Source organism: Burkholderia sp. 9775_39 (genome assembly GCF_015712225.1).
GTDB lineage: Bacteria > Pseudomonadota > Gammaproteobacteria > Burkholderiales > Burkholderiaceae > Burkholderia > Burkholderia cenocepacia.
Map to the genome: position 1 here is coordinate 1 of NZ_JACCQC010000017.1, position 176926 is coordinate 176926.

Annotated in this window: 142 protein-coding genes; 70 read left to right on the top strand and 72 right to left on the bottom strand. The window is 67.4% G+C overall.

The features are described 5' to 3' along the window. A partial coding sequence (locus tag H0X90_RS22425) for a hypothetical protein (protein ID WP_196438234.1) occupies window positions 1-1428 on the top strand: 1428 nt, incomplete at its 5' end. A 212-nt stretch (window positions 1429-1640) separates the two neighbouring features. On the opposite strand, the gene H0X90_RS22430 is transcribed toward H0X90_RS22425, so the two are convergent. The 3 genes from H0X90_RS22430 to H0X90_RS22440 form a co-directional block, all read right to left on the bottom strand. Then, window positions 1641-2912, bottom strand: a complete 1272-nt coding sequence (locus tag H0X90_RS22430) for an APC family permease (protein WP_034202447.1) — start codon at window positions 2910-2912, stop codon at window positions 1641-1643. A gap of 140 nt (window positions 2913-3052) precedes the next feature. Then, window positions 3053-7516: a DEAD/DEAH box helicase gene (locus H0X90_RS22435; RefSeq protein WP_077189185.1), complete on the bottom strand. Its 4464-nt coding sequence runs from the start codon at window positions 7514-7516 to the stop codon at window positions 3053-3055. A gap of 212 nt (window positions 7517-7728) precedes the next feature. Next, window positions 7729-8253 carry a metal-dependent hydrolase gene (locus H0X90_RS22440; RefSeq protein ID WP_034202445.1) on the bottom strand — a complete coding sequence of 175 codons (525 nt, stop codon included), beginning with the start codon at window positions 8251-8253 and terminating at the stop codon, window positions 7729-7731. A 399-nt stretch (window positions 8254-8652) separates the two neighbouring features. On the opposite strand from H0X90_RS22440, the gene ggt reads away from it, so the two are divergent. Further along, a complete protein-coding gene (gene ggt / locus H0X90_RS22445) occupies window positions 8653-10374 on the top strand; it encodes a gamma-glutamyltransferase (RefSeq protein ID WP_034202444.1) in 1722 nt (573 codons plus the stop codon). Between the two features lie 139 nt (window positions 10375-10513). Here the strand turns inward: ggt and H0X90_RS22450 are convergent, their stop codons facing one another. The 7 genes from H0X90_RS22450 to H0X90_RS22480 form a co-directional block, all read right to left on the bottom strand. Further along, entirely contained in the window at window positions 10514-11125 is a 612-nt protein-coding gene (locus tag H0X90_RS22450; protein WP_006481676.1) for an ANTAR domain-containing response regulator, read from the bottom strand. A gap of 6 nt (window positions 11126-11131) precedes the next feature. Continuing rightward, window positions 11132-12274: a transporter substrate-binding domain-containing protein gene (locus H0X90_RS22455; protein WP_006495016.1), complete on the bottom strand. Its 1143-nt coding sequence runs from the start codon at window positions 12272-12274 to the stop codon at window positions 11132-11134. A 32-nt stretch (window positions 12275-12306) separates the two neighbouring features. Further along, a complete protein-coding gene (locus H0X90_RS22460; protein WP_006495015.1) occupies window positions 12307-13863 on the bottom strand; it encodes a VWA domain-containing protein in 1557 nt (518 codons plus the stop codon). Then, a complete protein-coding gene (locus H0X90_RS22465) occupies window positions 13860-14693 on the bottom strand; it encodes a CbbQ/NirQ/NorQ/GpvN family protein (RefSeq protein WP_034202442.1) in 834 nt (277 codons plus the stop codon). The genes H0X90_RS22460 and H0X90_RS22465 overlap by 4 nt, the downstream gene beginning before the upstream one ends. Then, entirely contained in the window at window positions 14693-15175 is a 483-nt protein-coding gene (locus tag H0X90_RS22470; protein ID WP_006481687.1) for an AmiS/UreI family transporter, read from the bottom strand. Before H0X90_RS22470 ends, H0X90_RS22465 begins: the two co-directional genes overlap by 1 nt. Window positions 15176-15243: 68 nt before the next feature. Beyond that, the gene (locus H0X90_RS22475) at window positions 15244-16281 is read right to left on the bottom strand and encodes an aliphatic amidase (RefSeq protein WP_006481691.1); all 1038 of its coding nucleotides are present in this window, start codon (window positions 16279-16281) and stop codon (window positions 15244-15246) included. Window positions 16282-16768: 487 nt separating this feature from the next. After that, window positions 16769-18184: a TolC family protein gene (locus H0X90_RS22480; RefSeq protein ID WP_077189183.1), complete on the bottom strand. Its 1416-nt coding sequence runs from the start codon at window positions 18182-18184 to the stop codon at window positions 16769-16771. 278 nt (window positions 18185-18462) lie between these two features. On the opposite strand from H0X90_RS22480, the gene H0X90_RS22485 reads away from it, so the two are divergent. The 7 genes from H0X90_RS22485 (at window position 18463) to ppk2 (ending at window position 26070) form a co-directional block, all read left to right on the top strand. Next, window positions 18463-18639 carry a hypothetical protein gene (locus H0X90_RS22485; RefSeq protein WP_006479216.1) on the top strand — a complete coding sequence of 59 codons (177 nt, stop codon included), beginning with the start codon at window positions 18463-18465 and terminating at the stop codon, window positions 18637-18639. Window positions 18640-18864: 225 nt separating this feature from the next. Then, a complete protein-coding gene (locus tag H0X90_RS22490) occupies window positions 18865-19050 on the top strand; it encodes a hypothetical protein (RefSeq protein WP_006479215.1) in 186 nt (61 codons plus the stop codon). Window positions 19051-19193: 143 nt separating this feature from the next. After that, the gene (locus H0X90_RS22495; RefSeq protein ID WP_077189182.1) at window positions 19194-21323 is read left to right on the top strand and encodes a peptidase domain-containing ABC transporter; all 2130 of its coding nucleotides are present in this window, start codon (window positions 19194-19196) and stop codon (window positions 21321-21323) included. Beyond that, window positions 21320-22324, top strand: a complete 1005-nt coding sequence (locus H0X90_RS22500; protein ID WP_171984129.1) for a hypothetical protein — start codon at window positions 21320-21322, stop codon at window positions 22322-22324. Before H0X90_RS22495 ends, H0X90_RS22500 begins: the two co-directional genes overlap by 4 nt. A 12-nt stretch (window positions 22325-22336) precedes the next feature. Beyond that, complete coding sequence (locus tag H0X90_RS22505; protein ID WP_077189180.1) at window positions 22337-23632, top strand: HlyD family efflux transporter periplasmic adaptor subunit; 1296 nt, start codon at window positions 22337-22339, stop codon at window positions 23630-23632. 4 nt (window positions 23633-23636) lie between these two features. Next, window positions 23637-25031, top strand: coding sequence for an OmpW family protein (locus H0X90_RS22510; RefSeq protein WP_077189179.1), 1395 nt, complete (start codon window positions 23637-23639; stop codon window positions 25029-25031). Window positions 25032-25119: 88 nt separating this feature from the next. Continuing rightward, entirely contained in the window at window positions 25120-26070 is a 951-nt protein-coding gene (ppk2, locus tag H0X90_RS22515) for a polyphosphate kinase 2 (RefSeq protein WP_006490762.1), read from the top strand. A 310-nt stretch (window positions 26071-26380) separates the two neighbouring features. On the opposite strand, the gene H0X90_RS22520 is transcribed toward ppk2, so the two are convergent. Continuing rightward, window positions 26381-26968, bottom strand: a complete 588-nt coding sequence (locus H0X90_RS22520) for a YigZ family protein (protein ID WP_006490745.1) — start codon at window positions 26966-26968, stop codon at window positions 26381-26383. Window positions 26969-27171: 203 nt separating this feature from the next. Next, window positions 27172-28029, bottom strand: a complete 858-nt coding sequence (locus tag H0X90_RS22525) for a LysR family transcriptional regulator (protein WP_012493284.1) — start codon at window positions 28027-28029, stop codon at window positions 27172-27174. 130 nt (window positions 28030-28159) lie between these two features. Here H0X90_RS22525 and H0X90_RS22530 point away from each other — a divergent pair, with 130 nt between their 5' ends. Both H0X90_RS22530 and H0X90_RS36065 read left to right on the top strand, forming a co-directional pair. Continuing rightward, window positions 28160-28738, top strand: a complete 579-nt coding sequence (locus H0X90_RS22530) for a DUF4865 family protein (RefSeq protein ID WP_171984128.1) — start codon at window positions 28160-28162, stop codon at window positions 28736-28738. Then, window positions 28735-28860, top strand: a complete 126-nt coding sequence (locus H0X90_RS36065) for a hypothetical protein (RefSeq protein WP_006490737.1) — start codon at window positions 28735-28737, stop codon at window positions 28858-28860. The genes H0X90_RS22530 and H0X90_RS36065 overlap by 4 nt, the downstream gene beginning before the upstream one ends. A gap of 82 nt (window positions 28861-28942) precedes the next feature. On the opposite strand, the gene H0X90_RS22535 is transcribed toward H0X90_RS36065, so the two are convergent. Then, window positions 28943-31144 carry a glycoside hydrolase family 3 C-terminal domain-containing protein gene (locus tag H0X90_RS22535; protein WP_077189177.1) on the bottom strand — a complete coding sequence of 734 codons (2202 nt, stop codon included), beginning with the start codon at window positions 31142-31144 and terminating at the stop codon, window positions 28943-28945. A 581-nt stretch (window positions 31145-31725) separates the two neighbouring features. Here H0X90_RS22535 and H0X90_RS22540 point away from each other — a divergent pair. Continuing rightward, window positions 31726-34155: a right-handed parallel beta-helix repeat-containing protein gene (locus tag H0X90_RS22540; RefSeq protein ID WP_102898592.1), complete on the top strand. Its 2430-nt coding sequence runs from the start codon at window positions 31726-31728 to the stop codon at window positions 34153-34155. A gap of 75 nt (window positions 34156-34230) precedes the next feature. Further along, window positions 34231-36621: a hypothetical protein gene (locus tag H0X90_RS22545; RefSeq protein ID WP_077189175.1), complete on the top strand. Its 2391-nt coding sequence runs from the start codon at window positions 34231-34233 to the stop codon at window positions 36619-36621. Window positions 36622-36861: 240 nt separating this feature from the next. On the opposite strand, the gene H0X90_RS22550 is transcribed toward H0X90_RS22545, so the two are convergent. Further along, window positions 36862-38043, bottom strand: a complete 1182-nt coding sequence (locus tag H0X90_RS22550) for a polysaccharide biosynthesis/export family protein (protein ID WP_012493286.1) — start codon at window positions 38041-38043, stop codon at window positions 36862-36864. Between the two features lie 673 nt (window positions 38044-38716). Between H0X90_RS22550 and H0X90_RS22555 the strand changes: the two genes are divergently transcribed. The 6 genes from H0X90_RS22555 (at window position 38717) to H0X90_RS22580 (ending at window position 48783) form a co-directional block, all read left to right on the top strand. Next, the gene (locus H0X90_RS22555; protein ID WP_077189174.1) at window positions 38717-41032 is read left to right on the top strand and encodes a GNVR domain-containing protein; all 2316 of its coding nucleotides are present in this window, start codon (window positions 38717-38719) and stop codon (window positions 41030-41032) included. Window positions 41033-41228: 196 nt separating this feature from the next. Then, complete coding sequence (locus H0X90_RS22560; RefSeq protein ID WP_059723297.1) at window positions 41229-42653, top strand: DUF6418 domain-containing protein; 1425 nt, start codon at window positions 41229-41231, stop codon at window positions 42651-42653. A gap of 174 nt (window positions 42654-42827) precedes the next feature. After that, entirely contained in the window at window positions 42828-43973 is a 1146-nt protein-coding gene (locus tag H0X90_RS22565) for an acyltransferase (RefSeq protein ID WP_006490766.1), read from the top strand. Between the two features lie 209 nt (window positions 43974-44182). Continuing rightward, complete coding sequence (locus H0X90_RS22570) at window positions 44183-45994, top strand: alpha/beta hydrolase (RefSeq protein ID WP_048985591.1); 1812 nt, start codon at window positions 44183-44185, stop codon at window positions 45992-45994. Window positions 45995-46300: 306 nt separating this feature from the next. Next, the gene (locus tag H0X90_RS22575; protein ID WP_034202429.1) at window positions 46301-47491 is read left to right on the top strand and encodes a glycosyltransferase family 4 protein; all 1191 of its coding nucleotides are present in this window, start codon (window positions 46301-46303) and stop codon (window positions 47489-47491) included. A gap of 38 nt (window positions 47492-47529) precedes the next feature. Next, on the top strand, window positions 47530-48783 hold the full coding sequence (locus H0X90_RS22580) for an oligosaccharide flippase family protein (RefSeq protein WP_043204741.1): 1254 nt from the start codon (window positions 47530-47532) through the stop codon (window positions 48781-48783). A 153-nt stretch (window positions 48784-48936) separates the two neighbouring features. On the opposite strand, the gene H0X90_RS22585 is transcribed toward H0X90_RS22580, so the two are convergent. Beyond that, entirely contained in the window at window positions 48937-50016 is a 1080-nt protein-coding gene (locus H0X90_RS22585; protein WP_059723497.1) for a glycosyltransferase family 1 protein, read from the bottom strand. A 21-nt stretch (window positions 50017-50037) separates the two neighbouring features. After that, the gene (locus tag H0X90_RS22590; RefSeq protein ID WP_048985589.1) at window positions 50038-51192 is read right to left on the bottom strand and encodes a glycosyltransferase; all 1155 of its coding nucleotides are present in this window, start codon (window positions 51190-51192) and stop codon (window positions 50038-50040) included. Between the two features lie 715 nt (window positions 51193-51907). Here H0X90_RS22590 and H0X90_RS22595 point away from each other — a divergent pair. Continuing rightward, window positions 51908-53152, top strand: a complete 1245-nt coding sequence (locus H0X90_RS22595) for a right-handed parallel beta-helix repeat-containing protein (protein ID WP_102898591.1) — start codon at window positions 51908-51910, stop codon at window positions 53150-53152. 94 nt (window positions 53153-53246) lie between these two features. On the opposite strand, the gene H0X90_RS22600 is transcribed toward H0X90_RS22595, so the two are convergent. Together H0X90_RS22600 and H0X90_RS22605 are read right to left on the bottom strand one after the other, a co-directional pair. Next, a complete protein-coding gene (locus H0X90_RS22600) occupies window positions 53247-54767 on the bottom strand; it encodes a mannose-1-phosphate guanylyltransferase/mannose-6-phosphate isomerase (protein ID WP_006490764.1) in 1521 nt (506 codons plus the stop codon). Further along, the gene (locus H0X90_RS22605; RefSeq protein WP_012493292.1) at window positions 54764-55342 is read right to left on the bottom strand and encodes a drug:proton antiporter; all 579 of its coding nucleotides are present in this window, start codon (window positions 55340-55342) and stop codon (window positions 54764-54766) included. Before H0X90_RS22605 ends, H0X90_RS22600 begins: the two co-directional genes overlap by 4 nt. A gap of 1320 nt (window positions 55343-56662) precedes the next feature. Between H0X90_RS22605 and H0X90_RS22610 the strand changes: the two genes are divergently transcribed. Then, complete coding sequence (locus H0X90_RS22610; protein WP_012493293.1) at window positions 56663-58054, top strand: sigma-54 dependent transcriptional regulator; 1392 nt, start codon at window positions 56663-56665, stop codon at window positions 58052-58054. 54 nt (window positions 58055-58108) lie between these two features. Here the strand turns inward: H0X90_RS22610 and H0X90_RS22615 are convergent, their stop codons facing one another. The 6 genes from H0X90_RS22615 to H0X90_RS22640 form a co-directional block, all read right to left on the bottom strand. After that, complete coding sequence (locus H0X90_RS22615; protein WP_077189172.1) at window positions 58109-60595, bottom strand: glycoside hydrolase family 2 protein; 2487 nt, start codon at window positions 60593-60595, stop codon at window positions 58109-58111. Then, entirely contained in the window at window positions 60592-61647 is a 1056-nt protein-coding gene (locus H0X90_RS22620) for a DUF1839 family protein (RefSeq protein WP_034203354.1), read from the bottom strand. Before H0X90_RS22620 ends, H0X90_RS22615 begins: the two co-directional genes overlap by 4 nt. Continuing rightward, complete coding sequence (locus H0X90_RS22625) at window positions 61644-62618, bottom strand: amino acid--[acyl-carrier-protein] ligase (protein WP_006494989.1); 975 nt, start codon at window positions 62616-62618, stop codon at window positions 61644-61646. Before H0X90_RS22625 ends, H0X90_RS22620 begins: the two co-directional genes overlap by 4 nt. Then, a complete protein-coding gene (locus tag H0X90_RS22630) occupies window positions 62615-63811 on the bottom strand; it encodes an acyl-CoA dehydrogenase family protein (protein WP_006494988.1) in 1197 nt (398 codons plus the stop codon). The genes H0X90_RS22625 and H0X90_RS22630 overlap by 4 nt, the downstream gene beginning before the upstream one ends. Next, complete coding sequence (locus tag H0X90_RS22635) at window positions 63808-64059, bottom strand: acyl carrier protein (RefSeq protein ID WP_006490451.1); 252 nt, start codon at window positions 64057-64059, stop codon at window positions 63808-63810. Before H0X90_RS22635 ends, H0X90_RS22630 begins: the two co-directional genes overlap by 4 nt. Window positions 64060-64239: 180 nt before the next feature. Then, entirely contained in the window at window positions 64240-65022 is a 783-nt protein-coding gene (locus H0X90_RS22640) for a Crp/Fnr family transcriptional regulator (protein ID WP_006494986.1), read from the bottom strand. A gap of 920 nt (window positions 65023-65942) precedes the next feature. Between H0X90_RS22640 and H0X90_RS22645 the strand changes: the two genes are divergently transcribed. From H0X90_RS22645 to polX, 4 genes are all read left to right on the top strand, one after another. After that, a complete protein-coding gene (locus tag H0X90_RS22645; RefSeq protein ID WP_006494985.1) occupies window positions 65943-66725 on the top strand; it encodes a Crp/Fnr family transcriptional regulator in 783 nt (260 codons plus the stop codon). 11 nt (window positions 66726-66736) lie between these two features. Continuing rightward, on the top strand, window positions 66737-68143 hold the full coding sequence (locus tag H0X90_RS22650; protein WP_077189191.1) for an undecaprenyl-phosphate glucose phosphotransferase: 1407 nt from the start codon (window positions 66737-66739) through the stop codon (window positions 68141-68143). A gap of 384 nt (window positions 68144-68527) precedes the next feature. Then, window positions 68528-68920: a TraR/DksA family transcriptional regulator gene (locus H0X90_RS22655; RefSeq protein ID WP_012493297.1), complete on the top strand. Its 393-nt coding sequence runs from the start codon at window positions 68528-68530 to the stop codon at window positions 68918-68920. Between the two features lie 149 nt (window positions 68921-69069). Continuing rightward, a complete protein-coding gene (gene polX / locus H0X90_RS22660) occupies window positions 69070-70848 on the top strand; it encodes a DNA polymerase/3'-5' exonuclease PolX (protein ID WP_077189171.1) in 1779 nt (592 codons plus the stop codon). Between the two features lie 40 nt (window positions 70849-70888). On the opposite strand, the gene ald is transcribed toward polX, so the two are convergent. Further along, window positions 70889-72004 (bottom strand): alanine dehydrogenase, encoded by a 1116-nt coding sequence (ald, locus tag H0X90_RS22665; RefSeq protein ID WP_077189170.1) that lies wholly within the window; start codon window positions 72002-72004, stop codon window positions 70889-70891. A gap of 296 nt (window positions 72005-72300) precedes the next feature. On the opposite strand from ald, the gene H0X90_RS22670 reads away from it, so the two are divergent. Next, the gene (locus H0X90_RS22670; RefSeq protein ID WP_012493298.1) at window positions 72301-72717 is read left to right on the top strand and encodes a DUF3995 domain-containing protein; all 417 of its coding nucleotides are present in this window, start codon (window positions 72301-72303) and stop codon (window positions 72715-72717) included. Window positions 72718-72736: 19 nt separating this feature from the next. Here the strand turns inward: H0X90_RS22670 and H0X90_RS22675 are convergent, their stop codons facing one another. Next, a complete protein-coding gene (locus tag H0X90_RS22675; RefSeq protein WP_227739706.1) occupies window positions 72737-73078 on the bottom strand; it encodes a 2'-phosphotransferase in 342 nt (113 codons plus the stop codon). A gap of 370 nt (window positions 73079-73448) precedes the next feature. On the opposite strand from H0X90_RS22675, the gene H0X90_RS22680 reads away from it, so the two are divergent. The 4 genes from H0X90_RS22680 to H0X90_RS22695 all read left to right on the top strand — a co-directional run bounded on the left by H0X90_RS22680 (window position 73449) and on the right by H0X90_RS22695 (window position 79316). Further along, window positions 73449-74189: a gluconate 2-dehydrogenase subunit 3 family protein gene (locus H0X90_RS22680; protein ID WP_006494978.1), complete on the top strand. Its 741-nt coding sequence runs from the start codon at window positions 73449-73451 to the stop codon at window positions 74187-74189. After that, entirely contained in the window at window positions 74189-75967 is a 1779-nt protein-coding gene (locus H0X90_RS22685) for a GMC family oxidoreductase (protein ID WP_034202422.1), read from the top strand. The genes H0X90_RS22680 and H0X90_RS22685 overlap by 1 nt, the downstream gene beginning before the upstream one ends. Then, window positions 75964-77391, top strand: a complete 1428-nt coding sequence (locus H0X90_RS22690; protein ID WP_060265898.1) for a cytochrome c — start codon at window positions 75964-75966, stop codon at window positions 77389-77391. Before H0X90_RS22685 ends, H0X90_RS22690 begins: the two co-directional genes overlap by 4 nt. Before the next feature lie 209 nt (window positions 77392-77600). After that, on the top strand, window positions 77601-79316 hold the full coding sequence (locus H0X90_RS22695) for a cation:proton antiporter (protein WP_006493088.1): 1716 nt from the start codon (window positions 77601-77603) through the stop codon (window positions 79314-79316). A 70-nt stretch (window positions 79317-79386) separates the two neighbouring features. On the opposite strand, the gene H0X90_RS22700 is transcribed toward H0X90_RS22695, so the two are convergent. From H0X90_RS22700 to H0X90_RS22715, 4 genes are all read right to left on the bottom strand, one after another. Then, window positions 79387-80151 (bottom strand): SDR family oxidoreductase, encoded by a 765-nt coding sequence (locus tag H0X90_RS22700; protein ID WP_006483553.1) that lies wholly within the window; start codon window positions 80149-80151, stop codon window positions 79387-79389. 19 nt (window positions 80152-80170) lie between these two features. Beyond that, window positions 80171-81166 (bottom strand): arabinose ABC transporter substrate-binding protein, encoded by a 996-nt coding sequence (locus H0X90_RS22705; protein WP_006483551.1) that lies wholly within the window; start codon window positions 81164-81166, stop codon window positions 80171-80173. 159 nt (window positions 81167-81325) lie between these two features. Further along, window positions 81326-83221: a penicillin-binding protein 2 gene (locus H0X90_RS22710; RefSeq protein WP_077189168.1), complete on the bottom strand. Its 1896-nt coding sequence runs from the start codon at window positions 83219-83221 to the stop codon at window positions 81326-81328. 414 nt (window positions 83222-83635) lie between these two features. Next, complete coding sequence (locus H0X90_RS22715; protein WP_006483554.1) at window positions 83636-83983, bottom strand: DUF3564 family protein; 348 nt, start codon at window positions 83981-83983, stop codon at window positions 83636-83638. A gap of 649 nt (window positions 83984-84632) precedes the next feature. On the opposite strand from H0X90_RS22715, the gene H0X90_RS22720 reads away from it, so the two are divergent. Continuing rightward, entirely contained in the window at window positions 84633-85844 is a 1212-nt protein-coding gene (locus H0X90_RS22720; RefSeq protein ID WP_006494973.1) for an SDR family oxidoreductase, read from the top strand. 129 nt (window positions 85845-85973) lie between these two features. Here H0X90_RS22720 and hpaR read toward each other — a convergent pair whose 3' ends face one another. Beyond that, window positions 85974-86414 (bottom strand): homoprotocatechuate degradation operon regulator HpaR, encoded by a 441-nt coding sequence (gene hpaR / locus H0X90_RS22725; RefSeq protein ID WP_006490704.1) that lies wholly within the window; start codon window positions 86412-86414, stop codon window positions 85974-85976. Between the two features lie 153 nt (window positions 86415-86567). Here hpaR and H0X90_RS22730 point away from each other — a divergent pair, with 153 nt between their 5' ends. The 7 genes from H0X90_RS22730 to hpaI are packed head-to-tail and all read left to right on the top strand — an operon-like array spanning window position 86568 to window position 92483. Continuing rightward, window positions 86568-87257, top strand: a complete 690-nt coding sequence (locus H0X90_RS22730) for a fumarylacetoacetate hydrolase family protein (protein ID WP_006490705.1) — start codon at window positions 86568-86570, stop codon at window positions 87255-87257. Beyond that, the gene (locus tag H0X90_RS22735) at window positions 87254-88018 is read left to right on the top strand and encodes a fumarylacetoacetate hydrolase family protein (protein ID WP_034202418.1); all 765 of its coding nucleotides are present in this window, start codon (window positions 87254-87256) and stop codon (window positions 88016-88018) included. The genes H0X90_RS22730 and H0X90_RS22735 overlap by 4 nt, the downstream gene beginning before the upstream one ends. 26 nt (window positions 88019-88044) lie before the next feature. Continuing rightward, window positions 88045-89508, top strand: a complete 1464-nt coding sequence (hpaE, locus tag H0X90_RS22740; protein ID WP_006490715.1) for a 5-carboxymethyl-2-hydroxymuconate semialdehyde dehydrogenase — start codon at window positions 88045-88047, stop codon at window positions 89506-89508. 46 nt (window positions 89509-89554) lie between these two features. Further along, the gene (hpaD, locus tag H0X90_RS22745; RefSeq protein ID WP_006494970.1) at window positions 89555-90403 is read left to right on the top strand and encodes a 3,4-dihydroxyphenylacetate 2,3-dioxygenase; all 849 of its coding nucleotides are present in this window, start codon (window positions 89555-89557) and stop codon (window positions 90401-90403) included. A gap of 44 nt (window positions 90404-90447) precedes the next feature. Then, entirely contained in the window at window positions 90448-90840 is a 393-nt protein-coding gene (locus tag H0X90_RS22750) for a 5-carboxymethyl-2-hydroxymuconate Delta-isomerase (RefSeq protein WP_006494969.1), read from the top strand. Window positions 90841-90860: 20 nt separating this feature from the next. Further along, entirely contained in the window at window positions 90861-91664 is an 804-nt protein-coding gene (gene hpaH, locus H0X90_RS22755; RefSeq protein WP_006490710.1) for a 2-oxo-hept-4-ene-1,7-dioate hydratase, read from the top strand. A gap of 12 nt (window positions 91665-91676) precedes the next feature. Beyond that, entirely contained in the window at window positions 91677-92483 is an 807-nt protein-coding gene (hpaI, locus tag H0X90_RS22760; protein ID WP_034202416.1) for a 4-hydroxy-2-oxoheptanedioate aldolase, read from the top strand. 78 nt (window positions 92484-92561) lie between these two features. Here hpaI and H0X90_RS22765 read toward each other — a convergent pair whose 3' ends face one another. Then, window positions 92562-93353, bottom strand: a complete 792-nt coding sequence (locus H0X90_RS22765) for a helix-turn-helix domain-containing protein (protein WP_006490701.1) — start codon at window positions 93351-93353, stop codon at window positions 92562-92564. Window positions 93354-93448: 95 nt separating this feature from the next. Between H0X90_RS22765 and H0X90_RS22770 the strand changes: the two genes are divergently transcribed. Next, window positions 93449-93700: a hypothetical protein gene (locus H0X90_RS22770; protein ID WP_006490702.1), complete on the top strand. Its 252-nt coding sequence runs from the start codon at window positions 93449-93451 to the stop codon at window positions 93698-93700. A 30-nt stretch (window positions 93701-93730) separates the two neighbouring features. After that, the gene (locus H0X90_RS22775) at window positions 93731-94693 is read left to right on the top strand and encodes a zinc-binding alcohol dehydrogenase family protein (protein ID WP_077189167.1); all 963 of its coding nucleotides are present in this window, start codon (window positions 93731-93733) and stop codon (window positions 94691-94693) included. 144 nt (window positions 94694-94837) lie between these two features. Here H0X90_RS22775 and H0X90_RS22780 read toward each other — a convergent pair whose 3' ends face one another. The 5 genes from H0X90_RS22780 to H0X90_RS22800 form a co-directional block, all read right to left on the bottom strand. Next, complete coding sequence (locus H0X90_RS22780; protein WP_034202414.1) at window positions 94838-95929, bottom strand: porin; 1092 nt, start codon at window positions 95927-95929, stop codon at window positions 94838-94840. A 154-nt stretch (window positions 95930-96083) separates the two neighbouring features. Beyond that, entirely contained in the window at window positions 96084-97151 is a 1068-nt protein-coding gene (locus tag H0X90_RS22785; protein WP_077189166.1) for an ABC transporter ATP-binding protein, read from the bottom strand. Further along, window positions 97144-98916 carry an iron ABC transporter permease gene (locus H0X90_RS22790; protein ID WP_006490713.1) on the bottom strand — a complete coding sequence of 591 codons (1773 nt, stop codon included), beginning with the start codon at window positions 98914-98916 and terminating at the stop codon, window positions 97144-97146. The genes H0X90_RS22785 and H0X90_RS22790 overlap by 8 nt, the downstream gene beginning before the upstream one ends. A 107-nt stretch (window positions 98917-99023) precedes the next feature. After that, window positions 99024-100124 carry an ABC transporter substrate-binding protein gene (locus H0X90_RS22795; RefSeq protein WP_077189165.1) on the bottom strand — a complete coding sequence of 367 codons (1101 nt, stop codon included), beginning with the start codon at window positions 100122-100124 and terminating at the stop codon, window positions 99024-99026. 196 nt (window positions 100125-100320) lie between these two features. Then, a complete protein-coding gene (locus H0X90_RS22800; protein WP_077189164.1) occupies window positions 100321-101799 on the bottom strand; it encodes a PLP-dependent aminotransferase family protein in 1479 nt (492 codons plus the stop codon). 101 nt (window positions 101800-101900) lie between these two features. Between H0X90_RS22800 and H0X90_RS22805 the strand changes: the two genes are divergently transcribed. From H0X90_RS22805 to H0X90_RS22820, 4 genes are all read left to right on the top strand, one after another. Continuing rightward, entirely contained in the window at window positions 101901-103136 is a 1236-nt protein-coding gene (locus H0X90_RS22805; RefSeq protein ID WP_077189163.1) for a multidrug effflux MFS transporter, read from the top strand. A 127-nt stretch (window positions 103137-103263) separates the two neighbouring features. Next, on the top strand, window positions 103264-103944 hold the full coding sequence (locus H0X90_RS22810) for a response regulator (RefSeq protein WP_006484260.1): 681 nt from the start codon (window positions 103264-103266) through the stop codon (window positions 103942-103944). 79 nt (window positions 103945-104023) lie between these two features. Further along, window positions 104024-105451 (top strand): sensor histidine kinase, encoded by a 1428-nt coding sequence (locus tag H0X90_RS22815; RefSeq protein ID WP_077189190.1) that lies wholly within the window; start codon window positions 104024-104026, stop codon window positions 105449-105451. 140 nt (window positions 105452-105591) lie between these two features. Further along, the gene (locus tag H0X90_RS22820) at window positions 105592-106488 is read left to right on the top strand and encodes a hypothetical protein (protein ID WP_127447483.1); all 897 of its coding nucleotides are present in this window, start codon (window positions 105592-105594) and stop codon (window positions 106486-106488) included. Window positions 106489-106507: 19 nt separating this feature from the next. Here the strand turns inward: H0X90_RS22820 and H0X90_RS22825 are convergent, their stop codons facing one another. The 8 genes from H0X90_RS22825 to H0X90_RS22860 form a co-directional block, all read right to left on the bottom strand. After that, a complete protein-coding gene (locus H0X90_RS22825; protein ID WP_006484261.1) occupies window positions 106508-107374 on the bottom strand; it encodes an MOSC domain-containing protein in 867 nt (288 codons plus the stop codon). A 95-nt stretch (window positions 107375-107469) separates the two neighbouring features. Next, window positions 107470-108423: an ABC transporter substrate-binding protein gene (locus tag H0X90_RS22830; RefSeq protein WP_077189161.1), complete on the bottom strand. Its 954-nt coding sequence runs from the start codon at window positions 108421-108423 to the stop codon at window positions 107470-107472. A gap of 33 nt (window positions 108424-108456) precedes the next feature. After that, window positions 108457-109638 (bottom strand): cytochrome c, encoded by a 1182-nt coding sequence (locus H0X90_RS22835; protein ID WP_077189160.1) that lies wholly within the window; start codon window positions 109636-109638, stop codon window positions 108457-108459. A 50-nt stretch (window positions 109639-109688) separates the two neighbouring features. Beyond that, window positions 109689-110510, bottom strand: coding sequence for an ABC transporter ATP-binding protein (locus tag H0X90_RS22840; RefSeq protein ID WP_034202408.1), 822 nt, complete (start codon window positions 110508-110510; stop codon window positions 109689-109691). Continuing rightward, the gene (locus tag H0X90_RS22845) at window positions 110504-111601 is read right to left on the bottom strand and encodes an ABC transporter permease (protein ID WP_034202407.1); all 1098 of its coding nucleotides are present in this window, start codon (window positions 111599-111601) and stop codon (window positions 110504-110506) included. Before H0X90_RS22845 ends, H0X90_RS22840 begins: the two co-directional genes overlap by 7 nt. A 4-nt stretch (window positions 111602-111605) precedes the next feature. Beyond that, on the bottom strand, window positions 111606-112640 hold the full coding sequence (locus H0X90_RS22850; RefSeq protein ID WP_006494956.1) for an ABC transporter substrate-binding protein: 1035 nt from the start codon (window positions 112638-112640) through the stop codon (window positions 111606-111608). A gap of 31 nt (window positions 112641-112671) precedes the next feature. Continuing rightward, window positions 112672-113511 (bottom strand): class II aldolase/adducin family protein, encoded by an 840-nt coding sequence (locus H0X90_RS22855; protein WP_006482666.1) that lies wholly within the window; start codon window positions 113509-113511, stop codon window positions 112672-112674. Between the two features lie 23 nt (window positions 113512-113534). Next, a complete protein-coding gene (locus tag H0X90_RS22860) occupies window positions 113535-114620 on the bottom strand; it encodes an LLM class flavin-dependent oxidoreductase (RefSeq protein WP_077189159.1) in 1086 nt (361 codons plus the stop codon). A gap of 226 nt (window positions 114621-114846) precedes the next feature. On the opposite strand from H0X90_RS22860, the gene H0X90_RS22865 reads away from it, so the two are divergent. Beyond that, entirely contained in the window at window positions 114847-116211 is a 1365-nt protein-coding gene (locus H0X90_RS22865; RefSeq protein WP_077189158.1) for an acyl-CoA dehydrogenase family protein, read from the top strand. 61 nt (window positions 116212-116272) lie between these two features. On the opposite strand, the gene H0X90_RS22870 is transcribed toward H0X90_RS22865, so the two are convergent. Then, on the bottom strand, window positions 116273-117247 hold the full coding sequence (locus H0X90_RS22870) for a LysR family transcriptional regulator (RefSeq protein WP_006482083.1): 975 nt from the start codon (window positions 117245-117247) through the stop codon (window positions 116273-116275). A gap of 17 nt (window positions 117248-117264) precedes the next feature. Between H0X90_RS22870 and H0X90_RS22875 the strand changes: the two genes are divergently transcribed. Continuing rightward, window positions 117265-117831, top strand: coding sequence for a cysteine dioxygenase (locus H0X90_RS22875; RefSeq protein WP_077189157.1), 567 nt, complete (start codon window positions 117265-117267; stop codon window positions 117829-117831). A gap of 105 nt (window positions 117832-117936) precedes the next feature. Next, window positions 117937-119562: a rhodanese-related sulfurtransferase gene (locus H0X90_RS22880; RefSeq protein WP_077189156.1), complete on the top strand. Its 1626-nt coding sequence runs from the start codon at window positions 117937-117939 to the stop codon at window positions 119560-119562. A 70-nt stretch (window positions 119563-119632) separates the two neighbouring features. On the opposite strand, the gene H0X90_RS22885 is transcribed toward H0X90_RS22880, so the two are convergent. After that, complete coding sequence (locus tag H0X90_RS22885; RefSeq protein ID WP_006494949.1) at window positions 119633-120778, bottom strand: glycerophosphodiester phosphodiesterase; 1146 nt, start codon at window positions 120776-120778, stop codon at window positions 119633-119635. 370 nt (window positions 120779-121148) lie between these two features. On the opposite strand from H0X90_RS22885, the gene H0X90_RS22890 reads away from it, so the two are divergent. Continuing rightward, complete coding sequence (locus H0X90_RS22890; protein WP_006494948.1) at window positions 121149-122216, top strand: phytoene/squalene synthase family protein; 1068 nt, start codon at window positions 121149-121151, stop codon at window positions 122214-122216. A gap of 479 nt (window positions 122217-122695) precedes the next feature. Continuing rightward, a complete protein-coding gene (locus H0X90_RS22895) occupies window positions 122696-123895 on the top strand; it encodes a porin (protein ID WP_006494947.1) in 1200 nt (399 codons plus the stop codon). A 109-nt stretch (window positions 123896-124004) separates the two neighbouring features. Here the strand turns inward: H0X90_RS22895 and H0X90_RS22900 are convergent, their stop codons facing one another. From H0X90_RS22900 to H0X90_RS22910, 3 genes are all read right to left on the bottom strand, one after another. Continuing rightward, window positions 124005-124424, bottom strand: a complete 420-nt coding sequence (locus H0X90_RS22900; protein WP_048985543.1) for a cupin domain-containing protein — start codon at window positions 124422-124424, stop codon at window positions 124005-124007. Between the two features lie 10 nt (window positions 124425-124434). Beyond that, window positions 124435-124872, bottom strand: coding sequence for a carboxymuconolactone decarboxylase family protein (locus H0X90_RS22905; protein ID WP_006479143.1), 438 nt, complete (start codon window positions 124870-124872; stop codon window positions 124435-124437). Window positions 124873-124968: 96 nt separating this feature from the next. Next, the gene (locus H0X90_RS22910) at window positions 124969-126453 is read right to left on the bottom strand and encodes a PLP-dependent aminotransferase family protein (RefSeq protein ID WP_006485811.1); all 1485 of its coding nucleotides are present in this window, start codon (window positions 126451-126453) and stop codon (window positions 124969-124971) included. 165 nt (window positions 126454-126618) lie between these two features. Between H0X90_RS22910 and H0X90_RS22915 the strand changes: the two genes are divergently transcribed. Together H0X90_RS22915 and H0X90_RS22920 are read left to right on the top strand one after the other, a co-directional pair. Then, on the top strand, window positions 126619-127533 hold the full coding sequence (locus H0X90_RS22915; RefSeq protein WP_034202401.1) for a LysR family transcriptional regulator: 915 nt from the start codon (window positions 126619-126621) through the stop codon (window positions 127531-127533). A gap of 122 nt (window positions 127534-127655) precedes the next feature. Next, on the top strand, window positions 127656-128405 hold the full coding sequence (locus tag H0X90_RS22920) for an SDR family oxidoreductase (RefSeq protein WP_006481722.1): 750 nt from the start codon (window positions 127656-127658) through the stop codon (window positions 128403-128405). A gap of 64 nt (window positions 128406-128469) precedes the next feature. On the opposite strand, the gene H0X90_RS22925 is transcribed toward H0X90_RS22920, so the two are convergent. Together H0X90_RS22925 and H0X90_RS22930 are read right to left on the bottom strand one after the other, a co-directional pair. Beyond that, the gene (locus tag H0X90_RS22925) at window positions 128470-130107 is read right to left on the bottom strand and encodes a glycoside hydrolase family 32 protein (protein WP_069352253.1); all 1638 of its coding nucleotides are present in this window, start codon (window positions 130105-130107) and stop codon (window positions 128470-128472) included. A 201-nt stretch (window positions 130108-130308) separates the two neighbouring features. Then, window positions 130309-131871: a glycoside hydrolase family 68 protein gene (locus H0X90_RS22930; RefSeq protein WP_006481721.1), complete on the bottom strand. Its 1563-nt coding sequence runs from the start codon at window positions 131869-131871 to the stop codon at window positions 130309-130311. A gap of 187 nt (window positions 131872-132058) precedes the next feature. Here H0X90_RS22930 and H0X90_RS22935 point away from each other — a divergent pair, with 187 nt between their 5' ends. The 5 genes from H0X90_RS22935 to H0X90_RS22955 all read left to right on the top strand — a co-directional run bounded on the left by H0X90_RS22935 (window position 132059) and on the right by H0X90_RS22955 (window position 137172). Then, window positions 132059-133087 (top strand): substrate-binding domain-containing protein, encoded by a 1029-nt coding sequence (locus H0X90_RS22935; RefSeq protein WP_034202398.1) that lies wholly within the window; start codon window positions 132059-132061, stop codon window positions 133085-133087. A gap of 341 nt (window positions 133088-133428) precedes the next feature. Next, window positions 133429-134115, top strand: a complete 687-nt coding sequence (locus tag H0X90_RS22940) for a type 1 glutamine amidotransferase domain-containing protein (protein ID WP_006481723.1) — start codon at window positions 133429-133431, stop codon at window positions 134113-134115. A gap of 141 nt (window positions 134116-134256) precedes the next feature. Next, a complete protein-coding gene (locus H0X90_RS22945; RefSeq protein WP_006494940.1) occupies window positions 134257-135366 on the top strand; it encodes an NADH:flavin oxidoreductase/NADH oxidase in 1110 nt (369 codons plus the stop codon). A gap of 138 nt (window positions 135367-135504) precedes the next feature. Then, window positions 135505-136575, top strand: coding sequence for an AI-2E family transporter (locus tag H0X90_RS22950; protein WP_006485660.1), 1071 nt, complete (start codon window positions 135505-135507; stop codon window positions 136573-136575). Between the two features lie 222 nt (window positions 136576-136797). Then, window positions 136798-137172 (top strand): hypothetical protein, encoded by a 375-nt coding sequence (locus tag H0X90_RS22955; protein ID WP_006494939.1) that lies wholly within the window; start codon window positions 136798-136800, stop codon window positions 137170-137172. Between the two features lie 38 nt (window positions 137173-137210). On the opposite strand, the gene H0X90_RS22960 is transcribed toward H0X90_RS22955, so the two are convergent. The 3 genes from H0X90_RS22960 to H0X90_RS22970 all read right to left on the bottom strand — a co-directional run bounded on the left by H0X90_RS22960 (window position 137211) and on the right by H0X90_RS22970 (window position 139641). After that, window positions 137211-138005, bottom strand: coding sequence for an SDR family NAD(P)-dependent oxidoreductase (locus H0X90_RS22960; protein ID WP_006485656.1), 795 nt, complete (start codon window positions 138003-138005; stop codon window positions 137211-137213). 404 nt (window positions 138006-138409) lie between these two features. Beyond that, entirely contained in the window at window positions 138410-138964 is a 555-nt protein-coding gene (locus H0X90_RS22965; RefSeq protein WP_077189155.1) for an inclusion body family protein, read from the bottom strand. A 122-nt stretch (window positions 138965-139086) separates the two neighbouring features. Continuing rightward, window positions 139087-139641 carry an AidA/PixA family protein gene (locus H0X90_RS22970; protein ID WP_077189154.1) on the bottom strand — a complete coding sequence of 185 codons (555 nt, stop codon included), beginning with the start codon at window positions 139639-139641 and terminating at the stop codon, window positions 139087-139089. A 363-nt stretch (window positions 139642-140004) separates the two neighbouring features. Between H0X90_RS22970 and H0X90_RS22975 the strand changes: the two genes are divergently transcribed. Together H0X90_RS22975 and H0X90_RS22980 are read left to right on the top strand one after the other, a co-directional pair. Next, window positions 140005-140562 carry an inclusion body family protein gene (locus H0X90_RS22975; protein WP_006485654.1) on the top strand — a complete coding sequence of 186 codons (558 nt, stop codon included), beginning with the start codon at window positions 140005-140007 and terminating at the stop codon, window positions 140560-140562. 232 nt (window positions 140563-140794) lie between these two features. Beyond that, window positions 140795-141640 carry an AraC family transcriptional regulator gene (locus H0X90_RS22980; protein WP_006485655.1) on the top strand — a complete coding sequence of 282 codons (846 nt, stop codon included), beginning with the start codon at window positions 140795-140797 and terminating at the stop codon, window positions 141638-141640. A 12-nt stretch (window positions 141641-141652) separates the two neighbouring features. Here the strand turns inward: H0X90_RS22980 and H0X90_RS22985 are convergent, their stop codons facing one another. The 7 genes from H0X90_RS22985 to H0X90_RS23015 all read right to left on the bottom strand — a co-directional run bounded on the left by H0X90_RS22985 (window position 141653) and on the right by H0X90_RS23015 (window position 151423). After that, window positions 141653-142240, bottom strand: coding sequence for a LysE family translocator (locus H0X90_RS22985; protein ID WP_006485658.1), 588 nt, complete (start codon window positions 142238-142240; stop codon window positions 141653-141655). A 99-nt stretch (window positions 142241-142339) separates the two neighbouring features. Beyond that, on the bottom strand, window positions 142340-143824 hold the full coding sequence (locus H0X90_RS22990; protein WP_006494936.1) for a heavy metal sensor histidine kinase: 1485 nt from the start codon (window positions 143822-143824) through the stop codon (window positions 142340-142342). Further along, a complete protein-coding gene (locus H0X90_RS22995; protein ID WP_006485649.1) occupies window positions 143821-144516 on the bottom strand; it encodes a heavy metal response regulator transcription factor in 696 nt (231 codons plus the stop codon). The genes H0X90_RS22990 and H0X90_RS22995 overlap by 4 nt, the downstream gene beginning before the upstream one ends. Before the next feature lie 21 nt (window positions 144517-144537). Next, window positions 144538-146055 carry an efflux transporter outer membrane subunit gene (locus tag H0X90_RS23000; protein ID WP_077189189.1) on the bottom strand — a complete coding sequence of 506 codons (1518 nt, stop codon included), beginning with the start codon at window positions 146053-146055 and terminating at the stop codon, window positions 144538-144540. A gap of 5 nt (window positions 146056-146060) precedes the next feature. Next, window positions 146061-147290, bottom strand: a complete 1230-nt coding sequence (locus tag H0X90_RS23005) for an efflux RND transporter periplasmic adaptor subunit (protein WP_077189153.1) — start codon at window positions 147288-147290, stop codon at window positions 146061-146063. Window positions 147291-147326: 36 nt separating this feature from the next. Beyond that, complete coding sequence (locus tag H0X90_RS23010; RefSeq protein ID WP_077189152.1) at window positions 147327-150494, bottom strand: efflux RND transporter permease subunit; 3168 nt, start codon at window positions 150492-150494, stop codon at window positions 147327-147329. A 185-nt stretch (window positions 150495-150679) separates the two neighbouring features. Beyond that, window positions 150680-151423: a Crp/Fnr family transcriptional regulator gene (locus H0X90_RS23015; protein WP_006481933.1), complete on the bottom strand. Its 744-nt coding sequence runs from the start codon at window positions 151421-151423 to the stop codon at window positions 150680-150682. 168 nt (window positions 151424-151591) lie between these two features. On the opposite strand from H0X90_RS23015, the gene H0X90_RS23020 reads away from it, so the two are divergent. After that, entirely contained in the window at window positions 151592-153244 is a 1653-nt protein-coding gene (locus tag H0X90_RS23020) for an acyl-CoA synthetase (RefSeq protein ID WP_034202390.1), read from the top strand. A 35-nt stretch (window positions 153245-153279) separates the two neighbouring features. Here the strand turns inward: H0X90_RS23020 and H0X90_RS23025 are convergent, their stop codons facing one another. The 4 genes from H0X90_RS23025 to H0X90_RS23040 form a co-directional block, all read right to left on the bottom strand. Next, complete coding sequence (locus H0X90_RS23025) at window positions 153280-155265, bottom strand: methyl-accepting chemotaxis protein (RefSeq protein ID WP_077189151.1); 1986 nt, start codon at window positions 155263-155265, stop codon at window positions 153280-153282. 139 nt (window positions 155266-155404) lie between these two features. Further along, on the bottom strand, window positions 155405-155836 hold the full coding sequence (locus tag H0X90_RS23030; protein ID WP_048985523.1) for a YqaA family protein: 432 nt from the start codon (window positions 155834-155836) through the stop codon (window positions 155405-155407). A 61-nt stretch (window positions 155837-155897) separates the two neighbouring features. Further along, a complete protein-coding gene (kch, locus tag H0X90_RS23035; RefSeq protein WP_077189150.1) occupies window positions 155898-157073 on the bottom strand; it encodes a voltage-gated potassium channel protein in 1176 nt (391 codons plus the stop codon). A gap of 116 nt (window positions 157074-157189) precedes the next feature. Continuing rightward, window positions 157190-157825 carry a LysE family translocator gene (locus H0X90_RS23040; protein ID WP_077189149.1) on the bottom strand — a complete coding sequence of 212 codons (636 nt, stop codon included), beginning with the start codon at window positions 157823-157825 and terminating at the stop codon, window positions 157190-157192. Window positions 157826-158109: 284 nt separating this feature from the next. On the opposite strand from H0X90_RS23040, the gene H0X90_RS23045 reads away from it, so the two are divergent. Beyond that, the gene (locus tag H0X90_RS23045) at window positions 158110-158592 is read left to right on the top strand and encodes an Lrp/AsnC family transcriptional regulator (protein WP_006479115.1); all 483 of its coding nucleotides are present in this window, start codon (window positions 158110-158112) and stop codon (window positions 158590-158592) included. A 797-nt stretch (window positions 158593-159389) separates the two neighbouring features. On the opposite strand, the gene H0X90_RS23050 is transcribed toward H0X90_RS23045, so the two are convergent. After that, window positions 159390-161045 (bottom strand): IclR family transcriptional regulator, encoded by a 1656-nt coding sequence (locus tag H0X90_RS23050; protein WP_077189148.1) that lies wholly within the window; start codon window positions 161043-161045, stop codon window positions 159390-159392. A 177-nt stretch (window positions 161046-161222) separates the two neighbouring features. On the opposite strand from H0X90_RS23050, the gene H0X90_RS23055 reads away from it, so the two are divergent. The 3 genes from H0X90_RS23055 (at window position 161223) to H0X90_RS23065 (ending at window position 165179) form a co-directional block, all read left to right on the top strand. Next, a complete protein-coding gene (locus H0X90_RS23055) occupies window positions 161223-162182 on the top strand; it encodes an MBL fold metallo-hydrolase (protein ID WP_006482658.1) in 960 nt (319 codons plus the stop codon). 185 nt (window positions 162183-162367) lie between these two features. Continuing rightward, a complete protein-coding gene (locus tag H0X90_RS23060) occupies window positions 162368-163720 on the top strand; it encodes an MFS transporter (RefSeq protein WP_006482652.1) in 1353 nt (450 codons plus the stop codon). Window positions 163721-163814: 94 nt separating this feature from the next. After that, window positions 163815-165179 carry an MFS transporter gene (locus H0X90_RS23065; protein ID WP_060212388.1) on the top strand — a complete coding sequence of 455 codons (1365 nt, stop codon included), beginning with the start codon at window positions 163815-163817 and terminating at the stop codon, window positions 165177-165179. Here the strand turns inward: H0X90_RS23065 and H0X90_RS23070 are convergent. Further along, window positions 165161-165961, bottom strand: coding sequence for an SDR family oxidoreductase (locus H0X90_RS23070; protein WP_006494925.1), 801 nt, complete (start codon window positions 165959-165961; stop codon window positions 165161-165163). The genes H0X90_RS23065 and H0X90_RS23070 overlap by 19 nt on opposite strands. 132 nt (window positions 165962-166093) lie before the next feature. On the opposite strand from H0X90_RS23070, the gene H0X90_RS23075 reads away from it, so the two are divergent. Beyond that, on the top strand, window positions 166094-167053 hold the full coding sequence (locus tag H0X90_RS23075; RefSeq protein WP_006482657.1) for a GlxA family transcriptional regulator: 960 nt from the start codon (window positions 166094-166096) through the stop codon (window positions 167051-167053). A 78-nt stretch (window positions 167054-167131) separates the two neighbouring features. Beyond that, on the top strand, window positions 167132-168280 hold the full coding sequence (locus H0X90_RS23080) for an epoxide hydrolase family protein (RefSeq protein ID WP_077189147.1): 1149 nt from the start codon (window positions 167132-167134) through the stop codon (window positions 168278-168280). Window positions 168281-168388: 108 nt separating this feature from the next. On the opposite strand, the gene H0X90_RS23085 is transcribed toward H0X90_RS23080, so the two are convergent. After that, window positions 168389-168880, bottom strand: a complete 492-nt coding sequence (locus H0X90_RS23085) for a 2,4'-dihydroxyacetophenone dioxygenase family protein (protein ID WP_034202382.1) — start codon at window positions 168878-168880, stop codon at window positions 168389-168391. Window positions 168881-169033: 153 nt separating this feature from the next. Here H0X90_RS23085 and H0X90_RS23090 point away from each other — a divergent pair, with 153 nt between their 5' ends. The 3 genes from H0X90_RS23090 to H0X90_RS23100 are packed head-to-tail and all read left to right on the top strand — an operon-like array spanning window position 169034 to window position 171133. Then, window positions 169034-169522 carry a MarR family winged helix-turn-helix transcriptional regulator gene (locus H0X90_RS23090; protein ID WP_230205861.1) on the top strand — a complete coding sequence of 163 codons (489 nt, stop codon included), beginning with the start codon at window positions 169034-169036 and terminating at the stop codon, window positions 169520-169522. A 37-nt stretch (window positions 169523-169559) separates the two neighbouring features. After that, window positions 169560-169895, top strand: coding sequence for a hypothetical protein (locus tag H0X90_RS23095; protein ID WP_006482655.1), 336 nt, complete (start codon window positions 169560-169562; stop codon window positions 169893-169895). Next, window positions 169892-171133 (top strand): MFS transporter, encoded by a 1242-nt coding sequence (locus H0X90_RS23100; protein ID WP_048985517.1) that lies wholly within the window; start codon window positions 169892-169894, stop codon window positions 171131-171133. Before H0X90_RS23095 ends, H0X90_RS23100 begins: the two co-directional genes overlap by 4 nt. 18 nt (window positions 171134-171151) lie before the next feature. On the opposite strand, the gene H0X90_RS23105 is transcribed toward H0X90_RS23100, so the two are convergent. Next, the gene (locus tag H0X90_RS23105; RefSeq protein ID WP_006494919.1) at window positions 171152-172102 is read right to left on the bottom strand and encodes a LysR family transcriptional regulator; all 951 of its coding nucleotides are present in this window, start codon (window positions 172100-172102) and stop codon (window positions 171152-171154) included. Window positions 172103-172207: 105 nt separating this feature from the next. On the opposite strand from H0X90_RS23105, the gene H0X90_RS23110 reads away from it, so the two are divergent. Together H0X90_RS23110 and H0X90_RS23115 are read left to right on the top strand one after the other, a co-directional pair. Next, window positions 172208-173563 (top strand): aspartate aminotransferase family protein, encoded by a 1356-nt coding sequence (locus H0X90_RS23110; RefSeq protein WP_012493315.1) that lies wholly within the window; start codon window positions 172208-172210, stop codon window positions 173561-173563. Window positions 173564-173612: 49 nt separating this feature from the next. Further along, window positions 173613-175130, top strand: coding sequence for a CoA-acylating methylmalonate-semialdehyde dehydrogenase (locus H0X90_RS23115; RefSeq protein ID WP_034202380.1), 1518 nt, complete (start codon window positions 173613-173615; stop codon window positions 175128-175130). Between the two features lie 128 nt (window positions 175131-175258). Here the strand turns inward: H0X90_RS23115 and H0X90_RS23120 are convergent, their stop codons facing one another. Together H0X90_RS23120 and H0X90_RS23125 are read right to left on the bottom strand one after the other, a co-directional pair. After that, window positions 175259-175633: a hypothetical protein gene (locus H0X90_RS23120; RefSeq protein ID WP_006479101.1), complete on the bottom strand. Its 375-nt coding sequence runs from the start codon at window positions 175631-175633 to the stop codon at window positions 175259-175261. A 283-nt stretch (window positions 175634-175916) separates the two neighbouring features. After that, window positions 175917-176789: a DMT family transporter gene (locus tag H0X90_RS23125; protein ID WP_077199993.1), complete on the bottom strand. Its 873-nt coding sequence runs from the start codon at window positions 176787-176789 to the stop codon at window positions 175917-175919. Window positions 176790-176926: the final 137 nt, after the last annotated feature.

Here is a 176926-nt window from a genome sequence, read left to right on the forward strand (position 1 = left end):
TACAACTTCAACCTCGACAAGAGCTACACGAAGTACGACTTCGCCGCCGATGGTTCTCAGACTGCCTCGCTCTACGGCACGGCCGGCCAGATGACCGAGTACGCGAAGTTCAACGCGAACGGTTTCAAGACGCTGGACATCTTCTACGGTACGGATGGCAAGGCCACGCAGCAGTACAACTTCAACCTCGACAAGAGCTACACGAAGTACGACTTCGCCGCCGATGGTTCGCAGACTGCCTCGCTCTACGGCACAACTGGCCAGATGACCGAGTACGCGAAGTTCAACGCCAACGGTTTCAAGACGCTGGACATCTTCTACGGTACGGATGGCAAGGCCACGCAGCAGTACAACTTCAACCTCGACAAGAGCTACACGAAGTACGACTTCGCCGCCGATGGTTCTCAGACTGCCTCGCTCTACGGCACGGCCGGCCAGATGACCGAGTACGCGAAGTTCAACGCGAACGGTTTCAAGACGCTGGACATCTTCTACGGTACGGATGGCAAGGCCACGCAGCAGTACAACTTCAATCTCGACAAGAGCTACACGAAGTACGACTTCGCTGCCGACGGTTCACAGACCGCCTCGCTGTACGGCACGACCGGCCAGATGACCGAATACGCGAAGTTCAACGCCAACGGTTTCAAGACGCTGGACATCTTCTACGGTACGGATGGCAAGGCCACGCAGCAGTTCGACTTCAACCTCGACAAGAGCTACACGAAGTACGACTTTGCTGCCGATGGTTCACAAACAGCGACGTTTTTCGGCGTCAATGGTCAAGTGAGCGAGTATGCGAAGTTCAATGCAGCCGGTGTCCGGACGCAGGATATTTTCTTTGGCGCGGACGGAAAGGCAACCAAGCAGATCGACTTCAATCTCGACGGCAGCTACGCTTCTCATGTCTTTAATAGTGATGGCTCACAATTCGCAGCACTGTTCGGCACCAATGGCAAGATGACAGAATATGCTACCTTCAATGCGAACGGGTTCAAGACACAGGATATCTTTTACTCTAACGGACGGGCGACGCATCAGTACGATTTTTCAGTCGACAATAGTTTCGTCGCTCACATGTTTGACGGTGCGGATGAAATGGTCGCACTTTTCGGTGCAAATCATATTGTTTACGATTATTATAAGTACTCCTATGGAAAACTGTTCGAGCGTGACATCTTCGATGGTCTGGGGCGTCAGATCGAAGCTGACCGCTTTAGCACATCGACTGGCAAACTTACCGGGTTCTCAAAGTTCACATACAACAGCGATGGAACGTACAACGCAAAAAGCTATGATTCGTCGGGACACTTGACCGCCAGTTCAAAATACACGGGCGACGGGCACTTGATCCAGAATAACACCATTTATATTCCGGGCAGTAGCGGCTTCCCCTCTGCTCAATTGATTTGGGGTTTCCAGGTATGATTGACTAAATGTACATGCAGGTATGTCTCGTCCGAAGACATACCTGCGGCGTTGGCTGATTTGACGTCGGGCCTCACTGAGCCGAAGCCAGTGAGAGCATTAATGAATTTTGTAAAAGCTTGGGAATTGGCGGGGAAATTTTGCGTTGTAATCAACGTCGGCCAGAGAGCTGATAATTTTACGTCAGCAAGCGATGGCGACTGCATTTTGCTCTACGGTTGCCGGGCCATCCGCAGGTAAAGCAACGCGCCGCCCGCGAGCAGCAGCGGGCACAGGAAATACCAGCCGGTCGTCACGAACAGCCCGGCCACCGCAATGAGCGAAATCCATGCGCAGCGGTACGCGATGCCGCCGCGCGGCAGCAGCTTCAGCGCGGCCGCCGCGCCCAGCCCGTACACCATCACGAAACAGCCGGACGTGACGAGCACGAGCGGCTTCGGCCCGACGTCCGACAGCGCCGTGGCGGCCAGCGCGACGGCCGCGAGCACGGCGATCACGCCGAGGCTGCGGCGCGGCACGCCGCCCACCTGGCTGCCTTGCGCGAGCCACGCAGGCAACGCGCCATCGCGGCCAAGCGCCGCGCCGAGTTTGGCCGCGCCCGCGAAATACGCGTTCATCGTGCCGAGCGTGAGCAGCAGCGCGGCAGCCGCCGCCAACACCTGCGCATGGCCGCCGATGCCGCCCGCGATCAGTTCGGCGAGCGGCGCGCCCGATGCGCCCGCGGAAGGCCCGAGCACCGTCACGCTCGCGGCGGCGACCGACAGATACAGGAACCCGACGACCACGACCGCGATGCCGGCCGAACGCGGCATGTCGTGTGCGGGCCGGCGGAATTCGGCGGCGAGATGTGTGATCGCTTCCCAGCCGGCGAAGCTCCACACGAGCAGCGCGGCGGCCTGGCCGACCGCGAGCCAGCCGTGCGGGGCGAACGGATGCAGGTTCGCGGTGCGCGCATGCGGGGCCGACGCAAGCACCGCGGCGAGCAGCAGCGCGACGAGCAGCACCGACAACACGAGCTGCATGCGGCCCGACACAGTGACGCCGAATGCATTCGCGGCCGACACGGTCGCGATCAGCGCGGCGGCCGTGACAATGATCGTCGTGTGTCCGCCGCCCGTGACGGCTGCGACGTATGCGCCGCCGAACATCGCGGCAGCCGGCGCGCCGGCCGGCACCGCGAAATAGAAGCACCAGCCGACGATGGCCGCAGCCTTCGGGCCGAATGCGCGCCGCGCGTAGGTGGACACACCGCCCGCATCGGGATAGCGGGCGCCGAGTGCGGCGAAGGTGGCCGCGAGCGGCCCGGACAGCACGACGAGCGCCGCCCACGCGAGCAGCGAGGCCGGCCCCGCGACTTCGGCGGCGAGCGCGGGCAACGCGATCACGCCGGTGCCGAGCACCGCGCCGATATAGAGCGCGGCGCCCTGGAAAATGGTCAGCGAACCCGCGTGATGGGCAGCGGGCGAATCGGCATGCGAAGGCATGAGCGGCAGTCTCCGGAAAACTTGTTCTGTATGGACGACGCGCGCAAGCCCGCGCGGTCGATCGTTCGATGCTACCCGAACGATGACGACCGCGCGGCCCCGCGTTCAGTAGTCTGGTGCCGCGTGGCTGTCAGCCGATGTCAGCAGGAACGCGCGAGCCGCAGCCGTGCGTCCTCGCGCGCGGCGGGCGACAGGTCGGCTGCGTAGTGGAACGTACCCGATACCAGCGACGCGACGGGCACGCCGTCGCGAAACAGCACGCGATTGCCGGCCAGCGCCGGCACCTTGTCGCCGGGCAGCAGCGTGCCGGCGAGATTCAGCGGGTCGGCGCCCGTCACGCACACGTATTGTCCATCGCCCGGTTGCCGTCGCAGTTCACGCAGGATCGGAATGGCCTCGGGCAGCGCGAACTGCTCGCCCGCGAGCCCGGCGACGAAGCGGCCGCCGCGAATCTCGCCGCGTGCTTCGAGACGTTGCAGCACGCGCACGAGTTCGCGCCAGCTCGGCAGCCAGTCGGCTTCGCGTTCGAGCAACCGCCAGAACACGACGCCGTAGCGGCGCAGCAGCGTCCACACGATATGTTCGAGCGCGTCGGAATCGGTCGTGGCGAGGCCGCGTTTCGGCGCGGGCGCGTCGTCGTCCGACGGTGCCTGACGCTGCACGAGCGCCCAGCGGCCGGCATCGTCCATCCCGCCGATCAGCGCGCCGCCGCGTCGCGTGCGGGGCGCATAGGTCGCGCTGCGCTTGACGGCCGGCTTCAGCAGCGCGCGCAGGCCCGCGTAGCTGTCCGCATTCACGAGGCCGGCCGACACGAGTTCGCCGAGCGCCTGTTCGAGCTCGACGGGCAGCATGTGTAGCTCGTCGAGCAGGGCATCGAAGAACATCGCGCCGTGCGCGGCGAGCGCGTCGCGCACTTGCGTGGCGCGTGCGGACAGCGCCGGTTGCGCATCGGGGTCGCGCAGCGCGTGCCACGCGGAAAGATGGCGGCGCGGCAGCAGCACGATCGGCGTCGTCTTCACGGGCGTGCCGGCCGCGCGGGCCGGTGCGCCGATGCGGGTCCACACCAGCTTGCCCGTGCGGCACAGCTCGTCGAGGCCACCCGCCGTGTAGTCCGTGAGCCGCGCGGGCAGCAGTGCGTCTTCCCATGCGCTTGCCGCCGCCTCGTAGCCTTCGAGTTGTTCGACCACGGCGGCCAGCGCGTCGCGGCCGGTGCCGCGCGTGTCGGGTGTCAGGTGCTGCCAGTGGAACAGGAAGCGCATGAAATCGGCGCGTTCGACCGGCTCGATCTCGCGGCGCAGCCGCTTCACCGTATAGCGATGAATGCGTGCGAGCAGGTGGCGTTCGCACCATTCGTCCGTGGCCGCGCCCGGCGTGAAGCGACCGCGCATCACGTAGCCTTCGCGCTCCAGCGCCGCGAGCGCCGTCGCGATCGACGCGGGCGGCAGGCCGAGCGGCGCGGCGATCGCATCGAGCGTGAGCGGCCCGAAGCCGGTGAGCCGCGCGCGGATCACGTCGACGAGTGCGGCATCGGCTTCCCACGGCTGCGCGCATGCGGCCGGCACCTTGAGCGCGGGTGTCATGCGGGCGTCGGGATGCAGCGCGCGCAGGCAGACGAGCCGCTCGACCGGCACCCACAGCGCGGCGCCGGCCGACGTCGAGAGTTTCGTCGCGCGACGGCGTTCCGCGAGTTCCGCGAGTCGCTCGGGCCAGCCTGCGTGCGCGTGCGCCTCGCTGTCGGCGACGCAGGCGAGGGTGAGCAGCGCATCGTGCATTTCGTCGGCGTCGCGCACGAGCGGCCACGCTTCGTCGCGCACCGCGTCGATCGCGTCGACGTCGAGCGCGCCGAGATCGTCGGCCGATTCGGGATCGCTCCAGCGGCGCGACTGCACGGCCTGCGTGCGGCGCTCCTCGAGCGGCGCGTCGTCGAGGAACGCGTAGGGCTTCGCGTTGAGGATCTCGGCTGCGAGCGGCGACGGCGCGGGCAAGTCGCGCGCGATGAGCTCGATCGCGCCGCTTTCGATCCGGCGCAGCAGCGCGAGCCAGCCGTCGGTGTCCATCGCGTCGTGCAGGCAATCGTCGAGCGTCTGGTCGACGAGCGGATGATGCGGAATCTCGCGTTCGCCGACGATGTTCTCGAGGCACGCGACCTGATCGGGGAACACCGTCGCGAGCAGATCGTCGCTTTTCATCCGCTGCAGTTGCGGCGCGGTGCGCCGGCCGCCGGTGAAACGCGGCAGCGCGAGCGCGGTGGTCGCGTTCCAGCGCCAGCGCACGCCGAACATCGGCGCGTCGAGCAGCGCCTGGATCAGCACGTGCTCGGCGCTGGCCGAACGCAGGTAGCGCCACACTTCGTCGAGCGCGAAGCTGTGCGCGAGCGACAGCGACAGGATGATCGCGTCGTCGGTCGCGGCGGCCTGCAGTTCGAAGTTGAAGTTGCGACAGAAGCGCTTGCGCAGCGCGAGCCCCCATGCGCGATTGATCCGGCTGCCGAACGGCGAATGGATCACGAGCTGCGTGCCGCCCGATTCGTCGAAGAAACGCTCCATCACGAGCGTGTCCTGCGTCGGCAACGCGCCGAGCGCAGCGCGGGTGCGCGCGAGGTAGTCGGCGATCTGGCGCGCGGCGTCGGGCGACAGGTGGAGATCGTCGACGAGCCAGCGCAACGCGGGCGCGAGGCGGCTGTCGGCGGGGGCGAGCGCGGTACCCGTTGCGGCTGGTGCGTCGGCTTCCGTTGCCGCATTGCTTACCGCGTTGCCGCCGGCACGCTTGCGCCCGCCGCTGTCGACCTGCCGGTCGCCTTCCGCGAACAGCGCGTCGAGCCGCGCGCGCAGCCGGCCGACCGCCGCCGACAGCTCGTCGCTGCGCCCGAGCCCCTCGCCGAGCCAGAACGGAATGCTCGGCGATTGCCCCTGCGCATCCTCGACCCGCACGCGGCCCGTTTCGACACGAATGATCCGGTACGACTGGTTGCCGAGCTGGAACACGTCGCCGGCCAGGCTCTCGATCGCGAAATCCTCGTTGACGGTGCCGACCTGGATACCCTGCGGTTCGAGCAGCACCGCGTAGTCGGCCATGTCGGGGATCGTGCCGCCGGACGTGGTGGCGGTCATCATCGCGTTGCGGCGGCCGCGCACCGTGCCGCCGACCACGTCGCGGTGCAGGTACGCGCCGCGCACGCCGCGACGGCTCGTGAACCCCTCGGCGAGCATCTTCATCACGTCGTCGAAGCGCTCGCGCGTCAGCCGGGCGTACGGCGCGGCCCGCGTGAAGCTTGCATACAGCGCGTCCTCCTGCCATTCCGTGCACGCGACTTCGGCGACGATCTGCTGCGCGAGCACGTCGAGCGGCGCTTCGGGAATCCGCAGCGCATCGAGTTCGCCACGCTGCACGCAATCGAGCAGCGCCGCGCATTCGACCAGCTCGTCGCGCGACAGCGGAAACAGTCGCCCCTTCGGCACGCCGCCGACGTGGTGCCCCGAGCGGCCGACGCGCTGCAGGAACGGCGCGATGCCGCGCGGCGAGCCGACCTGGCAGACGAGATCGACGTCGCCGATGTCGATGCCGAGTTCGAGCGACGCGGTCGCGACGAGCAGCTTCAGTTCGCCGCGCTTCAGGCGCTGCTCGGCGTCGAAGCGGTGCTCCTTCGCCAGGCTGCCGTGATGCGCGGCGATCGCGTCCTTGCCGAGCCGGTCGGCGAGATGGCGCGCCATGCGCTCGGCGGTGCGGCGCGTGTTGACGAACACCAGCGTCGTGCGATGCGCGGCCGCGAGCCCGGCGATGCGGTCGTACACCTGTTCCCACACATCGGTCGCCATCACCGGTTCGAGCGGCACGTTCGGCAGCTCCAGCGCGAGGTCGCGCTCGCGCGTGTGGCCGGTGTCGACGACCGCGCAGTCGCGCGGCGCGTCGGCCGGCCCGCCGACCAGGAAGCGCGCGACCGCGTCGATCGGCTTTTGCGTGGCGGACAGCCCGATGCGCGGCAGCGCGCGCCCGGTCAATGCGTCGAGGCGTTCGAGCGACAGCGCGAGATGGCTGCCGCGCTTGGACGACGCCAGCGCATGGATTTCGTCGACGATGACCGAGCGCACGTTCGACAGCATCTGGCGACCCGACGTGGACGACAGCAGCACGTACAGCGATTCGGGAGTCGTGACGAGGATGTGCGGCGCGCGCTTGCGCAGCGCGGCGCGTTCGGCCTGCGTCGTGTCGCCGGTGCGCACCGCGGTGCGGATCGCCGGCACCGGCAGGCCGAGTTGCGCGAGCGATTCGGCGATGCCGGCGAGCGGCGCGTCGAGGTTCACGTGGATGTCGTTCGACAGCGCCTTCAGCGGCGACACGTAGACGACCAGCGTCGCGTCGGGCAGCGTGCCGTCGTGCGCGAGCGCATCGCGCACCAGATCGTCGAGCGCGCACAGGAACGCGGTGAGCGTCTTGCCGGAGCCGGTCGGCGCGGCGACGAGCGTCGAGCGGCCGGCCTTGATGTGCGGCCACGCGAGCGCCTGCGCGCCGGTCGGCGCGGCAAACGTGCGCGTGAACCACGCGGCGACGGCCGGGTGGAACACGTCGAGCGCACGGGCGGCAGGGCGGGTAGCTGTGACGTCCATCGGAGCGTTGAAATAGGGTGCGAGCGGGATGCGAGCGCGCGGACGCATCGCACGCGAATCGAATCGTCAGTGTGCCAGACGTCGCGGGTGCGTGCCGGGCATGCGTGCCGACGATTCACGCTCAGGTGGGGGCTCGCCGCGCGCTTTCAATGGACCGAAAGTTGCGTGCGCGTCGGCACGCCGATCGCGCACGGAATTGCGTCGAATTGCAACTAGACGCGATGCAGCCAGCCGAGCCACTGTTCGATCAGCGGCGCACGCGACCACAGCGATTGCGCGAGCCACAGCGTGCCGCCCCAGGCGGCGGCCACGACGATCAGGTCGCAATGCCCGCTGTTCCACAGGTTCAGCGAGTGGCGCCGCCAGATCCACGGTACGCCGAGCGGATTCGGCCAGTCGGCGAGCAGGTGCATCACGCCGCCGCAGGCGAAGCCGAACAGCGGCGCGGCCCACAGCGGATGCGGATGATGAGTGAGCCCGTGCCACCCGAGCGCGAGCAGCGCGACCCAGCCGACGCCCCAGTGCGTGATGGTGCGATGCGTGATCCACAGGCGGCGCTTGCGGCTCCACCATGCGACTTCGAGCCAGTCGGGCGCGGTGCCGCCCGCGACGCCCGCCGCGAACGCGGCGAGCATGCCCGAGTGCCACGGGCCGGTGGCGCCGGTTTGCGCGACGAGGACGGCGGCGGCGACGCCGGCGGCGAAGCCGGATGCGTGATGCGCGTTGTGTGATGCCATACGGAGCGAGACGAAGAAACGTGAAGCGGCGCGTGCACGAAACGATGATGCGGCGCGCAAGCGGGGCGCTATCTTCGCAGATCGGGCCATGCCGCGGGCGAGGCGTTCGCAGATTTTTTTGCACGGGCGGCGAGGCGCGTCGCGCGGTTCGCAACTTTCGGTTTTTGTGCGGTGCGCGAAGGCGCGCGCCGCGGGCGATACCGAACGAGCCGCGTGCGTGTCGCGGCGCCGCAACGTGACCGGGCGCACACAATCGCCACGCTTTCGTCGCCCGTCGCGTGTTCGACCCTTTTTGTCCCCCTATACTACGAAGCCGGCAGATGGTCGTCGGCGCGCCAGCGGCCATCCACGGATCAGGTGCTCGTCGTGCCTGAAGGAGATCCACATGGGGGACATGCAATGACTACGCTGAATCGCTTCAAATCATCCGCTGCCGCGCTGGCGACGGTGGCCGGCATCGGCTTCCTGCCGAACGCGCCCGCTTACGCGAAGGGGCCGCAGCCCGCGGTCCTGACGAGTTCCGCGGTGGCGGTGGCCGACAAGTACAGCGCGGATGCCGCGGAGCGGATCTTCAAGGAGGGCGGCAATGCGATCGACGCGGCCGTCGCGATCGCGTTCACGCTCGCCGTCACGTACCCGGAAGCCGGCAACATCGGCGGCGGCGGCTTCATGACGATCTACAAGGACGGCAAGCCGTACTTCATCGATTACCGCGAGCGCGCGCCGCTCGCCGCGACGAAGGACATGTACCTCGACAAGGACGGCAACGTCGTCAAGGGCATGAGCCTGTACGGCCCGCGCGCGGTTGGCGTGCCGGGCACGGTGGCGGGCATGTGGGAAGCGCAGAAGCGCTTCGGCAAGCTGAAGTGGAAGCAGGTGCTCGCGCCGGCGATCCACTATGCGCGCGACGGCTTCGTCGTCGACGAGCAACTGGCGCAGCGCGGCGTCGACGCGTCGAAAGAGTTCGGCGGCAAGACCAACTTCGACAAGTACTTTTCCGGGCTGAAGGCCGGCGCGAACTTCAAGCAGCCCGATCTCGCCGACGTGCTGACGCGCATCGCGGACGGCGGCGCCGAAGGTTTCTACAAGGGCAAGACGGCCGAACTGATCGCCGCATCGATGAAGACGGGCGACGGCAACGGGCTGATCACGACCGAGGATCTCGCGCAGTACCGCGCGGTGTGGCGCCAGCCGGTGCAGGCAAAGTGGAACGGCTATGACGTGATCACCGCGCCGCCGCCGAGCTCGGGCGGCATCGGTCTCGTGCAGTTGCTGAAGATGAAGGCCGACCTGAAGCAGGACTTCGAGGGCGTGAAGCTCAACTCGCCGCAGTACATCCACCTCGTCGCGGAAATCGAGAAGCGCGTGTTCGCCGATCGCGCGCAGTATCTCGGCGACCCCGACTTCTACAAGGTGCCGATCGCGCAGCTGACCGACGACGCGTACATCGCGAAGCGCGCGGCCGAGGTCAACCCGAAGGAGCCGTCGGACACGAAGAGCGTGCAGCCGGGCCTCGGCACGACGATGCCGGAGAAGGCCGAAACGACGCACTTCTCGGTGGTCGACAAGTGGGGCAACGCGGTGTCGAACACGTACACGATCAACGGCTATTTCGGCTCGGGCGTGATCGCCGACGGCACGGGCATCGTGCTGAACGACGAGATGGACGACTTCTCCGCGAAGCCGGGCGTCGCGAACATGTTCGGCGTGGTCGGCAGCGACGCGAACGCGATCGAACCGAAGAAGCGCCCGCTGTCGTCGATGTCGCCGACGATCATGACGAAGGACGGCAAGGTGTCGCTGGTGATCGGCACGCCGGGCGGCTCGCGCATCTTCACGTCGATCTTCCAGGTGATCAACAACATCTACGACTTCAAGATGCCGTTGAAGGAAGCGGTCGGCGCGATGCGGTTCCATCACCAGCTGCTGCCGCCGAACACGATCTTCTGGGAGCCGTACCATCCGATCGAAGGCGAACTCGCGAAGCAGATCGAGGCACGCGGCTATACGCTGAAGGGGCAGGATTTCAGCGGCGACATCCAGGTCATCAAGATCGACGGCAAGACGCCGGAGGCGATGGCCGATCCGCGCGGACGGGGCGTGACGCGGATCATTCGTTGACTCGTGTACGATCCGTTGCAGTGATCGTGCCGACTCGAGCAGAAGCCGCCGGAATATCAGGCGGCTTTTTTATTGCCTGAATTATTGGCAGGGTGTGTATGTTTGAAATTCAATCGTGTAGGAGCATTTGCCGAATGCATCACCGCTTCAGCAACGCATGCGCCTGCACGATCTGCTCGGCGAGCTGATTGATCGAGATGCGCCGCTCCATCGCCTGCGTGCGGATCTGTTGATACGCCTCTTCCTCGCTGATCGCGTTGTGCTGCATCAGCAGCGCCTTCGCTTCCTGCAGCGTGCGCACGGACATCGCGCGCTGTTCGAGTTGCGCGATACGGCGCCGGTATTCGTCGTGCCGGCGGCTTTGATGACACGCGAGCGCCATCGCGCTCAACAGGCCGAACGAGCGCACCGGCGTCGTGACCGCGCTCTGCGCATCGATGCGCAGCATCAGTTCGAGGATGGTCGGGCTCTCGTAGGTCGTGACGGCGATGAGCGGCGGCCGCGCGTCGTCCTCGAGCCACGGGATCGACAGGTGCAGCAGGTCGGGCCGTACCGCGAGAATCACGAGATCGACGCTTTCCGGCAGCGTCGCGGGCGGCGGCCAGCGCTGCTCGCTCGGGCAGCCGATGCGCGACAGTTGCTCGACGAGCAGCAGGCCGTTGTCGTCGTCCGGGTAGTACACCATCACGCGCAGCGAACGCAGTTCGGCGAGCAGGCGGGGCGTCGAGCGGATCGGGGTGCGGGCGCGCATCGTCGGTTACGCCTTCAGTTCGTCGGGCGCGTGCACGCGATCGCCGAGCGAGTGCGTGACGAGGTACGGGTCGGGATGCACGCGGCGCGTCGCTTCGCGCACGATCGTGAAATTGCCGTCGGCCGTCGCGCAGCCGATGCGCGGGTACAGGCACGTGTGCTGCGTGAGCCGGTCGATCTTCACGCGGCCCTGCGGCGCATCGAATTCCGCATCGGCGAGATGCTCGACGAGCCGGTCGCGCTGGTCCGTGCCGGCGCGTGCGAGCGCATTGGCGAACAGATGGACCTGAAAATACGCGGCTTCCCACGGCGCGGACGCGCTCGCGTCGTCGCCGAAGCGCGCCTTGAGTTGCGCGATGCAGCGCCGGTTCACGTCGGAATCGATGGTCTGGAAATAGGGTGACGACGTGTAGTGCCCAGCCGCGGCCGCGCCCATCTGGCCGAGCTCGATTTCGGACGTCGTCAGGCTCGCGATCGGCATCTTGCGTGCGTCGAGGCCGGCTTGCGCATACGCGCGGTAGAACGCGGCCGTGCTGTCGCCGACCAGAGTGCTGAACACGAAGTCGGGCGCCTTCGCGCGAATGTCCTCGACCACCGCCGCGAAATCCTGCTCGGACGCGACGAGCGGCATGTACACCTCGCCGAGGATCTGACCTTCCGGATGCTGCGTGACGAGGTCGATCATGATGCGGTTCGACTCGTACGGATAGATGTAGTCGGAGCCGACCAGGTACACGCGCGCGCCGAACTGCGCGGTCATGAACGCGGCGAGCTGCACGCTGTTCTGGTTCGGCGCGGCGCCGGTGTAGATCACGTTCGGCGAGAACTCGAAGCCTTCGTAGAGCGTCGGGTAGAACAGCAGCTTGTCCCACTTCTCGACGATCGGAATCAGCGCCTTGCGGCTGCTCGACATGTAGCCGCCGAACAGCACGTTCACGCGTTCGGTGGCAATCAGCTCGTCGGCGAGCCGTGCGTAGACGGCCGGGTCCGAGCACGCATCGCGCACGACGGGCACGATCTCGCAGCCGTTCGCGCCGCCCGCTTCGTTGATCTCGGCGATCGCCTGCAGCGTGCCGCGCAACTGGCTCTGGCCGAGGTGCGACGTGCATCCGCTCTGCGAGAACAATACGCCAACCTTCACACTGTTCATTCGGTCTGTCCTGTCTGTTCCGGGGAGGGCCGTCATGCGCTCAACCGCCCGGCTGCATGCGCGACGACGGCGGGCAGGGCGTCGCCGGTCGCCGCATGCACGCAGCCGGGGCCGACGCCGAGTATTGTAGACAACCCCGGCGGCGCGCCGAACGACAAACCCGCGATCGCGACGCCGCGCTGCCGGGCCTGGCGCACCGCGTGGCGCGCATCCTCGACGAGATAGCGCGGGTCGAACACGTCGATGTCGGCGGCTTCGCCGTCGCCGATCATCAGCACGGCGGCGCGCATGCCTGCCGCTTCGCGACGCAGCAGCGCAAGCGCGTGACGCAGTGCCGCGCCGGTGCGCGTGCTCATCCCGGCGTCGGCCGCGAGCAGCGCCGCGCGACGGCCGGCGTCGAACGCGTCGCCGAAATCCTTGAAGCGCGCGTAGTACACGCGATGCCGGCCGTCGGACGTGTAGCCGTGCACGGCCCAGCGCCGTCGCTGCCGGTCGAACAGGTCGCCGAGCACGAACGCGGCGCGTTTTTCGAGCGCGGCGACCTGTGCGGCCGTCGATGCGGACAGGTCGAGCAGGATCAGCACGGGCCCGCGCGCGTCGTGGGGCACGCGGCGACGGAACACGCGCGGATCGGGCGCTTGCCTGGCGCGGCGCGCGATGCGGGCGGCAATCGCCGCGTCGACGTCGAGCGCGTCGCCATCGAGCTGGCGGCCGACGCGCCGCATCGGTTCCGACGCACGCGGCGACGGTAGCCGCTTCGCCGTGCGCCGGTCGGCCTCGATCAGCGCGGCCAGCGAGCGCGGCGGAGCCGACGTGACGGGCGCGCGCTCGACGATGGTCGTCCAGTCGCGGCGCTCGCGTCGCGTATGGCAATTCCATTCGGGATAGCGCGGCGCATCGGGTGCCGATCGAGGCTCGTCGTCGGGTTCGTCGCTTTGGCCGCCGGTCGCCGCCGACATCTCGATGCCTGCGTGGCCCGCCTGTTCGGCCGCGGCGGCGGGTTGCGCCCACAGCCACGCGTTGTCGTCGCGATACGGCAGCCACGCGCCGTCGTCGGGCTCGAAGCGCACGCGCATCTGGCCGAGATCGTTCGCGAGCCGCGACGCGATCGTGCGGAATGCGCGGTAGTCGTCGAGCCGGTCGCGCCGTTCCGCGAACCACTGCGCGCCCTTGTCGACCCACGGGTTGCCGTCGCGATACGACGGATCGAACAGCGCCTTCGCGAGCCGGGCGCACAGGCGGCCGAACGTGAGCCCTTCGCGGTCGATCGGTGCGAAAGCCGGCGCCCAGAACGTCGCCAGCCCCGGCCACGTGCGGACGAGCAGCGCCTCCACACGCGCATCCTCGATCAACCCGGCGACCGCGATACCGATCGGCGTCAGTGTGTCGGCCGGTTCGCCCGACGGCGAATGCAGCCAGTGCGCGAGCGCGTGCGCGGCCGCCGCGATGCGCGCGGCGGGCGGCAGCGTACCCGGCACGCGCAGCGCCGCATGGCCGAGCGTCGCACGCAGCGCCGCATCGTCGAGCCGCACGTCGGTCTCGTGCGCGGTCATCCCGTGCAGGAAGCGGGCGAGGTGCAGCGCGCTCATGTCGCGAAGTGCGCGGCGGCCATCGTCTGCAGCGCGGCCCGCGTGTCGGCGTCGTCGGTCGCCGCGTCGCTGATCGCGATCCGGCACGCGTCGAGCGGCGCGAGCCCCGCGACGATCAGCCGGGCAGCGTGCACGAGCAGGCGCGTCGAGGCGCCTTCGTCGAGCCCGTCGCCGGCCAGCGCACGCGTGCGCTGCGCGAGATCGACGAGCCGGCGCGCGGTGTCGCGATCGACGCCGCTTTCGCGCACGACGACCTCGGCCTCGTGCGCGGCGTCCGGATAGCCGAAGTCGATCGCGACGAAGCGTTGCCGCGTCGACGGCTTCAGCCGCCGGTGTTCGCCGTGATAGCCGGGGTTGTACGAGATCACCAGATGGAAATCCGGATGCGCATGCACGACTTCGCCGAGCCGGTCGAGCGGCAGCACGCGCCGCGAGTCGGTCAGCGGGTGGATCACGACCGTCGCGTCGGGGCGCGCCTCGACGATCTCGTCGAGATAGCAGATCGCGCCATGCCGCGCGGCGAGCGTGAGCGGCCCGTCGGCCCAGTAGGTGCCGTCGGCGTCGAGCAGGTGCCGGCCCGTCAGGTCGGCCGCGGACGTATCGTCGTTGCACGCGACCTGGATCAGCGGCAGGCCCATGCGCCACGCCATGTACTCGACGAAACGCGTCTTGCCGCAACCGGTCGGCCCTTTCAGCAGGACCGGCAGGCGCTGGCGGCAGGCCGTCTCGAACCAGTCGGCTTCGGCGCCGGCCGGCTGGTAGAACGGCGCGTCGACCATGCGGTGTCCGGCGAGCGGATCGGCGGCCAGCGGCGTATCGCGTGCGCTCATCACCACCTCCCCGTCATCATCAGCATGCCGGGCAACCAGCAGGTGCCGACACCGATCGCGATCGTGTAGCCGGGCAGGAAGCGTACGCGCCGCTTCAGACCGAGCGCGACGAAGAACAGGAACCACAGGCTCGACCACAGCAGCCACATCGCACCGAAGCGCACGTCGTGCGACGTGCCCGCATAGACGAGCGCGCTGATCGCGACGAACAGGCAGTACCAGCCGAGCCCCGCGCCTTGCAGCCCGCGCCACTGGACGGCCGCGAGATACAGGTACGTGAACGCGAACAGCAGGCCGCCCGCGCTCGAGAAATACTGCGGGGGCGTCGATGCCTGCACGAGGCCGGCGAGGTTGATCAGCAGCGCGAGCAAGCCGACGAGCAGGTTCAGGCCGGCCGCGTCGCGCGGTTCGATGCGGCCGGTGAGCGCGACGCCGTTGACGACCAGCACCGCGCCGATGAAGAAGAGAGCGACACCGAGCATGATGAAGGCTCCAGAGTGGGGCGGAGCCGTTCGCGCGGGCGGCGCGAACGGCCGGGCAATGCGCGGGCTCAGCGGTGCGCGGGCGCTTCGGACGGAATGCCTTCGATCGGGCATTCGGGCGTGCCGGGTGTCGCGCGCGTCAGGCGCTCGACGGCCTGGCGCGTGCCGTCCGGATCGTTCACCCAGTTCGCGTAGAACTCGAACGGGCATTGCGCGACGCCGTTCGGCGATTCGCCGGAGCCGATCTTGCCGGTGTAGCCGCGGTGCAGCAGCTTGTACAGGTGGTTCTGCGACTGCATGTTGCGGCGCGCGTCGCGGATCAGGCTCACCGACAGTTCCGCATACTGCACGCCGTTTTCTTCCTCGCCGCATTCGCCGAGCGTGCGGCCGTCGAAGCCGACGATCGCCGAGTGCCCGAAATACGAATACACGCCGTCGAACCCGGATGCGTTCGCGACCGCGACATAGCAGTTGTTCATGAACGCCATCGCCTTCGACACGAGCACCTGCTGATCCTTTGCCGGGTACATGTAACCCTGGCAGCGCACGACCAGCTCGGCGCCGCGCATCGCGCAATCGCGCCAGATCTCCGGATAGTTGCCGTCGTCGCAGATGATCAGGCTGATCTTGAGCCCCTTCGGCCCGTCGGCGACGTACGTGCAGTTGCCCGGATACCAGCCTTCGACGGGCACCCACGGCATGATCTTGCGGTACTTCTGCACGATCTCGCCCCGGTTGTCGATCAGCACGAGCGTGTTGTACGGCGCCTTGTTCGGGTGCTCCTCGTGGCGTTCGCCGGTCAGCGAGAACACGCCCCACACGTTGGCCTTGCGGCACGCGGCCGCGAAGATGTCGGTTTCCTCGCCGGGGATCGTCGATGCCGTGTCGTACATCTCCTTCGCGTCGTACATGATCCCGTGGGTCGAATACTCGGGAAACACGATGAGATCCATGCCGGGCAGGCCGCGCTTGATGCCGACCACGCGCTCCGCGATTTCGCGGGCGTTCGCGATCACCTCGGCGCGGGTGTGCAGGCGCGGCATCTTGTACTGGACGACGGCGACGCCGACGGCGTCGTTGCTGCTGGAAATATCGCCATGACGCATGGTGTGCTCCTGGTTCGGGTGAAGACGTGCGTTTTCGAAAGGCAAAAAAAAGCCCTTGCCTCGACGAGCGAGGCAAGGGCTTCTTTGCCGGTCCGTTCATCCGACAACGCTGTCGGATAACGGGAATGCGGATGAGTGGCCGGATGCGCGGCCGGCGAAGCGCGGGCTATCGGGCTCGCGCTGCGCACGATCGTGGGACGTCTTTGTCCGCCGGATCGATGGGATGCACTCTATGCAAAGTTTTTTTCGGACGCAACATCGCGTATACCCCTGCACGTCGTGAAGGCGGGGCGAGCGGCTCGACGTGCGGCCGGGACCGCGCATTGCGTGGCGCGCTCGTGCGGGGTCGGACGCAAGTTTGCCGGGAGCGGCGCACGGCAATCGCGATGCAACGGTGTCGCCGAAGCAATCGGCCGGTGCATCGGCGCACCGCTATAAAGTTGTGTACGCAACGTTATGGGATCCCGCGATATACGCCGAGACGCGTTCAGCTCCGATCGTTCGCCGCGTTGCTTTCGAGGAAAGTGTCCACCGCGATCAGCGATTGTTCGTCGAGCGTGCCGAGCACGCTTTTCAGCTTCAACTGCAACTTCAGCGCATCGAGATAGCTGTCGAACAGCTTCTGCCGGATGCCCGAGATGTCGCGCCGCAGGTTCAGCGTTTCGTACGTCGTGCTGTAGCCGACCTGGTGCGCCTTCATCGACGAATCGTACGCGAGCCGCGCGGCCTGCAGCGACTGCTGCAGCGCGCGAATGCGCTTGCCGACCGATTCGAGCGCGGACAACGCCTCGCGATGATCGGTGCTCAGTTGCTCCTCGACCTCGCGCAGCCGGTTGCGGTACTGCTCGGTCACGTGCTCGGCCTCGACCTGCCGGTAGTACACGCTGCCGCCGGAGAAGATCGGGATCGTCACCTGCACGCCGACCGCACTTTGATGGAAGTCCGAGCGATCGGTGAGCCCGCGCAGGTTCGGGTTGAGTCCGCGCGAATACGACGCGAACAGGTCGACGGTCGGCAAGTGTTCGGCGCTGACGCGCTTCGCGGCAAGGCGCGCGACCTGAACGTCGCGATAGGCCTGCCGGTACGCGGGGTTGTCCTGCGGCGCGTAGTCGCCGGACGGAATGCGCGGCGACGACCCGCGCATCGCGAGCCGCGGCCAGCGCGCGAAATCGATCGTCGAGCCGAGCAACGTCTCGTAACGCGCGCGCCGCGTGTCGACGTCGGTCTGCGCGAGCGCTTCGTCGGATTGCGCGAGGCTGCGGCGCGCCTCGATCTCGGCGGTGTCGCCGATCGTCTTCATCCCGAGCTGCGCCATGCGCCGCGTGTCGCTTTCGAGCCGCGTGAGCGCGCTGACTTCGTCGTCGGCCGATTGCAGTTTCTCGCGCGCGCTCAGCAGATCGAAGCACGCATTCGCGACTCGCAGGATCAGGTCCTGCTTCGCGACTTCCAGTTTCTGCTTCGCCGCTTCCTCGTACTCGGTCGCGCGCCGCATGTCGTACAGGTAGGGCACGTTGAACAGCGCTTGCGTCACCTGCGCGGAACCGTATGCCGCGTTGCTCGATCCGCTGACGTCGATGCCGAACAGGTTCGCGTGCGTGCCGTAGCGCCCCCATTCGAGCTGCGCGGCAGCCTGCGGCAGCATCTGCGCGCGCGCCTCGGGGAATTTCTGGCGGGCCGCGTCGTATTCGCTGCGGGCTTGCAGGTAGCGCGGATCGTGCACGGACGCGTACTGGTAGGCGGTATCGAGGCAGAACGCACGAGCGTGTGCCGGCACGCCGACTATCGTTACAGCGAACAATGTCATGGTTGCAAGTCGGGGATTCCACCTAGTCGAAAATCTTGATAGGGAAATACCCGCATCCGGTGTCGCCGACCCGCGATTCGTGCGCCTCGTTTCAAACATGGCCGTCTTCGTCTCCTGTCCGTGCCGCAATGCATTGCGGCGGGATTTAAACGTTTTGAAATTGAAATTCAAACAGCGTGAATGCCTGCTACTCGCCGCGCATCGGAAAATACGGCTGTAAGAGTGTGTCCTCCATTGAATTCCGACGCGCCCGCATGATAGCCTGATTTCGGCTGGTAATCGCAGTGATTATTAGATTAACAAGTCGCTCGGGATTAAAAGCCGTTGGTCTTTCAATGAAGGTTCTTTGCATCATCTTTATTTTTTACGAGGAGAGAATGATGAAGGTCATGACGACGGAACAGGTCAGGAATGTGCATGGCGGCGGTGCGATCAGCTCGCTGGGTAGCCTCGCCGTTGACGCCGCGCCGGTGGTGACCGCGCTCGGCCAATTCCTGCCGAGCCTCGGCAATTACCTGCAGAACCCGAAGACGTTCAATAACACCGGCAAGTAACCGCCGTGCGCGGGGAGGCGCCCCCCGCGTCAGATGCTGCGAAACAGAAGGAAAAGAATCGATCGCCGCAGTGGATATAAAGTGACTTCGAAATGCATTATTTCGAAATCGGGCGATTGTCAGGAGGCGGGAGTGCCGGATTATCGCCGTAATAAAGTGAACGGCCATTGAGCTTGCAATTGGCTGACGGCTGTTGGCATTCCGACAATATAAAGGCCACAACAAATGCGAGACATCACGGAAGAACAGGCCCGCCAGATTCGGGGCGGCGCGTCGCTTTACTCCAACTCGGCCGCCTATACGGTCGATCTCGTCAATCAGTCGATCGGGACCACGCTGCAAGGCCTGATGACCCAGTACCAGGCCCACGCCGTCGAACAGTTCCGGATGTCGCTCGGCTCGTCGCGCTGAGCGGCCCGCCGAGCGGCCGGTAACGCCGATCTTCCGTCGCGGCCGGTAGCGCCGGCTGCGCCTCATGCGTATCGCGCACGACCCGCCACGGGCCCGCACTGGCTGGCCCGGGCGGCGCGTCGTCGCGCCCCGGGTGCCCGACCATGCTCTTCAATACGCGTAAAGTCCGTCCGGTCCTGCAGGACGAAGTGACGGAGTGCGGCCTGGCCTGCCTCGCGATGATCGCGTCGTGGCACGGGCGCGACACGACGTTGCGCACGCTGCGCAACCGCTATCCGGTGCGGATCGACTCCGGCCTGTCGTTCTTCGACCTGATGGAGATCGCCAACGATCTCGGCCTGCGCGCCCGCGGGCTGCAGTTCGACGCGGGCGAGCTCGACGCGCTGAAGACGCCGTGCATCCTGCACTGGGGGATGAACCACTATGTCGTGCTGACGAAGGTCGGCTACGGCAGCGTGCACATCGTCGACCCCGCGCTCGGCGAGACGAAGCTGCCGCTCGCGCAGGCGCTCACGCACATCACCGGCTATGCGCTCGAACTGAATCCGGACATCGGGTTCACGCGGGCCGGGCAGGCCGACCGGATCCGGCTGCGCGACTACCTCGAAGGGCTGACCGGCATCCGCAAGAGCCTCGCGATCGGTATCGCCGGCGGCGTCGCCGCGCAGCTCCTGCTGCTGCTCGGCCCGTCGTACGTGCAACTGACGATCGACGAGGCGCTGAAGAAGACCGACGTCGACATCCTGTACCTGCTGACGATCCTGTTCGCGATCGTGTTCCTGTTCGACACGCTCTACGCGAACCTGGTCGGCAACATCAAGAGCTATCTGCGCAACATCGTGTCGCAGCAGTTGTCGGCGAACCTGGTCGGCCATCTCGCGCGGCTGCCGATCGGCTATTTCCTGTTTCACAACACCGGCGATTCGATCTCGCGCGTGTCGTCGGTGTCGGAGGTCGGGCGGTTTCTCGTCGACGGGCTGGTCGGCGGGCTGCTGAACATCGTCACCTGCACGCTGACGCTCGTGCTGATGCTGTACTACAGCCCCGTGCTGGCCGGCATCAGCCTCGCCGGGATGGTGCTGTTCGCATTGAGCCGGCTCGCGATCCAGCCGCAGCTGCAGGACGCGATGTCGCAGATCCTCACCCGCGGCGCCGAGGCCGACGCGCTGCTGATCGAGAACATCCGGTCCGCGCATTCGATCAAGCTGCTGTCGGCCGAAACCGCGCGCAGCAGCCTGTGGGTCAATGCGTTCACGCAGAAGCTGCAGGCGATGCGCCAGCAGGAGCGGTTGCAATTGCTGTTCGATGCGATCTCGAAGGGGATCGTGCACGTCGAGCAACTGGTGATCGTCACGTACGGCGCGTGGCTCGTGATGCACGGCCAGAGCACGATCGGCGTGATCTACGCGTTCATCCAGTACAAGAACCTGTTCGCGGACAAGTTCATCGATTCGATCCAGCTCTACGTGCGGCGCAAGGTGCTGCAGGTGCACATGGATCGCGTCGCGGACGTGCTGCAGACCGAGACCGAGGAGCCGGCGCCGGACGCGGTCGTGCGGCCGATCGACGGGTTCGACGGCGCGCTGTCGATCCGCGCGCTGTCGTACACGCCGAAGGGCGGCCAGCGGCCGATCCTGAGCGATGTGACGCTCGACGTGCCGGCCGGCAGCAAGATCGCGATCGTCGGGCGCACCGGCAGCGGCAAGACGACGCTGCTGAACCTGATCTGCGGGCTCGTGCGGCCCGCGCCCGGCACGCTGTTCGTCGGCGGCGTCGATCTCGCGGAAGTGAACCTGCGGCAATACCGCAAGCATCTCGCGGCCGTCACGCAGTCCGACCAGCTGTTTCGCGGGACGATCCGCGACAACATCACGAATTTCGCGCCCGCGCCGCGGATCGGCGCGATGTTCGACGCGGCGAAGCTCGCATGCATCCACGACGAGATCGAGCGGCTCGACCATCGCTACGACACGCCGCTCGGCGATACGCAGAAATTCCTGTCGGCCGGCCAGATGCAGCGGCTGCTGATCGCGCGGGCACTGTATTGCGAGCCGCGCCTGCTGATCCTCGACGAGTTTTCGTCGAATCTCGACCAGACGACCACGCACGAAATCTGCCGCAACGTGCTGACGCTGCCGTGCACGATCGTGCTCGTCACGCACGATGCGTCGATCCTGTCGATGGTCGACCGGATCTACCGGATGCACGACGGCGTGCTGACCGACGCGACCGACGCGACCGACGCGTGGCGTGCGAACGAGGAGGCGCGGTGATGCTCGGGCGACTGTTCCTGCTCAATCCGTTCTCTTATGCGTTCCTGGTGCGCCGCGCGGTGCGCGCGGTCGCGCTGCGCACGTCGCCCGCGCGCGGGCTGCGGCTGATGCGCTGGTGCTCGGGCGCGTGCCTGCGCTGCTTTCCGTGCATTCGCGAGTCGATCGAGCGCGCGGTCGCTTACATGCTGGGCGCGCACCTGAACGACGATCCGCGGCGCGTGCGGGAAGTGTCGGCCGCGATCGTGCGCGAGCTGTTCGAGGCCGAGTTCGCGGGGCTCAAGCTGCGCACGCACAGCCTCGCATCGATGAAGACGATGATCGACGGCATGGCGTGCGAGGGCGACGACCAGTTGCGCGCCGCACTCGCACGCGGCGGCCCGCTGATGCTCGCGGGGCTGCACTTCGGCAACCTGATGCTGTTCGTCACGAAGCTGCGCTTCATGATTCCCGACGATCGCAAGCTGATGGTGATCCTGCACCGCGATGCGCCGGGCGCGTTCTTCGACGATGCGCTGCGGCTCGTCGCCGAGTACGGCGCCGGCGAAGTCGAATTCATCGACATCGAGGAGCGCGTACACCTGCGGCGGCTGATCACGAGCCTGCGACGCGAGGCGCCGGTGTTCCTGCTGTTCTCCGACCTGCACGGCAAATTCGGCAAGACCAATCGCTGCCGGCTCGGCGGGCGTTGGGTGCGGATGGCCGGCGGCGGCGTGAAGCTCGCGGTCGAGCAGGGCATTCCGCTGCTGGTCGCGTATGCGACCGGCGTGCCGTTCCGCGATCGCTGCGCGGTGCATTTCACCGCGCTCGCGGCCAGCCCGCTCGCGCCGATGCTCGGCACCGACGCCGACGCGTCACCGGTGCGCGCGACGCACCAGCGCATCGTCGACCGTCTCGAGCAGGCGCTCGTGCGCCAGCCCGAGCAATGGCATTTCTGGGAACACTTCACGCCTTACCTGATGCCGGCGCCGCTACTCGATGCGGCCGCGCGGCGTCGCTCCTGACGAGCCCGCCCCATGCCGACCTGGAATTCCGCCCTCCGAGAACAGAAGCCGTCGCGCAAGCTCGCGCGCGGCACGACCTTCGGCACCGTGATTCACGGCGTCGTCGACGTGCCGGTGTCGATGCGGTTCTTCTGCTACCTGTCGCTGGCGATGTTCGCGATGTTCGTGACCGCGCTCGTCGAGCTGAGCTACGCGAACACCGAGAGCGTGTCGGGGATGCTGACGCCGCGCTCCGGGCTGATCGGCGTCGGTGCGCCGCCGGGCTGGGCGGTACGCGAAGTCTACGTCGGCAAGGATCAGCACGTGAAGGCCGGCCAGCGGCTGCTCGCGGTGACGCGCGACACGAGCTTCGTCAGCCAGGCGAACAACGTGCAGGGGATGCGCGCGGCGCTCGACCGGCAACGCATCGAGGTGACGCAGCAGATCGACGCGGCGCGGCTCGAATACCGGTCGTCGGTGCAGCAGATCAACCAGCAGATCGCCGCGCAGGGCGAGAGCCGCGGGCTGGTCGACCGGCAGATCCAGGGCCAGAAGCGCATCGTCGACGAATACGGCGAACGGCGCGCACGCGTGAAGCAGCTGCTCGACGAACAGGTGGTGACGCTCGAACAGTACAACCAGGTCAACACGCAATACCTGCAGGCCGGGCAGGCGTACCAGGACCTGCTGCTGCGCCGCGCCGAACTCGCGAAGAACGCGATGAAGCTGCGCGGCGACCTCGACACGATGCAGAGCAAGTACGACGGCGCGAATGCGGAGCTGAAGATCAAGCAGGAGGAGCTGAACGCGAAGGAATACAACATCGACGAGAACGTGAACCAGGTGCTGTACGCGCCGGCCGACGGGCAGATCGTGCGGCTCGACGTCGTGCAGGGCGGCGTGATCGACCCGCCCGGCACGCGCGTCGTCGAGATCCTGCCGGCAAAGGCCGACGGGCTGATCGCCGAGGTCTACATTCCGTCGTCGAAGGCCGGCTTCGTGAAGAAGGGGCAGGCGGTGAAGGTTGCGTACGCAAGCTATCCGGTCGAGAAGTTCGGTACGTATCGCGGCAAGGTGCTGTCGATCTCGCCCGTCGCGTTCTCGGCGAAGGAGCTGAACCTGCCGGGCGATGCGGCCGCGCCGCAGACCTACTTCAAGACCTGGGTCGAACTCGCCGAGCGCACGCCGTCGTTCGACGGGCGGCCGCTGTCGTTGCGGGCCGGGATGATGCTGAAGGCGGACATCGTGCTGGAGCGGCGCAGCCTGCTCGAATGGCTGTTCGAGCCGCTGTACCGGATTCGCCAGCGCCTGTTCGGCGTGCCGGCCTGAGCCGATGGGGAATCGCGACACACGCCGCCGCAGCGCGCGGCCGGGCACCGTGCGTCCGCTGTCGCGCTGGCTCGGTGTGACGCTGGTCGCGTGCGCGACCGCCGCGCACGCCGCACCGCAGCCCGACGGCGACACTGCATCGCGCTGGCAGGCCGGCGCCGACGGGATCGGCTTCTGGCCGGGCGGCGATGCGGACGGCTTCGATGCGCACGCATGGACGACCGATGCGGAGCCGGCGCGCGGCGCACGCAACCCATCGTCGAGCGACGGACGGCAACCCGATACCGTCCCGCTGACCGCCCGCAAGATCACGCTCTGGCAGCGAACCGGCGCAGCCGCGCGCGCCTGCGCGGCCGCGGGCGACGACGGCGCGGACGGCATCGGTTTCGACGACACCGGTGCCGGCGGCGGTTGCGATCCGGCCGCCACGCACGATGCGCCGGCCGGCGACGCAACGGCGCGCGGCGTCGTCCATGCCGACCGGATGCCGTACGAACTGCATCCGGTCGATCCATCGCGGCTGCCCGATCTGCCGGCCGCGCAGGCGCCGCCCTTGCTCGAGCAACTGACGGGCGACGACCGCAACATGGTCGGTCTCGGCTGGCACTTCGTCGGGACGACCGGCCGCTCGACGCCCGTGACGACGCATACCGACGCGCTCGGGCTGAAGAGTTTCCAGAACGCGGGTTCGAGCCTGTCGCTCAGCAATACGAACACGCTGGCGTTCACGTTCACGCATTTCGTCTCCGAGCACTGGGCGGCCGAACTCGGCGCCGGCATTCCGCCGGTGCTGACGCTGCGCGGGCACGGCAGCATCGCGCTGCCGCTCGACCGCATCTTTGCCGGCGTGCACGGCCGCTTTCCGCTGATCGATCTCGCGAACACGCAAAGCAACCCGCTCGCGACCACGCGGGCCTGGCTCGGCTCGGTCGTGTTCAAGTACTACCTCGGCGAGCGCGACGATCGGTTCCGCCCGTTCGCGGGCCTCGGCATTAGCTACACGCGCTTCACGAACACGAACCTGAACCCGGTGTTCCAGCGCAAGCTGGCGTCGCTCGGCGGCCTGCTCGCGGCGGGCGCGGACATCGGCAGCCTGCAGTCGCTGCTGCTCGATCCGGCGTTGTTCCAGCGGATCTGGGATGCCGGCGGCGACCTGCTGCTGTCGGGGCGGACCAACGTATCGGCGAAGGTGAAGAGCGTGTGGGAGCCGGTGTTCACCGTCGGCGCCAGCTACCAGATCACGCGCCGGTTCTGGATCACCGGGATGGTGACCTACATCCCGCTGCGCACCAGGATCACGCTCGACATCAGCCAGCCGAATCGCACGCTTGCGTCGAATACGTTCGATATTTCGGCGAATCCGGTGCTGGCCACCGTGCTGCTGAACTTCCGCTTCTGACGGGCATGGCCGCCCATTTTCATGAATTTGACGCGCGACGCTGGGATAATGGTGGGGTTTGGCTGCGTCAATGATGGAAGGAGGCCCCATGGGCGACAACGATACCCGCACCGAGACCGACAACCGCACCGATACGAGCTCGATGGAAGCGCGCCAGCGCCGTTTCGAGGAGGATCTCGTCGACGCCTACGATGAAGAGCTCGAGATGGAGCTCGACGACCGCCGCTTCGACGACGGTGAGGACCTGCTGTTCTCGCCCGAGCGCCGCGAAGCACGCAAGGAATATTTCCGCGAGCTGTTCCGCTTGCAGGGCGAGCTCGTGAAGCTGCAGGACTGGGTCGTGCACACCGGGCATCGGCTCGTCGTCATTTTCGAAGGGCGCGACGCGGCCGGCAAGGGCGGTGCGATCAAACGCATCACGCAGCGCCTGAACCCGCGCGTGTGCCGGGTCGCCGCGCTGCCCGCGCCGAACAACCGCGAGCGTACGCAGTGGTACTTCCAGCGCTATGTCGCGCATCTGCCGGCCGGTGGCGAGATCGTGCTGTTCGACCGCAGCTGGTACAACCGCGCGGGCGTCGAGCGCGTGATGAATTTCTGCACCGACGACGAGTACGAGGAATTTTTCCGGTCGGTGCCCGAGTTCGAGAAGATGCTGGTGCGCAGCGGGATCCAGATCGTCAAGTACTGGTTCTCGATCACCGATCACGAGCAGGAACTGCGCTTCCAGAGCCGCATCGAGGATCCGCTGAAGCAGTGGAAGCTGAGCCCGATGGATCTCGAAAGCCGCCGCCGCTGGGAGGCTTATACGGCCGCGAAGGAAGAGATGCTGCAGCGCACGCATATTCCCGAGGCGCCGTGGTGGGTCGTGCAGGCGGTCGACAAGAAGCGCGCGCGGCTGAACTGCATTCACCATCTGCTCGGCCAGGTGCCGTATCACGAGGTGCCGCGTCCGACGATCGATCTGCCGCAGCGCGAACATCACGAGGATTACATCCGTCGGCCGGTGCCGGACAACATGATCGTGCCGGACGTCTATTGACCGGTTCGCGCCGGTCGACACGCGATGTGACGAAGCGCGCCGCATGATGCGGCGCGTTTTTTTTGAGGCGTTCCGGTCGATGGCGGGCGATGCGGTGCGACAGGTTTGACAGTCTTTCAAGATGTCGGATTGACAGTCGCGAAAGCGTACCGTCATGTTCGCGCCGATATGCGTCGACACCGTTGAAACGGTGCGATTCCGGCGCACTGAGGAAAAACCAGTCGCGCCGAGGGTCCCAAGCGGTAGCCGGAACCTGAGAGACCTTGTAAAAAGTGGAGCGTGCGCCGCGCGGGCTTGTCGCCGCAGCGGCTCACATCTCCGGAAAGCCCGAGCGCCCCTGCGTCAGGTCGAACAGTTCGACTCTTGCCGCGGCTTCGGCGGTTTCGGGCAGCTTGATCACGAGCTTCACCGTCATTCCGTACGCGCTGTCCACCAGCGCGTAGCCCGCCTGTTCGATCCAGCGGCGTACGCGCGCCTCTTCCGGGTAGCCGATCTCGATCGCGAGCCGCGTGTACCGAATGCGCTCGACGCGCTCGGCATCGAGCAGCGCCGACGCGATCGCATCCGTGTACGCACGCACCAGCCCGCCCGCGCCGAGTTTCACGCCGCCGTAGTAACGCACGACCGCGCCGAGCACGCCGTCGAGGTCGTGATGGCGCAGCACTTCGAGGATCGGCCGGCCCGCCGTGCCCGACGGCTCGCCGTCGTCCGACATACCCGACTGGCCGCCCGCCAGCAGCGCCCAGCACACGTGGGTGGCCGCCGGATGTTCGTCGCGCAGGCGTTGCAGTACCTGCATCGCGGCATCGCGATCCTCGACGGGAACCGCGTACGCGATGAAACGGCTCTTGCGGATTTCGAGTTCGCGGATGTAGGTGGTGGCGAGCGAGTAACTCATGCGTCGCGACGCGGAAAATGGTGGGAAATCAAGGCGATGATGATGTGTCGATGCTTTTGGCGTTGGCCCGCGGACGGATGGATATCGTCTGCATGAACGGAGGGCGAAGGCACGATTTTACCGTGGCAGGCATACGCGGCGTCGATGGACGCGTTGGCCGGTACGGGATTCGTCACCGAAGGCCATGCAGGGCAGGCATCGCATCAGCGCACGCCGACCGACGACCGGAGCGCCGCGCCCAGCGTGCGTAGCGCCTGCCGGGCGCGCGCATCGGTCAGGCTCGAGTAGAGCACCACGTCGCGCGTCGGCAACGGCGGCAGCCCGTAACGCATCCCCACGTCCACGGTGCCGGCGGGCGCCACGCGATGCCCGAGCGCCGCGACGGCCAGCCCCGCGGACACCGCCGCGCCGATCGTCGCCACGCCGCCGCCGACAAAGACCTCCGTCCACGCGACCCCGGCCTGGTCCAGCGCGTCGACCGCCATGCGGCGCACGCTGCACGGTTCGGCCTGCGTCGCGAGCCGCAGCGGTTGCGGCGGACGGTACTCGAAATCGGCCGCCGCCATCCAGCCGAACGACTCCGACAGGATGGTTTCGCCGTCGAGCCGCCGGCTGTCGTGTTGCAGCGCGACGGCCGCGTCGAGCTGGCCGCGGTCGAACGCGTCGAGCACGTCGCGCGACGCGGCGACGCGAATCTCCAGCACGAGCGCCGGCTCCGCTTCGCTCATCCGCCGCAGCAGCATCGGCAGGTCGGCGCCGACGACATGGTGGCTGACGCCGATCACCAGCCGCCGCTGGCTCGTGCCGAACGCGCTGATTGCGCCGTGGTGAGCGGCCACCAGTTCGCGCGCCGGCTCCAGGAACGCGGTGCCGTCGGCCGACAGGCGAACCTGCCGCGGCGTGCGTTCCAGCAGGCGGCGGCCGAGCCCGTCTTCCAGCCGCTTGATCTTCAGGCTCACCGCGGACTGCGTCGTGTCCAGCACTTCCGCGGCCCGCGTGAAGCTCTTGAGGTCCGCGGTCAGCACGAATGCCTGCACGGCTTCGATGTCGAGCGTTTTCATCACACCCTCGTCCATTTCAGAATCGAATCATTGAAATATTTTGCCATCTCCTTTTCAAATGATTCAAGGTCTTCTACGCTGCGCTCATGCCGTCCGGAATGCCGTCCGTTTCTTTCGCCAGGAGTCGATCATGTTGACCGCGTACTACGTGCACCGCCTGCCGGCGGATTACGATCTCGACATCATCCGCGATCGCGTGCGCGAGCGCGGCCGGCTATGGGACGACACGCCCGACCTGCTGTTCAAGGGCTTCCTGCTGCGTGAGGCCGGCCGCCATGGCGCGACGGAAAACGGCTACGCGTCGTTTTACCTGTGGCGCAACGAGCAGGCGTTCGCGCGGTTCGTGACGGACGGCCGCTATCGGGTCGTCACGGACAGCTTCGGCCGCGCGCCGATCGACACGCAGATTGCGCTCGACGCGCGCAAGGGCAGTGCGTCGACGGGACGTTTCGCGCGTCTGGAGATGATCGAGATTCCGGCGGACGCCGATCTCGATGCGGTCCTGGCGCGAGAGATCGCACGCAATCGCGAAGCGGCGGCACGGCAGGGCGTGGTCGCGGCGGCCGTCAGTCTCGATCCGTTGCGCTGGCGGCTGACGCGTGCGCTCGTGACCGAACATGAACCGGACGACGGCGGCGCGGGCACGATGTACCAGGTCCTGCATCTGGCGAGGCCGTTGCTCGACACGCTGGAAGCGGGCGGCGCGTGATGGCCGGCATCGCGTCGCGACTGCCGGCAGGGGTGGTGATTGCCGCGCATCTGGCGGGCGTGGTGGCGGGCATCGTCGCGATCGCGGCGCTCGCGACGGTGCTGGCGCTGCTGTTCAGGTAACGCGTTGCAGTGCAGAGACGGTTGATGCGGGGGCGCCGCGCATGCGATGCACGGCGCCCCCGGCCGCTTCTTCGTCGCTCGCTCAGTGGCTTTGCAAGCGGATATCGCGCGACGACGCGCCGACATACACGGTTCCGCCCGACACGACCCGCCAGCCGTTGCGCGACGTATCCCAGACGCTTTGCATCCGCGGCGACACGGTTATGTGCACACGCCGTGCGTCGCCCGGATTCAGCCGGATCTTCTCCCAGCCGACCAGCCGCTTGGGCGGCTCGTCCTTGTACGGCACGCCGAGATAGACCTGCGGTATTTCCGCGCCGGCCACGCGCCCGTCGTTGCGCACGGTAAACGCGACGCTCAGCGAGCCATCCCATTGCTTCGACACCGACAGTCCCGAATACGCGAAGTGCGTATACGACAGGCCGTAGCCGAACTCGAACATCGGCTTGATGTTGCGCGCGTCATACCAGCGATAGCCCATGTTCAGCTTTTCCGCGTACACCGGGTCGGTCTCGAACGCGCCGTTTTGCCCCCACGTCGGCGAATCCTGATCGCGCGCCGGGAAGGTCACGGGCAGCTTGCCGGACGGGTTGACCGCGCCGAACAGCACGTTCGCGATCGCCTTGCCGCCGGCTTCGCCCGGATACCATGCCTCGACGATGGCCGACACGTTGTCCTTCCACGGCATCAGCACCGGATTGCCGCTCTGGACGACGACGATCGTATGCGGATTCGCACGCGCGACGGCTTCGACGAGCGCATCCTGGTTCGACGGGTTCGCGAGGCTCAGGCTTTGCAGGTCGCCGAAATCCTCGCCGGCCGGCTGCGCGACCACGACGATCGCGACGTCCGAGCGGCCGGCGAGCGCCGCGGCCTGGTCGATCTCCTGCTGCGTGTACGCGCGGAACGGCGACTGCTGGTCGCTGTTGCCCGCATACGTGACCTGCGCGGCCGGCGCCAGCGCGCGGATCGCCGCGACGATCGGCACGTCGACCTTGAGCCACGGATTGCGCCACCAGCTGCACCCGGTCGACGACCCGAACGTCAGGCCGCCGCAGCCTGCGAACGAACCCGTTACGGGATCGCGCGTGTTGCCCGAGCCGCCGCCGGACAGCACGGCCGCATCCGCATGGCCGCCGATCACGGCGATACGCGACAGCGCCGACGCGACGAGCGGCAACTGGTTGCCGTCGTTCTTCAGCAGCACGATCGACTGCTCGGAAGCCGCCTGCGCGAACCGGTTGCCGGCCGCGAAATCGATCGTGCCGCCGCCTTTGGCCGGATCGTCCATCACGCCGACGCGGATCATCACCGCGAGCTTGCGGCGCACCATGTCGTCGAGGCGCGCGGTCGACACCGAGCCGTTCGCGATCGCCTGCTTGACGGCTGCCGGCGTCAGGTACACGCTCGGCCCGACGTCTTCTTCCTCGTCGAGCCCGGCGTTGATCGCGGCGGCGGTGCTGTGCGTGGCGCCCCAGTCGGACTGTACCTGGCCCTGGAAGCCCCATTCGTTCTTCAGCACGTCGTTCAGCAGGTGAGGGTTCTCGCACGCATAGGCGCCGTTCAGGCGGTTGTAGCTGCACATCACGCTGCCGGGCCGGCCGCGCTTCGCGGCGATCTCGAACGGCAGCAGGTACAGCTCGCGCAGCGTGCGTTCGTCGATCTGCGTATTGCCGCCCATCCGGCCGTGCTCCTGCTCGTTGCCCGCGTAGTGCTTGATCGTTGCGATGACTTTCTGCCGCTGCGTGGCGAGCGTGCGTTCGGCGAGCAGATCGCCGGCGAGCAACGGATCCTCGCCGAGATACTCGAACAGGCGGCCGCCGCGCGGCTCGCGCGCGAGATTGGTGCCGCCGCCGAGCCCCATGCCGAATCCTTGCGCGCGCAACTGGATCGCGACCTGCTTGCCGAAGTCGTACGACAGCCGCCGATCCCAGCTGGCGGCAACCGCGATCGTCGCGGGGAACGTCGTGCTGGCCTGCGACGTGCTGCCGGAGCCGGTGGCCGAATCGACCATGTTCAGATCGGGAATGCCGAGCCGCGGCACGCCCTGGATGTACCCGGCGCCGCCGCCCGGCACCTGCGACATTTCGTATTGCGAATGAATGAACTGGAGTTTCTCGTCGAGCGTCATCTTGCGCACGAGCAGATCGGCGCGCCGTTGCGCGGCCACCGATGCGAACGCGTCGGTGGCGTCGCCCTGCGCATTGAAGTCGGCGTCGCCGGCGTAGGCGGTGGTGCAGAGGGTCGCTGCCAGCACGACGGCCGGCCAGAGGGTGTCCCGCATGTTGCTCTCCATGATCGTATTGCCGGTTGTTCGGATGATGTCTGGAGCTGCGCACGTCCGGTGGATTCGCACCGGACGCATTCGGCTGGCGATGCAGGGTGGTTGCGCGTCGGCATGCCAGGCCAGGCGGGGAATCGTTACGGCCGGTTGGGCTCGACCGGTCAATGCGGGCGGCGACGCGCAGGCCGCCCGGCATTGTCGAATCGGATGTAGCGATTCTCTGCTGCGACTAATGGTATGAATGTAGTTTGACTACAGCATCGGTGTTTCTACCGATACGTGCGATCTTTATTTCGTAGTCACGCGAGGTGGCGTGGGGAGGCGGTCATCGTTCCCGATCGACGGTGTGTGATCGGGTAAGAAGTACTGGGCGGAAAGCGGTTTTGCGGGTAAGTCGGCGGGGCGCAGATCGATTCGTTGCATGCGCATCGAACGGAGACTTGGGTCATTTCACGCACTGTGCGTCGAATTCGCCGCTTTTATTCTGGCGCGGGCGTGTATGAACGACCGTGCGCGCTCATTCCCGTTGATTGCCGACTTGTTTGGATCGCGATTGAATTGCGACGATATGGAGCGTTTGAATGACAGCAGAATTTCCGGCTACATACGTTGTGGGTACCTCGGCCGGCCTCACGGCCCGCCCGCTTCTGCAGGAACTGGTCGATCTTCCGATGAGCGTGAGGCGGTTCGGCGTCAAGGGTGACGGCGTGACCGACGACACGGCGGCGCTTCAGGTGGCGCTCAACGCGGGGATTCCGCTGTATTTCCCGCCGGGGACTTACCTGTACAGCAATACGCTGAAGGCAACGGCGTCGATCGTCGGCGCAGGGTGGGACTCGATCCTGCAATGCACGACATCGCAAGGCCAGAATTCGGCGATTTACTGGAGCGGCGCCAGTCATTTCAACATCCGCAATCTGCAATTCTTTTCAGCGAATGCGACCGCGTATTACCCGGACGAGAACGCCGGCTCGATCAACTTGCGGGACTGCAGCCAGTTCGAAATCTCGGGGTGCAAGTTCAACAATGCGGCCGGTGGCGGCGCGCTGATGCGCAGTTGCGTCAACGGCAAGGTGTTCGGCAATACGCTGCTCGACATCTGGCATGACGGCATTCATGTAACCAAGGCCAGCGCGGATATCACGATTACGAACAATGAAGTGATCAACGGCGGCGACGACGCATTCGCGGTGGTCGGTTACTTCAATGAGGGCGTCCGGCCTCGCCGGATCACGATCGCCAATAACCGGGTGGTAGGCACCAAATACGCACGCGGCATCGCGATTGTCGGGGCTCAGGACATCACCGTGGCCGACAACCAGATCTACAACCCGATGGCGGCCGGTATTTATGTCGCGTCGGAACTGACGAGCGTGTATCAGTCGTACGGCAACGACAATGTGACGGTCGCGAACAACCTCCTGGATACGTGCGGCGTTCAATCCAACATCGGCGCGATAGTCAATGCGCCCAATGGACCGCTCGGCTATGGCGCATTGGTGGTGACCGCGACGGCAGGCTTCAACAATTCGAACATCACGATCGTCAACAACACGATCAAGAATGCCGCGGGGTCGCCGATCGGGCTGTGGCAGCCGAGCGGAAGCAACATCCACGTCAACATCTCGCAGAACACGATCACCAATGCATGGGATCCGAACAACAAGAACGGATTCCCGTTGACGACGATCGCCGCGACGTCGGGTGCCGCGACGCTGAACTTTGCCAATACCCCGGGTGTCGCGGTCGGCATGGCGGCCTGGTATTTCAACGGGTCGACCAGCGTGCCGATCGGTACGGTCATGGCGGCGGGCGCGTCGACGGTCACGCTCGAGCAGAATGCGACAGTGCCGAGCGGCGGAACCGTGATCTTCGCCGGGGTCGGGTTGTTCGGCGCGACGATCAAGACTACCGCGTCGGCCGCGAGCGGCGCGACATCGTTGACGTTCGCCACGACGACGGGGGTGCCCTACAACGACAACTACGGTTTCGGCGGGCCCGGAGACGAAACGACAGGCGTGTCGATCGGACAGGGCGTCAGCGGGACCAACATCGCGGCCGGCACCTTCGTGACCGGCGTGACGGGGAGTGTGGTCACGCTGAGCAAGGCGACGACCGGCACCGTGGCGAGCGGTGCTTCGATCGTCTTTACCCCGATGGTTTGCATGACGTCCCAAACGATCACGACATCGGCTGCTGCCGCGGCGGGAACCAACACGCTGACGTTCACGCCGTATCCGTCGGCACGCGGCTGCGCGGTGGGACAAGGTGTCACCGGAACGAATATCCCGGTCGGCACGTACGTGACGTCGGTTTCCGGTAACGGAAATGGTCCGACCGTGACGCTGTCGAACAATGTCACGGGCAGCGGAATCGCCAGCGGCGCATCGATCACGTTCACCGGCACTGGCGGACTGAGCGCCGTTTCCGGCATCGCGCTGTACAACACGCGAGGGTGCATCGTCTCGAAGAATCAATTCTCCGGCATCGCAAAGGACGCAATCTACGTGGACGGATCCTGTACGTCGTTCACCGAAGTCAGCGGCAATACCGGTGAAAACATCGGCTGCTGCAACGGCTTCGCCCGCCTCGTCACGGTCGGCGCGCTCGCGGCCGGCGCATCGCTCAAGTTGCGCGGAAACTACATGGCCCAGCCGGTCAACTATCCACGCGCGATCGATGCGCTGATCTCGTCGAGCTCATGGGCCTACACGTCGTGGAGCGAAGACAACATCGCGCAAAACGGTTTCGTCGGCTTCGGTGTGCAACTGACGCCGGTTGTGCAGGCGGTGGGGGCTTCGCCATGGACGTTCGCGAACACCTACCCGAGCGCGGTCAGCCTGTCGGTTGCCGGAGGCACCGTGTCGTCGATCGGCGTGTCCCGAAACGGGCAGGCTGCCTATGCGTGCGGACTGACGAACGGGATGATCGATCTCAAGCCCGGCGACGCGATGACGGTCACCTATAGCGTTGCGCCTGCTATCACGATGATTCCGCGGCTGGGTCAGTAACGCACGGCGCCATTCCGGCATTCAGGCGACCAGCAGGTATCAAACGAATCTGTCAACCACACTCTCAGGATCGATATGGCATTCCAGCTCAAGGATCGCGTTCAGGAAACGACCACGTCCACAGGTACGGGGGCGTTGTCCCTTGCCGGTGCAATGACGGGATTCCGCACATTTTCGTCCGTGTGCGCCAATGCCGATACGTTCTATTACGGACTGCAAGCCGTAACGGGTACCGGTGTCCCGAGCGGGAACTGGGAGATCGGCATCGGCACATACAACGCCAGCGCGAACACGCTGTCGCGCACCACCGTGCTGGCGTCGAGCAATGGCGGTGCGGTCGTCAATCTTGCCGCAGGTACCGCCCAGGTATGGATGGATTTACCGGCAGCGCTTCCGGCCAATCTGCCGGTCAGCGCCAAATATTTTGGTGCGAAGGGCAACACCAGGATCGTCAACGATGGCGTCACGACATCGGGGTCCACCGCGTTTTCGTCGGCCTCGGCGGCGTTCACCGCGGCGGACGTCGGCAAGCGTATCGACATTGCGACGACGAACGCCAGCGGCGCTGCAACGCTGGTCGTTTCCACCACGATCGCGGCGTTCGTCAGCGCAACGCAGGTCACGCTCGCGAAAGCGGCCAATGCGTCGGCGACAGGGGCGAATGTGGTCTATGGCAATGACGACGGCCCGGCCCTGACGGCCTGGTTGAACTACCTGATGACCATCTGGCCGGTCAAAGGCGACCTGCCTGCCGGGGTCTACTATTCCAGCCTCGCGCTTCCCCCGATCACGAAGCCGATCGCCGTGTTCGGGCATTCGGCGCGCACCTCGATCATCCAGTTCGGCGCGGGGGTTGGCGGCCAATGCCTGACGGTATTGAACGCGGGTTTCAACAATGAAGCGACGGATTTACCGCAAACCGGCAACGTGTCATGGACGTCCAACATGGCCGTCCTCGCCGGGTGCGTCATGCGCGACTTTACCCTTCAGGGCAATCGCGCATGCGCATCGCTGCAACATGGGCTGGTGTTGCAGGGCAACGTGGACTGGCTCGACGTCGCTCACGTGAACTGTCTGTATTTTCGCGGCGGCGGCGTGCTATGGATGGACACCGGCAGCGGATCGACGCAAGCACGCGCCACCGTGCGCGAAGTCAATCTGAACACGATGAAGATCAGACACTGCGGCGACCTGTCGACGAATACGCCCAGTTTCGGCATCTACCTCGATGACAGCCCGGCTGCCCCTACGTCCGATTCATCGAACCTGTTCAACCTGAACAATATCGACATCATCTTCAGTTACGGTACCGCACTGGCCGTGCAGGACCGGCGCACGTCGAATACCGGTGTTTCGCTGTACGGAATCCAAGCGCGAACCATCGTGCTGCACGACCGGATGACCACGATGGGGCTGAGCGGCGGCCGGATGTTCAGCGTCATCGGGCAAGTCACCAACTGCCTGTTCGACATCAACTTCCCGTTGAGCGCACGTAACGACTACGCGGCGGAGATCCTGCCGAACCCGAATTTCAATGTTTATCCCACGGACAATGAATTTACCTTCGCGTTCCCGAAGACGGTAAAGGGGGTGACGATCGGGAACATCGGCTACAACACGATCAGGTTCAGGAATTATTTCGGATGCGCCGAGGCGGTATTCATTTCCACCGAGAGTCCGTACAACCTGAGAATCGATTGCGAGACCGACAGCGTGTTTCAGCAGGTCACTTCGGCGCTGGTGTTGACGGGGACGGGCGCCGTCGCGATTCCGGGCTGGTCGTTCGGTACGACGCCGAACCTGTCGATCTTCATGCCGGTCAACGCAGTCAACGGGACCGGCGACGCGACGCTGGCGACCATTTTCGGCATCACGGGCACGATCGCGCGTTCCGGAAGCGTCACGGCCGGAACCGACACCTATACGTTTACGCCGTCTTCATCCAGTACCGCATACATTCCCGCCGGCGAATACTTTTCGAAGATATGTGTCGATGCGTCGCAAGGCAACGGGGTTTCCGGGCGCTACAAATATATTCCCGAGGACCGCTACGGACGCGCGGTCAACAGCGCGTGGGCCAGCGGGCGCCTGCTGCAGATGTGGCCGTGGCAATTCCACGTCGAAAATGCGACGGGGCTGGTCCGTTACAGCTACGGGGTGCCGACGGCCGACAGCGCGGGCAATGCGCTGGCGGTTTGGTCCAACGGCTTCGTCGGCACCAGTTCGACGCCCGGCGTGACCGGCATCAGCAAACTGACGGCGAACTATGCGTCGCCGACGATGCTGACCAACCTGGTCGGCGGGATCGACGGCCAGTCGGTCAGGATCATCGCGACCAACGGCAACTGCACGATCGCGAACAACGCGAACATCCAGACGACGACCGGGGGAAACGTCGTCATGGCGAGCGGGCAGGTCCTGACCTTTACGTTCGACGCGACGCTGAACAAGTGGTGTGGTGGTTAGCAATCCGAGGGCGTGATGGCCTATTGAGAACGTAGCGGCCACCCGCGTACGTCACGCCGTTCGGGCGCTGAAAGTCCGGGCGGGGAGTCGTCTCGTTGATCGTGCATCGTATGGCGACACGCATCGTGTCGCTCACGCGAGGTCGCGGCGTATTCCCGCCCGGATGAATGAAGCGGCGTGCATCACCGGATGGTGTGGGTCCGGCTCGCACGCTGGCTTGCCCGAGGCCGACACGCGGACTCACTTGGTGATCAGTGCGCCCGTCAAACCCGCGCTGATCGCCGGCAGCAGCAGATTCAACACGCGGCTGGCCCGGACGAGCCCGGTATTGTCGACATAGACGATGTCCTTCGACGCGAGCGGGAACTGGTTCGCGAGCAGCATCGAAACCGGCGACTTCATGTCGAGTCGATAGACCACGGGATCGCTGTCGTCTGCCTTGCGCAGTACGAAGACCTGTTTGGCATTCGACGTCTGCTGGTTCAGTTGGCCTGCCTGTGCGAGTGCTTCGTTCAGCGTGAGCGAACCGTCACGTTGCGGCGGCACGGCCAGCGGTTTGTTCACCTCACCCATCACGTAGACGGGGTTGTCTTCGCGTGCACTCACGTGGAGCAGGTCGCCTGGCTGCAGCATGATGGCGGCGGGGTTTTTGCCCGTTTGCATCATCCGCGCGACATTCACCGGATACGTCGTTCCATTGCGCGTAATCGTTACACGACTTTGATCCGCGGTCGGTGCAAAGCCGCCGGCACGATTGACCGCTTCGACGAGGGTCATCGGAATGTCGTTGATCGCCTGCGAACCGGGTGCGCGCACTTCACCATCCACATACACCTGCTCCGCGCGGAACGACGCCACGCGAACGGTCACCTGTGGCTTCACGAATACCTTCCTGAGCTCGGCACTGACTTCCCGCTGAACCTGCGCCGCAGTTTTTCCTGCCACGTGGATCGGTCGCGTCATGTATGGAAACTGCACGTTACCGTCGCCATCGATCACGAAACCAGGCGCGGCGTCGGAGGACTTGGTGTTCGGCGTCGGCTGGCCGGCGGCGGTAGCGAATTCGGGGTGATCCCACACGGTGATCTGCAATACGTCGCCAGGACCGAGCTTGTAGCTGCTCGGCTTGCCGAGCAGATTGTCCGGAACGGGCAACGCGGAGTGGCTCTTCTGCTGCGCACGAATCAGCCCGATCAGCGTCAGGTCGATCTGCTTGACCGGAACCTTCATGTCGCTGGTCACGTCACCGTTCTCGTCAGTCGTGACCGGCAATGCAGGCGAGGATGCCATGTGCTGGCCCGGCGCAAAGGCACAGGCGGAAAGCAGGGCGGAAATCGCCAGGTAAAGGGCAGCGCGCATTCGGCGTCCTGTCGGGTTGTTCTGGTCCGGCACTGACGTGTCGAATCGTTGGTGGTTGCTCATGTCGTCATTCAGCATGGTTAAACGAGAAACATTGATGCGACGCACATGCGTGGATACTCGCCGTTTTCCGGGCCGCCGGCGACAGACATGGCGGGCGTTCATCCCCCTGCCCATATGCTGGCCGTCCCGATCAACCGACTGTCGGACGCCTCGACGTCATCGCATGCTGTCGGGTGAACCGGCCGACCCGAGATTGATTCCCGCATGGATCATGTTGGATGAACCACGGAAAAAAGGATGTGCGTTAGTTCACCAAGCCGCGGATGGCAGGCCGGATTGGCCGCTCGAGATGCGTGGCTGAGGTGGGCCAAAAACAGGGCCAAACCTTGTCGAGCGAATGAGTTCAGGGAGGCCGGGCACGTTGTGTCGAACCGCTCCTCGGCGTCGTACGAGACGGGGTGGCAACCCGGAGGTTCGCTTACCCGGAGCTTCTTAATGTAAGGAATCGCACTCAGAAAACCACGCATTTATCGCATAGTGACCTGAACAGGCAAGGGCATTTGTTTCTGTTCGGGACTCGGCGGTGCGGTCGTGCATGCAGGCGGTCGGACGCAGACAAGTGCCTCGCGTGATGTGCCGAGAGAATGACCCGGATCGACTGGCGCGACATGCGTGATCAATAGCACGCACGGTGACAGGATGCCCGTCAGAATGGCAATTTGGGAGCGTATGCATGACATTGGATAGGCCTTCATCGAAGCAATCCCGAGACCGGCCGGGAAGTGTTTCTCGCAACGGGGTTGACTTCACGCTGGTCCAGTTGCTGGAAAACGTGTTCGATCACGGGCGTGTTTTCCTGGCCGTTTTCCTGGGATGTTTGCTGCTGGCGCTCGTGTATGCCATTGCGGCAACACCGGTGTACTCCGTGGATACGTTGATCCAGGTCCAGGAAAACAAGCACAGTGCGCTCGGTTCGCTATCCGAAATTTCGAACGCGCTGGATATCGAGAACTCGGCCGTAGTCGGCGAGATCGATATCGCGCGCTCGCGCGCGGTCGTCACCCAGGCCATTGACGCTACCGTCGCGCAGGTGGATGTGTCGGTCCGGAATACGATTCCGCTCGTTGGCGGCTTACTCGGTTCGATATTGCCGAAGGATCGCAATGGCCTCGTCGAGCCGTGGTTCAATACGCCGTTCTGGGCGTGGGGCGGCGAGAGGATCGAGTTCACCAAATTCGACGTTCCGGATGCGCAGCTCGGCAAGAAACTGGAGCTCGACTATCTCGACGGCAATCGCTTCCTGTTGAAGGACAGCAATGATCAAGAGGTGTTGACCGGGAAAGTCGGCCAACCGAGCGAAGCCAACGGATATCGGGTAGAGATATCGCGCATCGTGGCACGCGTCGGTACGGAATTCCGCGTGCGCCGTGTCGCCACGCCGGTGCGACTCGAGGCGGTCCTGAAAAAACTGAACGGCGCGGAAACGAAACGCCAGTCGGGCATCATGCAACTGAGTTTCGAAGACCCCGACCCGGTGTTTGCCGCGCGGCTGCTCAACGCCATTGCCACCGCCTATCTGGATGCCAAGGCGAAGCGACGCTCGGAGGACGCCGAACACAGTCTGACGTTTCTCGACACGCAATTGCCGCTGGTGAAGAAGCGACTGGAGCAGGCTGAACATGCGTTGAACGAGTTTCGCAATGCGCAGGGGTCGATCGATGCGCAAGGTGATGTGCAACTGCTTATCGACCAGTTGGCCTTGGTCGAAAAGTCACGGCTCGAAGCCAAGCTCGAGTATCAGGATCTGGCGTCGAAGTATGTCGCCGGACAGCCTCAGCTCACCGCGGTAGCCAGCAAGCTGAAGACGCTCGATCAACAGTCGGCGGAATTGAAAAGCAGGGTTGCGCGCTTGCCGTCGCAGCAGCAGACCTATTTGCGTCTGTCACGCGACGTCGATGTCAATAATCAGCTCTATATCGGCTTGATGAACAACGCGCAGCAGCTGCAAATTGCCAAGGCGGGCACGGTCGGCAATGCGTCCGTCATCGACAAGGCCGATGTCAGCGACAAACCGGTTCAGCCGAAGCGCCTGCTCGTCATCGTGCTGGGTGCGGCGATCGGATTGATATTGGGCGTTGCTGCGGCACAAGGCTGCGCGCTGTTTTTCCAGCGCGTCCGGAATCCGGAGCAATTGGAGCAAGTGGCCGGCGTCCCGGTGCTGGGCATTCTCCCGGTCTCGCCACATCAGGTCGAGGCCGACCTGAACGACCGGGCAGCGTTCATTGCTGCCAGGGAGTATCCGGATACGCCGCTGACCGAAGCGCTGGACAATCTGGCTCTGTTGCTGCGTTACGGGCCGAGTGCTGAGCAGGGGAAATCAAGGGTCGTTCTGATCACGTCGCCGGAGCCGGCGCAGGGCAGGTCGCTGATCTCCGCCAATCTCGCCTACCTCTTATCGGAAAGCGGTCTCAAAACCTTGCTTGTGCGCACCGATGCGGACGAATCGGGCGGAGATCGACACGTGGCGGTGAAGTACCAGAAAGGATTGTCGGATGTCGTGACCGGTTCGCTGGAACTCGGGAAGGCGATCGTCCACATCCGTGAAAATTTCGATGTGCTGCCTGCCGGAAAACGTGCCGAGCCGTGGCGACACCTGTTCGAAACGAAACGGCTCGAGCCGTTGATCACCGCATGGCGAAGCGAATACGACGTGGTCGTCGTGGATGCGCCGTCGGCGCGCCCGGCGGCGAACGTCGCGATGTTGTCGAGGCTCATGGACGTCACGTTGATGGTGGCGCGACAAGGTTCGGTCAGCTACGCCGGCGTGGTGGATGCGATCCGGAATTTGAATCGGGTCGGCGTGAAGGTAGACGGGCTGGTATTCAACGGCTTTCAGCCTTCACCGTTGCAGTGGAGCCATTACGCGAACGTCCGTCGACATACGAAAGCAGTCAAGTCGCGGATAGAGCCGGGCGACGTCGTACCCAATGCATTTCTGTTCAGGGCATGGGAGCGGGTAAGAAAGGGACTGCTGAGAAATGTTGCCTGATGTCGCTTGCACGAGTCGATTCACTGGTTCATGACGGAAACAAGCGATATGGCGGGATGTTTCAGCGCGCCCGTCACAAGCGCGATGCACGTTGGGGCACCGGCGCAGGTTCGCGCAAGGGCGCAATCATGCGGCGGCCGGCGCGTGCGCAGGCTCGACCGGGGTGCCACCGGTGGAACGAATTTCGGGTTGCAGCATGATAGATAAGACTACGCGAGCGATACCGGACACCGGCCCCATATCCGCAACCGGGGTGACGATATCGACGCTACTCGCGCTTGCATTTGTGATCAACGCGATGATGCCGGCGCTCGGAATGAAAGCGGAGAGCGCCACATGCACGTTGTTGTTGGCAACATCGGGGCTCGTCGTCCTGGTCAAGTATCGTCCGGTGTTTGCCGTGACGGTGCTCTATGTGCTCGCGATCGGGCTGACCGCATTTCTTGCCGGCGTGGGACTGGAGGACGGTGGATACCTGCGGGAAACCGATATCTCGGGTGAGGCGACCGGCGCTTTCAGCCGACTCCTTTCGTTCTATCTGGTTTTTGTCGTCTGTGCGCTCGTTGCATTCGACCGGTTCCTGGATGAGCGCCCGTCGCACAAGTCGATCAGGGCGCGGATTGCATTGCAACCTGTCAGCGTGGCGATGGGGTTCGCACTTGCGGCCGCGATCATCGTGACCGGTGTGCTGGCGGGGTTGACGTCGGGATTCTCGCTGTTTACCGGCATCAACCGGTATGCGTTGCGCAACGACGCGTCGAACGGCGCGATGTTCAATCTGTTCCTGAACAATCAGACCTTCATGGGTTTTTTGCTGGGCACCATCGCCACCAGTTCCAATAAACGCATCCGGTGGTTGGCGATCGTCACGATGGCGGTGGATCTCGGGCTCAACGTGCTGCATGGGGAGCAGTTCATGGCGGTGCTGCATATCGGCCTGTGCTCGCTGGCGCCGTTCATCGCGATTCATGCGATGAACGGCAAACCGGTCGTGCGTTATCTGGGTATCGGTGCGGGACTGGCGTTGTTGCTCGGCACCGTTTCCATCATTTACGCCTACCGGGGGCAGGGGCTGGAAGTGGCCGATGTGATCTCGTCGCGCTTTCTGCTGCAGGGGCAGCCGTGGTACGTGGTGGACGGTGATGCGCGCATGTTCGCGGCGCCGGCGCTGGGTGGCGCGGCTGCTTTTTGGCGTTTCGTGAACTCTCTCGCTTCCTGGACGATGCCGACCTTTTTCGACGATTCCCAACCGAGTGGTTTGCGTGACTTGATGGTTTCGTATATGGAGCCTCAGCTCCTCAAGGCCTACATCTTCGACGACGTCACGTTCACGATGGGAAACATGGCGGTGCCGGTGTATTGGTTTGGTTATGCCGGGGGGGCGGCCTTCGTCGCGATGACCGGCGTCGTGTACGGCGCGCTGGCCGCGTTGCAGATCCTGGTCACGATGCGTGGCGGGGTTGTGATGTTGTGGCTGATGGCGAAGGTCTTTTCGTATGCGACCTTTGCCGTTCAGCAAGGCGATTACTGGATGATGTTCGGTTCGCGCACGGCTTTCTATGCGTTGGCCGCGCTGGCCTGGTGGTACGTGATCGACCGGAAGCATTCCGGCGCGAGCTGAGGCGGCATGCGCCTGGGTCGTCGCGCGAAACGAAGGCGATGTCGACGACCGGAACCGTTTCGGTCGATGCGTCGAGCGTGAATGTCGCGTCGCGAACGTACGGGCGATGGATTCGACTTCGATCGCAACGCCGGAAAGTCGTGACGAGACACCCCGGTTTTTACTATTTCAGCCATGTCCCATTCGAACGATTCGAAGCGATTTCACCATGTCGATGCCATGCGCGCGGTTGCGGTGATACTCGTCATATGGACGCACTATGCCGAGCGATTCGCTCCGCTGGCGGGCTCGCAATACATGCTCGACACGCTGCAGCGCTCCATGAACTTCGGGCGTGTTGGCGTGGTGGTGTTTTTCGCGATCAGCGGCATGCTGATTCCAAGCAGCCTGCACGGGGAGGTTGGTGCGGGAACGAAGCGGTTTCTCGTTCGAAGATTCTTCCGGCTATACCCGGCTTACTGGTTGGCGCTGCCTTTGGGATATTTTGTCCATTGGTATCTGTTCGATAAAAAGATGGATGTCGATGGAATCGTCGCGAACGTCACCATGATGCCCGCCGCATTCGGAGAAAGCCTGATATTGCCGCATGGTTGGACGCTGGAGACAGAACTGGTTTTTTACGGACTGTGCCTGGTCCTGTTCTGGAGCGGCGTACTTCACCGGATGTTCTGCCTGTGCGTTGTCAGTATCGGATTGACAGGGCTGTTCGTGATGATCGTCGGATTGAAACTCGCTCCGGCCGGTATGCCCAGCGAATACAAGACCATGCCATATCATCTCGGCATCATGTTTTGGGGCGCGTGCTTTCGCCAGGCATACGACACGCCTCTCAAATTGCTGCGCGCGGGATGGCCGTGGCGTGGTGCTCCGGGCCGAATCGCGATCACTTACCGATCGGCGGCAGCCGGCCTGACGGCGGTGATGGCAAGTGTCGCGCTGATGGGGGCGCTCAGCGATTGGCGACATCACAACATGGAGCACTTTCCGACTTCGCTCGCTTACTTCATCGGCATCGTGATGTTCACCGCATTGGCGACGATTCTGAAGCTCCGCATTCGCCTGCTTTCATGGCTCGGCGAGATCAGTTACTCGATCTACTTGCTGCATAGCCTTCCGCTGTTTGCAATGTTCTGGTTGTGCCAGCGTTTCCACATTACTGGTTGGCCGCTCGGTCTCTACATGATCGTACCGATCCTGCCTTTGATACCGTTGTCTTGGGCGGGCTATCGGTTGTGCGAAGCACCGTTTGTGCAGTTTGCGCGTACGCTCACCGCGCGCCGGAGAAGCAATCTGTTTGCCTCCGGCGAGGCTGATGGCTGACGGTTGATTGGCGCAGATCGGCCCGCGGCACCAGGGCCGGTTGGAAAAGATCAAACGCGGATGGTTCGCGGGAGCGGGAAACGGCGCCCGATATCTTCCGGGGGATGCTGGAGTCGGCATGAAACGGATATCGGTTGGTCCCGGGCGATTGACGGGGAACACGCCCTGTAACGGATTTCACTAGCGTTTATTAAAACAAGGATAAGACCATGACACCTGTCCAGTTTGATGGATGCGTCGGCTGGCTTCACGAGGGCACCCGAACACACGGCATCGTCATTTGCGAGCCGCTCGGTCACGAAGCACTCTGGCTTCACAAACTCGTGCGTTCACTCGCCGAGCATCTTTCGGAGCGCGGCTTTCCGGTGCTGCGCTTTCATTACCCGGCAAGTGGCGATTCGCTCGGCGACGAAAGCGATCCCGGTCGCTTCGGCCAGATGCTCGGTAGCGTTCGATCCGCCGTACACGCGTTGCGAGAGCGCGTCGCGCTGGACCGTCTGACGCTCATCGGGGTGCGTGCCGGCGCGGCCGTGGCGCTTCTCGCCGCGGACGGCATCCCCGGGCTTACGCGTTTCGTCGCGCTTGCGCCCGTCGTGCGCGGTCGCGGCTACCTCCGCGAGCTCTCCGTCGTCGCGCAACATTGGCTCGACAACGCCCCGCCGACCGTGCGAGGCGCGGTTCGCGACGAGAAACCCCTGAACATACTCGGACACACGTACCCCGACGATCTGGTCGACGCGCTTCGGCGTATCGATCTGTTGCAGGCTGCCCGTCAATCGGGCACGTTGCCGGCGCGCGCATTGCTTGTCGATGCACCGTACGGCGACAGTGCGATGCTATCGGACGCGTTGCAGGCACGTGGTGTCGCGGTCAGCGTTCATGCGTGCGCGGACTGGGCGGCCGCAATGCGAGAGCCGCACTGGTCGCGGTGGCCGGCGGCATTGCTCGACACGATTGCGGGCTGGTTCGACGACGATCCCGAGCCGGCCGTCAACGCGCCCGCGCGATGCCTCGACCCCGGCGTGGTACTCACGGGACAAGGGAGCGTCGAACGAATCGTTCGCGTGGGACCGCGGCAACTGGTCGGGGTGCTGTGCGAGCCGACCGAAGACATCATGCGGGCCGCCGCGCCAACGCTCCTGATCACGAATACGGCGGCCAATTCGCGCGTCGCGGACGGACGTTTCGCCGTCCGGCTGGCCCGGTCGCTCGCCGCGCAAGGCATCTGCAGCCTGCGGATTGATGCGAGCGGAATCGGCGACAGCGGCACGCATGCGCGTGACGATCAATCGGACATCCCGTATTCGGATCAGGTGATCACCGACATGGTTTCGGCGGCAGAGTGGCTGAAAGAGGCCGGGCATCACAAGGTTGTCACATTCGGGATTTGCTCCGGCGCGTACACGTCGCTTCATGCCGCGTCGAGCGGGCAGCTTGCCGGCGCGATCGCGATCAATCTCCCGGTTTTCGTGTGGCCTCGCGGAGAGACGCTCGCGAACGTGATCAAGAATCAGACGAATTCGATGCGAGGCTATCTGGCATCGTTGCGCAGTATTGGAAAGTGGCGTCGCCTGCTGCGCAGTGGTCGTGATCTGCGTCCGGTTCTGCGCGGATTAACGCGCTTCGTCGCAGATTTCATGTGGGTGCCGGTCATGCGTGCCGCGGAACGGGTCGGGTGGTGCCCGGGCAAGGATACGCCGCGAGGATTGCTGCGCGACATGTCGGCGCGCGGCATTCGCACCCATCTGATTTACGGCACGTTCGATCCCGGTGTCGATACGCTGGTACGGCATTTCGGCCCTGCTTCGCGTGCGTTTGCCCGTTTGCCGAACATGTCGGTCGATCTGCGGGATGCCGTCGATCATTCATTGTACGGCACTGCCGCCGCGCAATATGTCATCGACCGGTGTACTGGGCTGCTTGCCGGTTGGCGGGCGCCGGCGGAGCTGGCGGCAACGGAGAAGACGAAACGTGTGATGGCGTCGCATTCACGCAAGCGGCGCACCGAATCGACACTCTAGGTCGCAGCGGTACCGTTGCCGCCGGGCAGGTAGGGTGAACCGGTTCTGAGTGACCATGCGAACAGATTCGTCGTTTCCGGTACGTTATCGTAGCGGCGTAGTGTTTCACAGGGCCACTCGCCAGACGCACGTAGCGCCGTGGCTCCGCTCAGGAATGCCGATGAAACGAACTTGCCACGACTGCCGGAAATTGCGTAAATTTTACTGTTTGCAAGCGGTCTGTGATATTGCGCAGATCGCGTCTCGACGCGAAGACGATGACGGGGCGTTGAACTTCGGGCCTGATGCACGTCGAGGCCCGGCGTGATGCGCGTGTTGGTCATCAACGACTTCGTTCGAAAGGGAGGCGCGGAGGAGGTATACCGAATGTCCGTCGACGTGCTGCGCGCACGCAATGACGTGTCGGTCGAAACCTTCGACGAGCATGCGCTGCCCGGGGACGAAAATATTCGGCGCGCCCGTGTGTGGTCGCGTGCGACTGCGCATGCGCTCGGCGCGCTGCTCGACCGGTTTCGGCCACAACGCATTCTCGTACACAATTATCACAATCGCCTGTCGAGCGCGATCCTGCCCGTGCTTGCCCGCTACAAGCGGCGCTCCGGGTGTAGCTTGTACATGACGGCGCACGACTACCATCTCGTGTTCTACAATCCGAGCCTGCAGATCTATTCCGGCGGGCAGACGAAGCCGTTGTCGCTCGACCAGCTGCACGGCGTCCGGCGCTTCGTCTCTGTCGCCAGTCCGCACGGCATTCTCCACGACGTCGTGAAGAAGTTGCATTGGCACACGGTCAATGCGCTTTTCGACCCGCTCGGCCTGTTCGACGAAATCCTGTGTCCAAGCCCGTTCATGCGCGACCTGATCGCGCGATTCGGGCGCACCCGCGCCACGCTGCTATCGAATCCGATCGACGCGGCATTGGTTCCCCGCGCACCGAAACCGGCGCAGCGCGCGCGTCTGGATCTGGCGTTCGTCGGTCGTATCGAAGAGGACAAGGGCCTGGCGCCGTTTCTCGCGCTGATGGCCGATTCCGCCGGTGAAGCGATTGCATCGCTTACCGTTTATGGCGAAGGATCGGAGCGCGCTCGTCTCGAGGAATGCCACGCCGGCCTCGTCAAGGACGGAAGGCTGCGCTTTGCCGGCCGTCTCGACCATGCCGCGCTGTTCGCCGAGCTGCCGACGCACGACGCGCTTGTGCTTCCGTCGATCTGGGTGGAAAACGCCCCCCTCGTGATAGTCGAGGCCGCGGTCCTGGGCCTGCCGGTACTGGTGAACGACATCGGAAGTTTGTCGACGTTTGGCGACGAGATCGGCAACAAGATCCTCTATCGCAACACCCCCGAAGCGTTCTCGCGGGCAATCGACGCGCTACGCGCCCACCTCGACGACGGCACACGTCGCTACGACTGGTCGCGTTACTCGGTCGATTGCTACGCGTCGTCTCTGTATGCTGCACTCGGCATCGACCAGCATGCACCGCGCGTGCATGCCTGTTGACAGGCGATGCACTGTCCATTTTCAGTCAAGAAAGCACGATGACCGCCGTTCGAAAAAACTTCGCCATGTTGTTTGCGTTGCAGATCTCGACGTACGTCGTGCCGCTCGTCACGCTGCCGCTCTTGACCCGTGTGCTCGGCCCTCAACAGTACGGTCGGCTGTCGTTCGTGCTCGCGGTGACCACGTATTTCATCAATCTGGTGAATTACAGCTTCGACCTGACGGCAACGCCGCGTGTCGCGCTTGCGCGCGACAAGGTCGAGCGATCGAGCATTTTCTGGACGACCATCAGCGCGCAGTGGCTGATAACCGTCGCGGGCTTCGCAGTCCTCGTTGCGATGACGTCATTGATTCCGTACTTCGAGGCCGAGCGCACGGCGCTGCTGCTCGAATTCGGGATGGCAATCGGCGCCGCGCTCACGCCAGGCTGGTACTTTCAGGGCATTCAGAAACTGAGCGTGTTCAGCATGACGGTGGTCGGATATCGCGCACTCAGCGTCGCTGCCTTCTTCCTCTGGGTTCGCACCCCGGACGATATCCTGTACGCGGTCGCCATCAACGCGGCCGTGCCATTGCTCTGCGGAGCTACCTTGCTTGCTTACCTGTTTTTTTGCCGTGAGATCGCGCGTGTCCGCGTGCGGTTCGCCGATATTACCGAAGCGTTGAAAGGCGGCACGCAGGTGTTCCTCGCGTCGACGTCGATCTCGTTCTACGCATCGACCAACACCGTCCTGCTGAGTATCGTTTCCGGTCACGTCGCCGCAGGCTATTTTGCCGCCGGCGACAAGCTGATCCGTGCCGCTGTCGGCATGCTGCAGCCGCTGAGGGCAACGACATACCCGCATATCACTTACCTGATGCATAACGCACGTGACGAAGCGTTTGCGTTCCTGCGCAAGCTGATTGTCGTGCAGGGCGCGCTCGTGCTCGCAATGTCGGCAACGATCTACGAGTTCGCGCCGCTCGCCGTCCGGATCCTGTACGGAACCACGTTCGAGCCGACAGTCGCCGTACTGCGTTGTCTCGCCCTGGTACCGTTCATGGCATGCATGACCGATCTCTTTGGCGTTCAAACGATGCTGCCGCTGGGCATGAAGCGTGTCTTCAGCACCATTCTGATCTCGTCCGGCTTGCTGAACGTCACGATACTGCCGCCGCTTGCGTCGCTGTTTGCGGAGCGTGGGGCCGCCATTGCCGTCTTGATGGTCGAAACGACGGTGGCCGTCGTACTCATGTACGTGCTTTTCCGCGAACGGGTTGGCCTGATCAACATGCCGGCGAGATCGAGGTAACGCGGTTCGCGAGGCGACAGGTTGCGCTGCCGTCACGACGATTGCGAGGCAGGGCGACGGTGCGTGTCTTGATTGCGACGACCGCAGGCGCGAGCGCGGCTGGGTATGACGCGGCTCGCGGCCTCGGTCATGGCGACGACTTGTGTCGATCGCCTACAGCCTTTCGAATATTTCCGTCATCATTTTTGCGCTTTTGCTCCAGCAATATTTTTCCGCGTGATGGATTCCCTTCCGCTTGAGCTCGGCTCTGAGATCGTCGGAATCCAGCAGGCGCCGCAATTTTTCCGCAATGTCGTCCTGCGAATATGGATCGCAGTACAGCGTCGCATCGGAGCAGACCTCCGGTAGCGCCGCGGCTTTTCCGACGATCGTCGGACAACCGTATCGCATCGCTTCAAGGGGCGGAATACCGAAACCTTCGTAAATTGACGGATACAGGAAGCAAACCGCATTTTGATACAGCGCCTTCAGTTGCTCGTCGCTGATGTAGCCGACGTACTTGATGTTCGGTTCTGCCGCCGCTACATGATCCTGGTTGCCGAACACGGTCGTGTTTCTCATCCCGACGATGACGAGGTCGACCGACGGATCGTCGAGTTGCCGGAATGCCGCGATGAGCCGGCCGAAGTTCTTGGTGGGATTCATGCTGCTGACCGCGAGCACGAACCGGTTCGGCGTCAGCGAATGGGCGTCGAGCACGCTCGCGTCGGGCTCCAGCGAGTCGAGGTGATCCGCCCCGAGCGGAACGACGCTGATTTTCTCGGTGGAGATACCGCAGTGGTACGCGAGGCGATCCCGTGAAAAACGGGAATTGGTCAGCACGCAAGCGGAGGTTCTCGCCAGGATCCAGAACATGATCCGGTACCACATCCGAAACGACCGCGAAAAATGTGCAGGCGTGTCGAATACCGCCGCATCATGCATGTAGATGATCTGGTTGCGAATGAAAATGGACGCCGAATTGCCGAGATTGACGAGGCGCCCGGAGCGGGCGAAAAATGGCAGGACCAGTTGCTCCCAGACGACGCCTTTGTGAAAGCCGACCTTGACGGTCCGCGCTCCATTCACCTCGACGCCAGGCTGGGGAGGCATAAGGAGGGTCACCGGGTCTTGCGGCTGAAACTTGATGAGCGCGGCGATCAGCTCGCGCGCCACTCGTTGCACTCCGGTCGTCTTCTGTGTCGTAAATCGACCGTTGTAAAGGAGCTGTTTCGGTTTTTTGAAAGCGGTCATGTCCATCATTGCATATCGAATTCAGAATCGGGCCTTGATGTGATCCAGGGCAACCGGTTCGAAACCGCGAGTACCGGCGTGAGACTCGACGGTATCCAGACCGTACAAGGCGTGCCACTGCCGGAAGACCGTGTTCATCGAAAACCTTTGAACCGCCCGCGTTCGGGCCGCGGCACCCATTTTTTCGCGAAGTTGCCGGTCGTCGCGCAGCTTGGCCAGATACGCGGCCATCTCGTCGACGCTTGACGCGACATATCCGGTCACGCCGTGAACCACCACATCGCGATTGCCGACGACGTCCGTCACCACGGCCGGGATGCCCGCAACCTGGGCCTCGATCAATGCGACCGGCATGCCTTCCCAGCGAGAGGTCTGGACATAGATGTCCAGTCCCGACGTGAGTGCCAGCGCGTGCGCGCGAGTCACCCAGCCGCTGCAGATGACGGCCTTGCCCTGGCGCGGATCCGGAATCTCGTTGGCGTCGCCGCCGATCCAGAGGAAGTCGACGTCGGCGCGCCGCAGTTTGGCGGCGAGTTCGACGAATGCGTGATGGTTCTTCTGGAACGATGCCCGACCGCTCATTCCGATCACGGTTTTGCCATCGTCTCGTGTTCGGCGGGGCAGGATCTCGGCAACATCGACACCGTTTTCCACGAGGACGGCCGATTTGGCGCGGACCTTTTCCTTGATCTCGCCGAGTTCGCTGCCCGAGCAAGCGACAATGGTGCCGCCGATATGCGCGGCGATGCGTTCGAAGTTCAGATAGGCGCTTTGCCGCATGCGCGAAATGTCGAAGCGCAGGAATGAAAGCCCGTGAGGCGAATAGAGGACCCTGGCATCGGGGGCGGCAATCCTCGAAGCGAGACGCCCCAGCACACCGGCCTTCGACGAATGCAGATGAATCGCGGCCGGTCTGCAGTCGCGAAGAATCCTGACCAGCGCGCGTACGCTCAGCAGATCCTGCCGGATGCTGACCTCGCGAGTCATGTCGACGTGGATCAGCTTCACGTCAGGACGAAACAGCGTCGAGAAATCGGCCGGTGTTTCCGGTCGAATCGAGTGCAGTACCGTTACGTCGATGCCGGCCGCCGCGGCATGGTTGGCAAGCTGGGTCAACATCGACAGCACGCCGCCACCGAACGCCTCGGCGATATGAACGATCTTTTTTGTGGTCATCTTTCGGCCTGTCGGTTCGATCGCGTTTTTCATCGCTCGCCGTGAAAGTGGTTGGACGGCGGATTGTCAAATTGCCGGACGGTTGCGCAGATGCAATGCCATGCCGATGAGGTATGGATTCCTAATTTGTGAATCCATGAAGATCGAGAACATTGAATCCGTCGCGCCGGGGCCAAAGGTGCGTGATCCACTGGCGCCGCAGGTGGCGTCGACGCAGGTTGAGATCGGGCCACAGCCACGCGAGATCACGCGACCGAAAGTACCTGCCGTGGCGTACATCCGGTGCTTGAGTCATTGTGCAGCGCATGCGCGACGCGCTGGGTGCGATGGCTTACCGACGGAGGGATTAGTCGATCGCGGCTGCTGTCTGACGACATTCGTCGAGCGATTTGTCGTGCGGGTATTCGCGCGATGTACGCGTAACGCTTCGTGGAATGGCGCCGCACCACGTCGAGCTGGTGCCGGATATCTTGGTGTGCTGACGCACCGAGGGCCGCCCGGATCGAATGGTCCAATGGAAGGCGCCGTTCCGTTCGTTTCAACGGAGTCGCCGGTCTGCGCGGCGCTCGACGGTTGGCCGGAATACAGCCGGTTGCCATCGCCGGGAGCGATCGATGTCCAGGCAGCCGGCATGAATCATGTCTACCGCGAAAGCGGTTGTTCGAGCGCGCGTGCCAGCGCCGTGCGCCAGATTGTTCGAGGGAACGGATTCACTATGCGTGCTTCACGATGCCTGTCTCGCGTATGCGCCGTGATCGCCGGCATGTTCATGGCTGGTGGGTTGTGGTGGCCTGGGTGCGTCGTGGCGGCGCCCGGCGTGTCCACAGCAGGTACACGGCATGAGGAGGTGCCGGATGCGTACGTTTATCCCGCTTCCGGCTCGGCCGATCAGGCGGATGAGCTGCAACGCGTGCTGGACGGCTTGCGTCCCGGGCAGCGACTGGTGTTCGCGCCTGGGCGGTATGTGGTCGGCCGTTCGTTGATCGTGCGGCGGCCGCATGTCGTGTTGTCGGGGTACGGCGCGACGCTGACGGCGACCAGGCCGGGTGACCAGACGATCGAGATGCGGGGCGACGGTACGACGCTGGTCGGATTCCGGCTCAAGGGCACCGGCACGACGCGTCTCGCGTCGCGGGAGTCGACCAAGGTCGAGGTCACGGGGCACGACGTGCAGGTGCTCGACAACGTCGTCGAAGGCGGTGCCAGCGCCGGCATTTTCGTGTTTGGCGGCACGGGCGTCGCGATCGTCGGAAACGAGGTACTGTCGACGCTTGCCGACGGCATTCACATGACGCATGGTGCGCGCGACGTGCTGGTTCAAGGCAATGTCGTGCGTGACACCGGTGACGACATGATTGCCGTGGTGAGCTACCGCGGCGACGGGGTGCTGAGCCGCAACGTGCTGATCACGCGTAACTCGCTCGAAGGCAACACGTGGGGGCGCGGAATTACGGTGGTCGGTGGCGCGGACGTGACGATCTCGAACAACATCGTACGCAACGTACAGGTGAGCGCGGGGATTCTCGTCGCACAGGAGGACAGCTTCCAAACCTACGGCGCGTCCGGTGTCCGGATTGAGAATAATGTGATCGCGAACATCCAGACGGCGATCGGCCGGACCGATCCCCGCCCGCTCACGCAGCAGGGCGCGATAGAGGTCAGCACGTGGTCCGGCGCGGTGACGCAAGTGGCCGTGGTCGGCAATCGCGTATCGCAAGCACGCTTCGACGGCATTCGCCTGTGGGGGAACGTGTCCGGGGTCCGGCTCGCGGACAATCAACTGTCGGGGATCGGCGGCATGCCGGTACGGGTTGGCCCGAAGCACGATTGCGTGGTCGACTCCCCGACATCCGGGCCGTGTGCGATGACGCTTCAATCCCGCTCGGCCGCGCCTGACGTAGTCGGTGCGGATACGTCGTTGCTCCCGCGCGTACGCGAACTCGTCGGGCAGCCTCGTTGATTCCCGGCGCCGCCGGTCGACGGCGGAACGCGCGTCGCGAACGACGTCGACCGCTATCGGGTTCGCATGCGACGCGGGCGGCGCGTCGTGTCCGCTATGTCTGTTGGGCCGGCAGTGCCTCGACCGCCCGCCCATACTGATCCTCGAAGCGAACGATATCGTCCTCGCCGAGATAGTTGCCCGACTGCACCTCGATGATTTCGAGCGGAATCCGGCCGGGATTCTCGAGTCGATGCACTTCGCCGACGGCGATGTACGTCGATTCGTTCTCGCCGAGCAGGAATGTTTCAGTGCCGCGCGTCACCTTCGCGGTGCCGCGCACGACGATCCAGTGCTCGGCGCGGTGATAGTGCATCTGCAACGACAGCCGCTTGCCGGGTTCGACCACGATCCGCTTCACCTGGAAGCGCTCGCCGAAATCGATCGAATCGTAGTGGCCCCACGGCCGCTGCACCTTGCGATGCTCGCTCGCCTGTGGTCGCTGGTCGGTCTTCAGGCGCGCGACGATGTTCTTCACACGCTGCACGTCGTGCTTGTTCGCGACCAGCACCGCGTCGGCCGTCTCGATCACGACGACGTCCTTCATCCCGACGCATGCGATGAGGCGGCCTTCCGAGCGCACGAGGCTGTCCTGCGTATCCTCGAACACGATCGGGCCGCGCGCGACGTTGCCGTCGTCGTCCTTCGGCATGATTTCCCAGATCGCGTCCCACGTGCCGACGTCCGACCAGCCGGCCGCGAGCGGCACCACGATGCCTTCGATGCCGAGTTCGCCATGCTCCGCGAGGCGCTCCATCACCGCATAGTCGATCGAATCCGATGGGCACGCGTCGAAGGCCGCCGCATCGATCCGGAAGAACGGATCGTCGGCGACACCCGCGCGCCACGCGGTCTCGCAGGCCGCGTGGATGTCCGGCGCGAGCGCACCGATCGCCTTCAGCCAGACCGATGCGCGTGTGACGAAGATCCCGCTGTTCCACCAGTAGTCGCCCGATTGCAGGTAACGCTCGGCGAGCGTCGCGTCGGGTTTTTCGACGAAACGCCCGATCGCGTAGCCGCCCTGGCTGCCGTGGCGGCCGGAGCGCGGCTCGCCGACCTGGATGTAGCCGTAGCCCGTTTCCGCGCGACGCGGCAGCACGCCGAGCGTGACGATCGCGCCTTCCTGCGCGTAGCGCGCCGCGCGCGCGACCGCATCCTGGAACGCGCCGTCATCGACGATCACGTGGTCGGCCGGCATCACGGCGAGCACGGGATCGTCCGCGAGCGCGCTCGCGTCGAACGCGGCCAGCGTCAGCGCAGGCGCGGTGTTGCGCGCGGCAGGCTCCAGCAGGATGCGGGCGGGCGCCGAGCGACCGTGCACCTGCTCGGCGCTCATGAAGCGATGCTGTTCGCCGCATACCAGCAGCAGCGTATCGCCGAGCGACGCGTTCGCGATGCCGTTCAGGCGGCGCGCGGTTGCCGACAGCGGCGATTCGTTCGAGACCAGCTCGATCAGCTGCTTCGGATACTGTTCGCGCGACAGCGGCCACAGCCGCGTGCCGGAGCCGCCGGCGAGGATCACCGGCAGGATGCTCGGCAGATCGGGCTCGGGAACCGGATGAAGGGTGCGGGTCATCGGTTCGCTCCGGTATCGGCGGGTAGCCGGGTGTGAGCGCGGCCGTCGGCGCGCGAGTCGTCGTTGCGCGAGACCGAAACGGCCCGCGACAGCAGGTGACGCAGCGCGCCGGCGGCGCGGTCGGCCGACCGGACCAGGCCGACGAACGGCGCACCCTGTTCGAGATACGGGCCGTAGGCCTTGCGGAATCCGAACCGTTTGTAGAACGCCTGACGCGGCGCAGGGACGTGCGTGCGCACCGCGGTGTCCGGCCATGCGGCCTGCGCGGCGGTGAGCGCGCGCCCGATCAGCCGCTCGAGCGTGTCGTCGTCGCGGCAGCTTTCGCTCGTCAGCACCTTGTCGATCACGACGTCAGGATCGATGTCGTCGCCTGGCAGGATGCGCGCGTACGCGGCGACTTCCGTCGTGTCGCCGTCGTGCACGCTCGCGAAGACGTGCAGCGCGCCCGCGTCCTTGCCGTCGATGTCGAGATGCGTGTGGGCATCCTCGACCACCAGCACGGCGTTGCGCGCGCGCAGGATTGCATAGAGATCGACGGCGCTCAGATGTTCGAATTCACAACAATGCCATTCCATGATGCTGTCCTCGCGTGATGCCTTCGGCACGTCGCGCCGCACGGACGCGATCGTTCCGTGCGGCGCGGCGATCTTCATCATCCGGAAGCACGGTCCGGCGGTCTGTTCGAAAGCCTACTCACGCTCCGGATTCGCACGCCGGGCGCGGGATGCGAGGCGATGTTCGCGACGCGCGAGCGTCGCAATGTGCGGTAGCACACACCGTCGGGGCCGGTGCCTTTTCATAATTGATTCATCGTGGCGGCGTGCAGCGAAGCGCGGCCGGAGGACATCGCGCACGAACCGGGCGCGGGGCGCGGGACCGACGATTGCGAGTTCACGATGGGCGCTCGTGCATGACGGCGCCGGGCACCGGTTCGTCGTCGATTGCCTCGCGCAGGCCGGTTCATGAGGCCTCGCGGCGTTTCATTTGGAATCGTGCGCACCTGCGCGGTGCACACGTCCGGCCGGCGGTATGCTGCCGGTTGCGCGCATGTATGGCTGTCGCGATCTGCGGTGCGTCTGCTTCCGTTCGAACCGCGCGGGTCATCCGGTCTGGCGAGAAAGGATGGCCATCATGCTGCACCGCACGACGTGTGTGCCGGCGCGCGGCGTTCACGCCGATCGGCGGGAATTCGCCTAAAAGCGCCGGCGCGGCGCGACGCCGCTGATTACGACGTGTAACGGCCGGGCGGTCCGTGCGCGGCCGGAAGGCGGAGCGGCTACCCGGCGGTGCGCGCGATTATGCGATCCGGGAAGCACGGTACCGCGGTTTTGGGGAGATTTCGATGGAAATCGCGCGCAATCGACGGAATCAATCTTGCAGAAAAGTAGTATTTGCCACTGATTGACGGGAATGGTCAGAGATAATCAAATCTCAGTGGTCAAACGCGCGGAGCGCGCGGCCACGGGCAGCGTAACCGACTGATTCAGGTTTATCTTTTGGTAACAAGGTCATCTCGAAACGGGGTGTAAATTCAGGTGCGGATGAAATGGGGCGGTCAATCCGGCGCGGTTTTGGCGGCCCTCCGGTTCAGCATCGGGCGCGACTGTCGTGTACGACGCGACGCACATGCGGACGGAATTTCCGTTTGCCGACGTGCCCCGCCTGACGGCGGGTCGCTTCAAAGCCGGAATGTTGTGGCTCCCGCAGCCGCGCATTCCGTTCGAGTTCGATGACAACGAGGCCGGATGACATCCGGCTCGACCTCCGGGGGTTCTCGCCGTGTGCAGTTTCGATCTTCGCCAAAGCTGCGGAAACGCAGCGCGGAAAGGCGGCCATGCGCCGCCGGCCGCAGCGCACGCGAACGGTTCGCGGAGTGCAGAAAGTGATGGTTCGTTATGAATATGCCAATAACGCGCGATAAGAGCGCCGGCGCGGGGAGCGGTAACGGGCAGCGTCCGCTGATTTACTGGACGCAATCGCCGTCCGTGATGCTGCGAAAGGAATTGTCGCGCCGCGACTGGAAAGTGTCGGTCGTCGCCCATGCGAGCGAGCTGCGCGACACGTCCGGCGAAATTACGTGCGGCATTCTCGATCTGAGCGGCGGCCACGCCGATGCGATCGGCAGCATCGCGTCGACCTGCGCGTCGATGCGCGACGTCGTCTGGGTGGCGCTCGTGGATGTCGGCCAGACCGCGTCGCCGAACGTGCGGGCGCTGTTGCGCGACTACTGTTTCGATTACGTGACATTGCCGGCGTCGCATCAGCGGATCGCCGATACGGTCGGCCATGCCTACGGCATGGAATGCCTGTTCGCGCGCGATCGCGAACAGCTCGAATCGGAGGAAAAGGGCATCGTGGGCACCTGCAGCGCGATGCTGCGGCTGTTCGATACGGTGCGGCGTTTCGCGCGCACCGACGCACCGGTGTTCGTGTTCGGCGAAACGGGAACCGGCAAGGAACTCACGGCGCTGGCGATTCACCGCCATTCGGAGCGACGCAACGGCCCGTTCGTCGCGGTCAACTGCGGTGCGATTCCGCCGCACCTGCTGCAATCGGAACTGTTCGGCTACGAGCGTGGCGCGTTTACCGGCGCGAACGCGCGCAAGATCGGCTACGTCGAAGCCGCGAACGGCGGCACGCTGCTGCTCGACGAGATCGGCGACCTGCCGCACGAAAGCCAGGCGAGCCTGCTGCGGTTTCTGCAGGAGCGTTCGATTCACCGTCTTGGCGGCAGCGACCCGGTGCCGGTCGACGTCCGGATCGTGTCGGCGACGCACGTCGACCTGCGCGATGCGATGGAGGAAGGGCGTTTTCGCGCCGACCTGTTCCACCGTCTGTGCGTGATGCGCATCGACCAGCCGCCGCTGCGGGCACGCGGCAAGGACATCGAACTGCTCGCGCACCACATGCTCGAACGCTTTCGCGGCGATGCGCGCCATCGCGTGCGCGGGTTTTCGACGGATGCGATCACGGCGCTCTACAAGCACGACTGGCCGGGCAATGTCCGCGAGCTGATCAACCGCGTGCGCCGGGCGGTCGTGATGACGGAAGGGCGCCTGATCACCGCGCAGGATCTCGAGCTCGAATACTGTCTCGACGCGGCGTCGCCGTCGGTGGCCGACATCCGCAAGTCGATCGAGCGCGAGGCGATCGAAACCGCGTTGCTGCGCACGCGTGGGCGCGTCGCCGCTTCGGCGCGCGAACTCGGCGTGTCGCGCGCGACGCTGTATCGCTGGATGGAGGCGTACGGTATCGAGCGACCGCGCGGCACCGGCTCGTCCGACTGAGGCGCGGCACTGACACGGAGCGGCACGACGCTCGCGGCGGCTGCGAGCGTCGCGTCACCCGGCCTGCGTAGCCCGCACCGCGCGCGCGGCGTTCACCGCGCGGATGTCTACCGTCGGTGGCGCGCTGTCGCCAGCCGTCGCGGGCTTCCCGTCGGTTTGCAACGGAACGAGCGCGATGCGCGCCGGCGTGCCCGGCGCGAGATGGAACCAGTCGTCGCTCGGCATGAAACCCGGCGCGTCGATCTGCACATGGCGTGCGACGTGCCGCGTATCGATGTCGACGTGCCAGGTCTCGCCGGTGCGGGACACGCATGCCTCGATCCCGGGCTCGCGGCGCGCCAGCACGGCCGGATGCGTGCGGGACGGAAAATGGAACGCCTGCGACAGCAGCGTGCCGTCGTCGGCGCGCAGCGTTGCAACGACCGTATCGTGTTCGCATGGGCCGAAGCGGTACGCGTAGGTCCAGTCGAAGAAGCGGCCGAGCAGCTCGGCCGAGCCGAGCCGCACGGTGTCGTGCGCGGCGATCCGCACCGGGCCGCCGGCCCGTGCGACCGGCGTGCGGCCGTCGCGCAGCGCGACCAGTTCGACCGCCGCCGACAGCGGCGCCGGGCGTTCGTTGACGACATGCACGTCGAGCCCGTTCAGGCCTTCGTCGACCAGCAGCACCTGGATCGGCTGCAGCACCTGGCGCAGCGCATACCAGGCCGATTTCGGCCGGTGCGCGGCGTCGATCACGCCCCATCCGGCGCCCGGCATCACGTCCTGGAACTGCCACACGAGCGCGCCGGCGCAACGCGAGCCGCTGCGTCGCCATTCGGAAAAGGTCTCGCGCATCACGTCCGCGATCACCGCACGCGACAGCTCGAAATAGCGTGCCGGGTCCTCGCGCCGCAGCTGGTCCGGCGCGACGTCGTACAGCGTCTGCAGATAGTGGTCGCGGATATCTTCGAAATCCCACGACGTGCCGGGGTCGCGCGGCACGGCCGCCTTCCAGCGCGGCTCGTGCACGCCCGGCCAGCCGAGTTCGGCGAGCGTCGCATCGCACGGCACGTTCGCGAACGCGAGGCATTCGCTCGCAAAGCGCACGTCCGCGCGGCGCGCATCGTCGAGCGGACGCAGGTACGCGCCGACGCCGTAGTAGTGCGACACGCGTTCGCGCGGCGTGAACGGCAGCACGCCGCCGTCGGGCGAATCGGGCACGTACGGAACATCGGGGCGGTGCGCGGCCGCGTGGCCGGCCAGCCGGTCGGCCGTCAGCTCGAGGAAGCGCTGCTTCGGCCCGAGCCCGGACATCGCGGCCTGTTGCGCGATCTCGCTGCCGCCGCACAGCACGGCCAGCGACGGCGACGCGCCGTGACGCAACAGCAACTGGCTCGCTTCGCGATCGACGTTGGCCGCGAACGCGGGATCGTCGAGCGCGTAATCGAAGTTCGCGAAGCCGAATTCCTGCCAGACCAGCAGTCCGAGCCGGTCGCACCAGGCGTGGAACGCGTCGGCCTCGTAGGTCATCGTGCCGCCGACGCGGATCATGTTGAAACCGGCGTCGCGCGCGAGCCCGAGCAGGCGGCCGTAGGTCGCGTCGTCCGCGTGCAGCGCGAGCGGCGCGGCGCTGCTCCAGCATGCGCCGCGCGCGAATACGGGCACGCCGTTGATGCGCAGCCCGAACCCCTTGCCGTCTGCGCCGGAATCGATCTCGATCGTGCGGAACCCCGTCGAGCCGAGCGGCAGGCGCGCGTCGCCGATATGCAGCGTGATCTCGTAGAGCGCCGGTTCGCCGTGCGTATGCGGCCACCAGCGACGCACGTTCGGTATCGCGACGCTCGCGCGCAACTGGCCGGCGCCGGCGCGTTCGAGCGTCGCGTGATGGTCGCCGCACGACAGCCGCGCGACGAGCGGTTCGGGTAGCGGTGCGGCGAACGTCAGTTCCGCGTCGAGCCAGCCCGTGTCGCCGTCGACGCGTGCATGCAGTTTGCAGTCGCTCGGAACGGGCGCGTCGGCCGGATCGAGCACGTCGACGGGCCGCCACGGGCCGGTCGGGACATACGGCGGAAACCAGCCCGGCATGTGCCCGAACAGCGACGTGCGGATCGTGCGCAGCGCGGCCGGTTCCGCGAGCCGCGTGCGCCAGCGCGCACGGCGCGGCGCGCGCGCGTCGCGCAGGTGCGGCGCGAGCGCACGGAAACACACGGTCAGCCGGTGCGTGCCGTCGAGCGACACCGGTACGTCGTGCGCGACGAACATGCTGTCCGAGTGGTGGATCGGCGTGTCGTCGAGCCAGGCCTGCGCGAGCGTCGCGAGGCCGTGAAAGCGCAGGATGCGCGGCCCGCGCCCGCGCAGCTCGAGCCGGTACCAGTGGTCGCGCTCGTCGAGCGACGCGGCTTCGTCGAGCCGGCCAGCCAACGCGAGCGCCTGCGCGACCGTGCCGGGCACCGGCGCGGCGATCCAGCCGCCGTGGTCGTCCGGGAGGTCGCGCGGGTCGCGCACGGCGCCCGCGGCCGTCGCCAGCAGCGACCACGCGGGCAGGGCGCGCGCGCGCGTCACCGCATGACCGACACGGGTGCCGTGTCGTAGCGCACGGGTGTCACGTGCCGCAGCGGCGCACCAATCTGCCGCGCGCACGCGACGAGGTCGGTGTACGCGGCCTCGATCGCCTCGAGCGTCGAATCGCCGCGCTCTTCCTTGCCGCGCGCGCATGCGCGTGCGAGCCGGAATTCGAGCACCATCGCTTCCGACGCGATGCGATCGCACGCGGCACGGATCTCGGCGAACGGCCCGGTGCAGCCGCTTGCCTGCAGCCAGCGGGCATAGTGGCCGAACAGTTCGAAATTCGCGCCGAGCTGCCGCACCGAATTGAACGAGTACGCATGGAAATGCTCGAGCGGCGCTTCCGCGAGGATGGGCGCGTCGGCCTGCAACTGCCGGCGGAATGCCGCGATCGGATCGACGACCGGCAGGCGCCGCAGGTGACGCTGCAACGCGGCCAGCGACGCTTCGCAGAGCGCGCGTTCGTCGAGCGGCGCAAAGCGTCGCTTCGCGCATTCGACGTACGGCGGCAGCGTCATCGGCGAACTGCCGCCGACGAGCCCGTTGTAATCGAAATCCTCGGCGACGTAATAGCCGCTGTTGTGGAAGTAGCCGATCTGCTGCTTCTCGCGGTCGATCGCGTCGATGCCGATCGTCGTCTTCGTGTGCTGCGTGCGGTAGCTGCTGCCGCGCGTATCGGGCAGGAACCACGCATCGACCTCGACGATCATCAGATGGCCGCGCGCGACCTGCGTCTCGATGTGCTGGTCGAGCGGCTCGTAGATCGAATGTTCCTGCACGACGATTCCGTAGAGCCGCTCCAGTTCGTCGTGCGGAAACTTGAAGAACGTGAACTGATCGCCCTCGAAGTCGAGCGCGATCGTGAACGGCAGCGCCGCGTACGGATTGAGGCCCCACCACCGGAGCACCTCGAGCCACATGTCGACATAGCAGTTGGTCTGCTTCCAGACCATCTCCTGACTGTGCAGCGGGTGCGGCCGGTAGTGGCGCGCGCGGTGGCGCACGTCCTCGAACGATGCGTCTTCGCCGTCGCGGGAAACGAACCTCATCGCGTACCCCACAGCACGTCGCGAACCTCGCGCGGCCATGCGTCGACGTCGAAGCCATGGTGGCGGAACAGCGCGAGCGTGAGCCGCTCGAGGCCGAAGCCGACGCAGCCGGTGTGCGCGACGTCGCCCGTCGCGGTGCGGATGTCCCACAGCAGCCCGAAGTGGTCCATGTGGTAGTTGAAGCTCAGGCACGCGGTCTGGCGGTCGTCGTGCTCGATCGGGATCAGCAGCTCGAATTTCAGGTTCTGCTCGCGCTGGCTGTTCGCGACGATCTTGCCGCCGCGCCCGAAGAACGGGTCGTTCGCGAGATCGATCGCATTCGGCAGGCGCAGCGCTTCGATCATCCGCGTGCCGCGCTCGATCCACGTCTCGCGGAACGAGACGATCTGCTCGGGCGTGCCGATCCGCACGTATTCGCGCATCCGGAACAACTGCATGCGGGTCGGGTCGAGCGACGGTTCGTGACGGAAGCAGTACGAGAATACGTCGACGATCCGGCCGTCGGCGGGCAGCGCGCCCGCGCGGGCGACGACGGGATACACGGGGTAGCACGCGGCCGGCGTCATCACGACGTAGGTCGGCTTCTGGCTTTCGGTCCAGTCGTCGCCGCGATCGAGGCATTGCAGCACGCGCTGATGCTGGCGCTCGTCGCCGCAAAACGCATGCACGCTGCCCGCCAGTTGCGGGAAGCTCTTCATGTATTCGCTGCGCTCGAACTCGGTGCGGCTCATCGCCGGCGGGAAGCGCAGCACTTCGGCCTGCTGGTCGGCGCCGACGCGCGTGACGAACGCGTCGAGCGCCTCGACCACGCGCTCGAATCGTTCGCTGCGACCGAACAGGCCCTGGATGCCGGTCGAGACCAGCAGGCCCGCGTCGATCAGCGCGTCGCGCAGCGGATTGACGCCCGCGCGGTCGAGCGGTGCGTCGGCGGGAGCGGAGGCGGCGGAGGGCACGGCGAGGCGATCGTTCACGTATGTTTCTCCAGCGTCGCAGGACGCAGCGCGAGCAACAGGCTCGCAGTGTTGGCGGCAATGCGGTCGTTGCTGATCATCAGCGGCGCCGCGTGCAGGTCGCGAATGTGGCGGCCGATGCTGAACGGCGTGCCTTGCTTGTAGCCGGCCATCCCGCAGATCATCATCGCCTGGTGCGCGACTTCGAGCGCGGTTGCCGACACGTAGGTCTTCAGCGTATTGATCTCGGCGGCCCAGGCCATGCCGGCCGACCACGAGCGGGCCGACGCGTTCGCGTGGAGGCGCAGCACGTTGTCGACGCGGGCCTGCATCGCCTGCATCAGCGCGAGCGATTCGGCGATGCGCCGCGCGGCGGGCGACGGTGCGCCGTCGGTCTGGCGCGCCTGCGCGCGGAAGAACTGGTGCGCGCGATGGAACGCGTCGCCGGCGACGCCGATCCACACCGCGGCCCACAGGATGTGCGAGACCGGCACCATCGTTTCTTCGGCGATCTTCGCGAACGGCACCGGCAGGCATTGCACGGCGGCGCCTTGCGCGTCGAGCACGAAGCCGTTGCTGCAGGTGCCGCGCATGCCGAGCGTGTCCCATTCGCCGCGGCGCGTGAGCGTATAGCCGTCGCGCAGCAGAGTGACGAGCACCTGCTCGGAAGCCGGCGCGTCCGCATCGCGTCGCGCGGTCGCGAGAATGCCGTCGGCATAGTCGCCGTACGAGATCGTCGGCGCGGATTTGTGCAGCCGGAACCCGCCGCCGTCGGTTTCGAGGGCGCACTGGCTCGCGCGCAGGTTGCCGCCGACGCCGTCTTCCGACGTGGCCGAGGCGAGCAGCCACTGGTGACGCACGAGCTGTTGCAGGAACAGCTTGTGCCAGCCCTGGTCGGCGGCGTGATTGACGATGCAGGCGACCTGGATCTGGTGCATCGCGAACACCATCGCCGACGATGCACAGGCCTGGCCGAGGATCGAGCAGGCCGACGCGATGTCTTCCAGCGACGCGCCAGCGCCGCCGAGATGGGTCGGCACCATCGCGCCGAGCAGGCGGCGCGCGCGCATCGCCTCGATCGCCTCGACCGGGCAGCGCGCGTCGCGATCGACCGCATCGGCATGCTGGGCGGCGATCTGCGCGACCGCATGCGCGGCCTCGTCGAGCCGATGCGAATCGCTGTCGGGCGCGAGTTCGGGTAGCAGCGCGCTCATGCGGAATGCTCGGTGCGTTGCAGCGTGGCGATCGTGTCCGCGAGTGCGTCGATGCTGCGGAACAGGTTGCGGTTCAGCATCTCGTCGGGAATCTCGATGTTGAACTGCTTTTCGATCGCGAGCATCAGCTGGATCGTATCGAGCGAGGAGAGGCCCGCTTCGTAGAGGTCGTCCCCGTCACCGATCGAATCGATCGCGGCTTCGAGATGGGCGACGTGCTTCAGGATGGTTCTGATTTCGTTTTTCACGTGCTGCTCCGGCGTGCGTGGTGTCGTCCGCTCGGGCAGACGCGCGACAAGCGCTGACATCCCCCCGGCAGTCCGGCATCAGTAGACCATTGGCAGACACGGCGTTCTGTTCGCCACCCTACAAACAGCTGACCCTGCACGCGGGCGGCGCCGTCGCGCCGTCCCGGTCCGGCACGTTGATCACGTGCGCGACGCGGCCGGCACGCCCGAGTCGGCCGACAGGATGCGCTTCATCTCGTCGCGCACGATCGCGCGGCAGCCGCACGACATTTTTTCGAGGCCGTCGAGGTCCGCGAGCTCGATCGAGCTGCGGTATTGCCGGATCAGGCCGAGTTTCTGGATTTCGCCGGCGGCGTCCGTGACCGTCTCCCGCCGCACGCCGAGCATTTGCGCGAGCATGCTGTGCGTCACCTGGATCTCGATGCTGCGCGTGCGATCGAACGCGAGCAGGAACCATCTGCATAACTGATGTTTGAGCACGTGGTGACGGCTGCAGAACGTGATCTGCGACACCTGCGCCATCAGCAGCCGCACGCAGACGAACACGAGATGGCGAATCACCGGCGACGCGTCGAACGCGGCGGCGAAGACGCGCCGGTCGAGCCGGTAGACGAAGCCGTCGCGGCACGCGAGCGCACGACACGGCATCCGGCCGCTGCCGCCGATCACGTCGTCGCAGACCACGCTTTCGCTGCCGATCTCCGCGACTTCCAGCGTCATGCCGCCGGACGACACGTACTGCAGCGAAATCGCGGTCGTGACCGGCAGGTAGACGGCCGTGAGCATTTCGCCGGGTTCGCACAGCACTTGCCCGGATTTCAGGTGAACGAGTTGAAGGTGGGGCGTCAGCGTGGCGAGTTCGTCGCGGTCGATGGCCGCGAGAAACCGGTTGGCGTCGAAGCTGTGGGAAAGCTCGATCATGCCGTTCGCATACGCGACGGCGTCGGGGGCCTGGTGAGTCACGGCGCATCCTCGCAGGGTGGCGGTCGCGCGTCGTCGCGGCGAATCCCGCAACGGGGATTTCGCACGATCGTGCGGACTTGTGTTGATCGAAAGCGGAATGACGATACTGGCGAAAAAGGCTAGCACGCAATCGAATTCGGGCAATTTCGCATTACGTCATTTCACAAAGTTTGACGATTGCGGTTCAGTGCAAACGTTATGCCGATTTAATGATTCATTTTCAAGGGATTAATTGTCCGGAAATGGATTGGTGCGCTTTCCTGTCATTCGATGTCGAACCGGAATCAATCGAACGACGTGGCGCATCGTACAACGAAAGGCTCCCGCGACATTGAACATTATTTGACAAATAAACGGGGAGCGCCTGATTCTTCATTGGGATCAATGGCTTGAGCATGATGTGTGCGGTAGCGGACAGAGCCTCGAATTAGTGTCCCGATTCAAATTTGAGACAGTTTGAAACAAGCGTGTGAGGTGTGGCGGCGTCGGCAAATGCTGCGCTGCACATCACGGAAACAATTGAAAATCGGCTGTAAGTATTTGAACGGTAAGCGTCGCGGCCGTCCTCCGATCGCCCGCGGCCGATGCATGGGAATTGATCAGTCGAATGCGCGCTGTGTCCGTTGCGTGGAGGAGTGTCCGGAAATGAGACGTTTTTTTGATTTTGGGGACGGTTATTCGGGCGCGCTAAATCGGACGTGATTCATATATTAAGGATGGACGGCTATTGGCACGTAAATCGCTTATTCGGGCTGGCGTGTCGAAACGGGACAGTCGACTCAATCCGGCGATGACAAGCCGATGGTCAGTCGGATTCAGGGTTGTGGGCCGCAACCGCTGTCAATGTCCGGGCGCGCATCGCGATAACGAGTTCCGTGCACGCGGCTGCAGGCGGCGCGGACAATAAAAGGGATACAGACATGCTTCATCTTCACTCGAGCTACTCGGCGAATGCCATCCTTGCTGCCCTCCCGGAGGACAGCATCCGCACCATCGCACCGCATCTCGAACTGGTCAGGATCAAGGCCGGGATGCTCGACCGGGTCGGCGAGCCGATGCGTCATCTGCACTTTCCGACGACGGCGATGATGTCGGTCCAGCACCTGATGGAAGACGGCGCGATGGTCGAGGTGGCGGTGGTCGGCCGCGAGGGCGTGGTCGGGCTGGGGACGCTGGTCGGCGGCGTCGCCGCGTCGAGCCGGGTCGAGGTGCGGATCGGCGGGATGGCGTATCGCGTGCCGAGTTGCGTGATGCGCGCCGAGTTCGAGCGGTCGCCGCAGACCTATCGGCTGCTGCTCAACACCTGCCAGGCGACGATGGCGCAGATCTCGCGCAGCGCACTGTGCAATCGGCACCATTCGGTCAGCGAGCAACTCAGCCGCTGGCTGCTGCTCGCACACGACCGGATCGACGGCGACGAGCTGACCGTCACCCAGCAGACGATCGCGAACATGCTCGGCGTGCGGCGCGAAGGCGTGACGGAAGCGGCCGGGAACCTGCAGGAAGCCGGCCTGATCCGGCAGCGCCGCGGCCGCATCACGGTGCTCGACCGCGATGGCCTCGAACATCACGCGTGCGAATGCTACGACCTGATTCGCGCGGACTATCGCCGGCTGCTCGGCACGCGCGGGAATACGAGGCCGGCGACGGTTCGCCCGCGCATGCCGGAAGGGCGTTGCGGTTTCCCGGCGCACGGTGCGTGACGATGCAGTCGATGTCCGGTGGAACGAATGCGATGCGGCGCGCCGCGATCGCGGCGGCCGACGTCGTGCTCGTGCTGGCCGGCGCGCTCGTCGCGCAGGCTGCGTCGGGTCTCGGCTGGCATGCGCTGTCCGACGCGCAGCGCGGCGCGATCGCGCTGCTGTGCGTGCTGACGGTGGCGCTGCTGCCGCGCTACCTGCGCACCGTGCGCGGCGGCGTCGCGGTGCAGGGCGGCGCGCACGCGCTGACGCACACGCTGGTGGCGGTGGTGTGCGCGAGCGTGCTGACGGTGGCCGGCACGATGTGGATCATGAATCGCGGCGGCACCGTCACGACCCGCTGGATCGTGCGCACGGTGCTCGCCGGTGACGCGGCGCTGCTGCTCGGCCGCGCGGCGTTGCTGGCGTTCGCGCTGACGCGCGGCGATCCGCGGGGGCGGCAACGTCGCGTCGCCGTCGTCGGCGCAACCGGCTACGGGCGGGTGGCGATCGAGCGGATGCAGCGCGCGCCGAATGGCCTGTTCGTGGCCGCGTGCGTATTCGACGACGATGCGCAGACCGCCGCGGGCGGCATCGGCGGCGTGCCGGTGATCGACGACTGGCCCACGTTGCGCGACCTGATTCGGGGCGGCGACATCGACGAGGTCTGGCTCACGCTGCCGATGTCGCACGAGTGGCGGATCCAGCGCATCGTGCGCGAATTGCGCGACGAGTTCGTCGAGTTGCGGCTGTTGCCCGACGTGCGGCAGATGGCGGTCGTCGATCGCTCCGCGACCGACCTGCTCGGCATGCCGGCGATCAATCTCGCGACCACGCCGCGCGCCGCGCCGGAGCTATGGGCCAAGTTCGCGTTCGACCGGCTGTTCGCGTTCGGCGTGCTGATTCCGTTGCTGCCGCTGCTGACGATGGTGGCGATCGCGGTCAAGCTGTCGTCGCCGGGGCCGGTGCTGTTCAAGCAGCGCCGCAAGGGCGTCGACGGCCGCGAGTTCCATATCCTGAAGTTCCGGACGATGCGCGTGCACCGCGTGCAGCCGGGCGTCGTGCGGCAGGCGTCGCGCAACGATTCGCGCATCACGCGTGTCGGCGCATTCCTGCGGCGCACGTCGCTCGACGAGCTGCCGCAGTTCTTCAACGTGCTGTTCGGGCAGATGTCGGTAGTCGGCCCGCGTCCGCACGCGATCGAACACGACGACCTCTATCGGCAACTGATCGATTGCTACATGTACCGCTACCGCGTGCGGCCCGGCATCACCGGATGGGCGCAGGTGAACGGCTATCGCGGCGAAACGCGCAAGGTCGAGGCGATGGAGGCGCGCGTGAAGTTCGATTTGTTCTACATGCAGAACTGGAGCTTCTGGTTCGACATCAAGATCATCCTGATGACGGTGGTGCGCGGCTTCATCGGGCGCAATGCATTCTAAGGAAGACGAATCATCGAAGCGGCGCCGCGTGAGCGACCGTATCGACGGAATGAGGCCGGCTCGTGCGCACGGAACGAAGCGATGTGGCCGCATGGGAAATTGCTGCGCTGCGTTTGCGCCGACGGGGCTTCGCCACGCGCCCCTTCGGTCGCGATTCCGCGTCCGTCCCCAGTTTCGTCCCTCCGCCGTCGCATGACCGGCACGCTGATTCCGGTCAACACACGCGTGTTCAATGGGTTTATCCTGCGTCGAATGCGTCCGGCGTTTTGCGCGTCCGGTCGCATCATCCGGATGCGGCGGCGCAGGTCATGCCTGCGCGTCGCGCACCGGCGCGATACCGCGCGCCGCCTTTCTTCGCGCGGAACCGGAACAGGAGAGACGGCCATGTCGCTCGACCAACAACAACGGCAGACGCTGAAACAGCGGCTGAACGAGAGCGAGCAGGCGCTGCGTGCGGAGATCCGCACGAGCGAAGACCAGCGCGCGTCGGAATCCTATGCGGATCTGGCCGGCGCGGCGCCGGACGAGGGCGACGAGGCGAATGCCGACCTGTTCGTCGACGTCGACCATGCGTTGATCGGGATGAAGCTGACCGAACTGCGCGCGATCGGGCGCGCCCAGCAGCGGATGCGTGACGGCAGTTACGGCGAATGCATCGACTGCGACGGCGCGGTCGGCTACGAGCGGCTGCTGGCGCGGCCGACCGCCGAACGTTGCACGCATTGCCAATCGATCTACGAACGACGCTACGCGACGACACCGCGCGCGTCGCTCTGACGCCGCGGCTCCAGCCGCGCGGTACGCGCCGCGCGGCCGGCGCAGGATGACCAACGGGCGCCCGGCGGCGTCGACATGCGGCGCCGGGCGGGCAGACGCCGTCGCGCAGGGGCGCGGCGCCATCCACGTGGAAGGGAGCCACGCCGATCATGCCGATCCACAATGCCGAGTGCGCGGCCGTGTTCGCCGAGATCGCCGACATGCTCGAGATCCAGGGCGCCAACCCGTTTCGCGTGCGTGCGTACCGCAACGCCGCGCGTACGATCGCCGACTACGGCCGGGATATTCCGACGATGATCGCGAACGGCGACGATCTCGGGAAGATTCCGTCGATCGGGGCCGATCTTGCGGCGAAGCTGCGCGAGATCGCCGCGACCGGCACCTGCGAACTGCAGCAAACCTTGCGTCATGCGCTGCCGGGCGCGATCGTCGAGCTGCTCGACGTGCCCGGGCTCGGCGCGAAACGCGTGAAGGCGCTGCATGACGCGCTGAACGTCGATTCGCTCGAACAGTTGCGCGCCGAAGCGAAGAGCGGGCATGTGCGCGAGCTGCCGGGCTTCGGCGCGAAAACCGAAGCGCATCTGCTCGAAGCGATCGACGATCGCCTGCAGCGCGAGCCGCAACGCTTCCTGCTGCCCGACGCCGCACATGCGCTGATGCCGTTGCTCGAACGCCTGCGGGCGGTGACCGGCGTCGGCCAGGCCGTGCCGGCCGGCAGCTTCCGCCGCCGCCGCGAGACGGTCGGCGATCTCGACATCCTCGTCACCGCGCGCGACGCGGGCGCGGTCACCGCAGCGTTCGTCGGCTACGACGACGTGGCGCGCGTGCTCGCGCACGGCAAGACGCGCTCGAGCGTGATGCTCGTCAACGGATTGCAGGTCGACCTGCGGGTCGTCGATGCCGATGCGTTCGGCGCGGCGCTCGTCTACTTCACCGGATCGAAGGCGCACAACATCGCGCTGCGCAGGCTCGCGCAGGCCGGCGGCCTGAAAATCAACGAATACGGCGTGTTTCGTGGCGACGAACGGATTGCCGGGGCGACGGAGGCATCGGTCTACGCGGCTATCGGGCTGCACGAGGTGCCGCCCGAGTTGCGCGAGGATCGCGGCGAGATCGATGCGTCGCGTGCCGGCACGCTGCCGGCGCTGGTCGAGCGCAAGCATCTCCATGGCGACCTGCACGCGCACACCGATGCGTCGGCCGGCCGCGACGGCCTGCGCGCGATGGCCGCCGCCGCGCGTGCACGCGGGCTCGCCTATCTGGCCGTCACCGACCGCGCCCCGCCCGACGGCGGCGCTCGCAACGGTTTCGACTGGCTCGCGCGGCAACTCGACGACATCGATCGCCTCAACGCGACGTTCGACGATTTCGTGTTGCTCAAGGGCGTGGAGGCCGGCATCCGCGAGGATGGCAGCCTGGACGTGCCCGACGCGCTGCTCGGCCGGCTCGATCTCGTGGTCGGTGCGGTACGCGACGGCTTCGACCTGCCGCGCGGCGCGCAGACCGATCGCATGCTGCGCGCGATGGATCATCCGCATTTCTCGATTCTCGCGCACCCGACCGGCCGCCTGCTCGGCGAGCGCGACGCCTGCGAACTCGATGTGCCGCGCGTGCTCGCGCAGGCTGCCGCGCGCGGCTGTTTCGTCGAACTCGATGCACAGCCGCGGCGCTTCGACCTGCCGGACGTGTGGTGCCGCGAGGCCGCGAAGGCCGGCGTGCCGGTCGCGATCGGTTCGGATGCATGCAGCGCGGACGAGCTCGACAACCTCGCGTTCGGCGTCGATCAGGCGCGGCGCGGCTGGCTGACGCGGCAGGACGTGCTGAACACGCGCACGCTCGCGCAACTGCGGCCGCTGCTGGCGCGCACGATGGGCGGTGCGGGCAGCGCGGGCGGCGGTGCGAAGCGGAGTCGGTCGAAGGGCGCGTGAGCGTGGCCGGTCGCGATGCGTTCAGCTCATGCCGGCAGGGTCATCCGAGCACGCCGGTCGCGGGGACGTAAGGTAGGCCGAGCGCCAGCGCGACCGCTTCGTACGTGATGTGACCGTCGCACACGTTCAGGCCCGCGCGCAGATGCGGATCGTCGAGCATCGCCTGCTTCCAGCCCTTGTCGGCGAGCGCGAGCGCATGGCCGAGCGTTGCATTGTTCAGCGCGAAGGTGGACGTGCGCGCGACCGCGCCGGGCATGTTCGCGACGCAGTAGTGGACGACCCCGTCGACGACGAAGGTCGGCGCCGCATGCGTGGTCGCATGCGAGGTCTCGAAGCATCCGCCCTGGTCGATCGCGACGTCGACGACGACCGCGCCCTTGCGCATCGTCGCGATCATGTCGCGCGTGACGAGCCGCGGCGCCGACGCGCCCGGCACGAGCACGGCGCCGATCACGACGTCGGCATCGCGCACGGCTTCGTCGACCGTCTGCGCATTCGAACAGACGGTCGCGATCCGGTTGGCGAACACGAGATCGAGCTGGCGCAGCCGGTTCACGTTGTTGTCGAGCACGGTGACGCGCGCGCCGAGGCCTACCGCCATCTGCAGCGCGCCGGTGCCCACCACGCCGGCGCCGAGCACGACGACGTGCGCGGCCGGCACGCCCGGCACGCCGGCCATCAGCAGGCCGCGGCCGCCGCGCGGGCTTTCGAGGTGGGTCGCCGCGACCTGGATCGACATGCGGCCCGCGACTTCGCTCATCGGCGCGAGCAACGGCAGGCCGCCGCCGGGGCCCGTCACGGTTTCGTACGCGATGCAGACCGCGCCGGATTTCACGAGCGCGGCGGCCTGATCGGGATCGGGCGCGAGATGCAGGTATGTGTAGAGGATCTGGCCGCGCCGCAGCATCGCGCATTCGGCCGGCTGCGGTTCCTTGACCTTGATGATCATGTCGGCGCGCGCGAAGATGTCCTCGGCACCGTCGCTGAGCGACGCGCCCGCGGCCGTGTAGTCGTCGTCGAGCAGGCCGATCGCCGTACCCGCGCCGCGCTGCACCAGCACGCGATGGCCGTGCCGCGCGAGTTCGCGCGCGCCGGCCGGCGTGAGGCCGACGCGGTATTCGTGGTTCTTGATCTCTTTCGGCACACCGATCAGCATGAGTCGCCTCCATGGCCTTCGTTATCGTCGTCGTGCGAGCAGCCGGTCGCGCAGCGGCAGGCCGACCGCAGTACTGGAATAACAGGGTAGTAGTGCGCGGAGGGAAGTCAAGCGACCGGGCTGTGCGACGACGCATGCGCACTGCAACGCAGCATGCGTGGCGATCGGTTGCGACTCGAGGTCGCAATGCGCATGTGACCGGGTTTCGGTATCGTCATGCGTGGCGCGGGCCGGGGCCGCGAGCCGAACACCTTTCGGCAAAACGACGAGACAACGAGACGAGGACCTTGATCGACATGACCGCTGCGTATTTCAGCGTACCGACGCTTTGCGCCATCGCGCTCGTGCACGTGTACTGGGCGTTCGGCGGGCGATTGGGCAAGCGCGCGGCCATTCCGGAGCAGGATGGCGTACCGCTGTTGCGGCCGACTGCGGTCGGCACGCTTGCCGTCGCGCTCGCGCTGCTGGGCGGTGCAGGCGCGGTCGCCGCGCGTGCCGGCTGGCTGGGGCGCAACACGTATCCCTGCGCGATCGCGTTCGCGGTCGTTGCGCTCGCATTGATCTTCGCGGTGCGGGCCGTCGGCGATTTCCGCTACGTCGGCTTCTTCAAACGCATTCGCGGGTCGCGTTTCGCGCGGATGGATACGCTGTATTACTCGCCGCTGTGCGCGGCACTGGCGCTGTCGATCGCGTCGATGTTCTGGCCGTGGTGAGAGAGGAACGGTGCGTGATTCAATCCGCGCGCGTATCGATTAGCTCGAGATATTCGGCCGGCACGGCATCGATCAGCCACACATCGTTTTCGGCGGCGAAGAACGTGTGGCCCTGCCGGTGCATCAGCTGCGCCGCCACTTCGAGGATCGCGGGCACGCCGTAACGCGCGCCGACGGCCAGCGCCGTCCGGATGTCCGCCGGCAGATACACGTGATGAGGGGCGCCGGGTTCCGTCGCCGCCTGATCGTCGCTGTCCGCCATTTCCTCATCCTTGCACATTCCGGCATCCGGTTTTTCCATTATTGCTGATTTCGATGCACTGAATTGCATTGAACCCTCTAGTAATGGAACCGGTTCCATATATAATTCGCGGCACTCGTCGCCAGGCCCGGAAAGAGGGTCGTGCACGTTGCGCTTGCCGTCGGCAGGCGCGACGTCTAAGTTGAATAAGGGTCATGGGCGATGACGGAAAGATGCCGGCCGATGCCGGTATTTGTCCGACGATAGGGCCCGCAAAGAGGTCGATCCGCGCAACGCCGCCGGCCCCGGGGCGAGTGCGGCTGCAATGACGGCGCCACCGCGAATCGCGGCCGGGCGCCAGCGTCGAGGTTGTGCGCAACACACGAAAGAACAGGGCGACCGGCCGCTTGCGGCACGGCTGCCGTGCCGGGCACGCGGCATGCGGAATGCGCGCGTCCGAACCCCGATCCCCAACGATCAACATCCGACCATGTCCACGCCACCTGACAAACCCAATTCGCGTCGCCGTTTCCTGCGCACGTCGGTCGCGCTCGTGCCGATCGCGTCGGTCGCCGGCTGCGACCTGCATTCGTCGTCGCCGTCCGCGACGACCGCCGGCAACGCGTCCACTGCGTCGGCCAGCGCCGAACGCGCGCCGTACAAGCCGACCTTTTTCGATGCGAAGGAATGGGCGTTCGTCCAGGCTGCCGTCGACCGGCTGATTCCGGCCGACGCCGAAGGCCCCGGCGCGCTCGAAGCGGGCGTGCCGGAATTCATCGATCGCCAGATGGAGACGCCGTATGCGCACGGCGCGACGTGGTACATGCAGGGGCCGTTCCAGCAGGGCGTGCCCGAGCTCGGCTACCAGTTGAAGCTGGTGCCGCGCGACATCTACCGGCTCGGCATCGCGGCCGTCAACCGCTATTGCGAAAAGGCGCACGGCAAGGCGTTCGCGGATCTCGACGCGCCGACGCGCGACACGGTGCTCGGCGCGCTGGAGAAGGGCGGCGCGCAGATCGACGACGTCCCGCCCGGCGTGTTCCTCGGCCAGTTGCTCCAGAACACGCGCGAAGGCTACTTCTGCGATCCGGTGCATGGCGGCAATCGCGACATGGCCGCGTGGAAGATGATCGGTTTCCCGGGCGCACGCGCGGACTTCATGGATTTCGTCAACCAGAGCGGCAAGCCTTATCCGTACGGCCCCGTCTCGATCAACGGGGAGCGCAGCTGATGGCCGCAGACAAGAAGCCGCACGTCGATGCGGTGATCGTCGGCTTCGGCTGGACCGGCGCGATTCTCGCGAAGGAACTGACCGAAGCGGGCCTGAACGTCGTCGCGCTGGAGCGCGGCGAATATCGCGACACCTATCCGGACGGCGCGTACCCGAACACGATCGACGAGCTGACCTACAACATCCGCAAGAAGCTGTTCCTCGACCTGTCGAAGACGACCGTGTCGATCCGCCACGGCCTGCAGGACACCGCGCTGCCGTACCGGCAGCTCGCCGCGTTCCTGCCGGGCGAAGGCGTCGGCGGCGCGGGGCTGCACTGGTCGGGCGTGCACTTCCGGATCACGCCGGAAGAGCTGCGCCTGCGCAGCCACTATGAAGAGCGCTACGGCAAGAAATTCATCCCCGAAGGGATGACGATCCAGGATACGGGCGTCACGTACGACGAGCTCGAGCCGCATTTCGATTTCGCCGAGAAGGTGTTCGGCACGTCGGGGCAGGCGTACAAGGTCGGCGGCAAGGTGGTCGGCGACGGCAACGTGTTCGAGGCGAACCGCAGCGACAACTTCCCGCTGCCCGCGCAGCTCAATACGTATTCGGCGCAGCGCTTCTTCGATGCCGCGCACTCGCTCGGCCTGCATCCGTACCGGCTGCCGTCGGCGAACACGTCGGGCCCGTACACGAACCCGTACGGCGTGCAGATGGGCCCGTGCAACTTCTGCGGCTACTGCAGCGGCTACGCGTGCTACATGTATTCGAAGGCGTCGCCGAACCTGAACATCCTGCCGGCGCTGAAGCAGGCGCCGAACTTCGAGCTGCGCTCGAAGTGCCACGTGCTGCGCGTCGACCTCGACGACACGAAGAAGCGCGCGACCGGCGTCACCTACGTCGATCCGGCCGGGCGTGAAGTGCACCAGCCGGCCGATCTCGTGATCGTGGCCGCGTTCCAGTATCACAACGTGCACCTGCTGCTGCTGTCGGGCATCGGCAAGCCGTACGATCCGATCTCGGGCGACGGCGTGGTCGGCCGCAATTTCGCGTACCAGAACCTGTCGACGATCAAGGCGTTCTTCGACAAGGACACCTACACGAACCCGTTCATCGGCGCGGGCGGCAACGGCGTCGCGGTGGACGACTTCAACGCGGACAATTTCGACCACGGCCCGCTCGGCTTCGTCGGCGGCTCGCCGTTGTGGGTGAACCAGGCCGGCGTGAAGCCGATCAGCGGCATCGCCACGCCGCCCGGCACGCCGCAGTGGGGCTCGGCGTGGAAGAAGGCGGTCAAGGACAACTACGCGCACACGATCTCGATGGACGCGCACGGCACCAACATGTCGTACCGCGACGTGTATCTCGACCTCGATCCGACCTATCGCGATTCGTACGGCCAGCCGCTGTTGCGGATGACGTTCGACTGGAAGGACAACGACATCAGGATGGCGCAGTACGTGACCGGCCAGATGAAGAAGATCGCGGAAGCGATGGGGCCGAAGGCCATCGGCGTGTCGACGCGCGAGTTCGGCAAGCACTTCGACTCGCGCCAGTACCAGACGACCCACCTCGTCGGCGGCGCGATCATGGGCACCGACCCGAAGACGAGCGTGCTGAACCGCTACCTGCAGTGCTGGGACGTGCACAACGTGTTCGTGATGGGCGCGTCCGCGCTGCCGCAGGGCATCGGCTACAACCCGACCGGGATCATCGCGGCGCTGGCCTACTGGTCGGCACGTGCGATCCGCGAGCAATACCTGAAAAATCCCGCCCCGCTGGTGACCGTATGAAGAGGACGATGAACCACCACAACGCCGCGCGCCCGGTGTCCCCGCTGCGGCGCGCGCTGGCGATCGGCACGGCTTGGGCGGCATTCGGTCTGGCGGGCGGCGCCGCGTTCGCGCAGCCGGCGTCTACGCCGGCCGCGGCTTCGGGCGCGGCGGCTGCGCCTGTCGCCCAGTCCGCCGACGCGGCGCTCGTGAAGCGCGGCGAATACCTCGCCCGCGCGGGCGACTGCATCGCCTGCCACACCGCGAACGGCGGCAAGCCGTTCGCCGGCGGCCTGAAGTTCGACACGCCGATCGGCGGCATCTACTCGACGAACATCACGCCGGACCCGAAGACGGGCCTCGGCGGCTGGACCTATGAGGACTTCACCCGCGCGGTGCGCGAAGGCGTGCGCAAGAACGGCGACACGATGTATCCGGCGATGCCGTTCCCGTCGTATTCGCGCCTGACCGACGACGACATGAAGGCGCTGTACGCGTACTTCATGCACGGCGTCGCGCCGGTCGAGCACGAGAACCGCAAGGTGGACATCGTGTGGCCGCTGTCGATGCGCTGGCCGCTCGGCATCTGGCGCAAGCTGTTCGCGCCGGCGCCGAAGCCGTTCGACGCGGCGCCGTACACCGACCCGGTGGTCGCCCGCGGCGCGTATCTGGTGCAGGGGCTCGGCCATTGCGGCGCATGCCACACGCCGCGCGCGCCGACGATGCAGGAGCGCGGGCTGACCGACGCGGACGGCCTCGACTTCCTGGCCGGCGGCGCGGCGATCGACGGCTGGGTGCCGACCAGCCTGCGCGGCGAGCCGCGCACGGGCCTCGGCACGTGGAACGAAACCGAGATCGTGCAGTTCCTGAAGACCGGCCGTACGCTGCGCACGGCCGCGTTCGGCGGGATGACGGACGTGGTCGGCCACAGCATGCAGCACATGACCGACGACGACCTGAACGCGATCGCACGCTACCTGAAGACGTTGCCGCCGCGCGTGCAGGGCGAGCAGCCGCACGTGTACGACGCGGCCGCCGCGAAGGCGCTGCAGACCGGCGACGCGAGCAAGCCGGGCGCGGCCGTCTATCGCGACAACTGCATGGCCTGCCACCGCAGCGACGGCCACGGCTACACGCGCGTGTTCCCGGCGCTCGCCGGCAACCCGGTCGTGCAGGGCGACGATCCGACCTCGCTGATCCATGTCGTGCTGGAAGGCAGCGCGCTGCAGGGCACGCGCACCGCGCCGTCGACCTTCACGATGCCGCCGTTCGGCTGGCGCCTGTCGGACCAGGAAGTCGCGGACGTGTCGAACTTCGTGCGCACGAGCTGGGGCAACACGGGCGCGCCGGTGACGGCCGCGCAGGTCGCGAAGGTGCGCAAGAGCGTGCCGTCGACGCGGCCCGAGCCGCCGCCGGGCGCGCGGTTCCCGCAAGCGTCGCGCTGACGGGAGCGGCGGCGCGCTCGCCCCGCCTGTCGCCCGGTCCACGTCGACGTGCGACCGGGCCCGCCATGCCTTTCACTTCGCCGGGGTCGCGCCCCGCCAACCGGCGCCGCCGCGTGAAATTTTCGCGGCTGCGCGCCATTCTTCCGCCTCATCCCTTATCCTTTCACTCTTGAACCTTACTAAATAGTTACAAGAGCTTGGGAGGGGGGATGCCTCATGACGTCAGCCTGATTGCGTTGCTCGCGGCCGGTTTCGGTCTCGCGATGATCTTCGGTTACCTCGCGTCGCTGCTGAAAATGCCGCCGCTCGTCGGCTATCTGCTTGCCGGGATCGTGATCGGCCCCGGCACGCCCGGTTTCGTCGGCGATCTGTCGCTCGCGCAGCAGCTCGCGGAAGTCGGCGTGATGCTGCTGATGTTCGGCGTCGGCCTGCATTTTTCGCTCGGCGATCTCCTCGCGGTGCGCAAGATCGCGCTGCCGGGCGCCATCGTGCAGATCACCGTCGCGACGCTGCTCGGCGGCGGGCTCGCGCTCACCTGGGGCTGGAGCCTCGGTGCGGCGCTGGTGTTCGGGCTGGCGCTGTCGGTCGCGAGCACCGTCGTGCTGCTGCGCGCGCTCGAGGGACGCGGGCTCGTCGAAACGGTCAACGGGCGTATCGCGGTGGGCTGGCTGGTCGTCGAGGATCTCGTGATGGTGCTCGTGCTGGTGCTGCTGCCGCCCGTGGCGGGGCTGCTCGGCGGCACGCCGCCCGGTGACGCGCACGCGGCCGGCGGCAGCGTGTGGAGCACGCTCGGCGTCACGATGCTGAAGGTCGCCGCGTTCATCGCGCTGATGCTGGTGGTCGGCAAGCGCGTGTTCCCGCGCATTCTGTGGCTCGTCGCGCGCACGGGCTCGCGCGAGCTGTTCACGCTTTGCATGATTGCGGCGGCGGTCGGCATCGCGTTCGGCGCGGCGAAGCTGTTCGACGTGTCGTTCGCGCTCGGCGCGTTCTTCGCCGGGATGATGATGCGCGAGTCGGAATTCAGCCGGCGCGCGGCCGACGAGACGCTGCCGCTGCGCGACGCGTTCTCGGTGCTGTTCTTCATCTCGGTCGGCATGCTGTTCGACCCGAAAGTATTGCTCGACGAGCCGCTGCACGTGATCGAGGTCGCGGCGATCGTGCTGATCGGCAAGACGGTCGCGGCCGTCGCGCTCGTGATCGCATTCCGCTATCCGCTGAACACCGCGCTGACCGTCGGCGCGGGCCTCGCGCAGATCGGCGAATTCTCGTTCATCCTCGCGGGGCTCGGCCGTGCGCTCGGGCTGCTGTCGGCCGAAGGGCAGAGCCTGATTCTCGCGGTCGCGCTGATCTCGATCGCGATGAACACGCTGCTGTTCGCGATGATCGATCCGGCGCTCGCCTGGATCCGCAAGCATTCGGCGTTCGCACGCAAGCTCGAGGCGCGCGACGATCCGCTCGCCGCGCTGCCGATGTCGACGCCGCAGACGCATCTGACCGGCCAGGTCGTGATCGTCGGCTACGGCAAGGTCGGCACGCGGATCGCGCATGCGCTGGACGAGCGGGGGATCGCGTATGTCGTCGTCGAGCAGAATCGAGAACTCGTCGAGAAGCTGCGCGCGGACGGCATCGCGGCCGTGTCGGGCGACGCGATCGAGCCGATCGTGCTGGTGCAGGCGCATATCGCCCGCGCCGGGATGCTGGTCGTCACGCTGCCCGACGTGTTCGACGTGCGGCAGATCGTCGAGATTTCGCGCACGCTCAACCCGACGCTCGAAGTCGTGCTGTGCACGAACAGTAGCGACGAGGCCGCGCTGCTGTCGAACGAGGGGATCGGCACCGTGTTCATGGGCGAGACCGAACTCGCGCGCGGGATGACCGAGCACGTGCTCGGCCGGATGGCGAAGCCGGTCGCGGCCGCGCATTGACGGCGCGCGGCATCGCGCACCGGGCAGCGCACGGCGGCGCGGGCGGCCGCCGGCGCTGCCGGTTTCAGTCTCAGTAGAACGTCTCGAGCGTCAGCTCCTGCGCCATCACGCGATTGCCGGCCAGCAGGCCGCCGTCGACCGGCAGCGCGACACCGGTGATGATCCGCGCGGCCGGCGAGCACAGGAACAGCGCCGCCTGCGCGACGTCGTCGGGCGTCGCGAAATCGTCGAGCGGATACCATTTCCTCAATTGCTCGAACACCTGCGGGTTGCGCTGCACGCGTGCTTCCCACGCGGGTGTCTTGACCGTGCCCGGCAATACGATGTTCGCGCGCACGCCGTCGCGGCCGTATTCGATCGCGAGCGACTTCGTGTAGCTGATCAGCCCGGCCTTCGCCGCGCTGTAGGCCGGATGCCCGAGCGCATGCACGCCGTTGACCGAACCGATGATCGCGATCGCGCCGCGCCCGCGGGCGCGCATGCCGGGCAGCACGGCTTCCACGCTCACGTAGGTGGCGGTCAGGTTCGCATCGAGATCGGTGCGCCAGCTTGCGGGCGTCGTGTCGCGCAGCGTGGTCGAGGCGGCCGTGCCCGCGTTCGCGACCAGCACGTCGACTTCCGGATGCGATTCGAGCATCGAGCACAGGCGCTCGGCGTCGGTGAGATCGTCGACGACCGGCGTCGCGCGCCCATCGGCGAGCGTCCCGATGAAGCGGTCGAGCGCCGCGCGGTCGCGATCGAGCGCGAGCACGCGGTCGCCGGCTGCGAGGAAGGTGCGGCACAGCGCCTGGCCGATGCCGCCGGCGGCGCCCGTCACGAGGGTGGTGCGTGTCATGTCGGCTCCTGGTGCGGGTTCACAGGCCGAGCGCGGCGCGCGCCTGCTTCTCGTTGTCGCGCGTGATCAGCGTGCCGGACGTCAGCACGAGCGGCGGCGGCGCCTGGTTCTTCGTGATCCAGTCGTACATGTTGATGCTCGTCTGGTAGCCGTGCTGGCGCGGATTCAGCAGGATCGAACCGTAGAAGCCCGTCGGCTTCGGCTTCGCGAACTCGTTGAGCGCGATCTGGCTGCCGTTGATGCCGACCGCGACCATCGCATCCGCGCCGATGCCGCGCCCCTCGGCGGCGCGCACCGCGCCGACTGTCGTGTCGTCGTTCGAGCCGAATGCGACCCAGCGCTTGAAGTTCGCATGCTTGGTGAGCGCGATGTTCGCCGCGTTGAATGCGCCTTCGGTGTCGGCCGTCATCTCGGGCGCGTCGATCACGTTCGCGGCCGGAAAGCCGGCGGCCTTCAGCGCGTCGACCGCGCCGGTCGTGCGCTCGCGCGCGGTCGGCAACTGGTCGTACGCGAGCCGGATGATGCCGACTTCGGCCGGATTCCAGCCGCGCCGCTTCGTCTCGTCCGCGATCGCCTGGCCGACCTGCTGGCCGATCTTGTAAGCGGAGATGCCCATGTGCGGCACGCCCGGGAGCGGTGCGCCGTGGCCGTCGACGAGCTGGTCGTCGACCGACATCAGCTTGATCCCCGCGCGCCTGGCTTTCGCCGCGATGCCGGGGCCGAGCTTCACGTCGGGCGCGCAGATGATCACGCCTTGCGCCTTTTGCGCGGCGAGGCTGTCGAGCGCAGTCGACACCTTCTCGCCGCTCGGCGCCGCGATCCTGATCAACGTGAAGTGCTGTTCCTTCGCGGCCTGTTCGGCGAAGCGCCATTCGTCCTGGAACCACGGATCGTCCGGCTGTTTGACGAGGAAGCCGATCTTCACGTCGGCGGCATCGGCGGCCCGGGCCGGGGCGCCGCCCAGCAGCGTGACGCTCGCGGTGGCCAGCACGAGCGTTTTCCAGTGGAATCGCATGCGTCTCTCTCCGTTGTTGTAGTCGGGCGCGCAGGCAAGGCCGCCTGCGGCGCGCAAAAATTGTAGGAGGACGCGGCGGGAACGCTCAAATGATGCGGTGCGTTCCTAGAGAGTGGGATGGGGCGGGGCGATGCGGACCCGGCATCGCCCGTGGCTTCGTCAGCCGGCGGCGGCCGGCTTCGCGGGCGCGGGGGGGCCGGCTTGCGCGGTGGTCCTGGGCGACGCCGACGGTTTCTGCGTGACGGCCGTCGTCGCTGCCGCCGCTTTCGGCACGGCGACCGTCTTCTGCGGCGCGGCGGCCTTCGCCGGCGCGTTCTTCTCCGCTTCGACCGGCGCGTCGGGCGGCACGCCGAGCAGCTGCAACGAGCCGCTCGTGACCGACGCGAACACCGGGCCGGCCACCGTGCCGCCGTAGTAACCCTTGCCGCGCGGCTCGTCGATCATCACCGCGACGATCAGGCGCGGGTTGCTCATCGGCGCCATCCCCGCGAACAGCGCGCGGTACTTGCCCTTCGCGTAGCTCGCGCCGACCTGCTTGCGCGCGGTCCCGGTCTTGCCGCCGATCCGGTAGCCGTCGACGCGCGCGCGGCGCCCCGTGCCGCCTTCGCCGACCGCCATCTCGAGCATCGAGCGGATCGCGGCGGCGGTTTGCGGCGACGTCACGCGGTGGCCGCGGTGCGCGTCGATCGTCTGCTGATCGGTGCCGTTCTTCAGCAGCGACACCGGGTGCAGCGTGCCGTCGCCCGCATAGGCGGTGTAGGTCTGCGCGATCTGCAGCAGCGACATCGACAGCCCGTAGCCGTACGCCATCGTCGCCTGCTCGATCGGCCGCCAGCGCTTGTAGCCGCGCAGCCGGCCCGACGCGACGCCCGGGAACGTCAGCTCCGGCGCGCGGCCGATCCCGTACTCCTGGTATTTGTTCCAGATCGTTTCGGCGGGCAGGTTCAGCGCCAGTTTCGCGAGCGCGACGTTGCTCGACTTCTGCAGCGCCTGCGATACCGTCAGCGACCCGTGGTTCGACGTGTCGTGGATCACCGCCGGGCCGATCTTGTAGGTGCCCGGCGACGTGTTGATGATCGTGTTCGGCGTGACCTTGCGCTCGTCGATCGACAGCGCGACGACGAGCGGCTTGATCGTCGAGCCCGGTTCGAACGTGTCGATCACCGCGCGGTTGCGCAGTTGCTGGCCGGTGAGGCGGGCGCGGTCGTTCGGATCGAAGGTCGGGTAGTTCGCGAGCGCGAGGATCTCGCCGTTCTGCGCGTCGAGCACGACGACGCTGCCGGCTACCGCGTTGTTCTCGATCACGGCCGCCTTGAGCTGGCTGAAGGCGAGCTGCTGGATGCGGCGGTCGATCGTCAGCTCGATCGTCGCGCCGTGCTGCGCGGGGACGAGCGGGCGCGTGTCCGACACGATGCGGCCGAGCCGGTCGCGGATCACCTCGCGCTGGCCGGACGTGCCTTGCAGGCGTGCGTTGGCCGCGAGCTCGACGCCTTCCTGGCCCTTGTCCTCGACGTTCGTGAAGCCGACCACGTGCGCGGCCGATTCGCCTTCCGGATAGAAGCGCTTCGAATCTGCGATCTGCGTGATGCCGTCGATCGCGAGCTTGTCGAGCCGGCTCGCGGTGTCCGCGTCGACCTGCCGCTTGAGCAGCACGAACGTCTTGTCGTTGCCGAGACGCCGCTTCACCTCGACGAGCGGCATGTCGAGCAGCTTCGCGATCTGCGGGTAATCGGTGTCGGCGACCTGTTTCGGGTTCGCCCAGATTTCATAGGTCGACAGGCTGACCGCGAGCATCGCGCCGTTGCGGTCGACGATGCGCCCGCGCATCGCGTCGAGCTCGATCGTGCGCTGATAACGCTTCTGGCCCTGGCCGACGTAGAAATCCTGGTTCGCGACCTGCACCCAGAAAGCGCGCGCGATCAGCGCGGCGAACGCGAGGAACACGACGACCACGATCAGCCGCGAGCGCCACATCGGCAGGCGCGACGCGAGCATCGGATTCTTGGTCGCCGCTGCGTACGGATCGGCAGGGTGGGTCTTCTTTTTTACGCTCATGCAATGGCCGGGTCGGGCCGCCGGGCGGCGGCGGGTCAGTCTGAATAATGCGATTGTAATAAATGAGTAAACACCGTGTGGGGAAAGTATGTTCCGGCCCCGCAAAAAGGCGAATGGCAGGCGATCGGGAACACGGCGGAAAAGGGAGGAAGGCGGGGCCGGGCAGGCATTCGCGGCGGCTGCACAGGACGAAACACGCACGAGCGTCGCATGCCGATCCGAGCGTGCGGTCTTCGCCGCCGCTCGATCGCGAGCGTCCCGGCGCGCGATCAATTGCCCGCACCCCGGTTATTTCTTTAATCCAGAAAATGAAAAGCGCCTCGAACCGAGGCGCCATTCATGCTGAATATCGAAATGAATATCACCGATACCGGAATAAACCCGAAAACCGCAGACGATTCATGTCAATAATACCTATCGGGCAACGGAAATAAATTCCCGATATTCCGGCTGGGTGGTGCAGGTATCGACCGCCTGCAGCCGCCACGCGCCGTCGGGATGTTCGCCGGCGAGCACCGCGGGGCCTTGTTCACGCCGCGTCGCATCGAACGACAACCCCTTCAACTGACAGACGGCATTGCCGCTGTCGGCCGCGCAGAGCGCCATCGCGCCCTCGACGTCGCGGACCTTGCCCCAGGTCGGAAGGTCGATGCCCTGATGTGCCTCGCGCGACCACAGCCCCTCGTCGGTATCGACCCACAGTACCGCGAAGGAGTGCCGGGTTGCCGATTCGCTGCCATTAATCCGAATGGTGAGGCGCATTGCATCGTCTCCTGAAAAAAATGACACATTCGACCGTTTGGACTTGAACAGTCTAGATAGACTGGTGTGAAACGCAAGTGATAATCCGCAATAAATCCGTATTGGGTCTATTTCGGTTTCAGATGAAACGACGTCTGACGATTCATGGTCATTCCCGAGGCGTCAGCACACGCGGGGGACACCGGCGATCGCGGTGTCCATGCGAAGACGCGTGGCGGTCCAGACATGGGATGACAGTGCCGCCGGCCGCGTCGATCGGTCGCGCGCTGGCCGCCGCCAAAACCGCCGCGGCAGAGCGATGCGGCACCGCCCGGACGCGGCCCGAGCGAACGTTTCAGCGTGTTGACGCGGCGGCCGGCACGACACACTCCGACAATCGCGTACAAATCGGCACACTTTCACGAAACTTTCGGGACAGACTTGCATGCGTTCGGGCCCCACACTGGGACCTTCCCGATCCTGTGCCGCGGACGCCCGTCCGCGCCGGCTGCCGCCACCTCGTGCCAGAGCGCGATCGACGCGATCGCAGGCCGCACGCCCGATCGGGAGCCGCCGGGGCGCGCGTCAGCCCCGGCCCGGCCGGTGAGCCATGAGCCGCCCGCAACCGCGGGCACCGCGCCGCCCGGCCGACTCTTCGAAGGAGACTATCGTGCTGATCTGGAAAACCGCGTTGTCGCTCAACTGGCGGACGAGCCTCGTGTCGCCGGCCAGCGCACCGGTCGCGGCGGCGAACGTCGGACGGCTGGTGCTGACCGGCGCCACCGGCTTCATCGGCAGTACCGTGCTGACGGCGCTCGTCAATGCAGGGCTGCTCGAACGCATCGTCTGCGTCGTGCGTGCGCAGGACCGCGGCCATGCGGTCGCGCGGCTGCGTGAAGCGGCGTTGCGCGCGGGGCTTGCGCCGTACTGGGCGTCGCGCCTGACCGATGCGAACGTGATCGTCGGCGCGCTCGGCGACGTGTGGCACGGCGCCGATGCACCGCGCCTGGCCGGCGCGACGCACGTGATTCACTGCGCGGGCCACGCGTCGCCGGCCGACGGCGCGCATCTGCGGGCCGACATCGCCGATGCGGTGCACTTTGCCGAACGCTTTGCGCGCGCGCCGCGCCTGCAGCGCTTCGTGTACGTCGGCACGGCCTACGCGCATGCGGGCCGCGGCGGAATCGTGCAGGAGGAGGCGGAGCGCGACGCGGGGAACGACGCCGCGCCGGGCGACGACGGCCTGCCGGGCGCGGTGCTCGCGGCCGACTACCTGCGCGCGAAGGCGGAAACGGAGCAGCGTCTGCGCGCGCTCGGGCTGCCGCTCGTCGTCGTGCGGCCGTCGCACGTGGTCGGCCACACGGTGCTCGGGACGCGTCCCGCGCCGAATTCGTTCTGGATGTTCCGGCTCGCGCACGCGGCGCGCCGCTTCACCGCGCGGCCGATGACGCGCATCGACATCGTGTCGGTGGACGACGTGGCGCGCGCGACGATGCTGCTGGCCGTCAAGCCGACGCTCGCGCACGACGTCTATCACGTGTCGGCCGGCGACGAGGCGCCGCAGGTCGCGCAGATCGTGCGCGCGATGGACGAGGCGGCGGGGATGACCGGGGCGCCGCGCTACGCGGCGTGCGCGCCGGCCGAGCTGCCGCTCGTGGTGCGCGACGTGCTGGGGCGCCCCGATCCGGCGCTCGAGCGCGTGATCGGCCGGGCGCTGCAGCGCTGCGGGGAATTCGCGACGGTCGATCGCGTGTTCGACAATCGCCGCGTGCGCGACGAAATCGATTTCGAGCCGTTGCCGTTCATCGATTACGTCGAGGAGTGCATGCGCACGTCGCGCGGCGTGGCCGTGACCGAGCTGATGCGCGGCGCGATCCATTAGGGCCCGTTCACGCGAACGACGCACGTTTCCCTGTCTGGAAAAGTGCATTCGTGGGGCCGGCGCAAGCCCGTTCGACCGCCCGCGCCACACCGGCGCCCGTTCCTGCCGATCGCGGCGCGGGCGCCGTTTTTACGCGTGGCTGCCGAGCTCGATGAGCCGGTCGAGCGCGCGATAGATGTCTTCGAGGCCGTCCTGGCCGAACCGCGACTCGAGCTGACGATATTGCTCGTCGATGCGCGGACCGATTTCCGTCACCAGTTTCCTGCTTTGCGGCGTCAGGCTGACCAGCAGCCGGCGCTGATCCTCCTGCGCACGTGTGCGCGTGATCAGGCCGTCGCGCTCCATCCGTTCCAGCACGCCGGTCAGGCTCGGGCTCAGGATGCAGCAGCGTTTCGCGATCTGACCGGCTTCGAGCGCCTGCGCCGGTTCGCCGTCGAGCACGCGGATGATCCGCCATTGCTGTTCGGTCAGCGAGAATTCCTTGAGAATGGGGCGAAACAAACCCATCAGCGTTTCGCGAGCCTCGAGCAGCAGCATGGCCAGGTTGCGATGGTCGAGCGTACGGTTCATCGGGGGAGAGCAGAGGACGGGGACGCATCAATCTTAACAGCCGAAGCTGATGAATTTCGCCTATCAGGGTAATCGAGGTTGCCAGCGCACGATTGTTTACTTAAGATATTAACTATTGACGATGCGCCGCGACGCGCGGCAGGGGAATGACGCATGGAGCTGTCTTGCACGACCGCCGCGGCGCCGCCGTTGCCGGTCGCCATCGGTACCGTCTACGGGGCGCTGCTCAACGAGCGCGCGGCGCTCGACGCGCTCGGCGACGCCGTGAATGCGCCGCCTTACGGCCGCCCGCCGCAGGCGCCGATCCTGTACATCAAATCCGCCAACACGCATGCGGCCGACGGCGCCGCCGTCGTCGTGCCGGCCGGCGTCGACGCGCTGGAGATCGGCGCGTCGGTGGCCGTCGTGTTCGCCCGGCGCGCGACGCGCGTGGCGGCCGCGCAGGCGCTCGACTACGTGCACGGCTTCACGCTCGCGAGCGACGTGTCGGTGCCGCATCCCGACTACTACCGGCCGGCCGTGCGCTTCAAGTGCCGTGACGGTTTCTGCCCGCTCGGCCCGGCGATCGTGCCGGCCGCCGCGCTCGCCGACGTCGACGCGATCGGCCTGACGGTGCGGATCGACGGCGAGGTGGCCGCGTCCGCGTCGACCGCGACGCTGATTCGCCCGGTGCGCGCGCTGATCGCCGACGTGACGGCGTTCATGTCGTTCGACGCGGGCGACGTGCTGTTGCTCGGCGTCGCGGGCGGCGCACCGCATGCCCGCGCGGGCAGCACGATCGAGATCGCCGCGGCCGGCATCGGCACGTTGCGGCATACGCTGATGGCGGAGGGAGCACGATGAAGACGGCGCGCGTGATCTACAACGGCGCACTGCATGCGGCCGAACCGGCAGGCGACGGCGCGATCCGCCTGGATACGGGGCGGGTGGTGGCCGAGGACGCGGTGGCGTGGTTGCCGCCCGTCGCGCCGCGCACGACCTTCGCGCTCGGCCTGAACTACGCCGACCACGCGAAGGAACTCGCGTTCAACGCACCGACCGAGCCGCTGATTTTCCTGAAGGGGCCGAACACGTTCGTCGGCCACCGGTCGCTCACCGTGCGCCCGGCGGACGCCACGCACATGCACTACGAGTGCGAGCTGGCCGTCGTGATCGGCCGCCCGGCGCGCCGCGTGAGCCGCGCGCAGGCGATCGACTACGTGGCCGGCTATACGGTCGCGAACGACTACGCGATCCGCGACTATCTCGAAAACTACTACCGCCCGAACCTGCGCGTGAAGAACCGCGACACCTGCACGCCGCTCGGGCCGTGGTTCGTCAGCCGCGACGAGATCGGCGACGCGGGCGACCTGATGCTGCGCACGACGGTGAACGGCCGGGAGACGCAGCGCGGCAGCACGCGCGACATGGTGTTCGACGTGCCGGCGCTGATCGAGCACATCAGCAGCTTCATGACGCTTTCGCCGGGCGACCTGATCCTGACCGGCACGCCCGAGGGGCTGGCGGACACGCAGCCCGGCGACGAAGTCGTGACCGAAATCGAAGGGATCGGCCGGCTCGTGAACACGATCGTCGGCGAAGCGGACTACTATCGCGCCGGCTGAGGCCGTCGCCCAAGGAAGGAGAGCACATGACCATCAAGCACTGGATCGGCGGCCGCGAAGTGGAGAGCCGCGAAACCTTCACGACGCTGAACCCGGCGACGGGTGAAGTCATCACCGACGTCGCGTCGGGCGGCGAGACCGAGGTCGACGCGGCCGTGCGCGCCGCGAAGGAAGCGTTCCCGAAATGGGCGAACACGCCGGCCAAGGAGCGCGCAAAGCTGATGCGCAAGCTCGGCGAACTGATCGAGAAGAACGTGCCGATGCTCGCCGCGCTGGAGACGCAGGACACCGGCCTGCCGATCGCGCAGACGAGCAAGCAGCTGATTCCGCGCGCGTCCGAGAACTTCAACTTCTTCGCGGAAGTGTGCGTGCAGATGAACGGCCGCACCTATCCGGTCGACGACCAGATGCTCAACTACACGCTGTACCAGCCGGTCGGCGTATGTGCGCTGGTGTCGCCGTGGAACGTGCCGTTCATGACGGCCACGTGGAAGACGGCGCCGTGCCTCGCGCTCGGCAACACGGCCGTGCTGAAGATGTCGGAGCTGTCGCCGCTGACGGCCGACCAGCTCGGCCGGCTCGCACTCGAAGCCGGCATCCCGCCCGGCGTGCTGAACGTCGTGCAGGGTTACGGCGCGACGGCCGGCGATGCGCTCGTGCGGCATCCGGACGTGCGCGCGGTGTCGTTTACCGGCGGCACGGTCACCGGCAAGCGGATCATGGAACGCGCGGGCCTCAAGAAGTATTCGATGGAGCTCGGCGGCAAGTCGCCGGTGCTCATTTTCGACGACGCCGATTTCGATCGCGCGCTCGACGCGTCGCTGTTCACGATCTTCTCGATCAACGGCGAACGCTGCACCGCCGGCTCGCGGATCTTCGTGCAACGCACGATCTACGACCGCTTCGTGCAGGAATTCGCGCGCCGCGCGAACAACCTGGTGGTCGGCGATCCGGCCGATCCGGGCACGAATCTCGGCGCGATGATCACGCGCCAGCACTGGGAAAAGGTGACGGGCTACATCCGCATCGGCGAGCAGGAAGGCGCGCGCGTGGTCGCCGGCGGCGCGGACAAGCCGGCCGGGCTGCCCGACCATCTGCGCAACGGCAACTTCGTGCGGCCGACCGTGTTCGCCGACGTCGACAACCGGATGCGCATCGCGCAGGAGGAGATCTTCGGGCCGGTCGCGTGCATCATCCCGTTCGACGACGAAGACGACGGGCTGCGGCTTGCGAACGACACGGCGTACGGCCTCGCGTCGTACATCTGGACGCAGGACGTCGGCAAGGTGCATCGCCTCGCGCGCGGCATCGAGGCCGGGATGGTGTTCGTCAACAGCCAGAACGTGCGCGACCTGCGCCAGCCGTTCGGCGGCGTGAAGGAATCGGGTACCGGGCGCGAGGGCGGCGAGTACAGTTTCGAGGTGTTCGCGGAGATCAAGAACGTGTGCATTTCGATGGGTTCGCATCACGTCCCGCGCTGGGGCGTGTGACGGGCGCAGGCCGTGTTGTCGCAAGAACGATAGGGAGACTTGAACGATGGGCAAACTGTCCCTCGCCGCGAAAATCACGCACGTGCCGTCGATGTACCTGTCGGAATTGCCCGGCAAGCATCACGGCTGCCGTGAAGCGGCGATCCGCGGCCACCAGTTGATCGGCGAGCGTTGCCGCGCGCTCGGCGTCGACACGATCGTCGTGTCGGACGTGCACTGGCTCGTCAACGCGGGCTATCACGTGAACTGCAATGCGCGGTTCGCGGGCACCTATACGAGCAACGAGCTGCCGCATTTCATCCGCGACATGCAGTACGCGTATCCGGGCAACCCGGCGCTTGGCCGGCTGATCGCGGAAACGGCCACCGAGCGCGGCGTCGCGACGCGCGCACACGAGATCGACAGCCTCGAACTCGAATACGGCACGCTCGTGCCGATGCGCTACATGAACGGCGACCAGCATTTCAAGGTCGTGTCGATCGCCGGCTGGTGCATGTGGCACACGCTCGACGAAAGCCGGCGCTTCGGCGAGGCGCTGCTCGAAGCGATCGAGAAGAGCGATTCGAACGTCGCGTTCCTCGCGAGCGGCTCGCTGTCGCACCGCTTCAACGACAACGGCAGCCCCGAGGAATCGATCCATCAGATCAGTCGCGAATTCTTCCGGCAGGTCGACCTGCGCGTGGTCGAGCTGTGGAAGCAGGGCGATTTCAAGACCTTCTGCGCGATGCTGCCCGAGTACAACACGCATTGCCACGGCGAAGGCGGCATGCACGACACCGCGATGCTGCTCGGGCTGCTCGGCTGGGATCGTTACGACCGGCCCGTCGAGATCGTCACCGACTATTTCGCGAGCTCGGGCACCGGGCAGATCAACGCGATCTTCCCGCTGCCCTGAGCGTTGCCGCCCGCCACGCCCTCGAATCCGACCGGAGAGTTGCCATGCCACACATCGTCGTCGAATACACCGCGAACATCCGCGACGACGCTCGCATTCCCGCGCTGCTGCGCACGATCAACGCGACGCTGATCGCGCAGGGCGGCGTGTTCCCGACCGGCGGCATCCGGTCGCGCGCGATCGAGCTGCACGACTACTGCGTCGCCGACGGCACGGAGGACGACGCGTTCGTCCACGTGACGCTGAAGATCGGCTCGGGCCGCACCGATGCGCAGAAAAAAGCCGCGTGCGACGCGCTGTTCGACGCGATCAAGGCCCATTTCGCCGAGCTGTACGCGAAACGCTATCTCGCGCTGTCGATGGAACTGACCGAGTTCAGCGAAAGCGGCTCGTACAAGCACAACAACATTCACGCCCGCTACAAGCGGGCCGGCTGAACCCCATTCCCGATCCGACCATGCTCGAACCCGCCCTCATCGACCAGCTCGCGCACCGTCTGCACGACGCCGAGCGCGCACGCACGCAGATCCGCCAGATCTCGCTCGACCATCCCGACATCACGATCGACGACGCCTATGCGATCCAGCGCGCGTGGGTAACCCTCAAGCTCGCGGAAGGCCGCACGCTGAAGGGACACAAGATCGGCCTCACGTCGAAGGCGATGCAGAGTTCGTCGCAGATCGACGAGCCCGACTACGGCGCGCTGCTCGACGACATGTTCTTCGCGGACGGCGGCACGATCCCGACCGGCCGCTTCATCGTGCCGCGCGTCGAGGTCGAGCTCGCGTTCGTGCTCGGCAAGCGGCTCACCGGCCCGAACTGCACGATCTTCGACGTGTACGACGCGGTCGACTACGTGGTGCCCGCGCTCGAGATCATCGACGCGCGCAGCCAGTCGATCGACCCCGACACCCAGCGGCCGCGCAAGGTGTTCGACACGATCGCCGACAACGCGGCGAACGCGGGCGTCGTGATCGGCGGCCGCCCGGTGCGCCCGCAGGACGTCGATTTGCGCTGGGTCGCGGCGATCATGTCGCGCAACGGCGTGGTCGAGGAAACCGGCGTGGCAGCCGGCGTGCTGAACCATCCGGCGAACGGCGTCGCGTGGCTCGCGAACCGGCTGTCGCGCTTCGATGTCGCGCTGGAGCCGGGGCAGATCGTGCTCGGCGGGTCGTTTACGCGGCCGTGCGCGGCGCGCTCGGGCGATACGTTCAGCGTCGACTACGGCCCGCTCGGGACGATCCAGTGCTATTTCGAGTGAGGTGAGCGAACGATGCAGATTCCGTCGAATGTCTTCAAGGCCGCGCTCGCGCGCGGCGACGCGCAGATCGGTTTGTGGCTCGGTCTCGCGAATCCGTACAGCGCCGAAGTGGTCGCGGGCGCCGGTTTCGACTGGCTGCTGATCGACGGCGAACATGCGCCGAACACGGTGCCGACGATCCTCGCGCAACTGCAGGCGATCGCGCCGTATCCGTCGCATCCGGTCGTGCGCGTGCCGTGGAACGATCCGGTGATCGTCAAGCAGGTGCTCGATCTCGGCGCGCAGACGCTGCTCGTGCCGATGGTGCAGAGCGCGGACGAGGCGCGCGCGGCGGTGGCGGCGACCCGTTACCCGCCGCACGGGATTCGCGGTGTCGGCAGTGCGCTGGCGCGCGCATCGCGGTGGAATCGCGTCGGCGAGTACCTGCATCGCGCGAACGACGAGATGGCCGTGCTCGTGCAGGTCGAGACGCGCGCGGGGCTGGAGGCGATCGATGCGATCGCGCGGGTCGACGGCGTCGATGGCGTGTTCATCGGGCCGGCTGATCTTGCGGCCGATCTCGGCCATCTCGGCCATCCGGGGCACCCGGACGTGCAGACCGCGATCGACGGCGCGATCCGCGCGATCAAGGCGGCCGGCAAGGCGCCGGGCATCCTGAGCGCGGATGAAGCAGCCGCGCGGCGCTATCTGGAAGCGGGCGCGTCGTTCGTCGCGGTCGGCGTCGATACGACGCTGCTGGCACGGAGCGCGGAGCGGCTCGCCGCGCAGTTCAAGGGGAGCGGCGGCGCCGCCGCGAAGCAGGGCGACGGCACGTATTGACGCAGCGGCGGGCGGTTTTCCCGTGCCGGGCGCCGGCCGTTCGTCGCGCGGCGTCATGCCGGCGCATGGCGGCCCTACTTATCCCGGTGCTTGCCGTCCCGCCTCCAGGTACCTTCCCGGCGTCGTCCCCAGCGCGCGCCGGAACATGTCGATGAACGCGCTCACGTTGTCGTATCCGAGATCGAGCGCGATCGTCGTCACCGGCACGCCGTCGGCAATGCGTTCCAGCGCCCGCAGCAGCCTGGCCTGCTGACGCCACTGCGCGAACGTCAGCCCCGTCTCGGCGACGAAGCGGCGGCTCATCGTCCGCGCGCCGATGCCGGCCCATTCGGCCCATTCCTCCAGCCGCCGGTCGTTCGCGAGATCCGCGGCCAGCGCATCGGTGATCTTTACGAGCCGCGGGTCCCGCGGCCGGACCAGCCCCAGCGCCTCGGCTTCCGACGCCGCGATTTCATCGAGGATCACGTCGGCGATCCGCGTCTGCGCGGCATTCAGATCGGAATCTCCCCAGCTCGCCGCGCGCTGCACGGCTTCGCGCAGCAGCGGCGTCGTGCGGATCGCGCGCGGCGTCGCCGGCAGCGCCGCGCAGCGGGCTTCGGCGACGAACGCCGACCAGCCGGCAATCGGCCCGAACGAACGCAACGAATGCCGGCAATGCGGCGGAATCCAGATTGCATGAATCGCCGGCACGACCCACTCCTGGTCGTCGAGGCCGATCGTCACGAGCCCGCTCAGCGCGCCGACGAGCTGGCCGCGCGCATGCGAATGCGGCGCGGTGATGCGCGGGTCGCGTTGCGACAGGACGGCGGCGACCACGAACGGGCCGTCGTCGGACGTGACGAAGCGGGCGGGCAGGAGTGGATCGGACATGGCCGGATATCGGTATCGAATGGCTGTTATACCGGAGATCGGCCGGATTCGCACGCCTACACTGCGTCCATCGATGACAACCGGAGTACGACGCGATGCGAGCCGAACAGATGCTTCCCGACCATGCCGACCGGATCGATGCCGGCGGAACGACGATCCGCAAGGGGACCGTCGGCGCGTTTCTGGTCAACGCGCGTGTATTGATCGACCCGAACGCTGCCCCGGCCGAGCGGGCGCGTGCGGAGGCCGACGCGATCGATGCGTTGCCCGCGCTGCGTGCGCTCGGCCTGTTCGACGTGCTGGAAGTACGCGATCCCGCGCTGCGCGCATGGCTCGATGCCCGGTAAGGCCCACCCTCCAGAATCGAAGGAATCACCATGAAAGCAGCAGTCGTCGAAGGCGCCGGACAGCGTCCGGTTCATACGGAGTTCGAACCGCCGAGTGCGATGCCGGGCCACAGCCTGATCGACGTGACGGCGTCCGCGCTGAGCCGCATCGCGCAGGGGCGTGCGGCGGGTACGCATTATTCCTCCGTTGGCGCTTATCCGTTCGTTGTGGGTGTCGACGGCGTGGGGCGTCTCGATGATGGCCGGCGCGTCTACTTCTTCGGTGCGCCCGCGCCGTTCGGTGCGATGGCCGAACGCACGATCGCGCCGGATACGCAGTGCGTGCCGCTGCCGGACGCGCTCGACGATGTCACGGCCGCGGCGATCGCGATTCCCGGGATGTCGTCGTGGGCGGCGCTGACCGAACGCGCGCGGTTCGTCGCGGGCGAGACGGTGCTCGTCAATGGCGCAACGGGCACGTCGGGGCGGCTCGCGGTGCGGATCGCGAAGCATCTCGGCGCGGCGAAGGTGATCGCGACGGGCCGCAACGCGGCCGCGTTGCAGGCGTTGCTGAGTGCCGGCGCGGACGCGGTGGTGTCGCTGCAGCAGGACGACGTGCATCTGGCGCGGGCGCTCGAACCGCATTTCCGCGCGGGCGTGGACGTCGTGCTCGATTATCTGTGGGGCGCCAGCGCGCAGGCGCTGCTGGTTGTCGCCGCGAAGGCGACGCCCGGCGGCCGGCGGCTGCGTTTCGTGGAGATCGGCTCGATCAGCGGCGCGGATGTGCTGTTGCCGGGCGCCGTGCTGCGCGCGACCGCGATCGAGCTGATGGGCAGCGGCTTGGGCAGCGTGCCGTTGCCGCGCTTGCTGGCGTCGGTGCGCGGCGTATTCGAAGCGGCCGGGGAGGCAGGACTCGCGATCGACACGCGCACGGTGCCGCTGTCGGCCGTTGGCGAACACTGGGGCGATTCGAGCAGCGTCGTGCGCCCGGTGTTCACGATGCGTGGCGAGTGAGCGGCGGATCGCCACGTGGCGGGCCGGATGTAGCGTGAGCGTTGGATTGCACGGCGGCATCGGGCCATTCGCCGTTATGCCGCCGCGCGTAACGTGAAAGCAGGCGGGGCGGCCGATCACCCGCTGCCGCTCGTCGCGTCAGCTTTAAAACCGCTGCTGAATCCCCGCCGTGACCCCGACCTGCGTGGTGCCATACCCGGCGAAATCGCGCGACACGCCGACCTTCTGGTCGTGTTTCGCGATCGCGAACGCGCCGGCCGCATACAGCACCGTCCGCTTCGACAGCGCGTAGTTCGCGCGCACCGACACCAGCGTCGGGTCGGCGTCCGTGCCGCCCTTGATGTTCTGGTGATAGACGGCCGCGATCAGCGAGAACGTCGGCGTGAACTGGTACGACCCGCCGAGCCAATACATGTCGCTCAACTGGTTCGCGGCCGTGGTGTGGAACGTGCGCCGATAGTTGCGATAGCCGGCCATCGTTTTCAGGTTGCCGAAGTCGTAGCTCAGGCCCGCGTGGATGCTCTGGATGTAGTTGACGGTATCGGCCGGCGTGACACTGTCGGCCGCGCCGTTTTGCCGGTCGAACGTGACGACGGCGGCGAACGGCCCCGTCTCGTAGCCGACCGCGAAATCGTACTTCGAGCTGGTCTTCATGCTGCCCGGCACGTTGCCGAAACCGTACAGCGCGCCGAACTTGAAGCCGCTGAATTCGCCGTCGTAGCGCACCGCGTTCGACGAGCGCGTGAACAGGCCGTCCTTGCGGCCGCCGGTCGCCATCGACGAGGTCGCCCACGAGTAGTTCTGCGCGTAACCCATCGGGTCGAACGGCAGCATGTAGTCGTAAGTGACGGTGAAGTTGCGGCCGAGCGACAGTTCGCCCCATTTGCCTTTCAGGCCGACCGTCGCGCGGCGCGCGAAGATCGAGTCCGGGCCGTCGTCGGACGCGCCGTTCGCGAGGTCGATCCCGCTTTCGAGGCGGAACACGGCCTTCAGCCCGCCGCCTAGATCCTCGACGCCGCGCAGGCCCCAGCGCGACGTGTTCTTGTTGCCCGACTTGAGCTTGACCGAATTGCCGCCTTGCGGCGCCGCATGGTTCGTGAATTCGATGCCGGCGTCCATGATCCCGTACATCGTGACCGACGACTGCGCGTGCGCGGCGCCTGCCGCGAGGCCGGCCACGGCGGCCGACCCGGTCAGGACGGCGGCGCGAAGGGAACGGTGTGCGCATGACTTCATTGGCGGTGTCTCCTTGGTTCTTGTGGGTTGGGTGAAACGGATACGGCGCGCGACCGCCCGCGGCGGACGCCGCGAAGCGTCCGCCGGACGGAAGGCCGTTGCGTGGCGCGAGGCGCGCGACATGCGCGGCGGCAGGCGAGCCGCCGCGCCCGGGTCAGCCCGCTTTCGCGAACGCCCAGCAGTCGTTGGTCGGGAATTCGATCCAGTGCTTGCCGGCCGCGCGCGGCACATGGCCGAACGCACGCAGGCGCATCTCGCCGCAATGGAACAGGTATTCCCAGCGGTCGCCGAGATACATCGACGTGACGAGGTCGGCCTGCAGCCGGTTCGCGCCCGGGCCGTCGGCGACCTGCACGCGTTCGAGGCGGATCACGGCCTGGGCGTCCTGGCCGGGTGCCAGCGTGTCGCGGGCAAGCGCCTGCAGCTCCCAGCCGTCGCCGGCGAGCGTCACGCATTCGCCGTCGATCGCGGCGACGCGCGCGTCGATCCGGTTGTTGCTGCCCATGAACTCGGCCGTGTACAGCGAGCGCGGCGCGCCGTACAGCTCGGCCGGCGTGCCTTCCTGCTCGATGCGGCCGTTGCGCAACAGCAGGATGCGGTCGGACATCGCCATCGCTTCGGTCTGGTCGTGCGTCACGCAAAGGGCCGACAGCCCGAGCGACACGATCAGCTCGCGCAGCCACGCACGTGCCTCCTCGCGCAGCTTCGCGTCGAGGTTCGACAGCGGCTCGTCGAGCAGGATCACGGGCGGGTTGTAGACGAGCGCGCGGGCGATTGCGACACGCTGCTGCTGGCCGCCCGACAGTTGATGCGGAAAGCGTTCCGCGAGATGGCCGAGGCCGAGCTGGTCGAGCGCGGTCTGCACGCGGCGCTTCTGTTCGGCCGGTGCGACGCGGCGCAGCTTGAGCCCGTAGCCGACGTTGTCGGCGACGGTGCGGTGCGGCCACAGCGCGTACGACTGGAACACGAGGCCGAGCGAGCGCTGTTCGACCGGCAGGTCGATGCGCTGCGCGCCGTCGAAGAACACGCGGTCGTCGAGCTGGATGCGGCCGTCGGACGGCTGTTCGAGGCCGGCCACCGCACGCAGCAGCGTGGTCTTGCCGCTGCCCGACGCGCCGAGCAGGCACACGACTTCGCCGGCCTTCAGTTCGAACGACACGCCCTTGAGGATCGGGTTGGCGCCGTAGCTGAGATGCAGGTCGTCGACGATGAGCTTATCCATGAAGTTTCACTCCGAAGCGCAGGGCCACGCCGAGACCGGCGCCGACCATCGCGATGTTGATGACAGAGAGCGCGGCGACCTGGTCGACGGCGCCGGTCGCCCACAGCGACACGAGCAGCGCGCCGATCACTTCGGTGCCGGGCGACAGCAGGTAGACGGCCGTCGAGTATTCGCGCTCGAAGATCATGAAGATCAGGAGCCACGCGGCGAGCAGGCCGAAGCGCACGAGCGGCAGGGTCACGTCGAGCGATACGCGGCTGCGGGTCGCGCCGACGCTGCGGCCGGCTTCCTCGAGCTCGGGGCCGACCTGCAGCAGCGCGCTCTGGATGAGCCGCATCCCGTACGCGAGCCACACGACCGTGTACGCGATCCAGATGCTCCACATCGAGTTCTTCAGCTCGCGCAGGCCGGGCACGAACAGGAAGATCCACAGGAACGCGAGACCGGCGAGCAGGCCGGGCACCGCGCGCGGCAGCAGCACGAGGTAGTCGAGCAGCTTGGTCGCCCAGTCGGGGCGGCGGTGGCCGGCGAACGCGACGAGCGAGTAGAAGCCGATCGCGAGCGCGCCGCCGATCACGCCGATGCCGAGCGTGTTGACGATCGCGCGCACCAGGTTGTCCTGCTCGAACAGTTCGATGAAGTTCGACAGCGTCAGCACGTCGGCGAGCGGCACGCCTTCGCCCCAGTTGGTCACGAACGCGCGCAGCACGATGCCCGAGATCGGCACGATCACGGTCAGCATCAGCCACAGCGCGACGATCGCGAGCGCGACCCAGCGCCACACGCCGAGCGGCAGCACCGTCGCGCGGCCGGCCTTGCCCTTCACGGTGACGAAGCGGTTCGCGGTCTTCAGCAGGCGGCGCTGCAGCAGCACGAGCGGGAACGTGATCGCGACGATGCACACCGCGACCGCGGCCATCAGGTGATACGACGGCACGCCGAGCTTGTTGGTCAGCTTGTACAGGTAGGTCGCGAGCACGAGGTGGCCTTCCGGATCGCCGAGCACGAGCGGCAGCCCGAACACCTCGAAGCCGAGGAAGAACACCAGCACGCCGGCGAACAGCAGCGCGGGCATCGTCATCGGCAGGCTCACGTCGAGCGCGACGCGGAACGGGCGGGCGCCCGTCACGCGGGCGGCTTCCTCGACGTCCGAGCCGAGGTTGCGCAGCGCGGCCGACGAATACAGGTACACGTGCGGCACGTGCGTGAGGCCGACGATCACCGTGATCGCGAAGATCGAATACACGTTCCAGGGCACGTTCTGCACCCCGAACAGTTCCTTGAACCACACCGAGTAGAAGCCGACCGGGCCGGCCGCGACCACGTAGCCGAACGCGAGCACCATCGGCGACACGAACACCGGCGTGAGCAGCAGCGGTTCGAGCCAGCGGCGGCCGGGCAGGTCGGTGCGCACCATCAGGAACGCGAGGATGCCGCCGAGCGGGATCGAGATGAACAGCATCCCGCCGGCGATGATGAACGAGTTCTTCACGGCCGACCAGAAGTCGGGATCGCTGAAGATGAAGCGGAAGCCTTCGATGCCGAGCGTCTTGTTCGCATCGAAGAACGGCGCGGACAGCAGGCTCTGGAACAGGATGAAGCCGAGCGGCAGCGCGACCGCGACGGTCAGGACCGCGACGACGATCCAGCGCAGCATGCCGGCGAGCGGCTGCAGGCTGCTGACCGGCAGCGCGGGAATCGCGTCGCGCGGGCCGGTGGCGGGCGGAACGGCCGGTGCCGTGCCGCGGGTGCTGGTTGAAAGCATGAGTTCGCCCCTGCGGCCATCCGGATGGCCGCCTCAAGGAAGTCGGTAAGGGGAAGGGGCCGCCCGCGCGACGTGCGGCGGGCGGCCGAGGTCAGCGGCTCAGCGCATCAGCGCTTGATCGCCTGCTGCCATTGCTTCAGGAACGCGAGGCGCTTCGACTGGTCGAGATAGACGAGCAGACCGGTGCCGATCTGGATCGGCTTCAGCGAATCGCCGAGCTCCTTCGTGAGGCTCGCGGCCGACGTTTCGCCGCTCACGTCCGTGCGGATCGCGTACAGGTTCGCCTGGTTCGCGATCAGCGTCTGGCCGCGTTTCGACAGCAGGTAGTCGACCCACAGCTTCGCGGCGTTCGGGTTCTTCGCCTTCTTCGATACCGTGGCGAGGCGGCTCACGACCTGCGTGTAGTCCTTCGGAAACACGTAGCCGATCGACTTGTCCTTCTTCGCCTTCGCGTACGCATACGACCCGATGATGTTGTAGCCGATCAGGTTCTCGCCCGACGAGATGCGCTCCATCATCGCGCCGGTGCTCGACTGCAGCTTCGGGCCGGTCGCGCCGATCGCCTTCACGAGTTCCCACGTGACCTTCTCGTTCACGTGCGCGTCCTGCGTCAGGTAGTTGAAGCCGACGCCCGATTTCTCGATGTCGTAGGTCGTGACCTTGCCCTTGAACTTGTCGGCCTGCGTGGTGAGCAGCTTGATCAGGTCGGCGCGGGTCTTCGGCACCTCGTTCTCGGGGATCAGGCGCTTGTTGTAGACGATCGCCAGCGGTTCGAACGTCGTGCCGTACGCCTGCTTCTGGTACTGCGCCCATTGCGGCACGTTCGGGCTTTCGGGCGAATCGTAGGACGCCATCAGGCCGTCGTTGACGAGCTTGACCTGCAGGTCCATCGCCGAGCTCCACAGCACGTCGGCGCTGGTGCTGCTCGCCGCGTTCTCGCTGATGTAGCGGTTGTACAGCTCGGTGCTGTTCATGTCGTTGTACTCGACTTTCACGCCGTACAGGCTTTCGAAGTCCTTGATCAGCGGACGCACGAGGCCCGTGTCGGTGGTCGAGTAGACGATCAGCTTGCCTTCCTTCTTCGCGGCGTCGATCACGCCCTGGTAGTTCCCCGGGTAGCCGGCCGGAACCTGCGCGACGGCGCTGCCGGCGGCAGTGCCCAGAGCGACCGCGAGCGCGGCGGCGAGTTGCTTCGGTGCAAACGGCATGTCTTCCTCCAGTGATGCGTGGGTTTTGTTCGAGTGACGCGGATGTTAATTGCGGGGCACTTTCAGCCTGCTTTCATTCCGGTGCGCAATCGCGCCGTCCGTGTCATGGATTTCCCGAGGTCGACGCGGCCGCCGCCGCGGGTTGCGCGGCGTGCGGCGGGGCGAGAAGGGGGAGGACGCGGCGCGTGGTCGCGCGCTATGCGGAGGCGGCCAGCAACTGGCCGAGGACGCGGCCGCCATGCCGCGCGTGCGCGGCCGTCAGCGCGGCATAGCCGACGACGACGCCCGCTTCGCACCGGGCGCTTCGACAGAAGCCGCGGATCGGCTGCAGCGCGATGCCGGCCGCGCGGGCTTGCGCGACCCAGCCCGCGTCGTCGAGGCCGGGCGGCAGCCACAGCACGAAATGAAAGCCCGCGTGCTCGCCGGTCACCGTGTACCGGCCGCCGGCATGTTTGGCCAACTGGTCGAGCACGATGTCGCGCCTCTGGCGGTACGCGTGGCGGGCGGCGCGCAGGTGCTTCGCGAAATCGCCGTGGCCGATGAAGCGGGCCAGCGCCAGCTGGGGCGCGACGCCGACCGAGCGCGCGGTCGCGTGCCAGACGGCGGACAGCGCCGGCCGCAGTGCCGCCGGCACCACCATGAAACCGATGCGCAGCCCGGAAAACAGCGTCTTGTTGAACGACCCGCAATAGATCACGCGGTCGCACGCGTCGAGCGATTTCAGCGCGGGCAGCGGGGCGGTCTGGTAGCTGAATTCGCCGTCGTAGTCGTCCTCGATGATCCACGTGCGGTGGCGCTGCGCCCAGTCGAGCAGTTCGAGCCGGCGCGAGACCGACATCGTGACGCCGAGCGGCGCCTGATGGGCGGGTGTCACGTACGCGGCGCGCGCATCGGGATGGCGCTCCAGCGACGCGGTATCGATTCCTTCCCGGTCGACCGGCACGTCGATCACGGTCGCGCCCGCGAACGTGAAGATCTGCCACGCCGACGCATAGCCGGGGTCTTCCATCAGCACCGTCGAGCCGGGCGCGAGCAGCGTGCGTGCGACGAGGTCGATCGCGTGGCGGATCCCGGTCGTGATGACGATGTCGGCGGCCCCGCACGGGATGCCGCGGTATTCCCGCAGGTACGCGGCGATTCCCGCGCGCAGGCCCTCGACGCCTTGCGCCGGCGTCGCGCCGAGATCGTCCGCCGTCGCGGCGAGCAGGCTGGCGCCGAGCGCCTTCTTCCATTGCTGCATCGGCAGCAGGCCGGGATCGGCGAGCCGCGCGACGAACGGGACGCCGGGGCGCACGCCGTGCTCGGGCTCGGCCGGGGCGGCCGGCGCCGGCGAAGCCGGGATGGGGCGCGGGGCGCCGCCGCGCGACTGAGCCGTCGCGCGCAGATAGCTGTCCGGCACGACCGCGCACACGCGCGTGCCGGACCCTTGCGTGCGGGCGATGTAACCCTCGGCGCACAGGATGTCGTACGCCGCTTCGACGGTGCCGCGCGCGACATCCCAGCGCGCGGCCAGCGTCCGGCTCGACGGCAGCGGGCTGTCGCCCGGCAGCAGGCGTTTCAGGATCGCGTCGCGAATCGTGTCGGCGATGCATTCCTGCTTCGACAGCGGGCTGCCGCCCGACAGCCCGGCAGGGCGCGGCAGGTCCAGCGGAATCGCGGCTTTGCCTCGCGGCATAGTGGTCCAGTCAATGGGCGATTTAATGGTCCTTCAGCTTATATCACTTTCGCCTTAGATTGCTGTCGACCCCACTCATCCGACCCACACGGACCTACCGCATGAAGACGCGCTCACTACCCCGCCGGGGCTGGCTGTTCCTGTTGATGCTCGTCGTGTGCCTGCCGCGCGTCACGATCGATGCGTACCTGCCGTCGCTGCCCGCGATGGCGGATGCGCTGCACGGCACCGACGCGCAGTTGCAACTCACGCTGACCCTCTACATGGTCGGCTATGCGCTGTCGATGCTGGTGTCGGGGCCGCTGTCCGACCGCTACGGCCGACGCCCGGTGCTGCTCGGCGGCCTGTGCCTGTACGTCGTCGCGAGCGTCGCGTGCGCATGGTCGACCAGCATCCCGGCGCTGATCGCCGCGCGCGTGTGCCAGGCTCTGGGCGGCTGCAGCGGCACGGTGATCGGCCGCGTGATCGTGCGCGAGCGCTTTCCGGCCGCGACGCAGGCCACGATGCTCGGGCATATTTCGGCCGGCATGGCGCTGTCGCCGGTGGTCGCGCCGCTGGCCGGCAGCGCGATTGCCGAGTGGCTCGGCTGGCGCGGCGTGTTCGGCTGGCTGGCGGCGGGCGGGCTGGTCGCGACCGCGATGGTGCTGCGCTACCTGCCTGAAACCCGTGAACGCGACGCGCGGCCGCCCGCCGGCGCCGGGCTGCTGCGGACCTACGCCGGCCTGCTGCGCGACCGGCGTTTCCTGCGCTATTCATTCGCGATCAGCTTTGCCTACTGCACCTACTATCCGTTCATCGCGGAATCGTCGACGCTGTTCCAGCGGCACATCGGGGTGTCCGGGCCGGTCTATGCAGCGATCTTCGGCGTGACCGTGCTCGGCTACCTGATCGGCTCGAATGCGTTCGCGCGGACCAGCGTGCGCTGGTCCGCCGATTCGGTCATCGCGGCGGCGGCGGTCGTCAATCTGGCCGGCGCCGCCGCGCTGTGGGTCGGCGGCGCGATCGCCCCGACGTCGGTGACGGCGCTCGTCGTGCCGATGTTCGTCGTGATGATCGCGGTCGGGATCGCGATTCCGGCCTGCCAGTTCGCGGTGATGCAGCCGTACACGCAGATCGCCGGCACCGCGTCGGGGCTGTTCTTCTTTATCCAGATGGCGATCACGGCCGCGTGCGGCGGCGTGCTGGCGTGGCTGTCGGACGGTACCGCGCACCCGATGATCGTCGTCACGGCCGGCGCGAGCATCGCGTTCGTCGCGGTGGTGGCCGGTTTTCGCGAGCGCGGCGTGGCCGGCGAGGCGCGCATCGTGGCGCGCAACCGTGCGGCGGCCGAACGCTGAGGCTCAGCCGGCCGGCATCGCGCGCGGCGGGTTCGCGACACCCGCGCAACCCGTGTTTCCGCGAGGCGTGGAGACGGAAAGGATCATGTAATGTAGCGGACTGTTCGCTGACCTTACCGGAATCCCCATGCGTGTGCTGCTCGTCGAAGACAACCCGAACCTGGCCCAGTCGCTGAACGACGCGCTGAGCGCCGCGCGCTTCGCGGTCGATCACATGGCCGACGGCGAGGCGGCGGACCACGTGCTGCGCACGCAGGACTACGCGCTGGTGATCCTCGATCTCGGGTTGCCGAAGCTCGACGGGCTGGAGGTGCTGCGGCGATTGCGTGCGCGCCGCAATCCGGTGCCGGTGCTGATCCTCACCGCGCACGGGTCGGTCGAGGACCGCGTGAAGGGGCTCGATCTCGGCGCCGACGACTACCTCGCGAAGCCGTTCGAGCTGACCGAACTGGAGGCGCGCGCCCGCGCGCTGATCCGGCGCAGCCTCGGTCACGAGCATTCGCGCGTCGAATGCGGGCCGCTTTCGTACGACAGTATCGACCGCAGCTTCCATCTCGCGGGCGAGCCGCTGTCGCTCACACCGCGCGAGCGCTCGGTGCTCGAGGTGCTGATCCTGCGCAACGGTCGCGCGATCAACAAGGACACGCTGTCGGAGAAGATCTTCGGGCTCGACGAATCGGTCAACGCGGACGCGATCGAGATCTACGTGTACCGGTTGCGCAAGAAGCTGGAGAACACGGGCGTCGCGATCGTCACGCTGCGCGGCCTGGGCTATCTGCTCGAAGCGAAGGCGGAGACGGCTGAATGAGCGGCCCCCGCGCTCACGGTCATTCGCTGCCTCCCGAGGGAGCGCATGCGTTCCTCGGGGCGGCGCGGCGGTAGGCATGATGACCGGCCCGAACCTGCGCACGCAGGTCGCGCTGTGGCTGCTGTTGCCGCTGCTCGGCCTGCTCGCGCTCGACTCGTGGCTCACGTACCAGCGTGCGATGAGCGCCGCGCACGTCGCATTCGACCGCACGCTGTCGTCGTCGCTGAAGTCGATCCGCGAAGGCGTGCGGCTCAACGACGGCGAGGTCGAGGTCGACCTGCCGTATCTCGCGCTCGAAATGCTCGAATCGAGCGACGGCGGCAAGATCTACTACCTGATCCGCGAGGACAACGGCCACACGATCACCGGCTATCCGGACCTGCCGCTGCCGCAGGGGCGCGACGCGGGCGACGGCGCGCCGTTCGTCACGCGCTACTACGACGTCGTGTATCGCGGCGAGCAATTGCGGATGGCCGCGCTGCGCATTCCGGTGCACGACGTGCCGACCGCGCAGTCGCGCATCGTCTGGGTGATGGTCGGCGAGACGATCGAGGCGCGCCAGGCGCTCGCGCGCGAGATCCTGATCGGGTCGCTGCTGCAGGAAGGGCTGCTCGTCGTGCTGGCGCTCGGGATCGTGTGGCTCGGCGTCGGCCGCGGGCTGCGGCCGCTGAACCGGCTGTCGGCCACCGTCGCCGCGCGCAGCGAGGACGACACGACGCCGCTCGACACCGGCGCGATGCCGAGCGAGCTCGCGCCGCTCGTCGATTCGATCAACCAGTACATCGGCCGCACGCAGCGGATGCAGGTGGCGCGGCGGCGTTTCTTCGCCGATGCGGCCCATCAGCTGAAGACGCCGCTCGCGGCCGTGCAGGCGGGCGTCGAGCTCGCGTTGCGGCCCGACGAGCAGCCGCGCGCGAACGTGCACCTGCGGCGCGCGAACGGCGCGGTGCGGCAGGCCGCGAAGATCGTCCAGCAATTGCTGTCGCTGTCGCGGCTCGATTCGGACAGCGGCCATGCGGTCGCGCACAAGCCGGTCGCGCTGCACCGGCTCGCGCGCAGCGTGACGCTCGACTGGTCGCCCGTCGCGCGCGCACGCGACATCGATCTCGGCTTCGAGCACGAGGCCGACGTCGACGTGCTCGGGCAGTCCGACTTGCTCGGCGAAATGGTCGGCAACCTGATCGACAACGCGATCCGTTATGCGGGCGACCGTGCGGTGATCACGGTGCGCGTCTCGCGCGACGGCGCGGACGCGCGGCTCGACGTGATCGACAACGGGCCGGGCATTCCGGCCGACGAACGCGACGCGGTGTTCGAGCGCTTCCATCGCGGCAGCAAGACGCAGACGGTCGAAGGAACGGGGCTTGGGTTGTCGATCGTGCGGGAAATCGCGCGTGTGCATCAGGGCAGCGTGACGCTGGCCGATGCGGCCGGCGGCGGGCTGATCGTGACGATCCGGCTGCCGGCGGCGCGGGCTGTGGAGCGTGCGCGGTCGGACGGCGCATGAGGGGCGGGCAAGCGTACGGTGACGTGCGTGACGGCGCGGACGGGCTGAACCGCGCGCGTTTCAACTACGCCCCACATACCGAGGCCGCGCATCGTGCCGAAAAGCGCGCTCCGTAGCCTCATAAATGTCAGGATATTCCGATGAATTTCACAACTTGTTCGCGTTCCCGCTTCCGTTTCTCGTTCGCATCCGCGCGAGGCGTCCGTGGTGTCGCATTCGGCATGGCCGCGGTACTGTCCGTGTTCACGGTCGGTGTGCCTTCACATGTACATGCGGCCGACCAGGCCGATCAGGCGATCGAAGTCGATCGCGCGGGCAATCGCCTGGAGTCGTTGAACCCGATGACCGATGCGCAATCGTCGAACGACGAGGAAGGCTGTACCGCCGACCGGCAGCTCTGCGTCGAGATCGTTCGGGGAGATGCCGATCACGAACCTGCGTTGCGAATCACGCGGTTCGCCGGGCAACCGGCCGACGTGCACGTCAATCTCGACGATCCGTTCGACGGCCACGGGCGCTTTGCATTGTGGCCGCGCGTGCTGCGGGGCGCGGGTGGGGACGTGATCGTCGGCGTCAGGTTCGATATGTCCACCGGCTACTCGGGCGGAGGGGCATCGGCTTCGGAGTTGCGCCTGATCCGCGTCGTGGCCGGCGATCGAGTACCGCGGACGCAGCAGGTGCTTGCGGTGCCACTGTCGGGATCGGCGACGATCCGGGCATGCTTTTCCGAACGCGACCAGCGAAGGCGGCTCGGCGCTTGTCACGACGACTACGCGTTCGACGCGACGTTGAGTCTGGACCGGAGCGTCCGCGCCGGTTTGCCGCGACTGCTGTATGCCACGCGCGCCACGAGCTTTCCCGGGCACGTGTCGCGCGACAAGGACTCGCTTGCCGCGCCGCCGCTGCGCAAGCGCGACCTGGTGACGGCAGTGGATCGCACCTGCACGTATCGGCGCACGTTCCGGTTCGATCCGTCAACCGGCAGTTATACGCCCGACCGGCCGCTTCCCGATTGCGAGGGCTATACGGTTCCTTGAGCGCCGCTTTGAGTGCCGCTCAATCGCCGAAGCCGATCTCCGCTTCGACCGGCTGCCCGACTTCGAGCCACGCACCCGCACCTTCGACGACGATCGCATTGATGCCGAACGTCAGCGCACCGTCGTAGTTCGGGTTCGCGCGATAGGTCTGCATCGTGTCGGTCGGCTCGTGCGGCCATGCGGGATCGGGCGCGCCGGTCGCCTGGTCGATCGTCGGCATCGGGCAGCGCGTGCACAGCTTCACGAGCCGCAGCCGCACCGGCGTGTCGCCTTGCGTGTCGAGATGCTCGACGAAATCCTCTTCGTACGCGTCGAGATCCGACACGACGATGTTCGGCCGGAAGCGGTTCATCGGGATCGCCGGCGCGCCTTTCGCGGCAAGCCGCGCGTTCAGGTCGTCGAGCGACGACTGGCCGATCACCAAAAGCGGATAGCCGTCCGCGAACTGCGTATGCGTATCGATCTCGCCGGTCCATTTGCGATTGCAGCCGCGGCGTGCATCGGGGCCGAAGCGCGCGAGCTTCGTCGGCACGCCGAGGAATTCGGTGAGCCACGCGGCCGTTTCGGCGCCCGTGTCGATCGCGTCGACGGTGTCGCGCCACACGGTCGCCGCCATCTTCGGCGTGGCGGGCGTCGCGTCGCCGTCGAGCGGCGTGCGCAATGCCGGCATGCCCGGTGCGTTCAGCACGAGCGCATCGCTGTCGAGTGTCGGACGGATCAGCGCGAGACGCGGATGCGTGCGCTGCGTGAGCATCTGCCCGCGCGGATCGGTGATCAGCCAGTGGCGGTCGTAGGCGAGGCCCGTTTCAAGCAGTTGCGCGCGCGTGAGCGCGATGCCGGCGCAGGATTTGATCGGGTAGACGAAGAGTTCGGTGATGGCTGGCATGACGCTGGCTGACGGCGGGATGATCGAATCGCGATTGTGCCAGATCGGGCCGAAGCCGTTTGGGCGGCTGCGTACGGCCTACCGCCACGCATCCGTCAGCCGAGCGGGAAGCCGGTGTCGAAGGTCGTGCGCACGTCGAGCGGCTGGCGCAGCATCCCGGCCTTCAGGTAGAAGTCGGCCGTGCGCTGCTGTTCGGCGATCACCGTCGCGTCGATCGGCAGCCAGCGCGTGCCGCGGCGCTCGAATTGCAGCTTCGCGGCGGCCGGCGGAATGCCGATGATGTGCGCGAGCGCCGCCGAATACGCGTCGGCGTGCCGGTACGACCAGGCCTGCGCGCGCACGACGCGTCGCAGGAAATCGTGCAGCACGTCGCGCTTCGAGGCGATCGCCGCGTCGGTCGCCGCGAGATAGCTGAGGCCCGACCACAGTCCGCGGCCGTTGACCAGCACGCGCGCGCGGCCGCTCGTTTCGGCGAGCGCGGTGTAGGGCTCCCAGGTCGCCCACGCGTCGATCGAACCGGTGGCGAGCGCCAGCATCGTGTCGGCCGGCGGCAGGAAGCGGAACGACACGGCATCGGGCGGCAGGCCGGCCGCATCGAGCGCCTTCAGCGTGACGAAATGGCCGATCGAGCCGCGCGTGGTGCCGATGCGCTTGCCCTTCAGGTCGGCCGCGCCTTTCAGCGCGGCGTCGGGTTGCACGAGCACGGCCGTGCCGTACGGATCGGAACGGTTCGCGCCGATCACCTTGATGCGGGCGCCCGATGCGAGCGCGAAGATCACCGGCGCGTCGCCGATCGGCCCGCAGTCGACCGCGGCCGCGTTCAGCGCTTCCGCGAGCGGCGCGGCGGCCGGAAATTCGGTCCACGCGATGTCGTACGCGAGGCCGTTCAGTTCGCCGGCCGCTTCGAGCAGCGCGCGCAGCCCGCCTTTCTGGTCGCCGGCGCGCAGCAGCGGCCGTGTACCGGATTGCGCGCGCAGCGCAGTCGGGGCGGCGGCGATCGTGGCAAGGGCGCTCGCCTGCGCGAGGAAGTGGCGTCGGGTCGGATTCATCGTGAAGTTCGGTTGAAGGAAGGATTCGTGGGTTCAATGCGGGAGCCCGGCCTGTACGTCGCGCACGGGTTCGTTGTCGACGCGCAGCAGCAGCGCGGTCAGTGCGTCGCCGCTGGTGGCGCGCGCGGCCGGCCGGGCCACCGCATCCGAGCGGCACAGCAGGTCGGCGTCCGACCAGCCGGCGCTGCCCGGCAACGCCCGCGCGCGCAGCCACCCGCGTCGATCGGCGAGCAGTTGCGTGCCGGCGAGTGCCTCGGGTGCGACGCCGGCAATCGTCGCGAACGCGCGCCACGCATCGGCGGTCGTCGCGACGCAGTTCGCGCGCGAGCCGGTCGACGGCGGCACCAACCCCCCGTTTTCGGTGACGAGCAAGGTCTGCCAGCGCGCGTCTTCCGGCGGTGGCGTGGCGCCCGGCTCGAGCGCGACGACGCGCACGCGCTGGCCTTCGCGCCAGCGCTCGAGCGCTTGAGGCGCGGCGTCGCCGCACCGCACGTTGAGGGCCGGCAGCGGGACCGGCACCGGCCACGCGCCTTCCGCCTGCGCGCCGCTGCCGGCGGCCAGCGCTTTCAGGTAGTCGAGCACGGCCCAGGTGTCCTGCGGGCCGAGTGTCGCCGCGAAGCCGGGCATCGTCGACGCGCCGTGCTCGTCCTGCGTGCCGTGGCGCACGCGCCAGAACAGTTCGCCGTCGAGGCGACGCGCGAGCAGCGTGCCGGCGAAGGTCGGCGGCCAGTGCGCGAGCGTGGCGGCGAGCGGCCCTTCGCCGCGTCCGTCCGCGCCGTGGCAGGCCGCGCAATGTTGCGTATACAGGTGCGCGCCGCGCATCACGTTCGCTACGGAAAACGGCGCGGGATCGCGCTGGAAGCTCGTCGGCACGGCCGGCGCGAGCCACAGCGAAGCGGGCGGCCACGGCGCGAACCACGCGACGGCCAGTGCGGCGATGGCCGATGCGATACGCCACTTGCGCGAAGCGAGCGCGGTGCACGCGAGCACGACGGCCAGCGCCGTCACGCCGCAGGCGAGCGCGAGCTGCCGCGTGAGCCCCGCGTCGATGCGCAGCGTTTCGAGCGCGATGCGATGCGCCCACGGCCACGCGGCCTGGCCATCGGCGTCGCCGGTCAGGCCGATCGCGTGGAGCCCATGCGCCAGCGCGATTTGCGCGCGATACAGCAGTTGCAGGAAGGCGATGGCCCAGTCGGCGAACGGCGGCGCATTCATCGCGCGCGTCTCCGCCGGACGGTAATCAAACGTCGAACGGCATCCGGCATCTACCAGCTCGCATCGAGCCCGAGATGCCGCAGCGCGTCGTGGCGCAAGGCGGCGAGGCGCGGGTCGCCGCGATGGCGCGGGTAGGGCAGGTCGACGCGCAGTTCGGCGACGATCCGGGCCGGCCGCGGCCCGAACACGATCACGCGCTGCGCGAGGAACAGCGCTTCTTCCACGTCGTGCGTGACGAGCAGCGCGGAGAACCCGTCGCGCTGCCACAGCGCGGTCAGCTCGGCCTGCATCGTGAGCCGCGTCAGCGAATCGAGCTTGCCGAGCGGCTCGTCGAGGATCAGCAGGCGCGGATCGTTGACGAGCGCGCGGGCGAGTGCGACGCGCTGCGCCATCCCGCCGGACAACTGATGCGGAAACACGTTCGCGAACTCCTGCAGCCCGACGCGCGCGAGCGCATCGTCGACGCGATGCTGCGCGGTGCGCGCCACCCCGCGCGCTTCGAGGCCGAGCGCGACGTTCGCGCGCACGCGCCGCCACGGATACAGCGTCGGGTCCTGGAATACGACGATGCGCGACGGATCGGGGCGCTCGATCGGCACGCCGTCCTGCGCGATGGTGCCTTGCCGCGCGGCGTCGAGCCCCGCGACGAGACGCAGCAGCGTCGATTTCCCGCAGCCGCTCGGGCCGAGCAGCGCGACGAATTCGCCGGCCGCGACCGACAGCGACACGTCGTCGAGCACCGGCAGCGCGCCGCCGGGGCCGTCGAACGCGTGGCTCACGCGGCGGATGTCGATGCGCGCGCCGCGCGGCGGCGTGACGGCGGGCGCCGCGGCAGTGGCCGCGGACGGTTCGAGTACGGCGGCGCTTACCATTTGACGGTCCCTTTCTGCCACGCGAGCACACGGTCGCGCAGCGCGAACAGCAGCGCGATCAGCCCGGAAAACAGCAGCGCCATCACGATCAGCGCCGCATACATGTTCACGTACGACGCCCAGCCCTGCGCCCAGCTCAAATACCAGCCGAGCCCCGACTTGACGCCCATCATCTCGGCGACGACCAGCACCGTGAACGATGCGCTGAGCCCCATGAAAATGCCGACGAACACGTGTGGGAGCGCGGCCGGAATCGCGACGCGCAGCACGAGGAAGCGCGCGTTCGCGCCGAGCGTGCGCGCGACGTCGTAGTACTGCTTGTTCACGCTCGCGACGCCCGACCACGTCAGGACGGCAACCGGGAAGCCCGTCGCCAGCGCGATCAGGAACGCGGCGGCCGAATAGCTCGACGGGAAGAAGTAGAACGTGAGCGGCAGCAGCGCGGTGGCCGGCACCGGCCCGAGCACGCGCAGCACCGGATGCACCCAGTAGCCGATCCGGCGCGACCAGCCGATCGACACGCCCACCGCGAAGCCGACCGTGACGCCGTACGCGAAGCCGAGCGCGAGCAGCTTCAGCGTGTTGCCGGCGCTGCCGGCGAGGCGCGGCCAGTCGTCGACGTAGACTTCGATCAGCGCCTGCGGCGGTGCGAAGAACGGCGTCGGCAGCCAGCCGGTTTTCGCGGTGACGATTTCCCACGCGGCGAGCACGAGCGGCAGCGCGACGAGCCACGGGCCGGCCGGACGCACGCGTGCGAGCCGCGTGCGGGTCGCCGCAACGAGATGGCCGAGCGTCGCGGCGACGAGCAGCAGCGCGGCGATCGTCCACGCGGCCGTGCCGAACGTGTCGGTGTACGCCCAGTCGCTGAAGCCGACGATCCGGTTCGGCCACAGTTGCGTGAGCGCGCCGAGCGCGGCCCACGCGACTGCGGCGGCGATCCCGGTCGGCCAGATACGCTCGCGCCGCGCTTGCGCGGCCAGCGTGGCGTCGCACGTCGTGCAGGCCGGGCGCGCGGAAGCTGTAGCGTTGGCGGCGGCGCCGGCCGGAGCCGATGCGGTGCGTGCGGCGGAAGCGTGTTCGATCGTCGACATCGCGTTACCCCAGTACGTTCGCATAGACCTGCTGCGCGAAGCGCTGCGGGTCCGTGCTCTTCTTCAGCACGCTGATGCGGCGGAAATCGTCCGCATAGAACGCGATTTCCTGCTGCAGGTCGACGTTGGTCGGGTGATGCGTGTAGGTGAGCGTCGCGTACAGCTTGCGCAGATCCTCGGGGCTGATCTTCGGCGAATACTTCGCGAACACCTTCGCGGCTTCGTTCGGGTTGTCGTGCGTGTACTCGGTGGCCTGCACGATCGAGCGCGCGAGCGCGGCGGCCGACGGCCGGTCGTTGCGCACGAGGTCGCCGCGCGCGCCGATCACGCAGCACACCTTGCGCGCGTATTCGCCGGACAGGTTGGTCGCGAGTTCGGTATACGCGCCGTTGCTGCGTTTTTCGAGCAGATAGAGGTTCGGGTCGCCGTCGGCGATCGCGTGGATCTCGCCCTTGTCGACCGCGACGCCGAGCAGGTCGGCCGGATACTGTCGCCACGTGATGTCGCGCTCCGGATCGATACCGTTCTTCGCGAGCAGGATCGAGAAGAAGTGCTTGCCGGGCGCGGCCAGATCGCTGACACCGACCGTCTTGCCCTTCAGCGCCTGCAGTGTCGTGACGCCGGCCGCCTTCGCGCCGAGCAGGCGCACGCAGCCGCCGTGCGAGCTGCCGATGATCTTCACGTCGAAGCCGGCTTCGAGCGGCTTGAGCCAGCGGTGGATCATCCCGACCGCCGCGTCGGCCTTGCCGGTCGCGATCGATTCGAGCAACTGGTCGGTCGAGCCGCTGTAGTTGATCAGCTCGACCTTCAGCCCGTTCTTCTCGAAGAAGCCGCGCTCCTGCGCGACGACGATCGGCGTCAGGCAGAACGCGTTCTGGTTCCACGCGAATGTCAGCTTCTTCAGCGGCGGCGCGGACCAGGCCTTGCGGCCGAGCGTGATCGCCGGTACGGCGAGCGCGGCGGCGCCGGCCGCGCGCAGCAGCCGGCGGCGTTGGTCGTCGTGCGCGTCGGCGGGCGCGGGTGCGGTGGTGTGGGTCATTGTGTGGTCTCCGGGGTAGCGCAAGGGCGGCTCAGTCGAGCAGGTCGGGTTCGTCGGCGACGACGCGCGCGAACAGGCTGTCGAACGCATGCAGCGCACCGTCGGGGCCGCCGATCTGGCCGTGCGTATGGCGCGCGGTCGCGTGATCGATCGGCTGCGGCGTGCCGGCCGCTTCGGCCAGCAACTGCGTGTGCGCGGCGTTGTCGAGCGCGATGTACCACCACGCGGCGGCCTCGACCGTCGGGCCGGCCGTCAGGATGCCGTGGTTCTTCAGGATCACGCCCTTGTGCGTGGTGCCGTCCGGCTTCGCGAGCGCCTCGGCGATCCGCGCGCCTTCGCTGGTGTCGACGACCATCCCCGTGAAATCGTCGAACAGCGCGTGATCCTCGTAGAACACGCACGCGTCCTGCGTGAGCGGATCGAGCGGGCGGCCGAGCGTCGACCAGGCCTTGCCGTAGGTCGAATGCGTGTGCGCGGCGGCGACCACGTGCGGATGGGCTTCGTGGATCGCCGCATGGATCGCGAACGCGGCCTTGTTCAGCGGCCGCTGGCCGATCGCGGTTTCGCCGCGTGCGTTGACGAGCAGCAGGTCGGACACCTTGATCTGCGAGAAATGCACGCCGAGCGGGTTCACCCAGAAATGGTCGGGCAGCTCCGGATCGCGCGCGGTGATGTGGCCGGCGAGGCCCGACGCGAAACCGAAGCGCGCGAACAGCCGGAACGCGGCTGCGAGCCGCTCCTGCCGGTGGCGGCGCTCGGCGGCCACGTCGATGCGCGGCGCGGGCGGATCGAACCAGAAGTGCTGGCGCGGGGTGTCGGCGAGCACGAGGCCCGATGCGGTACGGTTGGGGGGCGAAAGGACGGCGGACATGATCGCGTAGGGCTCCGTTGGGCTCAGGCGGCGCGGCGTGCCGCGTCGCGTTCGGCGACGGCGTTGCGCACGCGCGGAATCAGTTCGCGGCCGTAGTCGATCGCGTCTTCCAGCGGGTCGAAACCGCGGATCAGGAAGGTCGTCACGCCGAGGTCGTAGTAGTCGAGCAGCGCGTCGGCGACCTGTTCGGGCGTGCCGACGAGCGCCGTCGAATTCGAGCGCGCGCCGGTGAGCTTCGCGATCTCGGTCCACAGCCGCTTGTCGACGCGCGAGCCGCGCTCGGCCGCGGCGAGCAGGCGGCGCGCGCCTTCGCTCTGCTGCGGGCCGCCGGCGCCGAGTCCCGCCGCTTCGCGCAGCCGGCGCGTTTCGTCGAGGATGCGGTGCGCGCGCGCCCACGCTTCGTCCTCGGTCGCCGCGAGGATCGGGCGGAACGACACGGAGAAGCGCACCTGGCGGCCGTGCTTCGCGGCTTCGGCGCGCACGCGGGTCGTCAGGTCGCGCACCTGGTCGAGCGACTCGCCCCACAGCGCATAGACGTCCGCGTGCTTGCCGGCCACCGCGAGCGCGGCTTCCGACGCGCCGCCGAAGTAGATCGGCACATGCGGCTGCTGGAACGGCTTCACTTCCGAAAAGCCCTGCTTGAACCGGTAGTGCGCGCCGTCGTGATCGAACGGGTGCGTGTCCGTCCAGATCCGCCGCAGGATGCCGAGGTATTCGTCGGTGCGCGCATAGCGTGCGTCGTGATCGAGGAAATCGCCGTCGCGCTGCTGTTCGCTGTCCGAGCCGCCGGAGATGAAGTGCACGGCGAGCCGGCCGCGGCTGAACTGGTCGAGCGTCGCGATCTGCCGCGCGGCGAGCGTCGGCGCGGTGAAGCCCGGGCGATGCGCGAGCATGAAGTGGATGCGCTCGGTCGCGGCCGCCGCGAACGCGATCGTCAGCGTCGCCGACGGGCCGGTCGAGTGATGCGGCACGAGGATCCGGTCGAAGCCGGCTGTTTCGTGGGCGCGGGCAAAGTCGCGCACATAGTCGGGATCGACCACGGGGCCGGACGCCGGGTGGATTTCCGACTGCTTCTGGCTCTGGATCATGCCGATGAATTCGACGCTCATCTGGGTCTCCGGTGCAGGGACGTCCCGGCGCACGGCCGGGCAGGAATGGAGCGCAGGTTAACGCCGGGATCATGCGGAATGGAAATAATCAATCCCGATTTGAATATCAGATTTGCATGGTTTGGGGCCGCATGCGTTGCGCATACGCTGTGGGCTCGCGAATGATCGGGCGCGCGTTGGCGCCGTTCTCGTCGCCGTGTCCGAACTACCCAGGGAATCCGTTTCGATGTCCGCCAGCCTTGCCGCTTCCTCGCCGCCACCGCAACCTGCGCTGCGCCTTCTGCCTGCCGATGCCGCCGGCACCGCCGACGTTGCGGACGCAGACGCCGACGGGACGAACGACGCGCGCCTCGCCGCGCGGCTCGAACACCTCGCCCCCGAACTCGCCGCCGATGCGGCCCGCAACGACGTCGACGGCCGGTTTCCGCACGAGAACCTCGCGCGGCTGCATCGTGCCGGGCTGATCGCGCAGGTCGTGCCGCGCGAGCACGGCGGCGCCGGGGCGACGCTGGCGCAGGCGAGCCGGATCGTCGCTGCCGTCGCGCGGGCCGATCCCGCCACCGCGCTGGTGCTGACGATGACGTACCTGCAGCATCGCGCGCTCGGCCGCGCCGACAACCGCTGGCCGGCGCAGGTGCGGCGCGCGGTGTTCGACAGCGCGGTCGCGCACGGTGCGCTGATCAATGCGCTGCGCGTGGAGCCGGCGCTCGGTTCGCCGTCGCGCGGCGGGCTGCCGGCGACCATCGCGCGCCGCGATGGCGACGGCTGGCGGCTCTCGGGCCACAAGCTGTACAGCACCGGCATTCCGGCGCTGCGCTGGCTGGCCGTATGGGCGCGCACCGACGAGCCGACGCCGCGCGTCGGCGTGTTTCTCGTGCCGCGCGACCCTGACACCGACGGCGATCGCATCCGCGTGATCGAAAGCTGGAATCACCTCGGCCTGCGCGCGTCGGGCAGCCATGAAGTCGTGTTCGACGACGTGCCGCTGCCGGCCGATCATGCGGTCGACGTGCGTGCGCCGGACGCATGGGTCGTGTCGGCTGCCACGCACGCGGATGCCGACGCGCAGGCCGATCAGCAGGCGTGGATGGTCGCGCTGCTCGGCAGCCTGTACGACGCGGTGGCGCGTGCGTCGCGCGACTGGCTGGTCGAATTCGCGACGACGCGTGCGCCGAGCGGGCTTGGCGCGCCGCTCGCGACGCTGCCGCGCGTGCAGGAAGCGGTCGGCGAAATCGAGGGCTGGCTGCACACGAACCGGGTGCTGCTCGACGATCACATCGCGCGCACCGACGCCGGCAATGCGCCGTCGGTGACGACCAGCGGTCTCGTCAAGCGCACCGTGACCGAGCAGGCGATCCGCACGGTCGAGCAGGCGCTGAAGCTGTCGGGCAATCACGGGTTGAGCCGCGGCAATCCGCTCGAACGCCACTATCGCGACGTGCTGTGCAGCCGCGTGCATACGCCGCAGGACGATGCGATCGCGGTGGCGGCGGGGCGCGCGGCGCTCGACGCGGCGACGCCCGGCGCAACGAACGCGGCGGCGGGCGGAACGTCACGCGACGGGATCGAACGCGGCCGACGCGATGCGTGAACGGGGTCGGGTGGCCCCGCAGGTCATTCGGGCGGCGCGTTGCCGACGCCGCCCGGTGTGGTCACGCAGCCTTATCGTGCGTCTGCTCGGCGACCGCGAACGCGGTCCGCGCATGCGCGGCGACGGCCGCGAGCGGCGCGTCGAAGCGGGCCGCATCGTGCCGGCGCAGCAGCCACAGGTCGATCTGCGGCTTGAAATCGGCGAGCGGCACGATGTCGAGCGCGTCGCGCAGCGGGCTGCCTTCGACGAGCGGCAACGGCATCAGCCCGAGGCCGAAGCCGTTCGCGACGCTCTGCAGTTGCAGGTCGCGGCCGTACGCATCGAGCGTGACCGGCATCGGCAGGCCCTGCGCGTCGAGTGCGCGCCGCAGGCCCGCACGAAAGCCGCAGCCGTCCGGATTGAGCACCCAGCCGCGCGCGTGGCAATCGGCGAGCCGGTAGCTGCGGCGCGGCCAGTCGCCCTTGCGGCCGACCGCGACGAGCCGTGTGGCCAGCAACCGAACGCCTTCGACCTGCGCCGGCAGCACCATCTCGCGCGCGAGGAAGACCAGCGCCGCCTCGAGTTCGCGGCGGGCGATGCGTTCGACGAGCTGGCCGCCCCATGCGGTCGTGACCTGCGTCGCGAGCGCGGGCCACTGCGCGCCGAGATCCGCGATGAGCGCCGGCAGCATCAGCTCGCCGAGCCCTTGCGTGAGCCCGATGCGGAATTCGCCGGCGGGCGGTTGCCCGCCGGCCGTCAGTTCGCGCAGCGCATCGACCTCGCGCAGGATCGCGCGACACTGGTCGAATACCTGCCGGCCGATGTCGGTCGGGCGTGGCGGTTTCGTGTTGCGGTCGAGCAGCGTCACGCCGAGCGCTTCCTCGAGATTCTGGACGCGCCGCGTGATCGCGGGCTGCGTCATCCCGAGCTCGGCTGCGGCCTGGCTCAGGGTCTGGCAGCGGACGACCGCTGCAAAAGCGTCGATATCGCTAATTTTCATGTTTGTTCTGCATGGTCTTTCGGGTGCATCATGACGATCCATCATATTCGGCATCATATTCGAGGAGACAGCCGATGAGTACGCTTTCGTTGCAACAGACGCCGCTGCGTCAGTTCGTCGAGGGTCTGGATGCGCTGCTCGCGTCCGGCGCGAACGAGGCGCGCATTCTCGACGAGGGCGGCGCGCTGCTCGCCGCGCTCGTCGAACGCGACGACTGGTTGCCCGACGCGTTCGCGCAGCCCGATCCCGAGCGCTACCGGCAGTACCTGCTGCATCTCGATCCGGACGAGCGCTTCTCGGTCGTCAGCTTCGTGTGGGGGCCCGGCCAGGCGACGCCGATCCACGACCACACGGTGTGGGGGCTGATCGGGATGCTGCGTGGCGGCGAGTTCTCGCAGCCGTACCGGTTCGACGCGGCCGGCAAGCCGGTGCCCGCGGGCGACGCCGTGCGGCTGCAGCCGGGCGAGGTCGAGGCCGTGTCGCCGCGCATCGGCGACGTGCATCGCGTGACCAACGCGTTCGCCGACCAGGTATCGATCAGCATCCACGTGTACGGCGCGAACATCGGCAAGGTCGAGCGCGCGGTGTACCTGGACGACGGGACCGTGAAGCCGTTCGTGTCGGGCTATTCGAATGCCTGACGTACAGCCCGCTGGCGTGGCCCGTTGCGGGTGCGCGCCGGCAGGGCGAAGATCGAGCCGTTCCGCTTCATTCACCGACTTCAACGTATTCAACATAGAGACATCGTGACGCAATCCGCCGATTCCATTTCCCGCTTTCCCGTCGCGTCGTACCAGGACGTACGCGCGCGCCTGCTGGCCCGTGACGAGATCGCGCTGATCGACGTACGCGAGGAAGATCCGTACGCGCAGGGCCATCCGTTGTGGGCCGCCAACTTTCCGTTGTCGAAGCTCGAACTCGACGCGTGGACCCGGATTCCGCGCCGCGACACGCCGATCGTCGTGTTCGGCGAAGCGGGCGGCGAGGATCTCGCACCGCGCGCGGCCGCCACGCTCGCGCGGCTCGGCTACACCGACGTGCGGCTGCTCGACGGCGGCCTCGCGGGCTGGGTCGCGGCGGGCGGCGAACTGTTCATCGACGTGAACGTGCCGAGCAAGTCGTTCGGCGAATGGGTCGAGGCCGAGCGCCATACGCCGTCGCTGTCCGCGCAGGAGGTGCAGGCGCTGATCGACGCGAAAGCCGATGTGGTGATCGTCGATGCGCGGCGCTTCGACGAATACCAGACGATGAACATCCCGACGTCGACCAGCGTGCCGGGCGCGGAACTCGTGCTGCGCGTGCGGGCGCTCGCGCCGAATCCGCACACGCAGGTGATCGTCAACTGCGCGGGCCGCACGCGCAGCATCATCGGCACGCAGTCGCTCGTCAACGCGGGGCTGCCGAATCCGGTCGCCGCGCTGCGCAACGGCACGATCGGCTGGACGCTGGCCGGCCAGACGCTCGAGCGCGGCGCGGCGCGCCGCTTTCCGGACGAGATCGACGCGGCGCAGCGCGCCGATGCGCGTCGGGCCGCCCGCGCGGTGGCCGAGCGCGCCGGCGTGCCGCGTATCGCGCTGGCCGACGTCGCCGCGCTCGACGAACCGGGCCGCACGCTGTATCGCTTCGACGTGCGTACGCCGGAGGAATACGAAGCCGGCCATCTGCCGGGCTTCCTGAGCACGCCGGGCGGCCAGCTCGTGCAGGAGACCGACCATCACGCGGCCGTGCGCGGCGCGCGGATCGTGCTGGCCGACGACGACGGCGTGCGCGCGGACATGACCGCGTCGTGGCTCGCGCAGATGGGCTGGGACGTGTGCGTCGTCGAGCCGGCCGGCACCGCGGCATTCGCCGAGCGCGGCCAGCCGCCGCGCGACGTGCCGGCAACGCCGCCCGCGACCGACGTGTCGCCCGCGACGCTCGCCGGCTGGCTGAAGGAGGCCGCGCCGGGCGAGCTCGCGATCGTCGACGTGACGGCCAGCGCGAACTACGTGAAGCGTCATATTCCGGGCGCGTGGTTCGCGGTGCGCGCCCAGCTGCGCGACGCGCTGGCGGCGATTCCGCCCGCGAAGCGCTACGTGTTCACGTGCGGATCGAGCCTGCTGGCACGGTTCGCGGCGGACGATGCGCGCGCGCTGCTGCCGGAGTCGGCCGACATCCGCGTGCTGACCGGCGGCACGGCCGCGTGGATCGACGCCGGGCTGCCGCTGGAGAGCGGCGAGACCCGTCTCGCGTCGCTGCGCGTCGACCGCTACCGGCGCCCGTACGAAGGCACCGACAACGCGGCTGCCGCGATGCAGGCGTATCTCGACTGGGAATACGGACTCGTCGACCAGTTGAAGCGGGACGGCACGCACCACTTCAACGTGATCTGACCGACGCGAGGCGACCGGCTGCGGCGCGTCGCGCGCCGCGCCCGGTCACGATGCGGATCGGCGCTTCGTATCAGCGCGTGAACGTATCGACGGCCGTGCGGCCGACGGCCGGATCGTCGGTGAAGAAGCCGTCGATGCCGGCGCGCAGGTACGCCTGGATCTCGCGCACCGAGCCGGCCGTGTTGCGCGTGGACGGCGTGCCGCCGTCCTTCAGCGACGCGGGCAGGAAGTTGTTCTCCGGACGGAACGTGTACGGATGTACGACGAGGCCGGCCTCGTGCGCATAGCGCACGTACGGCGTCGGCTGCTGCAGCGTGCCGTCCGCGGCGACCGCGATGATCGACGTCTTGTACGGCCCGACGCCGTTCGCGTAGGTCGCGATCTCGCGCATGCCGTCGCGCGTCGACAGGTCGCCGTAGGTGCGCGTGTCGTTCGCCTTCACGAAGTCGTACGGGCGCTGCTGCGCTTCGTCCATCAGCTGCACGAGCTTCCAGTTCGGCTGGCTCGACTTGATCCGGTTGCGGATCGCCTTCAGGTTCGCGACTTCGAACGACTGGATGTAGACGGTCGCCGTGCGCGACGTGTACGCATCCTTCAGCAGCGCGTCGACGAGGCGGTCCTCGAGCGGCAGGCCGATCGACTGGAAGTAGGTCGGATGCTTGGTTTCCGGATACAGGTGGATCGTGCGGCCGGTCTGCGCGGACATCTGCTTCGCGAGCGCGACGATCTCGTCGAACGTCGGAATCTCGAACTGGTCGTTGTACGCGGTGTTGGCGGGGCGCACCTGCGGAATCCGCTCGCGCGCCCGCAGCGTCTTCAGCTCGGCGAGCGTGAAATCCTCGGTGAACCAGCCGGTCAACTGCGCGCCGTCGATCGTCTTGGTCGCCTTGCGGCTCGCGTACTGCGGCAGCGTCGAGACGTTCGTCGTGCCCGAGATCTCGTTCTCGTGGCGCGCGACCAGCACACCGTCGCGGGTCGACACGAGGTCGGGCTCGATCACGTCCGCGCCGTCCTCGATCGCCTTGCGGTACGACGCCAGCGTGTGTTCGGGGCGCAGCGCGCTCGCGCCGCGATGGCCGACCACCTGGACCTTCGCGGAAATCGGCTGCGTGGGATCGCGCGTCAGGTCGTCGTCGCCGCCGCACGCGGCGAGCAGGAACGCGGCGGCGCAGGCGAACGGGACGTAGCGCAGGGAGGTCGGGCGCTTGAGGAGCATGTCGATGAACCTTCGAAACGGAGTCGGAAAAGAGGGCGCTCGCGCCGGTGGCCGGGCAGGGCGCCGGGCTACGCGGAATCGAACGGTGCGCGATCGTCGCACCGAATGATTACATATGTATTACTTCGACCTTTCCGTTCGTTTTTCGGCGGCGAGGCACGCGCCAGGCGGTTGATCCGGGGCTTGCCCGCCCCGCATTCCGGCCGCCTCGGGCTGCCCGCGCGCCGGATGCACTAAACTTGCGGGAATTTTGCATCGCCGCCGCGGGGCCGACGCCCGCCTGGCGCGACGATGCGGCGACTCGCGGGCCGGCGCGGGCGCCCGGCGCCCGTGTGCGTCCGGGCCCGCGCCGGCCGATTTTTTCCGACCCATGACGACCCATACCGATCCCGCCTATCTGCTCGGCGAGCTGCTGAAGAACGTTTCCCGCTCCTTCTACCTGACGCTGCGCGTGCTGCCCGACGGCATGCGCGACCCGGTCGGCCTCGCGTATCTGCTCGCGCGCGCGGCCGACACGATCGCCGACACGGCGCTCGTCGCGCCCGACCGCCGCGCGGCGCTGCTGACCGACCTGCGCGACGACATCGAGCGGCTCGGCGACGGCGTGGCGCTGTCGCGTTCGCTCGAGGACGTGACGCGGTTGCAGACCGATTCGCACGAGCACGTGCTGCTCGGCTCGATGGAGCCGATGCTCGCGCTGCTGCGCGCGCAACCGGAGGCCGATCGCGCGTCGATCCGCAAGGTCGTCGCGACGCTCACCGCGGGGATGGAATTCGACCTGCGCACGTTTCCGGACGAGCAGTCGGGGCAGGTCGCGTCGCTGCCGACCCGCGACGTGCTCGACCGCTACACGTATCTCGTCGCGGGCTGCGTCGGCGAGTTCTGGACCGACATGACGGGTGCGCACACGCGCGCCGCGCGCGGCTGGGATCTGCCGGACATGCGCGAGAAGGGCATCCGTTTCGGCAAGGCGCTGCAGATGACCAACATCCTGCGCGACTGCGCGAAGGACTTGCGCATCGGTCGCTGCTACCTGCCCGACGACGTGCTGCGCGCACACGGGCTCGTCGTGGCCGACCTGATGCAGCCAGAAGCATCGGAACGTGCGCGCGGCGTGCTGGTCGACCTGCTGCGCGTCGCACTCGACCAGTATCGTGACGCCTGCCTGTATACGCTCGCGATCCCGCGCCGCTTCGTGCGGCTGCGGCTCGCGTGCCTGTGGCCGATCATGATCGGCCTCGAAACGCTCGAACTGCTGGCCGGCCACGATGCGTGGCTCGACCCGGCGAAGCCGGCCAAGGTGCCGAGAAAGCGCGTCTACCGGATCATGGCGGCGTCGCTTGCGCTGGTCGGTTCGAACACGGCGATCCGCGCGCGTCTGACCGCGCTCGCCGATGCGGTGTCCGCGCGGCTCGCGCGCCCCGCAGCGCAGCACTGAAGCGCGCCGGCGCGACAGGCGCCGGCATCGCTTCCGGCCCGCGTTCGCCGGGCCGTTCCCGTCCAGTCTCCGGCACGCCGACTAAAACGTTTTCATGATTTCGTGTCTCGAAATGTGGGTGTCACGAACGTCAGCGATCCTGCGCGGCGGCGTGAATCGCGGCGTCAGCTTCGATCGCGCATTTGTAAGATGATTTTTTGCCGAAGGCGTCTGACGACATCGGACGGTCGTGTTGCACCCGTAAAAATGTAAAGCTAGGGTTTTCACCGGGAAATGCCGGAAAGGCCCGCCGCACAAGCATTTCGAGGTGTTATGTAACCGTTTGGTGAACCCGCGCGTTGCGTCGATCATACGATGACCGACTGCTCGTATTGGGAAACAATTGGTAATCCGTCAGAATCGCGTCGGCATGTACTCGCACATGTGTCAGTCATAAAACCACACCAGAAAAGAAATCATTCTTTGAGGACGGAGAATCAATGAAAAAGCGCGTCGCTTTCGCCATGACGGCAGTGGGCCTTGCAGCCGCTACCGCCGCCCACGCCCAGAGCAGCGTGACCCTGTACGGTATCGTCGACAACGGTCTGGCATACCAGAACAACGCAGCCCCGTCGACGGGCGCGACGACCGGCGGTCACTCGAAGGTGTCGATGTCCAGCGGCGTATGGGCGGGCAGCCGCTTCGGCCTGAAGGGCAGCGAAGATCTCGGTGGCGGCACGAAGGCGATCTTCCAGTTGGAAGCGGGTGTGAACTCCGCGACCGGTGCATCGCAATGGACGGGCGGTATCTTCACCCGCCAGGCATGGGTCGGTATGACGAACCAGGCGTACGGTACGCTGACGGCCGGCCGTCAGTACACGGCGTACTACACGCTGCTGTCGCCGTATAGCCCGACGACGTGGCTGACGGGCGCATACGGCGCGCACCCGGGCGATATCGATTCGCTGGATACCAGCTACCGCGCGAACAACTCGCTCGTCTACATGTCGCCGAAGTTCTACGGCTTCACGGTCGGCGGTTCGTACTCGTTCGGCGGCGTGCCGGGCAGCGTGAATCGCGGCTCGACGTGGAGCGCGGCGGTCCAGTACCTGAATGGCCCGGCAGGCATCGCGGTCGGCTACCAGAAGGTCAACAACTCGACGCTCGGCGGCGGCGCGTGGGGCGACAACTCGACGGTCACGAGCGGCGGCCAGCCGGCGGTGTCCGCGATCAACAACGGTTACCAGACGGCGCAGTCGCAGCAGCGCATCGGCGTGACGGCCGGCTACCAGTTCACGCCGGCGTGGGACGTGTCGGCGTCGTACACGAACGTCAAGTACACGCCGGGGATCGGCTCGGTGTTCCACAACAGTGCGATCTTCAACACGGCTGGCGCCGTGCTGCACTGGAAGGCAGCGGCTCAGTGGGACTTCGCAGTGGGCTACTCGTACACGGCGGCGACGCAGTCGAACGGCATCACGAGCGCGGCCAAGTACCATCAGGTCACGCTGTCGCAGTACTACAGCCTGTCGAAGCGCACGGGCCTGTACGCACTCGAGGCTTACCAGCACGCGTCCGGCAATACGCTGAGCAAGGCTGGCACCATCCAGGCAGCGACGACGCAAATCGGCGACGGCGTGGCGGCAGGTTCGAAGCAGAACCAGATCGCTGTCGGCGTCGGCATGATCCACCGCTTCTGATGTCGCGCGGCGCGCAAGCGCCGCTCACGGCATGCGGTATGAAAAAACCGGCCTTCGGGCCGGTTTTTCCGTTTACGTCGCGAGCCGATGCACGATGCGTCGTGTCGGATCACTGATCGATCGGCGACTTCAGCGGCTGATGCTCGCCCGTCAGCCCGAACACGACGAGCTGCGCGGGTTCGGTCGCGCTCGCGTTGCGCGACACCTGATGGCGCGAGCCGGGCGGCTCGTACCAGCCTTCACCGGCGCGATAGCGGCGCAGCGGGCCGCCGTTCACCTGCGACAGCACTTCGCCTTTCGACACGACGGCGAACACCGAGCCGAGATGCTTGTGCGCGTCGGAGGCCTGGCCGGGCGCATAGTCGACGGTCGCGACGACGACGCGCTTGGCCGGCGCTTCGGGCACCGCCTGCTGCATGATCGCGTGCACGCTGTCGCCGGCGTCGTGCGCGTGGGCGCCGGCCGGCAGTGCCGCGGCGAGCGCGAGCCCGGCGTACAGCGCCACGCGAGGGCGCGGAGAGCGGATCATCGTCGGCTCCTTACTCGGGCATCTTGCGGAATGCGATCGCGAAGCGGTTCCACGAGTTGATCGTCGCGATCAGCATCGACAGGTCGAACAGTTCCTCGTCGGTGAAATGCGGCTTCACGGCTTCCCAGACGGCGTCGGGCACATGATTGCTGGCCACCAGCGTCAGCGCCTCGGTCCATTCCAGCGCCGCGCGTTCGCGCTCGGTGAAGAACGGCGTTTCGCGCCACGTGACGACGGTCGCGAGACGGCGATCGGTTTCGCCGCCCTTGCGCGCGTCGGTCGTGTGCATGTCGACGCAGAACGCGCAGCCGTTGATCTGCGACGCGCGCAGGCGGACGAGTTCGGCGAGCGGCTTCTCGATCGAGCTTTTCGCGAGGAATTCCTCGGCATTGCGCATCACCTTGATGGCATTCGGGCTGGCGGCATAGAAGTTCAGGCGCGGTTGCATGGCAGGTCCTTTTCGGTCGGGTTGCGCCAGGGTGGCGCGACAGGACCTACTTTAGGACGTGCACTGGCCTGCTTGAATAGCCAATTCCATCGAAATTCAGGTAACCAGTGGTGACCCGCCCGCGATGCCGGCATCCAGCAGCGCGGCCAGCTTCGCGAGCGCGGTGTCGATGCGCAGCGCGTCGATCCCGCCATAGCCGAACAGCAGCCCGGGGCGCACCGGCACGCCCACGTGGAACGCCGAGATCCCGTACAGGCCGACGTCCTGCGCTCGCGCCGCGCGGACCAGCGCCGCTTCGTCGAGCCCCGGCTTCAGGTGCGCGGCGAGATGGATGCCGGCGGTCGGCACGATCGCGTCGAACCACGGCGCGAGCGCGCCGCGCAAGTGTGCGATCAGCATCTTGCGGCGCGCGTCGTAGTGCTTCTGCACGCGTTTCAGGTGCCGCGCGAAATCGCCTTCGTGCATGAAGCGGGCGAGCGCCGCCTGCGTGAGCGTGCAGGTGTGCCAGTCGACGATCTGCTTCGCCTTGGCCAGCGCGCCGCGCAGCGCGCGCGGCGGAATCGCGTAGCCGATCCGCAGCTCGGGAAAGATCGTCTTCGAGAAGGTGCCGACGTACGCGACGAGGCCCGTGCGGTCGAGGCTCTTCAGCGATTCGACCGGCCGGCCTTCGAAGCGGAATTCGCCGTCGTAGTCGTCCTCGATGATCACCGCGCGGCGGCGCTGCGCCCATTCGAGCAGCGCGACGCGGCGCTCGAGCGTCATCGGCATGCCGAGCGGGAACTGGTGCGACGGCGTCACGTAGACGAGCCGCGCGTCGTCGGGCAGCCGGTCCGTGACGAGGCCCTGCGCGTCGACCGGCACGCCGATCACCGTCGCGCCGAGCGACGCGAACGCGGCGCGCGCGGGCGGATAGCCGGGATCCTCGACCGCGACGACGTCGCCCGGCCGCACGACGACGCGCGCGAGCAGGTCGAGCGCCTGTTGCGCGCCTTGCGTGACGAGCACGTCGTCCCAGCTGCAGGCGACCGCGCGGCTGAAGGCGACGTAGCGCGCGATCGCACCGCGCAACTGCGGGTCGCCGGCCGGATCGTGATACTGGCCGGGGCCGCGCGCCTGCTGGCGCAGTGCGTGATGCAGGCAGCGCCGCCATGCGTCGAACGGGAACAACGTCTTGTCGGTCACGCCGCCGCGAAAGTCGAAGCCGGGCGAGTCTTGCGGCGTGGGCATCGCGAGCGCGTCGGGCAGCGCGTTCCACAGCGCGCGCGCATCGACCGCGTCGATGCGCGGCACGTCGTCGACGATCGACGGCGCCGACATCGCGGCGGCGTGCGGCACGCGGGCAAGGCCGTCGGCGACGAACGTGCCGTCGCCGGCGCGGGTATTCAGGAAGCCCTCGGCCACCAGTCGCTCGAACGCGTCGAGCGTCGTCTTGCGCGACACGCCGAGCTGTTTCGCGAGGTCGCGCGTCGACGGCAGCCGCGCGCCGCCTTCGAGACGCCCGTCGACGATCGCGGTGCGCAGTTGCCGGAAGATTTGCCCCGTCAGGTCGTGACGGCCTTCGATGCGGATCGCGATGTCCATCGCAGTGGTTACCTCGGTTCGTGTGATTTTGCGTTGATCAGCATACCGGAAGTCCGGCGCGCTAGCGGCGGTTCGACGGCTCGCCGCCGCAGTCGCCCTCGCCGGATTGGACCGCCGCCCGTCGCTGCCTTACGATCGACGACACCGTCACCGTGGAGCGACCTCATGCTGTCCGAAGACGAACTGGCGCTGCTCGACGCGATCCGCGCCACCGGCAGCCTGTCGCGCGCCGCCGCGCGGCTCGGCAAGGCGCCGTCGACGGTGTCGCACGCGGCGCGCCAGCTCGAAACGCGCTTCGACGCGCTGCTGTTCGACCGGCGCGGCTACCGGCTGCAGCTCACGCCGGCCGGGCAATTGCTGGCCGACGAGGCCGCGCGGCTGGCGCTCGACGTCGCCCGGCTGACGCAGCGCGTGCGGCAGGTCGCGAGCGGCTGGGAGGACCGGCTGTGGATCGTCAGCGACGAGGTGCTGGAGTTCGATACGCTTCTGCCGGTCGTCCGCGCATTCGATGCGCTCGATTCCGGCGTGTCGCTGCGCTTCACGCACGAGGTGCTCGGCGGGACCTGGGAAGCGTTGCGCGACGGCCGCGCGGACCTGGTCGTCGGCGCGACCAACGAGCCGCCGGCGATTCCGGGCTTCAAGTGGTTCGAACTCGGCGCGATGGACTGGGTGTTCGCGGTGTCGCCGCGCCACCCGCTGGGGGCCGCGAGCGGGGTGCTGACGCGCGATGCGATCGGCGCGCACCGCGCGGTCGTCGTCGCCGATTCGTCGCGGCGGGCCGGTCGCGCGTATGGCCTGCTCGGCGGGCAGGCGGTGCTCGCGGTGCCGTCGATGCGCGCGAAGATCCTCGCGCAGCGCGATGCGCTCGGCGTCGGCTGGGTGCCGCGCCGGCGCGTCGCGTCGCTGCTCGCGCGCGGCGAACTGGTCGAGAAGCCGACGGCCGACCCGCGCGAGCCGAACCGGCTGTACGTCGCGTGGCACGGCGACCGCGATGGCCGCGCGCTGCAATGGTGGCTGGAGCAACTGCGCGAGCCGCGACTCGCGCAGCGGCTGCTCGACGGGATCGACGTGGTCGGCTGAGCACGCTCGGGCCAACATGTTCGACGTTTTCGAACATGTCCGTCGCGCCCGTCGTACGGCAACGCCGCGCGCCGCGCGCATCCTGTGTTCACGGTCAACTCACCGGTTCACAGGAGAACATCATGCAACGCTTCGAAGGAAAGACGGTCCTCGTCACGGGCGGCAACAGCGGCATCGGCCTGGCGGCCGCCAAGGGATTCGCGGCCGAAGGCGCGCGGGTCGTCATCACCGGGCGCGACGCCGAAACGCTGGAAGCCGCCCGTCAAACGCTCGGCGAAGGCGCGCTCGCGATTCGCAACGAAGCCGGCAGCGTCGCGTCGGCGCGCGCGCTGGCCGACGCGCTCGCCGCCGCCGGCGTGCGGCTCGACGCCGTATTCGTCAACGCGGGCGTCGCGAAACTCGCGCCGTTCGCCGACAGCGACGAAGCGATGTGGGATCTCGTGTTCAACACCAACGTGAAGGGCGCGTATTTCCAGATCCAGTCGCTCGTGCCGCTGCTGAATCGCGGCGCATCGATCGTGATCAACGGCTCGATCAACGCGCATATCGGGATGCCCGGCTCATCGGTGTACGCGGCGAGCAAGGCGGCCGTCAATTCGTTCGCGAAGACGCTGTCGACGGAACTGCTGCCGCACGGCGTGCGCGTGAACGTGGTGAGCCCGGGGCCCGTGCAGACGCCGCTGTACGGCAAGCTCGGCCTCGATGCGGCGACGCTCGACGCGACGGCCGACAAGATCAAGGGCCTCGTGCCGATCGGCCGGTTCGGCACGCCGGACGAAATCGCGTCGACGGTGCTGCACCTGAGCGCGCCGGAATCCGCGTTCATCGTCGGCGCGGAGATCATCGCGTCGGGCGGGATGGGGTTGCTCTGACGGGCGACACGGGCGGGGCCGTCACCGGCGTTGCGATGCCGGGCGATCGGCCCCGCACCCGTGGCTATCGGGCAGTGCAGGCGCCGCGCGTGTCGTCGCCGGTTTGCAACTGCGTCACCGTCAACCCCGCGAACGTCGCGCGGCCTTGCTCGGCGAACACGGCCACGCGATCCGCATCGCGCGGCGGAAAGATCAGGTCCGTCAGTGCGACGCGGCCGCCGTTCGCGAATACTTCGACCGACCCGCGATCGACGACGATCTCGAGCCGCAGTTGCCCGCGTTCGAGCGGCAGATCGACGATGTGCTCGCGGCTGAACGTGCCGGCGAAATTCGCTTCGCCGGATCGCGCACGGTCGAGCGTCAGCGTGCGCTTCGCGGTGTCGTACACGATCCGGGTGCCGATCGAACCATCGGCCGAGCGCCGCACGATCAGGCCCGCGCGTGCGGCACGCTGCGGCGAGATCGTCACCGTGATGCGCTGGACGCCGCCGCGTGTGGCGGCCGACAGCGGTCGGGTAGCCGAGTCGACCGTCAGGTCGCCTTCATGCACGGCCGGCCGGCCGTCGGCCCATGCGTCGAACGCGGCGGCGGGCGCGACGATGAGGGTCGGCTCGCCGTCGATCGCCTTCAGCGACAGTTCGCGCGGCAGCGTGGTCGCGCCACGCCACGGCGTGGTCGGTACCTTGGCCGCGTAATCCCAGTTGCTCATCCATGCGATCGCGACCGGCCGGGCGCCCGGTGCGCCGGAGAACGTGCCGGCCGCATAGAAGTCGGCGCCATGGTCGACCCAGCGGAATTGCGCGGGATCGGAGCCCGCCGGCGCGACGCGGTCGGGCGTAAACGTGCGGCCGTCGAAATCGCCGACGAAATACATGGCGCCGGAACCGCCCGCGATCGACCACGGATTCACGTTGACGATCATCACCCACTTGATTCGCTTCGGATCGCCGTCGAGCGGCAGCGGTATGAGGTCCGGCATTTCCCACAGCGCGCCCGCATGCGGCACGTCCGGCAGCGTGAAGTCGCTCAGGAACGACCAGTGGATCAGGTCGTCGGAACGATAGAGCTTCACGACCTGCGCATCGGCGACGACCGTCGTCATCAGCCAGTAGCCGCCCGCCGCATACCACGACACTTTCGGGTCACGAAATTCCTTCGATTCGGGATCGAGCGTCAGCACCGGGTTGTGCGCATACGGCTGCCAGGTCGTGCCCTGATCGAGGCTGTACGCGAGCGACTGCGCCTGGATGCCGGGCGCGTGACCCGAGCCGGGCTTGTAGACGCTCGTGTAAAGCGCGACGAGCGGCGTGTGACCCGGCGTGCCGAGGCCGGACGTGTTCAGGGTGTCGGCGACGATCGAGCCCGAGAAGATTTCCTCGGTGGCGCTCGCGCGCATCGCGACCGGCTGCTCGCGCCAGTGGACGAGATCGGTGCTGGTCGCGTGCCCCCACGACATGTTGCCCCAGTCGTTGCCGAGCGGGTTGTACTGATAGAACAGGTGATAGCGGCCGTTCTCGTAGACGAGCCCGTTCGGATCGTTCATCCAGTTGCGCTGCGGCGTGTAGTGGAGGGCGGGCCGCCATTGCGGCGTGCCGGTTTCGGGCGGCGCGTGGCACGGGGCGGCGACGACCTGCGTGCAGGCCAGGCAGGCGAACAGCAGGCGAACGAGCCGGACGGAACAGCGGAAAGACGTCGATTTCATGCGGGGCCGGGCGCTTCGTCGGGCGAAGCGGGTAAGGAGCGCATCTGCCGCCTGTACCGACGACATGCGCAAAGGTCAAAAGAAACGGCGGAAGAAAAAGAGGAGGCGCACACGCGACACGCGCGATACGCGCCTCCCGAACCTCGTGCCTTGATTGGCGATCGTTATCGTGGTCTGGCCTGATTACGCTGGCCGTTGCCGTCAGTTGTGACCGGCCCCCGTCGCCGGCAGGTTCGCCGGGATGTCGCCGTAGCCGCCGAGGCCGGCGCGCCCATACGCGCGGTCGACCGCCGTCGACGTGCCGTTGATGTTCACCTTCACCGTCGGCGCGAGCGTGCCGCCGCGGCGCGGGCCGATCGCATCGATGAACGACTCGACGAGCCCGCCCGGCATCACGTAGTGCGAATACGACTGGAATTCGCGCGGATTCTGGTTCGGGTCCTGCGCATACGGTGCGCCGGCCGGCGCGGAGAAGTCGGTCGGGTTGCCGAGCACGAGGCCGCTGCCGCCGTTCAGCGGCAGGAAGTCGCTGCGGATGCCGTTGCCGACGAAGCCGTACACGCCGTCCGGGCCGTCGACGCCGGCCGCCATCGTCGTGCGGTGGCTGATCGTGAACAGGTAGTACTTGCCGTCCTTCAGATAGATCTGCGGACGCTCGGTCTGGTCGTCGACGCAGTTCGCCGACAGGATCGGCGGCAGGAACTTCCATTCGGTCAACTGCGGGTTGGTCGCGACCGCGAGGCCGACATTGGCCTTTTGATACACTGCGCCCGAATTCATCACCGCGTTGAGATCTTCACGGTTCGGATCGTTCGGCGCGTAGCCGAGATCGGCATCGGTGCAGGTGCGTGCGCCGCGCGGGCCGCCGGTGTTGCCTTCGAACACCATGTAGGTCTTGCCCGGATGCGCGGGGTCGGTGAACACGAACGGATCGCGGAACGAGAAGTAGGTGTTCTGCTGGCCGGTCTGGTAGTAGTTGCCGTCCGGTTCCAGCAGCGCCTTGTGATCGTCGAAGCCGGTGAACCACACGTGCTTGTCGTCGGCGTGGATGTGGCCGTCGGCGCGCGTGATGATCGCCTGCGGCGGCGTGATGTCGGCGCCGCCGGGCGCCGAGCGGTTGAACGACGTCGCGGTGTAGTAGAGGCTGACGTTGCTGCCGTTCGTAAGGCGCGCGGAACCCGACCATTCGGCGTTGTTGGTCATCGGCGCGGTGCCGAACACCCGGGCGCTCGCGCCGTCCGGGAACAGATGGCCGCCCCAGGTCCAGCCGCCGTTCGCGGGGCGCTGCGACGCGGGGATGCCGGCGCGGCGATAGAAGAAGCCGATGCGGGCGTGGACGTGACGGTCGTCGAACGTGTAGCCCGCGTGCGGATCGGCGGTGAGCGAGAAGATCACCTCCCAGCCCTTGTAGCTGAGCTGGTTCGCTTGCAGGTCGGCCAGCGGCCACGTGTCCCACACCCACACGTTGGAGTTGATCAGCGGGAAATCCTGCGGGATGTCCGGCATCGTCAGCGCCTGCGGCAGCGAGTTCCTGTCGGCGCCGGCAGTGTGCGATTGCGCGACGATCTGGCGGATGTCCGCCCGCGTCCAGCGCATCGTGAAGTTGCCCTCGGGATCGTAGGCTTGCTGGGTATGGGGCGTGGGCACGGGCGCGCCCGTGCCGCCGGACTGCGCGTGCGCGACGGACGCGAGGGCGGCGAGTGCGCCGCCAGCGAGCAGCAGACGTTTGGCCGCGACCGGACGGAAAAGGGGAAAGTATGTCATCTCGTCGTCGTTTCCTGGGAAGGTGAAAGTGAACGGCTGAGTGGGCATCGATGTCCAAACCGGTTTGGATGCTATTTCAAACCGGTTTGGAACGCAAAAGATATTTATTTGACGGTAATCGTTACCAATTGGAAATAATTACCCGGTCGGCGCGTCCCGGGCTTCGGGCAGCCGGGCGGATCGACGCATGCGAGGAATGACGGTGAAGGTGAATCTGAAGGCGCTGTCGGACGCGCTCGGTCTGTCGCGGACGACGGTCAGCCGCGCGTTGAACGGTTACGACGACGTCAGCGAGGCGACGCGCGAGCGCGTGGCGAAGGCCGCGCGGGAAATGGGCTACGTGGCCGATCCGACCGCGCGCCGGCTCGCGACCGGGCGGGCCGACATGATCGGGATCGTCTATCCGTTCGGCGCGGGCGATCTCGGCGATCCGCGGTTCGGCGAAGTCGTCGCGGGCATCACCGAGCGGCTCGCCGAGCGCAATCTCGATTTCATCATCGCGTCCGCGCGGCCGAACGCGGAGCTGGACACGTACCGGCGGATCGTCGACGGCAAGCTCGTCGACGGGCTGATCGTCGCGCGCACGCGGGTCGACGATCCGCGTATCGCGTACCTGCAAGGGAGCGCGTTTCCGTATGTCGCTTACGGCCGCACGCAGACGGCCGGCCCGTATGCGTGGTTCGACTTCGACAACGAGGCGGGCGCGCGCGACGCGGTGCGCCGGCTGATCGGCTTCGGGCATCGGCGCATCGCGATGATCAGCGCGCCGCTGGCGCTGAATTTCGCCGCGCAGCGGCGCGCCGGTTATCTGTCGGCCTTGCGCGAAGCCGGGATCGACGCGGATCCGGCGCTGCTCGTCGAGTGCGCGTTCACGCACGACGGCGGGCTGCAGGCGGCGCGGGCGTTGCTCGCGCGGGCCGAGCCGCCGACGGCGCTGCTGGTCGACAACAACATCGCGGGCGGCGGCGCGTTTCGCGCGCTGGTCGACGGCGGACTGCGCCTGGGCGCGGACATGTCGCTGATCGTCTACGACGGCGTGCCGCCCGATCTCGCGCATCCGTATCGCGTCACGGCGGTCGTGCAGCCGACCGGGCATGCATCGGGGCGCGCGCTCGCGGAACTGATGCTGCGGCTGCTGGACGACGGTGTGCACGACCACCGGCTCGAGGCGCCGGCCATCGAGGCGGGCGACACGGACGGACCGGCGCGCGGGTAGCCCGCCCGGCGACGGCGGCGAGGCAACGGCGGGGCGCGACCGGACTGCGCCCCGGTCGCAAAGGCCATAACGACGGCAGGGGCGAACGCGCATTCTTCTAGACGACCGGTCTAATCCGGCGCTATCATCCGTCCTCAAGCGTGCGGCGACGTCTCCGGCGGGCTCAAGCAGGGGACGCCGTCGTTTTATTTCGGCCGTTTCTAGACGACTGGTCTAATAGGCGTATATCGCATGCGGATGAATGAATCGCACGTTGCCGCGCGCCGGCGGACTAACCGACAGGCGTGGCGCGCCGACGTGCGGCCCCGTTCCCCCGTTCATTTTCGAAGGAGTGTCCGATCATGAAGATCCTGGTTGTCCTGACCTCGCACGACACGCTCGGCGACACCGGCAAGAAGACCGGCTTCTGGCTCGAGGAACTGGCCGCGCCGTACTACACGTTCAAGGACGCGGGCGTCGAGTTGACGCTGGCGTCGCCGAAGGGCGGCCAGCCGCCGCTCGACCCGAAAAGCAGCGATCCGACCGCGCAGACCGACGCGACGCGCCGCTTCGACGCCGATGCGGCGGCCAAGGCCGAACTCGCGTCGACGCGCAAGCTGGCCGAGGTATCGGCGGACGACTACGACGCGCTGTTCTACCCGGGCGGCCATGGCCCGCTGTGGGATCTCGCCGAGGATCTGCATTCGATCGGCCTGATCGAGCGCGCGCTCGCGGCCGGCAAGCCGGTCGCGGCGGTCTGCCACGCGCCGGGCGTGCTGCGCCACGTGAAGAACCCGCAGACCGGCGAATCGGTCGTGCGCGGCAAGCGCGCAACGGGATTCACCAACAGCGAGGAGGCGGCCGTCGAGCTGACCGAAGTCGTGCCGTTTCTCGTCGAGGACATGCTGAAAACCAACGGCGCCGAATTCGAGCGCAGCGCCGACTGGGCGCCGCATGTCGTCACCGACGGGCTGCTGATCACCGGGCAGAACCCCGCATCGTCGGCGCCCGCGGCCGAGGCGCTGCTCGCGAAGCTCGGCCATCGCTAACCGCATGGCGCCGGCCGGGCCGGCGCCGCGTCCTTGCCGTCGCCGGGCGCTGCCGGCCCGCCGACGGCCCGCATCGTTGCGTCGTGCGCACCGCGCGGCGCATTCCCAGCCGTTTTGCAGAACCAAGCAAAGGAGTCGTGGATGTCTGCCCTGTTCGAACCGTTCAAACTCAAGGATGTCACGCTGCGCAACCGCATCGCGGTGCCGCCGATGTGCCAGTACGTCGCCGAAGACGGCGTCGTCAACGACTGGCATCACGTGCATCTGGCCGGCATCGCGCGCGGCGGCGCGGGCCTCGTGATCGCGGAGGCGACCGCCGTGTCGCCGGAAGGCCGCATCACGCCGGGCTGCGCCGGGTTGTGGAACGACGCGCAGGCCGAGGCGTTCGCGCCGTCGGTCGCGGCGATCAAGGCGGCCGGCGCGGTGCCGGGCATCCAGATCGCGCACGCGGGCCGCAAGGCGAGCGCGAACCGCCCGTGGGAAGGCGACGACCATATCGCCGACGGCGATCCGCGCGGTTGGCAGACCATCGCGCCGTCGGCCGTGCCGTTCGGCGCGCATCTGCCGAAGGTGCCGCGTGAAATGACGCACGACGACATCGCCCGCGTGCAGGCCGACTTCGTCGCGTCGGCGCAGCGCGCACGCGACCTCGGTTTCGAATGGCTGGAACTGCACTTCGCGCACGGCTATCTCGGCCAGAGCTTCTTCTCGGTGCATTCGAACCAGCGCACCGACGAATACGGCGGTTCGGCCGAAAACCGCGGCCGTTTCCTCGTCGACACGCTGGCCGCCGTTCGCAAGGTCTGGCCCGAGCATCTGCCGCTGACCGCGCGCCTCGGCGTGATCGAATACGACGGCCGCGACGAAGAGACGCTCGCCGAGTCGATCGCGCTCACGCAGCGGATGAAGCGGGAAGGGCTCGACATGCTGAGCGTGTCGGTCGGCTTCTCGACGCCCACCGCGCAGATTCCGTGGGGCCCGGCGTTCCTCGCGCCGATCGCCGAGCGCGTGCGCCGCGAGGCCGGGCTGCCGGTGTCGTCCGCGTGGGGGATCGACACGCCGCAACTGGCGAACCGCGTGGTGGCGGAACAGCAACTCGATCTCGTGATGGTCGGCCGCGCGCACCTGGCCGATCCGCACTGGCCGTACTACGCGGCCAAGCAGCTCGGCGTCGAGCGTCCGTCGTGGACGCTGCCCGCGCCGTACGCGCACTGGCTCGAACGCTACCGGGTCGCGGACAAGGTGGCGTAAGCGAGGGCATGTCGACGCCGCGCCGCGGCGCTCCGCGCATCGCGCGCGGCGCCGGTCGGGCGCCGATGGATAGAATGGCGGTTCGTCCAGGCCGATGGCCTGCGCGAACCGCCATTTTTTCTTTTCGACAGAGGTGCCATGGGCGCACATGTGCCGTCGTCTCACGATTCCGCCGCGCGGCCGCGCGCGCAACAGATCGCCCGCGTCGCGTTGTATGCGGCGCTGCTGGTGCTTGCGCTGTGGGTGATCCGCGACTTCATTCCCGCCATCGCGTGGGCCTGCGTGATCGCCATCGCGATGTGGCCGCTGCTGAAGCGCTTCGAATCGCATCGGCTGTTCCGCGACCGGCCGACGCTGATCGCGACCGTCATCACGGCGGCGATTTCGCTGCTCGTCGTGCTGCCGGTGGCGGTTGCGACGACCCAGGCGATCGCGCAGGCGCATGACCTGCGCGAGTGGCTGCACACGGTCCAGGACAACGGCATTCCGTTGCCGGACGTGGTCAGCCGGTTGCCGTACGGCGCGGCGCAGATCACCGAATGGTGGCAGGCCAATCTCGGCCATCCGCTGCATGCGGCCACCGCGATGCACGGCGTCAACAGCGAGAAATTCATCGCGTTCGGCCGGCAATTCGGCACGAAGCTCGCGCACGTGCTGCTCGAATTCGGTTTCATGCTCGTCACGCTGTTCGTGATCCTGCGCGCGGGCCACAAGCTGTCGGGTGCGTTGCTGCAGGGCGCGCGGCGCGCGTTCGGGCGCAACGGCGCGGAACTGATCGAGCGGATGGTCGCGGCCGTGTACGGCACGGTGACGGGGCTCGTCGTCGTCGGGCTCGGCGAGGGCGCGCTGCTCGGCGTCGCGTATGCGCTCGCGGGCGTGCCGCATGCGGCGCTGCTCGGGCTCGTCACGGCGGTCGCCGCGATGCTGCCGTTCTGCGCGCCGGTCGTGTTCTGCGGCGCGGCGCTCTGGCTGTTCGTGCAGGGGGCGACCATGTGGGCCGTCGTGGTCGCGGCGCTCGGGTTCATCGTCGTGTTCGTCGCCGAGCATTTCGTGCGGCCGGTGCTGATCGGCGGTTCGACACGGCTGCCGTTCCTGCTCGTGCTGTTCGGCATCCTCGGCGGCGCCGAGACGTTCGGCCTGATCGGGCTGTTCGTCGGCCCGGCGCTGATGACGGTGCTCACGATGCTGTGGGCCGAATGGATCGCTTGAGCGCGCATGCCGTGGCGTCGGCTCGACGCAGCGGTGCGACGACGCGGATGCACACGCACGCGGGTGACGGCTGCAACGATCGCTGACGATTCGGCGGGCGAGGACGCCTGCGATCGCAGGGATCCGGATAACGATCTCTACATTTCTTTTCGATCCGGACCCAAAGGTCGAGTAGCATGGGGCTTTCGATCACGCCGGCATGGCGCAGCAGATTCCCCGAGCATGCGATTGATTTCGATGTCCCGTCCCGCAGCGACGCTGTCCCTGGCCGCCAGCTGCCTGATGTTGCATGGCTGTGCGTGGTTCGACTCGTGGCTGCCGTTTTCGTATTCGCGCACGCCGCTGGCACGGGCCGCGTCGAGGCACGGCGCGACGCGCGCCGACGTCGTCCGCGCCGCCGGCAACCCGCGCAGCGTCTGGATGGTCCGCAACGGCAGCGGTGTCTGCTACAACTATTTCATCGAGCACGGCAACGATCACCGGTCGTACTTCGTCGTGTTCGACAAGGCCGGCGTCGTCACGCAGTACGGCTTCGATTCGTGCATGGACGCCGACCGCAAGGGCACGCTCCAGCCGGGCAAGGCCGCATCGCGCTAGCGCGGCCGCCTGCGCCGCGCGAGCGTGTCACGCACGCGTCACGCGATCGTATCGAGCACGCCGCCGTCGGCGCGCAGCGCGGCGCCCGTCGTGGCCGAGGCGAGCGGCGAACACACGTACACGACCAGGTTCGCGATTTCCTCGGGCAGCGCCGGCCGCTGGATGATCGACGTCGCGCGCTCGGTGCGCACGAAATCCACCGCGACGTCGTCGATGCTGCGGCCCGTTTCGTCGGCCTGCGCCTTCAGCATCGCGCGCACGCCTTCCGACATCGTCGGCCCCGGCAGCACCGAATTGACGGTCACGTTGGTGCCGGCCGCGAGTTTTGCAAGGCCGCGCGCGATCGACAACTGCGCGGTTTTCGTGAACCCGTAATGAATCATGTCGACGGGAATGTTCAGGCCCGATTCCGACGAAATGAACACGATGCGCCCGGCATTGCGTTCGATCATCCCTTTCAGGTAATGCCGCGCGAGCCGTACGCCGGACATCACGTTGATCTGGAAATAATGTTCCCATTCGGCATCGTCGATGTCGAAGAACTGCTTCAGGCCGTAGATGCCCGCGTTGTTGACGAGAATGTCGGCATCCGGCGTGTGCTGCGTGACACGCGCGACGCCGGCCGCATCGGACAGGTCGGCGGCGACGCCGTCGAAGCTTGCGCCGGGCACGGTGTCGCGCAGTTTCTCGAGCGCGGATTGCACCGACGTGTCGCTGCGGCCGTTGACGACGACGCGCGCACCGGCGCGCGCGAGCCCTTCGGCGATCGCGAGCCCGATGCCGGCGGTGGAAGCGGTGACGACCGCGGTCTTGCCTTTCAGATCGATCTGCATGAGCGTGGCGGGGGGAAGAGTGAACGGGAAGCGCCGCGCGTGCCGCGGCGGACGGAATTCAAAGCTTAGGCAAATTCCGGTCAATAGGCCATCTCGCGAGCGCGTCGGCGGCGGTCATGCAGGAATGCCGGGGAGGGAAGTTGTGAGGTGCCGGCGTGGATCTCGGTCGCGAGAGATCCGTGCCGGCTCGGGGCAACCACGCGTGAGATCCGGGTACCGCGCGTGCTTCACCCGCGCGGTACCCGACCGACGACGTATTCGCCGGCCGCGATGGCAGCAGGTCGAATGTCGGCCGGAAAGAGTCGGCGCCACTGCCGATGCTGGCGGATGCCGTGCATGCCGCCAGCCCATTTCGTGACTATTGCCCGCGGAACGGGTGAGCCGTCAACGCCGGAAGGCGAATATCAGGAGCACGTGACGAACCAGTCCCACCAGTAGTATCCGACCAGCTCCTGGGTGCTTCTTTCCAGCGCATAGAGCCCGAAGCACGCGCCAAGCGTTTCTATCCCGCTCTCTCTTGCCTTGGAGCCAATGCTGACGAAAGTCTGCGGCTTCGTCACCGGCGGCAGGCCGTCGCGCGTTTCAGGATTCAGTTGCACGGCGTTCACGTCGAGGAAGTCCTGCGAAAACGGGTTGAATACCTGCTGGCCGAACAGGTGCGAAACCTGATAAATCAGCACCGAGTCATCCACGTTCCCATAGAGGGAGACTGCCCTCAGTGAAACCGTGTCGCCCGGATACAGCGTCAGAACAGGGTCGGCCGGGCCGTTTCCGATCGACCCGCCCCGCGCACCGGTATACAGCAGGCGCACGGCGCGGTGATCGACGGCGATCGGTAATTCGGGCTGCCTGCTCGGATGCGGGTATCTCCACTTGATGTATTCCGTGTCGATTACCGCGAGGATGTCGATTTGCTGCGCGCTCGGGTCGAGCGTGAGGCTTCCAAGATCGGCTGTCATACGGGTGCTCCATTTTGGTTTTGTCGCGGAAGAGGTGCGGCACCCTCCGGGGCGCCGCGCAAGATCTGCCGACTTGAATCGCTCCCGTATCGCTTCGGAGCGAGTTGTCGGCGGCGCTCGCGTCAAGCAGCGGCGGCTTGCCAGACCCAGAAGAAGTAGCCGAACAAGGATTTCCTGTTCTGGCTCCGCGTATAAAGCGCAAAAGACGTGGCGAGGTACTCGGATCCGGCGGATTTTGCGACGGATTCGAATGCCTGTAAGACCTGGGATTGCGCCGAGGTCGCGATGAGGTCCGGCGTTTCGGCAGCGCTCGCCGCGCCAGCCTGTTCGATGGTCACCGCGGCAAACGGAGCGAACACCTGAGCGCCCGAGTATTGCTGGACGTGGTAAATCAGCGCAGCGTCTCCCGAATTGTCGGCCAGCGACGTCCCCATCAGGGATACCTTGTCGCCGACATTCAATTTCAGGCCCAGATTACCGTTTCCCTCCGAACTGCTCACGCCGGGCGCGTGGCCGTTGAGCATGAACAACGCAGTGCTGGCGATGCTGGTCGGGTTCTGCGCGTTCAGGCTCGGATTGGGGTGACTTCTCTTTATGTAATTCGTGTCGATAACTGCAAGAATTTGAATGGACTGAGCGGCTTTTTCCAGATTGATACTGTTCGGATCGACTTTCATTGGAATGCCTCCGTGGTGGGCCAATTGCCCGTGCGGTGCGCGTGGCGCATCGGCGATGCGCTTTTTCAGTATTGGCCATTTATATTGGTTTTAGTACCTGTCAGGTTTGATGGGGGATTTATTTTAATGAAAATTGCTTTTCGCGGGCGAGGTGGGGTCGATGTCGCGGTGTAATCGACTGTAATTGATTTTTATGGATTTTTTCGGTCTGGAATCGGGTTGTTGGGTCTGAATTAAAACGTTCGTCGCCGCGTAATCGACTGTAATTGATTTCGATTGCCGAAGAGGACGATATTGTCCTTGACGCGCCAATGACGCGTCGTCGGATTTAAATTCATAACGCTTAATGAATGGAGATCAGCCATGGCTACCGAAGTCACTCTTGCATCGAGCGCACAGGACATCAACATCATCGCGGTGATCGATACGGAATGGGTCAAGAAAACGTATCCGAATCCGAGCCAGGATCCGAACAAGCCGACGGGCATCGCCCACAATGGCCAGTTCCTGATTTGCACCGGCGCGCGTGGCGTCAAGGGGCAGGGTACGGCCGACCTGGAAATCACCGCATATCCGGGTGACCGCGTCCAGTTCACCGGCGTGTCGATCTACGACAACTCCGACGATGCCGTGATCATCTACAACATCCCGCGCTATCAAGGCGACGAGGTATTCAACCCGTTCGTCTGCAACACCGTCGTCCGCAATGGCGCGGTGGAACCCAACCCGGATTCGGGGAGCCGCAATGGCCTCCCGCCGCTGAAGAAGCAACTCACGTTCGCGACTTTCGACTCGTCGGTCCGGAAAAGCGGCACCGAATATTTCGGCGTTTGCTTCGCGCTTTACAAGCTCGTCGGCGGGCAGAACCAGGAACTGTTCGGCTACTACTGGTGGGATCCGAAGATCTACGTGCCGGCCTGACCCGATCGTCTCGACGTCGGCGCCCGAGCAGGCGGAAACGCCTGTAGGCGGGTACAGGGCGCGATGTCCCGGCCCAAGCGCGACATCGTGTCGGGCGCCGGCGACGGGCAGGATCGTGCCCACGATCATCGTCGTGGGCACGATTCAACCGAACATCGAAGCCGGACGGTGCGGTTGCGCGGCGCCGCACAGTCTTGTACGGTGAGCACTCGTCCGAACCGGAGCCCGCCGCGTGAACCGTACCGCCAACCGATCCACCGTACCGTCGCCGTTCTGGCGCGATACCGCGCTGCCGTTCATCGAGGCGCGCACGGTCGACGACGGGCGTGCGATCTGCTATGCGAAGCACACGCACGACACGCTGTCGGTGGGCGCGATCGTCGGCGGCACGAGCACGTACGTAAACGGTGCGACGAACGCGCACGTCGGCCGCGGCGTGCTCGTGATCATCGATCCGGAGCAGGTACACGCCTGCAATCCCTACGGCCCGGATGCGTGGGCATACCGGATGGTCTATGTCGACGTGCCGTGGCTCGCGCGGCTCCAACACTCGCTGGGGCACGATCCGAACCGCGATTTCCACGGGTTTTCGCCGAAGTGGACCGACCGCGGCGACCTGTTCGCGCAATTTGGCGGCTTCTATCGCACGCTCGTATCGCCCGGCATCGATGCGCTCGGCAAGGAAAGTGCGGCGGTCGAATTCTTCACGGCGCTGCACGGCGCGCTCGACCGTGAGCTGCCCGACCGGCGGCCGGGAGACGACAACGCGAAACTCGCGCGCGCGGCCGACTACATCGCCGCCCATTGCCGCGAGTCCGTCACGCTCGATGCGATCTGCGCGGCGGCCGACCTGTCGCCGTCGTACCTGATCCGCGCGTTCAATGCGCGTTACGGGATGACGCCCCATGCGTTCCTGATCGATCGGCGCGTGCAGTACGGCCGCACCGAGTTGCGCCGCGGCCGGCCGATCGCCGAAGTCGCGCTCGACGCCGGCTTTGCGGACCAGGCGCATTTCCAGCGCGCATTCCGGCGGATCGCGGCCGCGACGCCCGGACAGTATCGCAGCGCGATGCGCTGACCGGCGAAGCCGCTACACGTCCAGCAGGAACAGCGCGCTGCCCGCGAGCAGCAGCGCCATCAGCCGGTTGAACACGCGCATGCGCCGTGCGTTCGCGAGCCGGTGCCGCAACGACGCGCCCGCATAGCCCCAGCATGCGATCGACGCGAAGCAGATCACCAGATACAGCGCGGCGAACTGCCAGACCTGCGCGCGGTCGCCATCGGCCGCATATGCGCCCATCGCGGCCACGCACGCGAGCCATGCCTTCGGATTGAGCCACTGCATCGCCGCGCCGGACGCCGCCGACGGGCCGGCCACGTGCGGATCGGCCGACAGCCGGCCGTCGTCGAGCGCGAGCCGCAGCGCCATGTACAGCAGGAACGCGATTCCCGACCACTGCGTGGCCGTCGTCAGCACGGGCCAGCGCGCGAGCGCCGCGTGCAGGCCGAGGCCGATCAGCAGGAACAGCGCGACGAAGCCGAGCGTCGCGCCGGCCGCGTAGCGCAGGCTCGCGCCGAGGCCGTGGCGGGCGCCCGCGCTGAGCGCGACGATGTTGACGGGACCGGGGGTGATCGACGAGGCGAGCGCGAACGCGGCCATCGAAACCAGCATGCTCATCAGGTGTCTCCATGCGACATGTCGAAAGTCGTATCGAGACTACGGGCGCCGCGTCGGCCCGTATTGAAGAAAACTGCCCTCGGCGGCGCGCGACCGCCGTCAGTGCAGCGCGCGCGGCGCGTGCGCCGGCCGCGCGTCGCGCGGACCAGACGGATTGGCCGAATCGGCCGAATCCACCGCGCCGGCGACATCGGCCGGCCGCAGCGGCCCGCCCGAGCAGGGTTGCGTCGATACCGAGAAGCCGAACGTGTTGACGCCGCCCGAGCACGCGACGAACACGCCGCCGCCGTGCATTTCGGCCACGGCCTTGACGATCGACAGCCCGAGCCCGTGGTTTTCCTTGCTGTTCGCGCGCGCTTCCTCGAGCCGGTAGAAGCGCTCGAACACATGCGAGCGCAGCACCGGATCGATCGGCTCGCCGGGGTTCGACACGGCCATTTCGACGAGCGTGTCGCGGCGCGTGATCGTCACGTTCAGCGTCGCGCCGGGCGCCGAATGCTGGATCGCGTTGATCAGCAGGTTCGTCATCGCGCGGCGGAACAGCGACGGATCGACGGCCGCGCGCGCATCGCCGTGCAGTTCGGCGCGCAACCGCGCCTCGTCGAGCGGAATTTCGAGGAAGTCGAGCATGCGCCGCACCTCGTCGGCGAGCGATACGTCCTTCAGGTCGGTCGCGCGTTCGCCGCGGTCGCTGCGCGACAGGAACAGCATGTCGTTGATGATCACGCGCAGCCGCTCGAATTCCTCGAGGTTCGACTGCAGCGTCTGGCGCATCCGGTCGACCGAGCGGTCGCGGCTCGTCAGCGCGACCTGGGTCTGGCCGATCAGGATGCTGATCGGCGTGCGCAGCTCGTGCGCGACGTCCGCGTTGAACGCTTCGAGCCGCGCGTAGGTTTGCTGGATCCGTTCGAGCGCGCCGTTGAACGACGTCGCGAGATCGCGCAGCTCGGTCGGCAGCGCGTCGGTGTGCAGCCGCTGGCGGCGGTTCGTCGCGCTCACGCTCGCCGCGTCCTGCGACAGCCGGTCGAGCGGCGCGAGCCCGAAGCGCGCGACCGCGCGGCTCAGCAGCAGCGTGATGACGGTGGCCGTCGCGATCAGCGCGGCCAGCGTCCAGCCGAAGCGGCGCAGCATCCGCTGCGTCCGTTCGCACGACGTCGCGACCACCAGTTGCAGCGTCGGCCGCTCGCCGGCGCCGGCCAGCGTGATGGTTTTCGTCATCACCGCGTAGCTGCTGTCGTTGAGCTGGTAGCGCTGGAACGCGCCGAACGGCGGGTCGAGCGGCACGCCGTCGACGGGGCTGCCGAAGCGGAACGCGGGGTTGTCGCTGATCACCTGGTAGTGCGTCGAGCCGTCGGGCGGCTCGAGATCGGCGAGCTTTTCCTGCATCAGGCGGCCGCGCGCGGCCGTGGTCGCGTGCGACACGATCATCTGGGCGACCTTGGCGCGCGTGTCGATCGTCGCGCGCAACTCGGCGAACAGCTGGCGCTCCATCATCACGAACAGCCCGCAGCCGACCAGCGTGAACACGAGCAGCGACACGATGCCGAACATCGCCGAAAGCCGGAGGATGATCGAGCGTTTCATGCGCGCCGCTCCGCGTCGCCGTCCTCGCGCGCTTCGAGCACGTAGCCCATCCCGCGGATCGTGTGCAGCAGCTTGTCCGCGAACGGGCCGTCGAGCTTCGCGCGCAGGCGCTTGATCGCCGTTTCGACGACGTTCGCATTGCTGTCGAAGTTCACGTCCCACACGAGTTCGGCGATGGTCGTCTTCGACAGCACCTCGCCGCTGCGCCGCGCGAGCACGCCGAGCAGCTGGAATTCCTGCGCGGTGAGGTCGAGCCGCGTGCCGTCGCGGGTCGCGCGGCGGCCGATCAGGTCGACGCGCAGGTCGCCGATCGAGATCAGCGTCGATTCCTGCACGCGGGCGCGGCGCGTCAGCGCGCGCAGCCGTTCGATCAGCTCGAGGAACGAGAACGGCTTGGTCAGGTAGTCGTCGGCGCCGCCGCGCAAGCCGCGCACGCGGTCGTCGACGCGATCGCGCGCGGTCAGCATGATGACGGGCGTCTGCTTCTGCGCGCGCAACGCACGCAGCACGCCGAAGCCGTCGAGCTTCGGCAGCATCACGTCGAGCACGACCACGTCGTAGTCGAATTCGACGGCTTTCCACGCACCGTCCTCGCCGTCGAGCGCGGTGTCGACGACCCAGCCTTCCTCGGTCAGGCCGCTCTTCAGGTATTCGACGACTTTCGGTTCGTCTTCGACGATCAGCACTTTCATGTTGGTTTTCCGCGTAACCGGTTAAGGGCGGGTCAAGGGCCGACACCCGCGCCGCGCTGCGGGGGCTGCCGACGCGACGTCGGACGGCGCCGGGCCACTCTCGGTGCCACCGTCCCAGCCGCCGCCGAGCGCCTTCGCGAGAAACACGACGAGCGCCGCGCGCTGGCCCTGGATCTGCACGGCCTGGCGCTCGCTCGTCAGCAGTTGCTGCTGGGCCGTCAGCACGTCGATGAACGGCGTCAGGCCGCCCGCGTAGCGATCCTGCGCGAGCGACACGAGCTTGCGTGCGTCGTCGACGGCCGCGGAGGCCTGCTGCGCGGCCTGCGCGAGCACCGACAGGCCGGTCACCGCATTTTGCACCTCCTGGAACGCGGTGAGCACGGTCTGCCGGTAGCTGGCCTGCGCGGCGACGTAGCCGGCCTGCGCGAAATCGACGCCGGCCTTCAGCTTGCCGCCTTCGAACAGCGGCTGGCTGAGCGACCCGCCGACCGACCACAGCAGCGCCGGCACGGTGAACAGGCCCGCGAAGCGCGTCGCGTCCCAGCCGAGGTCCGGCGACAGCGTGATGCGCGGGAAATACGCGGCGCGCGCGACGCCGATCTGCGCGTTCGCGGCGGCCATCGCGCGCTCGGCCGACGCGACGTCGGGGCGCCGCTGCAGCAGGTCGCTCGGCATGCCGGTCGGCAGCGCGGGCGCGTTGATCGGCACCACGCGCGGCGGCAGCGAGAATTCGGGGGCGGGCGCGCCGACCAGCGTCGCGATCGCGGTTTCAACCTGCGCGCGCTGCTGGATCAGCAGTTGCGCCTGCGTGCGCGTCGCGTCGAGCTGCGCGCGCTGCTGCAGCAGATCGAGCCCCGATACCGCGCCGAGGTCGTGGCGCGCGCTCACGTAATCCAGCGCCTTCTGCTGCAGATCGATCGAACGCTTGACGACGTCGATCTCGGTGTCGAGTTCGCGCAACGCGAAATAGCTCGACGCGAGATCGGCGCTCAGCACGAGGCGCGCGTTCGCGAAATCGTCGCGCGCCTGCTCGGAGCTGGCCTGCGCGGCTTCGACGCTGCGCCGCACGCGGCCGAACAGGTCGAGTTCGTAACTGACCGCCGCGCCGACCTGGATCTCGTTCTGCACGGTCGACATGCTGCGCGTCGCGTAGTTGGTCTGCGGCCGGTCGGCGGAGATCTTGAAGCGCTGGCCGCTCGCGTTCAGGCCGACGGCCGGATACTGGGCGGACGCGACCGACGCGAGCGTCGCCTTCGCCTGGTCGTAGCGCGCGGCCACCGCCTTCAGGTTCTGGTTGTTGCGCAGCGCGTCGGCTTCCAGCGCGTCGAGCTGCGCGTCGCCGAACGCGGTCCACCAGACCGGATCGAGCGGCGCGCGGGCCGGCGCGGCCGGCTGCCAGTATTGGTCGGCCGGATCGAGCCGCCACGTGGCCGGTGTATCGACGGGCGGGCGCCGGTAATCCGGGCCGACCGTGCAGCCGGCGACGGCGGCGGCCGCAACGATGGCGGCGAGCGCCACGGGCCGCACGCGCGTGCGCATCGCGCTCACGATTTCGCTCCCGCGACCGCGGAGGCCGGCTGCGCGGCCGGCGCCTGCACGACGACCCGGTCGCCGTTCGCGAGCGCGTCGCTCGGGTTCGCGACGAGGCGGTCGTTCGGCGTGATCGCCCCGTCGACTTCGAGCGTCTGGCCGATCGTGCGCACGACCGTCACCTGCTTCAGGTGGACCTGGCCGTTCGCATCGACGGTCGCAACCGTCGGGCCTTCGGCGCGGAACAGCAGCGTATTGGCCGGCACCTGCAGGCGGCCGACCGGCGTCATCGGCAGCGTCGCCTGCACGTACGCGCCGGGCAGCAGCCGTCCGTCCGGGTTCGGCAGCGTGATCTCGATCTGCAGCGAACGCGTCGCGACGTCGATCGCCTGCGACGTGCGCGTGATCGTCCCGTCGAAGGTTCGACCCGGCAGCTCGGCCTGCGCGACGCTCACGTGCTGGCCGACCTTCACCTGCTGCGCATACGCCTGCGGCACCTGCACGTACAGGCGCAGCCGGTCGGCCTGCACGACCGTGAACAGCGCGCGGCCCGCGTTGCCGGAATTGACGAGATCGCCGACGTCGACGTTGCGCTGCGTGACGATCCCGTCGATCGGCGCGACGATCCGCTGGAAGCCCTTCAGTTCGGTGAGGCGGCGCATGTTCGCATCGGCCGCCGCGAGGTTCGCGGTGCCCTGGTTGAACGCGCCTTGCCGGTCGTCGAGTTCCTGTTGCGACACCGCATCGCGCTGGCGCAACTGCTGCGCGCGGTCGAACGACGTCTTCGCGAGCGCGAGCGCGGCTTGCGCCTGCTGACGTTGCGCGGTGGCCTGCGCCAGTTCCTGGTTCAGCTCCGGCGTATCGAGTTCGGCGAGCGTTTGCCCCTGCTTCACGTGCGCGCCGATATCGGCCTGCCAGCGCAGCACGTAGCCGCTGGCGCGCGCATGGATCGGCGCCTCGACGAAGCCGCGCAGCGTGCCGGGCAGCGTCAGCTTGCCGCCGGTGGCCGCGTCGACCGGATGCACGACGTTCACGTACTGGCGCGTGTTCTGCTCGGCGACCGCGTCGAGCCGGTTGCGGTTCAGCCCGTTGACGATCAGCGTGCGCGCGGCGCCGGCGGCCAGCAGTACGCCGATCACGATCAGGACGACCCGTCCGCGTCGCGACACCGACGCGCGCGTCGGCAGGTGCATGCCGTGTTCGTCCACCTGGATGCCGACGGCGCTGTGATGTTTCTCTTCCATGAATTCAACCAATTCAACCGGGTAGTGGGGCGAAAGTCAGTGTCCGGCCTGGCGCGCGCGCCGACGGGCCAGCCGTGAATGCACGCCGCCGAACACGAGCGGCACGAACAGCAAGGTCGAAACGGTCGCGAACAGCAGCCCGCCGATCACCGCGCGGCCGAGCGGCGCGTTCTGCTCGGCGCCTTCGCCGAGACCGAGCGCCATCGGCACCATCCCGATGATCATCGCGAGCGCCGTCATCAGCACCGGCCGGATCCGGGTCGCGCCGGCCTCCAGCGCGGCCGTGAGCGGCGGCGCGCCGGCCGCGAGCCGTTGCCGCGCGAACGACACGACCAGGATGCTGTTCGCGGTCGCGACGCCGACCGTCATGATCGCGCCGGTCAGCGCGGGCACGCTCAGGTGCGTGCCGGTGACGAACAGCATCCACGCGATGCCGGCGAGCGCGGCCGGCATCGCGCTGATGATGATCAGCGGATCGAGCCACGACTGGAAATTGACGACGATCAGCAGGTAGACGAGCACGATCGCCATCGCGACGCCCGCGCCGAGGCCGAGATACGACGTGCGCATCGTCTCGATCTGGCCGCGCATCGCGAGGGCGGTGCCGCGCGGCAGCGTCGCGCGCGCGTCGGACACGATGCGGTCGATCTCGCCCGCGACCGCGCCGAGGTCGCGGCCCTCGACGCTCACGTACACGTCGATCGCCGGGCGGATGTTGTAGTGCGTGATCACGGCCGGGTTCACGGTACTGCGGACCTGCACCAGGTTGCCGAGCAGTTGCAGCGGCGCGCCGGCGCGGCCGCTGGCGGAGATCGGCGTGCCGAGCAGGTCGTCGACCGACGACAGGTTGTATTGCGGGGTCTGGATCTGCAGCGGGTACTGGACGCCGGTGCGCGGGTTGATCCAGAACGACGGCGTCGTCTGCGAACTCCCCGACAGCGAGATCAGCATGTTCTGCGCGACGTTCTGCGCGGAGAGATTGAGCTGCTGCATGCGCGTACGGTCCATGTCGGCCAGCAGGGTCGGCTCGTCGTTGCGTTGCAGCACGTGCACGTCGACGGCGCCGGGGATTTGCCTGATCTTTTTCATCAGGCTGCTCGCAATGGTCATGTTACTCGCGAGATCGTTGCCGAGCACCTGCACGTCGATCGCGGCCGGCTGCCCGAAGTTGAGGATCTGCGTGATGATGTCCGACGGCTGGAAGAAGAACTCGACGCCCGGGAAGCGCTGCGGCAGCAGCGTGCGCAGCGTCTGTACGTAGTGCCCGGTCGCGCGGTGGCCGGGCTTCAGCGCGATCAGCAGCTCGCCGTCGAGCGTGCCGATCGTGCCCGCGTTGCTGTACGACAGGTTGATGCCGCTCACCGGCAGGCCGAGGTTGTCGACGATCGCGCCGAGCTCGTCGGGCGGCACGGTTTCGCGGATCACGCGCTCGACCTGATCGGCGAGGCGCGCGGTTTCCTCGATCCGGTAGCCGGTCGGTGCGCGCATGTGCAGCCGGATGTTGCCGGAATCGGCGTTCGGGAAGAAATCGCGGCCGAGCATGAACACGAGGCCGGTCGACAGCACGCAGAAGCCGAGGAAGCACAGCGCGTAGAAGCGGCGGCGCACGAGCAGGATGCTGAGCAGCACGATGTACCACGCGCGCAGCCGCTCGAACGCATGGTTGAACGCGTGATGGATGCGGGCGAAGCGCGACGCCGAATGGTCGGCACCGGTGTGCGCCTGCTGCGGGCGGAACAGCAGCATCGCGAGCGTCGGCACCAGCGTGCGCGACAGCACGTACGACGCGAGCATCGCGAACACCACGGCTTCCGCGAGCGGCACGAACAGGAAGCGCGCGACGCCCGTCAGGAAGAACATCGGCACGAACACGATGCAGATGCACAGCGTCGACACGAGCGCGGGCACCGCGATCTCGCCCGCGCCTTCGAGGATCGCGTCGTGCAGGTTCGTACCGAGATGGAGGTGCCGCTCGATGTTCTCGATCGTGACGGTCGCGTCGTCGACGAGAATGCCGACCGCGAGCGCGAGCCCGCCGAGCGTCATGATGTTGATGGTCTCGCCGAGCGCGGACAGCGCGATCAGCGACGTGAAGATCGACAGCGGAATCGAGATCGCGATGATCAGCGTGCTGCGCCAGTTGCCGAGGAACAGCAGGATCATCATCGCGGTCAGCACGGCGGCGATCAGCGCCTCGTGGATCACGCCCTGGACGGCCGCGTTGACGAACACCGACTGGTCGAACAGCGGCGTGATCGTGAGCCCCTCGGGCAGCGTCGGGACCACCTTCGGCAGCAGCGCCTTCAGGTCCGACACGACCTTGAGCGTCGACGCGTCGCCGCTTTTCAGGATCGAGATCAGCACGCCGCGCTGGCCGTTCTGGCGCACGACGTTGGTCTGCGGCGCGAAGCCGTCGCGGACCGACGCCACCTCGCGCAGGTAGGTCGTCGCGCCGTTGACGGTCTGGACCGGCAGGTCGTTGATGTCGGCGACGGTATCGGCGGACGCGTTCGTGTCGATCCGGTATTCGGTCTGGCCCATCTTCGCGGTGCCGGTCGGCAGCACGAGATTCTGCGCGTTGACCGCGTTGACGATGTCGGCCGGCGTGAGGCCCTTCGCGAGCAACGCCTGCGGATCGAGGTCGATCGCGACCACGCGGGTGCGCCCGCCGTACGGGAACGGGATCTGCGCGCCCGGCACGGTGATCAGTTGCGGGCGCAGGAAGTTGAGCGCGATGTCGGCAAGCGACTGTTCGCTGAGCGTCTTGCTCGACAGCCCGAGCTGGATCACCGGAATGCTCGACGCGGAATAGGTGATCACGAGCGGCGGCGTCGCGCCCTGCGGCATCTGCCGCACGATCGCCTGCGCGGACGAGACCGTCTGCGCGATCGCCGTCTGCACGTTCGCGCCCGGTTGCAGAAACACCTTCACGACCGCGATGCCGGGCAGCGACGTCGATTCGACGTGCTGGATGTTGTTGACGGTCGTCGTCAGCACCCGCTCATGTACGGACGTGATGCGGTTCGTCATCTCCGTCGCGGAGAAGCCGTTGTAATTCCAGATCACGCTGATCACCGGGATGTTGATCGCGGGCAGCACGTCGACCGGTGTGCGCATCAGCGCAAGCGGGGTGGCCAGCATGATCATGATGGCCATCACGATGAACGTGTAGGGGCGCCTGAGCGCGAGATTGACGATCCACATGGAGGCGGCGGGACAGGCGGTGATCGGGCGGCGGTGAAGGGAACCCGAATGATAGGCGTCGGCCCGGCACGGGTTACTGTCGCGAAACTGGCGGAATCGTCAGGTTGAGGCGCGCGGGCCGTCGGCCGATTCCGCAGACGGAATGCGCCGCCGCGATCGCGACGGTTTCGCGTATCGGGCGGCGCTCACAGCTGCTCCATGCCGAAGCGGGCGAGCGCATCGAGATCGACGACGTCGATCTGGTTGTACGCGAGCCGCAACGCGCCGAGCTTCTCGAGTTGCTGCAGCGCCTGGTTGATCCGCTGGCGCGACACGCCGACGAGCATCCCGAGTTCCTCCTGCGAAATCGACAACGACGGGCCGGTATCCGGGTACAGCGCGGGGTTGAAGAGCTGCGCGAGCGCCTGCGCGACGCGCGCGTCGACGTCGAGCAGCCGGCTGTTCTGGATCGACGCGATGAATTCGCCCATCCGGTTGTTCAACTGATGGATCACGAAGCGCGTGAACGGCAGGCTCGTGTCGAGCAGCGCATGGAACGTGTCGACCGGCACGAACAGCACGGTCGAGCGCTGGATCGCGACGACCTCGTACTTGCGCAGCTCCCGCTTGATCACGCTGCCTTCGCCGAACCAGCCGCCCGACGGCACGCCGGAGAACGTGCAGCCGCGCCCCGACACGTTGAAGATCGCGAGCTTCAGCAGCCCCTGATGGACGCCGATCCAGTATGCGGAAGGCGCGAGCCGGTGCGCGATCACGTCGCCGGCTTCGCACTGTTCGACGTGCGACTGGGCCAGCACGAGCGCCTGGTGCTCGGGCGCCAGCGTGCGGAACCACGCGCATTGGCCGAACAGCGTCGCCAGCGGCGGCAGCGGGCCCGGTGCGGGAGGCGGGTCGGCCGGGGCGGCGGCCGCGTCGGGATGGTCGTGCATGGGTGCGGGTTTGCGAGGATAGGGATAACGCGCAGCGCTCGAGCGGCACTCTGTCGTTTCGATGACAGACGGCTCACAATAGCGCCCGTTAGGCTGTCGGCAATTGAACCACATCAAAACGATCCGGGGTGCATGCGCCCCGGTGGACAGAACACGGGAGACAGGATCATGACGCAGATGTTCGAGGCCGGGCTCGGCCGCCGCGATGCCAATTACGTGCCGCTCACGCCGATCGATTTCCTGATCCGGGCGGCGGAAGTCTACGGCGAGCGCCTCGCGATCGTGCACGGCGACGTGCGGCGCACGTGGGGCGAGACCTGCACGCGCGCGAAGCAGCTGGCGAGCGCGCTCGCGCAGGCCGGCGTCGGGCGCGGCGACACGGTCGCGGCGCTGCTGCCGAACATCCCGGCGATGGTCGAGGCGCACTTCGGCGTGCCGATGGCCGGCGCCGTGCTGAACACGATCAACACGCGGCTCGACGTGTCGTCGGTGCTGTTCATGCTGCGTCACGGCGAGGCGAAGGTGCTGATCGTCGACACCGAATACGCGGAGGTCGCGCAGCGCGCGGCGCTCGAGGTGCCGGGCCTGAAGATCGTCAGCGTGGCCGACGCGCTGCCGGCCGACCCCGACCGTTTCGCGGGCGCGACCGACTACGAGACGTTCGTCGCCGGCGGCGACCCCGACTACGCGTGGACGCCGCCCGCCGACGAATGGGAGGCGATCGCGCTGAACTACACGTCGGGGACGACCGGCGACCCGAAGGGCGTCGTCTACCACCATCGCGGCGCGTACCTCGCGGCGATCAGCAACATCCTCGAATGGGACATGCCGAAGCACGCGGTGTATCTGTGGACGCTGCCGATGTTCCACTGCAACGGCTGGTGTTTCCCGTGGGCCGTCGCGGCGCGCGCGGGCGTGAACGTGTGCCTGCGCAAGTTCGATGCGAAGACCGTGTTCGACCTGATTCGCCGCGAGCGCATCACGCACTACTGCGGCGCGCCGATCGTGCAGAGCGCGATCGCGAACGCGCCGGCCGAGTTCCGCGCGGGGATCGACCATACGGTGCACGCGATGGTCGCGGGCGCGGCGCCCGCGCCGGCCGTGATCGCGAAGATGAAGGAGATCGGCTTCGACCTGCTGCACGTGTACGGGCTGACCGAGGTCTACGGCCCGGCGACCGTCTGCGCGAAGCAATCGCACTGGGACGCAGTGTCCGACGAGGAGCGCGCGCGGCTGAATGCGCGCCAGGGCGTGCGCTACCACCTCGAAGCGGGCGCGACGGTGCTCGACCCGGACACGATGACGCCGGTGCCGGCCGACGGCGAGACGCTCGGCGAGATCATGTTCCGCGGCAACATCTGCATGAAGGGCTACCTGAAGAACCCGAAGGCGACCGACGAGGCGTTCCACGGCGGCTGGTTCCATACCGGCGATCTCGCGGTGCTGATGCCGGACGGCTATATCCGGATCAAGGATCGCAAGAAGGACATCATCATCTCGGGCGGCGAGAACATCTCGAGCATCGAGGTCGAGGACGCGCTGTACCGGCATCCGGCGGTGGCCGTGGCGGCCGTCGTCGCGATGCCCGACCCGAAGTGGGGCGAGGTGCCGTGCGCGTTCGTCGAACTGCGCGAAGGCGCGAGCGCGACCGAGGCGGAGATCGTCGCGCACTGCCGGCAACTGCTCGCGGGCTTCAAGGTGCCGAAGGCCGTGCGCTTCGGTGAGCTGCCGAAGACGTCGACCGGCAAGATCCAGAAGTTCCAGTTGCGCCACGCGGTCGGCTCGGACAAGGCGATCGACCTGGCCGGCGACAAGAAGTAGTCGAGGCCCGGCCGCGGCCGATCGCCCGCCGTCGGTCACGCGTCGCGTTCGAGCCGGAACACGCTGACCGCGTCCGACAGTTGCGCGGCCTGGTCGCGCAGCGCGACGGCCGCGCGCTCGGCATCCGAGATCAGCCGCGCATTCTGCTGCGTCGCGTCGCCGATCTGCGTGACGGCCAGGTTCACCTGCTCGATGCCGGTCGATTGCTCGCGCGACGCGGCGCTGATCTCGCCGATCAGCGTGCGCACCTGGTCAACCCGCGCGACGATGTCGCGCATCGTGCCGCGCGCGGCGTCCGCGATCCGGTAACCCTGTTCGACGGTCGTCGACGATTCGGTGCTCAGTGCGTCGATTTCCTTGACCGCGGCCGCGCTGCGTTGCGCGAGCGCGCGCACCTCGGCCGCGACCACCGCGAAGCCCTTGCCGTGTTCGCCCGCGCGGGCGGCTTCGACGGCCGCGTTCAGCGCGAGGATGTTGGTCTGGAACGCGATGCCTTCGATCGCGCCGGTGATCTCGGCGATCCGGCGCGTCGCGCGGCCGATGTCGTCCATCGTCGCGACCACGCGCTGCACCGCGGCGTCGCCGTTCGTCGCGGCGGCCGACGCGTCCGCGACCAGCGCGTTGGCTTGCGCCGCGTGCTCGGCACTCTGCTGCACGGCGGCGGTGATCTGCTCCATGCTGGCGGCCGTCTGTTCGACGCTGCTGGCCTGCGTCGCGATCCGCGCGGCGATGTCGCCGCTGCCGGCCGCGATGCCGACCGTGCCGTGCGCGATGTCGGCGGCGCTGTTGCGCACTTGCGCGACGATCCGCGCGAGGCCGTCGCCGATCCCGTCGACCGCCTGCACGAGCCGGCCGATCTCGTCGTTGCCCGTGCCGCCGGGCGCGCCGCCCGCGCCGTCGCGGATGCGCACGCTGAGGTCGCCCGCCGCATAGCGTTCGGACGCGCGCGCGGCGGCTTCCAGCGGCCGGCTCACCACGCGTCGCACGACGATGACAAACAGCGTCGCGAACGCCGCGACGAGCACGGCGCCGATGATCAGGAAGCGGTTGCGGGTGGCGCGCATGGTGGCAAGCAGCTCGTCGTCGAGCGCAACGCCGCCGACGAGCCATTGCCACTGCGGAATCGTCGTGAACGACACGAATTTCGCGCTCGGCCCGCCGTCGTGCGCGGCGGGATCGGTCGACGTGTACGCGAGCCGGCCTTCGCCGGCCGCCAGCATCTGCGCGTAGGGCGCACGCGTGTCGTCGGCGCGCTGGCCGGCCGCATCGGGATGCACGACGAAGGTGCCGCGCGACGGACCTTGCGATGCATCGAGCACGAAGTAGTAGCCGTTGTCGCCGATCTTCAGTGCGCGGATGCCGTCTTCGACGAGCTTGAGCTCGGCGCCGATGTCGAGGCCGACGAACAGCGCGCCGATCACGCGGCCGCCCGCATCGGTCACCGGTTTGTACTGCGTGATGTACGGCCGGCCGAACAGCTTCGCGAGGCCCGTGTAGCTGCGCCCGGCGACGAGCGGCGCATACGCGGGGCCGGCGCGGTCGAGCTTCGTGCCGACGGCGCGCGCGCCGTCCTGCTTCTTCAGCGACGTCGTGATGCGCACGAAATCGTCGCCGTCGCGCGCGAAGATCGTCGCGATCGCGCCGCTTTTCTTCAGGAACTGGTCGGGAATCGAGTAATCGAGGTCGAGCGGCTGGCCGCCCGCGAGAAGCGTCGGCGCGGCCACGCCGCCGATATCGACGGTGCGCGCCGGGTCGAGCGTGAAATCGGCCGGCAGGAAACTCGCGAACAGCGACATCGAGCGGTTGGCTTCGGCGCTCAACGCCTGGTCGAACAGGTCGACCATCGCGCGGATCGACTGCTCCTTGTCGGCGATCCGCTGATGCGCTTCATCGGCGAGCTGCTGGCCGGCGAAATGGGCGAGCGTCCACGCAAACACGGTAAACAGCAAGGCGACGAGCGCGCACGCGAGCGCGGCCAGACGCGCGCCGACGCTCACTCGGCCCAATTGGGTCATTCTCATGAGACATCCTGAGTGGGAGTGAGAGGAGGCGGAACGCACGCGTCACCGCTCGTGGTCCCGTTAATACGGCAACTTTCGCGAAATCTTTAGCGGATGTCGCGGATCACGGGCCCGCAGGCGGGCGAAGGGGAAGCGGAGGTCAGTGCGTGACGAGCCACGCGACGGCCAGATAGCGGCCGACTTTCGCGATCGTCACGATGACGAGGAAGGTCGGCAGCGGCTCGCGCAGCACGCCGGCGATCATCGTCAGCGGATCGCCGATCACCGGCGCCCAGCTCAGCAGCAGCGACCAGCGGCCGTAGCGCGCATACCAGCGCTCGGCGCGCGCGAGCGCGGACGGTTTGACCGGAAACCAGCGGCGCTCGCGAAAATGCTCGATGCCGCGGCCGAGGGCCCAGTTGATCGCCGAGCCGGCGACGTTGCCGACGCTCGCGACCAGCACCAGCGCCCACGCGGGTTCGCGCCCGGCGAGCAGCAGGCCGGCGAGCACGGCTTCGGACTGGAGCGGAAACAGGGTCGCGGCGACCATCGACACGGCGAACAGGCCGCCGTAAGTGAGCAATTCGGACATCGCGCGATTGTACCGGCCGTGCGGCGGCCGGCTCCGGTCACGCGGTCATCGGCTCACGATCTCATGCGGCATCCGCCGTGCCGAACAGCAGGTGCGAGATCACCGACTTGTCGACCGGTTCGTCGTTGAGCGTGCTGGCGAGCAGTTCGCCCGCGAGCTGCTGCGGCGAGAACACCATGTCGGGCTTCAACAGCCGCAGCCGTTCGAGGTTGCGCTGCTGGTTCACGAGCGCGACCGTGCGCACCGTCGGTGCGATCTCGCGGATCGCGAGGATGATGAATGCGTTTTCGGCGTCGTCCGAACGCAGCGCGAGCACCGCGCGGGCGGTCGCCGCGCCGGCGCTCTCGAGTACCGCATGGTCGGTCGCATCGCCGACGATCAGGTCGGTCGCGGCCGGATAGTTGTGCTCGACGCCGGCCGGCACGACGACGGTCACCGCGTAGCCGCGCTTGCGCAGCCCGTCGTGCACCGCATGCGCGACGGGCGTCGCGCCGACGATCAGGAAATGATGCTTGCGGATCACGTTCGAAATGCCTCCCTTGACGATCCGTTTCAGATTGCCGCCGATCACCGGGCCGACGACCGCGCTGATCGACGTCGCGAACACCGTGATGCCGAGCACGATCACCGACGCGGTGAACAGGCGTGCGGTCGGCGCGTGCGGGACGATGTCGCCGTAGCCGACGGTCGACATCGATACGATGGAGAAATAGACGGCGGTGGCGAGATCGTGGACGGGCGGCGTGAATTCGTCGCCGAGATAGAGCACGCCGAAGGTCGCGTAGATCAGCAGCGACACGATGCTCAGCAACGCGAACAGGCTGCTGGCGGCGATGCTCGCGCGGTCGAAGTGCCGCCAGTAGTACAGCAGCGCGACGACCAGCACGGCCGTATAGACGAACACCGCGTGGCTGCGATAGCCGCCGAGCACGCTGATGGCGGCCGCCGCGACCAGCAGCAGGATCGACAGCACCCACGCGACGCGGGCGCGCAGCACGATGCCGATGGCCATCGTCGCGAGGCCGGCCGCGACGACCACCTGCGGCAGCACGACGAGCCCCATGTTGTCGACGAGGTTCAGCGCATCGGCGAGCCAGGCGCGATGCAGGCCGAGCCGCGCGTGCTCGACGACGGGGCGCAGCACCATGAGTGCATCGAGCGCGAGCAGGAGGGCGAGATACCAGTGTAGGCCGATCGGCGCGAACAGGCGCCGCAGGCGGGTAGTGACGTGCTTCATTCAGTCGCCCGGCAGGGCATGTCCAACGAACCAGCCGCTACCCTAAAGCATTCGGCGTTCGGCTGCTTTTTCGCGGGGCCCGATGGTTGCCGCCACGGAGCCGGCACGCCGGCCGTTCAGTTCCAGCCGACCATGATCGCGCCCATCCCGACGAGCAGCCCGCCCGTCACGCGGTTCATGGCCCGCATCCGCGCCGGCCGCTGCAGCGCGCGGCTCAGCCGGTGCGAGAACAGCGCCATCGACGCGACGCCGCCCGCGAACAGCAGCGCGAACGTCGCGGCGAGCAGCAGGTATTGAAGGTTCAGGCTCCAGTCGGCAGTCGGGCTGATGAACTGCGGAAAGAACGACGGAAAGAACAGCAGCGTCTTCGGATTCAGCCCGGAAGTCGCGACGCCGCGCCAGAACAGCGCGCGTCCGGAGTCGGCGTCCGGCGCGGCGATCGCCGTTCCCGCGTCGACGTCGGCCGGCGCGCGGCTCAGCCATTGCTTGCCGCCGAGCCAGACGAGATACGCGGCGCCGGCCCAGCGCAGCACGGTCAGCGCGTGTTCGTCGAGGTGGACCAGCGAATTGAGGCACAGCGCGGTCAGCGCGAGTTGCAGCAGCACGGCGAGCGTGCCGCCCCAGACGCATGGCAGCGCGCGGCGCCAGCCGGTGCGCAGCGCCTGGTTCATCGTGAGCAGGTTGACGGGGCCGGGCGCGTAGATGAGGACGACGGAAGCGGCGAGGAACGACAGATAAAGCTTGAACGACATGACGGACGGGCAGGAACGGGGAAGCAGGCACCGGCCCCGCACGCGGTCGGATAGGCGTGCGGGCGGCGGGGAATCGCATGCCTGCCGGCCGGCACCGCAACTCGTGATTGCGGCCGTGCGTCCCGCTGCGAGGGGTTGTCGCGGGGAGCGTGCCGGGCAGCAGGCATGGAGAAAATGTATCAAGCGGCCCGGTTAAAAGGCTTCCTGTTTTCCAGCAAAACGCGCCTGAAACCGGAATCATGTTCAGATAGAATGCCGATTTTCAGTAGAAGATTCTTCTTATCATGGCTACCCGCGAACGCACGCCGAAAACGCTCGACAATCAGGACCGCAAGATCCTGGGGGCATTGCAGAAAAATGCGCGCCTGTCGAACGCCGAACTGGCCGAACAGATCGGCATGTCGACCACCGCCTGCTGGAACCGCACGCGGCAACTCGAACTCGACGGCTACATCGACGGCTATGTCGCGCTGGTCAACCAGCGCAAGCTCGGCTACGCGGACATCGTGATCCTCGAAGTCACGCTCGATCGCCATGAAGACGACGCGCTGGCGCGCTTCGGCGCCGAACTGGCGGCGCTGCCGGAGGTGCTCGAGGCGTATCTGGTGTCGGGCGAGTACGACTACTGGATCAAGGTCGCGGTGGACGGCACGGCCGGCTACGAGCGCTTCCTGCGCGAAAAGCTGTACCGGATTTCGAGCATCCGCCACAGCCGCTCGATGTTCGCGCTGCGGTGCATGAAGGACGTGCCTTCGATTCAGGTGTGAGGGAGCGGAGACGCGCGCACGGCCGTCGCTGCAGCGACGGCGGGTGCGATCGGACGCAGGCGCGGAGGAAAGCCGGCGAACGGCTTAGAGGAAGGGCGTGCCGGGCAGACGGCCCCGGGGGCACAAAAACGGATGAATCTTCCGTCCGGCATGGCCCGGCGCAAGCGCGCGCAAGTCGCGAAGAATGGCATCCCGTCCGGGCCGCAACCGGCTGACGACGGTCCGCGCCGACCCGAATCGGCGCCGGTCTCGGCCTGAAACACGGCCTCGAGACGACCTTGAAACGCTGCCGATGCGGTGCGCGTATCCGGCCGGGAAGGACGAATCCCGGCCTCTTTCTGCATGCCCGGCGCGCCCGTCGGGTACGCCGCGCGACCGCCGCGGTCGGCGTGCGTCAGCGCAAACGCGTCAGCCGGCCGGCCGTTCGCTCAGCGCGGCAGACGCGCGTGTGCTTCAGCGATGACTTCGCAGTTCTCGAGGTGGAGCGCCCAGGCCTCTGCCAGCAGCTCGCCAACACGTGCGAGCCAGCCAGTGGATTGGGTGGAACGATCGGAGACATTAGACGTTTGCATGACGAAGCCCCATATAGGTGGCGAGTTAGGGATAACCCTAATCATAGCGAAGCAGCACCGTCTTGTGAAATGCGATTTCGTTATATGAGAATTACTGACAATTTGTGTTGCTGCTGCGCAACATGAATGTCGGCCACCCGAGCGTGCCGGGCAGGCGTGACGAGGCCGTGCCGGCACGGCCTTGCGTGGAGAAAGAACGAAGTCGGGCGTAGGAAAAAAGTGCGCTTACCGGCCGATCCACCCGAAGCGCCACGACAGCCGCCGCGTCGCGGCCCGCAGCGCTTGCGCCAGCGCGCTGTCCGGCCCGCGCGGGAAGCCGCGCGACGAGCCGATGATCGCGATCACGAGCCGGATGCTGCCGGTGTGATCGAACACGGGCGCGGCGATCGTCCCGATGCCGGGCACCGGCGCGTCGAACGCGAAATCGAGTTCGTCCGCGCGGATCGCGGCGAGCCGGGCGCGGAAGGCCGCGTCGTCCGGCGCGGCGTGCGCGCCGGCGAGGCGCACCGGTTCGTTGGCGAGCAGGTCGGCCAGCACGTCGTCGGACATGCCGGACGCGAAAATCCGGCCGATCGCCGTATTGACGAGCGACATCACGGTGCCGACCTGCAGGCTCACGTGCTGCGGCCGCGCCGATTCTTCGAGCCGGATCACGGTCGGCCCGAGCGGCCCGAGCGTCGCGGCGGCCACGCTCATGTCGGTCGCGCCGGCGAGCGCGACGATCTCGGCTTCCGCATCGCGGGTCGGCGACACGCGCTGCATCGCGATCAGGCCGAGCGCCTGCGCGAGCGGACCGCCGTCGAAGCAGCCGGCGTCGTCGCGGCTCAGCAGGCCGATCTTCTGCAGGCTGACCAGATGCGGAAACGCCTTCGCGGCCGGCATGCCGGCCGCCGTCGCGAGATCGCGCAGCGGCAGCGCGCGGCCCGCCGACACCAGCGCGAGCAGCAACTCGCCGGTGCTGTCGAGCGCATTGATCCCGCGCTGCGCTTTTGCGTCGTCGGCCAGCGCGGGCGGTACGCGCGCGGCGGCCGGCGCGGGCGCGGACGCCGGCGCCGGGTCCGCACCTGCGGCGCCGAGCGATGCGGTCGCCTGCCGCGCCGCGTCGCGCAAGGCCACGGCGATCGGGCCGTCCCAGTCGACATCGATCGATCCCGTCGAACCGATCACCGTCAACGCGAGCTGGAGCCGCCCGTGCGCATCGAGGACGGGCACGCACATCCCGCTGACGCCGGGGCTCGGCCGGTCGATGCTGCGTTCGATGCCGCGCATGCGTATCGCGTCGAGTTCGACGGGTTGCGCACCGGCGTCCGGCGCGACCGGCGCGCTTTCGGCGCCTGCCAGCGTATCGCCCGCGCCGGCCTGGCTGGCCGCCATCGCGTCGAGTTGCGCGGCGTCGCCGAACGCGCGGAACACGCGGCCGGTCGCCGTCGTGTCGAGCGACATCACCGAACCGACGTGCAGGTTCACGTGCAACGGATAGCCGCCGTGCTCGATGCGCACGATCGTCGGGCCGAGCACGCCCGGCACGGACAGCGCGACGCTCAGGCCGACCGTTTCCGCGAGCCGCACCGCGTGCGGCAGCGTCGCGCGGTAGGCCGGCTGGCGCTCGATCGACATCAACCCGAGCCGCAGCGACAGCGGGCCCGGCTCGTAGTTGCCGGTGAGCGCGTCGCGTTTCACGAGCGCGAGTCGCGTCAGGCTCACGAGATAGGTGTGCGCCTGAGCGGTGGAGAGATCGGCCGCCGCGGCCAGCTCCGACAGCCCGAGCGGCTTGCGCCGGCGTGCGAGCGCGTCGAGCAGCCGGCCGCCGACCTCGACACTCTGGATGCCGCGCTGCGCCTTGGGCGGCGCATCGTCCGCGCTGACTTCGTGGTTCTGCACGCGATGATTCTTCCGTTGACGAAACCCCGCATGGTATCCGACGCCATTTCTCGCGCCAGCCCGCAGGTTTACCCGTATTAGACAATAACAAGCACGTTTGCCATTGACAAATATTCGGCGCGAGCAGATGATCCGTTGACACCCCTCAACACATGGCTCGCAGCCACGGAACGCACAATGGCCAAAGCATTCGCCTCCCAAGCCGATCTGGAAGAGAAGAAAGTCACCTGGACGAAGCTGTCCGAGAACGCCTACGCGTACACAGCCGAAGGCGACCCGAACTCGGGCGTGATCATCGGCGACGACAGCGTGCTGATCGTCGACACGACCGCGACGCCCGCGATGGCGCAGGACCTGATCGCGAAGATCCGCAGCGTCACCGACAAGCCGATCAAGCACGTGGTGCTGTCGCACTACCACGCGGTGCGCGTGCTCGGCGCGTCCGCGTATTTCGACGAAGGCGCGCAGCACGTGATCGCGAGCCGCGGCACGTACGAGATGATCGTCGAGCGCGGCGAGGCCGACATGAAGTCGGAGATCGAGCGCTTCCCGCGCCTGTTCGCCGGCGTCGAGACGGTGCCGGGCCTGACCTGGCCGACGCTCGTGTTCGAGCGCGAGATCACGCTGTTCCTCGGCAAGCTCGAAGTGAAGATCATGCACGTCGGCTCGGGCCACACGAAGGGCGACACGATCGTCTGGCTGCCGTCGCAGAAGGTGCTGTTCTCGGGCGACCTCGTCGAATACGACGCCGCGTGCTATTGCGGCGACGCGCAGCTCGAACAGTGGCCGGCCACGCTCGAGGCGCTGCGCGCGCTCGGCGCCGAGAAGCTCGTGCCGGGCCGCGGCCCCGCGCTGCTGAATCCGGCGGAAGTGAACAAGGGCCTCGACTACACGAAGGATTTCGTCACGACGCTGCTCGCGCAGGGCCGCAAGGCCGTCGAGCGCAATCTCGACCTGAAGGCCGCGATGGCGCTCACGCGCGAAGCGATGGATCCGAAGTTCGGCCACGTGTTCATCTACGAGCACTGTCTGCCGTTCGACGTGTCGCGTGCGTTCGACGAGGCGAGCGGCATCGCGCATCCGCGCATCTGGACCGCGCAGCGCGACAAGGACATGTGGGCCGCGCTGCAGGACTGAGCGGCCACGGCGGCGGGGCGGCGCTCACATGATCGCCTCGCCGTTTCCCTGAAGGTTGCGGCAGTCGCGGCGGCATCGCGCCGCGGTGCCGGCAACCGTATCCGGTCTCACAAGAAAGCAGGGCGCATGCACGCCCTCGGAGACTGCCGCGCGCTCGACATCGCGCGGCCCGTTTGGAGAGAGACATGCCCCAATCGCTTCCCGCCGAAGCGACGCTCGCGCACGCGAGCGCGTCGGCGCCGACTTCCGCATCCGCCTTCAGCGACGCGTTGCTGTTCCGCAAGATCGCGTGGCGGATCGTCCCGTTCCTGTTCCTCTGCTACGTCGTGTCGTTTCTCGACCGCATCAACATCGGCTTCGCGCAGCTGCAGATGAAGCACGATCTCGGCTTCAGCGATGCGATGTACGGCCTCGGCGCCGCGGTGTTCTACGTCGGCTACGTGTTCTGCGAAGTGCCGAGCAACATGCTGCTCGCGCGCTTCGGCGCGCGCCGCACGTTCACGCGGATCATGCTGCTGTGGGGCCTCGCGTCGACCGGGATGATGTTCGTGTCGCAGCCGTCGCATTTCTACGTGCTGCGCTTCCTGCTCGGCGTGTTCGAGGCCGGCTTCTTCCCCGGCATCGTGCTGTACCTGACCTACTGGTTCCCCGCGAACCGGCGTGCGGCGGCGATCTCGGTGTTCTTCGCGGGCGTCGCGGTGGCCGGTGTGCTCGGCGGCTTGTTGTCCGGCTGGATCATGCGCGACATGAGCGGCGTGCTCGGGCTGCACGGCTGGCAATGGATGTTCGCGATCGAAGGGGCGCCGGCGATCCTGCTCGCGTTCGTTGCGTTCACGTTGCTCGTCGACCGGCCGCAGGACGCGCCGTGGCTCACGTCCGACGAAAAGGCGCGCGTCGCCGCGCTGTGCGCCGAAGGCCGCGCACACGGCAATGCGCACGACGGCCGCAGCGTGATGACCGCGCTCGCGAATCCGCGCGTGTATCTGTTCGCGTTCATCTATTTCTCGCTGACCTGCGCGTCGCTGACGCTCAACTTCTGGATGCCGCTGATGATCCGCGACTTCGGCGTGACCGACGTCGTCGCCGTGAGCCTCTACACGGTCGTGCCGAATGCGGTGGGCGCGGTCGGGCTGGTGCTGATCGCGCGCCGCTCGGACCGCACCGGCGAACGCCGCAAGCACTTCGCGTGCTGCACGATCGGCGGCGGCCTCGCGCTCGCGGCGCTGACGCTGCACCTGCACAGCTTCGCGGCGATGCTCGCGTGCCTGTCGATCGCGGCCACGCTGATCTTCGCCGCGCTGCCGATCTTCTGGGCCGTGCCGACCCGCTACCTGTCCGGCAATGCCGCCGCGGCCGGGATCGCGTTGATCAGCAGCATCGGGATCACGAGCGGCATCGTCAGTCCGTGGGTGATCGGGATGATCCGCACGCGCACCGGCAGCATGGATCTCGCCGTGTACCTGCTGGCCGCGCTGCTGGTGGCGAGCGGCGTGGCGCTGATGCTCGGCGTGAAGGGCGAGGGCGCGCGGCGCGGCTGAACGTCGGCTTCGGCCGGTCGCCGTCGGCGGGCGGCGGCGACCGGCGTTGCACGTCCTGCCCGCTCCCTGTTGACTTCCGTGGAGGAGACGATCGATGTCAGCCCCTCTCCCGGCAGACGCCGCGCATGCCGCAGCGTCCGGCCCTCGCGCGTCGGACCACGACGCGCTGTACCGCCGCATCGGCATGCGCATCGTGCCGTTCCTGTTCGTCTGCTACATCGTGTCGATCCTCGATCGCAGCAACATCGGCTTCGCGCAATTGCAGATGCGGCAGGATCTCGGCCTCACCGACGCGATGTACAGCCTCGGCGCGGTGCTGTTCTTCGTCGGCTACGTGCTGTTCGAGGTGCCGAGCAACGCGTTGCTGCGCCGCTTCGGCGCAAGACGCACGTTCGCGCGGATCATGTTCCTGTGGGGCGCGGTGTCGGTCGCGATGATCACCGTCGACAGCGCAAGACAGTTCTACGTGCTGCGCTTCCTGCTCGGGCTTTTCGAGGCCGGCTTTTTCCCGGGCGTCGTGTTCTACCTGACGTACTGGTATCCCGCGCGCCGTCGCGCGTCGGTGCTGTCGATCTTCTATGCGGGCGTCGCGGTGGCCGGGATGGTCGGTGGACTGCTGTCGGGCTGGCTGATGCGCGGGATGTCCGGCGTGCTCGGTCTGCACGGCTGGCAATGGATGTTCGCGATCGAGGGCGCGCCGGCGCTCGTGCTCGGCGTGATGGCATGGTTCTGGCTGTGCGACCGCCCCGAACACGCGCGCTGGCTGTCCGACGACGACCGGCGGCGGCTCGCGGCCGACCTCGCCGCCGATCGCGCGGAGGCACCCGCGCACGCGGCTTCGTCGCTGCGGCAGGTGCTGGCCGAGCCGCGCACCTATCTGTTCGCGTTCATCTATTTCTCGCTGACGACCGCGCTGCTGATGCTGCTGTTCTGGATGCCGCTGATGATTCGCGAATTCGGCATTCACGACGTGGTTCACATCAGCCTGCTGTCGATCGTGCCGAATGCGATCGGCGCGGCCGGCCTGATCGCGATCGCGCGGCGCTCGGACCGCAAGCGCGAACGCCGCCGGCATTTCGCCGCATGCGCGTTCGGCGGTGCGGTGGCGCTCGCGTTGCTGACGCTGCATCTGCCGAGCATCGTCGCGATGATGGCGCTGCTGTCGATCGCGGCGATGCTGATCTTCGCCGCGCATCCGGTGTTCTGGGCCGTGCCGTCCGCGTATTTCGCGGGTGCCGGTGCGGCAGGCGGCATTGCGCTGATCAGCAGCATCGGCGTATCGAGCGGGATGATCACGCCGTGGATCGTCGGCGTGATCCGCACGCGCACCGGCAGCATGGATTCGGCGATGCTGATGATCGCCGGATTGCTGGCCGCGTGCGCGGTCGCGATGCTGCTGGGCGTGCGTGCCGCACCGCGCGACGCGGGTCCCGCCGGCAATCAGCGCGCCGCGGTGTAGCGCGGCGCGGGCGTATCGGCCGACAGGTGCGGCGCCATCGTGCGGCGCGCGGCCTCGTATGCGTCCCATTCGTCGCCCGCGTGCAGCGACGGGATCGTCACGAGTTCGCCGCGCTCGAACCCGACCAGCGCCGCATCGACCATGTCCTGCGCGGTCATCACGATTTCCTTCGGCAGGTGCTCGAGCGGCAGGCCGCCCGTCTGCCAGAAATCGGTGGCCGTCGCGCCGGGCAGCACGGCCTGCACCTGCACGCCCTTGCCGGCGAGCTCGTGATGCAGCGACTGGCTGAACGCGAGCACGAACGCCTTGCTGCCGCCGTACACGCCGTTCAGCGTTTCCGGCGAAATCGCGACGATCGACGAAATGTTGATCACCGCGCCGCGGCCGCGTGCGACGAAGCCGGGCACCGCCGCATAGGTCAGGCGCGTGAGCGCGGTCACGTTCAGGTCGATCATCCGCGTCATCGCGTCGACGTCGCTGTCGAGCAGCGGCGCATGCGTGCCGATGCCCGCGTTGTTCACCAGCAGCGTGATGCTCGCGTCCTGTTTCAGCTTGGCTTCGACGGCGGCGAGCGCCGCGCGGTCGTTGAGGTCCGCGTCGACGATCTCGACGCTGCGCTGCGTGTCGTTCGTGATGCGCTCGGCGAGGGCGCTCAGGCGCTCGCGGCTGCGCGCGACCAGGATCAGGTCGTAGCCGCGGCGCGCGAGGCGGTCCGCGTAGACGGCGCCGATGCCCGACGACGCGCCGGTAATGAGGGCGGTACCGCGATGGGCTTGCGTCATGATGTACTCCGTTTCGATGAGGATGGCCGGATGGCGTGAAAGCATTCTGGCCTCGAAGCGCTTCGACACAAATGACGTAGATGGGTATGATTCCGGACATCGCAGCGATCGACACGGGACCGGAGGACGCACATGCACCGAATCGGCTTTTTGATCAGCGACGGCTTCCAGATCATGGCGCTCGCCGCGCAGTCGGTGTTCGAGTACGCGAACATGGGTCTGGAGAAGCCGTTCTACGCGATGGACAACTATTCGGTCGACGGCGGCGACGTGCGCTCGTCGCTCGGGCTGCCGGTCGCCACGCGCGCGCTGCGCGGGCGGATCGGCGTCGACACGTGGATCGTCGCGGGCGTCAACGATCCGCTCGCCGCGCCGGCGCCGGCCGGCGTCGTCGCCTATCTGCGCCGCGCGAATACGCGTGCGCGGCGGATCGCCGGCATCTGCACGGGAGCGTTCGTGCTGGCCGAGGCCGGGCTGCTCGCGCAGCGTCGCGCGACCACGCACTGGGCGTTCGGCCGCGACATGCAGCGGCATTACCCGGAGATTCGCGTCGAGGACGACCGGATCTATATCGTCGACGGCCCGATCTGGACGTCGGCCGGGATGACGGCCGGGCTCGATCTCGCGCTCGCCATGGTGGAAAAGGATCTCGGCGCCGATGCCGCGCGGTCGGTCGCGCACAAGCTGGTGATGCACCAGCGCCGGGCCGGCGGCCAGTCGCAGCATTCGGAAATGCTCGATCTCGCGCCGAAATCCGACCGGATCCAGAACGCGCTCAACTACGCGCGGCAAAACCTCGGCCGCGCGTTGACCGTCGAGGATCTGGCCGAGGCCGTGCACCTGAGCCCGCGCCAGTTCAGCCGCATATTTACGCTCGAAACCGGACAGTCGCCGGCGAAGGCGATCGAGCGGCTGCGGCTCGAAGCGGCGCGGCTGATGATTGAACAGAGCCGCCATCCGCTCGACGTGATCGCGCAGGAGAACGGTTTTCGCGACCGCCGGCACATGCGCGAGGCGTTCGTGCGCGGGTTCGGCGTGCCGCCGCAGGCGCTGCGGCGCGACGCGCGGGCGGACGAGCGGGAAACGGGCTGACGAGCGCGGCCGCCCGCCGCCGGCGCGAGTCGGAAAAAGCGCGCAGAATCTCGTCGACATGCTTCGCGAGGAGACACGATGCACGCCGTACCGTTCGACATTGCGATACCTGATCAAGCGCTCGATGATCTGCGCCGGCGCCTGCGCGACGCGCGCCCGCCGACGCTGACCCCCGCCGAGCCCTGGCAGCAGGGAGTGGACGGCGCATGGCTGCGCGAGCTGGTCGCGTACTGGGCCGGGGGCTTCGACTGGCGTGCGCTCGAGCGTGCGCTGAACCGGCTGCCGCAGTTCGTCGCGGACGTGGACGGGCAGCGCGTGCATTTCATCCATCGACGTGGCGCGGGACCGACACCTTATCCGCTCGTCATCACGCACGGCTGGCCGGGCTCCGTGTTCGAATTCGATGCGCTGCTCGATCGGCTGTGCGATCCGGCGGCATTCGGTGGCGATCCTGACGACGCATTCGACGTCGTCGTGCCCTCGCTGCCCGGTTTCCTGTTCTCGCCGGCGCCGGCGGCACCCGGCATGTCTGCGTTTCAGGTCGCCGATCGCTGGGCCGGGTTGATGGCCGGCCTCGGGTATCGACGCTTCGGCACGCAGGGCGGCGATATCGGCGCGGCCGTGTCGGTGGCGCTCGGCGCGCGACATGCAGACAGGGTGGACGGTGTCCATCTGAACTACCTGCCCGGCAGCTACGAGCCGGCGATCGACCCGGCCGCGCCGCTGACCGACGACGAGCAGGCATTCCTGAAGCAGCGCACCGACTGGGTCGCGATGGAAGGCGGATACGCGCACGTGCACGCGACGAAACCGCAGACGCTGGCCGTCGCGCTCAACGATTCGCCGGCCGGGCTGGCCGCCTGGATCGCCGAGAAATTCCGCACGTGGAGCGATTGCGACGGCGATGTCGCGCGGCGGTTTTCGCACGACACGCTGCTGACGGGCATATCGCTCTACTGGTTCACCGGCTGCATTGGCTCGTCGATGCAGATGTATTGGGAAAACCGGCTGCAGCCGATGCGCTTCGCGCCGGGGCAACGCGTGGCGGCGCCCGTCGGCTTCGCGCGCTTTCCGAAGGAGATCAGCCGTCCGCCGCGCAGTTGGCTCGAACGCGTGTTCGACGTGGTGCAGTGGACCGACATGCCGAGCGGCGGCCATTTCGCGGCGCTGGAGGAGCCGGACTTGCTCGCCGACGATATTCGGCGGTTTTTCCGGCGTTTCCGGTAACGGGCGGGCAGGCCGCTCGGCGGAAACCTGGGCCGCAGGGCGCTCGCGCGGTTCAGGCGTGACGGGAGCCGGCGCGATGCGAATCGCGTCGCGCCGCCGCCGCGTGTCTTATCGCGTGACGAATGCCGTGGCCGCATCCGGCGCCGTACGCGCATGCTTGCGCTGGCGCAGCAGCGCGACGCGGCAGTTCTCGCGCGCCGTTTCGCGGCCGTCGTCGTCGAGCAGCACGAGGTCGCCGCGCATCACGTTCAGCGTGATCACGTCCTCGCCCGGCGCGCCGAGGGTTTCCGGCGTGTGCACCGAGCCGGCCGGTTCGAGCACCGTCGAGCCGGCGTGCGCGATCCAGTCGTATTCGCGGTAGCGCCACGCACCCTGCAGCGTATGGACGAACACCTCGCCGTCGTGACGATGGCGCGGCAGCGTGCCGCCGGCCGGCATCTTCAGCAGCGCGGTCAGCGTGTCCTCGGCCGCATTGATGTGCAGGTACTTGATCGCGAGCCCCGGCAGGTCGGCGCTCATCGGCAGCCACGGCAGCGCGTCGCCGGGCAGGCAGGAGATCGGCGGCAGGTCGGTGGAGAGCGGGGCGGACGGCTGCGTCATGGCGGAAGGCGGAGCGGAAACGGAAAGAAGCCCGCATTATCGCAGAGCCGGATCACGCGGCCGAACGGAGTCGGCGCCGCGGCGAAGGCCGGCACGGCGGGGGCGATCCTTACACGCTGAAATATACAGTCAAACTGTACAGTTTGACTGTCGATGTGCTATCTTGAATTCATGAACGCGCCATCGTCTCCCCCCGACCCACTCCCGCTGGCCGGTCTCGCCGGCGAACTCCGCATCTCGGTCGGCAAGCTGATGCGGCGGCTGCGGGAACAGACCCATCCGAACGACCTCACGTCCTCGCAGAAATCGGTGTTGCTGCGGCTCGACCGCGACGGCCCGGCGACCGTGTCGGCGCTTGCGCGTGCCGAAAGCGTGCGCCCGCAATCGATGCGCGTGACGGTCGCGACGCTCGAGGCGCTCGGCGCGGTCGCCGGCGCGCCCGATCCGAGCGACGGCCGGCAGACGCTGATCGCGCTCACGCCCGGTTTCCGCAAGGTGCTGCAAGCCAACCGCGCGGCCAAGGACGACTGGCTGTTCCGCGCGCTGCACGCGCAACTGTCGGCGGCGGAACAGGCCGAGCTCGCGGCGGCCGTGAAGCTGCTGCAGCGGCTCGCCGAATTCCAGGACCCGGCGCGTCCGTGAACCGCACCGATCCACTCGCCGCAAGGACAATCCGCGCATGAACTTCCTGCCTCTCGTGTCGTACTTCTTCGGCGGTGCGTTTCTCGCGAACGTCGTGCCGCATCTCGTCAGCGGGCTGCGCGGCGAGCCGTTCCAGACGCCGTTCGCGAATCCGCCCGGCCGCGGGCTGTCGTCGTCCACCGTGAACGTGGTGTGGGGCGTCGTGAACCTCGTCATCGCGTATGCGCTCGTGTGCCGGGTCGGCGATTTCGACCTGAAGCGCACGGCCGACGCCGCGGCGCTCGGCCTCGGCATCCTGGTGCTCGGCCTGTTCCTCGCGCGGCGCTTCGGCGCGCTGCACGGCGGCAACGAGCCGGACCGGGAGCGGCCATGAGCGTGCCGGCCGCGGGCGTATTTCGCTCGCTTCGCAGTTTCAACTATCGCGTGTGGGCGATCGGCTCGCTGGTGTCGAACATCGGCACGTGGATCCAGCGCACCGCGCAGGACTGGCTCGTCCTTACGCAACTCACGCATCACGATGCCTCGGCGGTCGGCACGGTGATGGCGCTGCAGTTCGGGCCGCAACTGCTGCTGTTGCCGTGGACCGGCTACGCGGCCGACCGCTTCGACCAGCGCAAGCTGCTGATGGCGACGCAGGCGCTGATGGGCGCGCTGGCGCTCGTGCTCGGCGTGCTGACGGTCACCGGCGCCGTGCGGCTCGAGCACGTGTATGTGTTCGCGTTCCTGTTCGGCTGCGCGTCGGCGTTCGACGCGCCGGTGCGGCAGACCTTCGTCGCGGAACTGGTTGGCGACCGCGAGCTCGCGAACGCGGTCGCGCTCAATTCGACGTCGTTCAATGCCGCGCGGATGGTCGGCCCGGCGGCGGCCGGGTTCCTGATCGCATCGGTCGGCACCGGCTGGGCGTTCCTCGCGAACGGGCTCAGCTTCTTCGCGGTGCTGGCGTCGCTGTCGCGGCTGCGGGAGGACGAGCTGCGCGCGAACGTGCGGGCGGATCGCGCGCGCAGCAGTCTGCTCGATGGGTTCCGCTACGTGTGGCGCCGCCCGGACCTGACGGCGATCCTCGTGATGCTGTTCCTGATCGGCACGTTCGGGCTCAATTTCCAGCTGTTCATTTCGACGATGGCCGCCAGCGTGTTTCACGTCGACGCGCGCGGGTTCGGGTTCCTGTCGTCGATGATGGCGGTCGGCACGATCTCGGGCGCGCTGCTCGCCGCGCGCCGCGAGCAGCCGCGGTTTCGTCATCTGTGGATCGGCGCGACGCTGTTCGGGCTCGGCTGCACGTTCGCCGCGCTGGCGCCCGGCTACTGGTCGTTCGCCGCGGCGCTGGTGCTGACGGGCATCGCCGCGATCACCTTCATGAACTCGACCAACAGCCTGATGCAGCTGTCCACCGAGCCGGCGATGCGCGGCCGCGTGATGGCGCTGCGCCTCGCGGTCGCGTTGGGCGGCACGCCGATCGGCGCGCCGGTGGCCGGCTGGGTGGCAAACCATCTCGGCCCGCGCTGGGCGCTCGGCGTCGGCGCGGCGTCCGGCTTTGCGGCCGCGCTCGTCGCGACCCATTTCGTCGCGCGCAAGCGGGCACAGCCGCGTACGGGCGGCGACGCCGCCTGACCGGACCGCAAGCCGCCGCTACGCCGCCGGCCGTGCCGCCGCATGCGCGGCGTCGAGGCACGACTGGAACAGCAGCGCCGCCCGCGACGGCCGCGGCGAGCGCCGCAGCAGGCTCACGAACCGGCAACGGTAATTGAACCGGTGCGGCGCGATCGGCTGCATCAGCCCCTTGTTTTCGAAACTCTCCGCATAGTGATCGGGCAGGAAGCCGAGATAGCGGCCCGACAGAATCAGCGTCGCGATCGATTCCTGGTCCGACGCGGTCGCGCTGCGGGTGAGCTTCGCGCGATGGCTCAGCTCCATGTTCGGCGAATGGAAACCCAGCCCGGCGAACGCGTGGTTGCGGATCGTCGTCCACGTAAGCTTGCCGTGCGGCGCATCGAACAGCGGATGCTGGCGGCCGCAGTAGAGCAGCATCCGTTCGTCGAACAGCTCCGAATACACGAGGCTGCCCGAGTTGCGGTGCACGGGAATGATCCCGACCTGGTAACTGCCGTCGATGATCCCGCGCTCGACCTCGTTGATCGACGCGACGTGCAGGTTCAGCGCGACGTCGGGCGCTTCGTCGGCGAACTGGCGGATCGCGTCGCCGAGGCGGGCATTCGCGTTGGTGGCCGTCTTGTCGAATACCGCGATGTGCAGTTCTCCGCCCATCCGGTCGTGAATGCCGTCGATCCTGCTGCGAAATGCTTCCATCGACGCGAGCAGCCGCAGCGTTTCCTCGTACACCGTCTGCCCCTCGGGCGTCAGCGTGAAGCCCGCGCGGCCGCGCCGGCACAGCACGAGGCCGAGCCGCGTTTCCAGATCCTTCACGTGCCGGCTGATCGTCGAGATGCCGATATTCAGTTCCAGTTCGGCCGCCGCCATCCCGCCGCACTGCACGACGCCCTTGAAGACCCGCAGCAGACGGAGATCCATGTCGCTGAGCTGCCCGAGCAGCGCGCGGCTCTTCGGTTTCTTTGCTTGCATAGTTGAGCAAGTGAACATTGATATTGCGATATTCAAAAGACTAATTGGCGTCCCGACAATGTGCAACATCATCACAAGGAGGAGGGGCGCGCCGCGCCGACCGACATGACCGACATCACCACCGCCCAGCACGACGACACGAACCTCCGCACCGACGCCGCCTGGCTCGATGCGCACTGGATGCCGTTCACGGCCAACCGTCAGTTCAAGGCCGATCCGCGCATGATCGTGTCCGGCAAGGGCGCGTATTACACCGACGCCGAAGGCCGCAAGATCTTCGACGGCCTGTCGGGCCTCTGGTGCACGGGCCTCGGTCACGGCCGCACGGAAATCGTCGAGGCCGTGAGCCGCCAGGTCGCGCAGCTCGACTACGCGCCGGCCTTCCAGTTCGGCCATCCGAAATCGTTCGAACTTGCCAACAAGATCAAGGAGCTGACGCCGGCCGGCCTCGACTACGTATTCTTCACGGGTTCGGGCTCGGAAGCGGCCGACACGTCGCTGAAGCTCGCCCGCGCGTACTGGCGCGCAAAGGGCAAGGGCACGAAAACGCGCCTGATCGGTCGCGAGAAGGGGTATCACGGCGTGAACTTCGGCGGCATCTCGGTCGGCGGGATCGGACCGAACCGCAAGCTGTTCGGTCAGGGCCTCGATGCCGATTTCCTGCCGCATACGCAACTGGCCGAGAACAGGTTCTCGCGCGGCATGCCCGAGCACGGCGCCGAGCTGGCCGACCGCCTGCTCGAGCTGATCGCGCTGCACGACGCGTCGAACATCGCGGCCGTGATCGTCGAGCCGTTCTCCGGTTCGGCGGGCGTGGTCGTGCCGCCGAAGGGCTATCTGAAGCGCCTGCGCGACATCTGTACCGCGCACGACATCCTGCTGATCTTCGACGAGGTCATCACGGGCTTCGGCCGCGCCGGCGCGATGACGGGCGCCGACGCATTCGGCGTGGTGCCGGACATCATGAACTTCGCGAAGCAGGTGACGAACGGCGTGCAGCCGCTCGGCGGCGTGATCGCGACGAAGGAAATCTACGACACGTTCATGGCCGCGGGCGGCCCCGAGTACATGCTCGAGTTCCCGCATGGCTACACGTATTCGGCGCATCCGGTCGCGTGCGCGGCCGGCGTCGCGGCGCTCGACCTGCTGGTGAAGGAAGACGCGGTGGCCCGCGTGCGCGATCTCGCGCCGCATTTCGAGGCGGCCGTGCACGGGCTGAAGGGCCAGCGCCACATCGCGGACATCCGCAACTACGGGCTGGCGGCCGGCCTGACGATCGCCGCGCTGCCGGGCGAGCCGGCACGGCGCCCGTACGAGATCGCGATGCGCTGCTGGGCGAAGGGCTTCTACGTGCGTTACGGCGGCGACACGATCCAGCTCGCGCCGCCGTTCATCGCCGAGAAGCGCGAGATCGACAACCTGGTCAACGCGCTGTCCGACGCACTGAACGAAGTGGACTGAGCCACCGCTCGCCCGCAGCGATAACCGAATTCACGAAAGAGCCCGAAACATGAAACACGACAGCAATGTGACTTCCACCGTCGGCCACCTGATCGACGGCAAGCGCGTCGACGGCGGCAGCCGCGTCCAGCCGGTGTTCGACCCGGCCACCGGCGAATCGCACAAGAGCGTCGCGCTCGCCGACAAGCTGACCGTCGAAGCCGCGATCGCGTCCGCGCAGGCCGCGTTCCCGGCGTGGCGCAACACGCCGCCGCTGAAGCGTGCCCGCGTGATGAGCCGCTTCAAGACGCTGCTCGAGGAACACGCCGACGAGCTGTGCGCGCTGATCACGGCCGAGCACGGCAAGGTGCTCGCCGATGCGATGGGCGAACTGCAGCGCGGGATCGAGAACGTCGAATACGCGACCTACGTGCCCGAGTTGCTGAAAGGCGAGCACAGCAAGAACGTCGGCCCCGCGATCGATTCGTGGAGCGAGTTCCAGGCGCTGGGCGTCGCGGCCGGCATCACGCCGTTCAACTTCCCGGTGATGGTGCCGCTGTGGATGTGGCCGATGGCCGTCGCCTGCGGCAACACGTTCGTGCTGAAGCCGTCCGAGCGTACGCCGTCGTCCACGCTGCGCATGGCCGAGCTCGCGCTCGAGGCCGGCCTGCCGCCGGGCGTGCTGAACGTCGTGAACGGCGACAAGGAAGCGGTCGACACGATCCTGACCGATCCGCGCGTGAAGGCCGTGAGCTTCGTCGGCTCGACGCCGATCGCCGAATACATCTACTCGACCGGCTGCGCGCACGGCAAGCGCGTGCAGGCGCTCGGCGGCGCGAAGAACTTCGCGGTCGTGATGCCGGATGCGGACATCGGCAATGCGGTGAACGCGCTGATGGGCGCCGCGTACGGCTCGTGCGGCGAGCGCTGCATGGCGATTCCGCTCGTCGTCGCGATCGGCGACGAAACGGGCGACAAGGTCGTCGCGGGGTTGAAGGCCGAGATCGAGAAGATGAAGGTCGGCCCGGGCAACGGCGCGGGCGTCGACATGGGCCCGCTCGTCACGAAGCAGCATTTCGAGAAGGTGACGGGTTTCGTCGAAGCGGGCGTGGCAGCCGGCGCGACGCTCGTCGTCGACGGTCGCGGCGTGAAGGTCGACGGCCATGACGGCGGCTACTACCTCGGCCCGTGCCTGTTCGACAACGTGAAGCCCGGCATGCCGATCTACCAGCACGAGATCTTCGGGCCGGTGCTCGGCGTGATCCGCCTGAAGTCGCTCGACGAGGCGATGGCGCTGATCGATGCGCACGAGTACGGCAACGGCACGTGCCTGTTCACGCGCGACGGCGAGGCTGCGCGCTATTTCGGCGACAACATCCAGATCGGCATGGTCGGCATCAACGTGCCGCTGCCGGTGCCGGTCGCATACCACTCGTTCGGCGGCTGGAAGCGTTCGCTGTTCGGCGACCTGCATGCCTATGGTCCGGACGCCGTGCGGTTCTACACGAAGCGCAAGACGATCACGCAACGCTGGCCGTCGGCCGGCGTGCGCGAGGGGACGGTGTTCAGCTTCCCGTCGAGCCGCTGAGCCCACGCGCGCACCGGCTGCATGCGGCCGGTGCGACGTGCGAAGCGGCCGGAGCCCGCCCCGATCGACGATCGGGGGCGGGCTTTTTTACGTCTTCGCGAAATGCGCGGAAGGCGGCGAAAGAAGGCTTACGGCGCGACCACGTGCCACACGTTCTTGAAGTTGTCGCCGTTGCGCTCGCCCTGTTTCATGTCCTTCGAGAAGAAGTACAGCGGCTTGCCCTTGTACGCCCATTGCGGGCTGCCGTCGTCGCGCTTGACGATCGTGTAGGGCCCGACCGGTACGTCGGTCGCGCTGGCCTTGTAGGGTGGCCACAGGGTTTCGCACGGGCCTGTACAGGCGCTGGTGCCGGCGTTGGGCTTGTCCTTGTCGAATGCGTAGACGGTCATGCCGTTGGCGGCGACGAGCGCGCCGTTCTCGACTTTCGTGATCGAACCTTGGGCCGAGGCCGAGGCGGACGCCATGGCGAGCAGGACGGAGCTGACGAGCAGCGCAGCTTTCATGTGTGCCTCCTGGTAGTCGGTGGGCGGGCGCGATCGCGTGCACGGGCGAGCGTGCGCGACGACCGCGGTGAATGGCGCCGGAACGCAAGGCCGTTGCCGCGGCGGGCGACGCACGGTCGAACGGCGGCAAACGGGGGCGCTTCATTCACGATAGGCGGTTTTTGGCGGGGCTGCGAGAAGATCGGGGGGCGTATCGGCCCGACGTATGCAGCACGCAACGGCATGGCGGGCGCCTGCATCCGGTATTCGGCATCCGTCCCCGAACGCGGCGCACGCCGACGCATCAGCGGTTCGCGCGATTGGTCAGTGCGACGCCCGCGATCACGAGTGCGCCGCCGGCCAGCATCGACGGCGACAGCGGCTCGCCGAGCAGCACGACCGACAGCAGCACGCCGAACACCGGCACCAGGTTGGTGAACACGGCCGCGCGGGCCGGCCCGAGGAGGCGGATGCCCTGCGAATACCAGACGAACGCGATCACCGTGCCGACGGCGCCGAGATAGAGCATCGATGCGACGGCCTGCCACGTCAGCGGCGTGCCGCCAGTCGCCGTCGCGTCGAACAGGTGCGTGACGAGCAGCAGCGCGAGGCCCCAGAGCGCCGCGTACGTGGTGGCCGCGAGCGGCGACAGCCCGTCGAGCGCGCGCCGGCCGATCACGGTGTAGGCGGCCCAGCTCAGCACCGCGCACAGCATGAAGCGTTCGCCGGCGCCGAACGTATTGCCGAGATCGGTCAGCACGCGCAGCCAATCGCCGCGGCTGATCACGATCAGCGCGCCGCACAGCGCGACCGCGATGCCGGCCCAGCGCGACAGCGACAGGCGTTCGCGCACGACGACCGACAGCAGCACGGCGGTGGCGACCGGATTCAGTGCGACGAACAGCGCGGTGCGCCCGGCCGGCATCCGCGCGAGCGCCGCGAAAAAACACACGTTGTACAGGAAGATGCCGGTCGCGCCGAGGCCGAACGTCGTCATGATCTGGCGTCCGCTGAGTGTCGGCAGCCCGCCTTCGACCTGCCAGGTCAGCACGACCAGCAGCAGCGCGGCGATCGCGAAGCGTCCGGTGGCCGCCGAGGTCGCGGACATCGTCGCGGCGAGGATCCGGCCTGCGATGAACGTGCCGCCCCAGAACAGCGCGACGAGCGTGAGCTTCACGTAGATGGCCGCGTGCGGCCAGAACGCTGCGGCGATGAAGCCGGTGCGCCGCAGGCCATGACCGAACGCGACCAGCAGCGCGACCGGCGCGAGCGCGAGCAGGATCGGGCCGATCATCGGCGCGCCTTCATGCGGGT

Excerpts from the sequence above, each read along its gene's own strand:
- H0X90_RS22430 (WP_034202447.1), bottom strand. The coding sequence starts at position 2,912 with ATGCCTTCGCATGCCGATTCGCCCGCTGCCCATCACGCGGGTTCGCTG.
- H0X90_RS22435 (WP_077189185.1), bottom strand. The coding sequence starts at position 7,516 with ATGGACGTCACAGCTACCCGCCCTGCCGCCCGTGCGCTCGACGTGTTC.
- H0X90_RS22440 (WP_034202445.1), bottom strand. The coding sequence starts at position 8,253 with ATGGCATCACACAACGCGCATCACGCATCCGGCTTCGCCGCCGGCGTC.
- ggt (WP_034202444.1), top strand. The coding sequence starts at position 8,653 with ATGACTACGCTGAATCGCTTCAAATCATCCGCTGCCGCGCTGGCGACG.
- H0X90_RS22450 (WP_006481676.1), bottom strand. The coding sequence starts at position 11,125 with ATGCGCGCCCGCACCCCGATCCGCTCGACGCCCCGCCTGCTCGCCGAA.
- H0X90_RS22455 (WP_006495016.1), bottom strand. The coding sequence starts at position 12,274 with ATGAACAGTGTGAAGGTTGGCGTATTGTTCTCGCAGAGCGGATGCACG.
- H0X90_RS22460 (WP_006495015.1), bottom strand. The coding sequence starts at position 13,863 with ATGAGCGCGCTGCACCTCGCCCGCTTCCTGCACGGGATGACCGCGCAC.
- H0X90_RS22465 (WP_034202442.1), bottom strand. The coding sequence starts at position 14,693 with ATGAGCGCACGCGATACGCCGCTGGCCGCCGATCCGCTCGCCGGACAC.
- H0X90_RS22470 (WP_006481687.1), bottom strand. The coding sequence starts at position 15,175 with ATGCTCGGTGTCGCTCTCTTCTTCATCGGCGCGGTGCTGGTCGTCAAC.
- H0X90_RS22475 (WP_006481691.1), bottom strand. The coding sequence starts at position 16,281 with ATGCGTCATGGCGATATTTCCAGCAGCAACGACGCCGTCGGCGTCGCC.
- H0X90_RS22480 (WP_077189183.1), bottom strand. The coding sequence starts at position 18,184 with ATGTTTGAAACGAGGCGCACGAATCGCGGGTCGGCGACACCGGATGCG.
- H0X90_RS22485 (WP_006479216.1), top strand. The coding sequence starts at position 18,463 with ATGATGAAGGTCATGACGACGGAACAGGTCAGGAATGTGCATGGCGGC.
- H0X90_RS22490 (WP_006479215.1), top strand. The coding sequence starts at position 18,865 with ATGCGAGACATCACGGAAGAACAGGCCCGCCAGATTCGGGGCGGCGCG.
- H0X90_RS22495 (WP_077189182.1), top strand. The coding sequence starts at position 19,194 with ATGCTCTTCAATACGCGTAAAGTCCGTCCGGTCCTGCAGGACGAAGTG.
- H0X90_RS22505 (WP_077189180.1), top strand. The coding sequence starts at position 22,337 with ATGCCGACCTGGAATTCCGCCCTCCGAGAACAGAAGCCGTCGCGCAAG.
- H0X90_RS22510 (WP_077189179.1), top strand. The coding sequence starts at position 23,637 with ATGGGGAATCGCGACACACGCCGCCGCAGCGCGCGGCCGGGCACCGTG.
- ppk2 (WP_006490762.1), top strand. The coding sequence starts at position 25,120 with ATGGGCGACAACGATACCCGCACCGAGACCGACAACCGCACCGATACG.
- H0X90_RS22520 (WP_006490745.1), bottom strand. The coding sequence starts at position 26,968 with ATGAGTTACTCGCTCGCCACCACCTACATCCGCGAACTCGAAATCCGC.
- H0X90_RS22525 (WP_012493284.1), bottom strand. The coding sequence starts at position 28,029 with ATGAAAACGCTCGACATCGAAGCCGTGCAGGCATTCGTGCTGACCGCG.
- H0X90_RS22530 (WP_171984128.1), top strand. The coding sequence starts at position 28,160 with ATGTTGACCGCGTACTACGTGCACCGCCTGCCGGCGGATTACGATCTC.
- H0X90_RS22535 (WP_077189177.1), bottom strand. The coding sequence starts at position 31,144 with ATGCGGGACACCCTCTGGCCGGCCGTCGTGCTGGCAGCGACCCTCTGC.
- H0X90_RS22540 (WP_102898592.1), top strand. The coding sequence starts at position 31,726 with ATGACAGCAGAATTTCCGGCTACATACGTTGTGGGTACCTCGGCCGGC.
- H0X90_RS22545 (WP_077189175.1), top strand. The coding sequence starts at position 34,231 with ATGGCATTCCAGCTCAAGGATCGCGTTCAGGAAACGACCACGTCCACA.
- H0X90_RS22550 (WP_012493286.1), bottom strand. The coding sequence starts at position 38,043 with ATGAGCAACCACCAACGATTCGACACGTCAGTGCCGGACCAGAACAAC.
- H0X90_RS22555 (WP_077189174.1), top strand. The coding sequence starts at position 38,717 with ATGACATTGGATAGGCCTTCATCGAAGCAATCCCGAGACCGGCCGGGA.
- H0X90_RS22560 (WP_059723297.1), top strand. The coding sequence starts at position 41,229 with ATGATAGATAAGACTACGCGAGCGATACCGGACACCGGCCCCATATCC.
- H0X90_RS22565 (WP_006490766.1), top strand. The coding sequence starts at position 42,828 with ATGTCCCATTCGAACGATTCGAAGCGATTTCACCATGTCGATGCCATG.
- H0X90_RS22570 (WP_048985591.1), top strand. The coding sequence starts at position 44,183 with ATGACACCTGTCCAGTTTGATGGATGCGTCGGCTGGCTTCACGAGGGC.
- H0X90_RS22575 (WP_034202429.1), top strand. The coding sequence starts at position 46,301 with ATGCGCGTGTTGGTCATCAACGACTTCGTTCGAAAGGGAGGCGCGGAG.
- H0X90_RS22580 (WP_043204741.1), top strand. The coding sequence starts at position 47,530 with ATGACCGCCGTTCGAAAAAACTTCGCCATGTTGTTTGCGTTGCAGATC.
- H0X90_RS22585 (WP_059723497.1), bottom strand. The coding sequence starts at position 50,016 with ATGACCGCTTTCAAAAAACCGAAACAGCTCCTTTACAACGGTCGATTT.
- H0X90_RS22590 (WP_048985589.1), bottom strand. The coding sequence starts at position 51,192 with ATGACCACAAAAAAGATCGTTCATATCGCCGAGGCGTTCGGTGGCGGC.
- H0X90_RS22595 (WP_102898591.1), top strand. The coding sequence starts at position 51,908 with ATGCGTGCTTCACGATGCCTGTCTCGCGTATGCGCCGTGATCGCCGGC.
- H0X90_RS22600 (WP_006490764.1), bottom strand. The coding sequence starts at position 54,767 with ATGACCCGCACCCTTCATCCGGTTCCCGAGCCCGATCTGCCGAGCATC.
- H0X90_RS22605 (WP_012493292.1), bottom strand. The coding sequence starts at position 55,342 with ATGGAATGGCATTGTTGTGAATTCGAACATCTGAGCGCCGTCGATCTC.
- H0X90_RS22610 (WP_012493293.1), top strand. The coding sequence starts at position 56,663 with ATGAATATGCCAATAACGCGCGATAAGAGCGCCGGCGCGGGGAGCGGT.
- H0X90_RS22620 (WP_034203354.1), bottom strand. The coding sequence starts at position 61,647 with ATGAGGTTCGTTTCCCGCGACGGCGAAGACGCATCGTTCGAGGACGTG.
- H0X90_RS22630 (WP_006494988.1), bottom strand. The coding sequence starts at position 63,811 with ATGAGCGCGCTGCTACCCGAACTCGCGCCCGACAGCGATTCGCATCGG.
- H0X90_RS22645 (WP_006494985.1), top strand. The coding sequence starts at position 65,943 with ATGCTTCATCTTCACTCGAGCTACTCGGCGAATGCCATCCTTGCTGCC.
- H0X90_RS22650 (WP_077189191.1), top strand. The coding sequence starts at position 66,737 with ATGTCCGGTGGAACGAATGCGATGCGGCGCGCCGCGATCGCGGCGGCC.
- H0X90_RS22655 (WP_012493297.1), top strand. The coding sequence starts at position 68,528 with ATGTCGCTCGACCAACAACAACGGCAGACGCTGAAACAGCGGCTGAAC.
- polX (WP_077189171.1), top strand. The coding sequence starts at position 69,070 with ATGCCGATCCACAATGCCGAGTGCGCGGCCGTGTTCGCCGAGATCGCC.
- ald (WP_077189170.1), bottom strand. The coding sequence starts at position 72,004 with ATGCTGATCGGTGTGCCGAAAGAGATCAAGAACCACGAATACCGCGTC.
- H0X90_RS22670 (WP_012493298.1), top strand. The coding sequence starts at position 72,301 with ATGACCGCTGCGTATTTCAGCGTACCGACGCTTTGCGCCATCGCGCTC.
- H0X90_RS22675 (WP_227739706.1), bottom strand. The coding sequence starts at position 73,078 with ATGGAACCGGTTCCATTACTAGAGGGTTCAATGCAATTCAGTGCATCG.
- H0X90_RS22680 (WP_006494978.1), top strand. The coding sequence starts at position 73,449 with ATGTCCACGCCACCTGACAAACCCAATTCGCGTCGCCGTTTCCTGCGC.
- H0X90_RS22685 (WP_034202422.1), top strand. The coding sequence starts at position 74,189 with ATGGCCGCAGACAAGAAGCCGCACGTCGATGCGGTGATCGTCGGCTTC.
- H0X90_RS22690 (WP_060265898.1), top strand. The coding sequence starts at position 75,964 with ATGAAGAGGACGATGAACCACCACAACGCCGCGCGCCCGGTGTCCCCG.
- H0X90_RS22695 (WP_006493088.1), top strand. The coding sequence starts at position 77,601 with ATGCCTCATGACGTCAGCCTGATTGCGTTGCTCGCGGCCGGTTTCGGT.
- H0X90_RS22700 (WP_006483553.1), bottom strand. The coding sequence starts at position 80,151 with ATGACACGCACCACCCTCGTGACGGGCGCCGCCGGCGGCATCGGCCAG.
- H0X90_RS22705 (WP_006483551.1), bottom strand. The coding sequence starts at position 81,166 with ATGCGATTCCACTGGAAAACGCTCGTGCTGGCCACCGCGAGCGTCACG.
- H0X90_RS22710 (WP_077189168.1), bottom strand. The coding sequence starts at position 83,221 with ATGAGCGTAAAAAAGAAGACCCACCCTGCCGATCCGTACGCAGCGGCG.
- H0X90_RS22715 (WP_006483554.1), bottom strand. The coding sequence starts at position 83,983 with ATGCGCCTCACCATTCGGATTAATGGCAGCGAATCGGCAACCCGGCAC.
- hpaR (WP_006490704.1), bottom strand. The coding sequence starts at position 86,414 with ATGAACCGTACGCTCGACCATCGCAACCTGGCCATGCTGCTGCTCGAG.
- H0X90_RS22730 (WP_006490705.1), top strand. The coding sequence starts at position 86,568 with ATGGAGCTGTCTTGCACGACCGCCGCGGCGCCGCCGTTGCCGGTCGCC.
- H0X90_RS22735 (WP_034202418.1), top strand. The coding sequence starts at position 87,254 with ATGAAGACGGCGCGCGTGATCTACAACGGCGCACTGCATGCGGCCGAA.
- hpaE (WP_006490715.1), top strand. The coding sequence starts at position 88,045 with ATGACCATCAAGCACTGGATCGGCGGCCGCGAAGTGGAGAGCCGCGAA.
- hpaD (WP_006494970.1), top strand. The coding sequence starts at position 89,555 with ATGGGCAAACTGTCCCTCGCCGCGAAAATCACGCACGTGCCGTCGATG.
- H0X90_RS22750 (WP_006494969.1), top strand. The coding sequence starts at position 90,448 with ATGCCACACATCGTCGTCGAATACACCGCGAACATCCGCGACGACGCT.
- hpaH (WP_006490710.1), top strand. The coding sequence starts at position 90,861 with ATGCTCGAACCCGCCCTCATCGACCAGCTCGCGCACCGTCTGCACGAC.
- hpaI (WP_034202416.1), top strand. The coding sequence starts at position 91,677 with ATGCAGATTCCGTCGAATGTCTTCAAGGCCGCGCTCGCGCGCGGCGAC.
- H0X90_RS22765 (WP_006490701.1), bottom strand. The coding sequence starts at position 93,353 with ATGTCCGATCCACTCCTGCCCGCCCGCTTCGTCACGTCCGACGACGGC.
- H0X90_RS22770 (WP_006490702.1), top strand. The coding sequence starts at position 93,449 with ATGCGAGCCGAACAGATGCTTCCCGACCATGCCGACCGGATCGATGCC.
- H0X90_RS22775 (WP_077189167.1), top strand. The coding sequence starts at position 93,731 with ATGAAAGCAGCAGTCGTCGAAGGCGCCGGACAGCGTCCGGTTCATACG.
- H0X90_RS22780 (WP_034202414.1), bottom strand. The coding sequence starts at position 95,929 with ATGAAGTCATGCGCACACCGTTCCCTTCGCGCCGCCGTCCTGACCGGG.
- H0X90_RS22785 (WP_077189166.1), bottom strand. The coding sequence starts at position 97,151 with ATGGATAAGCTCATCGTCGACGACCTGCATCTCAGCTACGGCGCCAAC.
- H0X90_RS22790 (WP_006490713.1), bottom strand. The coding sequence starts at position 98,916 with ATGCTTTCAACCAGCACCCGCGGCACGGCACCGGCCGTTCCGCCCGCC.
- H0X90_RS22795 (WP_077189165.1), bottom strand. The coding sequence starts at position 100,124 with ATGCCGTTTGCACCGAAGCAACTCGCCGCCGCGCTCGCGGTCGCTCTG.
- H0X90_RS22800 (WP_077189164.1), bottom strand. The coding sequence starts at position 101,799 with ATGCCGCGAGGCAAAGCCGCGATTCCGCTGGACCTGCCGCGCCCTGCC.
- H0X90_RS22805 (WP_077189163.1), top strand. The coding sequence starts at position 101,901 with ATGAAGACGCGCTCACTACCCCGCCGGGGCTGGCTGTTCCTGTTGATG.
- H0X90_RS22810 (WP_006484260.1), top strand. The coding sequence starts at position 103,264 with ATGCGTGTGCTGCTCGTCGAAGACAACCCGAACCTGGCCCAGTCGCTG.
- H0X90_RS22815 (WP_077189190.1), top strand. The coding sequence starts at position 104,024 with ATGACCGGCCCGAACCTGCGCACGCAGGTCGCGCTGTGGCTGCTGTTG.
- H0X90_RS22820 (WP_127447483.1), top strand. The coding sequence starts at position 105,592 with ATGAATTTCACAACTTGTTCGCGTTCCCGCTTCCGTTTCTCGTTCGCA.
- H0X90_RS22825 (WP_006484261.1), bottom strand. The coding sequence starts at position 107,374 with ATGCCAGCCATCACCGAACTCTTCGTCTACCCGATCAAATCCTGCGCC.
- H0X90_RS22830 (WP_077189161.1), bottom strand. The coding sequence starts at position 108,423 with ATGAATCCGACCCGACGCCACTTCCTCGCGCAGGCGAGCGCCCTTGCC.
- H0X90_RS22835 (WP_077189160.1), bottom strand. The coding sequence starts at position 109,638 with ATGAATGCGCCGCCGTTCGCCGACTGGGCCATCGCCTTCCTGCAACTG.
- H0X90_RS22840 (WP_034202408.1), bottom strand. The coding sequence starts at position 110,510 with ATGGTAAGCGCCGCCGTACTCGAACCGTCCGCGGCCACTGCCGCGGCG.
- H0X90_RS22845 (WP_034202407.1), bottom strand. The coding sequence starts at position 111,601 with ATGTCGACGATCGAACACGCTTCCGCCGCACGCACCGCATCGGCTCCG.
- H0X90_RS22850 (WP_006494956.1), bottom strand. The coding sequence starts at position 112,640 with ATGACCCACACCACCGCACCCGCGCCCGCCGACGCGCACGACGACCAA.
- H0X90_RS22855 (WP_006482666.1), bottom strand. The coding sequence starts at position 113,511 with ATGTCCGCCGTCCTTTCGCCCCCCAACCGTACCGCATCGGGCCTCGTG.
- H0X90_RS22860 (WP_077189159.1), bottom strand. The coding sequence starts at position 114,620 with ATGAGCGTCGAATTCATCGGCATGATCCAGAGCCAGAAGCAGTCGGAA.
- H0X90_RS22865 (WP_077189158.1), top strand. The coding sequence starts at position 114,847 with ATGTCCGCCAGCCTTGCCGCTTCCTCGCCGCCACCGCAACCTGCGCTG.
- H0X90_RS22870 (WP_006482083.1), bottom strand. The coding sequence starts at position 117,247 with ATGATGCCGAATATGATGGATCGTCATGATGCACCCGAAAGACCATGC.
- H0X90_RS22875 (WP_077189157.1), top strand. The coding sequence starts at position 117,265 with ATGAGTACGCTTTCGTTGCAACAGACGCCGCTGCGTCAGTTCGTCGAG.
- H0X90_RS22885 (WP_006494949.1), bottom strand. The coding sequence starts at position 120,778 with ATGCTCCTCAAGCGCCCGACCTCCCTGCGCTACGTCCCGTTCGCCTGC.
- H0X90_RS22890 (WP_006494948.1), top strand. The coding sequence starts at position 121,149 with ATGACGACCCATACCGATCCCGCCTATCTGCTCGGCGAGCTGCTGAAG.
- H0X90_RS22895 (WP_006494947.1), top strand. The coding sequence starts at position 122,696 with ATGAAAAAGCGCGTCGCTTTCGCCATGACGGCAGTGGGCCTTGCAGCC.
- H0X90_RS22900 (WP_048985543.1), bottom strand. The coding sequence starts at position 124,424 with ATGATCCGCTCTCCGCGCCCTCGCGTGGCGCTGTACGCCGGGCTCGCG.
- H0X90_RS22905 (WP_006479143.1), bottom strand. The coding sequence starts at position 124,872 with ATGCAACCGCGCCTGAACTTCTATGCCGCCAGCCCGAATGCCATCAAG.
- H0X90_RS22910 (WP_006485811.1), bottom strand. The coding sequence starts at position 126,453 with ATGGACATCGCGATCCGCATCGAAGGCCGTCACGACCTGACGGGGCAA.
- H0X90_RS22915 (WP_034202401.1), top strand. The coding sequence starts at position 126,619 with ATGCTGTCCGAAGACGAACTGGCGCTGCTCGACGCGATCCGCGCCACC.
- H0X90_RS22920 (WP_006481722.1), top strand. The coding sequence starts at position 127,656 with ATGCAACGCTTCGAAGGAAAGACGGTCCTCGTCACGGGCGGCAACAGC.
- H0X90_RS22925 (WP_069352253.1), bottom strand. The coding sequence starts at position 130,107 with ATGAAATCGACGTCTTTCCGCTGTTCCGTCCGGCTCGTTCGCCTGCTG.
- H0X90_RS22930 (WP_006481721.1), bottom strand. The coding sequence starts at position 131,871 with ATGACATACTTTCCCCTTTTCCGTCCGGTCGCGGCCAAACGTCTGCTG.
- H0X90_RS22935 (WP_034202398.1), top strand. The coding sequence starts at position 132,059 with ATGCGAGGAATGACGGTGAAGGTGAATCTGAAGGCGCTGTCGGACGCG.
- H0X90_RS22940 (WP_006481723.1), top strand. The coding sequence starts at position 133,429 with ATGAAGATCCTGGTTGTCCTGACCTCGCACGACACGCTCGGCGACACC.
- H0X90_RS22945 (WP_006494940.1), top strand. The coding sequence starts at position 134,257 with ATGTCTGCCCTGTTCGAACCGTTCAAACTCAAGGATGTCACGCTGCGC.
- H0X90_RS22950 (WP_006485660.1), top strand. The coding sequence starts at position 135,505 with ATGGGCGCACATGTGCCGTCGTCTCACGATTCCGCCGCGCGGCCGCGC.
- H0X90_RS22955 (WP_006494939.1), top strand. The coding sequence starts at position 136,798 with ATGCGATTGATTTCGATGTCCCGTCCCGCAGCGACGCTGTCCCTGGCC.
- H0X90_RS22960 (WP_006485656.1), bottom strand. The coding sequence starts at position 138,005 with ATGCAGATCGATCTGAAAGGCAAGACCGCGGTCGTCACCGCTTCCACC.
- H0X90_RS22965 (WP_077189155.1), bottom strand. The coding sequence starts at position 138,964 with ATGACAGCCGATCTTGGAAGCCTCACGCTCGACCCGAGCGCGCAGCAA.
- H0X90_RS22970 (WP_077189154.1), bottom strand. The coding sequence starts at position 139,641 with ATGAAAGTCGATCCGAACAGTATCAATCTGGAAAAAGCCGCTCAGTCC.
- H0X90_RS22975 (WP_006485654.1), top strand. The coding sequence starts at position 140,005 with ATGGCTACCGAAGTCACTCTTGCATCGAGCGCACAGGACATCAACATC.
- H0X90_RS22985 (WP_006485658.1), bottom strand. The coding sequence starts at position 142,240 with ATGAGCATGCTGGTTTCGATGGCCGCGTTCGCGCTCGCCTCGTCGATC.
- H0X90_RS22990 (WP_006494936.1), bottom strand. The coding sequence starts at position 143,824 with ATGAAACGCTCGATCATCCTCCGGCTTTCGGCGATGTTCGGCATCGTG.
- H0X90_RS22995 (WP_006485649.1), bottom strand. The coding sequence starts at position 144,516 with ATGAAAGTGCTGATCGTCGAAGACGAACCGAAAGTCGTCGAATACCTG.
- H0X90_RS23000 (WP_077189189.1), bottom strand. The coding sequence starts at position 146,055 with ATGCGCACGCGCGTGCGGCCCGTGGCGCTCGCCGCCATCGTTGCGGCC.
- H0X90_RS23005 (WP_077189153.1), bottom strand. The coding sequence starts at position 147,290 with ATGGAAGAGAAACATCACAGCGCCGTCGGCATCCAGGTGGACGAACAC.
- H0X90_RS23010 (WP_077189152.1), bottom strand. The coding sequence starts at position 150,494 with ATGTGGATCGTCAATCTCGCGCTCAGGCGCCCCTACACGTTCATCGTG.
- H0X90_RS23015 (WP_006481933.1), bottom strand. The coding sequence starts at position 151,423 with ATGCACGACCATCCCGACGCGGCCGCCGCCCCGGCCGACCCGCCTCCC.
- H0X90_RS23020 (WP_034202390.1), top strand. The coding sequence starts at position 151,592 with ATGACGCAGATGTTCGAGGCCGGGCTCGGCCGCCGCGATGCCAATTAC.
- H0X90_RS23025 (WP_077189151.1), bottom strand. The coding sequence starts at position 155,265 with ATGAGAATGACCCAATTGGGCCGAGTGAGCGTCGGCGCGCGTCTGGCC.
- H0X90_RS23030 (WP_048985523.1), bottom strand. The coding sequence starts at position 155,836 with ATGTCCGAATTGCTCACTTACGGCGGCCTGTTCGCCGTGTCGATGGTC.
- kch (WP_077189150.1), bottom strand. The coding sequence starts at position 157,073 with ATGAAGCACGTCACTACCCGCCTGCGGCGCCTGTTCGCGCCGATCGGC.
- H0X90_RS23040 (WP_077189149.1), bottom strand. The coding sequence starts at position 157,825 with ATGTCGTTCAAGCTTTATCTGTCGTTCCTCGCCGCTTCCGTCGTCCTC.
- H0X90_RS23045 (WP_006479115.1), top strand. The coding sequence starts at position 158,110 with ATGGCTACCCGCGAACGCACGCCGAAAACGCTCGACAATCAGGACCGC.
- H0X90_RS23055 (WP_006482658.1), top strand. The coding sequence starts at position 161,223 with ATGGCCAAAGCATTCGCCTCCCAAGCCGATCTGGAAGAGAAGAAAGTC.
- H0X90_RS23060 (WP_006482652.1), top strand. The coding sequence starts at position 162,368 with ATGCCCCAATCGCTTCCCGCCGAAGCGACGCTCGCGCACGCGAGCGCG.
- H0X90_RS23065 (WP_060212388.1), top strand. The coding sequence starts at position 163,815 with ATGTCAGCCCCTCTCCCGGCAGACGCCGCGCATGCCGCAGCGTCCGGC.
- H0X90_RS23070 (WP_006494925.1), bottom strand. The coding sequence starts at position 165,961 with ATGACGCAAGCCCATCGCGGTACCGCCCTCATTACCGGCGCGTCGTCG.
- H0X90_RS23075 (WP_006482657.1), top strand. The coding sequence starts at position 166,094 with ATGCACCGAATCGGCTTTTTGATCAGCGACGGCTTCCAGATCATGGCG.
- H0X90_RS23080 (WP_077189147.1), top strand. The coding sequence starts at position 167,132 with ATGCACGCCGTACCGTTCGACATTGCGATACCTGATCAAGCGCTCGAT.
- H0X90_RS23085 (WP_034202382.1), bottom strand. The coding sequence starts at position 168,880 with ATGACGCAGCCGTCCGCCCCGCTCTCCACCGACCTGCCGCCGATCTCC.
- H0X90_RS23090 (WP_230205861.1), top strand. The coding sequence starts at position 169,034 with ATGTGCTATCTTGAATTCATGAACGCGCCATCGTCTCCCCCCGACCCA.
- H0X90_RS23095 (WP_006482655.1), top strand. The coding sequence starts at position 169,560 with ATGAACTTCCTGCCTCTCGTGTCGTACTTCTTCGGCGGTGCGTTTCTC.
- H0X90_RS23100 (WP_048985517.1), top strand. The coding sequence starts at position 169,892 with ATGAGCGTGCCGGCCGCGGGCGTATTTCGCTCGCTTCGCAGTTTCAAC.
- H0X90_RS23105 (WP_006494919.1), bottom strand. The coding sequence starts at position 172,102 with ATGCAAGCAAAGAAACCGAAGAGCCGCGCGCTGCTCGGGCAGCTCAGC.
- H0X90_RS23110 (WP_012493315.1), top strand. The coding sequence starts at position 172,208 with ATGACCGACATCACCACCGCCCAGCACGACGACACGAACCTCCGCACC.
- H0X90_RS23115 (WP_034202380.1), top strand. The coding sequence starts at position 173,613 with ATGAAACACGACAGCAATGTGACTTCCACCGTCGGCCACCTGATCGAC.
- H0X90_RS23120 (WP_006479101.1), bottom strand. The coding sequence starts at position 175,633 with ATGAAAGCTGCGCTGCTCGTCAGCTCCGTCCTGCTCGCCATGGCGTCC.